221 protein-coding genes, 33 tRNA genes, 3 rRNA genes, 1 pseudogene and 2 riboswitches (2 of these 260 only partly in view) are annotated in these 230,686 nt (G+C 32.9%); of the genes and pseudogenes, 68 read left to right on the top strand and 190 right to left on the bottom strand.

The window, feature by feature from the left end; all coding sequences use genetic code 11:
- Positions 1 to 1,345 carry the 3' portion of a transglycosylase domain-containing protein gene (locus P3U32_RS05280; protein ID WP_323704563.1) on the top strand. 1,094 nt of this gene lie to the left of the window's left edge, so 1,345 of the gene's 2,439 nt are visible here — the last part of the coding sequence; its start codon lies beyond the left edge, outside the window; its stop codon occupies positions 1,343 to 1,345.
- A gap of 512 nt (positions 1,346 to 1,857) precedes the next feature.
- Here P3U32_RS05280 and P3U32_RS05275 read toward each other — a convergent pair.
- Both P3U32_RS05275 and acsA read right to left on the bottom strand, forming a co-directional pair.
- Positions 1,858 to 3,525 carry a formate--tetrahydrofolate ligase gene (locus P3U32_RS05275; RefSeq protein ID WP_323704562.1) on the bottom strand — a complete coding sequence of 556 codons (1,668 nt, stop codon included), beginning with the start codon at positions 3,523 to 3,525 and terminating at the stop codon, positions 1,858 to 1,860.
- 224 nt (positions 3,526 to 3,749) lie between these two features.
- Positions 3,750 to 5,462 (bottom strand): acetate--CoA ligase, encoded by a 1,713-nt coding sequence (gene acsA / locus P3U32_RS05270; protein ID WP_323704561.1) that lies wholly within the window; start codon positions 5,460 to 5,462, stop codon positions 3,750 to 3,752.
- Between the two features lie 151 nt (positions 5,463 to 5,613).
- Here acsA and P3U32_RS05265 point away from each other — a divergent pair, with 151 nt between their 5' ends.
- From P3U32_RS05265 to P3U32_RS05255, 3 genes are read left to right on the top strand one after another with little or no spacing between them, the layout of a single operon-like run.
- A complete protein-coding gene (locus tag P3U32_RS05265; protein ID WP_323704843.1) occupies positions 5,614 to 6,249 on the top strand; it encodes a GNAT family N-acetyltransferase in 636 nt (211 codons plus the stop codon).
- A 10-nt stretch (positions 6,250 to 6,259) separates the two neighbouring features.
- Positions 6,260 to 6,904: a CBS and ACT domain-containing protein gene (locus P3U32_RS05260; protein WP_323704560.1), complete on the top strand. Its 645-nt coding sequence runs from the start codon at positions 6,260 to 6,262 to the stop codon at positions 6,902 to 6,904.
- Positions 6,897 to 8,042 carry an acetoin utilization protein AcuC gene (locus P3U32_RS05255; protein WP_323704559.1) on the top strand — a complete coding sequence of 382 codons (1,146 nt, stop codon included), beginning with the start codon at positions 6,897 to 6,899 and terminating at the stop codon, positions 8,040 to 8,042. Before P3U32_RS05260 ends, P3U32_RS05255 begins: the two co-directional genes overlap by 8 nt.
- 49 nt (positions 8,043 to 8,091) lie before the next feature.
- Here P3U32_RS05255 and ccpA read toward each other — a convergent pair whose 3' ends face one another.
- From ccpA to P3U32_RS05185, 14 genes are all read right to left on the bottom strand, one after another.
- Complete coding sequence (gene ccpA / locus P3U32_RS05250) at positions 8,092 to 9,081, bottom strand: catabolite control protein A (RefSeq protein ID WP_323704558.1); 990 nt, start codon at positions 9,079 to 9,081, stop codon at positions 8,092 to 8,094.
- A 285-nt stretch (positions 9,082 to 9,366) separates the two neighbouring features.
- A complete protein-coding gene (locus P3U32_RS05245) occupies positions 9,367 to 10,446 on the bottom strand; it encodes a bifunctional 3-deoxy-7-phosphoheptulonate synthase/chorismate mutase (RefSeq protein WP_323704557.1) in 1,080 nt (359 codons plus the stop codon).
- A gap of 257 nt (positions 10,447 to 10,703) precedes the next feature.
- A complete protein-coding gene (locus P3U32_RS05240) occupies positions 10,704 to 11,276 on the bottom strand; it encodes a YtxH domain-containing protein (protein WP_323704556.1) in 573 nt (190 codons plus the stop codon).
- Between the two features lie 102 nt (positions 11,277 to 11,378).
- The gene (locus tag P3U32_RS05235) at positions 11,379 to 11,930 is read right to left on the bottom strand and encodes a DUF948 domain-containing protein (RefSeq protein WP_323704555.1); all 552 of its coding nucleotides are present in this window, start codon (positions 11,928 to 11,930) and stop codon (positions 11,379 to 11,381) included.
- A 90-nt stretch (positions 11,931 to 12,020) separates the two neighbouring features.
- Positions 12,021 to 13,328, bottom strand: coding sequence for a UDP-N-acetylmuramate--L-alanine ligase (gene murC, locus P3U32_RS05230; RefSeq protein WP_323704554.1), 1,308 nt, complete (start codon positions 13,326 to 13,328; stop codon positions 12,021 to 12,023).
- 22 nt (positions 13,329 to 13,350) lie between these two features.
- Entirely contained in the window at positions 13,351 to 16,590 is a 3,240-nt protein-coding gene (locus P3U32_RS05225; protein ID WP_323704553.1) for a DNA translocase FtsK, read from the bottom strand.
- 7 nt (positions 16,591 to 16,597) lie between these two features.
- Complete coding sequence (gene ytpR, locus P3U32_RS05220) at positions 16,598 to 17,203, bottom strand: YtpR family tRNA-binding protein (protein ID WP_323704552.1); 606 nt, start codon at positions 17,201 to 17,203, stop codon at positions 16,598 to 16,600.
- A gap of 15 nt (positions 17,204 to 17,218) precedes the next feature.
- A complete protein-coding gene (locus P3U32_RS05215; protein ID WP_323704551.1) occupies positions 17,219 to 18,094 on the bottom strand; it encodes a DUF1444 domain-containing protein in 876 nt (291 codons plus the stop codon).
- A gap of 155 nt (positions 18,095 to 18,249) precedes the next feature.
- Positions 18,250 to 18,564: a thioredoxin family protein gene (locus P3U32_RS05210; protein WP_323704550.1), complete on the bottom strand. Its 315-nt coding sequence runs from the start codon at positions 18,562 to 18,564 to the stop codon at positions 18,250 to 18,252.
- Positions 18,561 to 19,577: a PTS sugar transporter subunit IIC gene (locus P3U32_RS05205; protein ID WP_323704549.1), complete on the bottom strand. Its 1,017-nt coding sequence runs from the start codon at positions 19,575 to 19,577 to the stop codon at positions 18,561 to 18,563. Before P3U32_RS05205 ends, P3U32_RS05210 begins: the two co-directional genes overlap by 4 nt.
- A gap of 169 nt (positions 19,578 to 19,746) precedes the next feature.
- Positions 19,747 to 20,475 carry an amino acid ABC transporter ATP-binding protein gene (locus P3U32_RS05200; RefSeq protein WP_323704548.1) on the bottom strand — a complete coding sequence of 243 codons (729 nt, stop codon included), beginning with the start codon at positions 20,473 to 20,475 and terminating at the stop codon, positions 19,747 to 19,749.
- On the bottom strand, positions 20,472 to 21,191 hold the full coding sequence (locus P3U32_RS05195; RefSeq protein WP_323704547.1) for an amino acid ABC transporter permease: 720 nt from the start codon (positions 21,189 to 21,191) through the stop codon (positions 20,472 to 20,474). Before P3U32_RS05195 ends, P3U32_RS05200 begins: the two co-directional genes overlap by 4 nt.
- Entirely contained in the window at positions 21,172 to 21,951 is a 780-nt protein-coding gene (locus tag P3U32_RS05190; RefSeq protein ID WP_323704546.1) for an amino acid ABC transporter substrate-binding protein, read from the bottom strand. The genes P3U32_RS05195 and P3U32_RS05190 overlap by 20 nt, the downstream gene beginning before the upstream one ends.
- A gap of 87 nt (positions 21,952 to 22,038) precedes the next feature.
- Positions 22,039 to 23,115 carry a M42 family metallopeptidase gene (locus tag P3U32_RS05185; RefSeq protein ID WP_323704545.1) on the bottom strand — a complete coding sequence of 359 codons (1,077 nt, stop codon included), beginning with the start codon at positions 23,113 to 23,115 and terminating at the stop codon, positions 22,039 to 22,041.
- A 79-nt stretch (positions 23,116 to 23,194) separates the two neighbouring features.
- Between P3U32_RS05185 and P3U32_RS05180 the strand changes: the two genes are divergently transcribed.
- Positions 23,195 to 23,509: a hypothetical protein gene (locus P3U32_RS05180; protein ID WP_323704544.1), complete on the top strand. Its 315-nt coding sequence runs from the start codon at positions 23,195 to 23,197 to the stop codon at positions 23,507 to 23,509.
- A gap of 55 nt (positions 23,510 to 23,564) precedes the next feature.
- Here the strand turns inward: P3U32_RS05180 and P3U32_RS05175 are convergent, their stop codons facing one another.
- The 10 genes from P3U32_RS05175 to P3U32_RS05130 form a co-directional block, all read right to left on the bottom strand.
- Entirely contained in the window at positions 23,565 to 24,752 is a 1,188-nt protein-coding gene (locus tag P3U32_RS05175) for a MalY/PatB family protein (RefSeq protein ID WP_323704543.1), read from the bottom strand.
- Complete coding sequence (locus P3U32_RS05170; RefSeq protein WP_323704542.1) at positions 24,742 to 25,584, bottom strand: YtnP family quorum-quenching lactonase; 843 nt, start codon at positions 25,582 to 25,584, stop codon at positions 24,742 to 24,744. Before P3U32_RS05170 ends, P3U32_RS05175 begins: the two co-directional genes overlap by 11 nt.
- A gap of 362 nt (positions 25,585 to 25,946) precedes the next feature.
- On the bottom strand, positions 25,947 to 26,819 hold the full coding sequence (locus tag P3U32_RS05165; protein WP_323704541.1) for a nuclease-related domain-containing protein: 873 nt from the start codon (positions 26,817 to 26,819) through the stop codon (positions 25,947 to 25,949).
- Positions 26,820 to 27,017: 198 nt separating this feature from the next.
- Positions 27,018 to 27,680 (bottom strand): tRNA (guanosine(46)-N7)-methyltransferase TrmB, encoded by a 663-nt coding sequence (gene trmB / locus P3U32_RS05160; RefSeq protein ID WP_323704540.1) that lies wholly within the window; start codon positions 27,678 to 27,680, stop codon positions 27,018 to 27,020.
- Between the two features lie 13 nt (positions 27,681 to 27,693).
- Positions 27,694 to 28,485, bottom strand: coding sequence for a phosphotransferase family protein (locus P3U32_RS05155; RefSeq protein WP_323704539.1), 792 nt, complete (start codon positions 28,483 to 28,485; stop codon positions 27,694 to 27,696).
- Positions 28,486 to 28,742: 257 nt separating this feature from the next.
- Complete coding sequence (gene dat / locus P3U32_RS05150; RefSeq protein ID WP_323704538.1) at positions 28,743 to 29,591, bottom strand: D-amino-acid transaminase; 849 nt, start codon at positions 29,589 to 29,591, stop codon at positions 28,743 to 28,745.
- On the bottom strand, positions 29,588 to 31,006 hold the full coding sequence (gene pepV / locus P3U32_RS05145; RefSeq protein WP_323704537.1) for a dipeptidase PepV: 1,419 nt from the start codon (positions 31,004 to 31,006) through the stop codon (positions 29,588 to 29,590). Before pepV ends, dat begins: the two co-directional genes overlap by 4 nt.
- 346 nt (positions 31,007 to 31,352) lie before the next feature.
- Complete coding sequence (locus P3U32_RS05140) at positions 31,353 to 31,778, bottom strand: YtxH domain-containing protein (RefSeq protein ID WP_323704536.1); 426 nt, start codon at positions 31,776 to 31,778, stop codon at positions 31,353 to 31,355.
- Between the two features lie 61 nt (positions 31,779 to 31,839).
- Entirely contained in the window at positions 31,840 to 32,541 is a 702-nt protein-coding gene (locus P3U32_RS05135; protein ID WP_323704535.1) for a pseudouridine synthase, read from the bottom strand.
- A 3-nt stretch (positions 32,542 to 32,544) separates the two neighbouring features.
- On the bottom strand, positions 32,545 to 34,179 hold the full coding sequence (locus P3U32_RS05130; protein ID WP_323704534.1) for a putative polysaccharide biosynthesis protein: 1,635 nt from the start codon (positions 34,177 to 34,179) through the stop codon (positions 32,545 to 32,547).
- A 122-nt stretch (positions 34,180 to 34,301) separates the two neighbouring features.
- Here P3U32_RS05130 and P3U32_RS05125 point away from each other — a divergent pair, with 122 nt between their 5' ends.
- On the top strand, positions 34,302 to 35,558 hold the full coding sequence (locus P3U32_RS05125; RefSeq protein WP_323704533.1) for a BaiN/RdsA family NAD(P)/FAD-dependent oxidoreductase: 1,257 nt from the start codon (positions 34,302 to 34,304) through the stop codon (positions 35,556 to 35,558).
- Positions 35,559 to 36,156: 598 nt separating this feature from the next.
- Here the strand turns inward: P3U32_RS05125 and P3U32_RS05120 are convergent.
- Both P3U32_RS05120 and leuS read right to left on the bottom strand, forming a co-directional pair.
- Complete coding sequence (locus tag P3U32_RS05120; RefSeq protein WP_323704532.1) at positions 36,157 to 36,468, bottom strand: rhodanese-like domain-containing protein; 312 nt, start codon at positions 36,466 to 36,468, stop codon at positions 36,157 to 36,159.
- Positions 36,469 to 36,490: 22 nt separating this feature from the next.
- Complete coding sequence (gene leuS / locus P3U32_RS05115; RefSeq protein WP_323704531.1) at positions 36,491 to 38,875, bottom strand: leucine--tRNA ligase; 2,385 nt, start codon at positions 38,873 to 38,875, stop codon at positions 36,491 to 36,493.
- Positions 38,876 to 39,276: 401 nt separating this feature from the next.
- On the opposite strand from leuS, the gene P3U32_RS05110 reads away from it, so the two are divergent.
- Positions 39,277 to 40,236, top strand: a complete 960-nt coding sequence (locus P3U32_RS05110) for a tRNA modification radical SAM protein MnmL/YtqA (RefSeq protein WP_323704530.1) — start codon at positions 39,277 to 39,279, stop codon at positions 40,234 to 40,236.
- A complete protein-coding gene (locus P3U32_RS05105) occupies positions 40,233 to 40,790 on the top strand; it encodes a tRNA 5-(aminomethyl)-2-thiouridylate-methyltransferase MnmM (RefSeq protein WP_323704529.1) in 558 nt (185 codons plus the stop codon). Before P3U32_RS05110 ends, P3U32_RS05105 begins: the two co-directional genes overlap by 4 nt.
- 202 nt (positions 40,791 to 40,992) lie before the next feature.
- On the opposite strand, the gene P3U32_RS05100 is transcribed toward P3U32_RS05105, so the two are convergent.
- Both P3U32_RS05100 and P3U32_RS05095 read right to left on the bottom strand, forming a co-directional pair.
- Positions 40,993 to 41,400, bottom strand: coding sequence for a transcriptional regulator, SarA/Rot family (locus P3U32_RS05100; RefSeq protein WP_323704528.1), 408 nt, complete (start codon positions 41,398 to 41,400; stop codon positions 40,993 to 40,995).
- A gap of 85 nt (positions 41,401 to 41,485) precedes the next feature.
- The gene (locus P3U32_RS05095) at positions 41,486 to 42,301 is read right to left on the bottom strand and encodes an alpha/beta hydrolase (protein WP_323704527.1); all 816 of its coding nucleotides are present in this window, start codon (positions 42,299 to 42,301) and stop codon (positions 41,486 to 41,488) included.
- An 85-nt stretch (positions 42,302 to 42,386) separates the two neighbouring features.
- Here P3U32_RS05095 and P3U32_RS05090 point away from each other — a divergent pair, with 85 nt between their 5' ends.
- A complete protein-coding gene (locus P3U32_RS05090; protein ID WP_323704526.1) occupies positions 42,387 to 42,896 on the top strand; it encodes a gamma carbonic anhydrase in 510 nt (169 codons plus the stop codon).
- Between the two features lie 59 nt (positions 42,897 to 42,955).
- On the opposite strand, the gene P3U32_RS05085 is transcribed toward P3U32_RS05090, so the two are convergent.
- The gene (locus tag P3U32_RS05085) at positions 42,956 to 43,291 is read right to left on the bottom strand and encodes a hypothetical protein (protein ID WP_323704525.1); all 336 of its coding nucleotides are present in this window, start codon (positions 43,289 to 43,291) and stop codon (positions 42,956 to 42,958) included.
- An 864-nt stretch (positions 43,292 to 44,155) separates the two neighbouring features.
- Here P3U32_RS05085 and P3U32_RS05080 point away from each other — a divergent pair.
- Complete coding sequence (locus P3U32_RS05080; RefSeq protein WP_323704524.1) at positions 44,156 to 45,160, top strand: proline dehydrogenase family protein; 1,005 nt, start codon at positions 44,156 to 44,158, stop codon at positions 45,158 to 45,160.
- 60 nt (positions 45,161 to 45,220) lie between these two features.
- On the opposite strand, the gene ribE is transcribed toward P3U32_RS05080, so the two are convergent.
- The 5 genes from ribE to P3U32_RS05055 all read right to left on the bottom strand — a co-directional run bounded on the left by ribE (position 45,221) and on the right by P3U32_RS05055 (position 50,490).
- Positions 45,221 to 45,691: a 6,7-dimethyl-8-ribityllumazine synthase gene (ribE, locus tag P3U32_RS05075; protein WP_323704523.1), complete on the bottom strand. Its 471-nt coding sequence runs from the start codon at positions 45,689 to 45,691 to the stop codon at positions 45,221 to 45,223.
- A gap of 20 nt (positions 45,692 to 45,711) precedes the next feature.
- Positions 45,712 to 46,884 (bottom strand): 3,4-dihydroxy-2-butanone-4-phosphate synthase, encoded by a 1,173-nt coding sequence (gene ribB / locus P3U32_RS05070; RefSeq protein WP_323704522.1) that lies wholly within the window; start codon positions 46,882 to 46,884, stop codon positions 45,712 to 45,714.
- Between the two features lie 10 nt (positions 46,885 to 46,894).
- Positions 46,895 to 47,527 (bottom strand): riboflavin synthase, encoded by a 633-nt coding sequence (locus P3U32_RS05065; protein ID WP_323704521.1) that lies wholly within the window; start codon positions 47,525 to 47,527, stop codon positions 46,895 to 46,897.
- A 4-nt stretch (positions 47,528 to 47,531) separates the two neighbouring features.
- Positions 47,532 to 48,578 (bottom strand): bifunctional diaminohydroxyphosphoribosylaminopyrimidine deaminase/5-amino-6-(5-phosphoribosylamino)uracil reductase RibD, encoded by a 1,047-nt coding sequence (gene ribD, locus P3U32_RS05060; RefSeq protein WP_323704520.1) that lies wholly within the window; start codon positions 48,576 to 48,578, stop codon positions 47,532 to 47,534.
- A gap of 147 nt (positions 48,579 to 48,725) precedes the next feature.
- Positions 48,726 to 48,857: riboswitch (FMN riboswitch) on the bottom strand.
- Between the two features lie 82 nt (positions 48,858 to 48,939).
- Positions 48,940 to 50,490, bottom strand: a complete 1,551-nt coding sequence (locus tag P3U32_RS05055; protein WP_323704519.1) for an FAD/NAD(P)-binding protein — start codon at positions 50,488 to 50,490, stop codon at positions 48,940 to 48,942.
- 182 nt (positions 50,491 to 50,672) lie between these two features.
- On the opposite strand from P3U32_RS05055, the gene P3U32_RS05050 reads away from it, so the two are divergent.
- From P3U32_RS05050 to P3U32_RS05030, 5 genes are all read left to right on the top strand, one after another.
- Positions 50,673 to 51,821, top strand: coding sequence for a betaine/proline/choline family ABC transporter ATP-binding protein (locus tag P3U32_RS05050; protein WP_323704518.1), 1,149 nt, complete (start codon positions 50,673 to 50,675; stop codon positions 51,819 to 51,821).
- 13 nt (positions 51,822 to 51,834) lie between these two features.
- Positions 51,835 to 52,470 (top strand): ABC transporter permease, encoded by a 636-nt coding sequence (locus P3U32_RS05045; protein ID WP_323704517.1) that lies wholly within the window; start codon positions 51,835 to 51,837, stop codon positions 52,468 to 52,470.
- Between the two features lie 14 nt (positions 52,471 to 52,484).
- Positions 52,485 to 53,435, top strand: coding sequence for an osmoprotectant ABC transporter substrate-binding protein (locus P3U32_RS05040; RefSeq protein WP_323704516.1), 951 nt, complete (start codon positions 52,485 to 52,487; stop codon positions 53,433 to 53,435).
- 1 nt (position 53,436) lies between these two features.
- The gene (locus P3U32_RS05035; RefSeq protein WP_323704515.1) at positions 53,437 to 54,126 is read left to right on the top strand and encodes an ABC transporter permease; all 690 of its coding nucleotides are present in this window, start codon (positions 53,437 to 53,439) and stop codon (positions 54,124 to 54,126) included.
- Between the two features lie 295 nt (positions 54,127 to 54,421).
- Positions 54,422 to 55,177, top strand: a complete 756-nt coding sequence (locus tag P3U32_RS05030) for a DUF6612 family protein (protein ID WP_323704514.1) — start codon at positions 54,422 to 54,424, stop codon at positions 55,175 to 55,177.
- A gap of 251 nt (positions 55,178 to 55,428) precedes the next feature.
- Here P3U32_RS05030 and P3U32_RS05025 read toward each other — a convergent pair whose 3' ends face one another.
- Both P3U32_RS05025 and P3U32_RS05020 read right to left on the bottom strand, forming a co-directional pair.
- Positions 55,429 to 56,358, bottom strand: a complete 930-nt coding sequence (locus P3U32_RS05025) for a peptidoglycan release complex glucosaminidase SagB (RefSeq protein ID WP_323704842.1) — start codon at positions 56,356 to 56,358, stop codon at positions 55,429 to 55,431.
- A 216-nt stretch (positions 56,359 to 56,574) separates the two neighbouring features.
- Positions 56,575 to 56,796 (bottom strand): hypothetical protein, encoded by a 222-nt coding sequence (locus P3U32_RS05020; RefSeq protein WP_323704513.1) that lies wholly within the window; start codon positions 56,794 to 56,796, stop codon positions 56,575 to 56,577.
- A 288-nt stretch (positions 56,797 to 57,084) separates the two neighbouring features.
- Between P3U32_RS05020 and P3U32_RS05015 the strand changes: the two genes are divergently transcribed.
- Both P3U32_RS05015 and P3U32_RS05010 read left to right on the top strand, forming a co-directional pair.
- Complete coding sequence (locus tag P3U32_RS05015) at positions 57,085 to 57,561, top strand: sigma-70 family RNA polymerase sigma factor (protein WP_323704512.1); 477 nt, start codon at positions 57,085 to 57,087, stop codon at positions 57,559 to 57,561.
- A gap of 74 nt (positions 57,562 to 57,635) precedes the next feature.
- Positions 57,636 to 58,091, top strand: a complete 456-nt coding sequence (locus P3U32_RS05010) for a competence protein ComK (protein ID WP_323704511.1) — start codon at positions 57,636 to 57,638, stop codon at positions 58,089 to 58,091.
- A 45-nt stretch (positions 58,092 to 58,136) separates the two neighbouring features.
- Here the strand turns inward: P3U32_RS05010 and P3U32_RS05005 are convergent, their stop codons facing one another.
- On the bottom strand, positions 58,137 to 58,961 hold the full coding sequence (locus P3U32_RS05005; protein WP_323704510.1) for a DUF5996 family protein: 825 nt from the start codon (positions 58,959 to 58,961) through the stop codon (positions 58,137 to 58,139).
- A gap of 24 nt (positions 58,962 to 58,985) precedes the next feature.
- The gene (locus P3U32_RS05000) at positions 58,986 to 59,441 is read right to left on the bottom strand and encodes a hypothetical protein (protein WP_323704509.1); all 456 of its coding nucleotides are present in this window, start codon (positions 59,439 to 59,441) and stop codon (positions 58,986 to 58,988) included.
- A 97-nt stretch (positions 59,442 to 59,538) separates the two neighbouring features.
- On the opposite strand from P3U32_RS05000, the gene P3U32_RS04995 reads away from it, so the two are divergent.
- The gene (locus tag P3U32_RS04995) at positions 59,539 to 60,216 is read left to right on the top strand and encodes a helix-turn-helix domain-containing protein (RefSeq protein ID WP_323704508.1); all 678 of its coding nucleotides are present in this window, start codon (positions 59,539 to 59,541) and stop codon (positions 60,214 to 60,216) included.
- On the opposite strand, the gene P3U32_RS04990 is transcribed toward P3U32_RS04995, so the two are convergent.
- Both P3U32_RS04990 and P3U32_RS04985 read right to left on the bottom strand, forming a co-directional pair.
- Positions 60,207 to 60,839, bottom strand: coding sequence for an HAD-IA family hydrolase (locus P3U32_RS04990; protein ID WP_323704507.1), 633 nt, complete (start codon positions 60,837 to 60,839; stop codon positions 60,207 to 60,209). The two genes, P3U32_RS04995 and P3U32_RS04990, sit on opposite strands and share 10 nt — an antisense overlap.
- Before the next feature lie 106 nt (positions 60,840 to 60,945).
- Complete coding sequence (locus P3U32_RS04985) at positions 60,946 to 61,341, bottom strand: hypothetical protein (protein WP_323704506.1); 396 nt, start codon at positions 61,339 to 61,341, stop codon at positions 60,946 to 60,948.
- Positions 61,342 to 61,546: 205 nt separating this feature from the next.
- Here P3U32_RS04985 and P3U32_RS04980 point away from each other — a divergent pair, with 205 nt between their 5' ends.
- A complete protein-coding gene (locus P3U32_RS04980; protein ID WP_323704505.1) occupies positions 61,547 to 62,884 on the top strand; it encodes a PepSY-associated TM helix domain-containing protein in 1,338 nt (445 codons plus the stop codon).
- Positions 62,885 to 63,199: 315 nt separating this feature from the next.
- Here the strand turns inward: P3U32_RS04980 and P3U32_RS04975 are convergent, their stop codons facing one another.
- The 3 genes from P3U32_RS04975 to P3U32_RS04965 form a co-directional block, all read right to left on the bottom strand.
- Positions 63,200 to 63,364: a hypothetical protein gene (locus P3U32_RS04975; protein WP_323704900.1), complete on the bottom strand. Its 165-nt coding sequence runs from the start codon at positions 63,362 to 63,364 to the stop codon at positions 63,200 to 63,202.
- Between the two features lie 84 nt (positions 63,365 to 63,448).
- Entirely contained in the window at positions 63,449 to 64,306 is an 858-nt protein-coding gene (locus tag P3U32_RS04970) for a cation diffusion facilitator family transporter (RefSeq protein WP_323704504.1), read from the bottom strand.
- Positions 64,307 to 64,503: 197 nt separating this feature from the next.
- The gene (locus tag P3U32_RS04965; protein WP_416361233.1) at positions 64,504 to 65,223 is read right to left on the bottom strand and encodes a transaldolase; all 720 of its coding nucleotides are present in this window, start codon (positions 65,221 to 65,223) and stop codon (positions 64,504 to 64,506) included.
- A 183-nt stretch (positions 65,224 to 65,406) separates the two neighbouring features.
- Here P3U32_RS04965 and P3U32_RS04960 point away from each other — a divergent pair, with 183 nt between their 5' ends.
- The 4 genes from P3U32_RS04960 to crcB (P3U32_RS04945) all read left to right on the top strand — a co-directional run bounded on the left by P3U32_RS04960 (position 65,407) and on the right by crcB (P3U32_RS04945) (position 67,408).
- The gene (locus P3U32_RS04960) at positions 65,407 to 66,258 is read left to right on the top strand and encodes an MBL fold metallo-hydrolase (protein ID WP_323704502.1); all 852 of its coding nucleotides are present in this window, start codon (positions 65,407 to 65,409) and stop codon (positions 66,256 to 66,258) included.
- A 46-nt stretch (positions 66,259 to 66,304) separates the two neighbouring features.
- Positions 66,305 to 66,607 (top strand): hypothetical protein, encoded by a 303-nt coding sequence (locus P3U32_RS04955; protein WP_323704501.1) that lies wholly within the window; start codon positions 66,305 to 66,307, stop codon positions 66,605 to 66,607.
- Positions 66,608 to 66,698: 91 nt separating this feature from the next.
- Entirely contained in the window at positions 66,699 to 67,064 is a 366-nt protein-coding gene (gene crcB / locus P3U32_RS04950; protein ID WP_323704500.1) for a fluoride efflux transporter CrcB, read from the top strand.
- Positions 67,061 to 67,408 carry a fluoride efflux transporter CrcB gene (gene crcB, locus P3U32_RS04945; RefSeq protein ID WP_323704499.1) on the top strand — a complete coding sequence of 116 codons (348 nt, stop codon included), beginning with the start codon at positions 67,061 to 67,063 and terminating at the stop codon, positions 67,406 to 67,408. The genes crcB (P3U32_RS04950) and crcB (P3U32_RS04945) overlap by 4 nt, the downstream gene beginning before the upstream one ends.
- Positions 67,409 to 67,457: 49 nt before the next feature.
- On the opposite strand, the gene P3U32_RS04940 is transcribed toward crcB (P3U32_RS04945), so the two are convergent.
- From P3U32_RS04940 to metK, 3 genes are all read right to left on the bottom strand, one after another.
- Complete coding sequence (locus P3U32_RS04940) at positions 67,458 to 68,300, bottom strand: aldo/keto reductase (protein ID WP_323704498.1); 843 nt, start codon at positions 68,298 to 68,300, stop codon at positions 67,458 to 67,460.
- A 91-nt stretch (positions 68,301 to 68,391) separates the two neighbouring features.
- Positions 68,392 to 69,303: a nuclease-related domain-containing protein gene (locus tag P3U32_RS04935; protein WP_323704497.1), complete on the bottom strand. Its 912-nt coding sequence runs from the start codon at positions 69,301 to 69,303 to the stop codon at positions 68,392 to 68,394.
- Between the two features lie 342 nt (positions 69,304 to 69,645).
- A complete protein-coding gene (gene metK / locus P3U32_RS04930) occupies positions 69,646 to 70,839 on the bottom strand; it encodes a methionine adenosyltransferase (protein WP_323704496.1) in 1,194 nt (397 codons plus the stop codon).
- Between the two features lie 102 nt (positions 70,840 to 70,941).
- Positions 70,942 to 71,055: riboswitch (SAM riboswitch) on the bottom strand.
- A 179-nt stretch (positions 71,056 to 71,234) separates the two neighbouring features.
- Between metK and pckA the strand changes: the two genes are divergently transcribed.
- Positions 71,235 to 72,839 (top strand): phosphoenolpyruvate carboxykinase (ATP), encoded by a 1,605-nt coding sequence (gene pckA / locus P3U32_RS04925; protein ID WP_323704495.1) that lies wholly within the window; start codon positions 71,235 to 71,237, stop codon positions 72,837 to 72,839.
- 819 nt (positions 72,840 to 73,658) lie between these two features.
- Here the strand turns inward: pckA and P3U32_RS04920 are convergent.
- Positions 73,659 to 74,432: an alpha/beta hydrolase family protein gene (locus P3U32_RS04920; RefSeq protein WP_323704494.1), complete on the bottom strand. Its 774-nt coding sequence runs from the start codon at positions 74,430 to 74,432 to the stop codon at positions 73,659 to 73,661.
- Complete coding sequence (gene ytkD / locus P3U32_RS04915; RefSeq protein ID WP_323704493.1) at positions 74,413 to 74,880, bottom strand: RNA deprotection pyrophosphohydrolase; 468 nt, start codon at positions 74,878 to 74,880, stop codon at positions 74,413 to 74,415. Before ytkD ends, P3U32_RS04920 begins: the two co-directional genes overlap by 20 nt.
- A 66-nt stretch (positions 74,881 to 74,946) precedes the next feature.
- Between ytkD and P3U32_RS04910 the strand changes: the two genes are divergently transcribed.
- Both P3U32_RS04910 and yidD read left to right on the top strand, forming a co-directional pair.
- Positions 74,947 to 75,735, top strand: coding sequence for a hypothetical protein (locus P3U32_RS04910; protein ID WP_323704492.1), 789 nt, complete (start codon positions 74,947 to 74,949; stop codon positions 75,733 to 75,735).
- Between the two features lie 10 nt (positions 75,736 to 75,745).
- Complete coding sequence (gene yidD, locus P3U32_RS04905) at positions 75,746 to 75,973, top strand: membrane protein insertion efficiency factor YidD (protein WP_323704491.1); 228 nt, start codon at positions 75,746 to 75,748, stop codon at positions 75,971 to 75,973.
- Between the two features lie 81 nt (positions 75,974 to 76,054).
- Here yidD and P3U32_RS04900 read toward each other — a convergent pair whose 3' ends face one another.
- The 29 genes and pseudogenes from P3U32_RS04900 to hemE all read right to left on the bottom strand — a co-directional run bounded on the left by P3U32_RS04900 (position 76,055) and on the right by hemE (position 97,132).
- Positions 76,055 to 76,669 carry an ABC transporter ATP-binding protein gene (locus P3U32_RS04900; protein WP_323704490.1) on the bottom strand — a complete coding sequence of 205 codons (615 nt, stop codon included), beginning with the start codon at positions 76,667 to 76,669 and terminating at the stop codon, positions 76,055 to 76,057.
- Positions 76,662 to 77,105, bottom strand: coding sequence for a DUF1430 domain-containing protein (locus P3U32_RS04895; protein ID WP_323704489.1), 444 nt, complete (start codon positions 77,103 to 77,105; stop codon positions 76,662 to 76,664). Before P3U32_RS04895 ends, P3U32_RS04900 begins: the two co-directional genes overlap by 8 nt.
- Before the next feature lie 157 nt (positions 77,106 to 77,262).
- Positions 77,263 to 78,621: a hypothetical protein gene (locus tag P3U32_RS04890; protein ID WP_323704488.1), complete on the bottom strand. Its 1,359-nt coding sequence runs from the start codon at positions 78,619 to 78,621 to the stop codon at positions 77,263 to 77,265.
- A gap of 62 nt (positions 78,622 to 78,683) precedes the next feature.
- On the bottom strand, positions 78,684 to 79,118 hold the full coding sequence (locus tag P3U32_RS04885) for a hypothetical protein (RefSeq protein ID WP_323704487.1): 435 nt from the start codon (positions 79,116 to 79,118) through the stop codon (positions 78,684 to 78,686).
- A gap of 214 nt (positions 79,119 to 79,332) precedes the next feature.
- Complete coding sequence (gene menC, locus P3U32_RS04880) at positions 79,333 to 80,337, bottom strand: o-succinylbenzoate synthase (RefSeq protein WP_323704486.1); 1,005 nt, start codon at positions 80,335 to 80,337, stop codon at positions 79,333 to 79,335.
- Complete coding sequence (gene menE / locus P3U32_RS04875; RefSeq protein WP_323704485.1) at positions 80,324 to 81,733, bottom strand: o-succinylbenzoate--CoA ligase; 1,410 nt, start codon at positions 81,731 to 81,733, stop codon at positions 80,324 to 80,326. The genes menC and menE overlap by 14 nt, the downstream gene beginning before the upstream one ends.
- A 93-nt stretch (positions 81,734 to 81,826) precedes the next feature.
- Positions 81,827 to 82,999 (bottom strand): MFS transporter, encoded by a 1,173-nt coding sequence (locus P3U32_RS04870; protein ID WP_323704484.1) that lies wholly within the window; start codon positions 82,997 to 82,999, stop codon positions 81,827 to 81,829.
- Between the two features lie 173 nt (positions 83,000 to 83,172).
- On the bottom strand, positions 83,173 to 83,550 hold the full coding sequence (locus P3U32_RS04865; RefSeq protein WP_323704483.1) for a hypothetical protein: 378 nt from the start codon (positions 83,548 to 83,550) through the stop codon (positions 83,173 to 83,175).
- Positions 83,501 to 85,294 (bottom strand): hypothetical protein, encoded by a 1,794-nt coding sequence (locus tag P3U32_RS04860; RefSeq protein ID WP_323704482.1) that lies wholly within the window; start codon positions 85,292 to 85,294, stop codon positions 83,501 to 83,503. The genes P3U32_RS04865 and P3U32_RS04860 overlap by 50 nt, the downstream gene beginning before the upstream one ends.
- Positions 85,275 to 86,231 (bottom strand): DUF1672 family protein, encoded by a 957-nt coding sequence (locus P3U32_RS04855; RefSeq protein WP_323704481.1) that lies wholly within the window; start codon positions 86,229 to 86,231, stop codon positions 85,275 to 85,277. The genes P3U32_RS04860 and P3U32_RS04855 overlap by 20 nt, the downstream gene beginning before the upstream one ends.
- 3 nt (positions 86,232 to 86,234) lie before the next feature.
- Positions 86,235 to 87,195: pseudogene (locus P3U32_RS12800) on the bottom strand (hypothetical protein).
- Positions 87,196 to 87,270: 75 nt separating this feature from the next.
- Entirely contained in the window at positions 87,271 to 88,200 is a 930-nt protein-coding gene (locus tag P3U32_RS04840) for a DUF1672 family protein (RefSeq protein ID WP_323704478.1), read from the bottom strand.
- A 55-nt stretch (positions 88,201 to 88,255) separates the two neighbouring features.
- Complete coding sequence (locus P3U32_RS04835; protein WP_323704477.1) at positions 88,256 to 89,194, bottom strand: hypothetical protein; 939 nt, start codon at positions 89,192 to 89,194, stop codon at positions 88,256 to 88,258.
- A gap of 264 nt (positions 89,195 to 89,458) precedes the next feature.
- On the bottom strand, positions 89,459 to 90,301 hold the full coding sequence (locus tag P3U32_RS04830; RefSeq protein ID WP_323704476.1) for a DegV family protein: 843 nt from the start codon (positions 90,299 to 90,301) through the stop codon (positions 89,459 to 89,461).
- Between the two features lie 114 nt (positions 90,302 to 90,415).
- On the bottom strand, positions 90,416 to 90,934 hold the full coding sequence (locus P3U32_RS04825) for a GNAT family N-acetyltransferase (RefSeq protein WP_323704475.1): 519 nt from the start codon (positions 90,932 to 90,934) through the stop codon (positions 90,416 to 90,418).
- Positions 90,935 to 90,976: 42 nt separating this feature from the next.
- Positions 90,977 to 91,483 carry a GNAT family N-acetyltransferase gene (locus tag P3U32_RS04820; protein ID WP_323704474.1) on the bottom strand — a complete coding sequence of 169 codons (507 nt, stop codon included), beginning with the start codon at positions 91,481 to 91,483 and terminating at the stop codon, positions 90,977 to 90,979.
- A 17-nt stretch (positions 91,484 to 91,500) separates the two neighbouring features.
- Complete coding sequence (locus P3U32_RS04815; RefSeq protein WP_323704473.1) at positions 91,501 to 91,953, bottom strand: MarR family winged helix-turn-helix transcriptional regulator; 453 nt, start codon at positions 91,951 to 91,953, stop codon at positions 91,501 to 91,503.
- Positions 91,954 to 92,142: 189 nt separating this feature from the next.
- Positions 92,143 to 92,231, bottom strand: a tRNA-Ser gene (locus tag P3U32_RS04810).
- Between the two features lie 41 nt (positions 92,232 to 92,272).
- A tRNA-Glu gene (locus P3U32_RS04805) sits at positions 92,273 to 92,344 on the bottom strand.
- Between the two features lie 3 nt (positions 92,345 to 92,347).
- Positions 92,348 to 92,422 (bottom strand) — tRNA-Asn (locus P3U32_RS04800).
- Positions 92,423 to 92,429: 7 nt separating this feature from the next.
- Positions 92,430 to 92,503 (bottom strand) — tRNA-Gly (locus P3U32_RS04795).
- Positions 92,504 to 92,519: 16 nt separating this feature from the next.
- Positions 92,520 to 92,595: transfer RNA gene (locus P3U32_RS04790), tRNA-His, on the bottom strand.
- A gap of 19 nt (positions 92,596 to 92,614) precedes the next feature.
- Positions 92,615 to 92,687 (bottom strand) — tRNA-Phe (locus tag P3U32_RS04785).
- Between the two features lie 11 nt (positions 92,688 to 92,698).
- Positions 92,699 to 92,774 (bottom strand) — tRNA-Asp (locus tag P3U32_RS04780).
- Positions 92,775 to 92,790: 16 nt separating this feature from the next.
- Positions 92,791 to 92,864, bottom strand: a tRNA-Met gene (locus tag P3U32_RS04775).
- 87 nt (positions 92,865 to 92,951) lie between these two features.
- Positions 92,952 to 93,026 (bottom strand) — tRNA-Glu (locus P3U32_RS04770).
- Between the two features lie 663 nt (positions 93,027 to 93,689).
- Complete coding sequence (hemY, locus tag P3U32_RS04765; protein ID WP_323704472.1) at positions 93,690 to 95,084, bottom strand: protoporphyrinogen oxidase; 1,395 nt, start codon at positions 95,082 to 95,084, stop codon at positions 93,690 to 93,692.
- A 32-nt stretch (positions 95,085 to 95,116) separates the two neighbouring features.
- Positions 95,117 to 96,037, bottom strand: a complete 921-nt coding sequence (gene hemH / locus P3U32_RS04760) for a ferrochelatase (RefSeq protein WP_323704471.1) — start codon at positions 96,035 to 96,037, stop codon at positions 95,117 to 95,119.
- Positions 96,038 to 96,079: 42 nt separating this feature from the next.
- Positions 96,080 to 97,132, bottom strand: a complete 1,053-nt coding sequence (hemE, locus tag P3U32_RS04755) for a uroporphyrinogen decarboxylase (RefSeq protein ID WP_323704470.1) — start codon at positions 97,130 to 97,132, stop codon at positions 96,080 to 96,082.
- 166 nt (positions 97,133 to 97,298) lie between these two features.
- Between hemE and P3U32_RS04750 the strand changes: the two genes are divergently transcribed.
- The gene (locus P3U32_RS04750; protein WP_323704469.1) at positions 97,299 to 97,826 is read left to right on the top strand and encodes an antibiotic biosynthesis monooxygenase family protein; all 528 of its coding nucleotides are present in this window, start codon (positions 97,299 to 97,301) and stop codon (positions 97,824 to 97,826) included.
- 221 nt (positions 97,827 to 98,047) lie between these two features.
- On the opposite strand, the gene ecsB is transcribed toward P3U32_RS04750, so the two are convergent.
- The gene (ecsB, locus tag P3U32_RS04745; RefSeq protein ID WP_323704468.1) at positions 98,048 to 99,268 is read right to left on the bottom strand and encodes an ABC transporter permease EcsB; all 1,221 of its coding nucleotides are present in this window, start codon (positions 99,266 to 99,268) and stop codon (positions 98,048 to 98,050) included.
- Positions 99,261 to 99,998: an ABC transporter ATP-binding protein gene (locus P3U32_RS04740; RefSeq protein WP_323704467.1), complete on the bottom strand. Its 738-nt coding sequence runs from the start codon at positions 99,996 to 99,998 to the stop codon at positions 99,261 to 99,263. Before P3U32_RS04740 ends, ecsB begins: the two co-directional genes overlap by 8 nt.
- Positions 99,999 to 100,126: 128 nt before the next feature.
- Between P3U32_RS04740 and P3U32_RS04735 the strand changes: the two genes are divergently transcribed.
- From P3U32_RS04735 to P3U32_RS04715, 5 genes are all read left to right on the top strand, one after another.
- Positions 100,127 to 100,549, top strand: coding sequence for an HIT family protein (locus P3U32_RS04735; protein WP_323704466.1), 423 nt, complete (start codon positions 100,127 to 100,129; stop codon positions 100,547 to 100,549).
- Between the two features lie 63 nt (positions 100,550 to 100,612).
- Positions 100,613 to 100,990, top strand: coding sequence for a YtxH domain-containing protein (locus P3U32_RS04730; protein WP_323704465.1), 378 nt, complete (start codon positions 100,613 to 100,615; stop codon positions 100,988 to 100,990).
- Positions 100,991 to 101,086: 96 nt separating this feature from the next.
- Entirely contained in the window at positions 101,087 to 101,632 is a 546-nt protein-coding gene (locus tag P3U32_RS04725) for an HTH-type transcriptional regulator Hpr (protein WP_323704464.1), read from the top strand.
- Between the two features lie 38 nt (positions 101,633 to 101,670).
- Complete coding sequence (locus P3U32_RS04720; protein ID WP_323704463.1) at positions 101,671 to 102,234, top strand: DUF3267 domain-containing protein; 564 nt, start codon at positions 101,671 to 101,673, stop codon at positions 102,232 to 102,234.
- Positions 102,235 to 102,306: 72 nt separating this feature from the next.
- Entirely contained in the window at positions 102,307 to 103,272 is a 966-nt protein-coding gene (locus P3U32_RS04715; protein WP_323704462.1) for a foldase protein PrsA, read from the top strand.
- A 344-nt stretch (positions 103,273 to 103,616) separates the two neighbouring features.
- Here the strand turns inward: P3U32_RS04715 and yhaM are convergent, their stop codons facing one another.
- The 10 genes from yhaM to P3U32_RS04665 all read right to left on the bottom strand — a co-directional run bounded on the left by yhaM (position 103,617) and on the right by P3U32_RS04665 (position 116,123).
- On the bottom strand, positions 103,617 to 104,558 hold the full coding sequence (gene yhaM / locus P3U32_RS04710; protein ID WP_323704461.1) for a 3'-5' exoribonuclease YhaM: 942 nt from the start codon (positions 104,556 to 104,558) through the stop codon (positions 103,617 to 103,619).
- A complete protein-coding gene (locus tag P3U32_RS04705) occupies positions 104,555 to 107,488 on the bottom strand; it encodes an ATP-binding protein (RefSeq protein WP_323704459.1) in 2,934 nt (977 codons plus the stop codon). The genes yhaM and P3U32_RS04705 overlap by 4 nt, the downstream gene beginning before the upstream one ends.
- A 4-nt stretch (positions 107,489 to 107,492) precedes the next feature.
- On the bottom strand, positions 107,493 to 108,677 hold the full coding sequence (locus P3U32_RS04700) for a metallophosphoesterase family protein (RefSeq protein ID WP_323704458.1): 1,185 nt from the start codon (positions 108,675 to 108,677) through the stop codon (positions 107,493 to 107,495).
- A gap of 207 nt (positions 108,678 to 108,884) precedes the next feature.
- A complete protein-coding gene (locus P3U32_RS04695) occupies positions 108,885 to 109,256 on the bottom strand; it encodes a YlbF/YmcA family competence regulator (RefSeq protein ID WP_323704457.1) in 372 nt (123 codons plus the stop codon).
- A 75-nt stretch (positions 109,257 to 109,331) separates the two neighbouring features.
- Positions 109,332 to 110,462 (bottom strand): DUF445 domain-containing protein, encoded by a 1,131-nt coding sequence (locus tag P3U32_RS04690; protein WP_323704456.1) that lies wholly within the window; start codon positions 110,460 to 110,462, stop codon positions 109,332 to 109,334.
- A 66-nt stretch (positions 110,463 to 110,528) separates the two neighbouring features.
- On the bottom strand, positions 110,529 to 110,987 hold the full coding sequence (locus P3U32_RS04685) for an XRE family transcriptional regulator XdrA (protein ID WP_025904809.1): 459 nt from the start codon (positions 110,985 to 110,987) through the stop codon (positions 110,529 to 110,531).
- A 162-nt stretch (positions 110,988 to 111,149) separates the two neighbouring features.
- Entirely contained in the window at positions 111,150 to 112,427 is a 1,278-nt protein-coding gene (locus P3U32_RS04680; RefSeq protein ID WP_323704454.1) for a dicarboxylate/amino acid:cation symporter, read from the bottom strand.
- A gap of 155 nt (positions 112,428 to 112,582) precedes the next feature.
- On the bottom strand, positions 112,583 to 113,212 hold the full coding sequence (locus tag P3U32_RS04675) for a response regulator transcription factor (RefSeq protein ID WP_323704453.1): 630 nt from the start codon (positions 113,210 to 113,212) through the stop codon (positions 112,583 to 112,585).
- Positions 113,213 to 113,226: 14 nt separating this feature from the next.
- On the bottom strand, positions 113,227 to 114,339 hold the full coding sequence (locus P3U32_RS04670; protein WP_323704452.1) for a GAF domain-containing sensor histidine kinase: 1,113 nt from the start codon (positions 114,337 to 114,339) through the stop codon (positions 113,227 to 113,229).
- Between the two features lie 245 nt (positions 114,340 to 114,584).
- A complete protein-coding gene (locus tag P3U32_RS04665) occupies positions 114,585 to 116,123 on the bottom strand; it encodes a bifunctional GNAT family N-acetyltransferase/carbon-nitrogen hydrolase family protein (protein WP_323704451.1) in 1,539 nt (512 codons plus the stop codon).
- 104 nt (positions 116,124 to 116,227) lie between these two features.
- On the opposite strand from P3U32_RS04665, the gene P3U32_RS04660 reads away from it, so the two are divergent.
- A complete protein-coding gene (locus tag P3U32_RS04660) occupies positions 116,228 to 117,049 on the top strand; it encodes an RluA family pseudouridine synthase (protein WP_323704450.1) in 822 nt (273 codons plus the stop codon).
- Positions 117,050 to 117,209: 160 nt separating this feature from the next.
- On the opposite strand, the gene P3U32_RS04655 is transcribed toward P3U32_RS04660, so the two are convergent.
- The 6 genes from P3U32_RS04655 to nagA form a co-directional block, all read right to left on the bottom strand.
- Entirely contained in the window at positions 117,210 to 119,375 is a 2,166-nt protein-coding gene (locus P3U32_RS04655; protein ID WP_323704449.1) for an RNA degradosome polyphosphate kinase, read from the bottom strand.
- 70 nt (positions 119,376 to 119,445) lie between these two features.
- The gene (gene ppx, locus P3U32_RS04650; RefSeq protein ID WP_323704448.1) at positions 119,446 to 120,972 is read right to left on the bottom strand and encodes an exopolyphosphatase; all 1,527 of its coding nucleotides are present in this window, start codon (positions 120,970 to 120,972) and stop codon (positions 119,446 to 119,448) included.
- Positions 120,973 to 121,060: 88 nt separating this feature from the next.
- Positions 121,061 to 122,449: a class II fumarate hydratase gene (gene fumC / locus P3U32_RS04645; RefSeq protein ID WP_323704447.1), complete on the bottom strand. Its 1,389-nt coding sequence runs from the start codon at positions 122,447 to 122,449 to the stop codon at positions 121,061 to 121,063.
- 648 nt (positions 122,450 to 123,097) lie between these two features.
- Complete coding sequence (locus tag P3U32_RS04640; RefSeq protein WP_323704446.1) at positions 123,098 to 123,238, bottom strand: SAS053 family DNA gyrase inhibitor; 141 nt, start codon at positions 123,236 to 123,238, stop codon at positions 123,098 to 123,100.
- Between the two features lie 4 nt (positions 123,239 to 123,242).
- Positions 123,243 to 123,842, bottom strand: a complete 600-nt coding sequence (locus P3U32_RS04635; RefSeq protein WP_323704445.1) for a glucosamine-6-phosphate isomerase — start codon at positions 123,840 to 123,842, stop codon at positions 123,243 to 123,245.
- A 47-nt stretch (positions 123,843 to 123,889) separates the two neighbouring features.
- Positions 123,890 to 125,041, bottom strand: coding sequence for an N-acetylglucosamine-6-phosphate deacetylase (gene nagA, locus P3U32_RS04630; RefSeq protein WP_323704444.1), 1,152 nt, complete (start codon positions 125,039 to 125,041; stop codon positions 123,890 to 123,892).
- Positions 125,042 to 125,127: 86 nt separating this feature from the next.
- Between nagA and P3U32_RS04625 the strand changes: the two genes are divergently transcribed.
- Positions 125,128 to 125,265 (top strand): hypothetical protein, encoded by a 138-nt coding sequence (locus P3U32_RS04625; protein ID WP_323704443.1) that lies wholly within the window; start codon positions 125,128 to 125,130, stop codon positions 125,263 to 125,265.
- A gap of 47 nt (positions 125,266 to 125,312) precedes the next feature.
- Here the strand turns inward: P3U32_RS04625 and trmL are convergent, their stop codons facing one another.
- The 8 genes from trmL to P3U32_RS04585 all read right to left on the bottom strand — a co-directional run bounded on the left by trmL (position 125,313) and on the right by P3U32_RS04585 (position 133,990).
- Entirely contained in the window at positions 125,313 to 125,786 is a 474-nt protein-coding gene (gene trmL, locus P3U32_RS04620; protein WP_323704442.1) for a tRNA (uridine(34)/cytosine(34)/5-carboxymethylaminomethyluridine(34)-2'-O)-methyltransferase TrmL, read from the bottom strand.
- Between the two features lie 2 nt (positions 125,787 to 125,788).
- A complete protein-coding gene (gene queG, locus P3U32_RS04615; RefSeq protein WP_323704441.1) occupies positions 125,789 to 126,916 on the bottom strand; it encodes a tRNA epoxyqueuosine(34) reductase QueG in 1,128 nt (375 codons plus the stop codon).
- Positions 126,917 to 127,067: 151 nt separating this feature from the next.
- On the bottom strand, positions 127,068 to 127,829 hold the full coding sequence (gene argB, locus P3U32_RS04610; RefSeq protein WP_323704440.1) for an acetylglutamate kinase: 762 nt from the start codon (positions 127,827 to 127,829) through the stop codon (positions 127,068 to 127,070).
- Between the two features lie 14 nt (positions 127,830 to 127,843).
- Positions 127,844 to 129,082, bottom strand: a complete 1,239-nt coding sequence (gene argJ / locus P3U32_RS04605; RefSeq protein WP_323704439.1) for a bifunctional glutamate N-acetyltransferase/amino-acid acetyltransferase ArgJ — start codon at positions 129,080 to 129,082, stop codon at positions 127,844 to 127,846.
- Between the two features lie 16 nt (positions 129,083 to 129,098).
- Positions 129,099 to 130,130 (bottom strand): N-acetyl-gamma-glutamyl-phosphate reductase, encoded by a 1,032-nt coding sequence (argC, locus tag P3U32_RS04600; RefSeq protein ID WP_323704438.1) that lies wholly within the window; start codon positions 130,128 to 130,130, stop codon positions 129,099 to 129,101.
- Positions 130,131 to 130,156: 26 nt separating this feature from the next.
- Positions 130,157 to 130,882 (bottom strand): amino acid ABC transporter ATP-binding protein, encoded by a 726-nt coding sequence (locus P3U32_RS04595; RefSeq protein ID WP_323704437.1) that lies wholly within the window; start codon positions 130,880 to 130,882, stop codon positions 130,157 to 130,159.
- Positions 130,875 to 132,338 (bottom strand): ABC transporter substrate-binding protein/permease, encoded by a 1,464-nt coding sequence (locus P3U32_RS04590; protein WP_323704436.1) that lies wholly within the window; start codon positions 132,336 to 132,338, stop codon positions 130,875 to 130,877. Before P3U32_RS04590 ends, P3U32_RS04595 begins: the two co-directional genes overlap by 8 nt.
- A 599-nt stretch (positions 132,339 to 132,937) precedes the next feature.
- Positions 132,938 to 133,990 carry a PTS sugar transporter subunit IIC gene (locus P3U32_RS04585; protein ID WP_323704435.1) on the bottom strand — a complete coding sequence of 351 codons (1,053 nt, stop codon included), beginning with the start codon at positions 133,988 to 133,990 and terminating at the stop codon, positions 132,938 to 132,940.
- A gap of 142 nt (positions 133,991 to 134,132) precedes the next feature.
- Between P3U32_RS04585 and P3U32_RS04580 the strand changes: the two genes are divergently transcribed.
- Positions 134,133 to 135,098 (top strand): LacI family DNA-binding transcriptional regulator, encoded by a 966-nt coding sequence (locus P3U32_RS04580; protein WP_323704434.1) that lies wholly within the window; start codon positions 134,133 to 134,135, stop codon positions 135,096 to 135,098.
- A 57-nt stretch (positions 135,099 to 135,155) separates the two neighbouring features.
- On the top strand, positions 135,156 to 135,371 hold the full coding sequence (locus P3U32_RS04575) for a hypothetical protein (protein WP_323704433.1): 216 nt from the start codon (positions 135,156 to 135,158) through the stop codon (positions 135,369 to 135,371).
- A 76-nt stretch (positions 135,372 to 135,447) separates the two neighbouring features.
- Here the strand turns inward: P3U32_RS04575 and P3U32_RS04570 are convergent.
- The 28 genes from P3U32_RS04570 to P3U32_RS04435 form a co-directional block, all read right to left on the bottom strand.
- Positions 135,448 to 136,589 (bottom strand): IS3 family transposase gene (locus P3U32_RS04570; RefSeq protein WP_323702460.1). Its coding sequence is split into 2 segments (ribosomal slippage): positions 135,448 to 136,319 and positions 136,319 to 136,589, totalling 1,143 coding nucleotides; the frame shifts between segments, so codons are not numbered across the junction.
- A gap of 643 nt (positions 136,590 to 137,232) precedes the next feature.
- Positions 137,233 to 137,317: transfer RNA gene (locus P3U32_RS04565), tRNA-Leu, on the bottom strand.
- A 339-nt stretch (positions 137,318 to 137,656) separates the two neighbouring features.
- A tRNA-Cys gene (locus P3U32_RS04560) sits at positions 137,657 to 137,731 on the bottom strand.
- A gap of 6 nt (positions 137,732 to 137,737) precedes the next feature.
- Positions 137,738 to 137,809: transfer RNA gene (locus P3U32_RS04555), tRNA-Gln, on the bottom strand.
- A gap of 16 nt (positions 137,810 to 137,825) precedes the next feature.
- Positions 137,826 to 137,898 (bottom strand) — tRNA-His (locus P3U32_RS04550).
- Between the two features lie 2 nt (positions 137,899 to 137,900).
- Positions 137,901 to 137,974, bottom strand: a tRNA-Trp gene (locus P3U32_RS04545).
- 12 nt (positions 137,975 to 137,986) lie between these two features.
- Positions 137,987 to 138,070 (bottom strand) — tRNA-Tyr (locus P3U32_RS04540).
- 6 nt (positions 138,071 to 138,076) lie between these two features.
- Positions 138,077 to 138,152, bottom strand: a tRNA-Thr gene (locus P3U32_RS04535).
- A gap of 13 nt (positions 138,153 to 138,165) precedes the next feature.
- Positions 138,166 to 138,238: transfer RNA gene (locus P3U32_RS04530), tRNA-Phe, on the bottom strand.
- A gap of 21 nt (positions 138,239 to 138,259) precedes the next feature.
- Positions 138,260 to 138,335: transfer RNA gene (locus tag P3U32_RS04525), tRNA-Asp, on the bottom strand.
- A 9-nt stretch (positions 138,336 to 138,344) separates the two neighbouring features.
- Positions 138,345 to 138,418 (bottom strand) — tRNA-Met (locus P3U32_RS04520).
- Positions 138,419 to 138,446: 28 nt separating this feature from the next.
- Positions 138,447 to 138,539: transfer RNA gene (locus tag P3U32_RS04515), tRNA-Ser, on the bottom strand.
- 12 nt (positions 138,540 to 138,551) lie between these two features.
- Positions 138,552 to 138,625: transfer RNA gene (locus P3U32_RS04510), tRNA-Ile, on the bottom strand.
- Positions 138,626 to 138,662: 37 nt separating this feature from the next.
- Positions 138,663 to 138,736, bottom strand: a tRNA-Met gene (locus P3U32_RS04505).
- 21 nt (positions 138,737 to 138,757) lie between these two features.
- Positions 138,758 to 138,833: transfer RNA gene (locus P3U32_RS04500), tRNA-Ala, on the bottom strand.
- A 25-nt stretch (positions 138,834 to 138,858) separates the two neighbouring features.
- Positions 138,859 to 138,932, bottom strand: a tRNA-Pro gene (locus P3U32_RS04495).
- A gap of 19 nt (positions 138,933 to 138,951) precedes the next feature.
- A tRNA-Arg gene (locus P3U32_RS04490) sits at positions 138,952 to 139,025 on the bottom strand.
- Between the two features lie 9 nt (positions 139,026 to 139,034).
- A tRNA-Leu gene (locus tag P3U32_RS04485) sits at positions 139,035 to 139,123 on the bottom strand.
- Positions 139,124 to 139,129: 6 nt separating this feature from the next.
- Positions 139,130 to 139,204 (bottom strand) — tRNA-Gly (locus P3U32_RS04480).
- 32 nt (positions 139,205 to 139,236) lie between these two features.
- Positions 139,237 to 139,318: transfer RNA gene (locus P3U32_RS04475), tRNA-Leu, on the bottom strand.
- A 3-nt stretch (positions 139,319 to 139,321) separates the two neighbouring features.
- Positions 139,322 to 139,397, bottom strand: a tRNA-Lys gene (locus tag P3U32_RS04470).
- Between the two features lie 9 nt (positions 139,398 to 139,406).
- Positions 139,407 to 139,482: transfer RNA gene (locus P3U32_RS04465), tRNA-Thr, on the bottom strand.
- A 6-nt stretch (positions 139,483 to 139,488) separates the two neighbouring features.
- Positions 139,489 to 139,564: transfer RNA gene (locus tag P3U32_RS04460), tRNA-Val, on the bottom strand.
- Between the two features lie 47 nt (positions 139,565 to 139,611).
- Positions 139,612 to 139,726 (bottom strand): 5S ribosomal RNA (gene rrf / locus P3U32_RS04455).
- A gap of 85 nt (positions 139,727 to 139,811) precedes the next feature.
- Positions 139,812 to 142,738, bottom strand: a 23S ribosomal RNA gene (locus tag P3U32_RS04450).
- A 176-nt stretch (positions 142,739 to 142,914) separates the two neighbouring features.
- Positions 142,915 to 142,990, bottom strand: a tRNA-Ala gene (locus tag P3U32_RS04445).
- Between the two features lie 23 nt (positions 142,991 to 143,013).
- Positions 143,014 to 143,090, bottom strand: a tRNA-Ile gene (locus P3U32_RS04440).
- A gap of 94 nt (positions 143,091 to 143,184) precedes the next feature.
- A 16S ribosomal RNA gene (locus P3U32_RS04435) occupies positions 143,185 to 144,740 on the bottom strand.
- Together the 16S, 23S and 5S rRNA genes with 24 tRNA genes alongside form the textbook arrangement of a ribosomal RNA operon.
- Positions 144,741 to 145,227: 487 nt before the next feature.
- Between P3U32_RS04435 and P3U32_RS04430 the strand changes: the two genes are divergently transcribed.
- Positions 145,228 to 145,641 (top strand): YgzB family protein, encoded by a 414-nt coding sequence (locus tag P3U32_RS04430; RefSeq protein ID WP_416361232.1) that lies wholly within the window; start codon positions 145,228 to 145,230, stop codon positions 145,639 to 145,641.
- 46 nt (positions 145,642 to 145,687) lie between these two features.
- Here P3U32_RS04430 and perR read toward each other — a convergent pair whose 3' ends face one another.
- From perR to P3U32_RS04415, 3 genes are all read right to left on the bottom strand, one after another.
- A complete protein-coding gene (perR, locus tag P3U32_RS04425; protein ID WP_323704431.1) occupies positions 145,688 to 146,140 on the bottom strand; it encodes a peroxide-responsive transcriptional repressor PerR in 453 nt (150 codons plus the stop codon).
- Between the two features lie 78 nt (positions 146,141 to 146,218).
- Positions 146,219 to 147,172, bottom strand: a complete 954-nt coding sequence (locus tag P3U32_RS04420) for a phosphoglycerate dehydrogenase (protein ID WP_323704430.1) — start codon at positions 147,170 to 147,172, stop codon at positions 146,219 to 146,221.
- Positions 147,173 to 147,177: 5 nt separating this feature from the next.
- A complete protein-coding gene (locus P3U32_RS04415) occupies positions 147,178 to 147,636 on the bottom strand; it encodes a peroxiredoxin (RefSeq protein ID WP_323704429.1) in 459 nt (152 codons plus the stop codon).
- A gap of 83 nt (positions 147,637 to 147,719) precedes the next feature.
- Here P3U32_RS04415 and P3U32_RS04410 point away from each other — a divergent pair, with 83 nt between their 5' ends.
- Together P3U32_RS04410 and P3U32_RS04405 are read left to right on the top strand one after the other, a co-directional pair.
- A complete protein-coding gene (locus P3U32_RS04410) occupies positions 147,720 to 149,006 on the top strand; it encodes a glutamate-1-semialdehyde 2,1-aminomutase (protein WP_323704428.1) in 1,287 nt (428 codons plus the stop codon).
- A gap of 96 nt (positions 149,007 to 149,102) precedes the next feature.
- Positions 149,103 to 150,197 carry an FUSC family protein gene (locus P3U32_RS04405; protein ID WP_323704427.1) on the top strand — a complete coding sequence of 365 codons (1,095 nt, stop codon included), beginning with the start codon at positions 149,103 to 149,105 and terminating at the stop codon, positions 150,195 to 150,197.
- Between the two features lie 60 nt (positions 150,198 to 150,257).
- On the opposite strand, the gene P3U32_RS04400 is transcribed toward P3U32_RS04405, so the two are convergent.
- The 4 genes from P3U32_RS04400 to mutY form a co-directional block, all read right to left on the bottom strand.
- Positions 150,258 to 151,844 carry an FMN-binding glutamate synthase family protein gene (locus tag P3U32_RS04400; RefSeq protein WP_323704426.1) on the bottom strand — a complete coding sequence of 529 codons (1,587 nt, stop codon included), beginning with the start codon at positions 151,842 to 151,844 and terminating at the stop codon, positions 150,258 to 150,260.
- 66 nt (positions 151,845 to 151,910) lie between these two features.
- The gene (locus P3U32_RS04395; RefSeq protein WP_323704425.1) at positions 151,911 to 153,650 is read right to left on the bottom strand and encodes an ABC transporter ATP-binding protein; all 1,740 of its coding nucleotides are present in this window, start codon (positions 153,648 to 153,650) and stop codon (positions 151,911 to 151,913) included.
- Positions 153,651 to 153,789: 139 nt separating this feature from the next.
- Positions 153,790 to 154,344 (bottom strand): nucleoside tri-diphosphate phosphatase, encoded by a 555-nt coding sequence (locus tag P3U32_RS04390; RefSeq protein ID WP_323704424.1) that lies wholly within the window; start codon positions 154,342 to 154,344, stop codon positions 153,790 to 153,792.
- 77 nt (positions 154,345 to 154,421) lie between these two features.
- Complete coding sequence (mutY, locus tag P3U32_RS04385) at positions 154,422 to 155,456, bottom strand: A/G-specific adenine glycosylase (protein ID WP_323704423.1); 1,035 nt, start codon at positions 155,454 to 155,456, stop codon at positions 154,422 to 154,424.
- Positions 155,457 to 155,549: 93 nt separating this feature from the next.
- On the opposite strand from mutY, the gene P3U32_RS04380 reads away from it, so the two are divergent.
- A complete protein-coding gene (locus P3U32_RS04380; protein WP_323704422.1) occupies positions 155,550 to 156,524 on the top strand; it encodes a metal-dependent hydrolase in 975 nt (324 codons plus the stop codon).
- A 46-nt stretch (positions 156,525 to 156,570) separates the two neighbouring features.
- Here the strand turns inward: P3U32_RS04380 and P3U32_RS04375 are convergent, their stop codons facing one another.
- The 5 genes from P3U32_RS04375 to P3U32_RS04355 form a co-directional block, all read right to left on the bottom strand.
- Positions 156,571 to 157,338, bottom strand: coding sequence for a hypothetical protein (locus P3U32_RS04375; RefSeq protein ID WP_323704421.1), 768 nt, complete (start codon positions 157,336 to 157,338; stop codon positions 156,571 to 156,573).
- Positions 157,339 to 157,347: 9 nt separating this feature from the next.
- Complete coding sequence (locus P3U32_RS04370) at positions 157,348 to 158,895, bottom strand: ABC transporter ATP-binding protein (RefSeq protein WP_323704420.1); 1,548 nt, start codon at positions 158,893 to 158,895, stop codon at positions 157,348 to 157,350.
- A 12-nt stretch (positions 158,896 to 158,907) separates the two neighbouring features.
- The gene (locus tag P3U32_RS04365) at positions 158,908 to 159,225 is read right to left on the bottom strand and encodes a YfhH family protein (RefSeq protein WP_323704419.1); all 318 of its coding nucleotides are present in this window, start codon (positions 159,223 to 159,225) and stop codon (positions 158,908 to 158,910) included.
- Positions 159,218 to 160,021, bottom strand: a complete 804-nt coding sequence (gene recX, locus P3U32_RS04360) for a recombination regulator RecX (RefSeq protein ID WP_323704418.1) — start codon at positions 160,019 to 160,021, stop codon at positions 159,218 to 159,220. Before recX ends, P3U32_RS04365 begins: the two co-directional genes overlap by 8 nt.
- Positions 160,022 to 160,107: 86 nt before the next feature.
- Positions 160,108 to 160,929 (bottom strand): glycosyltransferase, encoded by an 822-nt coding sequence (locus tag P3U32_RS04355; protein WP_323704841.1) that lies wholly within the window; start codon positions 160,927 to 160,929, stop codon positions 160,108 to 160,110.
- Between the two features lie 161 nt (positions 160,930 to 161,090).
- On the opposite strand from P3U32_RS04355, the gene P3U32_RS04350 reads away from it, so the two are divergent.
- Positions 161,091 to 162,824 carry a pyruvate oxidase gene (locus tag P3U32_RS04350; RefSeq protein ID WP_323704417.1) on the top strand — a complete coding sequence of 578 codons (1,734 nt, stop codon included), beginning with the start codon at positions 161,091 to 161,093 and terminating at the stop codon, positions 162,822 to 162,824.
- A gap of 629 nt (positions 162,825 to 163,453) precedes the next feature.
- Here the strand turns inward: P3U32_RS04350 and P3U32_RS04345 are convergent.
- The 5 genes from P3U32_RS04345 to P3U32_RS04325 all read right to left on the bottom strand — a co-directional run bounded on the left by P3U32_RS04345 (position 163,454) and on the right by P3U32_RS04325 (position 167,358).
- Entirely contained in the window at positions 163,454 to 164,362 is a 909-nt protein-coding gene (locus P3U32_RS04345; protein WP_323704416.1) for a nuclease-related domain-containing protein, read from the bottom strand.
- Positions 164,363 to 164,466: 104 nt separating this feature from the next.
- Entirely contained in the window at positions 164,467 to 164,982 is a 516-nt protein-coding gene (locus P3U32_RS04340) for a type 1 glutamine amidotransferase domain-containing protein (protein ID WP_323704415.1), read from the bottom strand.
- A gap of 97 nt (positions 164,983 to 165,079) precedes the next feature.
- Positions 165,080 to 165,661, bottom strand: a complete 582-nt coding sequence (locus P3U32_RS04335; RefSeq protein WP_323704414.1) for an HD domain-containing protein — start codon at positions 165,659 to 165,661, stop codon at positions 165,080 to 165,082.
- A 156-nt stretch (positions 165,662 to 165,817) separates the two neighbouring features.
- Positions 165,818 to 167,185, bottom strand: a complete 1,368-nt coding sequence (rlmD, locus tag P3U32_RS04330; protein ID WP_323704413.1) for a 23S rRNA (uracil(1939)-C(5))-methyltransferase RlmD — start codon at positions 167,183 to 167,185, stop codon at positions 165,818 to 165,820.
- A gap of 11 nt (positions 167,186 to 167,196) precedes the next feature.
- Entirely contained in the window at positions 167,197 to 167,358 is a 162-nt protein-coding gene (locus P3U32_RS04325) for an SE1561 family protein (protein WP_323704412.1), read from the bottom strand.
- 137 nt (positions 167,359 to 167,495) lie between these two features.
- On the opposite strand from P3U32_RS04325, the gene yfkAB reads away from it, so the two are divergent.
- Positions 167,496 to 168,626: a radical SAM/CxCxxxxC motif protein YfkAB gene (gene yfkAB / locus P3U32_RS04320; protein WP_323704411.1), complete on the top strand. Its 1,131-nt coding sequence runs from the start codon at positions 167,496 to 167,498 to the stop codon at positions 168,624 to 168,626.
- A 155-nt stretch (positions 168,627 to 168,781) separates the two neighbouring features.
- Here yfkAB and P3U32_RS04315 read toward each other — a convergent pair whose 3' ends face one another.
- From P3U32_RS04315 to P3U32_RS04300, 4 genes are all read right to left on the bottom strand, one after another.
- Positions 168,782 to 169,294, bottom strand: coding sequence for an acyl-CoA thioesterase (locus tag P3U32_RS04315; protein ID WP_323704410.1), 513 nt, complete (start codon positions 169,292 to 169,294; stop codon positions 168,782 to 168,784).
- Positions 169,295 to 169,375: 81 nt separating this feature from the next.
- Positions 169,376 to 169,552 (bottom strand): hypothetical protein, encoded by a 177-nt coding sequence (locus tag P3U32_RS04310; RefSeq protein WP_323704409.1) that lies wholly within the window; start codon positions 169,550 to 169,552, stop codon positions 169,376 to 169,378.
- An 81-nt stretch (positions 169,553 to 169,633) separates the two neighbouring features.
- Complete coding sequence (locus P3U32_RS04305; RefSeq protein WP_323704408.1) at positions 169,634 to 170,863, bottom strand: aminopeptidase; 1,230 nt, start codon at positions 170,861 to 170,863, stop codon at positions 169,634 to 169,636.
- Between the two features lie 21 nt (positions 170,864 to 170,884).
- Positions 170,885 to 171,088 carry a DUF1128 family protein gene (locus tag P3U32_RS04300; RefSeq protein WP_323704407.1) on the bottom strand — a complete coding sequence of 68 codons (204 nt, stop codon included), beginning with the start codon at positions 171,086 to 171,088 and terminating at the stop codon, positions 170,885 to 170,887.
- Positions 171,089 to 171,226: 138 nt separating this feature from the next.
- Here P3U32_RS04300 and P3U32_RS04295 point away from each other — a divergent pair, with 138 nt between their 5' ends.
- From P3U32_RS04295 to P3U32_RS04280, 4 genes are all read left to right on the top strand, one after another.
- Entirely contained in the window at positions 171,227 to 171,592 is a 366-nt protein-coding gene (locus P3U32_RS04295; RefSeq protein ID WP_323704406.1) for a PH domain-containing protein, read from the top strand.
- A 160-nt stretch (positions 171,593 to 171,752) separates the two neighbouring features.
- Positions 171,753 to 172,052, top strand: a complete 300-nt coding sequence (locus P3U32_RS04290; RefSeq protein ID WP_323704405.1) for a YtxH domain-containing protein — start codon at positions 171,753 to 171,755, stop codon at positions 172,050 to 172,052.
- Between the two features lie 71 nt (positions 172,053 to 172,123).
- Entirely contained in the window at positions 172,124 to 173,191 is a 1,068-nt protein-coding gene (locus P3U32_RS04285) for a YihY/virulence factor BrkB family protein (protein WP_323704404.1), read from the top strand.
- Positions 173,175 to 173,747: a beta-class carbonic anhydrase gene (locus tag P3U32_RS04280; protein WP_323704403.1), complete on the top strand. Its 573-nt coding sequence runs from the start codon at positions 173,175 to 173,177 to the stop codon at positions 173,745 to 173,747. The genes P3U32_RS04285 and P3U32_RS04280 overlap by 17 nt, the downstream gene beginning before the upstream one ends.
- Before the next feature lie 305 nt (positions 173,748 to 174,052).
- Here P3U32_RS04280 and P3U32_RS04275 read toward each other — a convergent pair whose 3' ends face one another.
- The 5 genes from P3U32_RS04275 to map all read right to left on the bottom strand — a co-directional run bounded on the left by P3U32_RS04275 (position 174,053) and on the right by map (position 177,756).
- Entirely contained in the window at positions 174,053 to 174,682 is a 630-nt protein-coding gene (locus P3U32_RS04275; protein WP_323704402.1) for a response regulator transcription factor, read from the bottom strand.
- Positions 174,672 to 175,715: a sensor histidine kinase gene (locus tag P3U32_RS04270; RefSeq protein ID WP_323704401.1), complete on the bottom strand. Its 1,044-nt coding sequence runs from the start codon at positions 175,713 to 175,715 to the stop codon at positions 174,672 to 174,674. Before P3U32_RS04270 ends, P3U32_RS04275 begins: the two co-directional genes overlap by 11 nt.
- Entirely contained in the window at positions 175,712 to 176,422 is a 711-nt protein-coding gene (liaF, locus tag P3U32_RS04265; RefSeq protein WP_323704400.1) for a cell wall-active antibiotics response protein LiaF, read from the bottom strand. The genes P3U32_RS04270 and liaF overlap by 4 nt, the downstream gene beginning before the upstream one ends.
- Positions 176,423 to 176,437: 15 nt before the next feature.
- Positions 176,438 to 176,827, bottom strand: a complete 390-nt coding sequence (locus P3U32_RS04260) for a hypothetical protein (protein WP_323704399.1) — start codon at positions 176,825 to 176,827, stop codon at positions 176,438 to 176,440.
- 173 nt (positions 176,828 to 177,000) lie between these two features.
- Positions 177,001 to 177,756, bottom strand: coding sequence for a type I methionyl aminopeptidase (map, locus tag P3U32_RS04255; protein WP_323704398.1), 756 nt, complete (start codon positions 177,754 to 177,756; stop codon positions 177,001 to 177,003).
- 96 nt (positions 177,757 to 177,852) lie between these two features.
- Between map and P3U32_RS04250 the strand changes: the two genes are divergently transcribed.
- Complete coding sequence (locus tag P3U32_RS04250) at positions 177,853 to 178,857, top strand: FUSC family protein (RefSeq protein ID WP_323704397.1); 1,005 nt, start codon at positions 177,853 to 177,855, stop codon at positions 178,855 to 178,857.
- Positions 178,858 to 178,931: 74 nt separating this feature from the next.
- Here P3U32_RS04250 and P3U32_RS04245 read toward each other — a convergent pair whose 3' ends face one another.
- Positions 178,932 to 179,654, bottom strand: a complete 723-nt coding sequence (locus P3U32_RS04245; protein WP_323704396.1) for a lipid II isoglutaminyl synthase subunit GatD — start codon at positions 179,652 to 179,654, stop codon at positions 178,932 to 178,934.
- On the bottom strand, positions 179,654 to 180,964 hold the full coding sequence (locus tag P3U32_RS04240; RefSeq protein ID WP_323704395.1) for a lipid II isoglutaminyl synthase subunit MurT: 1,311 nt from the start codon (positions 180,962 to 180,964) through the stop codon (positions 179,654 to 179,656). Before P3U32_RS04240 ends, P3U32_RS04245 begins: the two co-directional genes overlap by 1 nt.
- 146 nt (positions 180,965 to 181,110) lie before the next feature.
- On the opposite strand from P3U32_RS04240, the gene P3U32_RS04235 reads away from it, so the two are divergent.
- Together P3U32_RS04235 and P3U32_RS04230 are read left to right on the top strand one after the other, a co-directional pair.
- Positions 181,111 to 181,617, top strand: coding sequence for a ferritin (locus P3U32_RS04235; protein WP_323704394.1), 507 nt, complete (start codon positions 181,111 to 181,113; stop codon positions 181,615 to 181,617).
- Positions 181,618 to 182,172, top strand: coding sequence for a 3'-5' exonuclease (locus P3U32_RS04230; protein ID WP_323704393.1), 555 nt, complete (start codon positions 181,618 to 181,620; stop codon positions 182,170 to 182,172).
- Between the two features lie 110 nt (positions 182,173 to 182,282).
- Here P3U32_RS04230 and P3U32_RS04225 read toward each other — a convergent pair whose 3' ends face one another.
- The 6 genes from P3U32_RS04225 to P3U32_RS04200 all read right to left on the bottom strand — a co-directional run bounded on the left by P3U32_RS04225 (position 182,283) and on the right by P3U32_RS04200 (position 187,555).
- Positions 182,283 to 182,501 carry a hypothetical protein gene (locus tag P3U32_RS04225; protein ID WP_323704392.1) on the bottom strand — a complete coding sequence of 73 codons (219 nt, stop codon included), beginning with the start codon at positions 182,499 to 182,501 and terminating at the stop codon, positions 182,283 to 182,285.
- A gap of 122 nt (positions 182,502 to 182,623) precedes the next feature.
- Positions 182,624 to 183,691, bottom strand: coding sequence for a DNA polymerase IV (gene dinB / locus P3U32_RS04220; protein ID WP_323704391.1), 1,068 nt, complete (start codon positions 183,689 to 183,691; stop codon positions 182,624 to 182,626).
- A gap of 69 nt (positions 183,692 to 183,760) precedes the next feature.
- A complete protein-coding gene (locus tag P3U32_RS04215) occupies positions 183,761 to 184,306 on the bottom strand; it encodes a DUF3267 domain-containing protein (protein ID WP_323704390.1) in 546 nt (181 codons plus the stop codon).
- Between the two features lie 92 nt (positions 184,307 to 184,398).
- On the bottom strand, positions 184,399 to 185,247 hold the full coding sequence (locus P3U32_RS04210; protein WP_323704389.1) for an aldo/keto reductase: 849 nt from the start codon (positions 185,245 to 185,247) through the stop codon (positions 184,399 to 184,401).
- 42 nt (positions 185,248 to 185,289) lie between these two features.
- Complete coding sequence (locus tag P3U32_RS04205) at positions 185,290 to 186,447, bottom strand: MFS transporter (protein ID WP_323704388.1); 1,158 nt, start codon at positions 186,445 to 186,447, stop codon at positions 185,290 to 185,292.
- A 199-nt stretch (positions 186,448 to 186,646) separates the two neighbouring features.
- Positions 186,647 to 187,555, bottom strand: a complete 909-nt coding sequence (locus tag P3U32_RS04200; RefSeq protein ID WP_323704386.1) for a LysR family transcriptional regulator — start codon at positions 187,553 to 187,555, stop codon at positions 186,647 to 186,649.
- Between the two features lie 195 nt (positions 187,556 to 187,750).
- Between P3U32_RS04200 and P3U32_RS04195 the strand changes: the two genes are divergently transcribed.
- On the top strand, positions 187,751 to 188,596 hold the full coding sequence (locus P3U32_RS04195; protein WP_323704385.1) for an SDR family NAD(P)-dependent oxidoreductase: 846 nt from the start codon (positions 187,751 to 187,753) through the stop codon (positions 188,594 to 188,596).
- Between the two features lie 104 nt (positions 188,597 to 188,700).
- Here the strand turns inward: P3U32_RS04195 and P3U32_RS04190 are convergent, their stop codons facing one another.
- The 8 genes from P3U32_RS04190 to gatC form a co-directional block, all read right to left on the bottom strand.
- On the bottom strand, positions 188,701 to 189,096 hold the full coding sequence (locus P3U32_RS04190) for a MerR family transcriptional regulator (RefSeq protein ID WP_323704383.1): 396 nt from the start codon (positions 189,094 to 189,096) through the stop codon (positions 188,701 to 188,703).
- Positions 189,097 to 189,177: 81 nt separating this feature from the next.
- The gene (locus P3U32_RS04185) at positions 189,178 to 189,924 is read right to left on the bottom strand and encodes an SDR family oxidoreductase (RefSeq protein ID WP_323704382.1); all 747 of its coding nucleotides are present in this window, start codon (positions 189,922 to 189,924) and stop codon (positions 189,178 to 189,180) included.
- Positions 189,925 to 190,152: 228 nt separating this feature from the next.
- Positions 190,153 to 191,520, bottom strand: coding sequence for a 23S rRNA (uracil(1939)-C(5))-methyltransferase RlmD (rlmD, locus tag P3U32_RS04180; RefSeq protein WP_323704381.1), 1,368 nt, complete (start codon positions 191,518 to 191,520; stop codon positions 190,153 to 190,155).
- Between the two features lie 59 nt (positions 191,521 to 191,579).
- Positions 191,580 to 192,545 carry a diacylglycerol kinase gene (locus P3U32_RS04175; protein WP_323704380.1) on the bottom strand — a complete coding sequence of 322 codons (966 nt, stop codon included), beginning with the start codon at positions 192,543 to 192,545 and terminating at the stop codon, positions 191,580 to 191,582.
- Between the two features lie 71 nt (positions 192,546 to 192,616).
- Positions 192,617 to 194,071 (bottom strand): helicase HerA-like domain-containing protein, encoded by a 1,455-nt coding sequence (locus tag P3U32_RS04170; protein ID WP_323704379.1) that lies wholly within the window; start codon positions 194,069 to 194,071, stop codon positions 192,617 to 192,619.
- A gap of 618 nt (positions 194,072 to 194,689) precedes the next feature.
- Entirely contained in the window at positions 194,690 to 196,117 is a 1,428-nt protein-coding gene (gene gatB / locus P3U32_RS04165) for an Asp-tRNA(Asn)/Glu-tRNA(Gln) amidotransferase subunit GatB (protein WP_323704378.1), read from the bottom strand.
- Positions 196,118 to 196,123: 6 nt separating this feature from the next.
- Complete coding sequence (gatA, locus tag P3U32_RS04160; RefSeq protein WP_323704377.1) at positions 196,124 to 197,590, bottom strand: Asp-tRNA(Asn)/Glu-tRNA(Gln) amidotransferase subunit GatA; 1,467 nt, start codon at positions 197,588 to 197,590, stop codon at positions 196,124 to 196,126.
- 3 nt (positions 197,591 to 197,593) lie between these two features.
- Complete coding sequence (gene gatC / locus P3U32_RS04155) at positions 197,594 to 197,893, bottom strand: Asp-tRNA(Asn)/Glu-tRNA(Gln) amidotransferase subunit GatC (RefSeq protein WP_323704376.1); 300 nt, start codon at positions 197,891 to 197,893, stop codon at positions 197,594 to 197,596.
- Between the two features lie 167 nt (positions 197,894 to 198,060).
- Between gatC and putP (P3U32_RS04150) the strand changes: the two genes are divergently transcribed.
- Positions 198,061 to 199,590: a sodium/proline symporter PutP gene (putP, locus tag P3U32_RS04150; protein ID WP_323704375.1), complete on the top strand. Its 1,530-nt coding sequence runs from the start codon at positions 198,061 to 198,063 to the stop codon at positions 199,588 to 199,590.
- Positions 199,591 to 199,776: 186 nt separating this feature from the next.
- A complete protein-coding gene (gene putP / locus P3U32_RS04145) occupies positions 199,777 to 201,309 on the top strand; it encodes a sodium/proline symporter PutP (RefSeq protein ID WP_323704374.1) in 1,533 nt (510 codons plus the stop codon).
- A gap of 181 nt (positions 201,310 to 201,490) precedes the next feature.
- Here the strand turns inward: putP (P3U32_RS04145) and P3U32_RS04140 are convergent, their stop codons facing one another.
- The 12 genes from P3U32_RS04140 to P3U32_RS04085 form a co-directional block, all read right to left on the bottom strand.
- Positions 201,491 to 201,682 (bottom strand): hypothetical protein, encoded by a 192-nt coding sequence (locus P3U32_RS04140; RefSeq protein ID WP_323704373.1) that lies wholly within the window; start codon positions 201,680 to 201,682, stop codon positions 201,491 to 201,493.
- A 175-nt stretch (positions 201,683 to 201,857) separates the two neighbouring features.
- Positions 201,858 to 203,045 (bottom strand): CamS family sex pheromone protein, encoded by a 1,188-nt coding sequence (locus tag P3U32_RS04135; RefSeq protein WP_323704372.1) that lies wholly within the window; start codon positions 203,043 to 203,045, stop codon positions 201,858 to 201,860.
- An 11-nt stretch (positions 203,046 to 203,056) separates the two neighbouring features.
- Positions 203,057 to 205,060, bottom strand: coding sequence for an NAD-dependent DNA ligase LigA (gene ligA, locus P3U32_RS04130; protein WP_323704371.1), 2,004 nt, complete (start codon positions 205,058 to 205,060; stop codon positions 203,057 to 203,059).
- A 3-nt stretch (positions 205,061 to 205,063) separates the two neighbouring features.
- The gene (pcrA, locus tag P3U32_RS04125; RefSeq protein ID WP_323704370.1) at positions 205,064 to 207,244 is read right to left on the bottom strand and encodes a DNA helicase PcrA; all 2,181 of its coding nucleotides are present in this window, start codon (positions 207,242 to 207,244) and stop codon (positions 205,064 to 205,066) included.
- Between the two features lie 12 nt (positions 207,245 to 207,256).
- Entirely contained in the window at positions 207,257 to 207,940 is a 684-nt protein-coding gene (locus P3U32_RS04120; RefSeq protein WP_323704369.1) for a heptaprenylglyceryl phosphate synthase, read from the bottom strand.
- Between the two features lie 152 nt (positions 207,941 to 208,092).
- Positions 208,093 to 208,791: a M15 family metallopeptidase gene (locus P3U32_RS04115; RefSeq protein ID WP_323704368.1), complete on the bottom strand. Its 699-nt coding sequence runs from the start codon at positions 208,789 to 208,791 to the stop codon at positions 208,093 to 208,095.
- Between the two features lie 105 nt (positions 208,792 to 208,896).
- The gene (locus P3U32_RS04110) at positions 208,897 to 209,199 is read right to left on the bottom strand and encodes a YerC/YecD family TrpR-related protein (protein ID WP_323704367.1); all 303 of its coding nucleotides are present in this window, start codon (positions 209,197 to 209,199) and stop codon (positions 208,897 to 208,899) included.
- Positions 209,200 to 209,275: 76 nt separating this feature from the next.
- Positions 209,276 to 210,571 carry an adenylosuccinate lyase gene (purB, locus tag P3U32_RS04105; protein WP_323704365.1) on the bottom strand — a complete coding sequence of 432 codons (1,296 nt, stop codon included), beginning with the start codon at positions 210,569 to 210,571 and terminating at the stop codon, positions 209,276 to 209,278.
- Positions 210,572 to 211,095: 524 nt separating this feature from the next.
- On the bottom strand, positions 211,096 to 211,266 hold the full coding sequence (locus P3U32_RS04100) for an NETI motif-containing protein (RefSeq protein ID WP_323704364.1): 171 nt from the start codon (positions 211,264 to 211,266) through the stop codon (positions 211,096 to 211,098).
- The gene (locus tag P3U32_RS04095) at positions 211,256 to 211,825 is read right to left on the bottom strand and encodes a DUF2179 domain-containing protein (RefSeq protein WP_323704363.1); all 570 of its coding nucleotides are present in this window, start codon (positions 211,823 to 211,825) and stop codon (positions 211,256 to 211,258) included. Before P3U32_RS04095 ends, P3U32_RS04100 begins: the two co-directional genes overlap by 11 nt.
- A 63-nt stretch (positions 211,826 to 211,888) precedes the next feature.
- Positions 211,889 to 212,710, bottom strand: a complete 822-nt coding sequence (gene nadE / locus P3U32_RS04090; protein WP_323704362.1) for an NAD(+) synthase — start codon at positions 212,708 to 212,710, stop codon at positions 211,889 to 211,891.
- Between the two features lie 3 nt (positions 212,711 to 212,713).
- Positions 212,714 to 214,183, bottom strand: coding sequence for a nicotinate phosphoribosyltransferase (locus P3U32_RS04085; RefSeq protein WP_323704361.1), 1,470 nt, complete (start codon positions 214,181 to 214,183; stop codon positions 212,714 to 212,716).
- Between the two features lie 156 nt (positions 214,184 to 214,339).
- On the opposite strand from P3U32_RS04085, the gene P3U32_RS04080 reads away from it, so the two are divergent.
- The 12 genes from P3U32_RS04080 (at position 214,340) to P3U32_RS04025 (ending at position 224,859) form a co-directional block, all read left to right on the top strand.
- Positions 214,340 to 215,509, top strand: a complete 1,170-nt coding sequence (locus tag P3U32_RS04080; protein ID WP_323704360.1) for an MFS transporter — start codon at positions 214,340 to 214,342, stop codon at positions 215,507 to 215,509.
- 471 nt (positions 215,510 to 215,980) lie between these two features.
- Positions 215,981 to 216,811 carry an ATP phosphoribosyltransferase regulatory subunit gene (locus P3U32_RS04075; protein WP_323704359.1) on the top strand — a complete coding sequence of 277 codons (831 nt, stop codon included), beginning with the start codon at positions 215,981 to 215,983 and terminating at the stop codon, positions 216,809 to 216,811.
- A 10-nt stretch (positions 216,812 to 216,821) separates the two neighbouring features.
- A complete protein-coding gene (gene hisG, locus P3U32_RS04070; protein ID WP_323704358.1) occupies positions 216,822 to 217,439 on the top strand; it encodes an ATP phosphoribosyltransferase in 618 nt (205 codons plus the stop codon).
- Positions 217,429 to 218,685, top strand: coding sequence for a histidinol dehydrogenase (hisD, locus tag P3U32_RS04065; protein WP_323704357.1), 1,257 nt, complete (start codon positions 217,429 to 217,431; stop codon positions 218,683 to 218,685). The genes hisG and hisD overlap by 11 nt, the downstream gene beginning before the upstream one ends.
- A 3-nt stretch (positions 218,686 to 218,688) precedes the next feature.
- Positions 218,689 to 219,699, top strand: a complete 1,011-nt coding sequence (locus P3U32_RS04060) for a pyridoxal phosphate-dependent aminotransferase (RefSeq protein ID WP_323704839.1) — start codon at positions 218,689 to 218,691, stop codon at positions 219,697 to 219,699.
- Complete coding sequence (gene hisB, locus P3U32_RS04055) at positions 219,671 to 220,249, top strand: imidazoleglycerol-phosphate dehydratase HisB (RefSeq protein WP_323704356.1); 579 nt, start codon at positions 219,671 to 219,673, stop codon at positions 220,247 to 220,249. The genes P3U32_RS04060 and hisB overlap by 29 nt, the downstream gene beginning before the upstream one ends.
- A complete protein-coding gene (hisH, locus tag P3U32_RS04050; RefSeq protein WP_323704355.1) occupies positions 220,249 to 220,830 on the top strand; it encodes an imidazole glycerol phosphate synthase subunit HisH in 582 nt (193 codons plus the stop codon). The genes hisB and hisH overlap by 1 nt, the downstream gene beginning before the upstream one ends.
- Positions 220,823 to 221,527, top strand: a complete 705-nt coding sequence (gene hisA, locus P3U32_RS04045) for a 1-(5-phosphoribosyl)-5-((5-phosphoribosylamino)methylideneamino)imidazole-4-carboxamide isomerase (protein WP_323704354.1) — start codon at positions 220,823 to 220,825, stop codon at positions 221,525 to 221,527. The genes hisH and hisA overlap by 8 nt, the downstream gene beginning before the upstream one ends.
- Positions 221,524 to 222,282, top strand: a complete 759-nt coding sequence (hisF, locus tag P3U32_RS04040; protein WP_323704352.1) for an imidazole glycerol phosphate synthase subunit HisF — start codon at positions 221,524 to 221,526, stop codon at positions 222,280 to 222,282. Before hisA ends, hisF begins: the two co-directional genes overlap by 4 nt.
- The gene (hisIE, locus tag P3U32_RS04035; RefSeq protein ID WP_323704351.1) at positions 222,279 to 222,911 is read left to right on the top strand and encodes a bifunctional phosphoribosyl-AMP cyclohydrolase/phosphoribosyl-ATP diphosphatase HisIE; all 633 of its coding nucleotides are present in this window, start codon (positions 222,279 to 222,281) and stop codon (positions 222,909 to 222,911) included. The genes hisF and hisIE overlap by 4 nt, the downstream gene beginning before the upstream one ends.
- Positions 222,912 to 222,976: 65 nt before the next feature.
- A complete protein-coding gene (locus P3U32_RS04030) occupies positions 222,977 to 224,035 on the top strand; it encodes a nitric oxide synthase oxygenase (protein WP_323704350.1) in 1,059 nt (352 codons plus the stop codon).
- Between the two features lie 14 nt (positions 224,036 to 224,049).
- Positions 224,050 to 224,859, top strand: coding sequence for a prephenate dehydratase (locus P3U32_RS04025; protein ID WP_323704349.1), 810 nt, complete (start codon positions 224,050 to 224,052; stop codon positions 224,857 to 224,859).
- Positions 224,860 to 224,917: 58 nt separating this feature from the next.
- Here the strand turns inward: P3U32_RS04025 and P3U32_RS04020 are convergent, their stop codons facing one another.
- A complete protein-coding gene (locus P3U32_RS04020; protein ID WP_323704348.1) occupies positions 224,918 to 226,024 on the bottom strand; it encodes a glycosyl hydrolase family 28-related protein in 1,107 nt (368 codons plus the stop codon).
- Positions 226,025 to 226,112: 88 nt separating this feature from the next.
- Here P3U32_RS04020 and P3U32_RS04015 point away from each other — a divergent pair, with 88 nt between their 5' ends.
- From P3U32_RS04015 to P3U32_RS04005, 3 genes are read left to right on the top strand one after another with little or no spacing between them, the layout of a single operon-like run.
- The gene (locus tag P3U32_RS04015; RefSeq protein WP_323704347.1) at positions 226,113 to 226,661 is read left to right on the top strand and encodes a cysteine hydrolase family protein; all 549 of its coding nucleotides are present in this window, start codon (positions 226,113 to 226,115) and stop codon (positions 226,659 to 226,661) included.
- A gap of 60 nt (positions 226,662 to 226,721) precedes the next feature.
- On the top strand, positions 226,722 to 227,648 hold the full coding sequence (locus P3U32_RS04010) for a manganese-dependent inorganic pyrophosphatase (RefSeq protein WP_323704346.1): 927 nt from the start codon (positions 226,722 to 226,724) through the stop codon (positions 227,646 to 227,648).
- Between the two features lie 20 nt (positions 227,649 to 227,668).
- Positions 227,669 to 227,947 carry a GNAT family N-acetyltransferase gene (locus P3U32_RS04005; RefSeq protein ID WP_323704345.1) on the top strand — a complete coding sequence of 93 codons (279 nt, stop codon included), beginning with the start codon at positions 227,669 to 227,671 and terminating at the stop codon, positions 227,945 to 227,947.
- A 332-nt stretch (positions 227,948 to 228,279) separates the two neighbouring features.
- Here P3U32_RS04005 and P3U32_RS04000 read toward each other — a convergent pair whose 3' ends face one another.
- Both P3U32_RS04000 and P3U32_RS03995 read right to left on the bottom strand, forming a co-directional pair.
- Complete coding sequence (locus P3U32_RS04000; RefSeq protein ID WP_323704344.1) at positions 228,280 to 228,582, bottom strand: hypothetical protein; 303 nt, start codon at positions 228,580 to 228,582, stop codon at positions 228,280 to 228,282.
- Entirely contained in the window at positions 228,572 to 229,546 is a 975-nt protein-coding gene (locus tag P3U32_RS03995) for a Gfo/Idh/MocA family protein (protein WP_323704343.1), read from the bottom strand. The genes P3U32_RS04000 and P3U32_RS03995 overlap by 11 nt, the downstream gene beginning before the upstream one ends.
- Positions 229,547 to 229,667: 121 nt before the next feature.
- Here P3U32_RS03995 and P3U32_RS03990 point away from each other — a divergent pair, with 121 nt between their 5' ends.
- Positions 229,668 to 230,686, top strand: the 5' portion of a protein-coding gene (locus P3U32_RS03990; protein ID WP_323704342.1) for an aldehyde dehydrogenase. It continues 358 nt past the right edge of the window; only the first 1,019 of its 1,377 coding nucleotides appear in the window; the start codon lies at positions 229,668 to 229,670; the stop codon falls past the right edge of the window.

Raw genomic sequence — 230,686 nt, 5'->3', positions numbered from 1 at the left:
TACCGAAAAGGCTAGCAAAGCAATGCGTAATGAAGGTTATCGAGTTGATACAACAATCGATAAAGATATGTACGATAAGTTGCAAGATGTCAAAAATAATTCAAGTCACTATTCTACGGATAGAGAAGCTTCCTATACCAATAGTGAAGGTAAACAAGATACGAAAGACTTCCAACATGAAGTTGGTGCACTATTAAAAGAAAATGAATCAGGTAAAATACTAGCCTTTGTAGGTGGTAGAGATTATGAAAAATCTCAAATCAACCATGCAACAGCAGCTAAACGTTCACCAGGTTCAACAATGAAACCATTGTTAACTTATGCGCCAGCATTTGAACATGGTTTAATCACACCAAACACAGCATTACTTGATAAGAAGTTTGATTATCTTGGGTATTCACCTGACAACTATGACAGAAGAGAATTTGGTCCAGTAACTGCTGACTATGCATTAAGAAATTCATTGAACTTAAGTACCCTACGCCTATACAGTAATGTTCAAGATTATAAGCCATGGGAGAACTTAAATAAGATGGGTATGAATGTACCTAAAGATATTCAAGATGGATTAGCACTTACATTGGGTACAGCAGACTTTACATTAGAACAAGATGTTAATGGTTATAGTACACTCGCTAATAAAGGTGAATATAATGACAGTTACATGATTAACTCCATTAAATCACGTGATGGTAAAGTTATTTATCAACATAAGAAAGATCCAAAACGTATATTTAGCGAATCTACAACATATTTAACAACAAGTATCTTAAAAGGTGTCCTCGATGATGGTTCAGGTTACCAAATCAAGAATTCATTTGACGGTAACTGGGCTGGTAAAACAGGTACATCTCAAGATGCGAAAGACAGTTTATTTGTTGGATATACACCTAAAGTAACACTTGGTATTTGGATGGGTTATGATCAACCAATTTCATTTGATGAAGAAAATCACTATCAATTGTATATGTGGAGAGATATGGTTAATGCCCTTTCTACGACAGATAGAGAAAAATTAGGCTACGATAGTGACTTTACGAAACCAAGTACAGTATCTGAAGATACAGTTTGTCAATATACAAACTCAACAAATGGTTGTAGTAAAGATGAATCTAAAGCATCTTCTACATTAATATCTGATAAATTAGATACTTCTCAAAAAGATATTAAATCAGACTATGTACTAAAACGACTTGGTCAAGGTATCGATCCTAATACATCATCAAAAGTAAAACCAAAAGAAAAAGTTGCTAAAAATTCTAAAGAAGCTTGGTCTTATAAATCAAGTAGCAACGATTCGAAAAGTAAGCCATCCAGTGGTACAAGTACAGCACCACCTGGCTAACGAACATTAAAACTAAATATTTTCAATAACAAATCGGGCTGATGAGAAATATTATTCTCATCAGCCCGATTTTTTTAATTTCAGTATCCTCTAATGTTGCTTGTCGACCTCCACTTGCAATTTTCAATTTCCCAATGTTGCTTGTCGACCTCCACTTGCAATGTTCAGCGCCCCAATGTTGCTTGTCAGCCTCCACTTGCAATGTTCAGCGCCCCAATGTTGCTTGTCAGCCTCCACTTGCAATGTTCAGCGCCCCAATGTTGCATGTCGACCTCCACTTGCAATGTTCGATGCTACTCTAGCTCTATTTTCCTGTAAAATACCTTCTAACGAGATTGTTTTCACTTTCTATCTCGTTAGATTTTTTAACAGGATTGTTTCCTAGAACTATCTCGTTAGCCATATATCTCAAGCATTTTCCCACTAACTCCTGCGCAAAATGTATGCACATAAAAATTGCCAACAAAGTATATAACTTTATCGGCAATCTGAAACTGTATTTATATTTTATTCTAGAACAATCCTTCAACTGACCCGTCTTCTTTAACATCCATATTTAATGCTGCCGGTTTCTTAGGTAAACCTGGCATAGTCATAATGTCTCCTGTTAATGCGACGATAAATCCAGCACCTGTTCTAGGTGATAATTCTCTAATCGTAATATCAAAGTCTTGTGGTGCGCCTAATTGCTTAGGATCATCTGTAAATGAATATTGTGTTTTAGCCATACATACTGGATACTTATCCCAACCATTTTCTTTTATTGTTTTAAGTTGTTTCGTAGCAGCATCACTAAATGTTACTGATTTCCCACCATATACCTTTTGTACAATTGTTTTGATTTTATCTTCTATAGGCAGTTCTAAATCATAAAGATGTTCGAATTGTTGTGGTTCATCTAGTACTTTTAATACTTCTTCAGCTAGTGCCACACCACCTTTGCCGCCTTTCTCCCAAACTTCTGTTAACGCGACTCTAACACCATTTTTCTTACACCAATCTAACACAAATTGTACTTCTGCATCTGTATCATGTATAAATGCATTGATTGCAACGACTGGTTCTACACCAAATTGTTTAATGTTATGTACGTGTCTTTCTAAATTGACGATACCTTTCTCCACTGCTTGAACATTCTCTTGTTGTAACGATTGCTTGTCCACGCCACCGTGCATTTTCAAGGCTCTTATTGTCACAACGATAACTACAGCACTTGGATCAAACCCTGCTTTTCTCGTTTTAATATTTAAAAATTTCTCAGCACCTAAATCTGAACCAAATCCACTTTCAGTAACGACAATATCAGCTAATTTTCTAGCAGTATTCGTAGCTATAATTGAATTGCATCCGTGTGCAATATTCGCAAATGGTCCACCGTGAACTAAAGCTGGTGTTCCTTCAATTGTTTGAACGATATTTGGCTTAATTGCATCTTTAAGTATGAGTGTTAACGCACCCTCTACTTTTAAGTCTCTTACTGTAACTGGTTTTTTATCTACAGTATAACCAACCGTAATGTTCGCTAAATTTTCCTTTAAATCTTTAATGTCATTTGATAAGCAAAATACAGCCATGATTTCTGACGCAACTGTAATATCAAATCCGTCTTCTCTAGGAACACCTCTCATTGGTCCACCTAGTCCTACAACGACTTGTCTAAGTTCTCTATCATTCATATCCAATACACGTTTCCATGTAACACGACGTGAATCTATATTCAATTCATTTCCTTGATAAATATGGTTATCAATAAAAGCTGAAAGTGCATTGTTTGCTGTTGTTATCGCATGTAAATCACCATTAAAATGTAAATTAATTTCTTCCATTGGCAATACTTGAGCATAACCACCACCTGTTGCGCCACCTTTCATACCAAAAACAGGACCAAGAGATGGTTCTCGCAAAGCAACCATAACATTCTGTTTTAATTGGTTAAACGCATCTGCTAATCCAACTGTAACTGTGGATTTACCTTCTCCAGCTGGTGTTGGACTTAATGCAGTCACTAAAACAACTTTTCCTTTTTCTTTTACATTTTGTAATTTTGTAATATCAACTTTTCCTTTATAATGCCCATAAGGTTCTAGTGCATCATGAGGTATACCTACCTTTTCCGCGATTTCTCCTATAGGTTTTAAAGTACTTTGTTTTGCAATTTCTAAATCTGATAAATGACTCAATATTGTTCACTCCTTAAATTTATATCACAAATGATGTGTCACTATTACATAACCCAACAACTTTAGAATATACAACTCTATGAGAATTGTCGATACATTATATGTAAATATCAGCAAATAATTTAACCGCTTTCATAAAAGATGTAAAAAAAGGCTAAAATCTCATTTAATATAAGATTTCAGCCTCCTCCTTTAACATTATCATATGTTTTGTTTAATCATTTTTAGTCTTCTAAAGTAGATAAATCTCCAGCTGGTAAATCTAATTCCCAAGCTTTTAAGACACGTCTCATAATTTTACCTGAACGTGTTTTAGGTAATTTATCTTTGAACTCAATTTCACGAGGTGCTGCATGTGCCGCTAATCCCTCTTTAACGAATTTACGAATTTCTTCTTTTAATTCATCTGATGGTTCATATCCAGATCTTACTGCGATAAATGCTTTAATAATTTCTCCTCTTACAGGGTCAGGCTTACCAATAACACCCGCTTCTGCAACAGCAGGATGCTCAACTAATTTAGATTCCACTTCAAATGGTCCTACACGTTCACCGGCAGTCATGATTACATCATCAACTCTACCTTGGAACCAATAGTAACCATCTTCATCTTTATAAGCTGAATCACCTGAAACATACCATTCATCATTGATGAAATATGAATCAAATTTAGGTTGATTATTCCAAATGGTTCTCATCATTGATGGCCATCCTTTTTTCAATGCTAAATTACCCATTCTATTTGCTGGGAGTTCATTACCTTGATCATCCACAATTGCTGCTTCAATCCCTGGTAATGGTTTACCCATAGATCCAGCTCTAATATCCATTGAAGGATAATTAACAATCATATGTCCACCAGTTTCAGTCATCCACCATGTGTCATGTACACGATGTTCAAATACTTGATGTGCCCATTTAATTACTTCTGGATTCAATGGCTCACCAACAGATAATACATGTCTTAATGATGATAAATCATATTTTTCAACGATATCATCACCAGCACCCATTAACATTCTAAGTGCTGTTGGCGCTGTATACCAAACTGTAACATTATAAGTTTGAATAAAGTCATACCATCCTTCAGGAGAAAAACGTCCACCTGCGATACAATTTGTTACACCATTTAACCATGGGCTAAATATACCGTATGATGTCCCCGTTACCCAACCTGGATCGGCAGTACACCAATAAACGTCATCTTCTTTAAAGTCTAATACATACTTACCTGAAATATAATGTACAAGCATAGCTTCTTGAACATGTAGTACACCTTTAGGTTGACCAGTAGATCCTGAAGTGTAATGTAAGATTAAACCATCTTCTTTATCTAACCATTCAATATCAAATTGCTCACTCGCACTTTCATATTGTTTATTAAAATCTATATATTCTTCGCTTACTTCATCATCAACGATAACGATATGTTCTAAATTTGGCAGTTCATCTTTAGGTATTCTTCCAACTAAATCATTCGTTGTGATGATGACTTTCGCTTCACTGTTTTCTAGTCTATCTTTCACTGCTTTTTCCATAAAGGCTTCAAATAATGGTCCAACGATTGCACCGATTTTCAATGTGCCCAATAATGCAAAGTACAATTCTGGCGTTCTTGGCATAAATATAAATACTCTATCGCCCTTTTCTACTTTCGCATCATTCTTTAAAACATTTGCGGCTTTATTACTTGCGAGCTGTAAATCTTTAAACGTATAACTATCTTGTCGATTTGCATCTTTATAATGTAATGCGGTCTTGTCCCCTTTACCATCGTCAACATGTCGATCTATACATTCATAGGCCATATTAATCTTGCCAGTTTCACTCCAACTGAATGCTTTTTCAATGTCTTCCCAACTATGATCTTTTACTGCGTCCTCATAGTTTGGAAGGTTATAGTTTTCGTTTAGCGCTTCGTATAATTCGACTTTCATTTAAATCTCCCCTTTTAAATAATGTAATCGTTTTCCTATAAAGCCTAATTCCATTATAATATAAGTATACGATACTTTTCAAAAAAATTTGATTATTCAAAATAAACTTTGCAATTTAAGGATAGCATACTTTATGAGAGGAGGTACAATGTTGAATTACAAAAAGACATTTATCACTGAGGAGATTACATATTCAAATGATGTAACAATCACAATTGAAGGCCCAGTTGATGCTCACACTTTGAGGCAAATGACTTTTGATGAAGGACTGAATAGTTTCCGAGTCCCTGAAGAACAATTCGAGGCAATCATAGAAATCGCTGAGTTACCTGAAGGAAGAATTATTGTTGCTCGTATTGATAATCATATCATTGGATATACAACATATTTGTACCCTGACCCACTTGAACGTTGGTCAGATGGTAACTTACCGTACATTCTAGAGTTAGGCGCCATAGAACTTTCATTAAATTACCGTAAATATGGTTTAGGAAACAAGATGTTAAAACTTGCGATGCAAGCACCTGAAATGGAAGATTTCATCGTCATTACAACCGAATACTATTGGCATTGGGATTTGAAAAATAGCGGTCTCGATGTATATGAATATCAAAAAATCATGCATAAAATGATGGCCAAAGGTGGACTTGAAGTATTTGCTACAGATGATCCAGAAATCATCAGTCATCCAGCAAACAGTTTAATGGCCAGAATTGGTAAAAATATTACACAAGAACAAATGGAAGCTTTTGATCAATTAAGATTTATGAATCGATTTTTCTTTTAGGAGGTTAAATATGTTAGTTGAAAAAATTATGACATCACCTTGTACAACGATAAGAGGTGACAAATCGATTGAAGATGCACTCGTACTTATGACCCAAAAAGAAATTAGACACTTACCTATCGTTGATGAACACGATCAACTACTTGGTATTATTTCAGATAGAGATATTAAAATGGCATTACCAAGTATACTTTCAGATGATGATCCGAACCAAAGTTTATCTTTATCCATTTCTAAAATTATGAGAAGAAATGTAATTAGATGTCATCCGCTTGATTTTGTTGAAGATATTGCAATCGACTTCTATGAAATGTCTATCGGTTCCATACCTGTAATTAGAGACAATAAAGTCATCGGCATTGTCACTCAAAAAGACATGCTAAATACTTTTCTAGAATTAACGGGTGTAACGATGCCAGGATCAATTATTGAAGTACATATTGATGACAAAGTTGGTGCGCTTCATGATATTACAGGTATTTTTAAAGAACAAAATATCGATATATTAAATGTCCTCGCATATACCGATCAAGAAAATATTAATAAACGGTATCTCATGTTACGTATTAAATCAATGAATCCTGAAAAGATATATCAATTATTAGAAGAAAAAGAATATCACGTCATTCACCCTTTTGGTATGAAACATGACTAATGTTAAATATATTTATTCAGAGGATTTATTGAGATACCGATTTTCTGATAGTCACCCTTTTAATCAAATGCGTTTAAAATTAACAACGGATTTATTAATGGACTTAGGTGTATTAACAACCCAACATATTTTAAAGCCAAGAGTAGCTACTGATGAAGAACTGATGCTCGTTCATGAGCCAAATTATATAGAAGCGATTAAAAAAGCTGGACAAGGTACGTTGCCCGAATCAGAATATGAAAAATATGGCTTAGCGAGTGAAGATACACCTCAATTTGTTAATATGCATGAAAATAGTGCACTTGTTGTTGGTGGCACACTTACAGCTGTAGATGCCGTAATGTCTGGAGAAGTAACGTGTGCTTGCCATCTTGGTGGAGGCCTACATCACGGATTTAAAGGTAAAGCAAGTGGATTTTGCATTTATAATGATAGTGCCGTAGCCATTCAATATATCCAATCTAAATATAAACAAAGAGTATTATATATTGATACGGATGCACATCACGGTGATGGCGTACAATGGTCATTTTATACAAATGAAGATGTCATGAATTACTCTATTCATGAAACTGGTAGATATTTATTTCCAGGTACAGGTGCATTAACAGAACGTGGTGATGGTAAAGGATTTGGTACTACTGTAAATGTACCGTTAGATGCTTATACAGAAGATGAATCCTATTTAGATGTCTTCCAAGAAACTGTCGAAGCTGTTTGTGAATCTTATAAACCTGATGTCATATTAAGTGTCAATGGCGTAGATATTCATTACTTAGATCCACTGACACACTTAAGTTGCACTTTAGATACTCTTTATAAAATTCCTTATATCGTTAAAGATCTTGCAGATAAGTATTGTGATGGCAAAGTCATCATGATTGGCGGTGGCGGTTATAATATATGGCGTGTCGTACCACGTGCTTGGTCACACGTTTGGTTTGCTTTAAATGATTTACAAACACCCCACTCACCAATACCAAAGAGTTGGATTGAAAAATACCAATCACAAGCTCCAGTTCCATTACCAGAAACATGGACTGACGAATTAGATGATTATATGGAAATACCTCGTCAAAAAGAAATATCCGAAAAAAATAACAACACGAAACATCGAATTCTAGAATGGTTTAAATAAATTCAATAATAATAAGAGGCTGAGACATTAATTATGTCCCAGCCTCTTATTATTTCGTTGTTCCTCTATATTCTAAACGATATGGGAGGATAACATTTGGTTCATCTATTTGTTCATCATTCATATATTTCGTTAGTAATCTCATACCAACTGCCCCAATATCATAAAGTGGTTGCGTTACACTTGATAATTGTGGTCTAACCATATGAACTAATCTTGTATTATTAAAACTTACGACTTGTAACTCTTCTGGAATTTTAATGCCTACATCTTGTGCTGCGTGTACAATACCAATCGCTTGTTCATCACTAATACATAAAATAGCGTCCGGTTGTGATTTAGAAATTGCATCGTATGCACGACTACCATCTTTATACGTTTCGTTTCCAACAAATTTAGCATTATCATCTATAGAAAGATTTGCTTCATTTAGCGCAATTTCTAATCCTTTAATTGCATCGTCTTGTGCTTTCTCTGAATAGCCACCACCGACAAATGCAAATTTCTTAGCACCTTTTTTAATTAAGTTTTCAGCAATTTCTTTACTTGCTTCTGTATAATTAATGTTTACTGATGCTAATTTTGAATCTTTGTCATTTGTACCTGAAACAACAACCGGTACAGATGATTTATCAATTAATTCAACTGTTTCATCAGTCAAAGTACCACCTAAGAAAATGATACCATCAACTTGTTTACTTAATAAATTATTAAAAATTTCTTGTTCTTTTTCACTATCGTTATCAGAATTAGAAATAATTGTATGGTATTTGTACATTGTCGCAATGTCTTCTAAACCACGTGCCAATTCAGAATAATAAACATTTGATATATCCGGAATAATTACTCCGACAGTTGTCGTCTTCTTACTTGCTAATCCTCTTGCGACCGCATTAGGTCTATAATTCAATCTCTTAATTACTTCATTTACTTTATCACGAGTTGACGGTTTTACGTTCTGATTACCGTTAACAACACGTGACACAGTTGCCATAGATACTTTAGCCTCTCTTGCAACATCATATATAGTTACAGTCATAATATCCTCCTTCGTTGAAAACGTTTTCTAGTATATAATATCACGTTTTCATAATGTTTTCAAAGTATATGGAAGCGAACTCACAATTACCAATTATAAAATATTAAATCTTACTTGTCGACATAATTGCACGAATAATTACACAAAATTGTAATATGTAAATTCTTTTTCTGAAAACACGTTTATAAACAAAAAACGGAAGTAAAATGGAAATCTAAAATAGTCTTAGATTGTTTCATTTTACTTCCGTTATGAGGTTATTAATTTTTAAACCTGGATACTAATTTATTTATTGTATAATTTAGCAGATTGAGTGATTTCTTTGTAGAAAGCGTCAAATTCATTTAAATCCATTTGTTGTCCTGCATCACTTAATGCTACTGATGGATCAGGGTGTACTTCTGCCATTACGCCATCTGCACCAACTGCAAGTGCTGCTTTAGCACATGGTAACATAATGTCTTTACGACCAGTACTATGCGTAACATCAACCATTACTGGTAAATGTGTACCTTGTTTTAAGATTGGAACAGCTGAAATATCTAATGTATTTCTTGTTGCTTTTTCGTATGTTCTAATACCACGTTCACATAAAATAATATTACTATTACCTTGTGAGTGAATGTATTCTGCAGCGTAAATAAATTCTTCAATCGTTGCTGATAAACCACGTTTTAATAAAATAGGTTTATTTGTTTTACCTGCTTCTTTTAATAATTCAAAGTTTTGCATGTTTCTTGCACCGATTTGGAATACATCTAAATATTGATCTGCCATTTCGAAATGAGCAGGATTAACGATTTCACTTACAACATTTAAACCGTATTTATCTTTAGAGTTTTTAAGAATTTGTAATCCTTCTTCACCTAATCCTTGGAAATCATATGGAGATGTACGTGGTTTGAATGCGCCACCTCTTATAAATTTCTCTCCTCTATCAGCTAAATCTTTAGCTACAATATCAACTTGTTCTTGTGATTCAACAGAACATGGACCAAATACGAATGATTTATTACCATCGCCAATAATTGCACCGTTATCGAATTGTACGATTGTATCTTCTGGTTTTAATTTACGTGATACATATAAATGTTTTTCGTTCTCAGATTTTTGTAAATCTGTTGAAGCTTTGAATATTTCTTTAAACAATTGTTTAATTGTATTATCGTTATAAGGTCCTTCATTTTTATCAATTAAATGATTCAACATTTCTTTTTCACGTTGTGGATCATATACTTGAGTACCTTGTTTTCTTTTTTCTTCACCGATCTTTTTAGCTAAATGACCACGTTCTGACAATAAAGCCAATATTTCGTCATTTATAACTTCTATTCTTTCTCTTAAGCTTTCTAATTCTTTTGACATCCTATTCACCTCATGTAGACAATTTAACTCACATACTTTAAAGCGATAAAATATATAAGTAATTAGGTGTTAGTATAACAATTTAAAAGCATGGATTCAACCCTTAAATATTATTTTCCGAAAATTTCTTACTCTTCTTAATAATTGTAAGCTATTTTCAAGTGAATGTAATTAACAAATATGTATTTATATATAAATAACGAAGAGCCTGGAACATAATTGTTCAATTAAATTCCAGACTCTTCGTACATTAATATTTACTTATCAAATGATTTCTTTTCTACTACTGTTTTTGGACCTTTTAAGTCTTCATCTTTAACTTCAGATTTAATTGCACCTTTTTGTGCTTTTAATTCTTCGTTATCAACGTCATCAGCTGTTACTACACCTTTGTTAGCTTTTTTCTCAGCTTGTTTAGATTTAACTTCTTCAGCTTTTTTCTTTGTTTCAGTTTTCTTTTCTTCTGCTTTAGCTTTAACTTCTTCAGTTTTTGCAGAAGCTTGTTGTTTTTTCTCTTCTACTTTTGTTTTAACTTCTACTTTTTTATCTTCAGCTTGAGTGCGAATTTCTTCTGCTTTAGATTGTGCTTGTACTTTTAATTCATCAGTTTTTGTTTTCACATCATCTAAAATTTTATTAGATTTTTCACTTAAGTCACCTTGTAATTCTTTACCTGGTTTAGGTGCAAGTAATAATCCTACTAATCCACCTACTACTGTACCTAAGACAACACCAAATACGAAGTCTCTGCCGTTTGTGTTTTTCTCATATTCTGCTTCATATGTTTCTAAACCATGTGTATATAAATCTCTATTGTATTTGTTTTCCATTTTATATTCCTCCTAGATTAATTAAAATAAGAGGCTGGGACATAAATGCCTCAGCCTTTATTCCTTAAGTTAAGTGATTCTAATTGTATTGCAAAGATAAAATTATTTGTTTAATCCTGCATTAATTTTATCTTCATCCAGGTTGTCACCTGTTGTTGATTTTTCATTATAATCTTTTGGTACTTTTGCTTCAAAATCTTTAGAAGTAGTAGCATTATTTTTAAATGATACGTGACTTCTACGATCTCTTCTTAATTGCCATTTATCTGCAACTTCCATTGCAACGTTAGACCATTGTACCACTTGTGAAATCTTATCTTCATTTTGAGAGATATTGTGTGTGATAGAATTTGTAACTCTATCTACTGAAGTATTCAATGTTTGAACTGAATCTCCAACACCTTTAACTGCATCTACAACTGAATTTAATCGTAAAGATTTATCTTGAATATCTTCAGTTAAGCGGTTTGCTTTGTGCAGTAAATCTGTAGATTCACGCGTAATACCTTGAATTTGGCCTTGAATGCCATCTAATGTTTCATTGATCCCTTTAACTGTCTTTAATAGTTGCATTAAGAATAGTGCTAAAACAACACAGATTACAAGAAATGCAACAGCAGCAATAATACCTGCTAATGGTAATAACCAATCCATACTAAACGCCTCCTAATATTTAAAAAACTAAAAATTATATGATTTACTAATAAATTATACCCTCAATCACTTAGTATAAACATATATTGGTTAAACTGTTAGTGTAGAAACATAAGCTTTTTGTATCTTTTGAATGTCTCCAGCACCCATAAATAGTATAACACCATTAGTATGTTTATTGAGTTGAGAAACTGTTTCTTCATTAATTAAATCTGAATTCTCTACAAGGTCTTTCAAATCATAAATCGTTAATTCACCTTGTTGTTCTCTAATAGATCCGAAAATGTCACATAAGTATACTTTATCTGCACGATTTAAACTTTCTGCAAATTCATTTAAGAACGTTTCAGTTCTAGAAAATGTATGTGGCTGGAATACAGCAATAACTTCATTTTCAGGATATTTTTTTCTTGCTGATTCAATTGTAGCATTGATCTCTCTAGGATGATGTGCATAATCATCAATTAGGATTTGATTAGCATGATAACTTTCACTAAATCTACGTTTAACGCCACCGAAAGTTAAAAGTGCTTCTCTTATATTTTCAATATCTAATTTCTCTAAGTGACAAACAGCAATAACAGCTAATGCATTAAGTACATGGTGATCACCGTACATAGGCGTCGTAAATGTACCAATATGTTTTTTGCCTTCTTTAAAGTAAACATCAAATGTTGTTCCTTTTGATGATGTTTCTATGTTTTCAGCATATATATCATTGTCGTTCTCAAAACCATAGAAATAGATTGGAACATCTGCTTGTATTTTTTTAAGTTCTGTATCATTACCCCAAGCGACAATTCCTTTTCGGACATTATTCGCCATTTCTTGGAATGCGTTTGTAACATCTTGTAAATCTTTAAAGTAATCAGGATGATCAAAGTCAATATTCGTCATAATTGCGTAATCAGGATAATAACTTAAGAAATGCCTTCTATATTCACATGCTTCAAAAGCAAAATAACTACTATCTGGCATACCCATACCTGTACCGTCACCAATTAAGAATGACGTCTTTTTATCACCGTTCATTACGTGTGATAATAGACCAGTAGTTGATGTTTTACCGTGTGCACCTGTTACAGCTACAGAAGTATATTGAGACATAAATTCACCTAAGAATATATGATAACGTTTAACTTCAATACCTAACTCATAGGCTTTCGCAATTTCTGGATGTGTATCAGGAAATGCATTTCCTGCTATCATTGTCATTCCTTCTTGTACATTTTCAACGTCAAATGGCAATATTTTAATGCCTTTATTTCGCAATGCAACTTCTGTAAAAACTGTATTCTCAATATCAGAACCTTGAACGCTATGGCCCATATCATGCATGATTTGCGCTAATGAACTCATCCCTGCACCTTTAATTCCAACAAAATGATATAATGTCATTTCATGTCACTCCTTCTATTTCTTATATGTTAGTTTCATTTTCTTCTATCATATCTTTAGTAATTAAAACATCTCTAGGTTTAGAACCATTCGGACCTGAAATAAATCCTCTTTCTTCTAAATTATCTATCATTCGAGCTGCTCTATTATAGCCAATTTGGAAATGTCGTTGTATCAATGAAGTAGATATATGACCTTCATTTACCATAAATTCACAAACATCATCAAATAATGCGTCTGCTGGTTGTTCATTTACTTTTTTTAATAAAGATTCTTCCTTGAATAAATAGTTTGGTTTCATTTGACTACTTACATTCGATACTGTTTCATCAATTTCATCATCTGACACAAAAGCACCTTGAACCCTGATTGGTTTATTCATACCATTACCAAGATACAACATATCACCGTTGCCGAGTAATTTTTCTGCTCCGCCAACATCAAGAATCGTTCTAGAGTCTATTGAAGATGATACCATAAATGAAATTCTAGTTGGTACATTTGCCTTAATTAATCCAGTTATAACATTAACTGAAGGTCTTTGTGTTGCAAGAATCATATGAATACCACATGCTCTTGCTTTTTGAGCAATTCTAGCAATAGATTGTTCTACTTCTTGAGGTGACATCATCATTAAATCAGCAAGTTCATCTATAACTATAATGATTTTTGCCATTCTTTGCTCATAATTTGCTTTCTTATTAAATGCAGTAATGTTTCTTACATGCAATTCTGCAAATCTTTTGTATCTTCTTTCCATTTCTTCAACTGCCCATTTTAAACTCGCAGTTGCTGCTTTTACATCTGTAATCACTGGTGCAACTAAATGTGGCAAATCATTATATGGCGCAAGTTCTACCATTTTAGGGTCAATCAATAACAATTTCAATTCATCTGGATGATTCTTATATAATAAGCTTGTTAAAATCGCATTAATACACACAGATTTACCAGATCCTGTTGCACCGGCAATAAGCGCATGCGGCGTTTTAGCAATATCCATTAATAAAGGTTCGTTATTAATTTTGAAGCCCATTGCAACTGTTAATTTACTCTCAGCTTGTTGAAATGCCTTCGAAGTAATCATTTGACCAAGTGGAATTTTCTTAGGATCTTGATTTGGTACTTCAATTCCTACTAAGTTCGTACCTGGTATAGGTGCTTCAATTCTTATATCTTTAGCTGCCAATGCCATTTTTATATCATCTTGAAGTGCCGTTATACGAGACACTTTCACACCTTTTTCAACAGATAATTCAAATCTAGTTACTGTTGGTCCTTGTATCATATTCACAACTTTCGCAGGAACATTAAAATGATAAAATGCTTCATTTAGTTCTTCTTTCTTCTCTTCTAACCATTCTGTATTATCTTCTTGTTCTACTACATCATCTAGTATAGATACTGGTGGTAACACATAAAGTGGCCCTTTTCGTTTAGTAGGTTGTGTTTCATTTTCTTCATTAGTCTCTTCAGATTCCTTCTCCTGATCTAGAGTTGAGGATTGATTTACTTTTAATTGTGGACTACTAGCTTTTTTAAATAGTTGATTTTTCCGTTTATCTGAAGGTGTCATTACAACATTAAATGGAGAAGATGTTCTACTACCACTCGGTTTAAGTACTGGTTCAAGTGATGGTTTCACTTCTTCTTGAGAAATTGGCTCAGTTGAAGTCACTTCTTGTTCTTCATTAACTTGTTCTGGAGAAACGTCAATCACTTCTGCTTGTTTCTCTTCATCATTTGAAATACTTTCAATAACTGTTTCTGCCTCTTGTTCTTGTTCCAGTTCTGGGTCTAGCTCTTCATCCACTTCTTCTACTACTTCAACGTCTTCTACATTATATGATGATTCATCCGATTCATCATTATAAAAAGTTAGTTCTTGTTCTTGTGAATCAAAGACTTCATGTTCATTTTCATAGACATGTTCAGCTTCTTCAATATTTGTTTCTTCTTGTTGTGTATCATTCACGCTATTTGTATCTTCGAAAGTTTCTACTTCATCAACCGATTCTTCAGTTGTTGGTTCTTCTTCAAATGTAAGGTCAATATTAGATGTTACTTCATCTGGTTGTTCTTCGAGCTCTATATCTTCTATATCAAATTGATCATCCGAAGTTGCTGTTTCTTCATACGCTTCATTTATTTCAGAAGTTATTTCGCTTGTTTCAACATCTTCATATTCATTGCTTTCATTTTGATTTACAGGCGTTTCTTCCTCAAAATCTAAATTTATTTCTTTAAATTCATATGTAGTTAAATCATTTACATCTGGTTGTAATGACATTACGTCCTCTTGCTGATCATTCAACGCCTCAGAAGTCGTATCATCAGCATTTGAACGCTCATCAGGATCTTGTTTAATAAACGATGCTCGTTGTTTCAATAAGTAATCTTGATTTTCAACTTGTGAATGTTCTTCTGGCGTTGTTGAATTTTGTCGTTCTTTTTCACGTTTTTCTTTCAATGCTTGTTCAAATTGTTTTTTCTTTTGAAGTTTCTTTTCACGTTCTTTTCTTATCTCAGATACAATTTGAGAAGCATAAATATTTTCGATATTAATCGTATTATCTGTTTTAGAATAGTTTGGAACTTCTTGTACAGATTGCTTAGTATCATTTTGATTTGTATTGTTAGTTTCTGATTTTTGAACATGACTTTGCTCAGAATCAGGGCGTGTTGATTCCTGTGACGTATGATGATCTCTTAAGCCACTATTTGGAACATCTTTTTGTTTTCTCATACCAAAAATTGCAGAAGGTACTTCTGACGCTTTAAATTTAGGTTGATGTAATGAATTCAATCTTTCATTAAAGTCAGTATCTTCTTGGTATTTATAACTACTACGTTTGTTTGCTTTTGATTGTGGTTCATAAGAAGAATAATTATTATTTGAACGATATCCTTTATTACTTTTACTCTCTTGTTGATTAAACGATTGTTGACCACTATTTTGATTTCTTCTACGTCTTCTTCTATTTGTAGAATAAGAAGGTTCTTTTTCTACATAAAATCTTTGATCTGACTGTTCACGTTCATAATCATCAGTATTTTCATGCATTTGATTATTTACTTCTTCATCAGATGCTTCATATTCCATTTGTATCGGAAACCTAAATTTACCTTTCGGTCTTTTATAGACTTCATCAGTACCAGGCTCATTTTCAGCTTCATAATCTACAGATGAATTTTGATTATTTGGTTTTTCATTTTTTTGATTATCTTTAGATTGACCGAATATATCATCAAACCAACTCATAGGTTCACTACCTTTCGTCTTCAAAGAATGGTGTTCCTACAGTATAACTATCATCTAATACCATTATACCTTTTTCTTTTGGGGCACCTTCCAATTCAAGTTCTTTCATTGAACAAATCATGCCACTTGATGGAACACCACGTAATTCCGCATCTTTAATAAGCATACCGCTCGGCATTACAGCGCCAACTTTAGCGACTACTACTTTTTGATCTTGATCTATGTTTGGCGCACCACAAACAATTTGTAATGTTTCATTACCAACATCAACTTGGCACACTGATAATTTATCAGCATCAGGATGCTTTGATTTTTCTTTTACATACCCTATTACAAATTTAGGTGACAAGTCAACATCTAATTTATAATCGATGCTTTCACTTTCTAATAAATCTTGAATGCTACTTATATGTTTTTCTTCAGTTTTGATATTGCCAGCACCTTCTATTTGAACGTACTTAGAAGCGTTAAAAATGTTAAATCCAACGATTTTATCGTCACTCTTAATAATTGTGATGTCTTTTTTTAATGTATATTCTAAGTTTTCATTTGTAGGTTCAATTGTAACCATTAATACGTCCCCTACGCCGTGTTTGTTGTAAAATAAATTCATTTTATAAGCTCCTTATCATTTCTTCTCATTTGATTTCATTTGTTTAAATATTTCCCTGTTTTTTTCAAGTCGATCAATCACTTCTTGGTTTCGTTTACGTGAATGATTTTTCCCTAAAATAAATATAGGTTCTAAATCTTTTTCAGGTGTGTACGAGAACGATAATGATGTAATCGGTACGAGACCATTTTGGAAAAATTGCATAGTCATTTGTGCCACAATATCATAGCCAATTTCATTTCTAATATCACATATTACTAGTACATCTTGATGAGGTGTCGCTAGAAGCATTTCTCCCTCAATATTATTAAAAACATCTTTTAAAAATGATTGATTTAAAATGCGTGATGCATCATAACCGTCATTCGTATTTACAAAGTAGAATATATTACCTTGTAATTCATCAGTTTTATATGTTGTTGGTCTTTTTTTAATATTAAATAAAGCTTGTTCTTTAATTTGTTCGTTTGTTAATTTGAGGTCCGTACGCATTGATTCATCGATAAGACGATACGTATTGCCTAAATCCAAAGCATAGTAAATATTTGTTTCTGCCGTATGTTCATCGATTATAAAGAGTCTCCCCTCTTTCGTTTCTTTATGGAAACTCGTTGAACGTATAACAGGTAGTATTTCTATTTTATTAACTTCTTTAGTAGATTCATCTTGCATTGCATTAATCGTCTCTGTTACGTAATAAACAATTTCATCAATCGTTTTATCACCGTTGTCTTTATACTTAGCAATGATTGGTGCTAATTTAACAGAGAGACCTTTTTGATTATCAACTCGCTCGATTCTTAAACTTTCATCTTCGCGATCAAATTTAAAATTTGCATTTAATGATTTCAATCTTTGCTTCAATAAATCTCTCATTTGAAAGACATTCATTTATAACACTCCTAATTTTATACCTCTCTATAGTTTACAACAAAACATCATGATGTAACAGTGATAAACTTATATATTTCAACTTCTGCAAAATAAAAAAAACAGGCTATTCGAAAATAAAAGTAACTTTTATCCGACCTGTTTTTTTATATCTTTTATTTTGTTAATCCATCTATAAATTCACTGATTTGTGGAATTGTTTTTCTTTCTTTGCCGACATATCTACCAAGTTCTTGTTGTTTATCATATGCAATAAAACTAGGAATACCCATGACATCAACTTCTTGGCATAAATCGATAAATTGATCTCTATCAACTGAAACAAATTGATATTGATTATATTTAGCTTCTAAATCTGGTAATTCAGGATCAATAAAATGACAATCCGGACACCAAGATGCTGTAAACATAAAAATAGTAGGTTCATTTGTTAATGTTTTAAATTCTTCCATTGATGTTAATTGTTTCATTTTTTCACACTTCCAATCATTAATTTTTGTTGCCCGTCTTTAATTATATTATATTTTTTGAGTATGTGGTAAACAAACAGACTGATTACTGCTGGTAATAAAAAGTGGAAAAAGGCAATCTGTAACCAAACTTCAGTACTTGAACCCATTGTTTTTATTGTCATAATTTGACCTACAAGTCCACTTGACCCCATTCCAGCACCCGCTGCATTGTTCTCCATCGGCCAGAATACTGTCATAATAGGCGCCACAATTATACTTGCCACAACAGGTGGAATTAAAATAAATGGTTGCTTCAAGTAATTTGGAATTTGTAATTTACTCGTTCCGATACCATGCGCGATGACACCTGAAATACCATTATCTTTATAACTCGTAACCGCAAATCCAATCATGTGACAACAACCACCGATTGTTGCAGCAGCAGCGGCTGTACCACTTAAACCTAGCATTAACGATAATGCTGCACTTGAAATTGGACTACTTAACGTAATACCAACAAGTAAACTAACAAACATACCCATTAATAATGGCTGTTGTTCCGTGCTTAATTGAATCCAACTTCCTAGTTGTTTCATAAATACATCTATAAATGGTGCTATAAATTTTGCTATACACGTACCAATTATTAAAGTTAAAATTGGCGATAAAATAATATCAATTTTAGTCTTACCAGAATAAAACCGACCAAGTTCACTGGCAAATACAGATGATAAATAACTACCAACTGCACCACCTTGCTCATAACCGTACATACCTGTTACTGCTGTTGCAAAAATGATTAGCGGTGAAGCACCTAATCCATAACTCACTGCCACCCCTACACCTGCACCAGTTAACTGCTGAGCAAGTTTGCCAATTTCTATTAATAAGGACGTATCGAAATATGTATTTAAAGTATGTCCCAACGTTTCAATAATGAGACCTACAATTAATGTACTAAATAAACCTAGTGCCATATAACTCAATCCATCAATAATCGTCCTATTAAAAAAAGATTTTAAATTCCCCATTTATTCACACTCCTTAGAAAAGATTATACTATAAAATCAAAAGAATGAAACATGAATAAAAATTTTACAAAATGTTAAATATTTTTCGAACGTTTAAATTTACAATTTTGTAACCACATAAAAACAAGCGTCTGAGACATTACATTATGTCCCAGACGCTTGTTTATATTTAAACTTCAATGACATTAAGGAATTTCTTTAATGCCTCTGTTTTTGGTTGTGTAAATAATTGTTCTGGTGGTCCTTGCTCTCCGATTAAACCTTCATTTATAAAGACGGTTCTATCAGAAACTTCTCTAGCAAATCTCATTTCATGAGTAACAATCACCATTGTCATTCCTTCATCTGCTAAATCTTTGATAACTTTTAAAACGTCATTTACAAGTTCAGGATCTAATGCAGATGTCGGTTCATCAAATAACATCACTTTCGGATTCATCGCTAACGCTCTTGCAATTGCAACACGTTGTTGTTGTCCACCAGATAAAGCATGAGGTCTTTGATCTTTAACACTTTCTAATCCTACTTTAATAAGTAGTTGTAAAGCCTCTTCATATGCCTGCTTTTTATTAATCTTTTTAACTGTGATTAAACCTTCCATCACATTTTCTATTGCAGTCTTGTGTGGGAATAAATTATAGTTCTGAAATACCATTCCAGATTGTTTTCTCACTTTAATTTGTGACTTTTTATTATCTGCTTGATACGTTTCACCATTAACATGAACTGTACCTTCAGTTGGAATTTCTAGGGCATTCATCATTCTTAACAATGTCGTCTTCCCAGATCCAGATCTTCCTATTAAAGTAATCACTTCACCTTTATCAACGGCAAGGTCAATTCCCTTGATTACTTCTTTATCTTTAAAAGATTTTTTAATATTTTGAAGTTCAATCATGAGCGATACCCTCTTTCAATATAGGATTCATAATAAGATTGGATGACTGAGATAATAAAACAAACAACCCAATATAATATAGCAACGAGTAAATATATCGTTAAGAATTCATAAGTTGTCGATGCAACTTCTTGTGCTTTTCTAAACATTTCTGCAACGAGTATAAAACCTAGTAATGATGTATCTTTAATTAAGCTTAAGAATGTATTACCTAAAGCAGGTACCGATACACGAATTGCTTGTGGCAAAATAATACGTTGTACAGTTTGTTTATAATTCATGCCAATAGAGTATGCCGCTTCAGTTTGTCCTTTAGGAATCGACATAATACCGCCTCTTAATATTTCAGAAGCATATGCACCTACGTTTAGTGACAAACCTATAATTGCAGCGATCACCGGGGCTAATGTTAATTGGTTATCTGCATTTCCCGTTGCCAATCTACCAATTTCAGGAATACCGTAAAAGATAATGAACAGTTGAACAATCATAGGTGTTCCTCTAATGATTGATACATAAAAACGGGCAATTCCTTTTAGAACTTTACTACTAGATATGCGCATTAAAGCAGTAAGTAAAGCTAATATCAATCCAATTATAAACGTAGCGATTGTAATTGGAATTGAATATTTAACTAATCCTTCGACCATTGGAAGAAATGCTTGTTTGGCAGCGTTTAATGCATGTAATTGTTCATCATTTAGGTTCTGAAACATTATCGCCAAACCATTTTTTACTTATTTTTTCTAATTCGCCATTATCTTTTAATTTTTTAAGACCTTTGTTAAAGTCATTAATTACTTTGTCATCTTGTTTTTTACTGAATGCAAATGCAGATTGACTTTGTTCTGCATCGCCTTGAATTGCTTTAATTTTAGCATTTGGTTTTTGCTTTTTATAATCTAAATATGAAACATTATCATTGAATGTACCTTCAACACGATTAGATTGTAATAAATCCATTGCTTGGTTAAATCCATCAACTTTTGTAATATCTGCACCTTTAGATTGAGCTAATTTACCATAATTTGAAGTTAACGTTTGAGCTAATTTTTTACCTTTTACGTCATCGAACGATTTAATATCTTTATTGTTTTCGTTAACAACTAAAACACCTTTAGAATACGTATATGGCTTAGTGAATTTATATTTCGCTTTTCTTTCGTCGTTAATACCTACTTGGTTTGCAACCATATCAAAACGACCTGCATCTAAACCTGCAAACATTGAATCCCATTGTGTTTCTTTAAATTTAACTTTATAACCCATTTCTTTCGCTACTGCTTTAGTGACTTCAATATCATAACCAGTTAACTTATCTTTTTTATCATGAAAGCTAAATGGTGCATAAGTACCTTCTGTACCTACAACTAATGTTTTGTCATCTTTCTTGCTACTTTCTTTAGATCCATTGCTGTTACCACATGCTGCTAATGCAAATACTAACGCAATAATTAAAAATATACCTTTTTTCATTTATACATCCCTCTATTCTTAGTTTCCTAATCGGATTAAACATATTTTAGTCTGAAAAACAAAAAGTGTCAATTACAATAAACTGGGTTATTTAAATTTCAAATATTCAATCTTTTCAGAACTTAGGTCAAGTACAATTGCTTCAAGTAATGATCTCGCATTTAGATAGTCTCTAACATCATAAATAGCTTTACTAGTATGGATGTATCTCGCACAAACTCCGATGACTGCAGTTGGAATTCCTGTCAACGCTTTATGAATTTCTCCACCATCTGTGCCACCTGGTGATTGGAAATATTGATAGTTAATTTCATTTTTATCAATTGTTTCTAATAAATAATCTCTCATTCGCTCTGACAATATCATTGTGCGATCTAATATTCTAACAAGTACACCTTTACCTAGCGCGCCTGACAATCCGATATGTCCTTTCATATCATTTGCTGGTGAACAATCTACTACTAATGCTAAATCTGGTTGAATTAAATTAACACTTGCTGAAGCACCTCTTAAACCAACTTCTTCTTGGACATTCGCACCTACATATAAATCAACATCAAGGTCTTGGTCTTTTAATTGTTCTAATAATTCTAATCCGACTAAACATCCGTATCTGTTATCCCATGCTTTTGCTAAAATTCTATTTTCAGTTAATCGTTCTAAATCTGTACGTGGGACAATCGTATCACCAATATTGATACCCATCTCATTCAATTGTTCTAAATTTTCAGCACCAACATCAAGCAACATATCTTCAATAGACACACCTGATTCCTTCCCAGTTCTGAAATGTTTTGGAATACTACCTACCACACCGTTATAATATTTTTGGTCTCGCGTTTTTAATTGTAAAGTTTGAGACAACCATACATCTGACGAAACGCCGCCAAGAGGTGTGAATTTTAACATACCCTCTTTTGTCTTTTCTGTAACCATGAATCCAATTTCATCCATATGAGCTGCAATTAAAACCTTTTTCGCATTTGGATTTTTAGATTTTTTTACGCCGTAAATACTACCCATATTATCTCCAATGATTTCATCAACATATGGTTCCATTTTTTGTTTTAAATAGGATCTAACTTCATTTTCAAAACCAGGTACAGCATGTAATTCTGTTAGTTCTTTCATCATATTGATAGTTTCTTGTCTAATTTGTGTCATTGTAATTCTCCTCATTTAAATATTTATCTATCGTACACGCTTTGTGTTAAACTTAACTTAAGAAAAAGGAGGCATGGTCATGCAAAATAATAAGTTACGCTTCGTCCTTTTATGTTTTTCTATATTTACGGGTGTTGGTATGCTTGCAACATATATTTATTTCAAACAATTCAAGTATTATAATTGCGAAGACATACTGAAACAAGTTAAAAAACAATTCACAAATGTGGAAGCATCTTATATATTACATATCCCAAAAACCTACCAAAAATTCGGCATTGAAACGAAAGTAGTACATGGTGGCCTAACTGTTGATAGCGAGGGAAAATCGGTCAATTATGAATTTATTGCTGATGCTTTTAACGGCCAAGTCATTGATATTTACGAAATTTAATTTTCACGCTGTGAAATATTGAGCTGAGACAATAATGTGTCTCAGCTCTTTTTTATTATTTATTCAAAGCATCAAATGATTGCTTAATTGATTGAAGTCCTTTTAATAATTTTTCTTCACTACAAGCTACATTTAATCTAAAGTGATGACTATCACCTAATTCATATGAATGACCAAGTCCTGTAGCAATCTTACCTACTGATTGTAGCGCGTTTTGAACTTCTTTTTCAGAATAACCACTTTTAGAAAAATCTATCCATGCAAGATAAGTCGACTCCGGCTTAATAAATGATAATTGATCAGACATTTCATTATCGATAAAGGATTTAAGTATGGTCATATTTTTTTCAATATGCTGATTTAATTGATCAACCCATTCCTCAGATTGTGTATACGCAACCTTTACAGCTTCAACTGCCAGTGTATTTGCTGCAGCTAAACCATAATATGCAGATAATTTTCTATTAAATTGAAGTGTCGTAAATCTATGTTTAGTAATCATGAAACTACTCGCTAAACTTGCTAAGTTAAACGTTTTACCTAAGCCTGTAACGACTAATATAGGTGAATCTAATTTCATTAAGTTTGTCATTGAGAAGAATCCTTGTTCACTTCTTACAAAATCCATATGAATCTCATCCGATACGATGAATACGTCATTTTTCTCACAGACGTCTCTCATAAATTCACATTCTTCTTTCGTCCAAACTTTACCTGTAGGATTATGAGGATTACATAGAATAAACACTTTAACATCTGATCTTGAAGCGACTTTTTCAAATTGCTCTCTATCCAAATGATACCCATCTTCTGTAGCAATTAATGGTGATTCTACCGCAACACGTTTATTACCTTCAATCAGGTTTAGAAATGCATTATATGCCGGAGTATGAATTAATACGCCTTCTCCTTCTTTAGAAAATTCTCGTATCATTTCAGTAACAGTGAAAAGTATACTAGGCACATAATAAATATCGTTTTTCTGAACATTCACAGAGAATCTTCTCTTATACCATTGTTTAATCGCAGATAAATATTCATCTTGTTTCCATACTACATATCCAAAATGAGACTGATCCAGTTTCTTTTTTAAATTTTCTATGATGAAATCTGGTGTTTTAATATCCATATCAGCAACCCAAAATGGTTCTAAATTATCATAGTCATACACTTTATATTGGCCATCATAAGCAATACTACCGGTACCGCGACGATTTATTACTTCATCAAAGTTATACTTCAATGAGATCACTCCTTTTTATTTTCCCTATAATTTCTTTGCTCTCTGAATCCATTTGAACTGCAAAATAATTTACATCGTGATAGAAAACAAACCAATAATTTTCATCGATATATTTTTTTAATAAACGTTCTTTAGCATATATTGAATCCATCGGGTAATCATCATAAGCAGTCACCCAAAGCGGGTTTAAATGTGCAAATGTTGGTAATATATCAGCCATATGTACTGCTTTATCACCATTGCTTTCAAATTCAATGACAGAATGCCCTGCACTATGACCACCCGTATGATACATCGTAATGCCTGGTATAATTTCTAACTGATCTTTGAATGTATTGATTTGATGTTCAATACCTTTATAATTTTCTTCCCAGTATGTTGCTTTACTTCTAATATTAGGAGACGTTAATTCATCCCACTCAATTTGTGAAGTATAGATTTCAGCATTTTTAAACACTGATTTACCATCCGGTGTAGTTAAACCACACGCATGGTCAAAATGCATATGAGACATGATCACAATATCAATGTCATCAAGCGTAAGATTAAATTTAGCTAATTCATTAACTATGTCACTTTCATAAGTAGTACCATAATTACGCTTTTGTTTATCTGTTAACTTTCCATTACCCATTCCAGCATCAATTATAATATTGTGATTTTTACTTTGAATTAAAATTGGATGTGTCACAAGCGGAATTTGATTCAATTCATTTACCGGGTATTTTTTAGTCCATAAAGCTTTTGGAACAACTCCAAACATTGCACCACCATCCATTTGTGTAATACCACCTTGCAATGGATTTAAGTTGAATTCACCAATACTTAACAATAAATTTCCCTCCAATCATTTCATCATTATTTTATCATTAATTAAGACATTGAACATCTTTGATGATTGTAGGATAAGGAATCTGAGGTTATATGCTTTGCGTGGGGTGATTTTCGGTTGATCGTTGTACGTTGCATGAGTCTTGATAAATACAACATTCCTATTTATCACGTTTACTCAGTCTTGATAAATACATCACCTCTATTTATCACGTTTGCTCTGTCTTGATAAATACATCACCTCTATTTATCACGTTTGCTCTGTCTTGATAAATACAACACCTCTATTTATCACGTTTGCCCCGTCTTGATAAATACAACGTTCCTATTTATCACGTTTGACGAGTCTTGATAAATAGCACTTCATAAATAATATTTTTTCGGTTTTTTGCCGACTGATTTAAAATACTTCTCTGCGACTCTTCGAATTGTTAACGTGTTACTCACTCCACACCATACTTCTGCTTCTTTTAACGTAAAAGCTTCTCTTTTACAAATATAGAGTTCTTTTAAATTATACAAATACACATATTGACGGCTCCAATTACTATCACATTCCATACAAAATAACATTTTCTTTTTATTTATCAATCTCAAGTTATTCAATGCCTTGCACTTTGGACACTTCAATCCTGGGATGACATACTTCATTGGTACTTTCTCTATATTGTTATAAATACCTGAAAAGTCGGCTCTATTTTCACTAAACACTGATAAAATTTGCTGGTTTTCTTTTGTTTTAAAATTTTTAAACATGTATTGGAGTTTATATAATTCTGTAGGAAACATCATGTGAATATTTTTTGGAACTGGAGATTTTAATGTAAATGTTGGATGGGTAAATATGAGGATGGATTTCAATTCTCGAAGTATTTTGTGGTGTTTCATAAATTGGCTTATTTCGAAGTTCGCACGGTGAATTTGTGCAAATGGTGTATTAAACATATTTCCGTATTGATTGATAAATTGATCATCTTGTATTTGATAATCACCCGAATAATGTTTAACTTCTAAATGATATACATAATGATCATCCACAATTAAAAAATCAATCTGAATTCGATTAAATAAATCCAGATTTAAATTGTGAATATAGTTTAAGTTATTAACCTGATTTAATATGGGTTCAATGATCACTTCGCCTTCCATACCTTTTAAAAAACTTTTCGTATTTTGGTCTAAGTGTTTATTGTTTAATCTATTTGTTAATGCTTCTAAATAAAGTTGATTGTTCATAGATGCACCTCCAATTATTATTATAATAACCTCTCAATTTTTTTCAAAATGAAAAGATGGCTAGGACATAATTTGTAATGTCTTAGCCATCTTTTATATCTTGGCAGTAGATGACTGAGTTGAAAATACGCTTGTACCAAGCTTTTTTCAACTCTAGTCATCCTTGCCGGGGCGGGACTACGAAATCTTTTTTATAAATTAGATTTCTGTACCGCTCCCTTCTTTTGATTTAAAACTTGCTTCCATACGATAAATTCTAAATCCTCTACTTGAGAATTTATCTTCATACTCTGTACGAATATTATCTTCTGGTTCGTTTTCATGTAAGTTTAAGTTGATATAATCGAAAGTCATTCCATATCCAGACATGCTTTCTAAACTATATTCAAATAAACGTTGGTTATCTGTTTTAAAATGTATTTGACCGTCACTTTTTAAAATAAATTGGTATATTTCTAAGAAAGATGAAAACGTTAATCTGCGTTTTGCATGACGTGTCTTTGGCCACGGATCTGAGAAGTTAAGATAAATTCTTGAAACTTCATTTTCAACAAAATACTCAGTTAACAATTTGGCATCTTGATTAATTAACTTAATATTGTCTAATTCCATTTCTTTAACTTTTTCTAGAACTCTAACCATTACATTTTTGTCTTTTTCAATTGCAACAAAATTAATATTTGGATTTTGTTTTGCTGTTTCTGTAATGAAGCGTCCCATACCTGTTCCAACTTCTATATGGATAGGTTGATCTTTATCAAACCATTCTGCCATTTTATATTGGTGGTTGAGATCGACATCAACAATATTTGGGTGACTATTCAAGAAATCATCAGCCCAAGGTTTATTTCTCATTCTCATTCAAAGTAGCTCCTCATATAAATACATTTCTAGTCATCACTTCATTAAGGAAGGATAACCAATCATTCATATCATTAAATCGTTTTTTCTCTTCGTACCATTCAACCATTGCTATAGCTTGGATTAAAGTGTACCATTTCATACGCTTTTTCAAATCGTGCGTATCGTTAATACCATATTTAGTTAACCAATCTGCCCAATCTTGTTCCTCAACATACGTATACAATATCATACCTATATCAATTGCAGGGTCAGCAATCATTGCACCTTCCCAATCCACTAAGAACAGTTCATCTTGATCAGATAATAACCAATTATTATGATTCACATCTCCATGAATAACGGTATAAAATCGGCTATCAAGTGTAGGCATATTATCTTCTAAGTATAACAATGCCTTTCTTACTGTTCTGTTTGTTAAGACGTGTCTAGACAATGAACTATTAATCTTCTTAAATAATAGCTCAGGGTGCATAGGTTTCATTTCCATACGTTTTAACATATTTAATAATTGTTTAGAAGAATGTATTTTTTTAAGAAGTTTGGCAACACGGTCAGAATTCATTTCATCTTGGACTAACTCTCTACCATTTTTCCAATGTTGTGCAGTTACTACTTCTCCTGTTTCAATTCTCTTCGTCCAAACTAACTTTGGTACTATGCCTTCAGCTGACAATGCTGTTAAAAATGGACTCGAATTACGTTTTAGGAAGAGTTTACGACCATCTTGTTCTGCCATATATGCTTCACCTGATGCTCCGCCTGCTGAGTCTAACGTCCAACCTAATTGATAAAAATGTTCCAACCTATCCACCTCACTTTCAGAAAAAGAAAAAGACTCAAGAATGTACTTTTTCAAGAGTCATATTTTAATCTTAAAAATTTCTTTTTAATTTTTGTAATTTTAGTGCGCTTGTTATAAATTTTATTATCTTTTAGTAAAGATTTCAACCACATAAATGAAAACTTTCGAGTATTTTGAACCTATTCATATACTAAAAGTCTTATAAATACAGTATTTATATGGTTTAATAAGCTTTAAAAATTACACTAATTTATTTTTTATGACTTTGACTCTATATAATTGTCGAATGCTTTTTGTAATTGTTTTGTAATTGGACCCACTTTTCCATCAGAAACTTGTTGGTCATTAATTTGAACGACTGGCATTACTTCAATAGATGTACTTGAAACGATCACTTCATCAGCGTCTTTTAAGAAATCCACTGTAAATGCCTCTTCAATAAACGGAACATTTAAATCTTCTGCTAGTTCTTTAATCACACGTCTAGTGATACCATTCAAAATCAAATGATTAGCAGGGTGTGTATAAATTTCACCGTCTTTAATCGCATAGACATTACTTGAACTACCTTCAGTTACAGTTTCCCCTCTATGCATGATTGCTTCAACAGCATCATTTTGCGTTGCTTTTTCTTTAGCAAGTACATTACCAAGTAAGTTTAAACTCTTAATATCACATCTTAACCATCTAATATCTTCTTCAGTAATTGCCTTCACACCGTTTTCTAATTGATCATACGGTCTGTCATAGCTCTTAGAAAATGCACTAAACACTGGTTTAGTACTAGCATCAGGGAATGGGTGGTTACGTGGCGCTACACCACGTGTTACTTGAATATAAACACCGCCATTAACGACATTATTTTTCTTTGCAAGTTCTTTTGTAACATCAGTTAGCCCTTCAACTGAATAACCATCTAAGTTTAATCCAATTTCTTTTGCACTTCTAAATAATCTTTCATAGTGTTCTTTAGACGTAAATACTTTTCCATTGTATATACGTATGTATTCATAAATTCCGTCTCCAAAATTATATCCTCTATCAGAAAAACTTACTTTACCTTCAGATTCATCTACAAATTCATCATTTATAAAAATATATGTCATTTTTTATCATCCTTTACACAAACATTATATATTGCTTCTAAATATATTGCTGTTGCATTAAACAATTGCTTTTTAGTAATGTATTCATTTTTTTGATGCATTAAGTCTTCTGAATCTTTGAACATTGCGCCAAAAGCGACACCTTTATCAAGGTTTCTAGCGTAAGTTCCTCCACCAATTGTATAAGGTTCTGATTGGTCGTCTGTTTGATTTCGATATGCTGATAATAATTGATGAATAAATGCGTCATCTTTATCAACATAATGTGGTACTTGATGTTTATCCATTTCAATTTCAAATCCACGTTCTGTTACTTCTTCTGAGAAACGTGTTAATGATTGATCGAAGTTAAAACCTTCAGGATATCTTAAATTGATACCAAATTGACCACCGTCAACATCTGTATAACTCATAATACCTGTGTTTGTTGTAACTTCACCCATTTCTTCAGTGGCAAACTTCATCCCCATCTTTTCACCTTTAGGAGAATTAACGAGATAGTCGTTTGCAAATTTCACATAAGAACGTGCGTATTTATCTAATTTTAAGCTGTTTAAAAATTCGATAAGTAGCAAACCAGCATTGATACCTAAAGTAGGATCCATACCGTGTGCCGCTTTACCAAATACAGTTAAATTTAAGAAACCTTCATCAATTGAAGTTTCCCCTTCGATTTCATGTTCATTTAAGAACATTTCAAAGTTTTGAACAACATTCGTCATTTGTTCTTTAATCAATAACTTCGCTTGTGCAGTGTCTGGAACCATATTAAATCTCTCACCTGAGAAGAATGCTTTTAGCTCAACTTCTGGCTCATCAATATCTTCAACATAGCCTGATTGAAGAATATTAAAAGTAACGATTCCCTTTTCACCATGAATAAGTGGGAATTCAGCATCTGGTGCAAAACCAACTGTTGGCATTTCCTCAGTTTCAAAATATCTGTCTGTACATTTCCAATCTGATTCTTCGTCAGTACCGACAATAATATGTATACGTTTCTTCCAATCTACTTTCATGTCTTCTAAAATTTTAACTGCGTAATAAGCAGCAATTGTAGGACCTTTGTCATCTAACGTACCACGAGCAATAATTGTTTCTTCTGTTTCTACAGGATCAAAAGGATCTGTTTCCCAACCACTACCAGCAGGTACAACGTCAACATGACATAAAATACCTAGTAGATCGTCTCCCTTACCTGCTTCAATTCTACCGACGATGTTTTCAATATCAACATATGAAAATCCATCTCTTTCTCCAAGTTGATACATGTAATTTAATGCTTCCTTAGGACCAGGCCCGACAGGTGCATCGTATGTACTTTCCGCATCATTTCTTACACTTTCGATGCTCAAGAGCCCCTTTAAATCACTTACAATCTCTTTTTCATATTCTTTAACTTTATTTCTCCACATCGAAAATCATCTCTTTCTAACTTGAATAGTTATCTATATAATACCTTAAATTTTTGAAAATATGAAATAGAAATAGCGTTATTTTGCTAATTTTTTAATTAAAATTTTATTTCCTGTAGGTAGCAGTATAGTTAATTACTCTTTTAAAAAAACATATTTATTATTTCCCATTGAACTGCTGAAAAAAGGTTGTTGTTTTTTGTAAAACTGGTTTATCTTGCTAATATGTCACCTCTTATTTGCACTTTCGCCTTAAAATGCTAATATAGACACCCTTATTTGCACTTCTCATTATAAAAAAATACCAACAAAGTCAATGCTTTGTTGGCACCTATGAAAAATCTAATTATTTCTTTAAGTCTTCTTCTGTAACTACTCGTAAGTTACCGTTTGCTGTTCCGCCTTCATCGTCAAACTTAGCTTCTCTTTGATCAATTGGTTCTTGATCTTGTTTTTTTAGACGACCTTTAGCATTAGAAGCATATCCTTTAGGATCTTCTTTTGCTTTTTGGTATTCTGATTTTGCTTTTTCTTTGGCAGATTGTTTATAAGAAGTTGGGTCTTCTTTATATTTAGTGTACTCATCTTGAGCTTTCCCTTTAATGTCGTTTGCTCTTTGTTTTGCTGACTCTTTATAGCTTTCTGGATCTTCTTTGTACTTGCTGTATTCGTTTTTCAATCTATCTCTATTTTCTTTTTTAGATAATACTACTGCCGCTGCAGTACCTCCAAGTACAGCTAGCGTTCTAAATAATCCTGCTTTTTTAGCCATTTTCATCCACCTCTATTTGATTAATATTCCTATATATACCCATTGATAAACACTTTAAACATTATAAATCTAAGTTTTCAAAATCTATTTCTGTTAAATGTCTATATTCACCAAGTTCTAGTTCTTCATCTAATTCTAAATTTGCTATTTTAGTTCGTTTTAAATAAGTGACTTCGCAATTGATTGAATGGAACATTCTTTTTACTTGATGAAACTTCCCTTCATATATCGTTACATATGCGATAGACTGCTCACCATTCTCGACAATCTCTAATTCACTTGGTGTTGATGTAAAGTCCCCTAAATCAATACCTTGCTTAAATTTATCAATTGCATCTTCACTTATGTGACCATCCACTTCCGCATAATATCTTTTTGGTACGCGATGTTTTGGACTCATCAATTGATGTGAGAATTTGCCGTCATTCGTTAACAGTAATAATCCTTCTGTATCTTTATCTAAACGTCCTACCGGGAATAAATCTAAATGCATGTATTCTGGTACGATATCTACAACTGTTTCATGTTCATCGTCTTCTGTAGCAGATACAAAGCCAGCTGGTTTATTCATCATTAAATAGACAACTGGTTCATATGCAATTGGAATATCATCAAATGTAACGATATCTTCTTCTGGATTGATATGCATGTCTGCTTTTTTAACAATTTCATCGTTTACAGTAACTAAATTACCTTTTAAATATTTCTTAACTTCTTTACGTGTGCCAATACCTGAATTAGCTAAAAATTTATCTAGTCTCAATTTTTACACCCACTTGATTTTACGTCTGATTTTAGCAGTGATATCGCCTAAGAATTCATCTGCTAAACGCGTACGCATTGTTAAATAACCATAAACAATGACACCTACAAATCCACCAACGAGTAGAGTGATTAATGCACCAAGTTTCGTCGTTGGATCGATGAATAACGATACGATGAAGTAACTTAATTCAACGAATAATAACATAATGATCGTATAGAGTGTAATCTTCAACGTATGGTAAATCGTAATATCAAATTTAAAGTCTGCATATTTCCAAAGTACAATACAATTTAATACAACAGCAACAAGTAATGCGATTGCTGTACCCATTACTGCACCAATAGTATGGAAAGCAATAATTAATGGTAAGTTTACTACCGCTTTAACGACTAACGCGCCAACAACAATCCAAACTGTTAACGCTTGTTTATCAATACCTTGCAGCATAGAAGCTGTTACTGAAAGTAAAGCGATTAAAATACTAACAGGTGCATACCAGAATAAGATTTCTGTTCCCATTGGACTATAACTATAGAACACGTTATATAGTGGCTGTGCAAGTACCATAATCCCTAATGATGCCGGCACTGTTAAGTAAAGTAATACACCTAGTGCTTTTCTAATCTGTTGGTGCATATCATTGATTCTACCTGAGTTATACGTGTTAGTAATAAATGGTACTAAGCTGACTGCAAATCCTGCTGCCAATGAAGTAGGAATCATTACAATTTTATTTGTAGTCATATTTAACATCGTAAAGTAAATATCATGTAAATCACTATTAACACCAGCAATTGCTAAACCAGTATTATGTGTGAACTGATCAATTAAATTAATGATTGGAAAACATAAACTAACAATTACAAATGGAATACTGTATTTAATAATTTCTTTATAAATTTTTACATATGAAACATCAATATCACTTGTATCTTGTTCCACTTCAGCTTTAATAAGATTTCTTCTTTTAATCCAATAATATAATAACGTTAATAATGCTGTAACAGCACCAATTCCCGCTGCACTTGTCGCAACTTGGTTTGCTGTTAATACTGAACCGCCCATTACGTTTAGAACGATATAACTTCCACCTAAAATAAACGCAATACGAGCGACTTGTTCTGTAACTTCTGATACTGCAGTTGGCCCCATCGAATTAAACCCTTGGAATATACCTCTCCAAGTTGCCAATAATGGAATAAATAACACAACAAAACTAATCGTACGAATAACTGCTGTAATATCTTCTATCTTCCAGCCGCCTTCTAGTCCATCTTTATTTGCCAACGTTAGTTCTGCAATTGTTGGAGACAGGAAGAAAAGTAATAAGAACCCAACAAGCCCTGAAATTGACATTACAAGGAAACTCGATCGATATAACTTCCTACTCACTTTATATGCACCTAAAGCATTATATTTTGAAACATATTTTGCTGCTGCTAGTGGTACACCGGCAGTTGCGATTGTTATCATGATTGTGTATGGTTGATAAGCATATGTAAACGGTGCAAGGTTTTTCTCATCGCCAATAATCGCATAAAATGGTATTAAATAAAGTATACCAATGACTTTTGTAATTAAAATACTAGCCGTAAGAAGAAAGGTCCCTCTTACTAGCGCTTTACTTTCTGACATATTTTCATCCCTATCTAATTTACTTTTAAATTTAATAATAACAGGTTTATTTCTATTCTACTACTTTTTTTAAAACACATTATTCGTTAAAATGACATTACTACTACTTATGGAGGTAACACATGTATCATACTATTATTATCGGTGCAGGACCAAGCGGATTAATGGCCGCATATAGTGCAAGTGTAAACGGCAATCACGTATTATTACTTGAAAAGAAAAAAGGTCTTGGACGTAAACTACGCATTTCTGGCGGTGGCCGATGCAACGTCACAAATCGATTACCATACGAAGAAATCATTCAAAATATTCCAGGAAACGGTAAATTTTTATATAGTCCATTTTCAACTTTTGACAATGAATCGATTATACAATTTTTTGAATCAAGACAAGTTAAGTTAAAAGAAGAAGACCATGGCCGTATGTTTCCTGTGTCAAACCGTGCTCAAGATGTTGTTGAAGCACTCGTTACAGCTGTAAAAGACAACGGTGTTGAGATTCGACAAGAAACTGCTGTTGCATCAATTGAAAGTGAACAAGATCAAATCACAGGTGTTACATTAAATAACGGTACATTTATTCCAGCACGAACGGTCATCATTGCTTCGGGTGGTTGTAGTGTTCCTCATACTGGATCAACCGGTGATGGATATAAATTTGCAGAACATCTTGGTCATACGATTACCGAATTATTCCCTACCGAAGTGCCTATTAAATCTAATGAACCTTTCATTAAAGACAAAACATTACAAGGTTTAAGTTTACAAAATGTAGGCCTATCTGTATTAAAGAAAAATGGTAAACCAAGAATCACACATCAAATGGATATGTTATTTACTCACTTTGGCGTTTCTGGTCCAGCCGCTTTAAGATGTAGTCAATTTATCTTCAAAGAACAAAAATCTCAAAAGAAACAAGAGATTCAAATGGCTATTGATTTATTTCCAGAAACCAAATCTCATGATTTAGAACAACAAATCATTAAGAAATTAAAAGACGAACCAAACAAAGCCATAAAAAATGCTTTAAAAGGACTCGTACAAGAAAGATATTTACATTTTATTTTAAAACAGTCAAGTATTGATATAGATACAACGTATCATCATTTATCACAACAAGTAATAAGAGATTTCGTTCAAAACTTAAAAGCATTTACTTTTACTGTTAATGGTACACTACCAATTGATAAAGCATTCGTCACAGGTGGCGGCGTGAATATTAAAGAAATTGAACCTAATACGATGCAATCTAAAATTTGCAGTGGCCTATTCTTCTCAGGTGAAGTATTAGATATTCACGGTTATACTGGTGGTTATAATATAACAAGTGCATTAGTTACTGGTTATGTAGCTGGACATAACGCTTCGTTAATAGAATAAATAAAAAGAGTTGAGCATCCGCTCAACTCTTTTTATTTATTTCCTTTTTATGTAGAAAGATCACGCCAACGAGATTGTTTTCACTTTCTATCTCGTTAGATTTTCTAACGGGATTGTTTCTCAGAACTATCTCGTTAACGCCTCGTTTTCTCACTTTTTATAGATATTTCATACTTTTGCAGGCTCTATTTACTCGCTAACGAGATTGTTTTCACTTTCTATCTCGTTAGATTTTCTAACGGGATTGTTTCTCAGAACTATCTCGTTAACGCCTCGTTTTCTCACTTTTTATAGATATTTCATACTTTTGCAGGCTCTATTTACTCGCTAACGAGATTGTTTTCACTTTCTATCTCGTTAGATTTTCTAACGGGATTGTTTTCCAGAACTATCTCGTTAGCTGTGCCCAATATTGCTTGTCGACCTCCACTTGCAATGTTCAACATTTTTTGCGCTGACTCCTGCGGGAACTGCATGATTCGAAGACTACAGGCTGAGAACATGCCCGCGGAAAGCATGCGCATAAAAATGTCGACAAAGTTCAATTACTTTGTCGACACTCTATGAGTGAGCATCTGCTCAACTCTTTTTATTTATATTAAATACCTTTAAATTCTAATCCTTCATCGCCCCATGCGTGCATGCCGCCTTCAATATTTACTGCATCAATATCATGATCATTTAAATATTCAACAACATTTGCACTTCGAACGCCTCCAGCACATACAATATAGTATGTCTGTTTCTCATTAAAGTTGCTTAACTCATTCGGAATTTCTCCCATTGGAATATGTTTCGCTCCTGGAATCATACCGAATGCAACTTCATGGTCTTCTCTTACATCAACAATATTGATTGGATCGTTTGAAGTAATCATATTGGCTAATTCAGTTACATTTATTTCTTTCATAACAAGCACACTCCTAAAATATTTAGTTAGCTACGATGTTAACTAATTTTTGAGGTACTGCAATCACTTTGCGTACCGTTTTACCTTCAATTGCTTCTTTAACTTTATCGTTTTCCAAAGCAACTGCTTCCATTTCTTCTTTGCTCAAGTCTTTTGAGATACTGATTTTATCTTTCAATTTACCATTTACTTGAATTACAATTTCAACTTCATTATCTACAAGTAATGATTCATCAAATGTTGGCCACGCTTCATAAGTGACTGTATCATCGTGTCCTAATTTCTCCCATAGTTCTTCAGAAATATGAGGTGCAATTGGTGAAAGTAATTTTACAAATCCTTCAACATAAGATTTATTGATTTGATCTTGTTTGTAACAATCGTTTATAAATACCATCATTTGACTAATCGCAGTGTTAAAGTTCAATGTATTAAAGTCTTCAGTCACTTTCTTCACTGTTTGGTTATATACTTTATCTAATTGAGGTGTTTGATCTGTAGTTACTTTACTTGATAACTCACCTTCTTCAGTTACGAGTAAACGCCAAACTCTGTCTAAGAAACGACGAGATCCATCTAATCCATTTTCACTCCATGCAATTGCAGCATCAAGTGGACCCATAAACATTTCATATAATCTTAAAGTATCTGCACCGTGAGAGCGTACGATATCATCAGGGTTTACAACATTACCTTTAGATTTACTCATTTTTTCATTACCTTCACCAAGAATCATGCCTTGATTATATAATTTTTGGAAAGGTTCTTTAGTTGGAACAACACCGATATCGTAAAGCACTTTATGCCAGAATCTTGCATATAATAGATGAAGCACCGCATGTTCAACCCCACCAATATATAAATCAACCGGCAACCAATGTTTAAGTAATTCAGGATCCGCTAATTGCTTATCATTATGTGGATCAATATATCTTAAATAATACCAACAGCTTCCAGCCCATTGTGGCATCGTATTTGTTTCACGACGACCTTTCATACCATTTTTAGGATCAACTACATTAATGAAAGATTCAATGTTAGCAAGTGGTGATTCACCTGTACCAGATGGTTTTACTTGATCTGTCTCAGGTAATAGTAACGGTAATTCCTCTTCAGGAACTGTTGTCATTGTGCCATCTTCCCAATGTATCACAGGAATTGGTTCACCCCAATAACGTTGTCTACTAAATAACCAGTCTCTTAATTTATAGCTCACTTTTTTCTTACCGATACCTTTTTCTTCTAACATATCAATTGCTTTAGGTACCGCTTCTTCTTGTGTTAAACCATTTAATTGATCAGAATCAATCATTTTACCTTCTTCATTATAAACAGTCATAATGTCTAAGTTGAATTTCTCAGCAAATTCAGCATCTCTTTCATCATGTGCAGGTACTGCCATTACTGCGCCTGTACCGTAACTAATTAAAACGTAATCTGCAATCCAGATAGGCATTTTTTTGCCTGTGAATGGGTTAGTAGTAAACGCACCCGTAAACACGCCACTTTTATCTTTTGCTAAATCTGTTCTTTCTAAATCGGATTTAAGTGATGCAGCACGTTTATATTCAGCAACGGCTTCTTTTTCATCTTCAGTAGTAATTTGATCAACTAATGGATGCTCCGGTGAAAGTACAGCAAAAGTTGCACCGTAAATTGTATCTGGACGAGTTGTAAATACATCAAATGACAATTCAGTATCATCAATGTTAAATGTTAATTCAGCACCTTCAGATCTACCAATCCAGTTTCTTTGCATATCTTTAATAGATTCTGGCCAATCTACATCGTTTAAATCTTCTAATAAACGATCTGCATATTCTGTAATTTTTAATACCCATTGACGCATTGGCTTTCTAATAACAGGGTGTCCACCACGTTCTGATACGCCATCAACAATTTCTTCATTAGAAAGTACTGTTCCTAATGCTGGACACCAGTTAACAGCAACTTCATCTACATATGCTAAACCTTTATTATAAAGTTGGATGAATATCCATTGTGTCCATTTATAATATTCAGGATCTGTCGTATTGATTTCTCTATCCCAATCGTAAGAAAAACCAAGTTCTTTAATTTGTCTTTTAAATGTTTCTATATTTTGAGCTGTAAATGCTTTAGGGTCGTTACCTGTATCAATTGCATATTGTTCTGCAGGTAAACCAAATGCATCCCATCCCATTGGGTGTAATACATTGTATCCTTGCATTCTCTTATATCTAGAAACGATATCAGTTGCCGTATAACCTTCTGGATGCCCTACATGTAATCCTGCTCCAGATGGATAAGGAAACATATCTAATGCATAGAATTTCTTCTGACCAACTTGATCACTTGCTTTAAATGTTTTGTTCTTATCCCAAAAATTTTGCCACTTCTTCTCAATATCCTGATGATTATAATTCATTAAATATGCCTCCTATAAAATAAAAAAAGCCATCCCAACCAGATTAATAGTTGGGACGACTGAAATAATAATGCCGCGGTACCACCCAGAATTCACTCAATAACAGTGCACTTCATTTATATGGTTTAAGATTGCTTTAGAAAATTATAAATAATGGTAAGTTCGCTTAATGGATATCATCAGTTCACAGCCCCACTGACTCTCTTAAGATTCGCATCTTGCTACTACTCCTTATATAACCTAATATTAGGCAATTTCTATTTATTTTGCAAGTTTTATTTAAAATTTTAATTAAATTCAAGGTGACTTACTTTAAAGTTGTTTAAACCTTTTTCTGCAAAATCAGGTTATTATATGTTAAAATGCTTTAGATAAGTTTGTAGAACAGGATGTGAAATAAAATGACAGAACAATTCCGTTTTGCGTTTGATAATAAAAGATATCATACATGGAATTATCATTTAAGAAATAAATTTGGTGAAAAAATATTTAAAATAGCTATAGACGGTGGATTCGATTGTCCTAACCGTGACGGTACAGTTGCACATGGCGGATGTACTTTCTGTTCTGCAGCTGGTAGTGGCGACTTTGCTGGTGACAGAGCTGAACCGATTAAAGTTCAATTTAAAAAAATCAAAGATAAGATGCATGAAAAGTGGTCAGAAGGTAAATATATCGCTTATTTCCAAGCATTTACGAACACACATGCACCTGTAGAAGTGTTACGAGAAAAATATGAAGCAGCATTATCTGAAGAAAATGTAGTCGGCCTTTCAATTGCAACAAGACCTGACTGCTTGCCTGACGATGTCGTAGAATATTTAGCAGAATTAAATGAAAGAACGTATCTATGGGTTGAACTCGGATTACAAACTGTTCATCAAGAAACGTCTGATTTAATCAATCGTGCACACGATATGCAATGTTATTACGAAGGTATCGCTAAATTAAGAAAACATAATATCAATATTTGTACGCATATTATCAACGGGTTACCTGGGGAAGATTATAAAATGATGATGGAAACAGCTAAAGAAGTTGCGCAAATGGATGTACAAGGGATTAAAATCCATTTACTACATTTACTTAAAGGCACGCCAATGGTGAAACAATATGAAAAAGGTATGCTTGAATTTATGACTCAAGATGATTACACAGCTTTAGTGTGTGATCAATTAGAAATACTTCCTGAAGAAATGATTATTCACCGTATTACTGGTGATGGACCAATCGATTTAATGGTAGGACCAATGTGGAGCGTGAATAAATGGGAAGTATTAAATGCGATTGATAATGAACTTAAAAATCGTGGCACAATGCAAGGTTCAAAATTTGTGAAAGAAGTGAGTATTCAATCATGATAGTAGATGGTATCCTCCCTTTTGCTAGAAAATTAATTACATCACATATCAATGATTCAAGTATCGTTGTAGATGCGACATGTGGCAATGGTAATGATACGTACTTTCTTGCAAATCAAGTACCAAATGGTCATGTTTATGCTTTTGATATTCAAAAAGCAGCAATCGAAAGTACAAAGCTAAAGACTGCGTCATTTGACCATATTACCTATCATCAAACCGGTCATGAACATGCAGCAACGATTGTTAAAAATAATCACGATGGTATAGATGCATCTATATTTAATTTAGGTTACTTGCCTAAAGGAGATAAAAATATAACAACGCATGCGCTAACAACGATTGAAGCTATACAATCTTTATTTGAAATAACAAATAAAAATGGCATCATTGTTCTCGTTGTTTATCCTGGTCATCCAGAAGGACAAATTGAATCGAATGAAGTCCGTGAATTTGTGCAATCAATAGATCAGCAAACAGCCCACGTACTTCATTATCAATTTATCAATCAAAAAAATAACCCACCTTACATTATCGCAATTGAGAAGCGATAACTACAAAAGTCTTCGTGCGATGTATAGTCAATCGCACGAAGACTTTCTGTTTTTGCCGAGATATCGTGCGTTTCGGGGTCAATCGCACGATATCTCTATTCCTATATTTACAGGTAAAAAAACATCTCATTTTATACTGAATAAATCAGTAAAATGAGATGTTTTGTATATTGAGTTAAGTTTTAAACCCCAACCTCTTTATTTAAATATCACATGTATCTAATATTGCTTTAAATTGACTTTCGAAATGATCTTTTCTATCTTTGATTTCATCACATACAAAATCAACGATTGCATCTTTTTTATCTGCAAATGATTCATTCACTTCTACGATAACTGTTCGTTCGTCATCTTCTGGTCTTACTTTTTTAATCCAGCCTTTTTTCACTAAATTATTATAAAGTCTCGTTCTTTTATATGGTTTAATATCGATATATTCATCAAGTTCTTTAAGACTCATTGAGCCATTATTCCATAACATAATCAATGTAAGAAATTCATCTTTCTCTAATTCAAATTTCTCTTCAATTTTATAGAATATAACATTGATATTTTTTTGAATATCGTCTAACAGGATTAAATCATTTACTTTATTAACTTTTTCTACCATAATCTCGCCTCCAACGTTCTATATACTAAGATATACCCAGTTTGGAAAGATTTATGCTTTATTTTCATTTTTTTACAAAAGTGGATTAATTTTCTTCTTCAATTAATAGACCTACATAATGAATACGATTGTTCATGAAAGAGATAATATATTTCATTACATTTTCTCTTTCTGGTTCATTATGAACTTCATGATTTAGACCATTCCATGCTTTAAAGTATAATTCATCAGTATTAATCGTCTTACCAATTGTTCTAATAGAATCTGTATCAACAATTTTATCGTCAGTACCTAACATTAATAATGTAGGAATTGGTGAAATGTGATGTATATTTTCCATTGTTGTCTTCATTGTTTCTAAAATTGTTTTATACCAATGATAACTCACTTTATGTATCATTAATGCATCCTTGTTCGTATCTTCAATGACTTCTTTATTACTTGTTAATTTTTCAACAGTAATACCTGTATCAAATTTTGCATCTTTTGCAACTGTTCCGAAACTAGACGCTAAGAAGTTTCTTCTTGTAGAAATGTTTTGTTGAAATGCGACTAATGGAGAAATTAACATGACACCTTCTACCTTTAAGTCCACTTTCTCTAATAAATTAAGTAGAATCAGACCACCGAGACCTACGCCTAACGTAAATACTGGGAGATGGTACTCTTCTGCTATAGATATCCATTCTAATACTTGTTCATGATATTCTTCAAATCGATCAACGTGCCCTCTATGAACACGAGAAGTTTGACCTTGTCCTCTTAAGTCACCCATGATGACATGATATCCTTCTCTACGTAGCTTTGTAATAACATAAGCATATCTTCCTGTATGTTCTAACATATTATGAACAATAACAACAATACCTTTAGCTTCTTTCTCAGTTTCCCATTTCCACATAATATTTTTGCTCCTTTTACCTTTATCGCTACATTTTTGTTAAACTTAGTATAACAAATTTTTTCAAAAGAATGGAGAATCTTGAATGATAAAATCTTTTAACAACAAAAGCCCTCAAATTGACGCAAGTTGTTATGTCGCTGAAAATGCGACTATCATTGGTGATGTCAAGATTGGTGCTGAGAGTTCTGTATGGTTTAATGCCGTTATTAGAGGAGATGTTTCACCAACGATTATTGGTAACGGTGTGAATATTCAAGACTTAAGTTGTTTGCATCAAAGTCCTAATCAACCTCTTATAATAGAAGACTTTGTTACAGTTGGCCATCGTGTCACATTACATTCAAGCATTATTCGTGAACATGCATTGATTGGCATGGACTCAACAATACTCGATGGTGCAGAAATTGGTGAATACGCATTTATCGGTGCAGGATCAATTGTCCCACCTGGCAAAAAAATCCCACCACGAACTTTAGCATTCGGTAGACCTGCAAAAGTGATTCGCGAGCTTACTGATGAAGATTACAATGAACTCAAAAGAATCAACAATAGCTATATTGAAAAGGCTAAAATTTATAAAGAAATTGATTAATTAAAAAAGACAGCTTAATTTGGTTGGTAATTATCCATCAAATTAAGCTGTCTTCATTTTTATGCTATTTTAAATTTATTGTGCATGAACGGTAGTTTCACAACGATAAATGCAATGATGATTTCATAAAACATTGAGAAGAACTTCTCAAAGAAGAATAAAATATTTTGCGAAATAATCGTTCCAAATCCTTGCCCACCAAATTGGTAATTAACAAGTAAGAAATTATCAATTAAGTTTAGTACGACAATTGTGATAAACACTGTCCATGATTTTTTAGTTATCATCGCAATCACAATTGCAATAATCCCGATTACAATTGGTTCAAATATAAATAATTGTACGAAACTGTCTAAAGGTGCCCCGAACATATAAAATGCCATATCCTTAAACATAATTATTGCTCCTTTATAATCAATTCTAATAGCAATATTATATCATGCATAACACCAAATAATTGTTAAGATATGTTAAAGATTATCCCCCTCTCTTAACATTAAATTAATATTTTAGACTATGGATTAGCAGTATTTATATTTCAAAAGATCACTAACCAGATTGTTTTTACTTTCTATCTCGTTAGCGTGGTATTTTCTCACTTTTTAATGTTAATTTAGGCTTTGATACAGTCTATATCACCGCTAACGAGATTGTTTTTACTTTCTATCTCGTTAGATTTTCTAATAGGATTGTTTTTCAGAACTATCTCGTTAGCGCCTAATATACTAACTTTTTTATCATTTTTCACTTGAAAACAGGATTTTTACCCGCTAACGATATTGTTTTTACTTTCTATCTCGTTAGATTTTCTAACGGGATTGTTTCTCAGAACTATCTCGTTAGCCACACCCAATGTTGCTTGTCAGCCCTCACTTGCAATGTTCAATACTTCTTAATATTATCTAATTAATATTTTTACACTGACTTAGCAATCTCTTCATATATGAATGATATATTTAATGTGTCCTCAAATAATGTGTTTAAAGGAGTATGTATACATGATACAATTCTTTAAAAAGTTTTTCATATGCGTTTCCTTATTAACATTTCTTCCGCAAGCAATGAGTATTGCTGCAGAACCTATTTCGCCCACTTATCAAACTTCACAAGAGTAACTACCCTAACTAGGGTTCTTTTTTTACACTAAAATCCCTAAATTGTATATTTTTACACATTATCTACTATGAAAACGCTTACTTTTGTATTAATTCCATGATAGAATATAAGAAATTAATTTATATTTTTAAGGAGGACTTGCTATGCCTGTTGTAAAAGATTTCTTCATCGCATTATCTAACAATAAATTCCTAAATGAATCTGCTAAGAAAATGGGTCCTGCACTAGGTGCAAACAAGGTTGTAGCCGGAGTTGATATTGATTCAACGATCGATACGGTTGAAAAACTTAACAAAAGAGGAATGACCGTTACGTTAGATAATCTAGGCGAATTTGTAACATCACGCCAGGAAGCACTTGAAGCACAACAAAATATTGTCGAAGTGATGCGTCGTGCTTATAATGCCAATATTAAAGCACACGTATCTATAAAATTAACACAACTTGGTGTGAATATCGACAAAGAATTTGCCTATAAGAATACGCGTGAAATTTTATTAAAAGCATCTGAATACGGTAATACATTTGTAAATATCGATGCTGAAAAATATGAAGATCTAGTTGGAATTACAGAAACACTAGATAAATTAAAAGGTGAATTCGATAATGTTGGTACTGTTATTCAAGCTTATTTATATGATGCGATTAATATCATGGATAAATACTCAGATGTTAGATTACGTTTAGTGAAAGGTGCATATAAAGAAGCAGCACATATTGCATACCAATCAAAAGAAGAAATAGATGCGAATTATATCAAACTGATTGAAAGAAGGTTATTAACTTCTCATGCTTTCACTTCAATTGCTACACATGATCACAATGTTATTAATCATGTTAAACAATTTGTTGAAAAGCATAACATCGACAAAGATAAATTCGAATTCCAAATGTTATTTGGTTTCAGAACTGATTATGCATATGAACTTGCTAAAGAAGGTTATCAATTCTGTATGTATGTTCCATTTGGCCAAGATTGGTTCGGATACTTTATGAGAAGACTTGCTGAAAGACCTCAGAACATGAATTTAATGTTATTAGATATTCTTCATCATAAAAACACAAAAAAAGTTGCTATTGGTGCTGGTGTTGTCACTTCCGCTTCGTTAATTGCAGCAAGTAGCATTGCATTATTTAAGAAAAAATAATACATATAAAGGGTGAACACAAACGCGATAATGCGTTCATGTTCACCCTTTATTTTTTACTTATAGTTGACTATCGATATTTTTAATTAAGTTAGCCATTTCAATTGCTGCTAATGCGGCATCTCCGCCTTTATTACCAGCTTTTGTTCCTGCTCTTTCAATTGCTTGTTCAATTGTTTCAGTTGTTACAACACCGAATATAACTGGAACACCAGTTGAGTCATTTACTTTTGATACGCCTTTAGCAACTTCATTACATACATAATCATAATGTGTAGTTGCCCCTCTTATTACACATCCTAAAGTAATTACTGCATCGTATTTTTTTGATTCAGCTAATTTTTTTGCTACTAATGGAATCTCAAATGCGCCTGGTACATATGCAACATGGATTTGATCTTCTTCCACATTGTGACGTACTAATGTATCTTTCGCGCCATCTAATAATCTACCTGTGATAAAGTCATTAAATCTACCTACAACGATTGCTACTTTTAAATCTGATCCATTCATTTTACCTTCAAAGTTCATTTTTAATTTCTCCATTCTGTTTATAGTAAGTGACCCATTTGGTCTTTTTTTGTATTTAAATATGATTGATTCGTTTTATTAGCTGGTATAACAACTGGTACTCTATCTGATATGCGAATACCTAAATCTTGAATTTGTTGAAATTTATCTGGATTATTGCTAATTAATCTAATTTCTTCTATATTAAAGTATTTCAAAATTTGACTTGCCTCAGTATAATCTCTTAAATCAGCCGCAAACCCTAAAGCTTCATTGGCTGTAACTGTATCATAACCTTGCTCTATTAATTCATAAGCTTTTAATTTATTAATCAGTCCAATGCCGCGACCTTCTTGTGGTAGATATAAAATCATTCCACCATGTTCTTGAATATATTTCATAGCATATTCTAACTGTTCTCCACAATCACATCTTGCACTATGGAAAATATCACCTGTTACACATTCAGAATGAATACGCACATTCATACCGTCATGAATTTCACCAGATACGATTGCTAAATACTCTTTATCATCTAGTTCTGAAGTGAAACCATACATATCAAATGTACCAAAGGCAGTTGGCAATTCTATTTTTGATTCAAAATGAACGATTTGATCGTGTATTTTTCTATATTGAACTAAATCATCTATTGTAATCATTTTTAATTGGTGTTTCAGTTTGAATTCGTATAAATCTTCACGATGTGCCATTGTTCCATCATCATTCATAATTTCACATATTGCTCCAGCAGGTTTAGCACCTGACAATCTTGCTAAATCGACGCAAGCTTCTGTATGCCCAACTCTTTCAAGTACTCCATTATCTTTAGCAATCAATGGGAAAATATGACCAGGTCGTACAAATGCATCTGGTGATGTTTCATTTACAAGACCTTTTATTGTATCTGTTCTTTCAAATGCGCTAATGCCAGTTGTTGAAGATATGTGATCGACACTTACTGTAAATGCAGTCTTAAATTTATCATTCGTTTGAGACATTAAATTCAAGTTCAATTGTTCTGCGATTTCATTACTAACCGGTGCACATATTAAACCTCTTGCATAAGTAGCCATAAAATTAATCGTATCAGCAGTTAAATACTCTGACACTGCAATAAGATCACCTTCATTTTCTCTATCTTCATCATCTACAACGATGATTGGTTTGCCTAATTTCAAATCTGCTATTGCTTCTTCGACTTGATCAAACATATTATGCCTCCTAAAATCCTAAATTAACTAAACGTTCTTTAGATATATTTGTATTACTTTGCTGTGTGATCTTTTGTACATATTTAAAAAGTAAATCCGTTTCGATATGAACTTCGTCACCTTGTTTTTTATTGACGAAGATCGTTCTTTCACGTGTTTCAGGAATTAAATGAATTTCAAAGGAATGTTGATTTAATTTGAAAATAGTTAAACTAATGCCATCAACTGTAATGGATCCTTTATCAATCATTTGTTGAATTAAATCGTCATTGATTGATATTTCAATAATCCATTCATCATTTCGTTTTGTAATTCGCTTTATAGTACCTTTACCATCTACATGTCCACTCACAAAATGACCACCAAACCTGCCGTTTGCGAGCATCGCTCTTTCAAGATTTACTTTGTCATTGATTGTTAAACGTTCTAAATATGTGACTGAAATCGTTCCTGTAATCACTTCAACAGTAAATACAGATGCGTTTTGTTCTGTAACAGTAAGACAAACGCCATTAACCGCTACAGAATCACCTAATGATAAGTCGTCTGTAATTTCAGGGGCATAAATTGAAATTGATTTTACACCACTTTTAGTATTTACGTTTTTAATTACACCAACTGTTTCGATAAGTCCAGTGAACATTGTTTCACTTCTTTCCCAAAATTATTTTAAGATCTCCATCAATAATTTCTGTTGATATAATGTTAAATAATTTGCTGTTGGATAAAGGATTTATTTGATCAGTTTTATAATATTGATACTTTCCTTGACCGCCAATCATTTTCGGGGCTTGATAAATAACTAACTGGTCTACTAATGATTGTTCTATAAATTGAGATATCAGGTTTGGACCTGCCTCAACCATCACTTTTGCATAACCATCTTTATATAATTGTTGCAAGACTGTTTTTAATTCAGATAAGTCACAGACCTTAACTTCTATATTTTGATTCGTATTTACTTTAAATTGATCGTGATCCGTTATGACTGTAACTGGATTTGTACTATCTTTGAAGATTTCAAGTTCCTCACTAAATTCAGATTGTCGTGTGAGTATCATTCGCTTTGGTTCCTTTAAATCTGCATTACGTGTTGTCAATAAAGGATTATCTTCTCGTACCGTCATTCCACCAGTTATAATCGCATCATGTTCACTTCTTAATTGTAATACGTCTGTCTTAACTGCTTTATTTGTAATCCATTTACTTTCTTTATCATCTGTGGCCACTTTCCCGTCTAAACTTGTTGAAACCTTTAAAGTAACAAACGGTAATTGAGTTTCCTGCTGATTAAAGAAATCTTTGTAAAGTTCTTCTGCTCTATCCGAAGGTGCGTGCGTCACTTTCACACCTGCATCCTCTAACATTTGATGTCCACTATTAGCTAAAGATTTATCTTTCACTGCATAGACAACATCAACAATGCCATTATCGATAATTGCTTTCGAACAAGGCGGCGTCAATCCGTAATGAGAACAAGGTTCCAATGAAACATAAATCGTTGCATCTACTGCTTCTTCTCCAGCCATTTTCAATGCTTGGATTTCAGCATGCGCCTCACCTTTCTTTAAATGAGCACCAAAACCAATAATTCTATTGTTTTTAACGATTACTGCACCTACAGATGGATTTGTACTCGTTTGACCTTGTAATCGTTCAGCAAGATCAATCGCAAAATCTAAATATTGATTCATTATCGTCCCTCCTATAAATTATAAAAAAAGACACCGAAATAGTTTTCGGTGTCTTGGGAGAGAAATGTATCAAGAAATAAGCCTTTATCATAAATAAAGACATTTACATTAATGTATAACGAAATAAGCGTAAAATTACGCTGTCGTTTATTCTTTCTCCCATCCAGACTATACTGTCGGCTTCAGAATCTAACTGAATCAGCCATAAATAAAATTCATTTATGGGTCGCGGGCTTATATACCGCCGGTTGGGAATTTCACCCTGCCCCGAAAGAATATTATTAAATTTTATATCAGCAATTACTGATGTAGTCATTCTATACCAAATTACTAGAAAATTCAAATGAATGTTCTTAAAAAATTATTTCTTTTTCGATTTATTTTTTTTAGTCTTTTTATTTTTCTTTGATTTTTTATGCTTTTTGTTTTCTTTTTGAACAGTAAAATTTTCATAAAATGCTGTTGAAGCATGAACTGTTTGCTCAACTAATAACGATACACCATTCATATCAAAATGAACGCCACTTGTTAGTTGCCCGATCACTTTAATATTATTTAATGTGCCATATTTAGGACTAATCACTTCATTTGAATACGGTTTAACGAGAATACCACCAAATGGATGTGGTGCAACGATTTGTTTATTTTCAAGATCTTTAATAAAGTGTTCACCGTTTTCTAATTCATTTAACTGTGTTTTAGGACCAGAAGCATTAATGACATAATGATAACGGTCTTCAATGTCCTCGTTTTCAAATTTCAACCTGAATTTACCGTAATATTTCCTCACATTTTCTAGACCTTCTTTAACAATCAAATCACCATTCTCAATCCATTCAATGAGTTGTTTTGCTGTAGATTGTGGCATTGGATTGGTATTACGTTTAATGTGATGTCCATACTTAGAAATAAATTGTGATTTATCTTCTAATGTTAAAGCATTCCAAATTGGTACTATTTGATGTTTAAATTCAGTCATAAATGCTTGGAATTGCCCTACCTCATCTTCATGCCTCATATCATATTTCATATTATAAACGTTGTCTCTTTTAAATCGATAAAGCAATTTTTTAAAGTTAATATTTTGGTGTTCACATTCTTTCTCAAATAAATCATCAACATCTTCTAAAGTTAAAAATCCGTCATTTTTCTTTTTTAATACCTCTACTTGTTCAGCATTAATATATTTCATTTCAATATGATGTCTCGTTCCTCTAACTGTTGGGAATTGCGCATTTCTTGAAGTGACCACTATTGGGAATTTTTGATGATTGTCCATGACGTATCTAATAACATCAATCGCACTTAATCCTGTACCAACAATGACAATATCATCTTTTTCATTTACATCACGTAATGATTGGGTTGTTGGATATGGAGATGATATATATCCTTGTAATCCTGACAGTTCAAACGGATCTTTATACGGTAATACGCCTATAGTGATAAAGACATAATCATATTGTTTCTTATGAGCCGATTCGCCTTCTTTATAACAAATTTCAAATGGTTTATTCCCCCATTTATTTTCTTTCTCAATAACATAACAACTTTCAACTTTATGATTATGCATAAAAATATTATCGTTTTTATTTACTAATTCATTCAAGATTGATTTCATGTAATGCCCGAAAACGAATCTCGGTAAATACTTAGATTTCCCATAATCAAAAGTATCATTTTGTTTATACCACTTTTTAAAATCCTTCTCGTCATTTGGATTTAAAGTCATTTGATTAGCTGGTAAATTAATGAGCAATTTCTCACTGTCATTTTGAAAAGGTTTCCCCATTCCCATATCTTCGCGATTATCATATATATCGACAGTTATATTTTTAAATTGTTTATGCTTACTCAATTGGTTAAGCGTACTTACACCAGCGGTTCCCATACCTATAATTGCAACTTTCAAGTTCAACGCCTCCATCAATTTTATTAAAAATGAATAAAATGTATTTATTTGAAGTTATATTCCTTATTTTAAATCAAGGTAAACATGAAGTGTAGCTTTACCGAGCATTTTTATAATTATGCAACAATTATGTTATAATTATGTATGTTAATATTTTGAATTTTAAATAAAGGAGAAGTGTTATGTTATCTATTAATGGTTTAACTAAAGTCTACCGGGGTGGAAAGAAAGCAGTAGACAGTATTGATATGGAAATTGAATCGGGAGAATTTATCGCTTTTATCGGAACAAGTGGTAGCGGTAAAACAACTGCCTTAAGAATGATTAACCGCATGATTGAACCAACAAGTGGCACAATTAATTTAAATGGTAAAAATTTAAGTAAAATGAATGCTGTAAACTTAAGAAGAAATATCGGTTATGTTATTCAACAAATTGGTTTAATGCCACATATGACTATTAGAGATAATATCGTTCTCGTTCCAAAGTTACTTAAATGGACGAAAGAAAAGAAAGAAGAAAAAGCTAAAGAATTAATTAAACTGGTCGATTTACCAGAATCATATTTAGATTTATACCCTTCACAACTATCAGGAGGCCAACAACAACGTATAGGTGTTGTCCGTGCACTTGCTGCGGACCAAGATATTATTTTAATGGATGAACCATTTGGTGCATTAGACCCTATTACGAGAGATACGTTACAAGATCTTGTCAAAACATTACAGAAAAAATTAGGTAAAACGATTATATTTGTAACTCATGACATGGATGAAGCAATTAAATTAGCCGATCGTATTTGTATTATGTCAGAAGGTAAAATCGTTCAATTTGATACACCTAATAATATACTGAAACATCCAGCTAATGACTTTGTGCGCGAATTCATCGGTCAAAACCGCTTAATTCAAGATCGTCCTAACCTTAAAGTCGTGGATGACGCGATGATTTCACCGATTACGATTACTTCTGAAAAAACGATCGACGAAGCCGTAACCGTGATGAGAAATAAACGTGTAGATACGCTTTTCGTTACGAATCAGAAAAACAAATTAATTGGTTATATCGATATTGAAGATTTAAATGAAGGTTACAGAAAAGGCGTCGATATTATAGACATTATGCATCGAGACATCTACACAGTTAAGACAGGAACAATGCTACAGGACTCTGTACGAACAATTTTAAAAAGAAATGTCCGTTTAATCCCTGTTGTCAATGAACAATATTACATCAAAGGTGTTATTACAAGAGCAAGTTTAGTAGACATCGTATATGACTCTATTTGGGGCATGACAGAAGAAGAAGCAGAAAATAGCGAAATTAAATAAGGAGTGAATTTGAGTGATTGAATTTTTACGAGTCAATGGTAATGAACTTTTACAAAAAACAATGGAACACTTTTATATTTCACTGCTAGCTTTACTATTAGCTATTATCGTAGCTATTCCATTAGGCATATTACTCACACGCACGAAAAAAATTGCCAAAATCGTATTGTCTACAGCAAGTGTTTTACAAACAGTGCCATCGTTAGCAGTATTAGCACTTATGATTCCATTCATCGGTGTCGGTAAATTACCTGCTATATTAGCTTTATTCATATATATATTGTTACCAATACTCAACAATACATACATCGGGATTAACAATGTTGATAAAAATGTTAAAGCAGCAGGTTTAAGTATGGGAATGACTAAATTCCAAGAAATGTTTATGGTCGAATTACCACTTGCCATTTCAGTTATCATGAGTGGTGTTCGCCTTTCAAGTGTATACGCAATCAGCTGGGCAACTTTAGCCAGTTTTATCGGTGCAGGTGGATTAGGTGATTTCATATTCAACGGTTTAAATCTCTATCAACCAGATTTAATCATCGGCGGTGCAATTAGTGTTACATTAATCGCGTTGTTGATGGACTTATTCCTATCAAAAGTTGAAAAATGGGTTACACCAAAAGGATTAAAAGTTTCAAGATAAGGAGGATAAAAAACATGAATAGATATTTTAAATTATTATTGCCGATTATGGCATTATCAATCATTTTATCTGGATGTTCCCTACCTTTTCTTGGTGGTTCAGGTAGTAAAGATGCGATAAAAATAGGCATGCAATATACAAGTGAATCACAAATAATGGGTCATATGAATAAATTAATGATTGAACACGAAGCTAAAAAAGAACACATTGATGAAAATAACATTCAACTCATCAATAATTTAGGTTCTTCAACCGTTACATTTAACGCACAGAATAATGGTGATGTGAATATTTCAAGTGCGAGATATACAGGTACAGATTTAACAGGAACATTAAATAAAAAGCCAGTTTCTGACCCTAAGGAAGCTATGCGTATTGTTAAGCAATCATTCGATAAAGACTATCATCAAAAATGGTACGGCTCATACGGATTTGAAAACACTTATGCCATGATGGTCACGAAAGAAACAGTTAAGAAATATCATCTTAAAAAAGTTTCCGACTTAAAGAAAGTCTCAAGTAAATTAGAAGCAGGTGTGGATTCATCTTGGATGAAACGACCTGGCGATGGCTACCCTGCATTTAAAAAGAAATATGGATTCGATTTTAAAACGACACGACCAATGCAAATCGGATTGGTTTATGACGCTTTGAAAAATGGCAAAATGGATGTCGTTCTTGGTTATACTACAGATGGACGAATTGCAAGTTATGATTTAGTGGTCTTAGAAGATGATTTAAACTTCTTCCCACCATACGATGCCAGTCCATTAGTCACTAAATCACTTATAAAAGAAAAACCATATGTCGACAAAGCCATGAAAAAATTAGAAGGCAAAATTTCAACTAAAGAAATGCAAAAGCTAAATTATGAAGCAGACAATAATCTTAAAGAACCTGCCGTAATAGCAGAAGCTTTTCTGAAGAAACATAATTACTTTGATGATGAAAAGGATGGTGAATAACATGACAAACGAAAATTTATGGAATCAAATACTCGATTATTACCAAACAAATAGTGGTTATGTGTTTCAACTATTCCTAAATCATCTACTTATTTCTGTTTACGGAGTTTTATTTGCGGTAATAGTAGGTATTCCAATCGGTGTGTTTATTGCACGCTATGGCAAACTATCAGGATTTGTAATTTCATTTGCTAACATTATTCAAACAGTGCCTGCACTTGCCCTACTCGCAATATTAATGTTAGCAATGGGTCTTGGATCAAATACAGTAGTAATGGCCGTATTTTTATACGCTTTACTACCAATTATCAAAAATACGTACACAGGCATTAATAACGTAGATTCAAGTATTAAAGATGCAGGTAAAGGAATGGGTATGACTTCAAAACAAATCTTAACCATGGTAGAATTACCACTCGCATTGTCAGTAATGATTGGTGGAATTAGAATCGCATTTGTAATCGCAATTGGTGTAACAGCAATCGGTTCATTTATAGGATCGTCTACACTTGGTGATATCATCATAAGAGGTACAAATGCAACTGATGGAACATCATTAATATTAGCAGGCGCAATCCCTACTGCATTATTAGCAGTGCTAAGTGACTTATTCTTAGGTTATATTGAAAAAAGATTAGACCCAACAAAGAGAAAACACAAAGGACCAAAAACACAAACACTTTCGGAGTGATAAATATGAAATTTATTATTAAAGTCATTATCGCAACATTGGTGATATTCTTCATTTCACCAAAGAAGAAAGCAAAATAAAAACAAGGCTGAGACAAATCGTCTCAGCCTTGTTTTTTGTGGCGACTAACTTTTATCACTTCTGCAATTTCATTTGAAATATAAATTGTTTTATTGTTGCAAATATTTGTAAAAATAACTTTTCAAATAACCAAAATGAATTAAAATGTTCACTTATTTTTTGCAAAAAATAAATATAAAATGGTATTATGTTTTGGAAGAGGAGGAAATTAAATATGAAATTAAGAATTTTAGGAAGTATATTCCTTTCATCAACATTACTTTTAGCTGCATGTGGCAATGATGAAAAAAGCTCAAGTGATGTAGTTAAAGATTTACAAAGCGATGCTAAAAAAGTTGAAAGTTATCACACAGATAACCAAGTTGAAATTGCACCAAAAGGTCAAGAGGCCCAAAAAGTTAAAATTGGTATGGATGTTGATAAAAAACAAACAGCTAAATTAGACATGGATCAAGCTGGACAAAAAATGCAAATTTATGTTCAAGGTAAAAAAATGTTAGCACAAACACAAGGTCAATGGATTGATTTATCTTCTGAAGTGAAAAACATGGATATTGATAGTTCATTAGATCAATTAAACTATGAAAAATATGCTAAATCATTAAGTGCTTTCAAAGATGCTGAGTCTAAAAAAGTAGATAATGGTTATCAATTAACTTACAATATTAAAGATAAAAAAGATTTTACTAAATTAGCAAATGCATCAGGTAATAAAAAACAACTTCAACAATTTGAAAAACAAATTGATAAAGTTAGTGGTAAAGCAGTATTGAATGTTAATAAGAAAAATCAAATTTCTTCTTATAAACTCAATGCAAAATTATCAAAAGGTAAACAATCAGCTAACTTGAAATCAAATATTAAATATACTAAATTAAACAAAGTTGATGAAATTAAAATACCAGATGAAGCAAAAAAAGCTAAGAAAATAGAAGATATCCAAAAAGGTGCAAGTAATAAAGCATCATAAGAAGTCCAAACCCACTCGACATGTTGAGTGGGTTTTTTGTTTAAATACGTTAAGGGACGCTTCTCCCAAGTTTTGTCCGTTACATCACGCTAAGGGACGCTTCTCCTTACTTTTGTCCGTTACAATGCGCTAATGGACGCTCCTCCCGAGTTTTGTCCCAACCTCCACCTTCATTCAACCGCTTATCATACCTTTTCACACACAAAAATCCCCCAACCTGTTCTAATCAACAGCATTGGGGGAACCATAAATTATTTATTTCGTTCTTTATCAATTTTAGCGTCTAAAGCTTTTACAGATAATGTTTTATCAGTATCTTTGTATTTGTACACTGTATAATATTTACCTTCTGTTCTTAGTTCTTCATAGAAATCAGCGATTATACGTGCATTACTTTGTGCCCACTTAATATCAGTAGCGTATTGATGTACACCTGCTTTTTCAGGATTCCATCTCATACTGTACAATGTGTTTTGTTCAGGGTTTGATAAATAATGATCGTGTATAAATTTAGCTCCACCTGAAATGGCTTTTTGTGGTGTATCCCAACCGCGCTTCTTAGCATATTTAGCACCTGTACCGATTGGATCTTCGTCTAACGCGCCAACACCATAGAAGTTGTAATATTTCTTGCCATCTGATTCTTTTTTCGTTTTAGCAACTTTATCTTTATCTGTCAGCATCACACCGTTAGCGAGCTCACTTTTACTGTTACCAGTCTCAAGTATCGCATGTGAGATTAAATACACTTCATTTACTTGCTCTTTCTTTGCTGCTTTTAAAAATTCTGATGTATGTTTCTCTAACACTTTTTGTTTACGTAGCATTTGATGAATTCTCTTTTCATCAATGCCTTGATACTCTGATAAATTTAAAAATTGATAAACTTGTTTTTTGTCGTTCAATATCTGTTCTACGTTCATGACGTCATTTATTTCACTTCTTGATGCATTTTTCCAATTTCCTGACTCTGTTGCTACTTGCATCTTTGTATCATTTTTATATTGTTTACTAACTGCTTGATCTAGTGTTAATGGGACTTCCACAGTTTCTTCTTGCTTTTTAACATCATAAAACTTTAAATGATCAGAAATTAAATAATAGAACAGGCCACCTATAATTGATAAGACTAATAATAATACAACTAAGTTTTTAATTGTTTGTAGCCTTGCACTTTTCATTGTTTCACCTCTAAAATTTGTAAACCTATCTTCAAGCATAATCGATTTCCTATTTTTTACATTCACAAAACCGTACTTCCTATATTCTATAGGATTACATGGCAATATTCAAAAATAAGAACATTAAGATTTAATTACTATTTCATTTCAAAATGTAAAAAGACTGAGACAATATCGTCCCAGTCTTTTAGCTTTTAAAACAACAATTCACACGTTTTATTTGTATGGCTTGTAATCCATATATACAAACGACATTGCTGCCGATCTATTCTTATAGTTGTAATGGTTTAGATTAATTGTCCCCTCTTCTTTACCATTTCTATAACTCATAAATCTTTTTACATTATTAATCATTACAAAATCCGCGTTATCTCTTATGTTATTCAATTCATCATTTCTTGCAAAAAAATGTTCTAAATTAAGATGTTCATAATCCATATGATGAGCCTCCTAGTCTTTGCCCCAATAAAACATATGTCCATATACAATCAAATATACACGTTTATATTCAAATTGTAAATCATAAAAACATCGGTGTTTAATCATTTAAATTTTTAATTTATTAAATGATTAAATACAGCTTTTTTATTAATTTGTAGGTATTTTCTTATATATTCTCAATTTAACATCTTTTGTTCAGTTAAAACCCATTTAAATTATTTTTTCCTTTTAAATATAATCATTGTATCCGGAAATACATGTGAGCATGCCACTTAAAGGAACTATATGGATACTTCAATTTTCAATATGCACTATAAAAAATACAACAAAATGATTCATTATTTATTACATCATTTCAAAGTCTATTATCAGTATGAAGATTACTATCAGTTGTTGCTAATAAAAATGTGGGAGCTGATTCAAAATTATGACGCTTCAAAAACTGAACACTTAGATCATTACATGTATACTAAATTAAAATTCCATCTCATTGACTGCATTAGAAAACAATCTAAAGACATGAACCGCTTCGTTCCCACTTCAGAAACACACTTGTTAGATCGAAGCTTTCACGAATTTTATCAATATGAATGGTTGAGTTTGCTTGATATATTATCAGAAGAAGAACTGACGTGGTTAAACCTGACATTACAAGGATTTTCTACACAGGAGATTGGTTTATATATGAACAAAAGTGTTTCAACTATTAAATATTATAGAAAAAATGCCAGAAAGAAATTGAAGACGCATTTTTTAATTTAAATACAATATAAGCTTACAAATTTACAATATTTATCTTAGATCCTCTTTTATTCTAAAATAAAGAGGTGAAAAACATGACGCATTTAATCAATCCAAATATGCTACTCCTTAAACAATCTCAACATCCAAGTTATAAATATCAAATTGAATATTTAAATGCACCGATTCAACATACAAATCAAACTGTTCAATCTCTCATCAATGATGCTTTGAGAATCGAAGGTGCAAGTTTTAAAACGAGAGAACAATATGGCAAATATATTCTAAATATTTATAAACTTACCCCATTATTAATTTACGCCACACAAGACTTTGTACTTTTCCCTACTTCAGCAAAATATCAATCGAATTATATGCTTATTAACTGCAAACAAATTTTAAATATCAAGCAGCATCAAGCACAAACGAAACTGCAATTTAAAAATGGTACTTCAACATTAATCGCGCTTGATTATCATTTAGTAAGTAAGAAAATGGGCGAGTCTTTACGTTTAGTTCATCATCAAAAAAATCATATAATGCGTACTTAATAATAAAAACGAGGTTCGGACATCAATTGTCCAAACCTCGTTTTTTTAATGATTAAGTTTACTGCTCACGCCAGAAAGTAATGCTTGGTATGCACTATTAAAGAATGTAAGTAATACTTCATCTCTTCTAATGATACTTTGCAAATCTTCTTCATATATTAAGAAACTACCATCTTTACCATTATATTCAGCATAAGATGGTTCAACTTGTTTTAAGTTTATTTTATCTTGCTTAAACGGATTTATCTTAATAATATAATAAGGAGACTCTCTATATTTATCACCAAAATAATAACAAAGTGAAACGGTATTTTCTTGATTACCTTCTATGTAAAATATCGAAGTGACATCAAACTTATCCCAGAACAAACCAGTCTTTACATCTTTAATATTTCTAGAATGTAAAAATTGATAATGATCATATTGTGCTTGTTGCATCAATTTCAATGCATGATAAGCTGTTTTAGGATTGAATATTCGTTCTTGATCATCTTCGTCCAATGTTTTTTCATATGGAATATGATACGGCTTTGTATTGATTTCAATATGAACGCCATGTTCAGCTAAAGTATCAAATACGAAATGATAATATTCTTTTATCGTTTGTCCAGTTTGTACAATTTTAGTTGTTTCAGTGCCGTCTACTTTTACAATAAGGATTTGGTCTAATATATCAAAATCAATTTCAAATTTATGATTATCCTTCTCCAATTCACCAGTAGAAAGCCCAACTTGATTAATAGATAGCATGACGTGTTTGTATAAGGATTCAGGTGTCTTTACTGTTAAACAACATTTCCCCATTATTTGTGCGATATATCTTATTGTTGCACGTGTATCTCGCCATTCATCGAAATATAATAAACTCACTATCGACACCCCCCTTTTTGATATCTATGAAATATCTTTAAATCTTCTCGTTATCAATAACCTTCTTGTAAAGAAAGCATTGACCCATTTCATTCCTATATAACCGACGATAAACATTACAATACCAATCGCTAAGTAGAGAATTTGTAAGGTAATCGCTTCAGAAATAGGTTTTGTGAAATATAGAGTAAATGTTCCAAATATTAATAATACTGCTGTAATTAAAATACCCAACATAACTACATTTCCAAACAATAACCCGCCTAATGTAAGTAGTTTGTATAAACTACTTGGTGGTAAAGATTTGTCTATGATTTCTTCATCTATAAAGCGCTGTGCAAAATGGTTTGGTTTCCCAAATTTCTCAATGAATAGTTCTTCATCATCATCAGCTAACCATTCATTCGCTTTACTTTTTTCTTTTCTATTTATAAACCACAATTTTTTTAAAACAATTGCTTTATATTGCTTATTATTCATGTAACACCTCTAAAAAGTCATTAATATATCAATTATAACATTAATTAAATATTGTCGTTGTTATTTTTTTTACAGAATTTAATATGGAGGTCTGCATATGTTTATGTTTAAAATTACCAAACAACTAAATGGTTCATTTTGTTTAAATAATCAAGATTATTTAACAATGATATATGTTCACGATGGAGAAATCGACGTTTTTCATCATCATTTGCATAAAGTGACTAAAGTTCCTTCGGGATACTATACAATCATTCCATTTAATGAATTGAGTTATGTTAGTACGAATACTAGTCAATGCACAATGGTTACGATTAACGCAATGATTGTTAGTACACTGGCACGTGATGTCATTCAACAATGGTTGTCCCATGACTATTCACTGCTATCCTACCATCACCATAAACAAATGATCCAAAATCATATTAACCAATTAATAGATTACACATCCCTTACCGACTTACATTTAAACACAGAAGTTACATTTAGGATTTCTTATTTATTAATGGTTTTAATAAATGACCTAAATACACAAACCCCTTTATCTCTCAATATGAATCACCCACTTAAGCAGAAGTACCTACTCAGCAATCAAATGAGAATTTTTGATGCAACGATCGATTTGATTACTAATCCACATAAATCCATAGCTGCGATTGCCACAGATTACGGATTTTACGATCAATCCCATTTCACAAAAGCATTTAAGAAATACCGCCAAATCACGCCTTATGCATTTAGACAATCTTATTTGAAAGATATGTATTATAAATAACGTTCTATAATTTCTTGTGCATCGATATCTTTGTTTAATATTTTAAGTACATCAAAATTTAAATCCTCAGTAATTTCATGTGTGATGACAATAACATCCATTCCAGCATCTATTGCCGCTTTAGCACCATTAGTCGTATCTTCAATCGCTAAACATTTACTTGCTTCGACATTCAAATCTTGTGCAGCTTGTATATATAATTCTGGATCAGGTTTAACTGACGAAACATCTTCTCTTCCTTTAATCACATGAATATGTTCATCTAAAGATAATCTTTGTACGTTAGGCATAATATGCGCCTTGTAGCTACTCGTCGCTATTCCCATTTTTATATTGTTTTCTACACAATAGTCTACTAGCGTTTTAACAACAGGTTTAACTGGTAATTGTTTCGTTCCTTCATAATGGTCACTAAACATTTCTTTTAAAGCTTGTTCAGACCCTAAAGAATGAAGGATTTTATCGTCTAGTTCTTTAGAAACCGAACCTATTGAAGCTTTGTATTCATCTATATGAATCGGTTGTTCATTGCGTTCTTTAATATGTTTATTAATTGTATTAAACAAATGAATTTCTGTATCTATAATCGTGCCATCAAAATCAAATATTATTGCTTCGTACATATAAAACACTCCGTCCTTATGTTAAATTCATTATTTTAGATTACTATCGCAAATAAAGAGGCAGAAACATAATCGTTTCGCCTCTTTATTTGCTTGTATTCATTTATTATAAGCTTTCAGTGTGTAACGTCAATTCTAATCGATCAATAATATTTTCTAATTGAATGACACTTAGTTCTTTTTCTTCAACGATTTGTGTTCTATTCGCTACTAAGTATTGAACGATCAATTGTAATGGAATTACTGCACCCTTTTGAATATTATCTTCTTGAACTATAAATAACCCATCTGACTTACTTAACTTTAATTCATCTTGTAATTCTTCTGGCAAATCATTTTGGAAGTATACTTCACCATGTGGAAAAGCTTGATGTTTTCTTTCTTCTAAACTAATTACCGCATCATGGATGTTTTCATGATTTAAATTACTGTAAAATTGATTAACAATTAATTTACGATTCTTTTTATCGTTATACAATTTGAAATTTGTTAGCATTGTCATTCACCTCACTCTGTTACCTTAATTTTAACATTTTATACAAAATTTTAAGAGTATTTTAATATTACATTTTCGCGTCATTTATTACATCGATTTTTCTCACTTCACCAAAAGTTCATATTTATAATATTTTCCACCTTGTATTTCTTACATATTAATTATACTTTATAAAGTGATATAAATAAAATTTGAAATTGAGGTAACATAAATGAAGAATTATCAACCACTACGAAGACTGCATTTTTATGCTGCATTTTTCATTTCTCCATTATTGCTTACACTATCTTTAACGGGAATAGGATATTTATTCTATACAAACGTGGAAAACCACATTTACGAGCATGAATTTTTCGCGAATAGTGATACGAAAGGACATCAATCCTTAGATGAAGCTGTACAAGAAATTAGAGATGTGTACAAAGGTTATGAAATTCAAAAGATCAGTATTATGGATGAACCATACAATAATCGCGTTACAATTGGTAACGAAGATGGGGATTCACGTTATGTTTTCTTAGATGAACACAATCAAAGAGTTGCCAATCAGAATGCAAAATTTACTTTTGCAAATGTTTTAAGAGATACGCATAGTTCATTAATGATAGGCGGTAGTTTCGTAAACTACTTGGTTGAACTTGCAGCATGTTGGGCAATCTTTATGATTTTATCAGGTGTTTATTTAACATTTAAATCTAAAGCTTTTAAAAAACCGAAACAAAAAACTTCATTTTTGGCGGATAGACGTATACATGCCATCATTGGTTTAATCATTGCTATACCAATATTTATTATTATTTTAACGGGATTACCTTGGTCAGCATTTATGGGTAAACAAATTAATCAGTTTGCTGAAGAACATCCCAAGTTCGGTTATTCAGCAATGGTTGCTAATCCCCCACAATCAGAAGATAACGAACTACCGTGGGCTACAAGAAATAAAGAACAACCTAAATCAAAGAAAGATCCACATGCGCAACATCATGGTGGTTCTCAAATTGCAATTGGAACAGATGGACAACAAAGTTTAGAAAGTATCATCTCTAAAAGCGAGAAACAACATATAACAAAACCATTCTCAATTGTTTATCCTGCTGATGACAAAGGCGTATTTACGGTTTCGAAAAGTAGTAATACAGGTGTCACAGGGTTAGACGTTGCACCAAAAGAAGAAACAACAGCTTATTTCGATCAATATTCAGGTAAATTATTAGGAAAAGTCAATTACGATGACTATGGACTCATTGGTAAATGGTTTAGCTTTGGCATACCTTTACATGAAGGACACCTATTTGGTCCATTAAATAAAATTATAAATTTACTCGTCTGTATTACGTTTATAAGTGGCATTGTATTTGGATTCACCACTTGGATTAAACGTAAAAGTGCGATATCACACAGTTCAGTACCACAAGTTAATGGGCGCTTACCAATAGGATTGATTATCTTTTTAGTAATATTAGGTGTTTTAATGCCATTGTTTGGCGCTTCATTAATAGTAGTAGCAATAGTTGAATTTATTATATGGAAACGAAAATCAAAATCATAAAAACAAGGCAGAGATACGATTGTATCTCTGCCTTTTACTATTTAAATAAAATATGAACATGTGATATCGTGCGTTTCATACCTAATAGCACGATATCTCGGCTCTTACCCTAAAGTCTTCATGCGTTTCATACCTAATCGCACGATATCTCGGCTCTTACCCCAAAGTCTTCGTGCGTTTCATACCTAATCGCACGATATCTCGGCTCTTACCCTAAAGTCTTCGTGCGTTTCATACCTAATCGCACGATATCTCAGAATGCTTAATATAAAAAGAGACTAAGTATACCCTAGTCTCTTCATCAAACAATACTATTTAACTGTTACTTTGGTCATAATCATTGCATACGGCTTCTAATAAATGTCTCAAGTCATTATCGTCCATTTCATCTGGAACGCGTACTTTTATTAAATGATTTTCATCAGTAATCACATGGAAATAATGGTAATTATTTTCAAATCCTTTGCCTAGTATTTGCACGAATAACATCCCCTTTAGTTATTTTCCAAACACTCACATAATAATTTTATCACATTTAATTACAAATATTAAATAATTCAATTATTATAACTTTGGCTCAGGATGAACATATGCTGAATAAACGCCCGCTTCATCTAATCGTTTTTCAACGAGATCACATATATCATGTGCTTCGTCTAACGTTAAATGTTTATCTACAACTATCGTCACATCTAAGAATACACTATTGCCATGGTACCTCCCTTTTATTGATGGCACTTCTAAAACGCCAGGTACAACATCTATTTCTTCTATATAATAATTTAAGTCATGTTCATGAAAACCATCACTTAACGTAAATACGGATTCTTTAAAAATCGTAAATCCGGTATAAACTATTATCAAACCTAATAATATAGCTAATATAATATCTACAATTGGAAAACCAAATTGCGTAAATACTAATCCGACACCTGTTCCAATACTCACTAATGCATCGGAAAGATTATCTTTTGCAGCTGATTTTAAGGATGTGCTTTTTGTTCGTTTTGCTAATCGTTGATTGTATAAATAAACGAATAACATGATTATCCCACTGATTATACTTACCCAAATAGTTAATGTGTTTGGTTCACTGAGTTCTTCTTTGAATAATTTAGGAATATTACTTGAAATAACTTCAATACCTACAAAAATTATAATAAATGAAACGATCAGAGTTGTAATATTCTCAGTTTTCATATGTCCATAAGGATGATTTTTATCTGCAGGTTTAACAGAGATTTTCAATCCAACAAGTACTGCGATGGATACGAATATATCTGTTAAGTTATTTAAACTGTCTGCTTTTAATGCAGATGAGTTATAACTTGCCCCTACGAAAAATTTTACTGTAGATAGGATAATGTATGTTATAAGGCTCACATATGCGCCTCTTTGTGCAATTCTTAAGTTATTAGCCATATTTTCATCGCTCCAATTTTTTCACTGAATTTTGATTATATAACAAATAACAAGACAAGTTAACCTATTAGCTATAGTAAAATAATATAAATTAATTACCTTATTTTAAATTTAGGTGCACCTATTTTAAAGTACATAAAAAACACAAGAATCTGGGACAAAATGTAATGACTCAGATTCTTGTGTTTAATTTTAAATTATAAAATGCTTAATCCACTTGCTTGAATATCTTTTGCGAAACCTTGAACTGTATCGACAGATAATTCATTAATGTCTCTACCTATATTAGGTACTTTAGCAACGACATCTTTTGGACATGTAATAATATCTACGCCAATTTCATCTGCTTGTACGACATTAAATAATTCTCTACAACTTGCCCATAACAATTTTACGCCTGGTTTGCTGTGACAAATTTCTTCAGATTCTTTCATTAATGGTAATGGATCTACACCCGTATCTGCAATTCTACCAGCAAATACTGAAACATATGTTTCAACACCAGGTTTAATTACATCTACGATCGCTTTCACTTGTTCAATTGTATAAACTGCAGTAACGTTCACTTTTACATCGTTCGCTGACAGTTGTTTAATTAAAGGTAACATTGATTCACCTTTAGTATTAACGACTGGAATTTTAACGAATACATTTTCACCATATTGTTTTAAAATTTCTGCTTCTTTCGCCATTGTTTCAATATCATCAGCAAATACTTCAAAAGATATAGAAGCATCTGGAATGGCTTTTACGACTTCATCAGCAAATGTCTTATAATCTGATACACCTGCTTTTTTCATTAAACTCGGATTTGTTGTAAACCCGTCAACTTCTTTATTTTGATAGGCTTGTTTCATTTCTTCGATGTCTGCCCCATCTGCAAAAACTTGTACTTTAAGATTACTCACATTATTCATTCCTTTCACGTTATGTATTTTTATACTATCATAATTTGCAATCGCTTACTAAATCATTTGATTTATATAGCATATTTGAAGTTACTTTAAATGTATTTTCAATTATTTTGTGTCATAATAAACATGAATATTAAATTAATAACAATTGTAATACATACAATCTGATGATGTAGGCGGTGATCGATGGTGACTGATAATAAAGAAACTATAAAACGTTTTAAACTATATACAACAGGTTCATTTTTAGGTGACGAAGCAGTCATCAATAATAGTAAAAAAAGTATTGTCGAAAGATATTATATTTTTTCCTATTATTTAGAAATCAATGATTTTAAAATTTTAATCAATACAGGCTTTTCTGAACATGTTAAACCTAGTACAGACTTAAAAACTTTAAAACTTTTTCAACGTCAAGATTACAAAGTGTATGAATCATTACCCAGCCAACTGATGAAAAACCATGTCCACCCTGACGAAATTGATTACTGCATTATAACTAATTTTGCTAGTCATCATATCGGGTATTTAAATGCTTTTAAAAATGCCACAATCATAACATCTAGCGAAGCATACCACGATTTCATCACACAGCAAGTAACGAATAATAATTTACAATTGAGCTTCCATGTCATGCCAGATGACTTTAAAGAAAGAATAGAATTTGTTGATGATTTTGTGAAAGCAGACCACCCTATATTAGGTACAGGTAATAAAGTATTTAATCAAGATGTTATCATTAGTTATCAACTACCTGGCGCAATGCCTGGACAAATTGGCCTTATGTTAAAATTCCCAGAGCTTAATATCTTTATGTGTAGTGATGCTGCATGGTGTCGTTCAAATATTGAAAAAGACGTACTACCAACGAAAAGATTACTTAAACAGGCCTATAACGGTGAGTTATTTATTGATACACATGCTAAATTAATAGATTTAAAATCACATAATGAAGACCCTCTTTTCATTATTCCTAGTCACTGCAAGAAAATGGATGATTTTGAAGAGGTTATGCAGTTACTAGATGCAATAAATTAAAGTTTGTGATAGTATAAACGATTATATGGAATTTTTGGAGGGCATCATGGATAAAGCGAAGCGCTATTTTTATATATCAGTTCTACTTATAATCGTAAGTTTATTTTTAACTGCACAAAATCCTCTTCTTGAAACGCTGTTTGGTTCAGTTGTATCACTCGTTTTAATAAGTAGTATTTTTAATGGTATTATACTATTTATTGCAGTTATTGCGACAGATAAATCAATAAAACATCAATCTAAGAAACATAAACTTATTTCTAAATTAAACAAATTTCTACCTATTATATTACTAGTTGTGATTGTTTATCACATTATCGTAATCGTTAAATTTTTCGGTATTATTTAACTTAATAAATGATAAAATGGTGCCTAAGTTCTAATTATGCTAACGATAGCTATTAGAAATTTAGACACCATTTTTATATGGAGGATTTTCTATGGTTTATATTGCTATATTTATTGGCGGTTGTTTAGGTGGCAGTTTGCGCTACATTTGCGCGTTGCTCATTCAACAGTCCTATTTCCCGTTTGCTACACTCACAGTTAATGTTTTAGGTGCTTTATTAATGGGTGTTTTTTCAACTTATCTCATTTCTTATTTCAAATCACACCCGAATTTCAAAAAATTAATTACGACTGGATTTCTAGGTGCTTTTACTACATACTCATCACTTAGTCTAGAAACTGTTCAATTATTAATGAATGGCAAATTCTTATTAGCTTTTATATACGTATTGAGTAGTATGTTGCTTGGATTTGTGTTTATAGCTATAGGATATAAGAAAGGAGCCGTTCGCTTATGACATTGTTCTTAATTATGATCAGTTCAGGTTTCGGTGCTGTTTGCAGACAGTTTGTAAACAATTTATGTACTAAGTATTGCGCAACTTCATTCCCAATAGCTACATTATTAGTCAATATAATTGGAAGCTTCATCATTGGTATTGTTGCGCACCATTTCGAGTCGGATGACGCAATGTATGCATTATTAGCTATCGGATTCTGTGGTGGATTCACAACGTTCTCTACTCACCTACTCGAAGTGTATGAACGCTTTTTATTAAAATCTTATAAACAAATGGTTATTTATATCCTCTTAACGATCGTGCTTTCAATTAGTGCTTGTTACTTAGGTTATATTTTTTAACCCATAATAAAAAGCATATCACGTAGCTACGTGATATGCTTTTTCAATTTTATTGACCAGAAAATTCTGCTGGGTCTGGACCAATTCTTTCATCTTTATTTAAATCATTTAATCTTGCTAATTGATTTTCAGATAGTTCAAAATCAAATACGTTTAAGTTTTCTTCAATTCTTGATGGTGTAACTGATTTAGGTATTACAACAATTTCTTCATCAACATTCCATCTGATGATTACTTGTGCTGGTGTTTTACCTAATTCATTTGCTATTTCTTTAACAACTTCATCTTCAAGAATTTGTCCATTCATTAATGGAGACCATGATTGAGCGACAATATTTTGTGCTTTCAAGTAAGATCTTAATTCTGTTTGAGTCATGTATGGATGACATTCAATTTGGTTGATGACTGGTTTAATTGAAGTAGCTTTCAATAAATCTTCTAAGTGATTTACATTGAAATTACTTACACCAATATTTTTTACTTTTCCTTCATTATATAAAGCTTCCATTGCTTTCCAAGTTTCAACAATTAATGCTGAATCTATACCTGGCCAATGAATTAAATATAAATCAACATAATCAAGACCTAGTCTTTGTAATGACGCTTCATATGCTGCTTGCACGCTTTCACGACCGTAATCAGACATCCAAAGCTTAGTTGTTATGAATAAATCTTCACGATTTAAACCAGCTTCAGCTAAACCTTCTTTAATGCCTTGTCCAACCATTTCTTCATTTTCGTACACTTTCGCTGTATCTATATGGCGATAACCACTTATGATCGCATGTTTAACTGCTTCTTTACATTCGTCGCTATTATCAACTCTGAATGTACCTAATCCAAGGGCTGGAATTGTATTACCGTTGTAAAATTCTATTGTCTTCTGAGTCATTCTTAGACCTCCTATAAATTATTCATTCAATATTAAATGAACATTGTTTGGTAAGTATAACTTGTAGAATTAAATAGTTCATGTTTTTTGCTTACGGATTAAATTTTTCGATTTCTTCCATAATTCTTTCTAAATCTTCCACGCTATATTGGAATCTACCATGGAATACGAATTTATTAAAGAAGTGTTGTAATTGCTTTTCACCAACAAGTACTTTTATATTTGGATCTTGTGAATAGTTGCTGATTGTTGCTTCAGAAACTTCATTAGGATGGAAATATAAGATTGGTGTAGGCGTATAGTTCAATTCAAGTTGTCTTTGCAATTCTTCTGTCGTTGCTTCTACATGCTTAACATTATCCGTATAAGAATGGAACGCAGCTGTCTTCTTGTCCGCTTCTCTTTCAAGTAATAACGTTTGCTCTTTGTTCTTGTTCAAATCTAATGTTTCGAACACTTGACCTAATACTGGGAAATCACCAAACTGTTGTTCAGTAATACCATGGTAAATATGACCGCTAACTAAGTTTGAGTCAATTACATAAATACCTGTTCTCGTTAATACTAAATGATCAACTTGACGAATCTTGCCTAGTGGATCTTTTGGTAAAAAGATATTCGCCATAATATGCATATCTTCCGGTCTAATTCGGCGTTCATTTACTAATTGATCTCTCAATTCTAATAAATGTCTATCTGTAATATACTCGCCTTCATTTTTAGAGAATAACTTTAATGAATCAATTTCTCTTTCTTTTTGTGAAATTTCTTGTTGATGATTTTCTTTTTCTTTAGTTAATACTTTTTTATTTTCTACTCTTTCGTGATCAAGCTTTTCCTGATGTTCTGATTTCAATGACTCGTTCTGTTGTTTGTGTGTTTCTTGAATTTTATTCAGAGATTTTTTCTTTTGTTTCAATGCAACGAAAAATAATATAATAAATATAATCGCAATAATAACAGCTGCGATTAATCCATAATGAATCGGCTCTAATTGGCTCATAATTGCATATCGCTCCCTTTCAAATGTAATAACTCTATTATAGTAAAAATCCTAAAGAAATTCAGTATATAACCTTAAATATATACGATATATGCCGTTATTTTTTAAACTTCGTACAATTCAATAGTTAATCAACACTAAAATTGTAAATAACTTGGTAAATCAGGTGATTTTGATTGCATTTTTAACTCAAAATGCTAATAACGACACTCTTATTTGCACGTTCGCCCATTCTTGTAAACAACGACACTCTTATTTGCACGTTCGTCCTATCTTGCGAACAACACTCCCTCTAAATCAAAAAAACCCAAACTACGAATGCAGTTTGGGGTTTATAACTTCTTATTTAAGTAATGTCTTCAAATCATCAACTTTATCTAGTTCTTCCCATGGCAATTGAACATCTGTTCTTCCGAAATGTCCATATGCTGCTGTTTGTTTATAGATAGGTTGTCTTAAGTTCAACATTTTAATGATTCCTGCTGGTCTTAAGTCGAATAATTCTCTTACTTTTTCAACTAATGATGTTTCGTCTACTTTACCTGTACCGAAAGTTTCGATAGAAATCGATACTGGTTGTGCCACACCAATCGCATAAGCTAATTGGACTTCACATTTATCAGCTAAGCCGCTTGCTACGATATTTTTTGCTACGTATCTTGCAGCGTAAGCACCTGATCTATCTACTTTTGTTGGGTCTTTACCACTGAAACAACCGCCACCATGTCTTGCATAGCCACCGTATGTATCAACGATAATTTTTCTACCAGTTAAACCAGCATCACCTTGAGGTCCACCAATTACGAATCTACCTGTTGGATTTATAAAGAATTTAGTATTCTCATCTAATAAATCTTTAGGCACGATTGGATAAATAACATGGTCTTTAATATCTTGTTGAATTTTTTCTAGTTCAATTTTTTCATGATGTTGTGATGAAATGACAACTGTGTCTACTCTTACTGGTTTATCATTTTCATCGTATTCAACTGTTACTTGCGTCTTACCATCTGGACGTAAATAATCTAACGTACCTTCTTTACGTACATCTGTTAATTTTTTCGCTAATTGATGCGCAAGGTAACCAGGTAAAGGCATATAAGTTTCTGTTTCGTTAGTAGCAAAACCGAACATTAAACCTTGGTCTCCTGCGCCAATTGATTCTATTTCATTATCAGTTAAATCGTCTCTATCTTCTAATGCACAATCAACACCTTGAGCTATATCAGCTGATTGTTCATCTATTGCAGTTAAAATGGCCATTGTTTGGAAATCGTAACCGTACTTCGCTCTTGTGTACCCTATATCTTTAACCGTTTGTCTAACTACTTTTGGAATGTCGACATAAGTTGAAGTTGATATTTCACCAGCAATAAGTGCCATACCAGTTGTTACTGTTGTTTCACATGCGACTCTCGCTTTAGGATCTCCCTTTAATAATTCGTCTAAAATCGCATCAGAAATTTGGTCCGCGATTTTATCTGGGTGTCCTTCAGTTACCGATTCAGATGTGAAGAGTCTTCTATTTTTTGACATAAAAAATCTCCTTTAAATATAGTTGTACGGTCTCTACCTCAGCGCAAATAAAAAGTGCCCACTCTCAATAAAATAAAGAGAGAAGGCACACTCGTCCATTCGCTCTTATCGTTCAGACAATATTGGTCTGCAAACGGTTTGGCACCTTTCTTTCGCATTCGAAAGAGGTTGCTGGGTTTCATTGGGTCCATGTCCCTCCACCACTCAGGATAAGAGAATCCGTCAAAAATGATAATACTAGAGATTTTCATTAATGTCAATGTACCTCAAGTTCTCGTATTATAAAATTTTTATAATAAATTCCCCAATTAGTATAGACTATAAAATTCAATGTGTTATACTAATTCCATGAAAATGCTTACAACTATAAAATTAACATATGGAGGTCGTCATTTATGGCAATACAGACTATTACGGAAACAATCGAATTAACTAACCTGCTCAAAAAGGAATCTACTCACAACCAACTGTCTAGAACAGAATTGTACCGTCACATTTTAGAATCTGGTGAAGGTATATTAACTGAATCTGGTGCAATTAGAATGGAAACAGGTAAATACACAGGTCGATCACCAAAAGATAAATTTATAGTTAAAGAACAAGATACAGAACAAGACATCGACTGGGGTACAATTAACCAACCGATCTCAGAAGAATACTTCCTCAATCTATATGACAAAGTTATAGACTACTTAAACCAAAAATCAGATATATACGTATTCAATGGCTATGCTGGAGCTGATGAATCTTCAAGATTAGACTTACGAGTAATCAACGAACTTCCTTGGCATAACCTTTTCGCACAAAATATGTTTATCCGCCCAGAAACGAAAGAAGAAGCATTAAACATTACACCTAACTTCACTGTAATTAGTGCACCAGGATTTAAAGCAGATCCTGAAGTAGATGGCACTAATTCTGAAACATTCATCATTACATCATTCAAACATCGTGTTATTTTGATCGGTGGTACTGAATATGCAGGTGAAATGAAGAAAGGTATCTTCTCTGTAATGAACTACCTTTTACCTAAAAAAGGCATTATGAGTATGCATTGTTCAGCTAACGTTGGCTACAATAAAGATGTTGCTTTATTCTTCGGTTTATCAGGTACAGGTAAAACAACATTATCAGCAGATCCAAACAGAAAACTAATCGGTGACGATGAACATGGTTGGAATGAAAATGGTGTATTCAATATTGAAGGTGGTTGCTACGCGAAGACAGTTAGTCTAAGTCGTGAAAAAGAACCTCAAATTTATGATGCGATTCGTTACGGAACAGTATTAGAAAATGTTGGCGTGCAAGAATCAGGTGAAGTTGATTATGAGGATACATCATTAACTGAAAACACACGTGCTGCATACCCTATTGATTTTATCGATAACATTATTACTCCATCAATTGCGGGACATCCAAATACAATTATTTTCTTAACAGCAGATGCATTTGGCGTATTACCTCCAATTTCTAAATTAGATAAATCACAAGCAATGTATCATTTCTTAAGTGGATTTACTTCTAAATTAGCAGGTACTGAAAGAGGCGTTACTAGCCCACAACCAGTATTCTCAACATGTTTCGGTTCACCATTCTTACCATTACATGCAACTGAATATGCAGAACTATTAGGTAAACTTATAGATGAGCATGATGTTGATGTATATCTTGTAAACACAGGATGGACTGGCGGAGAATATGGTGTTGGTTCTAGAATGGATCTTAAACATACACGTTCAATGATTCGCAGAGCAATCAGTGGAGAAATTAAAAATGCTGAATTCGTACAAGATGATATCTTCGGACTAAATATTCCGAAATACGTATCAGGCGTACCAGAAGAAATTTTATATCCACGTAACACTTGGGTTTCTTCAGATGCTTATGATGAAAAAGCAAAACAACTAGCTAAAAACTTTAAAGAAAACTTTGCTAAATTCGGTGAGTCATCAGAACATATTCAAAATGATGGTGGATTTACATTTAATAAAAATAATTAAATTTATGATTTATAAAAAGCTGAGGCAACTTGTACAAGTTGCCTCAGCTTTTATTATTGATATACATGTGAATGTGATGGCTAACGAGATTGTTTTCTAGAACTATCACGTTAGAGCACTATTTCTTTGGATTTCACCTCTATTTCTCACTTCTGAACACCATTTTTTCCCGCTAACGAGATTGTTTCCATTTTCTATCTCGTTAGAATTTCTAAGAAGATTGTTTTCTGAAACTATCTCGTTAGAGCACTATTTCTTTGGATTTCACCTCTATTTCTCACTTCTGAACACCATTTTTTCCCGCTAACGAGATTGTTTTCACTTTCTATCTCGTTAGAATTTCTAAGAGGATTGTTTTCTAGAACTATCTCGTTAGAGCAGTATTTTTTTGGATTTCACCTCTATTTCTCACTTCTGAACACCATTTTTTCCCGCTAACGAGATTGTTTCCACTTTCTATCTCGTTAGAATTTCTAAGAAGATTGTTTTTGTTTTCTATCTCGTTAGAATTTCTAAGGGGATTGTTTTCCAGAACTATCACGTTAGAGCACTATTTCTTTGGATTTCACCTCTATTTCTCACTTCTGAACACCATTTTTTCCCGCTAACGGGATTGTTTTCACTTTCTATCTCGTTAGATTTTCTAAGAGGATTGTTTTCCAGAACTATCTCGTTAGCCACAAAACTCAAGCATTTTTAGCGCTGACTCCTGCGGGAACAACATGATTCGAAGACTACAGGCTGAGAACATACCCGCGGAAAGCATGCACGTAAAAAATGCCGACAAAGTCTATACTTTTGCCGGCTCTCTATGTTGCCTCAGCTTTTATTTTTCTCACATTGATCCATCCACTTCTGAATCTTGTGAACGGTATCTTTTTCAATATTTGGTCGAAAGACGTGTCCTTCGCCTTCTTTATATATCGTTTGATATTCAACATTTTCTTTAATTAAATGTTGTTCTAAATGTTTAGCCATATTGATATTAACTTGCTTATCTTCCGTACCGTGAACGATTAATATTGGTGGACTATCTTGATGTATATCCTTCAATGCATTTCTTGTCTCATATGCACTACGGTCTTTCTTCGGATGACCAATCATTCTTTTCAACATATTTCTAAGCTCAATGCGTTCTTCGTACATCATTAATATATCTGAAACGCCACCCCATATGATATAACTTGTAACACCAATTTGCTGATATGTTAATAATCCTTGTATACCACCTCTTGAAAAGCCTACGATATGTATCGGTACATTTGGATATTGTTGTTTCAATATATCTACTCCAACGGTAACGTCATTTAAATCTTTACCACAGAAAGCATCTCGTCCTTCACTGCCATTACTCCCTCTATAATAAGGTGCAAATACAAGTGTATGTTGATTACTAAATTGTGCCAAGCGACCTGGTCTGACTTTACCAATTTGTCCTTTGCCACCTCTTAAATACACAACAATTCTATTAACAGAATCTTGAGGTGTCATCAACATGCCTTTAACTTTTAATTGATCTACTTCATAAGTCACTTCTTCGGTTATATGACTATCGAAAAATACAGGTAGTTTTTTACTTTTTAAAAAGTCCAAGTTCCTCCACCCTTTCAACACACTTTAATATTGCATCATCTTTAAGCAAGAAACTTTTTTTCTCATCTTCCACTTCTTCAATATGATCCACGATGATTGGGCCATACGTTTCATGATAATCTGATTTTTCTTCAATACGTTCAACATCAATAAAATATACATCTTTATCAAATGGAATTTGATCATACACGATATATGAAGCGATAAATCTAACGCGTTTAGCGATTGCGCCCGTCTCTTCATATAACTCACGCGAAACTGCTTCATGATTCTGCTCATGTGCCTCAACTTTTCCACCTGGGAATTCAATACCTCTAACTTTATGGTGTGTCAAAATGAATTGATTATTATAAACGGGTATGCCAAGAACGTGTTTCGCATGCTGATTATCTTCATTCTCTTTAAATTCTAATTCTACAACTAAATCATTTGGATCTATAAAGCGCATGACACACGACCTCTTTCTAGTATTATGATAAACTATATCTATATTTAATTAGGAAGGCTGAAAATATTGAAAAAATTAATTTTATCGACCTTAGTTATAACCATTACTTTCATTCTAGCAAGTTGTGCCCCACAAGGTCAAAGTAATTTCAAAAACGGCAACAAAGCGATTGAATCTTTTCAAAAAAATATTAAAGATGTAGATTCACATTCAATTAAATCTCAAAATAAAACGACCATTGATTTTCAAGATCATAAAACAACATTTAATCAAACGTCACATGGCCGTTCAAATCATCATGATAAACTCGCATTTAATATAGAACAAAAGAGTTCAAACAAGCGATTTAATACACAAAATAAAAGTATCTTTATTCAAGCGAATGAATTAAAATCATCTCCACGTGTTCATTACTTAAATTATGAAGCACAAAATGCAGAAATAGACCATTATCAAAAAATCGGTCAAGATTGGTTTGATTTAACGACATTTAATCAAAGTATGCTTAAACCGATAGAAAATGATGTAACGATAGATGGCAGAACATTAACTTATGATGGTACTAATAAAGATGTACTTAAATATTTATATCAATTAGGTTATAGTCAATCACCTTTAGTAGACCAGCAATCATTAAGTCAAATTGATAATTTAAATGTGAAATCAGGAAAATTTAAATTAACTTTTAAAGATAATAAAACGTTACCTGAGAAACTAACATTTTCAATTAAAGCAACGGGTTATATAAAAAATGAAAAAATCAAAATAAATATGAACCAAACAACTGATTTTTATAACTTTAATAAAACAAAAGTTAAGCCTTATGATAACTTAACGAAGAATAAATACAAATAGGAGCATGAATATGAGAAAACTATTCATTAAACTTATCAGATTATATCAACGCTATATTTCACCATTAACGCCACCAACATGTAGGTTTCAACCAACATGTTCAAACTATGCAGTAGAAGCAATATCAGAATATGGTATCTTCAAAGGAACATGGTTAGGGACAATTAGAATCCTCAAATGCCATCCCTTCCATCCAGGCGGATATGATCCAGTACCACCGAAGAAAGATCAGAAATAATAAATATATTTAGATTAAAAATAAAAAGTAGAAAATCCACATATAAAATGGATTTTCTACTTTTTCATTTATCTTACATTACTATAGAGCAATTATTTTATTGCCAATATCAAAGAATGCTTTTTCATGTGTAGCCATAATAACCGTAATACCTTTACGATTTAATTCCTTAAATATATTAATAATATTGAGAGAATTTTCTTCATCCAAATTTCCAGTAGGCTCATCAGCAATAATTAATTTAGGTTCTTTTAATATCGCTCTGGCAATTGCAATCCGTTGTTGTTCACCACCACTACAAGTATAAACCTTAGTTTTTAAATCTAAACTTGATAATTCTACTTTATGCATAACTTCGTCAATTTTGGATAAATCTTTTTTCGAAACATTTAGTGGCAAAGTTAAATTTTTAAGAATTGAATCGTTTTCAAATAAACCATAATTTTGATAAATATATGCGATTTCGTTTCTCCTCAATATTGCTTTTTCTTTCTCTTTCTTGATAACAGAATTATTAAACATAATTTCACCAGAGTCAGGGGTTTCAAGCAAACCTATAATATTTAGCAACGTGGACTTCCCCGTCCCACTCGCACCTTTAATAATAACAAAATCGCCTTGTTCAACATTAAAACAAAAGTCTTTAAGAACCTGCTTATTTCCAAATGACTTATTAATATTTTTTAGCTTAATCATCTCGTTTTCCTTTCAAAACTTGATTTACATTTTCTTTATTTAATTTTATAAATGAGTATAAAGTGACTATCATTTCAATTAAAATGACACTCAAAAAAATCAAATAAGAAATAACATTGAATTGTGTTAACATTAATATCCCCATTAACACATTAACTAATAATATAAATACCATGATGTATTTATGAATTTGAAAATAACTATAACCTAAATTTCGTTTTATAAAAATCTGATATTGATAAGAAGTAAAATATAATCTAATAAAAGTAAACGTCATAATTACAAACGTTATACCTGTAATTAAAGATAGAACTATGTACTTATAAGTATTTAACTTCAATTCCTTTATCTCATCCACTTTTGTATCATAAACAGACATCACACTCGAAATATAACCATCAACTTTGTACTTTTCCAACCCACTTTTAATGGTCATATAGGGATCATCAAGATAACTTTTGAAAGCATATCTATTTGAAAAATAAGTCTCAAAATTTAATGGATCAGTGTTTCCGGTTTCAACAATTGCGATTGGCGCTATTATTTTATTAGCTTTATCTCCTATTTCATAATCATAAGTAAAGTATTTAACGTCATTGTCTACCCATATAATATTTAGATTTAGATTCTCTGTGCTTCTTGAATTTGATTGGAACTAATATATTTTCTGTATCATTATCTATTACCAACTGATTTATAACATTTGTATTGTTTAAGTCATTTATTCTATGTATTTTAAGATAATTTTTATCAATTGTGATTGTTTTCCCACTAGGTTCTATATCCGCATTTTCTTTTTCATTTAATTTATATAAAGGAAGTCGACCAACATCGTAAAAGTTTTCGGCATCAATAATAAATCCTTTATTGTGCTTACTATTATATAGAAGTTTCAATTGATTGCTGAATTGTTTTGATAGATTTTCATCTCGTACCTGTCCACGATCACTCACTAATGTTTTATATAAATTCTTTGAAATATCCCAGTTTTCAATTGAACTCATATGATATTTATATCTCTCATAATTATTAATCAGACTTTGATTGGATAATGAAATAAATACAACAGCAATGATAGTTAAAATCATATAAGCATACATCATTAAAAAGGAATTATTACTTTTTTTATTTTTAATAAAATCTTTCAAATTCAATAAAATCAAAAGCATCATTACAACAATAGTTGAAAATGATAAAATCAACGTACTAATTAGAGTACCTAATAACAAATTTAAAATCTCATAATCTTTATAAATCAATACGTATATAACAGCACTCAATGTACAATTCAACACAATATATGCTAGCCAATAAATTTTCATTTCTGCACACAAAAAATTCAGTAAAGTTTTAAAATTGTAACCCATATCATATAAATGTTTACATTCACTCTTTTTGTTTTGTAAATAATGTATAAACACAGTAAAAAATATACATATAAGTAAAATAGAAAGAATTAAACTAAACTCATCTATTTTAAGTTGAGTTCCAATTAAATTATCCACTGATTGAGCAGTACCTACATTATGATTTATAAGATGAATAACTTTTTGTATATTATTTTCTTTACCCGCAAGATAGTAAGTACCCACTTCAGAAAGTTTGGAATCCTGTAAATTAAAAACCTTTATATTAAGATTTTTATCAAATATTTCAAATGTTCCATCCGTTTTAGTTTTCTCTTTTAAGGACCTATCAGAAGTATTAATCACTACTTTTTGATCACTTATATAAGTTACTTTTGTAATACTTACTTTATACTTCTGTGAAAGATAGTTGAAATATTCTAAAGCATTCTTACTATGCTTTTTCTCGTCATCAAATGCAAAATGAATTTTTTCACTTTCATGTTCAATTTGATAATAAAAAGATAATGATTTAGCAGTATCAATTATTATAAAATTCAATATTATTGAAATAACTAATGCTAATACAAGTATAATTTTCCTCATAATAACCTCGATTCTATAAAAGTAACCCATTAAGTTCATCACACTTAATGGGTATCATTCCACTATCTATAATCGTAGTAAGAGTTATTACCACTCCAAGTTTTAGTTACTCTTCCATATGAAAAATATCCTAGATTTTTCCAACCACCATTTCCAACATAACCTTTACCATTTATCGCAGTCCCTTTACCTTGCTTCTTGTAATGTTTATAGTCTGATACAACCGTTTTGTTCCTAATTCCTCTAATCCAAAAACCTCCACTTACTTTACCTTGCGATATCGCTCTAAAAGTAGTTCCATTACTTGCATCTTCTGTTTTTGTTTGCACTAACCCTTTGTAATTATCTACATTTTCAGAACCACCATTAATACTTGTGATATCTGCCTTGGCTATTCCCATAATTCCGATACTTGAAATACCCAAAGTTAATACTGACGCTAAAACAAATTGCTTTTTCATTTCAACCATCCTTTGTTTATTATTTTCAGAAATCACATATTATAATTTCTGAATTAGAATCCAAAAAAACTATGTAGATTTAAGATTCTATAAATATTATATATAATAAAGCGATTTCATTCAATGTTTGTATGTAATTTTTTTACAAACTTACTTTGTTATTATATTTATTCATCTCTATATAAAATCTCCTACCACCGAAGAAAGATAAGAAATAAAAAAAAAAAACAGAGTAAAAGCGACATTGCTTTTACTCTGTTTTTTTCAATTTATTTTGATTTACTTGAGGTATTGGATATTTGATTTTATTTTGTTCTAACGTAGAGCCTTCTTCGACGATATCATCTGTAAAGTAATAATCGCTTGGTGTGATATCACTTGGATAGTCACTGTCTTGTGCTAACATTGCTGTGAAATAACTACTTAAACCAAACTCGTACATACCGCCTATTACATATTTCAAATGATGTTCTTTACAATAATTAATAATCGCTAATGCTTTATCTATACCTCCAACACGTGAAGGTTTAATCACAACGCCATCTATAAGTCCTGCGTGTTGAAATTGTTTGATCTGTTCAAGACTTGTAGCGGATTCATCTATAAATATTGGCAATTTTAAAGATGATCTATGCGCTTTGTAACTTTCTATATTTTTAAATGGTTGTTCTATATAGATGAAGTTTTGATTATTAAATGTATTTAGAAGTGAGATATCTTTATCTTCTATCATTCCATTTGCATCGATAACTATTTGTACATGCGGATATTCTTTTTCTAAAAATGCGATATCTGAATGTATTTGGTCATGCCATTTTAATTTAATTCTACTTGGGATTTGTTTTCCATATTGTTTGAAATACTGTTCTATTTGTTGATTAATAGTTGCACCGTATGCGATTGTAATGGATTCTAATTCATTGAACATTTGATAGAATATCATAGACATCACACTTCTCGCATTTGGGAATTCATTCAAATCTTCTAACATATTGAATGCTTCGACTTCATCTATTAGTTCAGCGTGTTTATATTTTTGAAACCATTGGCTTAATTCAGTCTTTACTGAAGCTATCGTTTCGAAATGATACCAGTCTGTAGTAAAGGCATTACATTCTCCATAATAGCTTTGTCCATCATGATTGACCCATTCTACAATCAAGACTTCCCTTTCTTCTAATTCAATTAAAGGTGTTTTTATAGGTATACGAAATGGTGCTTTAAAACTGAAAGACTTCATTTCATTGTTCGGCATGTTCAACCCACGCTTTCACTTTAACTCTTGAAAGTTTGCCTGTTGATGTTTTCGGGATTTCATTTATTTTATAAACATGTTTAGGGTGTTTGTATTTCGCTAAATATTCATTTAATAACGGTTGGAAATCCGCTTCTGACAATGTCACATCAGATTCATATACAAGTACTGGTACTTGTCCCCAAACTTCATCTTCAAAAGGCACTGCCACACAATTAATAATGTCTGGATGTTTTGAAATAATATTTTCAATTTCAAATGGATAGATATTCTCTCCACCACTAATAATTAAATCTTTTCTTCTATCATATATATATACATAGCCATCATCATCTATCGATCCAACATCACCTGTTTTAAAATATCCATCTTCAAATGTATCATTTGCTTGATTGATATTTAAATAACCATTCATTACATTCTTACCTAACACAGCGACTTCACCATGTCCTTGTTCATTTTTGTTTAATATTTTGAGTTGTACATTAGTAGGTATTTTTCCTACAGTTCTCGGTTGATGTTTTAACATTTCTGGACTTGCTGTTACAAATTGTGAACAGGTTTCAGTCATACCGAATGAGTTATAAATCGGTAATTGATACGTTAACGCTTGGTTGATGAGATCATCAGATAATTTCGCCCCACCAAGAAGTATTTTTTGTAATGAATAAGGTTGATTTAATTCATCATCCATTAACCATTTCAACGTTTGAGGTACGAGTGAAATATGCGTAATGTGTTCTTGCTTAATCATGTTCATCACACGCGTTACATCAAATTTCGGTTCTATTATCACTGTAAACCCTTCGATTAAACTTCGAATCACTACGCTCAACCCTGAAATATGATAAATAGGTAATACGGATAACCACTGCGTTGACGTGTCATAACCTAAAGATTCTTTACAACCTAATGCACTGTGATAATGATTCGAGAATGTTTGTGGTACTGCTTTTGCTGGACCAGTTGTTCCTGAAGTAAACATAATGGTCGCTATATCATCCATATTCAATTGAATATCCATTTGTTTAACATCATACGTTTGCGTTGATATATCCTGAATCAGTTTCACTTCTTGATCAATCTCTAATTGCTTATATGCATATACAACTTGAACGTCTACACTTTTAAGTTGATGAGTTATTTCTTTTGAAGTCAATTTCGTATTGATCATAACAATTTCAACATGCGCTAACCACGCACCGATGATGAATGTGACATGATCGATTTCGTTCTGTATATATAAACCTAAACGTTCTATATTATGTTGACGTAAATGTGCAGCTACTTGAAGTGCATCTTCATACAATGCTTTATATGTTATTGTTTTATTTCCATATTTAAATGCAATTTTATTTGGTGCATCTTGCACACGTTGTTCAATCCAATGTTTCATAAAGTTGCCTCCTTCATTTCATTATACATTATATCCATACACATGATAAAAGAGGCTGAGACATTTCTTATGTCCTAGCCTCTTTAAATCATTTTATTCCGCCAATTGTGCTTGTGCTCTTCTTTTAGTAACTATACGTTCTAATACTAAGAATACAAATCCAATCAACGTTAAGAATGGTGCAACTAGTGCTAAATCTTTAACTTCTAATTGGCTTACGACCATACCACCTATAAATGCACCTAATGCATTACCTACATTAAATGCTGATTGATTCATCGTACTTGCTAACATTGGTGCATCTTGTGAAATCACCATACTCTTATACTGTAATGATGGACTCATACTGAATGCAAATAATCCAAAGATAAAGATACCAAATACCATGAGTAAGCTATAATTTTGAATGAAATACATCATAAATATATAAATCGGGAACACGATAAATATAATATTTAGAGATTTGTTTAAATTCCAGTCTGCTAATTTACCACCCATAATATTACCGAATGTAACACCTACTCCGAATAGAATTAGCACAAATGAAATCCATTTTTCATCTATATGAGATACTTCAGTTAATATTTGAGAAATGTATGTGAAGTATGCAAACACACTACTAAATCCAAATAACGTAATACCTAACGTTAACCATAATTTAATATCTTTCAATACAACCAATTCACTTTTAATAGAAATAGATTGATTCTCTTGTTGATTTGGTACAACTTTAATAATACCAAATAACGTTAATAAGCCTAATACACTTATAATAATAAATGTCATTTTCCATCCGAATATTTGTCCTATAAATGTTCCGAACGGTACACCTATAATATTACTCATCGTAAGTCCCATAAACATTAATGCCATTGCACTTGCTTTTCTATGTTGTGGAACCATGCTTGCAGCTAATATTGATCCAATACCAAAGAAAGAACCGTGTGCTAAAGCAGCAACAACTCTACTCAACATTAACAAACCATAACTAGGAGCGATTCCACCTATACCATTACCTATTATAAAAATTGCCATTAATAATATTAATAAATTCTTTCTAGGTAACTTATATGTAGCTAATACAATAATTGGACCACCAATTGCAACACTCAGTGCATAACCTGTTATAAGTTGCCCAGCATCTGATACTGATACATTTAAGTCTCTCGCAATATTTGGTAATAAACCCATGATTACAAATTCAGTCATACCTATCGCAAATGCGCCTAAACTTAATATCCAGATTGCTAAAGGATACTTCTTCATATAACTTCACTCCTTTAATCTTATAATTTTAATCAGATTTATCTATGATATTACTTTTGCGTACTGATTTCAAGGAGTTTGCTTACATTTTCACAAACTAAAAAGAAGATTCAACAATTTTTATGTTGAATCCTCTATACATCCGTTATTATTTTTATGTATGACTTTATCAATTAACTAGATGTTCTTTCAATTTGATCATGTAATAAATCAATATTTTTCATTAAATTTTGAGTACTGTTCACTAATGCATCGACAGAATTACCCCTGTTCTGATTTAAAGTTGAATTGACAGCTTTGAGCTCAGTTAACAACATCTCTGTATCCCCTTTAGCACTTGAACTTAGCGTTCTAACTTCTGAAAGAACAGATTTATTTAGTAAGAAATTTTCTATTTTATCTCGCATTTCATATATCACATCATCAATATTATCAAATCTATCTAGTATGGATTGAAAATTATTATACTCACTGTCTACTTTTTTCATTACAGTTATAAATCTAGAAAGTCCTGCAGCTACATGTGATGCATGTGGGATTTTTTTTTGCAATCCATTCAAGCTTTTCTACAGCAGTTGTTAATTTAGAATCGATATATCTAAATCCATCAATTTGTTTAGATATTGCCCATGTGATAGGTACAACTAAATAAGAAACTACTTTTGAAAAGACTTTAATTCCAAAATCTAAATTATTTTCAATTACTGCTAATTTATCTTGCATATATTGTGAATCTTGTATCGTTTCTTGAGTTTGTTTTGTAGCAGAATGGTTGATAGAAACTTGATTTACCATGACATTATCATCAATATTAGACATCTTAGTTAATATATCACTTATACCATTACCATAATTTCCAACTTGCTTATTTACAATTTCTATATTAGGAATCACAATTGCAAAATGAGCTAGCATCTCTTCCCTTACGCCATCTATAAATCCAAATGTTGGAGAGATAAATATTTTTTGAACATGGTTGTTTCGAATATCTCTTAATCCACTTATAAGTTCTTCACCTTTATTAATAAACTCTTTGAATTTATCTTCTATATTATGTAGAGTATTGCTGATTTCATCAATAATCCATTCTGCTCCAGGTAGATGTGAAATATGTTTGTCATATTTCAAATTGTTTAAATCTGCACTCAATGAATTTACACTTTGACTAATTATCCCTTTTAAACTACCTGTACAATAGTCAATAATACTTTCTATTTCTTTATAATGTGTTATTTTGTTAAATACATCTTTTGATCTATCAACATATTCGTGAAACTTATCATGATCCTCATCAACAGATTGTTGTACATCTTTCATCTTAGCGCTAATTTGTTCAACATAATTAGTTAGGCGACCATTAACATAAGATTCTAATTCACTTAAATTTGATTTGTCCAATTTAATTTTAGGAGCACCGGCACCTAACGCATCACCTGACCACACAAAAATTGGTGTATGTTCGTCCATATCAGCATATATTTTCAGACCATGTTTGCTTGTGTAAATGGGTGTAGGTTTTAATGATATTTCATGTATAACTTCAGGGCCCTCACCTTTTTTATTTATGATTGATTTAGCTTTCACTTTCACTTTATATCCAGTATGTGATTCAACTAATGATTTAAAGGTAGGTAATCCATTCGAAAGATAAATATGCTTCCCTTTGATAGTGTTATACATTAATCCACCTTTATTCACCTGCGTTAGAACATCAAATTCACTATGGTAATTACGAATGTTTTTAACACTTGAACGTGAATTTTTTACAATGGACATTGGAAGTGGTGCAGTATTTGTAGTAACAACTTGAACATTAGGATCTATCAAACCAACATATTGAGCATGCGCACCACCAAGTGAATTACCTGTAACCACTTTGATTTTTTTGTTTTTAAAATCTTTAGTTTCCTCGCCATATAAACGATAAAACTCTCTCTCTGATTTATTATTAGCATCGTTTAACTTAGTTTTTAAATTCATATATTCTTTACGTGCATGCTCCAGTTGATTTGGTGATTTTTTCCCTGCTAACATCAAATCTGTTATATCATCCCCCATTATATCTTCCGGTTCTGTACCTTTATATGCAAACACGATTTCCCCTGTTGCTGTATCACCTTCATACCGTTCAAAGACAAAATAATCTAAACTAGATTGGCTATATTTCTTTATAACTTTATACCTATTACCATTTACTAATGATTCATCCTTTGTATTTAAACCTTTAACATATGATACGCCACTTGCTAATTCAATCGCATCTATGTCATTTACTTTACTGGTCTTTGCGTTCATCCCATAAACCTCCTGCAATGGTATTATCACTAATTGTCGACTTCAATCTTCCATTTTCATCAAATTCTACAGGTGAAACTGAATCTTTAATTAAATGCATTCTAACTTCCCCAGGTATGTTTTTCATCGTTTTATTTGTTGGCCCTTGTAGGTTCCAACCATAATTATTTACTCCTTTTCTTTTTTTATCTTTATAATAAGCTATAAAATCTGTAGACATCTGCTTTTGAATTGAAGGATATTTTTTTATCAGTTTATCCATTTTTTGATTAAATTCTTCCCCCTGTAGGTCCATGATTGGTTTAAAATTGTTTTTAAAGTCATCAATGCCAATCGTTGATCCTGCGAGTAAATTGATATACTCATCTGTTGCACCACTATATTCTTGTTGTTTTTCTAACTTTTTATTCATTGCATAATAACCATTACTTTCAACCTCTTCCTTAAATTTGCCCCTAGCTGCTTCTAATTCTGGCTTGTAACGTTTGAATAACATTGCGGATACACCTCCACGAATCTCATTACCTTGATTTTCAGTTTTTGCAGATATTACTAGTCCTTCATCACTATCTTCGAAATTTAAATAAAATTGAAAAGGCACTTCATATTCAACTGTCCCGATTACAGTAATGCCTTCCACTGATTGTAGTTCTGGACCAGATTCCGTAGTAGAATAAGTTCTTGTAACTTTTACATCTTTTCCAAATACATCTTTTGCATATGCTTTATACATTTTTTCCGCTTCTGCCTTATGTTTTTTCAAAAATTCTTCATTTCTCTTTTTATGTTCTCCAATATTTCTACCGTCGTAGTCTTTCACACTCACTGTTTCTGGTACTTTATTCTTTTGTTCACTTTTATTTTGATCACTTTTTGTTGTTCCGCAACCACTGAGTAGTAGTACTAGACATAAAATGATAGTTACTATCCTTTTCATAAGTTATTTCTCCTTTTGCCATTCTTCCCATCTGCCACCAAGTATTCTTACTTCGTCATTCACAGATTTTAACCTACCATTTTCGTCTATTTTTTCTGGAGATACTTTATCTTTATAAAATCTTATTTGCTTCTCTCCTGGGATTTTTTTCATCGTTTCATTAGTTGGCTTTTGAAGATCAATTTGATATAGATTTGCATCTTTCATTTTTTTCTTATCATAATATGCTATAAAATCAGTCTGCATCTGATCTTTTATATATGGGTATTTCTTAATCAATTCATCCATTTTTTGATTAAATTCCTCACCTTGTAAATCCATGATTGGTTTAAAATCTTTCTTAAAGTCATCTATACCTATCGTTGATCCTGCTTGTAAATTAATATACTCATCTGTCACACCACTATATTTTTGTTGTTTTTCTAATTTTTTATTCATTGCGTAATAACCATTTTTCTCTACTTCTTCTTTAAATTTGTCCCTTGCCGCTTCTAATTCTGGTTTGTACCGTTTTATACAACATTGCTGAAATGACACCTCGAATCTCATTTCCTTGGTCTTCTGTTAGTGTATTTATAACTAAGTCTCCTTCACTTTCAACAAATTTCAAACGACATTGAAACGGTACATCGAAATCAACTGTCCCAATCACAATAATAGCTTCATATGATTGTAATCCTGGACCGGAATTCGTATATGAATATGTTCGCGTTATTTTCACATCTTTATCAAAAGTATCTTTCACATAATCTTTATACATTTTCTCCGCTTCTGCTTTATGTTTTTTCAAGAACGCTTCATTTCTCTTTTTATGTTCTCCAATATATCTTCCATCATAATCTTTCACGCTCACTGTTTCTGGTACTTTATTCTTTTGTTCACTTTTATTTTGATCACTTTTTGTTGTTCCACAACCACTTAGTAGTAGTACAAGACAAAAAATGATAGTTAATTTTTTATTCATTTATATTTCACCTTTTTTGAAGTAGTCTGCATATAAATAAAATAGGAAAATTTCATTTAATCTAAATCAGTAACTTTACTCGTTTTTACGTTCATCCCACATGCCCCCTCCAATATTAATTTTTTCACTTACAGATTGTAATCTACCATATCCATCTATTTTCATAGGAGAGACACTATCTTTATAGAATTTCATAAATGTTTTTCCTGGAATTTTTTTTATATTTTCATTTGTTGGTGCTTGTAAATCCCATGCATATTTACCTACTTCATCTCTATTTTTCTTATCATAATATGCTATAAAATCTGTCTTCATTTGATCCTTAATAGAAGGATATTTCTTAATCACTTCATCCATTTTTCGATTGAATTCTTCCCCTTGTAAATCCATGATAGGTTTAAAATCTTTCTTAAATTTATCTATACCTATCGTTGATCCTGCAAGTAAATTGATATATTCATCCGTAGCAACGCTATATTCTTGTTGTTTTTCTAACTTTTTATTCATTGCGTAGTAATCCTTTTTTTCTACTTCTTTTTTGAATTTGTCTCTTGCTGCTTCTAATTCCGGTTTAAAACGTTTGTACAACATACCAGATACACCACCACGAATCTCATTACCTTGACTTTCAGATTTTGCGGTTAATACCAGTCCTTCATCGCTATCTTCGAAATTTAAATAAAATTGAAAAGGCACTTCATATTCAACTGTTCCAATTACAGTAATGCCTTCCACTGATTGTAGTTCTGGACCAGATTCCGTAGTAGAATAAGTTCTTGTAATCTTTACATCTTTTCCAAATACATCTTTTGCATATGCTTTATACATTTCCTCCGCTTCTGCTTTATGTTTTTTCAAGAACGTTACATTTTCTTTTTTATGTTCTCCAATATATCTACCGTCGTAATCTTTCACACTTACTGTTTCTGGTACTTGGCTTCTTTTAAGTGCACAACCGCTTAATAATATTGATACACATAATATACTGCTTAAAAATTTTTTCATTAAATATTATTCTCCTTTTATAAGGGATGATTTAGTTTATTCGATAGTTTCAATCTCACTTCGATTCTTTCTTATATTCATCCCACATACCTCCATCCATTGATATTTCTTCACTAGTAGATTCTAAAAGTCCAAATTCATCTATTGTTGTTGGCGACACTTTTCCATTCCAGAAATAAATGCTCTTTTCTCCGGGAATTTTCTTCATCGTTTCATTTGTTGGTATTTGTAAATCCCACGAATATTTATTGACATCCTTTACTTTCTTATTATCAAAGTAAGCTATAAAATCTGTCTTTATCCCGTCTTTAAAATAAGGATGTTTTTTAATGACTTCATCCATTTTTTGATTAAATTCTTCTCCTTGAAGATTCATAATTGATTTGTATTTTGTTTTGAAATCATCGTTGTCTACATTTAAATTTGGTATTTCAAAATTTAAATATTGTTTGGACACACCGACAAAATCTTGTTGTTTTTCTAATTTTTTGTTCATGGCAAAGTAACCTTGTGACTCTACTTCTTTTTTGAATTTCAACCTTGCTGCTTCAATGTCAGACTCATATCTTTTATAAACCATGGCATTAATAACAGGTGTCCAATCTTTGGTATAACTAGGCTTAACGACCTCGCTCTTTTCATCTTCTATAATATAGTTCATTGTATATTGGAATGGCACATCATAATCTACCGTTCCTATAACCTTTATACCAGTGTATGATTTAAAACTTTTATATTCTTTTTTCCATGAGTAAGGATAAGATCTTGTTATCTTCACATCTTTTCCATATAATTTCTTTACACTCTTTTTATATGTTTCCTCAGCATCTGATTTGTATTTTTTATAAAATGCTTCATTTTTCCTTGTATGTTCACCTATGTATCTTCCATCATAATCTTTCACGCTCACTGTTTCTGGTACTTGGGTTCTTTTAAGTACACAACCACTTAGTAGTAGCGTTAGACATAAAGTGATAGTTATTATATTTTTCATAAGTCGGTTCTCCTATATTCAAATGTTTAGTTAGTTTGTAAATCGAATAATTTTAAAACTTATATTAATTCATCTGGTTATATTCTTTATATTTCTATTAATAATTTTATGTTATCAAAAACCATTAATATTATCCATATATCCTCTAATGTTTTTATAATTCATTTACTTGCTTTAATATTAATTCTCTTACTTTATGAATTGCAGTATATAAAAAAATAGAGCAGAAATCTTTTTAAGATTTCTGCTCTATTTCAATTTTTATTATTTTGTTGTGTTAATCCATCCGATACCAATTGTACCTTGTCCTGTATGCACGGAAGCTACTGGTACTAATGGTTCAACGTATACGTTTATGTTTTTACTTATTGCTAATATACGTTCTTGCCATACATGTGCCTCTGTTTCATTATCAGCATGTAATACGCCTATATGTTTAACACCACTGTTTACTAATTCTTGTATATGTTTAATTAAATAAGCTTCTATTTTCTTCATGCCTCTAGACTTAAGTGTTAAATCAATTGTGCCGTTCTCTAATTTCAATAGTAGTTTAATATGTAGTAAACTACTTAATAAATATTTACTATTAGAAACTCTTCCACTATTCTTTAACTGCTGTAAGTTTCTTGGCATTAAATACAATTCGCTCGTCAATTTTACTTCTTCTAATCGTTTCGTTATTTCATCGAAAGTTTTCCCTTCATCGAATAACGATCTACCGTATTCTACTAGTGCTCTTTGTGGATAGCTTCCCGTACCACTATCAATCACATACGTATTCATTGAGTAAGACTGTGCAGTCGTATATGAAGACGAATATGTTCCCGATAAACTACTTGAAGGATGAATCGCTATGACATGTGTATATCCTTCTTCTTCAATTTGCTGATAAACCTCCATAAAATCCTGTGGTGTAGGTTGTGCAGTCTTTGCCCCGTTGCCATTTTCCTTTAACTTATCAAAAAAAGACTTCGAACTTTCAAATTCAGAATCTTTATAAGGAATATCATCAATGATTGTCGATAAAGATACAACAAATAAATCCTTATCATCAACATTTTGATCAATATACGTTGTTGTATCTATTAACCATGCTAACTTCATAATTGCCTCCAAAACTAATTTATTAATGTAATTTTAATATTCTTAACATTTAATTCCCATACATTAATTATTACCATACATTACATATAGATACAACGAATAACCGGCTCAACCTCACATAAATTTTTCGAATTTAAAGAATTCTATTTCTTTATCTTGACCATCAATCTTGAATACCTCTTTATAAAATCCCGTTATACTAAATTTACATTTATTGATGTAAAAATGTATATTTCGCTTCTCAAAATAAGGTGTATGTAATTCCCACACTTTAGTTTCCGGATAGTGCTTTTCAATTGTATCCCACACCTTTGTACCTATCCCTTTACCTACTGCTTTTGAATCTATGTATAATACATCCACCTCATTACGGTGTGTCTCTTTGTTAATATTTAATATTACGCCACCAATATTTTCTTCATTTAACCATAAATAATATGTTTCCGAATCTTTACTTTTAAACGACTCATCATAGTCTTCTTCTGATGGTATTGGTGCTATTTTCTCAGGTTGACTATGTTCTGGAAATGCGCCTTCTAACCCTTTTATAAATGAAATTTTCGCCCTATTTTTAAATGAATCAAACTCTTCTTTTTTTACACGTACCATTTTTATTTTGTTGTTTTCTTTCATTAAATTCACTCTTCCTATCCTATTTTTAAATAATTTTCTCAATTACATTTGTTTTATCATAATATAATCAATTTGCTTCTCATCACCCATATAAAATGCATGCTCATCAATTTTTTTAAATCCTAATTTTTTATAAAATTCGATAGCATTATGATTTTTCTCCCAAACACCTAACCATATATCCTCACACAATAGTTCTTGCGCTTTTTCCAATGATTTATCATATAACTCTTTACCTAATCCAAGCTTTTGAAATTGATTTAAAATGTAAATTCGTTCGATTTCTAATTTGTTGTCGCCAAAGCGCTCAGTCTGAGCACCTTTAATATTTAGCTTTAAGTATCCTGCTAAAGATTCATTATGATATATGAAATAAAAGAACGAATTAGGATTTTCTAATTCTTTTAAAACACGATCTTCAGTAAAAGTATTGGCTAAATATTGGTCTATATTCTCTTTTTTATTTTGTTCTCTAAACGTCTCATCAAAGGTTTGATAAGCAATTTGAGTCAATTCATTTATATCACTTAATATACATGCTCTAATCATCTTCATACCACCTTTGTTTAATATTCTCGTTGATTCCCTTTTTTAACATATTGCCAATCATCAGCAATATTATCTTTCACTCTTTCTAAATAATTTGCTAACTGGTCAACTTCTTTATCGTTAAACCCACTTAATGCTACAGCATTAGAATGTGCATTTTCTCTAATGATAAAAGGATATATTTCCTCACCCTTATCTGTAGGAAAGAGTAATTTATTTTTCTTGTTTATATCATCAGATTTTTTAAGTATAAATCCATTTTTCTCTAAATTTTTAATCGCTCTTGATGCGGTTGCTCTATCTATTTTTAACATTTCAACGAGTTGTTCTTGGATAATACCTGGATTTTCACAGATCCTAACTAAATATACAAACTGCCCTTTGCTTAAATTAATTTCTTTAAACTCTATATTACTAATTGAATCCAAAGCTCTTGAAATAATCCCTATATTTCTCAGTATATCTTCCATTTCACACCTCTTTTTATTGCATTTGCAATAATTTTATAATTATAACATACCACATCACTTTTTCATTTCATAGTAAAGCACTATTTAAATGCCACTTCATTGATATTTTGGCACAAAAAAAGAACCCTCGCAAACTCGAGAGTTCAGTCATATCAACGTCTTGGATTGAGTTGAGTATTAAGGTACAAACGGAGAGTGAGGGATTCGAACCCTCGAGACGCTTGTGGCGCCTACACACTTTCCAGGCGTGCTCCTTCGGCCAGCTCGGACAACTCTCCAAAATAAAAAAATCAGAAGCGATATTTCACCTCTGATTATATGACCCCTACGGGATTCGAACCCGTGTTACCGCCGTGAAAGGGCGGTGTCTTAACCGCTTGACCAAGGGGCCTTATGGCTCCACAGGTAGGACTCGAACCTACGACCGATCGGTTAACAGCCGATAGCTCTACCACTGAGCTACTGTGGAATAATAATGGAGCGGGTGATCGGAATCGAACCGACAACATCAGCTTGGAAGGCTGAGGTTTTACCACTAAACTACACCCGCTTGATAAAATTTTATATGGGGCGACTGATGGGAATCGAACCCACGAATGTCGGAACCACAATCCGATGCGTTAACCACTTCGCCACAATCGCCATACTAGAAAAAAAAGTATGGCTCAGGACGGAATCGAACCGCCGACACAAGGATTTTCAGTCCTTTGCTCTACCGACTGAGCTACTGAGCCAAAATATAAAATGGCGGTCCCGACGGGAATCGAACCCGCGATCTCCTGCGTGACAGGCAGGCATGTTAACCGCTACACCACGGGACCATCATTGAAAAAGTAATTGCGGGAGGCGGATTTGAACCACCGACCTTCGGGTTATGAGCCCGACGAGCTACCGAACTGCTCCATCCCGCGTTAATATTAATTAATTTGGCTACCTTATTAATATAACACATTAAGCAATATTATGTCAATAAAATTTTAATCTTTTTTTATAAAAAATGGTGACCCCTACGGGATTCGAACCCGTGTTACCGCCGTGAAAGGGCGGTGTCTTAACCGCTTGACCAAGGGGCCTCTAATTGAGAACTTCTTAATTATATATAGAAATATGAGTAACGTCAATGCTATTTCTTTACTTTTCTTAATAAAAAATTTGAACTTTTAACATCTATGTGACAATTGTCACTAAAGGGAAACTTAAACATCTACTTTATCAGAAATAGTTCTGTAAAGTTGTCTATAAATCGTGAAAATCACTTAATATTTTATCGTTTTTCTTTATAAAAGTTCAATTTATTACATTTTTTATTAACATTTCGACTTCAAAATACTAATAAAGAGATCCATATTTGCAGTTTCCAGTCAAAATGCTAATAAAGCACCTCTTATTTGCATTTTCCTACCAAAATGCTAATATACACTCCCTTATTTGCACTTTCCTACCAAAATGCTAATATACACACCCTTATTTGCACTTTCCTACCAAAATGCTAATACACATCTCCTAACTAACACCCCCTTCTCCTCCAAAACACATCAAAAAACACGAGGCTGGGACATAATATAATGTCTCAGCCTCTTTTAGTATCTTAGCAGTAGATGACTGAATTGAAAATGCGCTTGTATCAAGCTTTTTTCAACTCTAGTCATCCTTGCCGGGGAGGGAATACGAAATCTTTTTAATATAAATTAGATTTCTGTCCCGCTCCTGTGACTCTTTTCTTCTATATAAACTTCTTATTTTAAATAAGTTAACATTTTATCACTTGCGTCTTTTGCCATTTGTACACAGTCTGGTAATCCAACTGCATCAAATGAAGCGCCTGTAATAATTAAGTTATGATAATTCTCTTCGATATGAGATTGAATATCTCTAATTCGATCGATATGCCCTACTTCATATTGTGGCATGCTATAAGGTAATTTCGTTACGATTGAGAATTCTGGTTCTCCATTTATCGTCATAATTTTATTCAAATCATCTAAAGCAACTTGTTTCAATTGTTCTTCATCTTTATGATGAATGATGTTTGATCCTGGTTTACCTACATAAGCACGCAATAATACTTTTCCTTCAGGTGTTGTATGTGGCCATTTTTTATTCGTCCAAGTACAAGCTGTAATAGCTGTATCACTTGTTCTAGCAATAACAAAACCTGTACCGTTCCTGTCATTGACTACTTGATCTTCATTAAATGCCATAACGACTGTCGCAACACTTGTAGAAGGCATATAGTTGAAGTAATCTAGTTTCAAATCGTCTTCAAACCATTTCACAAAATGTTGATGTGGTATCGTAATGATTACACCATCATATTCATGTTCTTCTCCGTTAACAGTTAATACAGTTTTATCTTTACGTTCAACGACTTTCTCAACACGTGATTCTAATTGAACGTTCACATTTTTTTGTACTAAATGATCATGCAATGTATTGATAAACGATTCAAGTCCATGCTTAAACTGCTTGAATTGACCTTTTGGTTTAACTGTTACTTTCTTATTCGCATTTGTTTTAGCTTTTTGAGCAATCATGCCTTTAATAAGTCCGCCTTCTTGCTCTTCTTGCTCTTTAAAATGAGGGAAAGTTGTTTTTAAACTTAATTTATCAATATCTGCACCGTAAATGCCTGCCATTAATGGCTCAATCAAATTCTCTAGCACTTCATTTCCTAATCGTTGTCTAAAGAAATGCCCTATTGAAATATCAGTATGCATTGGTTTCACGGGTAAGAAGTAATCTAAACCTGCTCTTAATTTAGCTACTGGTGATATCAATTGAGTCTTAAGAAATGGTTTAATTTCTGTTGGTATACCCATAATTGATCCACCTGGTATAGGATACAACTTATTATGACTGTAAATGTATGATTGACCTGTTTGATTCGTTACTAAATCGTCAGCAATGCCAACCTCTTCAGCTAATTCAGTCATGATTGTCTTGCGACCTAAATATGATTCAGGTCCAAGTTCGATTGTATAGCCATTCTCGCGGTATGTTTTAATCTTCCCACCGACTCTATCTGATTGTTCGAATACATCAATTTCTAAGTCTGGTGATTCTTTTCTCAAATAATGGGCAGTGGATAACCCAGTTATCCCCGCCCCTATTATTGCTATACGTTTAGCCATTATTAACACTTCTTTCTTATTCAAAAATCGAATTAGAATATTTTCTTAATTGCTGATACCATTGCTTCAATAAATTTAGGATCTATATTTGGCATTGGTGGTCTATGATAATTAACACCTAACTCATCACAAACAACTTTACATTCATAATCGTTATCATATAACACTTCTAAATGTTCACATACAAATCCAACTGGTGTGTATATGAAATGTTTATAGCCATGTTCTTCGAATAGATTTCTTGTTAAATCTTGAACATCTGGTCCTAACCATGGTTCGCCAGTTTGTCCTTCAGATTGCCAACCTACTGCAACATGTTTCGCATTTGATTGTTCGCTTAATAATTTAGCTGTTTCTTCAAGTTGATCCGGATATGGGTCATTTGCTTTTTTAATTTTTTCAGGCAAACTATGCGCTGAAACTACAAGTACTGTTTCATCATGACTTTCTTCAGGAATCATTTGTAGCGTATCATTTATCATTGTTGTCCAATATGATAAGAATTCTGGTTCTTTATAAAATTGTTCAACATGAGAAAGTTTAATATTAAATTTAGCCGCTTCTTCTTGAGCACGTTTATTATAACTACCTACTGAGAAATTAGAATAATGTGGTGCCAATACGATTGTAACAGCTTCTTCAATGCCATCATTATGCATTTGCTCTACTGCATCTTCAATAAATGGATGGATGTGTTTCAAACCAATATATAATTTGAATTCTACATCTTCATATTGTTCATTTAAAGCACCACAAAGACTTTCAGCTTGTTTTTCAGTTGTCCCAGCTAATGGAGAAATACCTCCAATTGCTTTGTAACGTCCTGTTAAATCTTCAATTTGTTCTTCTGATGGTTTTCTACCATGTCTAATATGCGTATAATACGGAACAATATCACTTTCTTTATACGGTGTACCGTAAGCCATGACTAATAGCCCAACTGTTTTACTCATTTCAATACTCCCTTTTACTCATTTTTTAAAATGTCGTTATCATTATTGTAATTTAGATTTATGTTTTGCAGAATAATCATGTACAAACTGAGTAACTTTTCTTAATGTTTCTGGTTGTACTTCTGGGAAAACGCCATGCCCAAGATTAAATATATAATTATGACTTGCTAAACCTTGATCTAAAATTTGAGTGACACGTTCTTCAATTACTTCCCAAGGTGCTAATAGTAATGCTGGATCTAAATTACCTTGTAAAGTTTTAGTAATACCTTTTTCACGTGCTTCTTTAATTTGTAAACGCCAATCTAAACCAATTACGTCTACAGGTAATTGATTCCACTCTTCAATTAAATGACTCGCACCAACACCGAATGTTGTTACTGGAACATTTTTTTCTTTAATAGCAGCAAATATTTTATTCATTGATGGTCTAATATAATAATGATAGTCTGCAGCGTTTAACGCACCTACCCATGAATCGAATACTTGGATCATTTTACATCCAGCATCAATTTGAGCATGTGTATATCGTATTGACGTTTCTGCAAGTGTATCCATTAATTTGAACCAAGCTTCTGGTTGTGTATACATAAATGCCTTAGTCTTATTATAATTTTTTGAAGGGCCGCCCTCAATCATATAGCTCGCCAATGTAAAAGGTGCACCAGTAAATCCTATTAAAGGAACATCTAATTGTTCTTGAGTTAGTAATTTAATCGTATCTAAAACATATTTAACATCTTCTTCTGGATTGATTTGTCCTAAACGATTCACGTCCGCGATATCTTTAATCGGATTATGAATGACTGGGCCAATGCCAGATTTTATTTCAACATCTACACCTATTCCCGTTAAAGGTGTCATTATATCTTTATATAAAATTGCAGCATCAGTATTGTATTGATCAACAGGTAACTTTGTCACATACGCACACAATTCAGGTTGATGTGTAATTTCAAATAGAGAATACTTTTCTTTAATCTTTCTATATTCAGGTTGTGAACGACCTGCTTGTCTCATAAACCAAACTGGTGTATGTGTTGTTGCTTCACCTTTTGCTGCTTTTAAAATTGTATCGTTAAATGGTACACTCATTCTTTTCACCTCATTATAATCATTACAATCTATTTTAACATATTCTTATACAAAGACATCCATGTGAAAGAAATTTCATAATTTGTACAAAAGATTGAATGAATCGGTTGATTTTAGCGCTTACATGTTTATAATCAAACTAAAGAGATATAGGAGGCCTAACATTATGAAATGTTATATTACAACTGGTACGTATCAATTTCTTCACGGTATTTTAAATAAACATCCAGAAGAAGATATACACCATTACACAAGACAAGATACAACTGTGCTTATACATGAAACACCTGGTGAAAGTGTATTTGCTCAACCTAGAGAATATCGCGTTATAGAATCTAAAGGTAAATTCATTAATCACGAATTTATAGCTGCTAGTTATATTCCTGTATCTGAAGAAATGCAACATCGATTTGAAAATCATTATATCGGTATTGATGGTCAATTCGACGCATTTGAAGGATTCGACTCTTTTAGATTATTAAAGCCTAGAAAAGGCGATACTTATATGATTTTAGTAGGTTTTGATTCAATTGAACTTTATGAAGATTTTACTAAATCAGCATTTTTTGCAGAATATTTCTCTAGAGAAGCAACAAGAAAATTCTCAGGTGCAGATCAATATTCAACAGCAAACTATACAAAATTCTGGTACAGACCAGATGAAGACGAAGATGAAATTGAAAATAACGAATAATATAAAAAGAGATTGGCTTAATTGCCATTCTCTTTTTTAGTTTGTTAAGTACGATACACTGTTGCATATTAGCCTCTACTTGCAATGTTCATAGTTTTTGCGCTGACTCCTACGGGAACAGCATGATTCGAAGACTACAGGCTGAGAACATGCCCGCGGAAAGCGTGCGCAAAAAAATTAAGAAAAAGAGATTGGCGTAAATGCCAATCTCTTTTTCTTATTTAGTCACTTAATAATGACTGATGTCGTTTTAATTTTTTTATCGTTGCATCTATCGTTAACCATCCAACGATGAAGAATAACACAACAAAGTAACTTGCTGTTACAAATTTAACGATATATATAACAGAAAGTATTACGCCCAAGATAATCATCATATTCAATAAAAATTGATGATAGCCTTTAATAACTTGTTCTTCGTTCACCGGCCAAACTTGTGGCCACAACCCATAAGCCTGCTGCTTATAGAATTGAGATAATTGAAGGATAAGTAAATACATAATTAAAGCACCTAATATGGCAGAAATAATGGCTTGATCAATCCACCAAATTAATATCAATCCAATGATTAAGAACCTTAGTACAATAAACAATGCATCCTTCCCTCTTAAAAAGCTTCTAACAAATAAGAATTTATACATATAGTTTTGATTGAATTTTTTTGCAGTTGGAACTTTTAAAAATACATCTAAATATCTTCGACGCACTGTTCTTTCATTTAACACTTTAACATCAGTAAACATGTTTACAAGTTTATAGTAATTCATCTTATGGTTATATTCTATACCAATCAATGTCTCCCATTGATAGAACGTACTTCGATTGATATTTTCTAATAAAATAATTAATGCGATTAACAATATAATTGTAAATATGCCTGATAATATGCCTACTTTTAAAACCGTATAATAGCCGCTCGCATATATAATGAAAAGTAATAAGTTAACGCCCCATACTTCTAATCCATATTTTAGCCAGAACCATTTCATCATTAATCCTAAAATTGGATATATAAAACTCAAAACAATGATAGCTATATATAAATAAAATTTACTGCCTAAGATTTGATAAAATAGTGGCAATCCAATAACTAAAACAATTACTGGTAGATATAATCTATTTAAATAACTGTAAGTAATCGCTTTACGGATATAAACCGTCATATTTTTCTCAAATGGTAATAAATACAGTTTGTCGGCTTCTTTTAATAATGTTCGCATCGGGAATATCGTACATATCGCTAATACGAATGACAAGATCAAAGCATAATTAATGTTTTGTGGGATATCCTTTAACCAATTACTATAGCCTAACGCAAATGCGCCGATCATAATTGTAATGAAAATCATGAAATGACCATTGAATATGAATTTATTATATTTCAGTCTCTCTACGATTTCTTCCTTCTGTCTTAAATTAAATAGTTGTTTAGCATCATTCATAAGACTCACCTTGCGTTAAATGAATGTAAATGTCATCTAATGTTGCATCGGTTAACCCTGTTTGTTCTCTTAATTCTTGTAAATCTCCCATAGCAATTAACTTACCTTTATGTAAGATTATAAATCGATCACAATATCTTTCAGCCGTCGCTAAAATATGTGTCGACATTAAAATAGAAGCACCTTGATTACGTCTTTCTACTATTAAATCTAACATCGTCTGAATACCTAATGGATCTAATCCTAAGAATGGTTCGTCGATGATGTATTGTGAAGGCTCTACTAAGAACGCACAAACAATCATGACTTTTTGCTTCATACCTTTAGAAAAATGTATTGGAAATGCTTTTAATTCATTGTCCAGTCTTAATCTCTTCAGTAATGGCATTGCCTTTGATTTTGCAGTTTCTTTATCAATACCATATGCCATCGCCGTCATGTATATATGTTCTTCTAAAGTTAATTCATCATATAGTACTGGGCTTTCTGGTATATAAGTTAAATGTCGTCTGTACGACTCTATGTCTTCTTTTATATCTATTTGATTAATCGTCATTTCACCTTGTTGTGGTGTTAATAATCCTAATATATGTTTAATGGTTGTACTTTTACCTGCACCATTTAATCCAATTAATCCCACGACTTCATTCGGATTACATTTAAATGAAATGTCATGGATAACAGCTTTTTTCCCATATCCACCTGTTAAATTATTCACTGTAATTGTCACGTGAAACCACCTCCGAGTTATATTGTAGCATGTTCTTATTGTTTCATTCATTAAATAATACATTTATCAGTGAGTTGATTGTTCTTGCGTGATATAATGAATTTAACATTGACTTAGGAGATGATTATATGTCAGAAACAATTTTTAGTAAAATAATTGACGGCGAAATTCCTTCATACAAAATCTACGAGAACGATTATGTTTATGCATTTTTAGATATTTCACAAGTTTCTAAAGGACATACTTTACTAATTCCAAAAAAAGCATCCGAGAATATTTTTGAAACGGATCCTGAAACGATGAAACATATTGCTGAAGCGTTACCTATCGTTGCGAATGCAATTAAGAAAGCATTTAATCCTGATGGACTTAACATCATACAGAACAATGGAGAATACGCATCTCAATCTGTTTTCCATATTCACTTCCACTTAATCCCAAGATATAAAGAAGACATTGACGGTTTTGGTTACATATGGAATACAAATGAAGATCAAATTGATGATGAACAAAAAGCTAAGATAGCTGAAGCGATACAGAAAAACGTTTAATACAATGCTTATTATATGCGATTTAGGGTATATGATAAATATGAGAACACGAGGAGGACAATTATGAAATTTTCAAGATTAGCAATCGGTGTTGGCGTAGGACTTGTCACAGGATTCACAACGGCAATCATGAATACAGACCGTTCAGGTGATACATTAAAGTCTGAATTAAAATCAACTGCTGATGGTTCTAAAATACAATTAAGTGAAATTAAAGATAATGCGATGGAAATTAAAAGTTACGTTCTAAAAACGAAAGATGAAAGTCAAATTGCCATCCAATCATTAAGCGAAGAAATAAAAGCAATGATTAATGAATTTAAAGCAGATATAAACCCTAATATCGAGCAAATTCAAAAAAATATAGAGAATATTAACAACCGTGGTAATGAAATTCAAAAAGAAATCCAAAACACGAAACTTCCATTTCTAAAAAAATAGTAATCGTGTTAAAATTATTATATTATTAAAGCGTTATTATCAAGCATGATACTTCAGTATCATGCTTTTATTATACAAAATAAAGGGGATGTAAATATGACTAACGAACGGGACATGATTGAAAAAATGCTTTTCACGCATAAGGTTTCTCAATTATCAAAAGCTTTATGGAAGACAATCGAGAAAGATTGGCAACAATGGATTAAACCATTTGATTTAAACATTAACGAGCATCACATTCTTATTATAATCAGAAGTTTAGAAGAAGCGACGATTTCAGAAGTGAGTAATTATGGTGTTATGCATGTTTCAACCGTTTTTAACTTTGCGAAGAATTTAGAAAAGCGCGGTTATTTAACGATGCCAAAAAGCCAGCACGATAAACGTACAACATATCTAGAACTTACAGATAAAGGACTTGAAGTATTAAGAAAGACTTATTTAAGTTATACAAATGATACGAATAGACTATATGACATTGCAGCTGATTACGAAAAAGTAATGTACAGCATGCCTGAATTTACAGATGTGAAATATATCGTCGGCCAAATATATGGTAGTGACTTTATAAATCATATTGAACAAAACCATGAACAACTCAGAAAATACCTACTTGACGAATACGCTGAGGATGATGCATAATATCAAGATAAATTATAACCTAGAAGGTGACATATCCTATGTTTTTGTGTTCTAAGTCCATTAATATTCACTCTCGCTACGGCTTGCAGAGAATTGTATTAATCAGTGCTTTAGTCTCATTTTTCACATTTATTGTCACTTACGAAATATTTAACTATATACAAACACAACCATTAAAGGACGATAAGTTTATAGTATGCTTATTCGTCCTTTGCTTAATTTATCCAATCCATAAATTATTGCACTTGATTGTACTATTTAAATATCGTAAGTCGTTCAAGATAAATAAAACAACTCGAGCTAAACGTGCCCTACCGTTATATAATATTCGTGTAGATGAACCAGTTAATAAATTCGTATTTTCATTAGCTTTAATTTGTCCTTTGATTGTAATTACTGCCCTATCATTATTTCTCATTGATATCATTCCACAATATGGGCATTATATTCTATTTATTATGTCTATAAACATTGGTATATCAATCATTGACCTACTCTATTTAAAAATTATTTTGTTCACTAAAAAAGGTACTTATATTGAAGAACGTAAAAATGGCATTGAATTGTTAACAAAACGTTCACTAGATGCCGAGCATTTATAGGTTTATTTTTGTAATTAAAATACTATATATGCTATATTTATCATTGTATTCTTACAAAAGGAGTTCTATTTTATGAAATCAATTAAAAAAATAGTGTTACCGATAACACTATCAGCATCTGTATTAACTTTAGGCGCTTGTGGTAATGGCTCAAACTCAGGAGATACTTTAGTAGAAACTGAAGCTGGTGATGTCACTTCACAAGATGTACTAGACAAAATGGGTAAAAGTGAAGTAGCACAAAATGCCTTTCAAATTGTACTTAACAAAGTCTTAAAAGATAAATACGAAGACAAAGTTGATACAAAGAAATTAGACGAACAAATTGACAAACAGATCGAACAATATGGTGGTAAGAAAAAATTTGAAGAAGCACTTCAACAAGAAAAACCAGGTTCAACTGTAAAAGACTTCAAAGCTTCTCAAAAAACTGCTAAATATCAAGAAGAATTTATCAATGATGCTATAAAAGTATCTGATAAAGAAATTGAGAAAAACAGTAAAAAAGGATCTCATATCTTGATTAAAGTTAAATCTGGAGATTCTAAAGATGGCTTAAGCGATAAAGAAGCTAAGAAAAAAGCTGAAAGTATCCTAAAAGAAATCAAGAAAAATCCAGACGACTTCGGTAAAATCGCTAAAAAAGAAACACAAGATGAAGGTACAAAAGATAAAAAAGGTTCTCTAGGATTTGTACTTAAAGGTCAAATGGATGAATCATTTGAAAAAGCTTTATTCGATCTAAAAGACAATGAAGTTTCAGATGTTGTTAAATCTCAATATGGTTACCATATTATAAAAGCAGATAAAGGTGAGCCAACTAAGAAAGAAAAAGCTAGCCTTAAAGAACAATATCGTCAAATGAAGATACAAAAAGAGCCTAAATTAATCATCAATGCATATAAAAAATTATTAGATGAGTATAAAGTAGATTACAAAGATAAAGAAATCAAAAAATCTATTGAAGACAACATCTTAAATGAAAAAGCATTACAACAACAACAAATGCAAGCTGCACAACAACAGTCAGCAAGCTAAAATAAAAACAATGCCCTCTATATTAATAGAAGGCATTGTTTTTTTGTTGTATGAGTAAAAGGTATTTCTCTTATTTGCACGTTCTATCAGTCTTGCTAATAACGACATCCTTATTTGCACGTTTCACTAGTCTTGCTAATATGGCACCTCTTATTTGCACGTTCTACCAGTCTTGCTAATAACGACAACCTTATTTGCACGTTCTACCAGTCTTGCTAATAACCGCACCCTTATTTGCACTTTCAACTCAAAATGCTAACAACACATACAACTTTCACACAACATCCCCTCTTTTCACCCCCAAAATAGCGCAAACCTCAAATGGTTTGCGCTATTTCTATATATTAATCTAGATTTTCTGGTTTATAGAACTGTCTGTTCTCTAATGCGAATATTCTTTCAGTGAATTGTCCTTTTTCTACTTTCTTCAAGTGTTTTTCGAACATCATCATTCTCGCATCTATATTATCTATGAAATGTAAGATCTCTGCTTCTTTAACCATAGGTAATTTTGGTGAACCGTATTCCAATTTACCGTGATGACTTAACACTAAGTGTCTCAATAGCATTACTTCTTCGCCTTCAATATTATGTTCATTCGCGATTTGAGCGATTTCATCACTTACGATTGAAATATGTCCTAACAAGTTACCTTCAACTGTATATGATGTAGCAACTGGTCCTGAAAGTTCTTTTACTTTTCCTAAATCATGCAAGATTACGCCACTATATAATAAGCTTCTATTCAATATTGGATAGATATCACACAATGCTTTCGCTTGTCTTAACATTGTTATTACGTGATAGCTCAATCCAGATACAAAGTTATGATGGTTTGAACTTGCTGCTGGATATGTGAAGTATTCTTTTTGATATTTCTTCAACAATAGTCTTGTGATGCGTTGTAATTTCGCATTTTCAATATCTAATATGAAAGTCATAATTTCTTCTGACATTTCATCAATTGTTAATGGCGCCGCTTCTAAGAAGTTTTCTAATTTAACATTATCTTCTTCTACTGCCACTCTAAATTGATTCACTTTCATTTGTTTACGTCCGCGATAATCGATGACATCACCTTTCACACGAATAATTGTTTCAGGTATCAATAATTGAATATCTTCATTTGATACAGTCCATACTTTAGCTTCTATGTCTCCGCTTTTATCTTTTAAATATAATGTCATATAAGGCTTGCCTTGCGCAGTAACACCTTGTGTCGCACGATGTATTAAAAAGTAATGGTCGACTGAATCTCCTGGCTTTAACGTTTCTATAGTTTTCATTTAGCTCGTGCTCCTTCTATTTTTGTCAGAGTGATTGTTTGTTTCTGTGGTACATTCTGATCTTTATTACATGTGAAGTATAGAATTTGTATATCTTTAGACATACGCATTAAATACTTAATCATTAAATCTTTACGATGCTTATCAAAATGAACAAATGCATCATCAACAATAATTGGGAATGGATAATACTTATGCAATGATTTAATCAAACTAAATCTTAGTGCAATGTATAACAATTCTTTCGTTGATTGACTGAGCTCTGTTGGATGGAACACTTGACCATTTTGATGTCTTACTTGTACATTTTGTTCTTGATAAATAACTTGATTATATCTACCTTCCGTTAATTCATTCAAGATATCTGTTGCATCTTTAACAACATAAGGTAAACGTTTATCTTTAATTTGCGTAATATGCGCTTCAACTAAGTTCTGTAAATAACTCAGTGCTGCCCAGTCATTTGCTGTTTCATTTACTTTTTCTTTTAATAAATGATACTCATGTCTTAAAGCAGATAAAGTTTCATCAGTCTCCATATGACTAATATTGGCATTTAAGTCACTTAATTCAGCTTGTACATTTAAATAATTATCATTATATTCATCAACTTGAGATTCTAATTGATCTCTTTCTTGTTCTATGTCTGTCTTAGTCATATAACTCAGTTGTGTGTTTTTATCATAATCATAGTTATGATTAGTGAGTAATTCTGATAAATACGTAAATCGTTCCATATTTTCATTGTATGAAAGATAAGATTTATGATGACGATAGTATGATTCCTCATCTTCAACATTTATAAAGTTGAATAATGATTGTATCACTGAATTGTTTTCATTTAAACGATCTTTTAAAGCTTGTATTTCATTTGTTAATAATGATTTATGTTCATTATTTCTTGATTGAATATTAAATTCCTTTTGATGTTCATCTAATGCTTGCTTCACATCGTGGAATAAAGATAACTTCTGATAATGCATACCCGCATGACTTACAATACTATCTGCTTCACGATAAAATGCTTCTATTTCATCATTTTTCTCGTCTCTTAATTTAGATAAACGTGTGATTTCTGAACGATTTTGCTTAATCTTTTTAATTGTTGTTAATGCATCATTGAGTAATTGAGATGAAAGTTGTCGTGAAACATGTATCTGTGCCTTTGTTTCATTAAGTTCTTTATCTTTTTGTTCAATGACAGATTCTACTTGTTCAAGTTCTTTCGTTAATTCAGATTGTTTCGTAGTTAATATTTCTTGTGATTGATAATAACCTTCTAATTCTTGTCTGAATTTGGTTTGCTCTTCTAAATTAAAATCTAGGTCATAGAATTGCTTAAGGTGTTTAACTTTATCCTCTAATTCATCTATTTCATTTGAAAAGGCTTGGTCATGATCTAATGCCTTTGTTTTAAAGAAAAATGGGAGAACGAGCAATACAATACCTATAACAGCAAATATCGCACTAAATACAATCTGTGCAGCAAAGAAAGCATATACTGCAATCGCAATGAGTACTATACCACTGATACTTGAAATCATTTTATTTCGTTTGCTTCTACGTTCATTTTCTTCTTTTTGTTTAATAAATGATTCTTCCATTTTTTTATAAAGTGATTTTTTCTCACCTAGTTCTAACGCTTTTTGATTGTAGACTTTCTTCTGCTCATAGTTTTCATCAGATACAAGGTTATTATGTAATCGATCAATATTATGGTTGTATCTGTCTCTCTCAATTTCTAATTGATTCAATGAACGTTTGATTTGTTCTCTGTCAGCAACATTTTCATCTTTCGTTCTATTCACTTCTGCGATGTACGTCTTCATCGCTTCAGAAGTATCAACATCAAGAAATTCTTCATTCCAACCAATATCTTGTCTTAATAACTCATTATCTCGTTCAGCATCATCAATCACTTTATTTAATTGTTTTAATTCTTGATGCTTTTCTTTAATATCAGATTCTCTCTGTCTTATGCTATTAAGTGCTTTTTCATCTCTTTCGGACATGACTTTTACATTTTCTAATGTATGTACGACTTGTCCTAGTTTCTCATTTCGTAACGTTAAGTCACGCTTAATACTTTCATTAGATCTAACTGCAGACTCATAGCGTTCTATACCTTGCTCAGGAAACTCAAGTGGTTCAATGTTTAAAGAACCTTCAAGCTTCTTCCATTCAGAAACATCATTATGCAATGTAATTTCTTTTTCTTTCTCGGCAAGTCTTTGACTCAATTTACTTACATTATCTTTTAATTGATTTAATCGTCTAGAAACTTTTTCACGCTCATCTTGAAGTCTTTCGTACTCGCCAAGTTTCTTTTCTTCATTTTTAATTTTAATCTCTAAATCATTCAATTGTTCTAATTGAACATTTAATGTCGGGTTTTTACCATTTTTCTTATATAAAGTTTCCTTCTCAGCTTGCATTAAATCGCTCATACCCGTAAATTCAGTTGATCCAAGTGCACCTGCTTGTAACAAATACATTTGTAATTGGTCTTCAGTTAAATTCTTATGAATATCTTGAAGGCCGAGTACATTAAATGAAAATATACCTTGATACGTTTTCTTATTGATATAATTCAACTTCTGTTTGAGCCATTCTTCATCTTTAACTTTACCGTTCGACAAGTATACTTTCACATCGCCAGTCACACGGCCTTTCACTCTTTCAACTTCGACTTTCTGTCCCTCAAAATCAAGTTCTAACTTACCACCATATTGATTGCCTAATCTCGGTTCTAATCTTGGTTCGTTTTCTTTCTTTGTAGGAAAACCGAATAATATCGAATGAATAAATGCTTGTATTGTAGATTTACCGGCTTCATTTTCACCATATATTTGCATAAAACTTTGATCGAATTTAATTTTTCTAGACATGAGTTGGCCATAGCCATAAATTTCTAATGATTTTATTCTCATCGCTTTAACCTCTCATTCTTTTCTTTAAAATCGCTTCTCCACGTTCAATCAATGCATCTTTATCAAGATCACTGAACGGTTCTAAAAATCGATTCGCTTTAGGATTCATATATAAGTCACTTAATGCGGATTCTAAAATTTCATTATCTTGAAGTAAATCATCGTTAAATTCATTCGCTAATGCAACGTCGGAATCTTGATCGAAGAATACATTCAATTGTTCTATAAATATAAAGTTCGTTTGATTTTCTTCATATTCTTGAATTAGTTCTATTACTTGATTGATTTCATCTTGCTTAAGCATTTCGTCATGTTTAACATAAACGTCTAATTGATAAAATGCTTTACCTTCAGTTCTTACACTGTCTTTAAATTTTTGTATTACTTCATATAAGGCGTGTTTGCCTTTCGCTTTTGTTTCAATAACTGCTTTTTCAAAACGTATGTACTGTGTCGGTCTAAATGTAGCTTCTAATTTAGATTCATCACCTTGAACGAGTAAATATCCTTTTTCACCTTTTTCTTTAAAGTGACGCGCTTGAATATTCCCTGGATAATGTACTTGTGATAATTCGCTAATCATCGCGCGTTCATGTATATGTCCGAGTGCCCAATAATGATATAATTTGCTGTTTAAATCTTCTAAATTAAATTCAGTGTATCTTTGTTTCACATCTGCTGCTTGTGCATAAGTACCATGTAAGACACCTATATGAATTCCTTTATTTCCCGTTGATTCAGGATATTCATCTACTTTATTTTCGTAACTTTGGTCTTTTTGATAACTAAATCCATGTAAATATACAACTTGCCCGTTTCTTGTAATTAATTGATAAGTAGAAACTTGATCACTGAATACAGTCACGTTATCTGGCCAAACTGTATGAACACCTACAGATAATGGGTCGTGGTTGCCATGAATAATATATACAAATATTTGTTCTTGCTCTAATCGTTTAAATTGCTCTCTTAAAAATACCTCTGCTCTTAATGTTCTATTATGTTGATCAAATAAATCTCCGGCAATTACGATGAAATCTACTTGTTCTTTAATTGCTTCATCAACAATTTTAGTAAAACTATAATATGCACTTTGTTTAACATCACTTAAAATTGAAGGACTTAAGTAATGTCGAGATTTAAAAGGACTATCAAGATGTAAATCCGCACAATGTATAAACTTAATCATTTACCCAACCTCTTTCAATATTCGTTCATTTTCTAAATGATTATATCCATATCACACTAGAGAATAATCAGATTTTATGACGGTTTATAGTGCTTTAATTTTACCATATAAAGATTCTATACGATACATTCGACATATAAGAAAACATTATTTTAAACATAAAAAAATATCGACAAAGTCATTGACTTTGTCGACATTTCTAAGACATTAAGCTTCTGGGTTTTCTTCTTCAAGACTACCGTAAATATCTTCTAATGGTTTCATGATAACACGGTTTAAATCTTGAATTAATTGACTCATAGCTTGTTCAGCTTGCATTAATTCTGCAATTGTTTCGTTTTGTTCAATTTCTTGAGCAGATTTTTGAGCTCTAGCGATATCTACTTCTGAAATTTCTTCGCCTTGCATTTGTTTCGTTTGTAATTCTAATTGAATTTCACGAAATTCTTCGAATAATTTTTTAGTTTCAGGGTTAGCGTTCACTTTTTCATATTGTTCTTTAATTTTGTTATATTCTTTACTTTCACGTAAAGTTTGTTCTAGTTCATTCGCTTTGTCGTAAATGTTTACTTCTGCCATAATAAATTCTCTCCTATAATCATAAATTGTATTTAGAATATCAATTCCAATAATACTGTATCATAATTTGAGCGCTTATACAAAAATAGCGATTATACCTTGGAATAAACCGATAATTCCACCTAGAACAAATCCTAATAATGTAATTAATTTTAATTCTTTATTTGAGATTTCAATCACTAATTTTTCTAAATGAGATAATTCAAATCGATCAATTTGATCTTTAATTAATTCTGCTAATTTCATACGTTCTAGAATTAAACTAATGTTATCTCCAATTTTTTGAATGACATAATTAATGAATCTCTCTGTACCTTCACCTTCCATATAAGTGAATAATTGTGGCGCTAATTCATGTAACGGTAAATTTAAGTATTTGTGCACATTTACGGATGATGTAAGTTCTTCTGAAATCACAGTTTTCGCTTGATCTTTACGGTCACTTGTTAATATTTCATCTAATGGTTTTGACATCCATTTCTGATATTCTGTTTGAACTTGTAAATCTATCATGTTCTTAATTTTATCTTGGCTAACAACGTTTCTTAGTTCTTTTTTTACTCTTGCAACAATGTCTTCAATTGTCATAAACATTTGAATCATGCCAACCATTTTCCCTTTTTGTTCGAAAAATTCTTCTATCATTGATTGAATATCTTGTTCACCTTTTTCAGACAATAAATATTCATCTATTTTATTTAGAATTTCTGGTGTGACACGATTAACTTGTGCATTTATTTTTTCATAAATTTCTTCTGGTATTAGACTTTGAATTTCGTCTTGTTTATGTGCATCATAATATTGATCCACTTTGTTTTTAATCGTTTCTTTCAGAGTGGCATTCAGCTTATCTTCTAATGGATAATCCACTCTATCTACAAAGTTTTGTATTGTATAGTTTTTCTCACGCAAAGTGTTAAATTGAACTTTAATTGTTTCTTCTAAAACGCTTTTTGTACTTGGATTAAGTAACTTCTCTTTAAACACTTCTGGAGTAAGCAAATGTTTAGTAACCATTTCTCCGACTTTTTCTGATAACTCATTTCTTCGTTTCGGAATTAAACCTGGTGTAAATGGTAATTTATAACCGAATACTTTCACTTCATGATATGGATGAAACAGCATCTTGATTGCGATAAAGTTGGTAAAACCGCCAATAAGCGCACCGATAACCATCATACTGAATATTGTTATAAATGTTGACATATAAATGCTCCTTTTAAAAAAGAGGCCGGGACATAAATGTCTCTGCCTCTATCTTTTTAACTTTTATTATACGAATAAAGATTGTGTTTTACGTAAGAAGTAAGTTTCTGCTTCACGTTTTTTAGCTGTTCCGAAGATAGGTTGACGTTCTTCATTCAATACTCTGTATAAATCTGATTTCTTGTTAGATTGTAAGATATAACCTGATTTAGCATCAAGTGTAACCCAATAAATATCACTTGTATTATCATGATTTGGATATGCACAGTGGTGACGAGAAATGATTTGAATAACTTCTAATGGATCACAACCAAATGTTGTATTCAATACGTCTGAATCTCTAAATAAAGCACATATTGACACACAAGTCGTCCAGTTTGGTAATACTCTCTCTTTTTCAATTTGTACTAATGTTTTCTTTGATAATCCAACTGTATTTGCCATAGTATCTTGCGTATAGCCTGCCTCTATACGAACCATTTTAAATTTTGTTTGGATTATTGTTGTAAAAGTCTGCTTATCCATCTATATCTACCTTTCTTCTTAATATATATTATTAATTAATTTAATATGTTGCAAAAATACACGATTTTTTCAAGCACAAGTATCATCATAATACATTTTGAAACAAAATAAAAGAGGGAAATTGAATTTCATAACAATTTCCCTCTTCTAATCATTAAAATATTAATTTTTTTCGAACTTTGTCTTTTCTCTTTCCGATAAAATCAAAGCACAAGCTGCATCTCCTGTGATATTTACTGCTGTTCTCGTCATATCCAGTAATCTATCAATACCAAGTATGATACCAATTGCTGCTGGATTTAAACCTACAGAAGTTAATACCATTGCTAACATCACGAGTCCTACACCAGGTACCCCTGCTGTTCCAATTGATGCAAGTACTGCAACAAGTACAACTGTAATCATTTGTACAAGTGTTAAATCTATACCAGAAACTTGTGCGATAAAGATTGTTGCTACCCCTTGCATAATCGCTGTACCATCCATATTGATTGTTGCACCTAATGGTTGTACAAAGGAACTGATTTCTTTTCTAACTCCCATTTCTTTTGTACATTCGAGAGAAATTGGTAAAGTTGCATTAGAACTTGATGAACTAAATCCAACTGTCATTGCTGGGAAGAATTTCTTAAAGAACCAAAATGGATTTCTTCCAGCTAATAATTTAACAGCACCACCATATATCACAAAGAAGTGTACTGCTAATGCCAATAATACAACAAAGAAGTACATACCTAATTGTTTAATTGCGCCAAATCCTGCATTTGTAAACGCCGTAGCAACGAGTCCAAATGTCCCAATTGGTGCAAAGTAATTCATAATCATCGTTACGATATACATCAGTATATCGTTGGTCTGCTCGAACACTTGCTTCACCGCTGCGACTTTCGTGCCAAGCGCAATCATTCCTATACCAATAAAGATGGCAAACGTGATAATTGGTAACATATCTTGTTCAACCATTGATTGCATTGGATTTTTCGGGAATAAATTGATAAGCGTTTGATCAAAGGTTTGATTTTCAGGTGCAGCTCCATCAGCCGATTTAGCTTTTTGTTCAGCACCATACTTTTTAACATCATCACTATTCATTAAATCTGATTGACCTACACCAGGTTTAAATACTAATGCGAGTAACATAGCGATGATAATTGCGATAGCGGTTGTACATAAGAAGAAAGTAACCGTCTTAAGACCAATACCACCTAATAGTTTTGGATCCCCAACACCAACAACGCCAAGAACGATTGAAACAAATACGACTGGAACAACAAGCATGAATATTAAATTAAGAAATATTTGACCGATAACATTAAACACATATTGATTTGCATGTTGTACAAAATCTGATCCCGCAAACATATTAAAAATGGAACCAACTGTAATACCGAGTACTAAAGCGATAACAATTTTTAAAGTTAAATTTTTCCTGACTTTCATATAACTCCCCCTGTTTTTAAAATTTGAAATCTATCTTCCATATTACATATTATACTTTAAGCGGTTTCATCTTGTAAATTTATTTTTTTAAAAGCATATAAAAAGGCAAGAAAATATTCTTATATAAATATTTTCTTGCCTGTAGTATTTTATATTTAATTTATTAAATGATGTTCCATTGCATAGACGGCAGCTTGCGTTCGATCAGACACTTTTAATTTATTTAATATATGACTGACGTGTGTTTTTATTGTCTTTTCTGACACAAACAATGTCTCTGCAATTTCTTTGTTCGTATTACCTTTCACCATTTCACTTAATACTTCAAGTTCTCTTTTTGATAATTTATTTTCTCTATGTGGCTTTTGCGTACTTTCAGAAATGATTGATTGTACTTTCGGATGAATTTTCTTTTCTCCATTTAAGACAGCTCTAATCGTTTGAATAAGTGCTTCAGGTTCGACGTCTTTAATTTCGTATCCATCCGCGCCTTTATCAAGAGCTGATATCACATGTTCTTCGTCGTAAAAACTTGTCAGCACTAATATTTTAATATTAGGATATTGTGATTTAACAATCCCTGTAATTTCTATTCCATTCATCTCTGGCATCACTAAGTCCAATAACACAACGTCTGGTAAATCGTTGTCTTTTAGATACTCTAGTAATTGATGCCCACTTGAGAAATCTTCTAATATTTCAAAGTCTTCCACAGTATCAATAAGAAATCTTAAACCTTGCCTTACGATATGATGATCATCTACTAATATCATTTTATAACTCATGTTGTTTCCCCAATCTATAATAACGGAATAATTACTTCAATTTCCGTTCCCTTATTTAATTCTGAATGAATGTCTATATGACCTTTAATCACTTGCGTACGTTGTTTTATATTTTTTAAACCATGTGTTGGACTATGGCTAATTTGATGACTATCAAAGCCAATACCATTATCACTCATTCGCAATTTAAATGTATGTTTGTTCTGTTCTAAATATATTTTAGCACGTGTTTGTCTTGAATGTTTTTTCACATTATTCAATGATTCTTGAATGATGCGATAAACATGTTCTTCAATTGTATTTGGCAAGTCAATTAAGCCTTCAACTTCAAACTCAGGTTCGACTTGAATATACTGACTATATTGTTTGATAGCTGCGATTAAACCTTGTTCAAGTCCGATTGGCTTCAATTGCCAAATCAAAGCCTTCATTTCATTCACGGCACTTTGACTAGTATCTTCAATCGTTTGAAAAGCATCTTGAGCCGCTTTTTGTTCAGTTATGCTTTTAGCTGCGTGCGCTGTAATCTTCAAAGAAAATAACATTTGATTAACAGAGTCATGTAAATCCCTCGCAAGCCGATTCCTTTCATTAATCCGTGCCGCTTCTTTCTCATGATCCGTAAGTATTATCCTTTTAATCGCAGAACCAATTTGAAAAGCAACCGATTCTAACAATTCCAAATCTTCTTCTGAATAGCGTTTTGTATTTGGTGTCGCGATATTTAACAAACCAAATTGTTCACTTCCAGATCTTAAAGGAACCGTCGCATGATGCGTAATTTCATCCGTTTTATCTTGATGTTCCTTAGTCGCTTTCACAATCCTAGAACACGTTATGATATTAGACGCTTTAGTTAACTTTTTATTATGATATGCCGTAACACACCAACACGTTCCTTCAGTCATATATTGGCAGTTATTATGCGTTAATGCAGGAGGTAAAGCATCTTCAGCAACTAACTCATGCTTGCCATCTTCATCTATAAAAAAGATCCAACCCGTATGAAAATTACTGCCATTCACTAATTTTTTTAGTGCGCCATGCATCATGCTATACATTTCTGTTTCTTCATTAAGAAATTCTGCAATTTCTTTTAACAGACTGGTGCGTGTTGGCTTCTCCATTTATATCACCTTTAACTTTTTATTGATTGATTGTCATTTTCACAAATACATCTTTGAATTTATATTGTAACATAATGCAATTTTAATCTTTAATTTCATTATACTCATACTAACAGTGTCTATTTATTTCATATCACTTAAAAAATATAATCCAGTTTCTTATAAAGCATATAATAATTAAACAAATTCCACTCCCTAGATTTCACATAATCTAGGGAGTGGGATTCTTATACTGCCTTTAACTTTTATTGATTATACGTAATGTTGTAAACATCGTGTCTACGGTCTCTTAAATGTCTTACTGTTCCGTTTTCTCTACCTCTTCGTAATACTTCTAAATCAATTTCACCTATCGCAACCATTTCAAGGTTTTCTCCTGTTTCACTAACGATTCCATCTCTAGCGAAACCATAATCTGATGGTGAATATATTGCTGAAGCACTATATTGAATATCCATGTTTTCTGTTTGTGGTAAGTTACCACATGTTCCTGATGTTACCGTATAAATTTGGTTCTCGATTGCGCGTGACATACAACAATATTTCACACGTAAATAGCTTTGTCTATCTTCTGTTGAGAATGGTGTGAATATGATTTTAGCACCTTTTTCAGTCGCAATTCTCGCCATTTCTGGGAACTCACTATCATAACAAATTTGGATAGCAATTTTCCCACAATCTGTATCAAATACTTCTACACCATTACCTGGTGAAACACCCCACCATTTTCTTTCATTTGGCGTAACGTGAATTTTATATTGTTTTTCAATTGAACCATCTCTTCTAAACAAGTAAGAGATATTATAAATATCTTCTCCTTCTTCAACGAAGTGTGATCCTCCGATAATGTTTATGTTGTATTTCATCGCAAACTGGTTGAACATATCAATGTATTGTGATGTATATGTTGTTAATTTACGGATTGATTCTGCTGGATTACTTTGTTCATCGAAACTCATTAATTGTGTCGTTAATAATTCTGGAAATACAATAAAATCACTATCTGCATCATATGCAACGTCTATAAAGTATTCAATTTGATTCGCAAATTCTTCAAATGAATTAATTTTACGCATCATGTAATTGACTGTACAAATTCTTACTGGTTCACTTGTCTTAAAGTGTACATTACTTCGCGCAATATAATCAGGATTGTTCCATTCCATTAAAGTAGCATATTTCATGCTTTTCACATCGTCATTTAAATAGTTTGGATTAATACGCATTAAAGTGAAGTCATTCATCAATTGGAATGTTAATACTGGGTCTTTAATACGGTGTTTAATTACGTTTTGCACGTATTCTCTTGGTGTCATTTCATCACTATATTCATGATAGTTAGGAATTCGACCACCGATGATAATACTCTTCAAGTTTAATTCATAAGCGATTTCACGTCGTGCTTCATATAATCTCGCACCGACTTTTACGCCTCTATATTCTGGATCAACCATTACTTCTATACCATATAGATTGTGTCCGTGATCATTATGGTTTGTTATGTAACCATTGTTTGTAATGCTATCCCATGTATGTCTATCATCATATTCATCAAAATTGATAATTAAAGATGAACAAGATCCGATAATTTTCCCTTCAAATTCAACAACAATTTGTCCTCTTGGAAACATACGCAAATGACTCTCTAAATGGCCCCTTTCCCATGGTTCCATTCCCGGAAAACATTTTTCTTGTAACGTAATAACATCGTCAATATCTTCAAATGTCATTTGACGTGTATTTATACTAACATTAAATTCATTATTCTCTATTGATTTTGACATGAATGATACTCCTCATCTATTTTTATTGTTATACTGATTATAACTTATTTTTAGTTACATTTTAATTTTTCCCGATTTTACGAGAAATATTCCTGGAGGATACTATGCAAATATTAATACCATCTAAATATGAAGGCAATACAATTGAAGAAATGTTCAAATCATTACATTTACCAAAGAAAGAATTACATTTTTTAAGAATGTCAAAAGAAATTACAATTAACGATCAAGCGAGCACTTTAAGAGATCAATTAAATGCTGGTGACAAACTTGATATACCTGTATTAAATGAAACGAGCCAATACGTATCAAGTTACCGATTAGCAGAAATCAAATACGAAGATGAATATTTAGCAGTCGTAGTTAAACCTAAAGGCGTAAAAACACATCCAAATGATTTAAAAGAAGCAAACACATTAATGAATCACGTCATATATACATTAGACTCAGACTATGCTGAACCTATTCATCGTCTTGACCAAGAAACAGTCGGCTTATTACTTGTCGCAAAACATCCAATTGCTAAAAAGATATTAGACCGTATGTTAGAAGACAGAAAAATTACGCGAACATATAAAGCGCAAGTCGATAGTTTGTTGCCATTGAAACCTCAAACAATAGACATGCCAATTGGTAAAGATAAATTCCATCCTAATAAACGACGCGTTTCACCTACTGGACAACGTGCAATTACGCACATTATAGAAAGTAACATGTTAGATGAACATACAGCAGAAGTGGAACTTAAATTAGATACAGGAAGAACCCATCAAATTCGTGTCCATTTAGCAGAAATCGGACATCCTGTTGTCGGAGATCCATTATATAATAATAGTAAATTACGACAATTAAAATTACACAGTTATAAAATAGAATTCGAGCATCCATTTAAAGATGAACTTATTTCTGTAACATTAGATGACTAAAAAAGAAGGCTGAGACAACTTGTCTCAGCCTTCCTTTTAATATTGGAATAAAGATATCGTGCGATTGATACCTAATCGCACGATATCTCAGCTCTAACCCCAAAGTCTTCGTGCGTTTGACCCTGAATCGCACGAAGACTTTACTATTACCTCAATCAAACTACCTTTTTAATCTTTCTTTAAATTTATTAAAGAATTGTCTTCTCTTACTTGTAACAGGTTGTCCTACTTTAATTTGACTTTTCCTGAAATTTTTCGTATTCATCATTGCTTCTTCCATTAACATTTGTTGTGAATTTATGCGTTTATTACCTGAATCATTATATTGATAGACACCTTTATTATTTTGTATGCGTCCTTTTAAACCGTCATTCAATTGTAAATCTAAATATGATTTTAATCTGCTCACAATTTGACTATCTAAAATTGGGAATAAGATTTCCACTCGTTTAATCATATTTCTCGTCATCATATCTGCAGAAGATAAGTACATTTTCTCTTGGCCATTATGATGGAAGTAATATATTCTTGAATGTTCTAAAAATCTTCCTACGATACTTATGACTTCAATATTTTCACTGACGCCTTTTATACCTGGTTTTAAGCAACATATACCTCTAATGATGAGTTTAACTTTCACACCACTTTGAGAAGCTTCGAATAATTTTTTTATTACTTTTTTGTCTGTAAGAGAATTCATTTTAGCAATAATTAATCCATTACCGTGTTCTTGATGTGATTGTATTTCTTGCTCAATATGTTCTACAAAGAAATCTCTTATTTCAAAAGGTGCTACAATCAGTTCATTATATTCAGGTTTTAATGAGTAGCCACTTAAATAGTTAAAGAAGTTTATCGCATCTTCACCTATTTTAGAATTCGTAGTAATAATACCCATATCAGTATAGATTTTAGCTGTTTTGTCATTATAATTTCCTGTACCTAAATGTACGAATGGTACTACTTTACCATTCACCTTTTTAATGACTAGCGTGATCTTACTATGTGTTTTAAGGAAAGTCATGCCATAAATGACATTACAACCTGCATCTTCTAACATTTTTGCCCATTGTACGTTGTTTTCTTCATCGAATCTTGCTTTTAATTCTACAAGTACAGTAACTTGCTTACCATTCTCAGCTGCATTTTTCAGTGCTTGAACGATTGGAGAATCACTGCTCACACGATAAAGTGTTTGTTTAATCGCTAATGTATTTGGATCTTCAGATGCCTCTTTAATAAAATCAACGATTGGCTCAAATGATTCATACGGATGATGAAAGAATATATCTCTCGTTCTAGCAAGATCATAAACATTTTCTTTATTAAGTGATGATGGGAATTGAGGTGTATATGGCTCAAATAGTAATTCTGGTAATAAATCTTCTAATTGGCCGACTAATGAGAATAAGACTGTTAAATCTAAAGGTCCATCAACTTTATAAATATCTTCATTGCTTAGCTCGAGTTCATTTCTTAAAAATAAACATTTAACTTCCGTGTCAATATGTCTACTATCAACCTCTAATCGAACTGCTGCACCACTTTTTCTTTCTTTTAAAAATCGTTCAATTTCAATTAGTAAATCTTCTGCCCCTTCTTCGTGTATCGATAAATCTGCATTTCTTGTCACTCTAAAAGTATATGTGTGAATGACTTCATAACCTTTAAATAATTCTTCAATAAATAAAGAAATGACATCTTCAAGAAATACAATATATTTATTATCTTCATATTCTAACTTAATAATTCTATCTACCAACACTGGTACCGGTACTATTGCAGATTTTATTTCACCATCATTTAATCTAATATCTACAAATAGATTTAACATTTTATTATTTAACTTAGGAAATGGTCGATATGCATCAATACCTAACGGTGATAAAGTTGGTAGTATTTCTGATTTGAATTGCCTGTTTAATTGTTCAATCAAAGCTTCTGGTAATCGTTCAGGCTGAGTAATATAAATATGATGAGACTTTAATGTGTTCTTCAGTTCATTAAATCTTTTATATTGCAATTCAACATTTTTTCTATTTTTTTCTTCAATACCAATTAATTGTTCTCTAGGTGTTAATTGAGCTTTATTTTCCTTTTCATTATAGTTCATTTTTACTTGGTCTTTTAATCCTGCAACTCTTACCATAAAGAATTCATCTAAATTTGAGCTATGAATCGCTAAAAACTTTAATTGTTCTAACAATGGATTTTGAGCGTCAATCGCTTCTTCAAGAACACGATAATTAAAGTCTAACCAACTAAGCTCTCTATTATTATAATAGTCTGGATTATCTAATAAGTATTGTCCATTTCGTGCTTCCATAATTATCTCACCCTTTGCAAATTTCAAGTCATTGTTCAAAAAGACCCTGTTTAATTAAAACGCAAAAATGTTAACCTTGTGTGAATTTAATATTAAGTTTCTTTGGTAATAATTTTTCTAGATGTTTCTTTTGTCTCTCAGATTGGTACGCTTCAGCAATTGGGTCTGTAACATATGTAACGTTTAATTCAAATGTATCTTCTGATTCTGTTAATTCTAATGATTCAACACAGTCTGTATTTGATACATTAAGCGCATTTGAAAATTTAATGATCCCCCCTAATTTTTGAATCATTTCCATTTCATTATCTTTAAACCAAGTTGTTTCTTTAACAAAAAACTTTAATAATGATTTATTTTTAAAACTTGCTAATAACGCTAATTTAACTCTTTCTTTGTGAGTTAAACCATTAATACTTGAATTAGCGATAATATAATACGTATGTTGAGAACTTGAATCTGCATCTATAAATGATCCTAAGTAATATAAATATGCAGCTTTTTTAAATAAATCTCTATCTTCATCAGCCACTTCAAACGACGTATGTTCAATGACTTTAGTTAATAATGTCTCAGCTAATACCATACGTTGTTTACCATTCGATACATGAATGTGATACTCATTGGATAAATATCTTAAAGCTTCTGTTGATACTTTATCTTTATTAAATGCATTTGGAAATTCTTCTTGTAAACGTGTCATTACTACACCTTCACGAAGACCTTTTCTAGAGAACGTAAATCGTGTTGCATCTACACATTCATATAAAGTATTAAATACGATTGAACTTGGCATGATAATATCCGTACGGTCTCTACTTAAGCCATCTAAATCTTTCAATTCATTTTTATTTGCATTTTTTAGTACATCGAAGATTTCTTCAAGCCCTTTTTTATTCATATCATAGCCATGAACACCGGCAATCGGGTAGTCATGTAATGATTGATGTATCCGTGCATTATTTCGTGCTGATCCACCAATACCTATGATTGGAACCTTTTTATCTTTAATCCACTTTTCAGATGAAAATTGTTCTTTGACGAATTTTTCACATTTTTTAATCGCATTTTTATCATTATGTTCTTTATCTTCGAAAAACATTTTCTCTAACGTCACTACACCAAAAGGAAAACTTACCGAGTTTTTAAGTTTCTTACCTTCAAAATAAGTAACCTCTGTAGAGCCACCACCGATATCAACGGTAATTCCATCTTCAATATTCAATGTATGTGTCGCAGCATAAAAACCATAAAATGCCTCATCTTGCTCAGGTATAATTTCAATATTTAAGTTAGTTTTTGATTTAACTGTTTCTATAATTTCATCTACATTCTTAGATTGTCGAATTGCCGCTGTAGCTGCAGGTACAAGTTCTTCAACGTGAAATTTTTTAGATACTTTTTTGAAACTGTTCAACGTTTCAACAATAAGATTAATACCTTCGTGTGCCATGATTTTATCTTCATTTAAATACTGACTTAACCTTGCTGGAGTCTTTACGTTTTGTAATTCAGTTAACCCTGTTTCATTTGAATACTCAAAGATGACTAATCGAATTGTGTTGGAACCGATATCTATTAATCCTAATCTCTTCATAAATTGCCTCCTCGGATCATTCTAGATACACAAAAAGGTGCTAATAGCACCTTTTTGTTATCTTTCTATTTATAAATAATAGCTGCTATTATTTTTTTGAACTAATCATATCTTCTGGTTTAATCCATTCATCAAATTGTTCTTCTGTTAGTAAACCTGATTGAATAGCTGATTCTTTTAATGTTAAACCATTTTTATGTGCATTCTTTGCAATTGCTGCCGCATTTTCATAACCAATATGTGGGTTTAATGCAGTTACAAGCATTAATGATTGATTTAAATAACGGTCGATATTTTCTTCAATTGGTTCGATACCAACTGCACAATTATTATTAAATGTATCAATACCGTCAGCTAATAAATAAATCGATTGTAATGTGTTATATAAAATAACTGGTTTAAATACATTCAATTCGAAATTACCTTGTGATGCTGCAATACCAACTGCTGCGTCATTTCCAAGAACTTGAACTGAAACCATTGTTAACATTTCACATTGTGTAGGATTCACTTTACCCGGCATAATTGATGAACCAGGTTCATTTTCTGGAATTGAAATTTCAGCTAGACCCGCTCTTGGACCTGAAGCCAACCATCTCACGTCATTAGCAATCTTCATTAAGTCACTTGCTAATGCTTTTAATGCACCATGCACATACACAACTTCATCGTGTGCTGTTAAAGCATGAAACTTATTCTCAGATGAAACGAATGGATAACCAGTTTGATTACCGATTTGTTTAGCAACTTTATCACCAAACTCTGGATGAGCATTGATACCTGTACCAACAGCTGTACCACCAATAGCTAAGTTTAAAAGTTGTTCTTTAGATTGGTTTAATAAAGTTTCACACTTATCTAACATATATCTCCAACCACTGACTTCTTGTCCTAAAGTTAATGGTGTAGCATCTTGTAGATGTGTTCTACCAATTTTAATAATATCTTTAAATGCATCTTCTTTTTCTATAAAAGTTGATTTTAATGTATTTAATGATGGTAATAATTTTGATTCAATTTCATGATATAACGCGACATGCATCGCTGTTGGATATGTATCATTTGAGCTTTGAGACATATTAACATGATCATTTGGGTGAACAGACTCTTCAGAGCCTTTTTCAGTTAAATATTCGTTTGCAACATAGCTGACTACTTCGTTCACATTCATGTTACTTTGCGTACCGCTACCAGTTTGCCAAACAACTAAAGGAAATTGATCATCTAAATTCCCTTTTAAAATTTCGTCAGTTGCGTAAACGATCGCTTCTTTTTTATCATCTGATAATTTACCAAGTTCATGGTTAGAAATAGCTGCCGCTCTCTTTAATTGCGCAAATCCGTAAATAACTTCTATTGGCATTTGTTCTTTACCAACTGGGAAATTTTGTTTACTTCTTTGTGTTTGTGCTTTCCAATATTTGTCGCTAGGTACTTTAATTTCTCCAAAAGTATCATGTTCAATTCTATAACTCATTCTTATATACTCCCCTTTATTACTAATTTCATCACTATCTTTTCATCTTTATTATATCCTATAAATTGTATGATTTAAACTCTCTGTAGTCTGATTATTCAAATTCGTTGAAATTATTTTTATTTATAAAATTAAATGAATTAAAAATAAGGTTTTGTCGGCATTTTTTAGCATATGCTTTCCGCAGGCATGTTCTCGCAAGAGCCAGCGCTAAAAAATATTGAAGTGTAGATAACGTGATTGTTTCAGAAAACAATCCTCTTAGATTTTTTAACGAGATAGAAAGTTGAAACTATCTCGTTAGCGGTTAATTCGCTGTTCAAAAACTCAAATTCATTACAATTTACACGTGAATATTGCTCTAACGTGATAGTTTCAGAAAACAATCCTCTTAGATTTTCTAACGTGATAGAAAGTTGAAACTATCTCGTTAGCGATAAATAATTTTCTCAAAAACTCAAATTCATTACAATTTACACGTGAATATTGCTCTAACGTGATAGTTTCAGAAAACAATCCTCTTAGATTTTCTAACGTGATAGAATGTTAAAACTATCTCGTTAGCGGAATTGTTAACTATAAATTGTTGATTTACAGTAAAAAATAAGGCTAAGACATGTATTTATGTCTTAGCCTTACCGCATTTGCTTACTTTTCTTTCTTGTCTTCAAATGATTCATTATTTTGCTCAGAAATTTGTTCCATTTCTTTACCGAGCTCTTTAACGTCATCTAAGTTTTGAACCATTTCATTTTCTTCTTCGTACTCTTTTTTATTCAATTGTTTCACCTTCTTATGAAAATTGAATTGAGAAGTAAGATTTCACATCTTCTGGTAAACCTTGTGCCGCTTCATTATCTAAGATAACTGTTACCATTCGATGTTGTTTTAATTTTGCTGACTCAACTGAACCATTTGCTGATTCTTTATATAATTGACTCACTGCTTTTGCTTTTTCTTTTCCAGTTGCTAGAACAATTACTTCTCTAGAAGGATGAATAGCTTTATCATAATCTAAACCTGTTCTGCTATCTTCTGTTAAAGTTATTACATCTAACATTAATTTATTTTTCTTTTTATCAGTATTTACGTTATCTTTGATAAACGAAACTGCATCACTACCGACATCTGTTTTTAAAATTTGTTTCTCTGGCACACCTAGTTCTTTATAGTAATCTTCTTTACCATCAAAGTCTAAAATATGAATTTGACTAAAGTTTACAGGATTCTTCTTAACATCATCTAATAATTCATCAAAGAATACTGTTTTCTCTGCGTCTAAATGTATACCTACAACTGATGTACTATCCGAATTAAATTGTTTACGAACAACATCCGCCGCATATCGTGCTGCAATATCTTTTGTTTCAAATACTTTAAAGTTTAAAGCCATAATGTCCACTCCTCATTTCAACTAATCTATTTTCAATTCACTTATCTTTAATCATTATCTATTATATACCCTTTTTTAATAGTAGTTAAAACATTTATTTCAGAATCTACAACGACAAGGTCTGCTTGCTTCCCAATTTTGATTGATCCAAGTCTATCATCGACTTTTAATCTGATTGCTTGGTTTAAGCTAGTAGTCCTCCATGCTTCCTCAAGTGTAATGTTTGCGAAGTTCATTAAATTTTTCAATCCATGATTCATTAACAATATACTTCCTGCTAATGCACCTGATTCCAATCGCGCTTCATTATTTTTCACGAACACAGCTTGGCCACCTAAATCATATTCTCCGTCAGTCATACCTTTTGCTCGCATTGCATCAGTGATGACACAAAAATTTTGATTTCCTTTTGCTAAATATGCCAACTTCACAGCTGCTGGATGTGCATGAATTCCATCTACTATAACTTCAGTCGTCAATCGTTCATTTGTTAATGCTGCACCAAACACACCAGGTTCACGGTGCGTAAAAGGCGTCTGTGCATTGTATAAATGAGTAATATGTTTTAATCCGATTTTTACAGCATCTTCTAATTCGTCATAATCACTCACTGTATGGCCTGCCGAGAATATAATATCGTCTTTCATCTCTTTAATTGTTTCTTTTGCCCCTTCTACTTCTGGAGCAATGGTTACAATTTTTATGTTATCTTTTGCTTTTGCTTGATAATTTTTAAGTTTTTCAGTAGTTGGTCTAGAAACGAATGCTGGGTTTTGTGCACCTACTTTATGTTCTGAAATAAATGGACCTTCTAAGTGCACGCCCAGAATTTCTGAACATCGTTCATCTTTCGGTTGAAAATGAGCTACATTTTCTAATGCTTGATTAACTGCTTCTGTAGATTGTGTCATTGTCGTTGCTAAGAAGCTTGTTGTTCCTTCAGAAACTAAATGTGCACTCAATATATCTAATGATGATTCTGTAGCGTCCATGACATCTTGACCGTAACCACCATGAATATGTATATCAATAAATCCCGGAATCACTTGCTGTCCTTCTAAATCTATACTTGTGACATTTCCCGTATATGCCCCTGCCTGAACATCTTGAATATAACCCTTTTTAACTTCAATATAACCATTTTCAATTTTACCTTGTTCTGTATATATCGTTGCGTTTGCTAATATATAATGATCCATTTGAACGTCTCCTTAAAAAGATATTTAATTATTCCAATACTTCGTATATAATAAAGATAACATAACATTATGAGGGGGCTAATTAAATGAATACGCTTTTAATCTGTATGGTTGGTGTAGCATTTATTACTGCGATGTTAACTGCTGGTCGCGATTCTAAAGACTATGGTCTTAAAGAAGAAGATTTAAATAAAGAACTAGAATCTCTTAAATCGAATCATTAATCCTTATATAATGTGAGCCAAAAATAATATTTTTGGCTCACATTTTTTTATGATAAATTCGGATAATTTTGTTGTCTTAATGCTTCATAAATTAATATCGCTGCTGTATTTGAAAGGTTCAGAGATCTCACATTACCATTCATTGGAATACGTAAAGCTGTATCTTTATACTTTTCTTTAACCCAATCAGGTAATCCAGTCGTTTCTCTACCAAAGATAAAATAATGGTCCTCATCAAATTGACTGTAATCAAATTCTGTATGTGGTTGCGTACCAAACTTCGTTAATAAATAGTAATGACCGCCTTCTGTCTTTTCAAAAAATTCTTCAATGCTGTCATAGTAAACGATATTAACAAATTTCCAATAATCTAACCCTGCTCTTCGTAACATCTTGTCGTCCGTACTGAATCCTAATGGTCTAATTAAATGTAAAGTTGTATCTGTCGCTGCACAACTACGTGCAATATTTCCTGTATTTGCTGGTATTTCTGGTTGATATAATACTACATGGTTTGTCATTTTTATTTTCTCCTTGTCTCTAAACCTTTAATCATTTCTTCTTGTACTTCTTCAATTTCATGATCGTAATGATCCATAATAAATGGTCTTGCCGTTTCACCTTGAATTTGTCCAACTGCCCAATAAGCAGTTGCTCTAATCATTGGTCTTTGATCAGTTAATGCAACATCTTTCAAATCTGGTATAGCACTTTCTTCATTAAAATGCGCCAGTGAAATAATTGCATTTCTTTGAATAGGCTTTTTACCTCTCCAAGCACCTGCTAAATGTCCGTAAGTATTTTTGAACTCTTTGTTAGACATTTTTAACAATGGTACTAGTCTTGGTTTTAATATTTCAGGCTCTAATATAATATCATCTTGTTCAGTATTGATACCTCTATTTCTCGGGCATACTTGCTGACATGTATCACAGCCATATAACCGATTACCTATTTTATAACGATATTCATCTTTCAAATAGCCTTTTGTTTGTGTTAAAAAACTAATACATTTTTGACTATTTAATTGACCATTACCAACTAATGCACCTGTTGGGCATCTGTCCACACATATGTTACAATCTCCGCAACTATCCATGACAGGATCATCCGGTTTAAATGGAATACTCACTAACATTTCACCTAAATAACTCCAAGTCCCTAATGATTCATTAATGACAAATCCATTTTTACCCGCAAAACCAAGTCCTGCACGTTCTGCAACTGCGCGATCAGATAATACACCTGTATCAACCATTGACTTTATTTCAACATCTGGTACTTTTTCTTGAAGAAACAGTGCAAGTTTATCTAAACGATTTCTCATGATTGTATGATAGTCTTGGCCCCATGATGCGCGTGCGAATATACCTCTACGATCACCTTTCACACTTCTAGGTGCATCTTTTAATTTATTAGGATATCCTACAGCAATGGCAATGATTGATCTTGCTGAAGGTAAAGTTAACTTCGGAACAGTCCTAAGTTCAATATCACTTTCTTCAAATCCAGAGGCATATCCTTTAGAATGGTAATCTTCTAATTTACCTTTCAATTCATCAAAAGGGTCTGCCGTCGTGAAACCAATTTGATCAATACCAATAGAATGTGCATATTCTATTACTTCGCGCTTTAATTGATCTAAATCCATATTTATTCACCTCACTATCAAACATGCCTATATATTTTAACATATTTAAACCATATCTAAGACATAAATGTATGCGTTAATTTAAATGATATATTTATTTAAATTAAAAATAGGAGAAGTTCAAAATGTCATTGAACTTCTCCTATTTTATTTATGGTGTAATTGTCGTTCCAATTAAACCTGATTTTGAGCTTTTTAGTAATGAATGTTCAGAAGAACCAGAGATAATTTTAACACTTTTACATCCTTCTTTGATTGCTGATATTGCACCTTTGACTTTAGGTATCATACCACCATAGATCTCAGTCGTTTCTATATAATTATTAATGTCATTAACACTTAATTCAGGTTTCACTTTATCTTTAATCAGTACGCCTGGTATATCACTGATTAAGAATAAATCACCTTTCATTTCGCTTGCCATTTTATAAGCTAAGCTATCTGCATTAATATTATAGCGTTGCCCATTTTCTCTCATAATACCTATTGGTGCAACAACTGGAATACTATTAGAACAAATATTGTGAACTGCATCTTGATTGACGGATGCACACTCTGCAACAAAACCATATTTAGTATGTAATGGTTTCACATTAAATAAATTCATATCAATGCCATTCACACCAATCGCGATTGGCTCTTGTTGATTAATTTGATGAACAATATTTGGATTCACTTCACCTATTAAAGTATTAGCTGTTTGTAATAATACTTCGTCATTTGTAACACGTAAACCATCTTCAAATTTGCTTTCAACACCCATTTTACTCAGTTGTTTATTGATAAATGGTCCACCACCATGAACAATGATCGGCGTATAACCTTGTTTCTTCAAAGTTAAAATATCTTCTATGATTGTTTCACTTAAATTACTGAGAATACTTCCACCTATCTTAATGATTGCATATTTCACTTAAATTCCTCCTATTAAGTTCTATATAATGCATTAATTTTCACGTAATCGTACGATAAATCACAGCCATATGCCGTGGATTGATGTTCAGTATCTCCAACAACCGCGTGTATATCAATCGTATCTTGTTCCATTTTTGCTTTTAAATCTAATTCATCATATTCATTTATCATGCCATTTTTAACAAGTAAATGACCACATAACCATACATTGATATCACTTGGATTAACGGTTTGATCACCATATCCAATTGAAGCCGCTATTCTACCGAAATTAGGATCACAGCCATGTACAGCTGTTTTAACTAAACTAGATCCTACAATTGTTTTGGCAATGATATTATTTTGTTCTTTCGTTTGAGCTCCAGTAACATGGGCTTTTATTAATTTTGTTGCACCTTCGCCATCTCTCGCGATACTTTTAGCTAAATATTCACTCACATATTTAACTGCATTTGCAAACTTCTCCCAATCAGGATGTGATTGCGTTAGCATCGTGCTTTTACTTTCTCCATTTGCTAATAAAATAACCATATCATTAGTACTTGTATCACCATCAACTGTAATCATATTAAAAGTATCATCTACAGATCCTTTTAATAAATAGTTTAAGTCATCCACACCAACGTTTGCATCTGTAGTCATAAATCCTAACATTGTCGCCATATTTGGATGTATCATTCCAGAACCTTTGCAAGTTCCTCCTACTGTTACAATTTTATTATCTATTTCTACTTCAACTGCAATATGTTTCGTATTTGTATCCGTTGTTAAAATCGCTTCATTAAAGTTTTCAGATTGAGATTCATTATATATATTAATATTATCAACACCAAAAGAAATTTTATCCATAGGTAAAAATTCACCTATCAATCCAGTCGATGCTACAGCAATTTCATGTTCAGGTATATGAAGTTTTGATGCAACCCAATTTTGTGTTTGTTTCGCATCTTCTAGACCTCTTTCTCCTGTACATGCGTTAGCAATTGCAGAGTTTATAACTACTGCTGATAATTTATGTTCTAAATTAATACTTGCTTCTGTCACTTGTAAAGGGGCAGCTTTAAATGCATTTTGAGTATATACCGCAGCACAATTGGCAGGAACTGATGAATATAACCAGCCAAAATCATTTTTCTCTCTACGTAGTCCAACATGTAGTCCTCCAGCAACAAAACCTTGTGGAGAAGCTACATCACCTTCATTCAATATTGTCATTTCTGAGTCGATTAATTGTTTAGTTTCTTCTAGCATCAAATTCCTCCATTTCTTAAGGGTATACTGGTAATAAGTTCAATCCTTCATTTTCGTTAAATCCATATAACAAGTTCATATTCTGTATAGCTTGTCCACTTGCACCTTTTACTAAATTATCAATGACGGATACGATAACCGCTTTATTTCTGTCTTCATCAACATAAATGCCTATATCACAGAAATTACTGCCAAGGACTTCTTTAGTTTTAGGTAGTTCACCATATGATCTAACACGTACAAATGGTTTATCACGATATGTTTCTTTATATAATTCATGTAAAGCTTCACCAGTAATAGGTTCGTTTAAATCCACATATATCGTTGTTAATATACCTCGTGTCATTGGCACAAGATGTGGAGAAAACGTTACTTTAACGTCTGAATTTGATACTAATGATAAATATTGCTCAATTTCTGGGGTATGCTTATGTGTTCCTAGTTTATAAGCAGATAAATTTTCATTCACTTCACCATAGTGTACATTCTGACTTAAACTTCTCCCTGCTCCGGAGACACCCGTTTTAGCATCAATAATGATTGAATCTTTGTTGATACATTTTTGTGCTAATAATGGATGTAACGATAATAATGTTGCAGTTGGAAAACATCCAGGATTCGCAATAAGGTTTGTGTCTTTCGTCACCTTAGACCATTCTGCAATACTATATTCGGCTTGATCAAGTATGCTTTGCTCAGCCGGTCTCTCTCCATAAAATTGTTCGTAAGTATCTGGATTTTTAATTCTGAAATCACCAGATAAATCAATTACCTTAATATTTCTTTCTAATAATCCAGGTATAAATTGCTTACTTACATTTGAGGGTGTTGCAAAAAATATTAAATCACAATCTACTGTTTCTATATCTAAACTTGAAAATGGTACGTGAATATTATCTTGTAGATGTGGGTATGTTTCTTTGATTTGCTCACCAGATTTAGAATGTGAGAATACATATTTAACTGTTACTTCTTTATGTTGATTTAGAAGTCTAATTAATTCTATTGCTCCATATCCACTTCCACCAACGATACCTACTTCTAACACCGAAACACCTCTTTTTAAATTTTTTGTTACAGTACTTTCGATAAAAATTGTTGCGTTCGTTCATTTTGCGGATGATCAAATATTTGTTCTGGTGTACCTTCTTCTTGAACAATACCTTCATCCATAAAGATGACATGGTCACTTACATTTTTCGCAAATCCCATTTCATGGGTAACTACTACCATTGTCATGCCCTCTTTAGCCAAATCTTTCATAACACCTAGCACTTCACCTACAACTTCGGGGTCTAGTGCTGAGGTTGGTTCATCAAACAGAATCACTGCTGGATTCATAGCTAATGCTCTTGCTATAGCTACACGTTGCTTTTGACCTCCTGAAAGCTTCGAAGGATATACATCTGCCTTATCTTCTAAACCAACCTTTTGGAGTAATTGCTCTGCTTGAATTTCTAATTCAGATTTATTTCCTTTTTTTAACGTTAATGGCGTTAATGTTATATTTTCTATAACTTTCTTATGCGGAAATAAATTGAAACCTTGAAACACCATGCCCATTTTTTGTCTCAATTGATCTAACTTTGCACCTTTAGTGTTTGTTAAATCATTATTTTCAAAAACGATTTGACCAGATGTGGGTTCTTCAAGTAAATTCAAACATCGAAGCAATGTACTCTTACCACTTCCAGAAGGACCAATAATGGCAACGACTTCACCTTTTTCAATGTGTAAATTAATGCCTTTTAATACTTCGTTCTTACCGAATGATTTATGCAGATCGTTAACTTTAATCACTGACACTATACCTCCTTTCAGCAAAGTACATAATTCTTGATAACGTAAACGTTAAAATAAAGTACAGTACTGCTGCTACTAATAATGGTGTGAATGGGTCGAATGATGCTCCTTGAACAACTTGTGCATTGAACATTAATTCACTTACACCAATCACTGATACGATAGATGATTCTTTAATTACAGTTACAAATTCATTCCCTAGTGCTGGAAGAATATTTTTAATCGCTTGTGGAAGAATAACTTTCTTCATAGCTTGTGTTTGATTTAAACCTAGAGATCTTGCTGCTTCCATTTGACCTTTATCTACAGCATTAATACCTGCTCTTATAATTTCTGCAATATATGCACTACAGTTAATAATTAATGCGATAATACCGCAAATGAGTGCTGATAAATCTAAGCCAAGTACAGCTGTCGTACCAAAGTAGACTAGGAATACTTGCACAAGTAATGGTGTACCTCTTAAGAATTCAATATATATAGAAGCAATTGTTTTTAAGATTTTACTATTACTAAGTTTCATTAATGCTAAGAAACAACCAATGATTGCACCGGCTACAACACCTAAAAATGATAATAATATTGTATAGCCAACACCATGTAAGAAATATGAACCGTATTTACTTAAAAATGATCCATCATCAAACATTGCTTCAGTTGCCTTATCTTTATAATCATCAATTAAATGATTATCACGTACATCTTTTACGCTTTTATTCACCCTGCTCATAAGTTCCGGTGAATCTTTAGGCAATGCAATTGCTGTTGTCTTATCCGCATCAGAGAATTTCACATCAGAATATGTTAAGTTCGGATTTTTCTCTAAATAAGCATCTGCAACAGGTCCTTCAATAATCATCCCATCAATCTTCCCAGAATTGAGTGACATAATAACTTCTGGTACCCTTGTTAAAGAACTAATTTGTGAATCAGGCATTTCTGATTTTGCTAATTCTTCTTGTGTTGTTTGTTTTTGAACACCAATCATTTTCCCTTTAAAATCGTTAATTGTTTTTAATTTGTCTTTATCTTTCTTCTGAATGATTAATCTTTGATTAACTTCCATATAATCATCAGAAAAATCTACTTCTTTTTTTCTTTCAGGAGTTGGCGCCATACCAGATATGATCATGTCTATCTTCCCGGTTTTTAAAGCACCTAATAAACTATCAAATTGCATATTCACTATTTTCAATTTGATGTGGTTATCTTTCGCAATTTTTTTAGCAAGTTCTATGTCGATACCTGCATATTCACGTTTACCATCTTTCGTATGTTCAAATTCATATGGTGCATAGTCTGCTGATAACCCTACTCTAAGCTCGCCACGTTCTTTCGCTTTATCCCATTGATCATTCCCTGCTGCATGAGATTGCTTGGGAGCTAAATAAGGTACTAGCACTAACAAACAAAATGTAACGAGAACGACTTTAATTAAAATGTTTCTCTTCACCGTTCTAACCTCCTGAATTAATAATATTCATTATTATACGCATTTTTGTAATTTTATGCAACATGATATTATAAAAAAATATGAATGTTTACACTCATACATTTCTAAACATAATTTCAATTCGACGCTTTCCTTTCATATCATGGTGTCACTGGTGATAAATACTTCTCCTAAACAAGCTTATTTGATTAGAAATATGCAAAATAATCTAATACAATCTCGTATGCTTTAAGTGAAGTACTATCTGATTTTCCATTATTTAACGCATTCAGTAAAACTTTGGAATTAATAATTACTACTCTTAACGTATTCACAAAATATGCAATTTTTTTTATAACGTCTATTATGTTCTTTTGATGTTCATCCCCCAAATAATAAATAATGTTTAATTCTACATCAATTCAATAAAAGTCACAATCTAATTTTACATAATATTCTTACAATTCAACTTATAATGTCCTCAATAAAATTAAAAAATGGGAGCGGGACAGAAATCTAATTTTCATAAAAAAGATTTCGTTGTCCCGCCCCGGCAAGGATGATTAGATACTAAAAGAGACTGAGACATGCATTATGTCTCAGCCTCAGCTTCATTAAAATTACGATGTTTCTTTAAATAAAAAGATTTCTTTTTTATACTTTGGTAAGTATTTCAAACAAAGTTTATGTACAAGAAATGCAAATACAAATGGTATAACAAAATATGCACAAATCAATAATAAGACATTATTTAATATCGAACCATCCATGAACTTCAATGCATTTGCTGGACCGACAAATCCTGTATAACCAAATCCTGTAGACATTGGCGTACCTTTAATCCCTACAAAATAAGTTAATAAACCACTCATTAATCCATTTATCATTAACGGAATTATAATAATAGGATTTTTAAAATAGACCGGTATCATCATTTTAGCAGCGCCGATGATTAATACGATATTTATACCTTTATCATTCACTTTCCATGATCCCATTAAGAATGTCACACAAGCAGCTACAATACCCATATTACCTGCCCCTGAACTTAAACCTTGTAAACCAACAGCTGTTGCAATCGCAACTACTGATATAGGTGTAACCATTAACAATGCATATGCTATAGCAATTAAGATACACATAAGTAATGGATTGAATGTAGAGAACTGTTCAATTAATTTACCGATTCCTTTAGTCACGATGCTCACATAAGGCAATGTTAGCATACCAATAAAGCCACTGAATACTGAAATCACAATTGGTAAAATCAACATATCTAATGATCCAAATTTACCTTTTAATTTAATCATTAAATAGCAACTAATAATTAATACAACTATTAAATTGACGACATCACCTATGCTGGCGAATGTGAATTGTCCATTTTCGTAATGAAGTGCACCAGAACCGATTAAACCAGCTGCACCAATCATAACTGCATCGGTTGCTTGGAATTTAAATTGATTCGCAACAACAATACCAATAATGAAGCTCATCGCAAATTGCATCAGTATTAATGCTTGATAAAACATTTCTAGCAATGGATGAAATTGAGCTAAATAACTAAATAATACGCCCAGTATTGCGTTTGGTATAAGTGCGATGACAATACCTACACCTATTCCATTTAATATGTTAAAGAAAAATTCTTTAACTGTGTAATGCTGATTCATACGATTCCTCCAAAAATAAATATGTATTAATCATATAGGAGTTTAATTTATTAAACAATATATTTTTAATTGATTGCTAACGACATCACAATTGGTCCCTGTGTTAAAATTAATGGGAGAACATACGAAAGGTGGTACTTGTATGCCTAATTTAAATGATGTTGCTAAAAAAGCCGGTGTTTCCCCTAGTACAGTTTCTAGAGTCTTAAATAATCACCCTTATGTTAATAAAGAAAAGAGAGAAAAAGTTTTACAAGTCATTAAAGATATAAATTACATCCCTAATATTAATGCTATTCATTTAAAAACGGGGAAAACACATTTAATTGGAGTAATTATTCCTTTCTCAAGTCATCCTTACTTTTCAAAACTTATACAGGGTATATCTGAAGAAGCAATTAAAATGAATAAAAAAATTGTACTCTTTCAAACTGCTTATGACCTTGATCAAGAACTTGATGCACTTGAAATGTTAAAACTGAAACAACTTGATGGACTGATTATCTGTTCAAGAAACATTTCTTTAAATATTATCAATGATTATCTTCAATATGGTCCGATATCCATTTTTGAAAACACAGATCATACAAATTTACATTCTACATACATAGACCACTACGAAGCATTTTTAAAAGCATTAAATCATTTGTACGATTACGGTCATAGGCACATCGGTTGTGTCGTTAATAGAACAAAGAGTACAAGTTCAATACAACGCATTCAAGCATATAAAGATTTTTGTAAAAATAAAGAACTTACATTTGATCCACAGAACATTTTCGAAAACTATGTCTTACTAGAAGATGGCAATAAATTATGTAAAAAGCTTGAATCGTTAACACACCCACCTACTGCTATTATTGTTACGGGTGACAGCACTGCTGCAGGATTAATCTTAAGTATAAATGATGATTTAAAACAACGTTTATCAATAATTGGATTTGAGAATCATGAAATATCAAACCTAGTCAACTTAACAACAGTAGAAATTCCCCTACTGCAAATAGGTAGACATTTATTTAAACAACTATATAACACTTCTATAAGTCACACATCATTTGAAACTAAACTAATACAAAGAGAATCCGTTAAGAATTTAAACCGTTGACATGAAATGCATTTCATAGATTATCCTTTAATTAATAAAATCTAGGGGGTAATTGTTATGAATAAGCAAAAAATTGGTATTGATGGATGCAATATTACGTCAGAAATATATTTAGAAATCATTCAACACACAACGAACGTCGAAATCGTCGCATGTACTGATGATAGCTTATCAAAAGCAATTAAGATGAAAGAAAAGTACAACATACCATTTGTTATGACGAGAAGTAAAATGTACAAAGATCACAATATTGATTACATTATTAAGTTATAAAAAACGTAAGCAAAAAAACACCTTAACTATATGGCACTGCACCCTTACTAAGGGAGCTCAATAAAAACACTATTTTCTAGGCTGCTAATTTCCTATATTCTATAGGGGATAAGTAGCCTAGTTTTTGTTGAATTCTAACTTTATTATAGTTTTCAATGTAATTTTCGACAATATCTATTACAATAGTATTAGAGCTTCTAAGCTCACTGTTTAAGTAGAATGTTTCACACTTTAGAGAGGCATGAAAACATTCTATTGGGGCATTATCAGCTGGCGTTCCCTTACGGGACATGCTTCTGGTAATGCCTTTTTCTGTACATAGGGCATAGTATTCATAAGAAGTATACACACTTCCTTGATCACTATGTAATATAGCTCCTGGTTCCAATTGAAGTTGTTTTAATGTCTCATTTACTAATTCTTGATTTTGGTTTTTACCAATTTTATATGCCACAATTTCACCATTGTAAGCATCCATGATAGATGAAAGATACAACATTGTATTCCCGAAGGGTAAATAAGTGATATCTGTTAAAAGTACTTCTAAAGGTTTCTCTGCTTTGAAATTTCTATTCAATAGATTATGTGTCTTATAATATGGGTTTCCTGGTCTTTTCGATTTCTTCACGCGTACTTTACAATTTAATTTATGTTTTTGCATAATCCTTTGTACTTTCTTGTGATTAATTTTTTTATTATTTTTTCTATTTAACAAGGCAGTTATTTTTCTATAACCATATGTAAAACGATGTTTCTTACATAGTTCTATAATTTCTCGTTCATCCTCAGATATACTGAAATCTTTGTTTTTCCATCTGTAATAATTTGATTTTGGAATATCTAAAGCTTCTAAAATGACTTTCACTGTATATTTAGATTTCAATTCATTTACTAATTCAACAACTACTTCTGGGACCACTTCCTTTCCAATTCCTTGTACTTTTTTAAAATTTCATTTTCTACTTCTTTGCGCTTTAATTCAATTTTTAGTGTTTCAACAGTGCTAAATTCTTCATTTCCTTTTCCATAGGAATATTGTTTACCTACTTGTTGATTGAATCTATGTGTTTCCCCATTTCTATACCATTTCCACCACACTTTAACTTGAGATTCATTTTTAATATTTAAAGCATCCATTATTTCTCTTGCGCTATATCCTTTAAGTTTCATTTCTACTACTTTATATTTTGTTTCAACTGAATATGCCACTCTTTTCATAGAAAAAACACCTCCGTATAAATTCATTTTAATATGAATTCAACGAAAGTGTTTTTATTTTACTCCCACATCCTGGGGTTAGTGCAATATCGTAGTTAAGGTGTTTTTCCTATTACTCTATTTATGTAAAAATCAAAGTACAAGACATAAAATGTGAAAAGTAAAAATACTATTTCGACTTAATTCCAATTGTCTTATCAAAGAAAAGATATACCGGATAAGTTATTACAGATACTATTATATTCTTTCTCCATTCAATGCTATCACTAAATATCAAATTAAATATTGTTAAAAGTATTAACATAATTGCTGAAAAGCAAATATATGATAATAAAATTTTCAAATTTATAACCTACCTTTTATAATACTTTTTATCTGCACTTATTCCACAGGATAACTGAATATAAGTCAAATTAATAATTAGTCTAGGTATACTCCCTTAAAAATATTACCTACTAACAATTGATTATTAATAGAAGCTACTTCTTATCGTAATTTTGTTTTTCTGCTTGTAATTAATGTCTATAATATTATATAAATTTCACTGAACTTCTTCAATATAATTTTTAGTGATCACAAATTTAAATATATATAATGACAAATAAAAAAACCGTAAACATCATGTTTACGGTTTTACTATTTATACCGGTGGTCGGGTTCGAACCGACACGTCCTCAACGGACACGGGATTTTGAGTCCCGCGTGTCTGCCAATTCCACCACACCGGCACAATGATATATCTACAAAAAAATCTTCCCAATGGAAGAATTAATGGAGCGGAAGATAGGACTTACACCTATATCTCATTCCGGGAAGGAATGTATTCTAAAAGTTGAAATACTCCCGCATTTTAAAAATTAATAATACAAAGCAGTATTGGAGCGGAAGATAGGACTTACACCTATACCTCATTCCGGGAAGGAATGCATTCTAAGAGTTGAAATACTCCCGCATTTTAAAAATTATTCATATAAAACAATATTGGAGCGGAAGATAGGACTTACACCTATATCTCATTCCGGGAAGGAATGTATTCTAAGAGTTGAAATACTCCCGCAAGTTATTAATGGAGGCGGCAACCGGATTTGAACCGGTGAATAGAGGTTTTGCAGACCTCGGCCTTACCACTTGGCTATGCCGCCTAAGTACTGGGCTAGCTGGATTCGAACCAGCGCGTGACGGAGTCAAAGTCCGTTGCCTTACCGCTTGGCTATAGCCCATTAATAAAAAAATAAGGGCGACTGATGGGAATCGAACCCACGAGTGTCGGAACCACAATCCGATGCGTTAACCACTTCGCCACAATCGCCATGGCAGGGGCAGTAGGAATCGAACCCACATCAAAGGTTTTGGAGACCTCTATTCTACCGTTAAACTATGCCCCTAAAAAATATAAATGGTGGAGGGGGGCAGATTCGAACTGCCGAACCCGAAGGAGCGGATTTACAGTCCGCCGCGTTTAGCCACTTCGCTACCCCTCCGTTAGATGGTGCCGGCCAGAGGACTTGAACCCCCAACCTACTGATTACAAGTCAGTTGCTCTACCAGTTGAGCTAGGCCGGCTAAAAGATAAAAATGGCTCAGGACGGAATCGAACCGCCGACACAAGGATTTTCAGTCCTTTGCTCTACCGACTGAGCTACTGAGCCATACATGAAATTTTAAAAAAATGGCGGTCCCGACGGGAATCGAACCCGCGATCTCCTGCGTGACAGGCAGGCATGTTAACCGCTACACCACGGGACCTAATAATAATTGCGGGAGGCGGATTTGAACCACCGACCTTCGGGTTATGAGCCCGACGAGCTACCGAACTGCTCCATCCCGCGATAATAATAAATAATTTTACAAATATAATGGCGGAGGAAGAGGGATTCGAACCCCCGCGAGCCGTTAAGCCCCTGTCGGTTTTCAAGACCGATCCCTTCAGCCGAACTTGGGTATTCCTCCACTATATAAGTATGGACCTTGCAGGACTCGAACCTGCGACCCAACGGTTATGAGCCGTTTGCTCTGACCAACTGAGCTAAAGGTCCTAAATTTAAAATATGTATTCCATATTCAAAATTTTAATGGCGGCGGAGGGGATCGAACCCCCGACCTCACGGGTATGAACCGTACGCTCTAGCCAGCTGAGCTACGCCGCCATGATGATATTATTATTTAAATGGTGGAGACTAGCGGGATCGAACCGCTGACCTCCTGCGTGCAAAGCAGGCGCTCTCCCATCTGAGCTAAGCCCCCATTCAATATGTAACTTTTAAAAGAGTCGGGAAGACAGGATTCGAACCTGCGACCCCTTGGTCCCAAACCAAGTGCTCTACCAAGCTGAGCTACTTCCCGTAACCATAAATGGTCATTACGCGCCCGAGAGGAGTCGAACCCCTAGCCTCTTGATCCGTAGTCAAACGCTCTATCCAATTGAGCTACGGGCGCATATTAATATGGTGCCGAGGACCGGAATCGAACCGGTACGGTAATCACTTACCGCAGGATTTTAAGTCCTGTGCGTCTGCCAGTTCCGCCACCCCGGCATATAATGGAGCAGAAGACGGGATTCGAACCCGCGACCCCAACCTTGGCAAGGTTGTATTCTACCGCTGAACTACTTCTGCTAAATTAAATGCTTGAATCATATTAATAATAATGCGGGTGAAGGGAGTCGAACCCCCACGCCTTGCGGCGCTAGATCCTAAGTCTAGTGCGTCTGCCAATTCCGCCACACCCGCTAATGGTGAGCCATAGAGGATTCGAACCTCTGACCCTCTGATTAAAAGTCAGATGCTCTACCAACTGAGCTAATGGCTCTAAAAAACATGGTGCCGGCCAGAGGACTTGAACCCCCAACCTACTGATTACAAGTCAGTTGCTCTACCAGTTGAGCTAGGCCGGCTTTAAATGGTGGAGAATGACGGGTTCGAACCGCCGACCCTCTGCTTGTAAGGCAGATGCTCTCCCAGCTGAGCTAATTCTCCATTTAAATGTTTAATAGTATATTTTGTTTTAAATACTTTTGGTATTTGCCCGGCAACGTCCTACTCTCGCGGAACGTAAGTCCAACTACCATCGGCGCTAAAGAGCTTAACTTCTGTGTTCGGCATGGGAACAGGTGTGACCTCTTTGCCATCATCACCAGACAAATAGTAAAAATATTAAGAATGATATTACACATTCAAAACTAGATAGTAAGCAGATTTTACGGCATAAACCGAGTTAAAAATTTTGATTAAGTCTTCGATCGATTAGTATTCGTCAGCTACACACATTACTGCGCTTACACCCCGAACCTATTAACCTCATCATCTTTGAGGGATCTTATAACCGAAGTTGGGAAATCTCATCTTGAGGGGGGCTTCATGCTTAGATGCTTTCAGCACTTATCCCGTCCATACATAGCTACCCAGCTATGCCGCTGGCGCGACAACTGGTACACCAGAGGTATGTCCATCCCGGTCCTCTCGTACTAAGGACAGCTCCTCTCAAATTTCCTACGCCCACGACGGATAGGGACCGAACTGTCTCACGACGTTCTGAACCCAGCTCGCGTACCGCTTTAATGGGCGAACAGCCCAACCCTTGGGACCGACTACAGCCCCAGGATGCGATGAGCCGACATCGAGGTGCCAAACCTCCCCGTCGATGTGAACTCTTGGGGGAGATAAGCCTGTTATCCCCGGGGTAGCTTTTATCCGTTGAGCGATGGCCCTTCCATGCGGAACCACCGGATCACTAAGTCCGTCTTTCGACCCTGCTCGACTTGTAGGTCTCGCAGTCAAGCTCCCTTGTGCCTTTACACTCTGCGAATGATTTCCAACCATTCTGAGGGAACCTTTGAGCGCCTCCGTTACTCTTTAGGAGGCGACCGCCCCAGTCAAACTGCCCGCCTGACACTGTCTCCCACCATGATCAAATGGTGCGGGTTAGAAAGTCAACACAGCCAGGGTAGTATCCCACCAGCGCCTCCACGTAAGCTAGCGCTCACGCTTCAAAGGCTCCTACCTATCCTGTACAAGCTGTGCCAAATTTCAATATCAGGCTGCAGTAAAGCTCCACGGGGTCTTTCCGTCCTGTCGCGGGTAACCTGCATCTTCACAGGTACTATGATTTCACCGAGTCTCTCGTTGAGACAGTGCCCAAATCGTTACGCCTTTCGTGCGGGTCGGAACTTACCCGACAAGGAATTTCGCTACCTTAGGACCGTTATAGTTACGGCCGCCGTTTACTGGGGCTTCGATTCGTAGCTTCGCAGAAGCTAACCACTCCTCTTAACCTTCCAGCACCGGGCAGGCGTCAGCCCCTATACATCACCTTACGGTTTAGCAGAGACCTGTGTTTTTGATAAACAGTCGCTTGGGCCTATTCACTGCGGCTCTTCAAGGCTTTCACCCTAAAAAGCACCCCTTCTCCCGAAGTTACGGGGTCATTTTGCCGAGTTCCTTAACGAGAGTTCGCTCGCTCACCTTAGAATTCTCATCTTGACTACCTGTGTCGGTTTGCGGTACGGGCACCTATTTTCTAACTAGAGGCTTTTCTTGGCAGTGTGAAATCAACGACTCGCCGGATACATGATCCAACTCCCCATCACAACTCAACCTTATGAGTGCCGGATTTGCCTAACACTCAGTCTCATTGCTTGGACGTGCACTCCAACAGCACGCTTCGCCTATCCTACTGCGTCCCCCCATCGTTCAAACAATCATAGGTGGTACAGGAATATCTACCTGTTATCCATCGCCTACGCCTATCGGCCTCGGCTTAGGTCCCGACTAACCCAGAGCGGACGAGCCTTCCTCTGGAAACCTTAGTCAATCGGTGGATGGGATTCTCACCCATCTTTCGCTACTCACACCGGCATTCTCACTTCTAAACATTCCACATGTCCTTACGATCATGCTTCGACACGTTTAGAACGCTCTCCTACCATTATCCTTACGGATAATCCACAGCTTCGGTAATATGTTTAGCCCCGGTACATTTTCGGCGCAGTGTCACTCGACTAGTGAGCTATTACGCACTCTTTAAATGATGGCTGCTTCTAAGCCAACATCCTAGTTGTCTGGGCAACGCCACATCCTTTTCCACTTAACATATATTTTGGGACCTTAGCTGGTGGTCTGGGCTGTTTCCCTTTCGACTACGGACCTTATCACCCATAGTCTGACTCCCAAGTTAAATTATTTGGCATTCGGAGTTTGTCTGAATTCGGTAACCCTAGAGGGGCCCCTCGTCCAAACAGTGCTCTACCTCCAATAATCATCACTTGAGGCTAGCCCTAAAGCTATTTCGGAGAGAACCAGCTATCTCCAAGTTCGATTGGAATTTCTCCGCTACCCACACCTCATCCGCTCACTTTTCAACGTAAGTCGGTTCGGTCCTCCATTCAGTGTTACCTGAACTTCAACCTGGACATGGGTAGATCACTTGGTTTCGGGTCTACGACCAGATACTCATTCGCCCTATTCAGACTCGCTTTCGCTACGGCTCCACATTTACTGCTTAACCTTGCATCAAATCGTAACTCGCCGGTTCATTCTACAAAAGGCACGCCATCACCCATTAACGGGCTCTGACTATTTGTAAGCACACGGTTTCAGGTTCTATTTCACTCCCCTTCCGGGGTGCTTTTCACCTTTCCCTCACGGTACTGGTTCACTATCGGTCACTAGAGAGTATTTAGCCTTGGGAGATGGTCCTCCCGGATTCCGACGGAATTTCACGTGTTCCGCCGTACTCAGGATCCACTCAGGAGAGAAATAACTTTCGACTACAGGACTTTTACCTTCTATGGTTGGCTTTTCCAAAGCCATTCGTCTAATTATTTCCTTTGTAACTCCGTATTGAGTGTCCTACAACCCCAACAAGCAAGCTTGTTGGTTTGGGCTCTTCCCGTTTCGCTCGCCGCTACTCAGGGAATCGAGTTTTCTTTCTCTTCCTCCGGGTACTAAGATGTTTCAGTTCTCCGGGTGTGCCTTCTCACATACTATGTATTCATATGCGGATAACATGACATAACTCATGCTGGGTTTCCCCATTCGGAAATCTCTGGATCAAAGCGTACTTACAGCTCCCCAAAGCATATCGTCGTTAGTAACGTCCTTCGTCGGCTTCTAGTGCCAAGGCATCCACCGTGCGCCCTTAATAACTTAATCTAATATTTCCTTATACATCACTGTTTAAGAAAATAAATGTTATTAATCTGTGATGTCGTCTAAAAAGACGACGCGCGATTATTAAGCTTGTTGAATTTCGTTAGAAATTCACTCGGTTTTTTGCTTGGTAAAATCTATTTGCTTACTTATCTAGTTTTCAATGTGCAATTAAATAATGGTGGAGACTAGCGGGATCGAACCGCTGACCTCCTGCGTGCAAAGCAGGCGCTCTCCCATCTGAGCTAAGCCCCCTAATTGGGTAATTAAAAATTTAATGGTGGGCCTAAATGGACTCGAACCATCGACCTCACGCTTATCAGGCGTGCGCTCTAACCAGCTGAGCTATAGGCCCATTCTAAATTTTGAATGTTAAATAAACATTCAAAACTGAATACAATATGTCTACGCTATTCCATGACCTAATGGTCATTCCGTAATATCCTTAGAAAGGAGGTGATCCAGCCGCACCTTCCGATACGGCTACCTTGTTACGACTTCACCCCAATCATTTGTCCCACCTTCGACGGCTAGCTCCTAATAAAAGGTTACTCCACCGGCTTCGGGTGTTACAAACTCTCGTGGTGTGACGGGCGGTGTGTACAAGACCCGGGAACGTATTCACCGTAGCATGCTGATCTACGATTACTAGCGATTCCAGCTTCATGTAGTCGAGTTGCAGACTACAATCCGAACTGAGAATAATTTTATGGGATTTGCTTGGCCTCGCGGATTCGCTGCCCTTTGTATTATCCATTGTAGCACGTGTGTAGCCCAAATCATAAGGGGCATGATGATTTGACGTCATCCCCACCTTCCTCCGGTTTGTCACCGGCAGTCAACCTAGAGTGCCCAACTTAATGATGGCAACTAAGCTTAAGGGTTGCGCTCGTTGCGGGACTTAACCCAACATCTCACGACACGAGCTGACGACAACCATGCACCACCTGTCACTTTGTCCCCCGAAGGGGAAAACTCTATCTCTAGAGCGATCAAAGGATGTCAAGATTTGGTAAGGTTCTTCGCGTTGCTTCGAATTAAACCACATGCTCCACCGCTTGTGCGGGTCCCCGTCAATTCCTTTGAGTTTCAACCTTGCGGTCGTACTCCCCAGGCGGAGTGCTTAATGCGTTAGCTGCAGCACTAAGGGGCGGAAACCCCCTAACACTTAGCACTCATCGTTTACGGCGTGGACTACCAGGGTATCTAATCCTGTTTGATCCCCACGCTTTCGCACCTCAGCGTCAGTTACAGACCAGAGAGCCGCCTTCGCCACTGGTGTTCCTCCATATCTCTGCGCATTTCACCGCTACACATGGAATTCCACTCTCCTCTTCTGCACTCAAGTTCCCCAGTTTCCAATGACCCTCCACGGTTGAGCCGTGGGCTTTCACATCAGACTTAAGAAACCGCCTACGCGCGCTTTACGCCCAATAATTCCGGATAACGCTTGCCACCTACGTATTACCGCGGCTGCTGGCACGTAGTTAGCCGTGGCTTTCTGGTTAGGTACCGTCAAGACTTGTTCAGTTACTAACAAATTTGTTCTTCCCTAACAACAGAGTTTTACGATCCGAAAACCTTCATCACTCACGCGGCGTTGCTCCGTCAGGCTTTCGCCCATTGCGGAAGATTCCCTACTGCTGCCTCCCGTAGGAGTCTGGACCGTGTCTCAGTTCCAGTGTGGCCGATCACCCTCTCAGGTCGGCTACGTATCGTCGCCTTGGTAAGCCATTACCTTACCAACTAGCTAATACGGCGCGGGTCCATCTATAAGTGACAGCCGAAGCCGCCTTTCACTTTTGAACCATGCGGTTCAAAATATTATCAGGTATTAGCCCCGGTTTCCCGGAGTTATCCCAGTCTTATAGGTAGGTTACCCACGTGTTACTCACCCGTCCGCCGCTAACATCAGAGAAGCAAGCTTCTCATCTGTTCGCTCGACTTGCATGTATTAGGCACGCCGCCAGCGTTCATCCTGAGCCAGGATCAAACTCTCCATAAAAGAAGTAAGCTTGATTAGCTCTTTTTGATTGGTTAAGCCAATCACTCTTGAAAGTACTAATAGTACTCAAATTATTGGAATTAACGTTGACATATTGTCATTCAGTTTTCAATGTTCATTTGTCTCACAAGAAATAATTATACTATAAATCATTTCTTTATGCAAGCATTATTTTTAAAAAATTTAATTTCTTTTTTAATTTGTTTCGTTTGGTTATTATTTAAAAAATAACTTCCTTTCGAACAACTTGCATAATTTATATTACATTGTTATTTGATTAATTTCAAGCGTTAAATTTACACTTTATTAACCTTTTTAACAATTGCTTTAATCTGTTGTGTCTGTCTGTTTTGACGACTTTTATATAATATCAAGATATATGGACTACGTCAACGATTTATACAAACTAATATGTGTATTTTTTCGCTTTAAAAGGGACTATATATTTAAATAGAAATTATGCTATACTTTATCAGAAGTAATGACTATGGAGGGTATAGAATTGAAGCTATTTCAGAGAAAACCTACTAGTAAAATTAATAGAATTAGATCATTTGCACTCGGGTTAATCTTTCTTGGGATGATAATAATGTATATAGGTGTGTTCTTCTTCTATTATTTTAAGAGCCAAATTGTATTTAGTATCTTCTTAATTTTAGGAATGTTGGCATTAGGTTTTTCATTCATCGTTTATTTTTGGATTGGTATGTTAAGTTCTCGGACGATTCAAGTTCAATGTCCTAACTGCGATCACTATACTAAAATGTTAGGAAGAGCTGATATATGTTCAAATTGTAATCAGCCACTAACGTTAGATAAGAATCTAGAGGGTAAAACTTTTAACCAAGACTATAACAATAGTAGAAAGTCTAAAAAACTAGAAGATCAGCATACTGATTAGTTCAAACAAATAAAAGAAACGCTTAGACTTGATCTAAGCGTTTCTTTTATTTGTTTTTATTTTGACATTCCGGACAAACACCATATATTTCCATTCTGTGGTGGGTAACTGAAAAACTTGTAACATGTTGAGCGAGTTGTTCAACTTCGTCTAATCTTGGATAGTGAAAATCAGATATCTTACCACATTGATCACAAATGATATGATAATGATTATGTGTTTCGAAATCAAAACGACTTGACGCATCACCATATGTTAATTCTTTAACAAGCCCAGTTTCTTTAAAGACCTTAAGGTTATTATAAACTGTAGCAACACTCATATTAGGAAATTGTGGTGAAAGTGACTGATAAATTTCATCAGCTGTAGGATGACTATCTGTTTCTATTAAATATTGAAGTATTGATTGACGCTGTGGTGTGATTCTAACTCCCGTACTTCTTAATGTACCAATTGCATCATCTAACATATGTTCAACATTCTCAGCATTACGTTGCATCCTTTCACCCACCTTCTAATTTATAATTACTATTATTCATAATATATCCCTTTTTGTTGTATTTTGTCAAACAATTGATTAATAACCTTGTTTTGTATTAACAACATTTTTAAATGGTGAATTTTTCTTATCAACTAATATTTTCAAATTATCAATCAATATGTCAGTACTTCTTATTAAGTTGTTTTTATCATTACCTGTAATATGCGGTGTAATCATTACATTATCCATATCATACAATTGAGATGATTCAGCTAATGGTTCCTCTTCAAATACATCAATAGAAGCAAATCTGATTTCTTCTTGCTTAAGTGCTTCTACCAATACCGCTTCAGATACAATTGTTCCTCTACCTACATTTATAAAGTGCGCATGCTTATTCATTGCTTTAAAGTCATCTTTATCTAATAAATGTATCGTTGCTTTTGTTTCTGGTAATACATTCACAATAAAATCAGCTCGAGAAAATACATGTCGTCTTTCTTCTATAGAATATACTTCATCGAAACCATCAATACTTCGACCATCTGTATTGATTCCGATTATGTTCATATTAAATGCTCGAGCTATTTTTGCAGTTTGTTGTGGAATCTTTCCTGTTCCTAAAAAGAGTATCGTTTTCTCATTGATTGAATCCGGTGTTAATTTATTTAAAAATGTATGTTGCTTCTGTGCTTCATACGTTTCCTTAAACAACTTAATGTCATTTAGAATATATGCAAATACAAACTCAGCAATTTGAATGGCGTGTACACCTTTCGCATTAGTTAATATAATACCTCTTTCTTCTATATAATCTAAGGGTAAATTATTAACACCTGTTGCGTACCAAGCAAGAAGTTTAAGGTTTTTACATTTTTCTAATATCGCTTGGTTTAATTCACCATGATAACTTACCAATACATCTGCATCAGCGAGCACATGTTCTTCAGCTTCTCCAGGATATTTATAAAACGTAAAATCTATGTTTGGAAATGCGCTGATTAATCTTTCTTCTTGATCTTTTAACCTCATTAAAGTGACAATCTTCATATTTATCATTCCTCTAAAAAGTTTTTAAGTTCCTCTATTTGCGTTTTCACTTTCACTTTATCAATTTGATGAATTAATTTACCTTCTTCATCTACAACAAAAGTAGTTCTAACAATCCCCATTGATTCTTTACCGAATGATTTTTTTAATTGATAAACACCTAATGCTTTTGATAGTTCATAATCTTCATCGACTAATAAATCAAAATTCAACTCTAGTTTGTTTGAGAAATTAAAATGTTTCTTCTCGCTATCACCACTAACACCAAACACTTTAGTATTCAATTGATTGAATAACTCCAAGTTATCTCTAAAATCACATGCTTCAGTTGTACAAGTTGGTGTATTGTCACGAGGGTAAAAATAAATAATATATTTACTTCCTTTAAGCGTATCGCTACTAATTAATTCACCATTTTGATTTTTCATTTCGAATTTCGGGAACTTCTCTCCAATTTGTACCATAATTCAAACTCCTTTAAACGATAGTTATTTAATTTTATGATACGATATAAATGAAAATAATTAAATCAAAAGAGGTTGATAGAATGAATTTTAAAAATAGTGAACACTTACAAACACTTTCAAATGAATATATATTAGGCGGTGTAAACTCCCCTTCTCGTTCTTATAAAGCAGTTGGTGGTGGTGCACCAGTCGTAATGAAAAAAGGAAAAGGCGCATACTTTTACGATGTGGATGACAATAAATACATTGATTACTTACAAGCTTACGGACCAATCATAGCTGGCCATGCACATCCACATATTACTAAAGCAATTAAAGATGCTGCTGAAGATGGTGTTTTATTCGGTACACCAACTGAATACGAAATCACTTTTGCTAAAAAATTACGTAATGCAATTCCATCATTAGAGAAAATTAGATTTGTTAACTCTGGTACTGAAGCTGTAATGACAACTATTAGAGTTGCACGTGCTTACACTAATCGAGATAAAATCATTAAATTCGCGGGTTGTTATCATGGACATTCTGACCTTGTGCTTGTAGCTGCGGGTAGTGGTCCTTCTCAATTAGGTACACCTGATTCAGCTGGCGTTCCGAAAAGCGTTGCTCAAGAAGTCATCACTGTACCATTTAATGACATTGATTCTTTCAAAGAAGCGATGGATCATTGGGGTGACGAAGTTGCTGGTGTATTAGTAGAACCTATTGTTGGTAATTTCGGTATGGTTGAACCTAAAGAAGGATTTTTAGAAGCAGTTAACGACATCACACATCAACATGGTGGTTTAGTTATATATGATGAAGTCATTACTGCGTTTAGATTCCATTACGGTGCAGCACAAGATTTATTAGGGGTTTATCCTGACTTAACTGCTTTCGGTAAAGTTATTGGTGGCGGTTTACCAATCGGAGCATACGGTGGTAGACAAGAAATTATGGAACATGTTGCCCCACTTGGTCCTGCATATCAAGCTGGAACAATGGCAGGAAATCCATTATCTATGCGTGCTGGCATTGCATTATTAGAAATTTTAGAACAACCTGGTGTGTATGATCAATTAGATCAATTAGGTAAACAATTAGAAGAAGGATTACTTGAACTTATAGAGAAGCACAATGTCGAAGCAACTGTAAATCGTATTAAAGGCGCGCTTACACTCTACTTTACAAACGAAAAAGTAGAGAACTATGTACAAGCGGAAAATACGGACGGAGAGAAGTTCGGTAAATTCTTTAAAGCAATGCTAAATCAAGGTATTAATTTAGCACCATCAAAATACGAAGCTTGGTTCTTAACAACAGAACATACTGAAGCAGATATAAAACAAACATTAACCGCAGTCGATTATGCACTATCACAACTATAGACTTGAAAAGTTATTAAAAACCATGTATAAACAATATATACTAGGCTTGTAGTCAATCGTACAATCCTGTTTTTAATAACATAAAGGAATGGTTTTATGAAATTTGGGGCAAGAATATTTAAAACTGGTATCGCAATTGTCCTAGCAATATTTCTAGCAAATTTACTGCCAGGACCAGCTATGATTACATCTATAGCTGGAGTAACCGCAATGGTCGCTATGCAACCGAGCGTTTATCGATCTTTTAAAACAGTCGTAGAGCAATTTCAAGGGAATGTCATTGGTGCGATTACAGCTGTTGCTATATTTTCAATTTTTGGCAATAACGTTGTATTTATCGGCTTAACAGCGATTATCATTATTTCTATACTTTATAGATTTAATTTACAACATGTTTCAAATTTAGCCGTTGTTACTGCGCTAATCATTCTTGGACATCATGAAGGTGACTTCTATATTTCAGCTTTATATAGATTTATCTTAGTAATGATCGGTGTACTTAGTGCATTTGTAGTAAACTTCACATTCCTACCACCTAAATTTGAAACGAAAATGTATTACAACTCTTTAAATATTTCTACAGATATTTTTAAATGGTTTAGATTAGTCTTAAATGGCACTACTGAATTTCATTACGTTAAACAAGATTTAGAGACAATTAGAACACGAATCGTGAAACTCGAGCAGTTTTATCTCTATTATAAAGAAGAACGTGCGTATACAAAGAAACAATCATTTACACAGATGAGAAAGAAAATCTTGTTTAAAGAAATCATCACATCAACGAGAAGAGCATATGAAGTGCTACGTAAGATGAATCGTTACGAGAATGATATTCATAACTTGAATGATCATTTAAAAGTACAAATGAAATTTGAATTAGACGAAATCATGGCACACCATGAACAAATACTAGTTAGAATTTCACAGAAAGCTAAATATGAAATAGATCAAGTACCGGATTATTTAGTAGAACCATATAAAGAAGATTTAATGGAAATCTTTATTAAAGAAATAACCGAACACTCTGATCAAGAAGATTATTATATTGAAAATATAATGCAAGTCATTGCAGCAATGCTTGATTACAAATCTACTGTACTTCATTTAGATAAACTTTCTTCTAGTTTCTTTAAATTCCATCCTGAAGATAGCGATATTCAAATTGAAGATGAAGATTTCGATTTATAAAATAAAGCACGTATACGTAGGACTTTCACCTTGTCCCATGTATACGTGCTTTTTTAATGTTTAATATTCTTTATATAATGATTTCTTATACTGACGACCATTCAACAATTCACCATTATTATTTCTAAACAGTAAATGGTGCTCATTAATGTCATTTGGTGTTTTCACACCAACTGCAGCTGCTAAATTAAACAACCCTTCGTGTAGACTAACAATATAATTTGAAACTCTATATTCTTTTTCAGAAATGACGAGTGCCGCTTCTTTCTTAGGATCAGTAGTTGCTACACCAACTGGACAGTTATTTGTATGACATTGTTGCGCCATAATACAGCCGACATTAATCATTAAGCTTCTTGCTACATTAACTAAATCCGCACCTAAACCGAGGGCTATCGCAATTTGATCCGGTGTAATTAATTTACCTGAAGCAAATACTTTCACTTTATCTCTTAAGTGATGTTTCTTTAGTTCTGAGTCGAGTAATGGTAAGGCTGTGAACAATGGCAGTCCAACTGTATCCACGAGTTCTTGATATGTTGCACCTGTTCCACCTTCCCCACCATCTACAGTAATAAAATCAGGGATAATATTTAATGTCTTCATATCCATTATTAAAGTTTGTAAATCATTTAAATTTCCGACGACAATTTTTATGCCTACAGGTTTGTCTGATAACTTTCTTAACTGTTGAACAAATTCAAGCAAATCTTTATTGTTATGTAGAAATTCAAATCTATTTGGTGAATTGACTGTTTCAAAAGGTGTGACATTTCTGATTTCCGCAATTTCCTCTGTCACTTTCGACCCTTCAATGTGTCCGCCTCTCGTCTTTGCACCTTGCGCTAATTTAAGTTCAAATGCTTTAATTTGTTTTATTTTAGACTTTTCAACAAACGCTTCTTCATCAAAGTTTCCTTCTGTATCTCTTACGCCGAATAAGCCAGGACCAATTTGAAATATAATATCACAGTCCCCTTTTAAATGGTGATCACTTAATCCACCTTCACCGGTATTCATCCATGACCCACTTCTACCTAATCCTTTAGACAAAGCTGTAATGGCATTTTGACCTAGTGCGCCATAACTCATACCTGATTGTCCAACAAGTCTTTTTACGATAAAAGGATTACCAACATTCTTTCCAATAATAATTTGATTTTCATCAGTTAAGTTATATGGCTCGACTTGCTTTTCAATTTGTTTTTCTTTTCTATCAAATAGTCCTTCATTTGTAATTTCATATAAATACGTATCAATCATTTTTTGTTGATCAATTTCTAATTCGTCATGATCAACAGGGAACATTGTATTTTGTATATAAAATCCAGGTTCTTCAAAATCTCTAACCGAACCAAAACTTTCGATTCTATTTTTATACTTACCTGACATGACGATGTTTAAATATTGTTTTCTTGAAAATGGTTTACCTTCATTATCGTTTAATAATAAGTATTGTCTTAATTCTGGTCCTATACTTTCTAGAAAATATCTTACACGTCCTAACAAAGGGTAATTCCTTAGCACACTATGATGTTTTTGACGTTTATCTATAATAAATAACGTCACACATGTAACAATCAATCCAATAATGATCACAAAGAACAAAATGTTTACGATTAGCTGGAGTACACTTAAAAATGTCATAAAAATCCCCCTCATTCTATCTCTATAAAATTCATCATAGCATAAAATGAGGGGGATGTTGTAATTTTATCCGAACGACTGGATATTATATAATTTGTAATAACTTCCTTGCGCTTGCATTAACGCTTTATGCGTACCTACTTCTTCGATACGTCCGTTTTGAACAACGACTATTTTATCTGCATGTGTGATTGTTGATAGTCTATGCGCAACAATTAATGTGGTTCTTTCTGAACTTAATATTTCTAGTGCGTCTTGGATAATCTTTTCACTTTCTAAGTCTAATGCGCTCGTTGCTTCATCAAGCACTAATACTGGAGGATTATTCAAGAATATTCTAGCGATTGAAACACGTTGTTTCTGACCACCAGATAATTTCACTCCTCGTTCACCTACTTCAGTATCATAACCATTTGGTAAAGACATAATAAAGTCGTGTGCATTTGCTTTCTTACTTGCTGCAATTACTTCTTCATCAGTCGCATCAGGTTTACCAAGTAATATATTCTCTTTTATTGAATCTGAGAATAAAATATTGTCTTGTTCAACCATACCAACTTGGTTTCTTAAACTTTCAGTTGTGAAATCTTTAACATCATGATTATCAATACGAATACTACCGCTTGTTACATCGTAGAATCTAGGAAGTAAACTAATCAATGTAGATTTACCACCACCACTCATACCAACAAAAGCAACTGTTTCTCCTTTATTGATATTTAAGTTAATATCTTTCAATACTTCTGGTTCATGTTCATTATATTTAAATGCAACATTTTCAAAAGAAATACGACCTTCTTGAATGGCGATGTCTTTTGCGTCGTCTTCATTTTTAACGTCATATTTTTCATCGAATAAATGGAATACGCGGTCCATAGATGCAATACTTTGCGTTAATGTTGTAGAAGAAGCGACTAATCTTCTTAATGGTCCATAAAGTTGTTCTAAATATGCAACGAATGCTGCTAATGTACCAACAGTTAAATTACCTTGAATAACAAGGAAACCACCAACACCTACAACTAGCAATGGCCCAATATCTGTCACTGTATTAATAACAGCAAATGATTTAGCGTTCCATTTTGTATGATCTGTTGCTTTTGTTAAGAAGTTACGATTACGATGATCAAATCTCTTTTCTTCATTACGTTCAATCGCAAAACTTTTAATTACTGACATACCTGAAACACGTTCGTGTAGAAAGCCTTGTAGCTCTGCTAAACTTTGAGATCTACGTCTCGTCAAGCTTCTTAATCTTCCGAAGAAGTAATAAATACTAAATATAAAGAATGGGAAAATAGCAATCGCAGTAAATGTCAGTTTAACATCTAATACAAACATAATACTCAATGCTATGATGATTGTTACTAAATCAAGCCATACATTCATTAATCCCGTAAGTATAAAGTCTTTCGTTTGTTCAACATCGTTAATCACACGAGAAATAATTTCTCCCGCTTTATTATTAGAATAAAATCTTGCACTTAGTGCTTGTAAATGTGTATATAATTTTTTACGAATATCATAAAGAATTTTATTTGATGTCCATTGTGCTAAGTATTGTCTGAGGTATTCTATTGGTGGTCTTAACACGATAAAGATAAATCCCATAATTAACATTGCATATGCTAATTTCTCGGTTTTCTGTCCAGCAGACAGCGCACCATTATTAATAACATCATCGATTACATATTTTATGAGTAATGGAAGTAATAATGGAATCCCAAATTTAATAATCCCGATAATAATCGTACCTACAATATGCCATTTATATGGTTTAACAAATTGCAAATACCGTTTAATCATTGTCTTTCCTCCAATTCTTTCCTTTTATAACTTGTTGTAATTAACCCCAAAAATAAAAGAGTGAGACAGAAACCTATATATAAACTAGATTTCATAGTCTCACCCCCTATTAGGAGGTACTTGTTACCCCTGTATAAATTCATTCTTTTGAATTACGTCTATCAATTGAATGAAATCTTTCTTGCCACACTTTTATAAAGTCTGGCGCAAATGGTCCCTTTTTTCGTTCAATCCATTGTTGCAGAATATCAACATTTCTCTTCAGTATTGCATCAATGTCTTTAGGATAATTCATTTGTTTCATATGTTGACGATATTCATCTTCGTCTAACAAGTGATATTTTCCGCTTGGATATACCTTGATATCTAAATCATAATCAATATACTTAATTGCTTCTTCATCAGAAACAAATGGTGAAGATAAATTACAATAATAATAAACCCCATCATCGCGGAACATACAAATTACATTAAACCAATATTCAGCATGAAAATAAACAATCGCAGGTTCTCGTGTAACCCAAGTTCGGCCATCACTTTCTGTTACGAGTGTTCGATTATTCCCACCAATAATAACATGACTCGTACCTTTAAGAATTGTTGTTTCAGACCATACACGATGAATATTACCATCATGTTTATAACTTTGAATTTTAATTACTTGGCCTTCTTTTGGTATGGATTCTTTGACCATGTTCCACACCACCTTTTAAATATTTACCAAGTTATTATATCATATTTAAATAAATAAGCTAAAATTATGTTTGTGACTTACACTTCATTTATTTTATTAAATATCTTAGACATTGATGTAGAAAATGACAATGCTTCTTTTTCATTTTTTGACATCCATCTATATGGGTATTCAACGTCACTTTTTTGAGTATATGCACGAATAACTTTCATATTCCAAGTCATGTGTGTAAAGATATGTTTTGTCGTAAAGATTGGTTCAGTTTGCATATCTATAACTGCATCAAGCTCATCTTCAATAGTATGAATGCTCGTATCTGATTCAAACATCGGAAATTCCCACATACCGTTTAATAACTTTGTATCACGTTGTCTTACAAGAATATCACCGTTACGGTTCGTTATATAAAGTACTAAATAATCGATTGTTTTTTTCTTTACCTTTTTCTTTTTAACTGGCAATTGATCTACAGTGCCATTTTCGAATGCCTGACAATGACTTTGTACAGGACACATCAGACATAACGGTTTTTTAGGCGTACACATCGTTGCACCAAGTTCCATCATTGCTTGATTAAAATCTCCCGACTCTGATTCTACAAAAGGTTGAAGTTCTTCTTCAAAAGTTTTTTTAGTACTTTGTAATGCGATATCTGAATGATTATTATTAAGTCTGCTCCAAACACGTAACACATTTCCATCTACTGCTGGTAGCGGATGATTATGGACGATACTCATGACTGCTGCATTCGTATAAGGGCCAACACCTTTTAATTTAATAAATTCATCTGGTTGAGAAGGTACAGCGCCATTGTAATTATGATGTACTTCTTTAACCGCTTCATGAAAATTCCTCACTCTTGAATAATAACCAAGCCCTTCCCAATACTTTAAGACATCATCTTCTTGAGATTCACTTAGTGCTTGTATCGTTGGGAACCTTTCAATAAAAGCATTATAATATGGTCTAACTGTATTAACTTGCGTTTGTTGCAACATTACTTCGCTTAACCAAATGTAGTATGGATCTTTCGTTTCTCTCCATGGCATCTGTCTTTGATTTTCATGAAACCATGTCAGTAAATCATTCTTAAACGCATTAACTTCTATCATTTTTGACACTACTTTCTGTTGAATTACTTTCAGATTACTATACTTATGCTATATAATATATATCAAATAGATTAAAGTAAAGGGGTGAATGTTATGGATACTGGTACTCATGTTGTTATGGGTGTTGCTTTAACAGGTTTAGCTACTCTCGATCCACATGTAGCACCAACATTTGCTGCTGTTGCAACGGGTGTAATGGTTGGATCTCAAATACCTGACATAGACACAGTTCTTAAATTAAAAAATAATGCTATATATGTACAGAACCATAGGGGTATTACTCACTCTATACCATTCACATTGCTATGGCCATTATTATTGTCTTTTTTAATTTTTACCGTATTTACAGATGTTAACTTATTGCATATTTGGTTATGGACGCAACTTGCCGTGTTTATACATGTGTTTGTTGACATTTTTAATTCGTATGGCACACAGGCACTCAGACCGATATCGAATAAATGGATACAGTTAAGCATTATTAATACTTTTGATCCCATTATATTCGTTGCACATCTCGTTGCCATCTTCTTCTGGACACTTGGCGTTCATCCAGGTATCGCATTTGGTACGTTGTATGGTTTAATGGTTGTTTATTATATATTTAGATATAAATTACAGCAATCTATTAAGCGACAAGCTTTGAAACAAATTCAACAAACACATCATCCCGTAAAAATATTTGTCGCACCTACGATTAGGTTTATGGAATGGCGCATCGCTATACAGACAGAAACACATGATTATGTTGGTCGTGCATATGGACGAAACGTTTCATTTAATGATGTATTTAAAAGACAAGCCTTTCCAAATGACCATATTATGGCTTACGCAAAATATGATAAAAACTTACGTTCCTTCTTAAGCTTTAGTTCCATTTACAGATGGGAAGTCACACGTATAGACCCTCAAACAACTGAGTTACGATTCATTGATTTAAGATATTTAAAGAATGGTCATTATCCGTTTGTCGCAATTTTACATTTGGACGATGAAATGAAAGTAACTTCTTCCTATATTGGTTGGGTATTTACAGAAGAAAAGTTAATGAAGAAATTAGACATATAAAAAACGTCGATCACTTGTCACCAAGTCATCGACGTTTTTTATATTTTTATTTAAAGTATCTTGTCTTATATGCTCTGTTTACGTTTATCCAAAGTAAATAAATAAGTGCTACTTCAAAGTAAAACAGTATATGATACGGTAGATTTGTCACCGATGCATTACCTAAAATCATTGTCTGTTGGAATCCATTAATAATATAGAAGAACGGATTTAACTTTAATACATTAACCCATACTGCATACATATTACCTGGCACATACAAAATTGGAACAATGAATAGTAGTAAAATTAAGAATCCAAATACAAAGAATCTCATTGAGTAAAGAAATTTACCTAACACACCTATGATGGAAGCTATCGGAACGAGTACAACATAGGCCATAACTAAATAATAGAAGAACCCTAAATGGTTGATTTCTATTTCTTGTGTTGTACTTGTAGATATAATACCTGTAAGCGTCACAATAATTAAAAAGATAATCATTGTTAAAAATACTTGTGCTGATGCACCTACATAATATGGAACAGATAAACGGTTATACAATGCACCTTGTTTTCTTACTGTTTTTTCTGAATGGAATAGAGATAAAAATATCCAAATATAAGCAAAGAACCCGATTAATTTATAGTATGCAGTAGATTGTTGTACTTCTATAGCATCCCTTATAAATAATTGCCCACATGTAATGAGTAATAAGGCCAACATGATAGCAAAGACTAATAAATAATATTTCAAATGTTCTTTAACTTCAAAGAAACAATATTTAATCATATTTGGAAAATGTTTAATGTGTTGTTCAAATAACTCGTTCATTATGCCCTCCTACAATTTAATATATATCCATTTATTTTCTTTCAAGTCTGCGATCATGTATCCATCTCTAGATTCAACGACCCAAGTGTCACTATTAATATTAAATTTATTAATTAGTTTTTGCTTATTTTTAATATCAAATGTAAAGCCAGTAAGGACATTTTCACTATTAAATACCATATGTACTTTTTGACCTTCCATTTGTTCATTAAAACGATTAGATTTATCCGCAGTGATTGTTTCAGTTACTTTCTTATGACTTCTATGCATGAAACTATTGTAGAAATCTATATAGTTTAAATAACTATCATCCACATAGCTTTCAAGTTCAGACCAATCAACATCGTCATACAAACCTGCTGGATTAAAGAAGTACAGATTGTTCTTCTCTGATGTATAGACTTTATTATCTACTTCTAGTCTATATCTAGATTGATTCTCTCCAGTGACATCTATAAAGCTATGTTGCGGAACTGATAATGTATTACCTTTTGAAGACGGCTTTAATTCTGTACCACTCTTTAATGATAATACATAAGCAGATTTGTCTATGTAATCTGGCGTACTACTTGTCGTTATCACTTGTTTCGTTGTAACTGCTTTTTCTGTAGGAGAATTCCCTACACCAACAAACATAAATAACGCCGCTAAAGCCCCGCCTATAATAAACGTGACGGCATATAGCATTGTTTTTTCAACATGTTTAGGTAATTTACCATATTGATACTTACGCATTCTTTTATAGCCTTCACCTCGAGCAATTGGTAGTTCTTGTTTCGAGATTTTCCATTTCAAGTCATATAAAGCTTTTTGATCTTTATCATGAATTTGGTTATATTTTTTATAATAATCTCGGTAATGTGAGAGCACTTCTTTAACTGTGCCTTCTTTTCTAACTTGACCATACGTTAACCAAATAAGGTAATTACTCATTTTCTCTACAGAATGAATATGATCGTCAATCACTACAGCTGCTCTATCATATTCTTTCTGTTCATTCATAAATTCACTGAATCTCTTTTGAAACGATTCGTCTAGATATTGAATAATATTTGTGAATATCGCAATTGTTGGTCTCATGTACTTTGCAATACTGAGCAATAGTTGTGCATATTCATGGTCCTCGATTTCTTGACAAGTATGCGTTGCTTTATCGCTTAATTTAGCAAAACTGAGTATTTGTTTTTGAATTGTTTCGACTTCTTTCAAATACACTCCTGACAAACTTAATGTTCTTAAAATCATTTCATTCAACGTTTGATAGTCATGTGCTTTATGTTGAATGTCTGCCAAGAAAGTTTGCTCATTATTCGTCACTTTACCTAAGTTTGGCGCAACTTCTTTAGTCATTAGTTTACTAATGACTTCTTTACCTGACTCCTCATCTCCAATAATACCAAGTACTTCGCCACGATAAAGATGCACCGTAACATTTTTTAAAACAATATCTTTATTTAACCGTCTTAATTTGAATAAAGACTTAAACTTATTTTGTTCTTTATTTTCGTAGTAATATTTTGTTGCATTTACAACTCTCAGTAATATTTGCTGTGTCATTCTGCACCACCATTATAGTTGTAGAAGACTTACAGGAATGCCTTCTTCAATTTTTGAACCTTTCAATCTAAATCCCCAAGCAAATACACCTTTAATTCTTTCGACTTTAAAATAACTAGGTGTCTCACCAACCAAGCTGTATACTTTTCCAATTTCAATTTTAGAAGTATCAACGAGGTAACTTTCTGCTATGAGCGCTCTTCTTTTGTAAACTTCATATTCATTCAGTATACCCATCATTTCTGATTTTCTCATCTTTTCGCGTAATTCAGCGGTAATTGTTTTTAATTCATGCTCATTCATCTCAACAAACTTTTTTTCTTCATTCATCTACAATACCACTTTCTCTTAATTTGTCATTAATCATTTCAAATGTATAGCCTTTTCTAACTAATGCTTGTATTACATGTGACTTCAATTCATATCCATCATATTTCCTTTGATACTTATTATATACCTTTTCTAAATCCTTCATCAAAATATTTTCAACATCATCGGACGTTGGTTCAATATTTAAATCAGTTAAGTGCTCATTTATGAGTGAAAATGAATACCCTCTTTGTTGTAATGTTTGTACAATGGATTGTTTTAATCTATTCGGCGGTTGCTTCTTCTTTTGCATTACCTTTTTTGCTACATTAGTAATCCTATCATCCGACATTTCTTGTTCGAATTTTTCTTTAAATTCTATAATGAGCTGCGTTTCTAGCCCTTTTTCTTTAGCGACTCTTTCAAAGTGATCAGGTCCTTTGTCAGTCGTTTTTAAAATCGTATTTTTTAAACTTTCAATATAATCTTGATGATCTATGTATTTGTTTGATTCACAGTAAGAAATAACTTGTTCAATTAAGTCATCCGAATATTCTTTTTCCGCTAAATACTTTTGAACTTCTGTATGCGTTCTTTTTTTATGAGACAAGTATACAATAGCCTGATTTAAAGCTTGCCTATATTGATCATAATCTTTGATAGCTTGTAACTTTTCTTTTGTAAGCTCTAAATCTTTTCTTAAATTGAAGTAGATATACGTTGCTTGATCAATGCCCATTTCAAATTCACCATTAATGAATAAGTTTAGACGTTCTTTATTCTTTTTTTGAACTTCAATTTTAGTGATTTTCAGCATGATACATCCCTCCACATTTATATATAGGATACAATAAAACACACTGAGTTTAAAAGTTTAATCACTTAACTCAGTGTGTTTTTTATTTATTGATTCAATTGATTGATTGCTTCCGTATACTGTGAATTGGAAATATATTTTTGTTGTTTCATTTTTTCTAATGTAGTTTTTATTCTTGTCATGTAACTATCACTTATATTATTGATATCAAAATTCGATGGCGCATTAACTACGCTGGCAAGTATCGCACTTTGTAATACAGTTACTTGTGGTAAATTTGGATTATCTTTATCGACTGTTGCTCCAAAATAATAATTCGCTGCATCTTCAATTGTGTAGTTGTTCTCACCAAAGTAAATATTATTTACATAATAACTTAGAATGTCATTCTTGCTATATTTATCTTCAACACGTTTTGCTACAAACATTTCTTTCATTTTTCGTGTGACTTGTGTTTCATTTGAGTAAAAATAATTTTTCACAACTTGTTGTGTGATGGTACTACCACCTTGTGTTAGTTCACCATTCTTCAAACTTACTGCGAGCGCACGCGAAACACCTCGTACATCTATACCTTCATGATCATAAAACCGCTTATCCTCCACTGCAACAAACGCATTTTTCGTATAATCATTCATATCTTCAACTTGAACATATGATGGTTTATCCTCAATCTTCACGAGGTCATCAACATCTGATGTTCTTGACCACATGTACATGACTGCTAAATAAAAAACAATAGCCAAAATAATTAAAATCGTAATTAAGCCAAACACTTTAGATATACGTTTTCTTTTTCTAGGTTGTATAGGTTCTTGATAGTAATGTTGATATCTTCTATATTGAACTTCTTCTTCAGAATGAGGTTGTGTTATTTCTTCTTGCTTATTTTTCTTAAATAGACCCATCACTTTTCTCCCTCTACCATATTTCTAAATACATTATATCTTGTAATATACAAATTAAACACTTCTTTTTACTGAAATACAACAAAATCAGTCCAGAGTCCTATGTCTACGTATAACTATTTACTTATTCGGGTATAACATAATATATAGGAGGAATTGAAATGGCAAAAATTAAAGCAAACGACGCACTCGTACAAATGTTAAAAAATTGGCAAATAGATCACGTATATGGTATCCCTGGAGATTCCATCGATAAAGTTGTAGATGCATTAAAAAAAGAAGAAGATACTATACAATTTTATGATGTAAGACACGAAGAAGTCGCGACTTTAGCAGCAAGTAGTTACGCTAAACTCACTGGCAAAATTGCAGTCGCTTTAAGTATTGGTGGTCCAGGTGCAATACATATGTTAAATGGCATGTATGACGCTAAGATGGACAATGTTCCAATGCTTGTATTAGCCGGTCAAACGGATTCTCATTTACTTGGAACAAAGTTTTTCCAAGAAGTAAATTTAACTGCATTGTTTGATGATGTCGCTGTTTATAATAAACAACTTGATTCAGCAGAAAATGTTCATGAAATCGTAGACGAAGCAATTAAAACTGCATATGCTAAAAAAGGCGTTGCGGTCTTAACAATTCCTAGCGATATACTTGATGAAAAAATTGAAGACCAAGTTCCTAAAGAATCATATGTTTTTAAAAATAAAATCACTTTTGCTGAACCTACTGAAGTCAGTAAAGCAGCTGAATTAATAAATAATAGTAAGAAACCCGTTGTTTTAACAGGTGTTGGTGCTAAAAATGCAAAACAAGAATTGTTAACATTTATTGAGCAAATATCTGCACCAGGATTAATTACATTACCTGCTAAGGGAATCATACCTGATAAACATCCTAACTTCATGGGTAACTTAGGGAAAATCGGCACGAAACCCGCATTTGAAGCTTCTAAAGATGCAGACTTACTCATACTTGTAGGAACAAATTATCCGTACGTCAATTATTTACCAGATAAAGATATTCCATGTATTCAAATTGATATTAACGAATCAACAATTGGTAATAGATTCAATGTTGATGTTGGACTCGTTGGAGATACAAAGAATATACTTCAAGCTTTAACTGAAGAAGTTAATATCGTAAATGAACGTCCATTTTTAAAAGCTTGCCAAGAAAATATGAAAGCTTGGAATAGTTGGTTAGATGAAGATAGAAGTAGCGACAGTAAGCCTATACGCCCAGAAAGACTGATGTCAGAAATCGAGAAGATTACTACTGATGATACTGTATTTTCAGTAGATGTAGGTACATCAACGGTTTGGAGTACAAGATATTTACAACTCGATCATCAACATCAATTTATTACTTCATCTTGGTTAGGTACAATGGGCTGTGCACTACCAGGTGCAATAGCTAGTAAAATCGCTCATCCAGATAAACAAGCCATCGCAATTACTGGTGATGGTGGCTTTGCTATGGTCATGCAAGACTTTGTAACTGCTGTTCAATATAAATTACCAATCATTGTAGTTGTCTTGAACAATCAAGAACTCTCCTTTATCAAATATGAACAACAAGCAGCTGGAGAATTAGAATACGCAATTGATTTAGGCGATATCGATTTTGCAAAATTCGCCGAAAGCTGTGGTGGTATTGGATATACAGTAACTGATGTAGAAGACCTTGCGCCAACTTTAAATAAAGCAAAAGACGCGAACCAACCTGTCATCGTCAATGTAAAAGTCGATCCAGATGCTGCACCATTACCAGGTAAGATTATATGGGATGAAGCCCGTGGATATGCTAAATTTGAGATACGCACAGCATTAGAAGAAAATAGACTCGAAAAAATGCCCCCACTCAAAACACTCATTAGAAGATTTTTCTAATTTTCCTGAGTTATTATGGAATGGAAGCTAATAAGTAGCCATGAATGGCAACTTATTGGCTTTTTTGTGGCGTGCTGTTCGAATTTTTCGGATTTAGAATGAGATGCGGTTCGTAAATGGGGATGGCATGGTCGCGTATGACCCGCTTTCTTAGGAACAGAATCCTGAATTTTGTCCGTTACAACCTTCTTAGGGACAGAATTCCGAGTTGTGTCCGTTACAGCCTTCTTAGGGACAGAATCCTGAATTTTGTCCGTTACAACCTTCTTAGGGACAGAATCCTGAATTTTGTCCGTTACAACCTTCTTAGGGACAGAATCCTGAATTTTGTCCGTTACAACCTTCTTAGGGACAGTATTCCGAATTATGTCCGTTACAACCTTCTTAGAGACAGAATCTCGAATTATGTCCGTTACAACCTTCTTAGGGACAGAATCCTGAATTTTGTCCGTTACAACCTTCTTAGGGACAGAATTTCGAATTGTGTCCGTTACATCCTTCTTAGGGACAGAATTTCGAATTGTGTCCGTTACATCCTTCTTAGGGACAGAATTTCGAATTGTGTCCGTTACATCCTTCTTAGGGACAGAATTCTGAATTATGTCCGTTACAACTCTCTTAGCGCCAATTTAATAAGCCCCATTATATTCATCCTCTAGGTAATATTTTTTATAACGATTCGTTTCACTTAAAAACAATTTGTTACACAATCTTCTAATTGACTTTTCACTCCCCTCTCCTAACCACCACATGGCTTCTTCGATTGTAAATGGCTGCTGTTTCAAATACCAAAGTTCTAATAAGTTTTTCTCATAAACATAAGTTTTATCCATTACTTCTTCGCACAATTGGCACTGACATTTCTGTTTTTTTAATTCTGATTTTACAGTATACAGCCGCTTGCACTTTGGACATCTGATGCCTGGCTTTCCGTTTCGAAACGGAATCGTAATTGATTGCTGATATATATGCGAAAAATCATTTCTAGCATTTAAAAGCTTTTGCTTAATTTTCATATTTGTTTCTATGTGATTATTTTTAAAAAGTGATTTAAGTTGCCCTATTTCTGAAGGTAAAATTATGTTGTCTTTATAAAGTGTAGGATTTTTGAGGTTAAAATAAGGATTAGTGAAGACTAATTTAGTGATGATAGGTTTATTAATGTTTAAATTGGCAGTGAGTTTTTGGAACGCAAAATTGATTCGATCGATTTGTAACATTGGTGATGTCATTGATCCACCATAATTATTTTTAAAATTCGACCCTTCAAATTCATAAATACCTTTGTAGTTCTTAATTTCAAATAAGTATATTGCCGAATCATCAATCACAATTGCATCTATTTGTACGTGGTTGTTCAACTGAAATTGGTAATCTGTTATATAAATGATTTCAGGAATACAATCTAATACAGACTTGAAATAGTTTTCGCCATCATTTCCGCTAGATTGATTTTGTAGATGTTGATAGAACGATTCATTTAGCTCTGCCCTCCCGATGATTGATTGGATATACTTTATTTCATTATTTGTTGCCATTACTCGTACTCCTTTACATAAAAATTCAATAATATAAAATTATTTTATATTATTATCCACAAAAAAACCACTCACCATATAGGCGAGTGGCTAATCAAATGCATCTATTGAAGCAATGCAAGTGACTCACGGTTAAAGTCTTCTAAGTCATCAGGCGTACGACTTGTGACGATGCCTTTGTCAACGACTACAGATTCGTCAACGACTTTTGCACCTGCATTTTCTAAGTCTTTACGTACTGATAAGAAACTTGTTACTGTTTTACCTTCTAGTAAATCAGTATCTATTAATAATTGTGGTCCATGGCATATTGCAAATGATGGTTTTTCATTTTCAACGAAATGTTTAACAAATTTACCAAAACGACCTTGTTCATCTCCACGTAATAAATCTGGTGAGAATCCTCCAGGAAGTAAGACTGCATCATAATCTTCAGCATTTGCTTCATCGATTCCAACTTCTACTGTAGCTTTTCCGCCTTGTTTACCAGTGATTTCTTTACCTTTTTCTTCACCGACAATAACAACTTCGTGGCCAGCATCAGTTAACGCTTTTTGTGGACTCGTTAATTCTACATCTTCATATAAATCAGTAACAACTGCTGCTATTTTCTTACTCATAATTTCAATCTCATCCTTTCATAATCATTCTTACATAAGTATACCACTTCACTAGGATTTTAAACATTATTTGAACTTAGTTTTACGACGACTTCTACTATTCTAAATATAATCCTTTATCTACACTTAATTTTACTAGTTCCTGAACTAAGTTCCATAATTCTTTTGATTCGTTTTTGATGAAGTTTTTCTTAGATAAAACCATTTCTGAAGTGATATTATCAGGATTATACCCTTCATTTGAAACAGTTAAATGATTAATGAGTGGTATTAATGCATCAATTACACGTGCATACCTCGCCTCGTTACTTTCACCTTTTTCAAATTCTATCCAACTCTTTTTCAGATCTTCATACTGGTACTGAGGAAGTACTTTGAGTGTCTGTTCAATCGATTTCAATTCATTATCATGTGAAGTTTCTTTTTGTTTTTCATCAAAAACCCAAGTATCTCCTGCGTATATCTCACCTAAATCATGTATTAATAACATCAGCATTACTTTTTCCATATCTATTTTTTGAGGATAGTATTCCTGAAGAATAACAGACGTCAAAGCAGCTTGCCATGAATGTTCTGCACTATTTTCAAACCTTGTATCTAGTGTTCTATTAAATCTTGTTATAGTCTTTAATTTTTCAATTTCCTCAATGAAATTTAGTTGTTTTGTTATCTTTTCCATAATTTAAACCTCATTTCAATAAAAATTCGTATAATCCATAAATACTTTTATTGTAATACCATAGTATTAATCTTTTATATTTACTTTCATAATACAACAAAAAGCCTTGAAATCAAGGCTTTTTCAATACTACAAATTATTTACTTCACTAGGATTTTAAACATTATTTGAACTTAGTTTTACGACGACTTCTACTTGTGCCGTTTGTGGAAACATATCTATAGGTTGGATATTTACGACGTTAAACTTCTTAGTCAGATGTGCTAAGTCTTTAGATAATGTCGATGGGTTACAACTTGTGTAAACAAATGTATGTGGCTGTACGCGATTGATTAAATCAACGGCCTTCATTCCGAGTCCTGTTCTTGGTGGATCTACTGTGATGACATCTGGTTTGAATCCTTCTTCAATCCATTTTTCCATAATCACATATGCATCTCCAACTTCGTAATGTACATTTTCTCGTTCGTTCAGTTGTGCATTTTTCTTAGCGTCGGCAATACCTTCTTTTATAATATCCATACCTCGGACTTCTTTTGCTTTAGGCGATAACCAAATACCAATCGTTCCCGTTCCACAAAATGCATCGACGACTGTTTCGTCTCCACTTAATCCAGCTTGCGCTTCAATTTCTCCATACATCGCTGTCGCTTGATCAGGATTCAATTGGAAGAATGAATCTGGTGACAAATCGTAATAAAATTCACCTAAAGTTTCTGTGATTTGTTTTTTTCCACCTATATGAATAGTCTTGTCTCCAAGAACTCGAGATGTTTTTTCTTTATTAATATTAATAGATAAACTTTCAACAAAGGATATATTTAATATTTGCTGAACGAGTTGTGCATGATGCTTTAAACGATCATCTGTACAAACTAAAGTCACTTGCACTTCCTGACTGTGCTTAGCTACTCTAGTTACGATATATCTAAGTCCATGATCTTTGTTTGGATTTTTACAAATTTCAACTTGTTCATTTTGTAAAATTTTTCGTATTTCATTAGTAACTTGGATCGTTTTCTTATCTTGCACCGGGCATTTTTTAATATCAATTAGTCGGTGACTATCTTTTTCATACAATCCCGCTATTAATTTATTCCCTTTCATCTGCACAGGAAATTGATTTTTGTTGCGATATCCCCATGGATTATCCATGCCTAAAGTAGGTTTAACAATATCACTTGGTATGTGTGCAGCGTATTTATTTAAAGCGTCTTTAACAATTTGCGCTTTAAAATCTAATTGTGCATCATAAGTCATATGTTGCAACTGACACCCACCACAAATATCATAGACTTTGCATTTTGGTTTAATACGATTTTCACTTTGTTCACGAATACGTACGACTTTTGCCTGTATAAAATTTGATTTTGCTGCTACTACTTCAACAAGTGCAACTTCACCAGGTAATAACCCTTCAACAAAAGTAATTTTCTTCTTAAAATAACCGATACCTTCTCCGTTAATACCTAATCGTTTTATTGTTAAAGGAAATTGTTGGCCAACTTTTACATTGATATTCATGTCTCGCTCCATTATTCATGCATTGATTGAACTTTTTTCTCAAGCTCATCAAGTAATGCAATCCACTCATCTACATCTGAAACTTCCATATCTTCAATATTCATTGCTTCAATTTCATCTAAAAATTCAGTAAGTCTTTGCTTGATTTCAGTTAATGACGTTTTTTGACTCATTGTAATGCTCCTTTTAATTTTAATAATATTATTATGAATGATTTAAACTATAAAAACAATCATAAATCAGTATTGGAAAATTCCTGAACTAGTGTTACGCTCATAGATAGGAAAAAATTCAGAAAGAAGGATAAAGTATGATTTATGACTTAAAAAGTCCTATCTCTATCAACAACGACCCCTGGGAAGCGTACAATGATATAGATGAACACGGTTCATTACAATTAAGTAATATAGAATTTACTACAACAACACTATGTAATATGAGATGTGCACATTGTGCTGTTGGATATACATTACAATTAAGAGATCCAGATACATTACCAATGGACCTTATTATAAAAAGATTAGACGAAATTCCTCACCTAAAAACAATTTCAATAACAGGTGGAGAACCTATGTTTAGTAAGAAATCTATTAGAGAAACAGTTGTACCCCTTTTAAAATATGCATATAAAAGAGGCATTTACACACAAATGAACTCTAATTTAACATTGCCACTCGACCGTTATTTAGAAATTGCAGAATACATAGATGTGATGCACATTTCTCATAACTGGGGAACAATTGAAGAATTCAGTGAAGTCGGTTTTCACGTGATGGACAAGAAGCCACCACTAAAAGCGCGCCATAAACTTTACGAACAAATGATTCAGAATTCAGCTACTTTATCTGAACAAGGTATGTTTGTATCAGCTGAAACAATGTTAAATAAAAGTACGCAGCCTTATTTACGTAAGATACATAATGAAATCGTACACGATATGAAATGTAGTCGTCATGAAATTCATCCGATGTATCCTTCTGACTTCGCGAGTCAATTAAATATTATGAGTTTAAATGAAATGAAAGATACAATTCACGATATACTTGATTTTAGAAACGAAGACACTTGGATGCTATTTGGTACGTTACCATTCTATCCTTGTTTCTTAAATGATTCAGATCAAAAATTACTTTCAAGATTAAATGAATCTAAAAATGTCAGTCTTAGAAATGATCCAGATGGACGAAGCCGTCTTAATGTGAATGTATTCTCTGGTGAAGTTATCGTTACAGACTTCGGAGATGAGACAGGTTCAATCGCAAATATTAAACAAGATAAATTAGAAGATGTTTATCAAACTTGGATGCAATCTTCATTAAGCCAATCACTTAATTGTCATTGTCCAAAAGTAAGATGTTTAGGTCCAAATTTACTTGTTAAAGATATGTATTACAAAGATGTTGATTTTAAAGAGAATGAACGTCGAATGAATCAATTATAAATATAAAATCGGCTGAGATATAATGTCTCAGTCGATTTTTTTTGATGTTAGAAGAATAGATATCGTGCGATTCACACCTATTCGCACGATATCTCAGTATCATAATTAAAAATAAAAGCTCAGATACATTATAAAACTGTATCCGAGCTACTTTATTATATATACAATTTTGTCGACATAAAATCTAAAGTCTTTTTACTTTCTTTTCTTCTTTCATGTCTCAATTTAACTCTTTCTTGTGCACTTTCGTAAAACCATTTCTCATCTTCTGATTCTGGATATATTTCAGGTACGAGTGCTTTCTTACCTTCTTTATCTAGTGCAACAAATGTTAAGAAACTATACGCTGCTAAGTGTTTATCTTGATTAATATTATCTTCACTGATTACTTTCACACAAATCTCCATTGAGGATTTTCCTGCATGTGTCACAAATGAAACGAGTGATAGTACTTCACCTGTTCTAATCGGTTGTAAAAAATCAACTGAATCTGTTGATGCAGTGACTACTGAATGTCCACTATGTCTCATAGCAGCTATTGCAGCGATTTCATCGATTTCGGCCATTAACTTTCCACCAAACATCGTATTGTGATGATTTGTATCTTCCGGAAAAATTTGAATTGATTTTACACTTCTTGATGATTTCATTGATCTTTTATTATCCATTTTTATAACCCCACTTATTTTTTTAGTTCTTAAAATAAAGAAGAGGCTGAGACACTCATGTCCCGCCTCACCTTACGCATATTAATGATATTCCTCATCACTATATACTTTCTTTTCTAGTGCTTCTTCAGCAGTATCAATGCGTACAGATTCTCTACTATCAAATGTTTGTACTAAATACATCATCAACGCACCGCCAAACGCAAATATTGCGAATAGAAATGCTATCATAATGCTCCATTCCATAGGTGTACTCATGATATCCCCTCCTTTGAATAACTAACTATAAAGACTATATTTACATTTATTATACATGATGTAACATCAAATGGCTATCTATTAAAACGCCCAATTACCATCTCTAAAGACAGGTTCTTTTTCACCATTTTCTAATATTCCATCTATTGATAAATCTTTACTACCAATCATAAAGTCTACATGCGTTGCTGATTCATTTAAACCATGCTCTGCTAATTCTTCTGCTGTCATATCTTTACCATTTTCAATACAAAATGCATAAGCAGAACCTAACGCAACGTGACATGAAGCATTTTCATCAAATAAAGTATTATAGAACAAAGTATTCATGTTTGATATTGGCGAATCAACTGGTACTAACGCTACCTCACCTAATCTACTTCCACCTTCATCCATTTCTAAAATACTCTTCAAAATTTCTTCACCTTTACCTGCTTTATAATCTACAACTACGCCATCTTTAAAAGTAAGTGTGAAGTCATCTATGATATTTCCAGAATAACTGAGTGGTAACGTGTTACGCACCGTACCATTTACACCGTTTTTATGTGGTGCAGTAAATACTTCTTCAGTTGGCATATTAGCGACAAACGCATTACCTTTAGAATTTTGAGAGCTTGCGCCTGACCAATATTGTTCAGGTGGTAATTCAATTGTTAAGTCAGTACCTTCTGATTTATAATGTAACGCTTTATATTTCTTGTTATTTAAGTAGTCTGCTTTTTCATGTAATGTACGATCATGTTGTTCCCAAGCTGCAATCGGATCTTCTTGATCTACACGTACTGTTTTTAATATGATTTCTAATAATTGATTATACGCTTCTTGCTCATCTAATTCTGGGAACATTAACTTCGCCCATTCTACAGATGGATAAGCTGCTACACACCAGCTCATATAATCACTTTGAACTGCAACCATATAATCTTTGAATGCTTGTGCATTAGATGACATTGTTTTGCTTATTTTATTTGTATCAGCATCTTTCAAATTGTCTGGACTCGTTGAAAGTATTGCTAAGAAAGCAGCCTTTCTATTCACATAATCCATTCTTTCATCAATATCATATTGTTTCACTTCTTCAAAGAATGATTCAGGTTCATATTGATATTTCAACTGTGCTAATCGATCGTCAGAATATTTCACTTTAACGTCTTCTGCACCTGCTTTGTATGCTTCTTCTACAACTAAATGTACAAATTCACTTGTATCAATAGATGCACGAATATAAACTGGTTCATCCTTTTGAACGTTTAAACCAACTTTCACTAAAAGCTCTGCATACTTTTGTAATTGTGCTTTGTTACTCATTGTAACCACCCCTTATTATTTTTATTTCCTTAAATCGCCAAGCGCTTGTGTAATTGCCGCCATTTCACTTGTTGAAATGTTCTTTCTCGACATAACCATTGTATGTATTTCTTTTAGTTCTTCTTTCTTATCTTCAGGAATTGCATCTTTATTAAGTACACTCGTATTTACTAAGCGTAGTTTCCCTTTTAAATCATCTACCATTTGTTCAATTGATTCAGTCATTTATGTCTCATCCTTTCTCGATTAATTTTAGCAAAAAGTAATTACAATTAAAACTATATAACCCTTGTATATTCACTTTACTTTTTATATGCAAATTTCTTACAATAAATATAAATAATAAAATAGGAAGTGATTGTTATGGCCATTCAAGATATTCTTTCATGGACATTATTCGAACAAACGGAAGTGCCCAAGGAAATTTCAGACTACCTTGTAGAAGATGAAGAAGCTTATAGTGCATTTAAGACCTTTAGAGATACAGCAGTTTTTACAAACAAACGTATCATCATTAGAGATTTACAAGGCATCACTGGTAAAAAGATAGAAACGTATACGATACCTTATAATATTATACTGATGTGGTCTACTGAAAATGCCGGTAAATTACTTGATTTAAATGGAGAAATTACATTATGGACACGTGCAGGTCAATTCAAAATTAAAATCGGACGTAACTTAGATATTATGCCTTTTGAAAAGTTACTGTCTAATGCACTTTTATAGTCTTTTTTGTGTTTATATCATTCAATTTATGGGAATAAACATTATTAGTGATATATTTAACTTATAAAAAATGCCTATACCATCAAAATTAATATATAAATATGATATGATATGTAGGTAAAAGATAATTGATAGTTAATCAGTGAGAGGGGAAAACATCATGCAAAACAAATTAATTCCTGCTATTTTAATAGGTGGTACAATTGGTGCAGTCGTTGCATTAGCAGATAAGAATACGCGCCAATCACTTTCAGGTCAAGTTCAAAACATTAAAGAAGGTAACACATCTAAAGAACCTTCAAAAATTAATCAAATTAAAGATGAAGTACTATACTGGAAAGACGTAATTGAAGAAATTCGTCGTAAAAATCCAGAATTAGAACAATCTATTATGGATGCTAAAGATACATTCATTGAGAAGAAAAATAACCGACAAATCTCAGGTCCAAATCATTCATAATTTATTTAAAGACTAGGCTTATTTACTTAACCTAGTCTTTTTTGAAATCTAAATATTTTAGGAGAATTTTTATGGGAAAAGATAAATCGAGTTCAAAATTTTTAGAACAAGCTAAAAACTTCAAAGATGATCAAAAAAAGTCTATAAAAAAGGAAAACTATATTCCGCCTCAAAGATTTGAATCAAAATCTGCAAAAAAAGATAATCAAGTCTTTTTTGTATCTAAAATTAATAAACCAGCGAAATATACAAAGAACGGAAATATATTATCTACCTTGATTTATAGAATCGGTAAAGATAATGCGACAGGGTTAGCTGCTCAACTGTCTTACTACTTTTTACTTGCCCTATTTCCAACACTCATTTTCGTATTAACATTAATTCCGTTATTCCAAGTGGACCCAGATTCAATAACTAAAATGATTTCTCAAAATGCGCCTGGCGACACAGCGAAATTAATTACTGGTATAATTGAAGATGTCATGAGTAATGGTAGTGGCGGATTATTCTCATTCGGTTTAATCGCCGCTTTATGGTCTGCTTCAAATGGTATGACGGCACTGATGAACGCATTTAATGTCGCTTATGATGTAGAAGATGGTAGAAATCCTATAGTTTTAAAAATAATGAGTGTATTCTTTACAGTGATTATAGTAGTTGTATTTGGTATTGCAATTGCACTCCCTATCTTCGGACAACAAATTGGTAACTTATTATTTGGTCCATTAGGGTTGCAAGATGAATTACGTTGGATTTTTAAACTAATTAAAATAGTATTACCTCTAATTGTTACATTCGTCGTATTTATCACATTATATACACTTGCACCGAATATAAAGATTAAATTATTATCTGTTATACCAGGTGCTGCATTTACAACAATTGCATGGTTAGGCTCAAGTGCACTATTTGGAATGTACGTGAATAACTTTGCAAATTATTCAAAGACTTACGGTAGTATTGGTGGTATCATCGTCCTAATGATCTGGTTATTCTTAACAGGATTAATTATTATTATTGGCGCAGAAATTAACGCGGTACTTCATCAGAAGAAAATGCTTAAGAACGGATCTCCGGAAGAACAAACTTTTGATAATATAACAGAAAATGGTGAGACAAATAATGCCTTTATTGAATGATATTTTAGAACACAACACAGCTTTTATCGAAAATAAGGATTACCAGAATCTTATAACTACGAAGACACCTAATGAGAAAGCTGTACTATTAACTTGTATGGATACACGTTTAACAGAATTATTAACACGTGCATTAGGCTTTAAAAACGGTGACGTTAAAGTCGTTAAAAATGCAGGAGCAACAATATCTCACCCTTATGGTTCTACTATGAGAAGTCTATTGGTCGCTATTTATGCCCTTGGTGCAGAAGAAATTATCATTATGGGACATAAAGATTGTGGCATGGGTAATTTAGATGTAGATTCAGTCATTGATACAATGAAAAATAGAGGCGTCAGTCAATTGACACTCGATACAATTGAACATTCAGGCATTGATATTCAACGCTTTTTAAGAGGCTTTGATGATGTAACTGAAAATGTTCGCACAAATATTAATAAAGTATACAACCATCCACTCTTCGATAAAAGTGTGCCTATACACGGTCTAGTTATAGACCCACATAATGGCGCTTTAGAAGTAATTCAGAATGGTTATGAACATATTAAACAATAATTTTTAAATATAGCCCCGCTAACGAGATTGTTTTTCTGAACTATCTCGTTAGCGGGTTATTTTAGACTTTTTATAGTTAATTTATGTTTTTTTGCAGTCTATTTTACATCTAACGGGATTGTTTTTCAGAACTATCTCGTTAGATTTTCTAACAAGATTGTTTCCCAGAACTATCTCGTTAGCCGTGACCAATGTTGCTTGTCACCCTCCACTTGCAATGTTCAGCGCATAAAAAAACGCCGACAAAGCATATACTTTGTCGACACTCTGACACTAGCGCATTTGCACTGGTCTCTTGTTATTTATTATGAAATAAGATTATGTTGAAAGGCATATATTACTGCCTGTGTTCTATCTTGTACTTCTAATTTACTTAAAATATTACTCACATGTGTTTTAACTGTTTTAATCGTAATATGTGATGCGCTTGCGATTTCTTGATTTGAATAACCTTTCGCAATTAATAATAGAATCTCCATTTCTCTATCAGTAAGCATTTCAAATAGTTCTGCTTTCTGATTCATTCTATTTCGCATCTTCACAAGTACTTCTGGTTCAAAGACTGATTCTTTATTATATGTCTTTCTTATTGCCTCTGCGATATCATCTGCAGATGTTGTCTTTAATATATAACTGTCTACGCCTGCATCTAATGCTTGGTACACTTCATTATCTTCTATAAAACTTGTTAGCATAACAATCTTAACGCTTGGTTGTTGTTGTTTAACATGCTGTGTTGCTTCTATACCATTCATATCATCCATAACTAAATCCATTAAGATCACATCTGGGTTAAGTTCTTCTGCTTTTGCTATTCCTTCTCTTCCCGAAGCCGCTTCCCCTATGACTGATATATCTTCTTGCGTTGATAAATAACTTGATATGCCAATGCGCACCATTTCATGATCATCGACAAATAATACTCTAATGGTCATATTGCTCCTCCTTATTATTTGGTACCTTAACTTCTATACGTGTTCCCGATTCAGGCATTGAAATAATATTAAGTGTAGCACCAATTTCCAGTGCACGCTCATTCATTGTATTAAGACCGTAGCTTTGTGGATCCCTATTCGATGTATCAAATCCTACACCATCATCTTGTAATCTCAATACAACATAATCATTTGTATTTATAAGTTCAATCGATACTTTCGTACCTTTTGAATGCCGTAATGTATTTGAAATTGCTTCTTGTGTAATTCTGAATAAATGATCTTCCGTCCCTTTTGCAATTTCTATATCTTCTATATCGTAAACCACTTTCATAGGAATTTTTTGTTTTAAATCAACAACTAAATCTTTAATTCCTTCTCCAAGTGATTTATTTTTTAATCCTAATGGTCTTAAATGTAATAATAATGCTCTCATTTCAAGTTGTGAATCTTGGATCATCTTCTCTAACAAATCAACTTGTTTTGCGAGAGTATCACTGAGATCTGAAGTCTTTATTGCAGATAACATCATACTTGCCGCAAATAATTGCTGACTCACTGAGTCATGAAGTTCTCTCGCAAGTCTTTGTCTTTCATCTTCAATGATTTTTTTCACTACTGAATCTTGCATTTGATATGATTCATTAATAATTTGTTGGGATTTTAATCTTAATGTATAAAGTTCTTCATGTAGCGGGATTAATGATTGATAAATCTCTAATGTTTCTTTGTGTAAATCAATCTCGTGATTATTCACACCTAACATTTCACCTTGGAATGAACGTTCGATTTGTTCTTTTATCCAATGATGTTGTTGATTAATCTTATAAGTAACCGCTGAACCTATAATGATACATAATAGAATCACTACGATATTGATAAAAAGAAATGCCGGTATACCTAATATTTGTGTATAAAATATCCCTTGAAAATAAATGATATTAATAAATATTCTATCAAGAAAGAACAATATACCTACGATTGTATAGACGAGTATTAACATTGAACCTATAATTCTTGTGTAGTTATTCATCTAAAGATCACCTCAACATCTCCCATAAATGTTGAGAAGAATATATTAACTTTGAATGTATCTTTATGACTATTTGCTTCATAATTCACTGTTTCATTTCTAACGCGAAAAACTTCATCATTCATATATAATCTACCGAACAGCGCAGTTATATGTACATTCACATGATAATTGTAAGGCACAATAATTTGTGTCTTCCCAATATATTGTCTCACTACGATAACATTACTCTCTGATAAATTAGCAGCTAAAGATAAATCTAATTCTATATCTCCGATTGCTTGTTGTATTTGAATATCTTCCCATTTATAAATGTAATGTGGTGTTTTTTGTGGTGAAAACCATCGCTGTTTAATAAATGATTCATTTATATTTTCATTAGAATTACTTTCTACGTGTTCAACTTTTAACGGTTTTTTGCGATAAATTAAATATCTCACAACTAAAAAGACTAATGATAAAAATAATATGGCCAGCATGTATGGATTAGAAAGTAATGCATAAATCAATAATATGGCGCCAATCCAAAATATAATTAATCCTCTTAATTTATGAAAATATAAATATCCTGCATAAATGAATATAATACCCATTACAACAACAAGTAATAATCCAATTTTTTCAAAGAAAATATAATAGATATTTGACAACAAAATAAGTACAGTAAGTACGATTAACAATTCTGTTGAAATAAATTTATTCTTCAACTTACCACTCCTAATTTAGAGAAGTGAATGCACCTGTGCAAGCATAGTACGTTCAGCAATCGTATTCGCAATTTGATCGCGCGTACTTTTAATTGCTTCATCTATCTTTGCCGCTTCACTTTCTAGCATATTAATTCGTTTTTGTAACCATAATAAATCATGGTCTTCTAATTTTTTTGCAAATGTAATTTTGAAATCTTCCATTTTATCCATATATTTATTATCTAATTCTAATGTATGTTTTTCAATTAACTTACTTAACTGATTTCTCTTTTGTTCTAAGTAAGTTATGTACTGTTTCATTGCGTTAATTTTAATATCTAAATGCTTAGCACATGTATCTAAACTTTCATAATAAGATACAAGAATGAGTTGTTTGATTTGATTCGAAACAACATTAAACATAGAATCACCTACTCCTGTTAGATTAGACTCTATTATAAAATGTATTTCGAATAAATATAATAGACCTAGGGACGAAATTACAATCGGTCCTTAGTCTTAGAAAAAAAGCTGAGACATAAATGCCACAGCCTTAATCAAATAATTGTATAAATAACAATGGATTCATTGCTAGTTTAATCTTCTAATTTTGTTAATAATAATGGTCCTTCTTTAGTTACAACAATTGTATGCTCTATTTGCGCAACGAAACTTTTATCTTTTGTTTCAAAAGCCCAATCATTTTTACCATCACTAACAATTGTAGCGTTAGATGAAATGAATGGTTCTACTGCTAATACCATACCTTCTTTAAGCAATTGTTTTTCTAATGGATCATAATAGTTCATAACGTGTTGAGGTGAATCATGTAATGATAATCCTACACCATGACCAGTTAAGTTTTTAATTACTTTTAATCCGTGCTTACGTGCCGTTGCATTAACTGCTCTACCGATTTGTGATAGTTTAGCACCTGGTTTTACCTTTTTCATTGCTTCTTCAAATGCTAATGCCGCAACATCAACCACTAATTGTTTCTTAGGGTCTTCCGCTTCTCCGACAACAAATGAAATACCAGTATCTGCATAGTAGCCATTTTTACGTGCTGAAACATCAATGTTAACAAGGTCGCCTTCTTTAATTTCACGTTTACCAGGAATACCATGTGCAACTTCTTCATTCACACTGATACACGTATATCCAGGAAAATCATATTCAGCGATTGGTGCTGATTCAGCTTCTAACTCTTCAAATCTAACTTTAGCGATTTCATCTAATTCTTTCGTTGTGATTCCGGGTTTAGTCGCTTCTTTCAATTCATCTCGAATGATTGCACATATTTTACCTATTTCTTTTAGGCCTTCAAGTTCTGTATTGTTTTGAATTATCATTTAAATCCCGTTCTTTCTTTTAAAATTTTTAGTCGTCTATTATTATATCAGATATGTCATGTTATACTATAAAAAAATGACTTCGGAGTAATTAATATGAAAGAAAATTGGTTAACAAGACTTATAGGTGCAAGAATTATTAAGACAGGATTGGCAACTTTCCTTACAGGTTTAATTTGTATGTCACTTCATTTGAATCCAATATTTGCTGTTATCACATCTATTGTTACTATTGAACCGACTGCAAAAGCTTCACTAAAAAAAGCATTCGTACGTTTTCCAGCATCCATACTTGGTGCTTTTATTGCCGTTATTAGTACTTATTTCTTTGGTGAATCACCACTCAGTTATTCACTCGCTGCCACTGTTACGATATTTGTTTGTTATCAGTTAAAGTTAATGGACGGTATGCTCGTTGCAGCGATTACCGCTGTCGCAATGGTACCTGTTATTCATGAAGCGTTTGTCTACAATTTTGTAACACGTTTAGCGACAACAACAATTGGTTTAGTAACTGCAGGAGTTGTAAACTTTATCGTCCTTCCTCCTAAATACATTAATCAAATCGAACAAATCAACAGTGACATGGATTCTAACATACTTAAAATTTATGTTTATCGATTGAGAGAACTGTTACTCGGAGAATATACATCTTCAATTTCAATTAAGAGAATTACATCATTACGACAATCTGCCACTAAGATCGAACAACTTATTAATTATCAAAAAGAAGAATACGACTATCATCGAACAAACAAAGCATCTAAAGCTTATTTTAGAAAAGTAGAAATGAAATATCATACTAATCGATTATTGAATGCTCATTTATTAAATTTAATCTATTTACCTGAAGATACTTTCATCGTGTTTACGCATTCAGAACGTATAGCTATATCACGCTTCTTGAATGCTTATGAACAACTACTCAAAGGTAAATCGTTTCAAAAGCAAAAAAAGGCAGCAACGACGCTTAAAAATAGTGTGAAAGGCCTTGATGAATTTGATGAAAATCAAATCAAAAGTCATATTATTTATGAAATTCTCATGATTAATAAAATATTAAATGAACGATATGCCGTTACTTCTAAAAACAAATCTTAATTACAAAAAATAATAGCGCAACTGAAAAACAGGTCTGTTCTACCTACTTTTCAGTTGCGCTATTTTTATAAATATTATGATTTTAATAACCTTTTTATAATTGCTTGTTTAGCTGCTTCTTCAACAGAATTATCCAACTGTTCTGGTGTAAATGATATGCCTTTACGTTCACATGCATGTTTAAGCAAGTAATCAGTAATTTCATGGTTTTTAGGTAATATTGGTCCATGTAAATAAGTACCTAATAAATTTTTGTAGTGTATACCTTCTCGTAAATCATGATCATTGTTTCCATAACCATTGATGACTTTACCTAGTGTTGGATACTCATGATACGTTCTCCCGCCATGATTTTCAAATCCTACAATTTGTCCGAATGTATCAGATTCAAGAACGATATCACCAATTAAGCGTTCTTTTTTTGATTCAGTAAAGATATCTAAAATATTTAATCCTTCTAATCGCTTACCATCAGGTGTGACATATTCAGAACCAAGGAATTGATATCCGCCACAAATCGTCAATGTAGGCATGCCATCTTCAATCGCATTTTTAAGTTGGGTTTTAATTTTCTTTAATTGTTCAGTAGCTAAACTTTGTTCTCTATCACTACCACCACCAATGAAGAAAATATCACAATCGTCTAAACTTAAATTCTCAGTATCTGTAACATTCACTACTTCTACTTGTATATTACGCCATTTCGCTCTTTGTTTAAGCGCAATGATATTCCCTATGTCACCATAGAGATTTAATTTATCGGGCATAAAGTGATACACCTTTATAGATGATGACATTATAACTCCTCCTTAAAGGCTTTGTTTAGCGTTCTATGCATAGGTGAAAGTGACGTATAGTTCGGTATCGCTACTGTAAATTCATTATATGTCATAGAAAGTTCTGTCGCTTTTTCTATCGAATGTTCAATCACAACTTCCGCTTCTACTTCTGCATATTTTAATCGAAGCGCTAATTCTTCTGCACGTTGACCCGTACAAATAATTGCTTTAATATTTTGTCTTGATAATTTTTCAAAGTCAGCATCGTAAATCCAAGAGATGTCTCTACCATCTGCACCATTATCATTCAAACTAATTAAATAAACTTTTTCGCCATCAATTTGTTCACCAACTGATAAACTTGCATTTAGTCCTGCTGGATTTTTCGCTAAATTGATGAGCGCTTCTTTTCTACTGTTTTTATAATATTGCATACGTCCGTTATCAGAAGTATAAGATTCAAATCCTTTTTTAATAGAATTATCGTTTAATCCTAATTCTCTAAGCACTGAATATGCAGCAATCACATTAAATACGTTATAGTCACCAGCAATTTTCAAATCGAATGATGTTTCATTTAATCCTACGTTTATAAATGGTGCTTGATTAAACGCAGTGACTTCATATTGAGGTGTAGCTCTATTAAATCCACATTCACATGTGTAATGACCGATTTGGTTATAGTGTATGTGGCTGTAATTTAATAAACGCCCACAATTTGGACAATATTTACTTTCCACCATCGTACTTTGTTCGAAATCGTGAATGCCCTTTTTCATACCGTAATAAACGATATCGTCACTCGCGATTTTCAATCTACTTACAAAAGGATCATCTGCATTTAATAAAAGTTTGATTCCTTTATCTTTAATTGATTGAGCGATATTATCCACCATTGTATCAATTTCACCGAATCTATCCATTTGATCTCTAAAGAAGTTTGTTACAACCATCATCGTTGGTGTCATTTCATTTAATACTCTTGGAATAGAACCCTCATCAATTTCAATTACTGCTATTTTAGTATTTTTATTAGATTGCACAATAAAGCTTGAAGTGATACCTGCCGCCATATTTGCGCCTTCAGTATTATGTATAATTTTGATATTATTCTTCTTTAATGTATATCCAATTAAATTAGATGTTGTTGTTTTACCATTTGTACCGCTAATCATGACAATTTCGTCAACTTCATTAGCTAGCTTTCTTAATATAAGCGGGTCTATTTTACGTGCAATTTGCCCCGGAAGATCTGTACCTTGTTTCCCCACTTTTCTACTTGCATAACGTGCAAGTTTTGCTACATTTTTCGCAACACTTTTCTTCATACGTTACCTCCTTGTTCTGTCATATTATTATAACACGTTCAAAACATTTTCATGAAATGTTTCACTGTATCAAATGATTGGTTTCGCCTTATCGTTATTGTATAATAAAATTGTAAATGAATATTATTATAGAAGGGAAGATTTTTATGTTATCTAAAAATATATTAGACGCTTTAAACAATCAATTAAACCATGAGTTTTATGCAGCACATGCTTATATGGCAATGGCCGCTTATTGTGCAGATAAGAGTTACGATGGATTCGCAAACTTCTATATTCAACAAGCGAAAGAAGAACGTTTCCACGGAATGAAGATCTACAACTACATTAATGATCGTGGTGAAAAAGCTATATTCACTTCACTAGACGCACCAAAAACAGAATTTAATTCATTATTAGAAACATTTAAAGACGGCCTTGCACAAGAACAAGATGTTACACGCCGCTTCTATAATTTATCTGAAATTGCCAAAGACGAGAAAGATTTTGCAACAATTTCATTCTTAAATTGGTTCTTAGATGAGCAAGTTGAAGAAGAATCAATGTTTGAAACACACATTGATTACTTAGAAAGAATTCAAGAAGATAATAACGCATTATTTATATATGAGAAGGAATTAGGTGCACGTCACTTTGACGAAAGTGGAGAATAGATGAATTCGTTTGTCGCACTCGATTTTGAAACAGCAAATGGTAACCCAGAAAGCATATGCTCTGTTGGTATGGTGAAAGTCGTCGATCATCAAATAACAGAAACATTTTATACGTTGGTTAATCCGAAAGACTACTTCTCACAAATGAATATCAAAATTCATAAAATTAATCCAGAAGATGTTATAGATTCACCAACTTTTGATGTTGTATTTCCATATATGATGGATTTTATAGATGATTTACCTGTTGTGGCGCATAATGCACAATTTGATATGAACGTCTTGTTCAAATCATTAGTTAAGTTAAATATACCTGTTCCAAGTTTAACTTATTTCTGTTCGTGCATATTAGCTAAGAAAACAGTAAATAATCATAGATATGGATTGTCGCATATGATGACTTATTATGATATTGATTTTAAAGGCCATCATCACGCACTTAATGATGCAAAAGCATGTGCGATGATTACATTCCGATTGTTAAAACATTATCCAGATTTAAATAGTGTCTTAAACATTTATGGAAAGTCATTATCAGATAAGAAATATGTATAATAAAAAGCTGAGACAAATTGTCTCAGCTTTTTTGTTTGGGTTGAAAGAAGATATCGTGCGTTTCATACCTAATCGCACGATATCTTGGCTCTCTACTTAACTTCCCTTTATTATTTATCTTTATGCTTAAATTCTTTCTGTATATCTCTTCTTAAACTTGCTTTATTGACTGGTCTTTCTAATTTTTTATCTACCCAGAATAATAAAATTGCAATTGCAACAATACCTAATAACTTAATAATATCGAACGACCCGGAATCTATTGTGCTTTTGATAAATAATACAATCAGTAAAACAGTGATAGCTATAATTGAAAATTTAAATTTCATAATGATCTCTACTTTCCTTAATTAATATAAATAGTTAATATTACCCATTTTTTTATAAATCAAAACGTAAGAATAGCCTTTTTTATAATACTAAGGTTAAGCAGGAATATCAAATTGATTGATTACAGAAAGTCATATATCGTCAAATTACGGTATGTTCTCGAAACTAAATTCCCTATCGAAACGCCTACTAATCGAATGGATGTATCTGCATCTTTCAATGTATTGTATAAATCATATGCGATATTATATATTTCTACTTCATCATAAACAGGGGTATGACTGCTCGTTTGTTTGGATAATGTTTCGAAGTCTTGCGTTTTTATTTTTACTGTTATCGTATGACCCGCAACTTCATATTTTTCAGCTCTATTGGATACTTCTCCACTTAATTTACGTATTGTATTTAATATAAAGTCATCATCATTTTGATCAGTCTCAAAGGTCGTTTCTCTGCCAATTGATTTTCTAATTCTAGTTGGTTTGACCGGTGAATGATCTATACCACGCACTTTATTATAAAAGCTAGCACCACGTTTCCCAAATAACTGTATTAAAGCCATTTGATCATATTGATATAAATCTTCACCTGTGTTGATACCAAGTTCTTTCATTCTCAATTCAGTCACTTTACCTATGCCTGCAAACTTCCCTATTGGTAATGACATTAATAGTTCATGTGCATTTTCATAATGTATGACTGTACGTCCACTTGGTTTATTTAATCCACTTGCTAGTTTCGCTAAAAATTTATTATATGAAACACCAGCTGATGATGTTAATTGTGTTTTGTCATAAATATCTCTCTGAATATATTGTGCGATTGTTGAAGCAGATAAATCTCTTCTTACAAGCTCGGTAACATCTAAGTAGGCTTCATCGAGTGATAAAGGTTCCACAATATCTGTATAACTTTTAAAAATTGACATTATTTCATTAGAAACTTCCCTGTAGTGGTTAATGCGTGGACGTATATAATAGCCATCTGGGCATAATTGATGTGCTCTCGCCATGGGCATAGCAGAATGTACGCCGAATTTTCTTGCTTCATAACTTGCAGTTGAGACGACACCTCTCCCCGATGCACGACCGCCAATTATAACAGGTTTCCCCTTTAACTTCGGATTATCCCTCACTTCAACTTGTGCAAAGAAAGCATCCATATCAATATGTATTATACGTCTTTCCATTGTATACACCTCTACAAAAAAATAGGAAGTTGGTTGCCCAAATTCCTATACATTATATCAAAATTCTTATTAATTTGTTGTTGGTAAGTCTCTGCTCTCAGCGAATAAATTAATACCAACATCGGTATCTTCAATATACATCATTTGTTTATTACTATAAATGACTTGCGCCATATAAAAATCACCAATACATGCTGCACCATGAAAAGCGAAAATATAAATAATTGGAGATACTTGAAGCCATAATAATATAACAAGTAGCCCTAAACTTATAATGATAAATGGTGATAATAAAATAATATAAAACTGCCTTCTCGTAAATACAGTATTTGGCATCGTTGCATAAACCATACCTTTCATATAACCATATTTTACTTTAGCAGAAGGGTTAAAAATTTTAAAACATATTCCATGAATTAATTCGTGAATAAATATCAATACAATTAATCCAAGTATCCCGAGTCCAAAATTAATAAAAACGCCTTCTTCATAAATATATACAAAGTTCCCTATTATTTTATAACTTATTAGTATTAGTGAAAGAAATAAGACAAATTGAAGTAACGCCAATCTTTTTATAACAGAAACATTATTTATAAGATCGATTTTCAACATCTAATTCCTCCATGATTCCAAAACTTAATAACCTTTACTTGCCCATTATAAAATATAATTTCAATTAATACTAATTATTACATGTTGTATTTTTACCATAAAGCTAATGGTTCACTTTGTGTCGGCTTCGGATAAACACTATCTATTTTGCCTAAATCTTCTTGTGAAAGCTCAATTGTTGCTGCATTTACATTCTTAATCACATGATTAATATTACTAGATTGAGGAATGGCTATTGTTTCTCCATTTCTTATCGTCCAAGCTAACAATATTTGAAATACATCTACATTATATTTCTCTGCAATCTCAATTAAAGCATCTTGTTTCGTTAAGTTTGAACCTAAACGATCTCCTCTTGCTATTGGTGCATATGCCATTATTGGTAAATTAATTTTTTTCATCATAGGTACTAAATCAAATTCAATTCCTCTATCACCTAAATTGTATCGAACTTGATTCGTTATACATTTGCTACCATTAGGCAAATTCAATAATGCTTTCATGTCATTTACATTAAAGTTAGAAACACCCCAAGATTTAATTTTACCTAATTTTTTAGCTTTTTCCATTTCTTCTATCGTTTCAGTTATTGGAATACTACCTTGCCAATGTAATAAATAAAGATCCAGGTAATCTGTGTTTAACCTTTTTAAAGAATGATCTAAACTATTGAGTAATTGTTTTTTCGATGCATTCTCTGGTAATACCTTTGAAACAAGAAATAAATCCTCTCGATTAAAAGGTTCAATAGCATGACCAACTAATTCTTCAGCACGACCATCTCCATACATTTCCGCCGTATCGATAAGTTGTATACCATTCTTGATTCCAGTTCTAATAGCTTCAATTTCATTATTAAAATTATCACTGTTATTTCCCATATTCCATGTTCCAAAACCAACAGGAAAAACATCTCTATTTCCAACTTTTACATTTTTCATCGTTCCACTCCCTTTATAATTAAATATATTTAACTTGAATAATTATGTTGATGTTTTATACATTAAATTTCTGAATACAATAAAAGTAAAGCTGAATATTAATGCAACAACACCCACAAAAAGAATCTCTCTCGTTCCGATTTGTGCTATTACAATTCCTGCAATAGCAGTTCCAATTGTAGTACCCAAATTAACAGATGACAGATATATTCCATTGGCAAAATCAGGTGCTTTTGGCGCTGCAGACATCACCCAATATTGAGTAATGTTTGCACTAATACCTCCTAATATCCCCCATATCAATATAATAATCATGGTAGGAACAGTTAAATTAGCTAAAGGATAAAAGATAAGATAAAGCGTAATTAATGCAATCTGAAAAATAGTTACCGTTCGGATAGGGTTGCTGGAAAGCAGTCTGCCAGCTATAACATTTCCTACAATATTAGTCGATCCATACAACAACAACATAGTAGAAATTAAATTATCTGACATGTTTGTAACCACATTGAGATATTCAGCAAGATAACTGTAAACCCCGAACACAGCACCATTCAAAAAAAGAACCGCTAAAATAGAAAACCAAGTTATTCCTTTTGTTAAAATTTTTAACTGTGAACCGTATGAAAGTCTCTTTGTAACTGGCAAAGATGGAATAAAAAGAATAGTTGCAATTAATGTAATGATATTAACAATAGCAAAGAACTCCAGTGACGCTTGAATTAAAAATGTATCAGCAATAAAACTGGCAATTGGAACTCCTAATACCATCCCTGCTGAAACTCCAATAAATACTTTAGCAATTGCTTTTGGTGCTTCTTTCGCACTAACAGAATCTGCAGCAACAGACATCGCCAATGAGACATAAACTGGATGAAAAAAAGCTGGGACTACACGCGCGATTAGAGCTAATGTAAAATTGGTTGTAAAAACAGCAATAATATTACCAACAACAAAAATCATTAATACCATTATCATCACTTTTTTTCTGTTAACACCGGAAAATACTAACGGCAGAATTGGACCTGCTATAGCAACTGCTAATGCAAAAAGACTAACTAGAAAGCCAGCAGTAGATACACTAACATTAAAATAATCTGCTAAATTTGGGAGTATACCAATGTACCCCATTTCGGTATTGAGTATACCAAAAACACCAAACGTTAAAATTAATATAATTAAACTTTTAGAATTTTTCATAAGACATTAATACCTACCTTCAATAATTCTCTCTTCGTTATTATCTTAATCGTTAAAATTAAAAGTTACTAATACTTATAATTTATATCTAGATATGCTTAATAAGCATATCCAATAGAAAGAGAATTAAAATGATTGAAGGTATCAACTCTTCACGATCCTAAAAAACTATAAATGATAGCCGTTGATAAAGTATTTTTTATTCATCCGTTAAAGATTTGGAAAATTCCATTTGAATTTCTTTCAAAAATATATCAGCTGCTTTAGAAAGTACATGATGCTTTTTCCATACAAGGTTTAAACCTGATTCAATTTTTGGTTCCAGTGGTCTAAAGCAAAGATTACTATCTCCTGACGTATTCACGATTTTATCAATAGTGATAGCATAACCAATACCCTCTTCCACCATAATAGCCGCATTATAAGCAAGGTTGTACGTAGTCACAATGTTTAAATTATCAAAAACTTCACCAAACCAATCCGCAAATTCATTTGTAGACAAAGTTTTTTTCATACTCTGTCTCGAACAGATTAGAGGCACATTTAATAAATCTGTTGGTTGAATACTGGTTTTAGAAGCAAGCATACTATCCTTTCTCATAACTACACCCCAAACATCTTTTGCTGGAATGTTAATATAATTATATTTTGATAGAGCTGCTGGTTGAATTAAAATACCAAAGTCAATTAATCCTTTATCCAGGCGTTCTGTTACATCATCTGAATTACCACTGTAAAGATGATATCGTCTATTTGGATAACTCAATTGTAAATTTTTTACCACCTGTGCAATGTGCCTCATGGCGTCAGTTTCTCCACCGCCTATATAAACATCTCCACTGATTGTTTCTTCTATAGCATTAAATTCATCGCCTAATCTATCAACCAAATCAATAATTTCTTCTGCTCTCTTTTTCAAGAGGAGTCCTTCATTCGTTAAAATAATACTATGGTTACTACGAACAAATAATTTTTTTCCTAATTCGTTTTCAAGATCTTTTATTTGTCTAGACAAGGTCGGTTGTGTGACATGTAAAGATTCAGCAGCTCTTGTAATACTTCCTTCTCTCGCAACGGTAAGAAAATACCGTAAAACTCTATTTTCCATAAGATACGCCTCCTTTATTATTTTAAAGTATAGACTTCTTAGATATGCCTTTCAAACATATCTAGTTATAAGAAATAAGTATTGGATAACTAAACAGACTACATTTACAATGTTATAAAAGTTGATTATAAATATTGAAAATAAATTTAGTTCAAGTAAAAATCAATTTAAAAACAAATCTAGGAGGAAATTAATATGGCTAAAAATAAAAAAGTTTGGTTTATTACAGGTGCTGGACGTGGCATGGGTGCTGAAATTGCCAAAGTCGCCCTAGCTAATGGAAATCAAGTTGTTGCAACTGGTAGAAATACAAATAATGTTAAAGCGGTACTTGGCAATGATGAAAACCTATTTATTGTAAAATTGGACATCACCAATTCGTCAGATGTTAATACTGCTGTCAAAGATGCAATTGCCAAATTTGGAAAAATAGATGTGCTAGTAAATAATGCTTCAAACTTTTATGGAGGTTATTTCGAAGAACTAACTCCAGAGCAAATCAATAATCAACTGGAGACAACCCTTATCGGTCCAATGAACATTACTAGAGCAGTGTTACCTATAATGCGCAAGCAAAGTTCCGGTCATATTATTTCAATTTCTTCTGGTGCAGGGATTTCTGGATTTGAATTTAATACCGCATACGCTGCGTCTAAATTTGGTCTTGAAGGATGGATGGAATCATTACAACCTGAAGTTTCTCCGTTCGGGATTAATACAACCATTGTCAACCCAGGGATGTTTAGAACTGGATTCCTTAATGAAAAATCGGCGAAATATGCAGAACCAACAATCAACGACTATAACGAACGCAGGAAAATTAGCCAAGGAAATTTTGAGTCTCAAAATGGGAATCAAGCTGGTGATCCTGTTAAACTCGCTAAGGCTATAGTCGATATTTCAAATGAAGAACAACCTCCACTTCGTTTTATCGCTGGTGAAGATGCAGTTGAAATAGTAGAGAAAAAAATCAGCGATTTCCAATCACAACTCAACGCTTATCGAGAACTTTCAATATCACTTTCTCATGATGATGTGTAAGTAATCAAGGTAATTAAATATAAACAAAAAAGCTGAGACGATTTGTCTCAGCTTTTACTAGTCATTCTATATTAAACTTTCTCTATCAAGGTTATTAAAAATAGCTAACAAAGTTTTTGTTTATTTAAACTCATTAAATCCATATCCTCAAGTTGTTTTAAATGGTTAATTTTAATGTCTAACATCTCTTCTTTTTGTTTTAAATCTTTCTGTTGCTCCTGAATATTTTTTCGATGTTCGTCTAAAATATTAATTCGTTCAGATAATGCTGACTTTTCTCCCTTTGATAAACTCATCATTTCTTTTAAGTCGGCGATCGAAACATTAGCCTCACGTAAACAAGAAACTACTTCAATCCATGACAAATCTTCATCTGTATAAATTCGGTAACCATTCGCATCCCGCTTCACATAAGGTAAAAGTTTTTCTTCTTCATAGTAACGTAAAGTATGTGGAGCAATTTTTGCCTTTGCAGCTGCCTCTTTTATTGAATAAGACATGTTATCATCTCCCTTTTTTGCCATTTTAGCATTATATTCTTTGCTTGTATCTTAGAATATTCCATATAAGGAAAGAAGATATTAAAAAGCTTTTTGAATAGTGGGCCTGACAATAATTTCGTTGGTAGATACTTCTTCAGGCTCATTAATAGAATAAGCAATGGCTTTTGCAATACTTTCTGGTTGTAACCAGACTTGACTTACCATTTCTTTAACAGAATTCTTTGTTTCTTCATGTGTAATTCCATTAGTGATTTCTGTTTGAACAGCCCCTGGAGAAATAAGTGTTGTACGTATATTATTTTCAAATTCTTCCTGTCTAAGTCCTTCTGTGATAGCTTTTACAGCAAATTTTGTTCCTGCATACACAGCAGCATTCTCCACAACAACATGTGCTAATGCAGAAGCAACATTGATAATTTGTCCTTTCTTATTTTTTCTCATATATGGGAGTACAGCCGATATGCCATACAGTACACCTTTAATGTTAATATCTATCATTTGGTCCCATTCATTTACTTTTTGTGCATGTAAAGGTGAAACGGGCATATACCCAGCATTATTTATAAGTACATCAATTGTTCCAAACGTATTTAAAGTAAATTCCGCTAATTCTTGTAACTGTTTATGTGAAGTGACATCAGTTACTTTATATATAGCTGTCCCCCCACTATTTTCAATTTCTTCTTTTAAAAGAACAAGTCTATCTTCTCGTCTGGCAGCTAAAACTACTTTTGCACCATGCTCAGCCAACAGTTTTGCAGTACTTCTTCCCATTCCGCTACTTGTACCTGTTATGATGATTACTTTACCTTGTATATTTTCCACGACATTTCATCCTCTCTGGTTGTCAGCTTATAAATGCAAGCTATAAATCAGAGTATAAACCTTCAAGTGAACATTAGAGCAAGAGTATTAAGTAAGGTTTTTGCTAAAAAATTATTGAGTTAAAATGATAACGATTAAAAGATTGTAATATATAAAAAGACGGCCACAATTATTTTAAACTGTAGTCGTCTTATTGTTGTATTTCGAAATAAATTAAGGATTTCTATATTAAACTTTCTCTATCAACGCCACTGTCTCTACATGTGTCGTATGTGGGAACATATCTACTGGTGTAATTTCTTTGAGTTGATATCCTTTTTCTTTTAATATTTCTATGTCTCTTACTTGTGTTCCTGGATTACATGAAATATATACAATACGTTTTGGTGATAATTCGATTAATGTTTCAATAAATGTTTGGTCACAGCCTTTTCTAGGTGGATCGACCATGACAACTTCTGGTTTTATGCCTTCTTCTTGCCATTTTAATATAATTTCTTCTGCTTTTCCTGCTTCCCACGTCGCATTATCAATATGATTGATTTGTGCATTCTCTTTAGCGTTTTCTATTGCTTGTTCTACTACTTCTACACCATAGACGTGTTTCGCTTTTTGAGACATATAAGACCCGATTGTTCCTATACCACAATATGCATCAATGACTGTTTCTTCACCATCTAGTTGTGCATATTCTAATGCTTTACTATATAACTTCTCAGTTTGAATTGGATTGATTTGATAGAATGATGTATCAGATATTTTAAATTGATATTCTGATAGTTTATCTGTAATCGTATCTTGACCGTATAATGTGTGTGATGTTTGTCCCATGATGACGTTTGTTTTTTCTAAATTGATGTTGTGTTTAATACTTACGACATTTTCACATTCCTTTGTTATAAATTCGATGATTTTATTTTTATGACTTAACTGCTTACTATTTGTCACAAATATAACCATCGTTTCTCCAGTATAAACACCGCTTCTTAATATAATATGTCTAAGCTCACCTTTATGTTTATGTTCATTATAAATATTCATATTAAGTTCTTCTAATAAAGATTTCAGTTTTATCATGATGTCGTCGTGTTTATTATCTTGAATCATACAGTGATCAATATTTACGATGTCATGACTTCTTTGTTTATAAAATCCTAATTCAATCTCACCATCTCTATTTCTACCTACAGGAATTTGAGATTTATTACGATAATGCCATGGTTCTTCCATTCCAATTGTATCGTGTATGATTGTATCTTCGAAATGTGATTTACGTTTAAACAAGTTGATTACTTGTTCTTTTTTCATTTCTAATTGTCCTTGATAACTTAAATGTTGCAACTGACATCCACCACAAACATGATAATAAGAACATGGTGGTTCTACTCTCTCACTTGAAGTCGTTTGGACTTTGATTAATTTTCCTATAGCGAATTGTTTTTTCACTTTAATAACTTTAAATTCTATTGTTTCATCTTTGATTGCTTGTGGCACAAATATTGGATAACGATCAAATTTCACAACACCATGTCCTTCGTGTGTAAAATCAATTACTTTACCTGTATATATTTCATTTTTATTTACGATACCTGCCATAATAACTCCTTCTCTCAACTTAAACATAGAAAAAAGGGACAAAATTATGCCCCTATGTATTATTCTTCTGTTTGTTCTTCATGTAATCTTTCTCGTTCGCGTTCTACAGTTTCTATACCGTGCTCTCTCTTAACTCTTTCTAATTTAGAAAAGACTTGAATATGTTGTTTCAAGTTTAAGAAATTAGCTGGCAATACGCCACCAAATTCTCCATCTACATTTAATTGGATTTGTTCAAATGATGACACGTTAATATTTTTAGCTTTAGAATAGTGTACTTTCGGATGATTAATATGTTCACCTCTTGAAGCTAATGTCATGATATGACCTAACTCAGCAAAGTTTACTTTTTCTAAAATCAATAAAGTAAAGTTACCATCATTAATATCTGCATCTGGTACAAGCTTCTCAAATCCTCCAATTGAATTTGTTAATCCAATTAAGAACATCATCGCTTCACCTTGGAATACGTTGCCATCATACTCAATACGAATATCTGTCGATTTAATTTGAGGTAACATTTCTAACCCTTTAATATAATAAGCTAAAGGACCGACCATCGTTTTTAATTTACTTGGCGCTTCATATGAAACTTCAGTAATTTTTCCTCCGCCGGCGATGTTAATAAAGTAACGATTATTCATCTTACCAACATCCACTGGTACTAAATCACCTTTGATAATAATATCTACGGCTTCCATGATTGTATTCGGAATAAGCAATGCGCGTCCAAAATCATTAACCGTACCCATTGGAATGAGTCCTAACTTCGGACGTTTCTTAGCTTCAGCAATGCCATTGATTACTTCATTCAATGTGCCATCTCCACCAGCAGCAATAATTACATCATAATCATACTTTAATGCTTCTCTTGCTGCATGCGTTGCATCCCCCGCGCTTGTAGTTGCATGTGCACTTGTTTCGTATCCAGCTTGCTCTAATTTAATTAATACATCAGGTAAGGAACGCTTAAACATTTCTCTACCTGATGTTGGATTATAAATGATTCTAGCTTTTTTCTTCATTGTGATCCCTCTTGTATATTCTTATATCTTTATATTAAAGCAAATAACGAATATAAGAAAGCAAAAAATGGTTATCTTCTCTTCGTTCCAAATATATTACGTACGATTTCTCTACCAATCTGTCTACCTACCGAAGATAACATCTTAGAAGTTTCTTTTTGGAATTGTGATTGTTTTTTCTTTTCTTTGCCTTCTGATTGTTTTTCTGACGTTTTTTCTTTTTTCGGCTTTTCTTCCGATTCAGTAGGTTGTGCTTCAATTTTTTTCTGTAACATCTCAAAGGCACTCTCTCTGTCAAAAGTTTCCTTATATGTTTCATTTAATGGCGCATTTGTTATTAAATCTTGTTTTACTTTTTCATCAATAACACCTATTTTACTTTCAGGTGGTCGGATAAATGCACGTTCAACAATATTTGGTTGACCTTCATCATTTAAGAATGAAATAAGTGCTTCACCTGTTTTTAATTCACCAATGACTGTTGCTGTATCGAATGCTTCATTTTGTCGGAATGTTTGAGCGGCACTTTTGATTGCTTTTTGATCTTTAGGTGTATAACTTCTTAACGCATGCTGTACTCTATTACCTAATTGTCCTAAAATTGATTCAGGAATATCAATTGGATTTTGTGTTACAAAATAAATACCTACACCTTTAGAACGAATCAGTCTTACAACTTGTTCTACTTTTTCAATTAATTCTTTAGAACTATCATTAAATAATAAATGTGCTTCATCAAAGAAGAAGACGATTTTAGGTTTCTCTGGGTCACCTACTTCTGGTAGACTCTCAAATAATTCTGATAGCAACCATAATAAAAATGTCGCATATAATTTAGGCTTTTGATATAAAACAGATGCATCTAAGACATTAATCATACCTTTTCCATTTTCATCAATTTTTATAAAATCTTCTAATTCAAGTGCTGGTTCTCCGAAGAAAGTTTCAGCACCTTCAGATTCTAATCTTAATAATGAACGTTGAATTGCACCAATTGAAGCTGAAGAAATATTTCCATATTTCTCTGAGTATTCAGCACGATTTTCATTGATTTCTTTTAATAAAGCTTTAAAGTCCTTCATATCAATCAGTAATAAGCCACTTTCGTCAGCCACTTTAAAGACAATATCTAGTACACCAAGTTGAGTATTATTTAAGTCTAATAATTTCCCTATTAATAATGGACCCATCTCAGTAATTGTTGTTCTTACTGGAACGCCATTTTTTTGAAATACATCAAATAGCGTTACTGGATACGCTGCATTTTCATAATCATCTATCTTAAGTTGATCTAGCCTTTCTTGGATTTTATCATTTATTGTTCCAGCTTCAGCTATGCTAGAAATATCACCTTTAACATCCGACATAAAGACAGGAACACCTGCTTTAGAGAACTGTTCTGCTAATACCTTTAAAGTAATCGTTTTACCTGTACCAGTTGCACCAGCGATTAAACCATGTCTATTTGCTTGACCTAATTCTAAATTAACTTCAGTTTCATTCTTTGCAATGTTAAGTTGTGTCATGATTCGTCACTCCTCCATTGTGATTATGATTTAATACTATTGTACTTTAACTGCTTAACCATGCAAGTAATAACCTATTTTGAATTAGAAATCATTACTTGTTGAAAATTACTCAGATGATACAACAGAATAATTTCGTTAGGACTTCTAAAAGGATTGTTTTTCAGAACTATCTCGTTAGATTTTCTAAAAGGATTGTTTTCTAAAACTATCTCGTTAGCGGGTTCATTTCTCATTTTTTGTAGTAAATCAGGCTTTTTCGTGGGCTATTTTCGCTCTAACGGGATTGTTTTCCAGAACTATCTCGTTAGGAATTCTAAAAGGATTGTTTCCTAAAACTATCTCGTTAGCCATGCCAAATGTTGCTTGTCGACCTCCACTTGCAATGTTCAGCGCCCCAATGTTGCTTGTCAGCCTCCACTTGCAATGTTCAGCGCCTCAATGTTGCTTGTCGACCTCCACTTGCAATGTTCAGCGCCCCAATGTTGCTTGTAGACCTCCACTTGCAATGTTCAGCATTTTTTAGCGCTGACTCCTGCGGGAACATGTACGTGAAAAGCATTTGCGTATAAAAAAATGCCGACAAAGTCTTCAACTTTGTCGACATTCTAAAGTATATTATCTTTTTTCTAATTCTGATTTCAATAATTGGTTTACAACTTGTGGGTTAGCTTGTCCTTTTGAAATTTTCATAATTTGACCAACTAAGAAGCCCATTGCTTTGCCTTTACCGTTTTTGAAGTCTTCAACTGATTGTGGATTATTATCTAATGCTTCAGTTACAAATCCTAATAATGTTGCTTCATCAGAAATTTGAACAAGACCTTTGTCTTTCATAATTTGATGCGCATCTCCACCGTTTTGTGCTAATTCTGGGAAGACTTTCTTCGCAATTTTACTGCTCATTGTACCGTCTTCAATTAATTTAATCATACTTGCTAAGTTTTCTGGTGTAAGTTTTGTATCATTTAAATCAATTTGATTTTTGTTTAAATATTCGTTTACGCCACCCATTAACCAGTTAGATGTTAACTTAACATCTGCGCCTTTTTCAACTGTAGCTTCAAAGAAATCTGACATTTCTTTTGTTAATGTAAGTACGTGTGCATCGTATGCTGGTAATCCTAAGTCATTTACATAACGTTCTTTACGTACGTCTGGTAAATCAGGGATTGTTTGTCTTACACGTTCTTTCCATTCGTCATCAACATATAATGGTACTAAATCTGGCTCTGGGAAGTAACGATAATCATCAGATCCTTCTTTAATACGCATTAAAATAGTTTCTCCTGTTGATTCATTGAAACGGCGTGTTTCTTGTAAGATTTCTCCACCAGCTAATAATACTTCTGCTTGGCGTTTTTCTTCATGTTCTAACCCTTTACGCACGTAGTTAAATGAGTTTAAGTTCTTAAGTTCTGCTTTTGTACCGAATTCTTCTTGACCATAAGGACGTAAAGAAATATTCGCATCACAACGTAATGAACCTTCTTCCATTTTACAATCTGATACGCCAGTGTATTGGATGACGGCACGTAATTTTTCTAAGTAAGCATATGCTTCTTTAGGTGAACGAATGTCAGGCTCTGATACGATTTCAATTAATGGAGTACCTTGACGGTTTAAGTCGACTAATGAATAGCCATCTTTATGTGTCAATTTACCAGCATCTTCTTCCATATGAAGACGTGTAATGCCTATACGTTTCGTTTCTCCATCAACTTCAATATCAATCCATCCGTTTTCTCCGATTGGTTGATCGAATTGAGATATTTGATATGCTTTTGGATTATCTGGATAGAAATAGTTTTTTCTATCAAATTTAGATTCTTTAGCAATATCCATATTTAATGCCATTGCTGCTCTCATCGCCCAGTCTACTGCTGTTTTGTTTACAACAGGTAATACGCCTGGATAAGCTAAGTCAATCACATTTGTATTTGTATTAGATTCAGCACCAAAGTGCGCTGGTGATGGTGAAAACATTTTTGATTCTGTCTTTAATTCGACGTGAACTTCTAAGCCGATAATTGTTTCAAAATGCATTCAGTTTCACACTCCTTGTAATGTTTTATAGTCATCATGTAAGTTAAATTGTGTTTCATATTGATAAGCAACTTTGTATAATGTTTTTTCATCGAAAGGTTTACCAACAATTTGCAAACCAATTGGACGACCATTTGATTTACCACAAGGTACAGATATAGATGGTACACCTGCTAAGTTAACTGGAATTGTTAAAATATCGTTTGCGTACATTGTTAATGGATCATCAACTTGTTCACCAATGTTGAATGCTGTTGTAGGTGCAGTTGGTCCAACGATTACATCATAATCTGCAAAGACTTTTTCGAAGTCTTGTTTAATTAATGTACGTACTTTTTGAGCTTTTTTATAATAAGCGTCATAATAACCTGAGCTTAATGCAAATGTTCCAAGCATGATACGACGTTTAACTTCATCTCCAAAGCCTTCTCCACGAGATTTTTTATATAATTCTTCAAGTGTTTGTGCTGACTTAGAATGATAACCGTAACGAATACCATCGAAACGTGCTAAGTTTGCTGAAGCTTCTGATGATGCAATAATATAATAACTTGCTACACCATATTTAGTATTTGGTAATGAAACGCGATCAACTGTAGCACCTAAAGATTCAAGTGTTTTAACAGCTTCGTTTACTGAATTTTTAACATCTTCTGATACACCTTCACCGATGAATTCAGTTGGTACAGCAATTTTCAATCCTTTAATATCTTTACCAATTTCAGAAGTGAAATCTACGTCGTCAATTGGTGCACTTGTTGAATCTTGTGCGTCATGACCTGAAATTGTTTCTAAAATTAATGCATTGTCTTTAACGCTACGTGTAATTGGTCCAATTTGGTCTAAAGATGAAGCAAATGCAACTAAACCAAATCTAGATACACGACCGTATGTAGGTTTCATACCAACAACACCACAATATGATGCTGGTTGACGGATTGAACCACCAGTATCTGAACCTAATGCAAATGGTACTAAACTTGCAGCTACTGCAGCTGCAGAACCACCTGAAGAACCACCTGGTACGGCTTTATGGTCAAATGGATTTACAGTTTTCTTAAAGTATGAATTCTCGTTTGAACCACCCATTGCAAATTCATCCATATTAAGTTTCCCGATTAAAATACCATTTTCATCATTTAATTGTTTCATTACTGTTGATTCATATATAGGAATGAAGCCTTCTAACATTTTACTTGCACATGTTGTTTCAACACCTTCAGTAATAATGTTATCTTTGATACCCATTGGAATACCAAATAACTTACCTTCCATTTTATCTTCAGCTTGTAATTGATCTTGTTCTTCTGCTTTTTTAATTGCAGCTTCTTTGTCTAATGCTAAAAATGCTTTCACATTAACATCGTCCGCTTCAATCGCATCAAAGATATCTCTTACAATTTCAGATGGTTTAATTTCTTTATTTTTGATCATTTCTGATAAACGTTCAATTGTTTCATAACGAATCGTCATGCTTTAGTCCTCCTCATTCATAATTGCTGGAACTTTGAATTGTCCTGATTCTTTTTCTTTAGCATTAAGTAATGCTTGTTCTTGAGGAATTCCTGATTCACTCTTATCTTCTCTTAGAACATTTTGTAAATCTAATACGTGAAATGTTGGTTCAACATGATCTGTATCAACTTCATCTAATTGTCCTGCAAAGTTTAAGATTTTCTCTAAAGATTGTGTGAATTCATTGACTTCGTCTTGTGAAACTTCAAGTCTAGCTAAATTAGCAACATGTTCAACTTGCTCAGATGTTACTTTCGTCATTATGCGACGCCTCCTTAGTTAATCTAACATCATATAATTTTAACAAATTTTCATATAAAAATCTAAAGTTATTAAAAATAAGTATATGAAAACGAATACATTGTGTATAATAAATTATCAGAAAAATTTTCTGGTAAAAAAAGTCTATGACTGAGGGGTGGTTTTTTATGTTTATTTTAGGAAATACTTTTAAGAACGTTAAGGTCGAAACATCGTGGGAAACGTATGTCATGATCGCTGTTTACTTTGCGATTTTATTAGCAATTGGTTATTACGCATACAAACGTTCAACAAGCACACTCGATGAGTATATGCTAGGCGGTAGAGATTTAGGTGCGTTAGTCACTGCTTTATCAGCTGGTGCATCCGATATGAGTGGCTGGATGATTATGGGGTTACCGGGATCTGTATATAGTATCGGACTTTCAGCAACTTGGATTGCCATCGGACTAACGATTGGTGCGTGGCTAAATTATATACTCGTTGCATCTCGATTACGTATTTATACGGAATTAACAGACAATGCGATTACACTTCCAGACTTCTTCGAAAAACGTTTATCAGACAATACACGTATTGTTAAAATCATTTCTGGACTCGTTATTGTCGTATTCTTCACGTTATATACGCACTCTGGAATGGTTGCTGGTGGCGTATTATTCAATAGTGCCTTTGGTATGAATTATCACGTAGGTCTCGTACTTGCTGCGAGCATCGTTATCCTTTATACACTTTTCGGAGGATATTTAGCAGTGTCTTTAACAGACTTCTTCCAAGGTGTGATTATGATCATTGCATTAGTACTTGTTCCTATCGTCGCTTTATTAAAATTAAACGGTATGGATACCTTTGCTGATGTTGGTGCATTAAAGCCAACAAATTTAGATTGGTTTAAAGGAACAACAACTATTGGTATCATCAGTTTACTCGCATGGGGGTTAGGGTATTTTGGGCAACCTCATATCATCGTTAGATTTATGTCTATAAAGTCTCACAAACTCATGCCGAGAGCACGTAGAATTGGTATTTCATGGATGGCAATTTCTTTACTTGGCGCGTGTATTACAGGCCTAATTGGTATCGTTTTTGTAAATCAAACGCAAGTTAAAGTCGATAATCCAGAAACGATATTTGTCGTAATGAGTCAATTTCTATTCCATCCGTTAATCGGTGGGTTCTTCTTAGCAGCGATATTAGCAGCAATTATGAGTACAATTTCATCTCAATTACTTGTAACATCAAGTGCTTTAACACAAGATTTCTACATGTTAATACGAAAGAAAACATTACAAGATAAAGAGCATAGTAAAGAATTTGTCCTTGTTGGACGACTTTCAGTGCTTCTTGTTTCATTAGTAGCGATGTATATCGCTTGGCACCCTAACGATACGATATTAAATTTAGTTGGTAATGCTTGGGCAGGTTTTGGCGCGGCATTTGGTCCCCTTGTCTTATTATCATTGTATTGGAAACGATTGACTAAATACGGTGCCATTGCAGGTATTATTGGTGGTTCTGTCGTAGTTATTTTCTGGATACTCATGAAAGACCACGGCGGCATATTTGAATTTTACGAAATCATACCTGGGTTTATTACAAGTATCGTTTTAACAATTGTAGTTAGCTTAATGACTAAAGTTCCAAATCAAGCTGTACTCAATAAATTTGATGACATGAAAAAAATATTAAAAAATTAATGGTCATAATCAAATTCTTTAAAAATCCTTAATACTATGCACATTTCGACCAAATTGTGACATTAAATAATAAACATGGTAGACTGAATTTACGGAATATTTAGTCTTCATCCCTTTGATTATTATGTCAGTTCTGTATAATAGTCAACGTGTAACTTTAATATATATAACAAAGGAGTGGGGTATATGTTTATTTTAGGGCAAATTGATGCCAGTGCAGGGGTCGCCTCTGGTTGGCAAACTTATTTCATGATCATAGTTTACTTTGTAGTATTATTAGCAATTGGATACTATGCTTATAAACAGTCTACAAGTAATTTAGACGAGTATATGTTAGGTGGTCGTAGTATTGGGCCATATGTAACAGCCTTATCAGCTGGTGCATCCGATATGAGTGGTTGGATGATCATGGGACTTCCAGGTGAAGTTTATAACGTCGGTCTTTCAGCAACTTGGTTAGCGATTGGTTTAACAGTTGGTGCATATTTAAATTACATATTGGTAGCACCAAAATTACGTGTTTATACTGAACATACTGGAAATGCAATTACTATTCCAGATTTCTTTGAAAAGCGTGTCGCAGATAACACACACGCATTAAAAATTATTTCAGGTATTATTATAGTCGTGTTCTTTACGCTATACACTTCAGTTGGTATGGTATCAGGTGGTACTTTATTTGAAAGTGCATTCGGTATGGATTATCGACTTGGTATTATATTAACGGGTGGTATTGTTGTATTATATACTTTCTTTGGAGGATATTTAGCAGTATCACTTACTGACTTCTTCCAAGGTGTAATCATGTTAATTGCAATGGTTATGGTACCTATTGCAGCATTACTCACATTAAATGGTATGGATACGTTCCATACAGTAGCAGAAGTTAAACCGACAAACTTAGATTGGTTCAAAGGAACTTCTGTCATCAGTATTATAGGGTTAATTTCATGGGGACTAGGTTACTTCGGTCAACCACATATCATCGTAAGATTTATGTCTATTAAATCTCACAAACAATTACCAACAGCAAGACGCTTTGGTATCGGTTGGATGGCAATTTCATTATTAGGTGCTTGTTTAGTTGGTTTAACAGGTATTGCGTATATTTATGAGACAGGTACTAAAATTGAAAATCCAGAAACAATCTTCATTCTAATGAGTCAAGTATTGTTCCATCCACTTGTTGGTGGGTTCTTCTTAGCAGCAATTTTAGCAGCAATTATGAGTACAATTTCATCTCAATTACTTGTAACTTCAAGTGCATTGACACAAGACTTTTATAGAATTATCACTAAAAAAAGAGGACTAGAAGCAGATCGAGACAAAGAATTTGTTATGGTTGGTAGATTCGCAGTATTAGTAGTTGCTATCGTAGCAATTCTACTTGCTTGGACACCAAACGATACAATCCTAAATCTAGTCGGTAATGCATGGGCTGGATTTGGTGCAGCATTTGGTCCATTAGTTCTAATGTCATTGTATTGGAAAGGCTTAACGAAAAACGGTGCAATTGCTGGTATGGTAACTTCATCTATCGTCGTATTATTCTGGATCATTATGAAATCACATGGCGGTATTTTCGAACTATACGAAATCATTCCAGGTTTCATAACAAATATCGTTGTTACTGTAGTTGTAAGTAAATTTACTAAAAAGCCAGATCAAGAAGTGATTGATAGTTTAGATAAAATGAAAAGAATACTTAAAGAAGACTAATGCAATTTAGTATTTAAGTAATTAATATCGACACAAAAGAAATAAGCATATCACGAACTGATTTCCTCAGTTATAGTGATATGCTTATTTTTTATTGGTTGTTTATTGAAGGTTCGCTGAGATATCGTGCGTTTCGGGGGCAATCGCACGATATCTCTCCTTTCACACATATAAATAATTCTTAACTAGTCAATTTTAATGCTATAAACATCATTAATTTAACAACTAAAAAGAAAATAACCGTTTTTAAAGTAAACTCTGTTATTACAAGTATTGTACTACTTATAGATTGAGCTTTAAAAAATGAAATGTTGGAAAGTGCTAATATCACTGATACTCCCAAAATAAACCAGTTATTATTAATTATTTTCATAAATTCCACCTCTTAAACTTGTTCATTTATTTTACAATAATCGTCTTATACACCGTATAACTATCTATTTATATTTCAATTAACCCGATAAGCACATAATAAACATTTTTCCCAACTCACCTAAAAAACCATCCAGCAGTCATTGCTCTGCTGGATGGTTTCTTGTATTTATATTCTATTTATAAATATGGATTTGTGGTTCACTATCGTCTTTGCCTTTTGTGATTAAGGCTTGTGGTTGTTCTCCATCAACGATTGATATTTCCATATCGTCTACACCTTTAAAATATTTCTCTGAAAGATCGGCTATATATTGTGTAACCCCTATCACTTCAGCTTTACCGTAATAATCTAGTGGTACTTTGATTTCTAATTGTGTTAATTTATCGTCATCAAATTGACCAGTACCAACTGCTTGTGTAAAGTTAGGGAAATACTTTTGTAAATCTTGATTAAATTGTTCAAAGTTTGAATTTAAATTCTTATCTAAATCTGACGCTTCATTTGATGGAATCGTCACATGTGTTTGTTTCATTTTTTCCCAGTTCTTAACTGAACGTTCCCCACCATCACTTGACGCATGGGCAATGAATTTCCCTGGCTTAATATCCCCTTCACCTGACTGTACAAATATAGCAAAGTTAATAGGAACATTTTTCAATTCATCTCTTACTCTTAAACGAGATAAGATTTCTTCAGCCATTTCTTTACCTTTTTTCTCTACTTCTTTTTTATCTAGTTCTTTCGTATATGTTTCACCGTAATCTTCTTTTTGATAAACATATTCGCTGTTCATTGCTAGGCCAATGGTCATGCCTGAAATTTTTTGTTTCTTCGCATCACTTTCTGTGAAGTAATCTTGTTCAATGATATGTGAAAGGTATGTAGGTGAATTTTTAGCTATCTTCTCCGGATCTGTTTCTCCATCATGTGTTGGATTCAATCCTAAATTCTTTCCTGCATTACTTTGTTCTTTTTCATCATCACTCATATCTTTGATCTCAGCTTTAGTATACTTAGGTGCTAAATACGCCCTAACCGTATCTTTGTCTAAAAACTGACCATCTCTATATAAATAATCATCTGGCGAGAATGTCTGTTTACTGATATCTAATAATCCACTTTCAAAAGCTTCACTGTTATAACTAGAAATCATATTATCTTGTGTTAAGCCTCGAGCAGCGCTTATTTTAAATGGTAATAATGTTCGATAATAATCGCTTGAAATTTGCATACCTGTAGAAATTTGTTTCGTCTGTTCTTTTTCCTTATCAGATTTATCTTGATTGTCTTTTTGAGTAGTATCTGACGAACATGCTGAAAGCAGTATTACAGACGCTAAAATAAGAAACCCTTTTTTCATATATTTAACCTCTATTCATTGATTTTACGATACTTGTTTAACCATTCTGCCTCTGTCCAAACCTCAATATTGAGTTTATTAGCCTTTTCTAGTTTGGAACCTGCATCTTCTCCTGCAATGACAACATCTGTATTCTTAGTCACACTTCCAGTCACTTTTGCACCTAATGATTGTATCACTTTAGTCGCTTCTGGTCTTGTCATCTCTGTCATTTTACCAGTTAAGACGAACGTTTTACCACTAAAATCAGGATGACCTTCTATATCAGATTGCTTTATGCCTTTATAAACCATATTCACATTTTTATTTTTCAATTTATCAATCAATGTTTTGATATCTTCATTTTCTAAATATGTGACTAGTGATTGTGCCATTTTATGACCGATATCTGGAATAAGTGTTAAATCTTCAATTGTGACTTCAAATAATTGATCAATTGTTTCATATTTTTCTGCAATGATTCGACTGGCTTTCGTTCCTAAATGTCTAACGCCTAAGCCAAATAATAAATGTTCTAATGATTTTTCTTTCGATGCTTCTATTGCAGTTAATAGATTATTAACTTTCTTCTCACCCATTCTTTCAAGTGGTAACAAATCTTCAGCAGTTAAATAGTATAAATCTGCAACATCTTTAATTTTATCATTTTGATATAATTGTTCGATGATTTTATCGCCTAAACCATCAATGTTCATCGCTTGTCTAGACACAAAATGAATCATACCTTCAACGAGTTGCGCTTGGCACTTTGGATTAATACAACGTAAAGCGACTTCACCTTCAATTCTAACTAACTCATGCTCACAGCTTGGACAATGTGTTGGCATGTGGTAAGTCTCACTTTGCTCGTCTCTTTCATCCGCAATACTTCTAACCACTTCAGGAATAATGTCTCCTGCTTTTTTAATGATAACTTTATCACCAATTCTAATATCTTTTTCTTGTATTAAATCTTCATTATGTAATGATGCTCTAGATACTGTCGTTCCAGCAACTTTAACAGGCTCTAAAATAGCGGTCGGTGTTACAACGCCTGTTCTACCTATGCTAAGTTCGATATCTTTCAAAGTTGTCAGTACTTCTTCAGCTGGAAACTTATATGCAATCGCCCATCTTGGTGATTTCTGTGTAAAACCAAGTTCTTCTTGCTGACTTAAATTATCTACTTTAATAACAATACCATCAATATCATATGGTAATTGATTTCTTTGTGTTGTCCATTTTTCGATGAATGATAATACACCTTCGATTGTATCAAAAGTCTCACGTTCTTTATTTGTCTTAAATCCTAACTCATCTAAATTGTTTAACGCTTCAGACTGACTATCTGCATCAATTTCAGTTAAATCATTCACGCTATATAGAAAGATGTCTAGTCTTCTTTTCGCTGTTAATTTAGAATCTAATTGTCTCAGTGATCCTGCCGCAGCATTTCTAGGATTAGCAAAGAGCTGTTCGCCATTTTCTTCCTTAGCTTCATTTAACGCAACAAAAGACTTTCTAGGCATAAATGCTTCACCACGTACCTCCATAGAAAGAGGTTCTTTAATTGTTAAAGGAATGGCATGAATGGTTTTTAAATTCTCAGTAATATTCTCACCAGTTGTACCATCACCACGTGTTAATCCTTGAACAAATCGACCATTTTCATATTTCAAAGATACTGCTAGCCCATCAATTTTCAATTCACATGTATAACGGACTTCGTTTACTTTCTCTTGTATACGTTGATCAAATTTCCTTAAATCTTCTTCATTAAATGCATTACCAAGAGATAACATCGGTGTATCATGATTAATCTTTTCGAATTGAGATAATGGCGTTCCACCAACTCTTACAGTTGGTGAATCTGCCGCCTTTAACTCAGGATGTTCTTCTTCAATTCCAATTAATTCATGCAACAGTTGATCATATTCACTATCTGGAACAGTTGGTTGATCTAATACATGATATTCATGATTATAACGATGTAATAATTGATGAAGTTCTTCAACTCTTAATTTTAATTCGTTCATTAATTATTCTCCCTTTTTCTCAATTGGCGCAAATTGAGCTAATAATCGTTTTGGTCCTTCTTTTTGGAATATAATATCTAATTCTACTGAACCATTTTTGTCATTTACAGCACTAACCATACCTTCACCCCATGATTTGTGTGTTACTTTGTCGCCTACTTTCCAAGATGATGTAGGTGTTTTTTGTGTATTCATACGTTGTGCAAATCCACGTTTAGTCGGCGCAGTTTGTTTTGATTTAAATGATGTCTTCGGTTTAACACCGTCTAATAAATCTTCAGGTATTTCTTTTAAGAACCTTGATTTCATGTTGGCTTGAGATCTACCAAACAATGTACGCGTTGTTGCGTGAGACATGTGAAGTTCTTCTTCAGCTCTTGTTATCGCTACATACGCAATTCTTCGTTCTTCTTCCATTTCATGTTCTTCACCTGATTGTAAACTTCTAAAGTGAGGGAAAATACTTTCCTCCATACCAATAATAAATACAACTTTGAATTCTAAACCTTTCGCTGAGTGCATCGTCATCAATGTTACACCCGCTTCTAAATCGGCATCATCTACATCAGCAACAAGTGATAAATCAGTAAGGAAATTCATTAAAGATTGCTCTTCAACTGGTGTATTCTCCTCGTAATCGCGTGGTACAGATAAGAACTCATCAATATTTTCCAATCGACTTTGTGATTCTATCGTTTGTTCATTTTCAAGCATACGACGATAACCTGATTTATCTAAAATTTGCTCAACAAGCTCAGTAATAGATAAAAATTCTTGTTGTTGCATAAAGTTATTCATCATTTCATAAAAATCTGCACCTTCTTGCGTCACTTTTTTGGATAATCCAATAAAGTCGACTTCTCCTAAAGCATCAAAATAACTTAAGTTATTCATCGCTGCATATTGTGCGATTTTTTGAACAGATGTTGGGCCAATACCTCGTTTTGGTATATTGATAATACGTTCAAAACTAATATCATCATTACTGTTTGAAACGAGTCTCAAATAACTCAAGATATCTTTAATCTCTTTACGATCATAGAACTTCGTACCGCCAACCATCGTGTATGGTATGTTCGATTTCAAGAATGTTTCCTCAAGTACACGTGACTGCGCATTCGTTCTGTATAATATCGCGATGTCTTGATTTTTATAACCGTTTTGTTTTTTCTTTAATATTTCACGAATCACGTATTCTGCTTCGTCTCTTTCAGTTGTTGCTTCGTAATATTTAATTTTTTCACCAGAAGTATTATCCGTCCATAACGCTTTAGGTTTACGTTCCGAATTGTTTCTAATCACTTCGTTGGCAGCAGTTAAAATCGTTTTCGTTGAACGATAGTTTCTTTCCAAATAAATTGTTTGTGCATTTGGATAATCCTCTTCAAAAGATAAAATATTTTTAATGTCAGCACCTCTCCAACCATAAATAGATTGGTCTGAGTCACCTACGACACAAATGTTTTTAAATTTACTTGCTAATAAATTCACTAACGTATATTGTGCCTTATTTGTATCTTGATACTCATCCACATGAATATATTGGAATTTATTTTGATAGAATTCTAACACTTCAGGTACGCGATTAAATAATTGAATCGTCATCATAATTAAATCATCAAAGTCTAATGCATGATTTCGTAATAATTTTTCTTGATAGCCTTTATATACACGAGCAACCATCATTGCGTAAAAATCATTCGCTTCTCTTTCAGCGTCTTCAGTTGTTTTTAGTTCATTCTTCAATTGTGAAATAGCACCTATGAACATTCTTGGTTCATATTTTTTACTATCAATATTTTCTTTCTTTAATATCTCTTTGATGACTGATTTTTGGTCAGTTGGATCGATAATCGTAAAGTTTCTTTCAATACCGATTCGATCAATGTCGCGTCGTAAGATTCTTACACACATTGAGTGGAACGTTGATATCCAAATACTTTCTGCTTCAGGACCAACTAAATGACTAATTCTTTCTTTCATTTCTTTAGCTGCTTTATTTGTAAATGTAATCGCTAATACACTATAAGGCGAAACATCTTTCTCATCTAATAAATAAGCAATTCTGTGTGTAAGTACTCTTGTCTTACCACTCCCTGCACCAGCCATGATTAATAATGGTCCTTCAGTTGTCTTAACTGCTTGTCTTTGTTCGTCATTCATTCTTTCTAACAATGCGTTCATAAAAACCTTCCTTTATTGTTTTACTTTTACTGTTTGTAAAGCGCGCTTTAAATCATCATATATAATATTTCCAACAACAATGGTATCAGCATATTCAGCCATTTCTTCTGCTTTATCTATACTGTCGATCCCACCACCGTAGAATAATTGTGCGTGTTCTAAATGTTCTTTAATATCTTTCACTTCTTCGACATTACCGTATTTACCACTATATTCTAAATAAAATATAGGTAAATGATATAACTTGTCGATAATACGTGCATAACTGATTAAATCTTCTCGATCTAAATCTGTTCGTGCATTTGTAAGTGTTGCTACTTTGCTTTCTTCATTCATTACGATATAACCTTCAAGAAATATTTCATCAAAGTCCATCATATATCCATAGGCTTTCACCGCTTCTTGAAGAATGCCATTATGGTATTCGACCTTATCACTGTTCAATACACTTGGTACAAAGTAAAAATCAAATCCAGGTACAACACTTTCTTTATTCGATATTTCTAATGCACAAGGCAAAGGATATCGTCTAATTCGACTCATCAAATTCAATACATTGTCTTCAGTTACATCATCTGTACCCCCGATAATAATCGCATCAGTACCAGATTCACAAATGCGCATTAAATCTTCATCTGAAATTGATTTTGCCGGGTCTAATTTAAACACATGTCTCCATAACTTTATATCGTACATTCTTAAACTCCTTTAATTATCGTAAGATTAATTATAGCATTTTTAACTTTAAAATCCGAAATGAAAAAGAAAATAAAAGTAAAAAAAGAGTGAAACAATATCCCTCTTATTAATCGAGATTCTTGTTCCACTCCACCATTCTAAAATTAAAGTTATTTACCATAATCAAAATATTCTTCAAGCGTTGTATTTTCTTTATAAATTTTGTTAGCTAAATCTTTACCCACATATCTTAAATGCCATGGTTCATATTGGTAACCAGTTATTTTTTCTTTGCCTTCTGGATACCTTACAATAAATCCATATTCATGTGCGTGTGCTTTAATCCATTTACCTTCGTCTGTTTTACCAAATGAAGTTCTAAAATCATCTGTCGCTGAATCTGAGCCTACATCAAATGTAAGTCCTGTTTGATGTTCTGATTGACCAGGTTTCGCACTATATTGATTGGCTGCTGCTTCTCCATCACGTGCGACATAGTCTTTATATAATTGTTCTTGGTCACTGTAAGATCGATATCCACTTCTAAATACTAAGTCTAAGTTTTCTTTTCTTGCATCTTCAATCAATTTATTTAAATGGTTTCTAGCGATACGATTTTCACCAGGTGCATAGTCACTTGGTAAGTCTACTTTTTTATTTACAAATACATGACCATCAATATATGTAATACCATTTTTCTTTTTAACTTCATGTATTTGTTTACTTTGTGGTGATTGTTTCTTCTGTTTCGTTGTTTCGTGCGATGATGATTGTTTTTCTTTTAGTTCTTGTTTATTCTGATTGCTGTCTTCACTACACGCGCTTAAAGTCAGAATAGATACACCTACAATTAATAATAATTTCTTCATGTGCTACGCTCCTTATTCATCTCTATCTCAATATTATACTACGGATCACAACAAATCGAGGCTGAGACATATATTTATGCCTCAGCCTCATTTTAAAATATATTTTTATTTTTCAAAATCAATATGCATTCTTTCAAGTATCATCGTATACGCGTCGTTACCCCATTGCAATGATCGTTTCACACGAGAAATTGTTGCAGTTGATGCACCAGATTCTTTCTCGATATGCGCATATGTGTATCCTTGTTTGATCATTTTAGCAACTTGAAGTCGTTGTGATAATGATTGTAATTCATTTACTGTACATAAGTCGTCAAAGAACTGATAACATTCTTCTCGCGTCTTTAAAGTTAAGACTGCATCGAACAATTCATCTAATGCTTTACCTCTTAATTTTTCGATTTGCAAAAAATCAACCCCTGTTTTATAAGTTCATTAATTGCATTTTAACGCACTAACCTATTAAAGTACAGTATAAAGACTCTTATTCTATACCAGCTCTTTTAAAGATAGTATCTACTTGATTTAAATGATGATTTTCATCGAAACATTCGTCTAATTCTTCATTATTAAGAAGGTTTGTGATTTTTTCATCTTGTTCCACTAAAGTTCTAAATGGTGTTTGAGTTTCCCATGATTCCATTGCTTTAGGTTGTACAATATCATAAGCTTCTTCTCTAACCATACCTTTGTTAATTAACGTAAGCATCACACGTTGTGAATAGATTAAACCGAATGTTTTATCGATATTACGTTTCATATTTTCAGGATATACAGTTAAGCGATCAATAATGTTAGTGAATCTGTTTAAAGCGTAATCTAAAGCGATAGTTACATCTGGTAACATAATACGTTCAGCAGAAGAATGTGAAATATCTCTTTCATGCCATAAAGGTACATTTTCATATGCAGTCGTTACATATCCTCTAATCACACGCGCTAAACCAGTTACGTTTTCAGAACCGATTGGGTTACGTTTATGAGGCATCGCTGATGAACCTTTTTGTCCTTTAGCGAATGCTTCTTCAACTTCACGTGTTTCTGTTTTTTGAAGTCCACGAACTTCAACAGCAAATTTTTCAATTGAAGTTGCGATTAAGCCTAAAGTAGCAATATAGTATGCATGACGATCACGTTGTAAAGTTTGAGTTGATACTGGTGCACAATCTAACCCAAGTTCAGTACAAACATGTTCTTCAATTTCAGGAGGGATATTTGCGAAAGTACCAACAGCACCACTCATTTTACCTACTTCAATTTCTTCACGAACACGCTTGAATCTTTCAAGGTTACGTTTCATTTCTGTATACCATAAAGCCATTTTAATACCAAAAGTCGTTGGCTCAGCATGTACACCATGTGTTCTACCCATCATTAATGTCGTTTTATGTTCAATTGCTTTATTCTTTAATACTTCTAAGAATTTCTCTAAGTCTTTTTCAATAATTTCATTTGCTTGTTTAACAACATAACTTAACGCTGTATCTACAACATCTGTAGACGTTAAACCGTAATGTACCCATTTACGTTCTTCACCTAATGTTTCAGAAACTTGTCTTGTAAATGCAACAACATCGTGTCTTGTTTCTTGTTCAATTTCTTTTGCTCTATCAACGTCGACTTTAGCATTTTGTCTAATTAGTTTTACATCTTCAGCTGGAATATGTCCTAACTTGCTCCATGCCTCACACGCTAGTATTTCAACCTCTAACCATGCTTCAAAGCGATTTTGTTCAGTCCAAATATTAGCCATTTCTTCTCTAGAATAACGTTCAATCATTGATAAATTCTCCTAACATTTTTTAGTCAAATACATTATAACAGACATTTGTTAACACGTACATTATTTCTGAAAATAGCAATAAAGTTCGTGATTAGAATGATATATTTCTTTCTACTTCATTATATATTGTAACAGTTCGTAAATAAATGAAAAGCATAATCAATAGTAAACTTGTATGTTGTGTATATCACGTGCAGATAAGGCAGATTCTATTATAAAGTCATGGTCTTATTTGCACGTTTGCCCAGTCTTGCTAATATGGACACTCTTATTTACACGTTTACTCACTCTTGCTAATAACGACACCCTTATTTGCACGTTTGCCCAGTCTTGCTAATATGGACACTCTTATTTACACGTTTACTCACTCTTGCTAATAACGACACCCTTATTTGCACGTTTACTCACTCTTGCTAATATGGACACCCTTATTTGCACTTCCACCTCAAAATGCTAATTACCCATGCATAAAAAAACAAACCAAACTGCTAGCAGTTTGGTTTGTCTCAATTTATAGTCAGTTATAATTTCTTTCCTACAAATTGTATTTCTTGTTTTAAAACTTCTATTTCACCATTTTCTTTTTCTATAAAGACTGGCTTTTCAAATCTTTTCACAGGCGTATATCCTTGATCACGCATGCGTTTCAAACACATTTCTATCGTTTCATTATCTTCGACTCTAAACTTCATCTGTATCATACGCCTTTAATTTTTTACTTCGTACGCCTTTAACCCAGAATCCACCATGGATATTCTTCGGTTCATATGCGATAACGAAGGCTTTTGAATCTAATTGCTTAATTGTATCCATTAACTTAAATTCAAACTTACGCGGTGTTAAAATTTGCATTACTAATCGATCGCCATCTCTACCTTTAGCTACGTAATGTGTTACACCATAACCTAAGTCTCTTAGCTTTCTTGGTAAATCTGTTTCATACTCAGCTGTTGTTACATTGACTACGATGTAACCTAATGCAATTTTCTCTTCTATTTTCATACCGACAATAATACCTGCAGCAAATCCTAATGCATAAGCTAAAATATTTTGAACTTGATCTAAACTATTGATTACAAGACCTAAACCAATAACATAGACTACTACTTCAAGTATACTTACAGCTGCTGCTATATATCGATAGCCTTTAAGTGTTAATATCGTTCTCATTGTTAAACAAGATACATAAACTATATTAATAACAAATATAGAAAGTACCATTAACCATGGATTATCTAATATCGCGGACATTTAAACCCTCCATTATTCAAAATCTGGATTTATTTTATCAGGCAAAGTTATGATTGTCACGTATTATTTAGGCCATGTGTACCTTGTGTAAGGTATTTCTCTCTTATGTGCATTTCTTACATAATGATTTTCAATGATATCTTGCGCTTTTTGGTCGACTTTTTTACCTTCTAAGAAATCATCTATCGCGTCGTAAGTAACGCCTAATGCTTCTTCATCAGGTAATGCTGGTTTATCTTCTTCTAAATCAGCTGTTGGTACTTTATTGATTAAGTGATCTGGTCCATCTAAATATTTCAAGATAGCTTTACCTTGTCTCTTATTCAATCCAAATAATGGTGCGATATCACATGCACCATCTCCAAATTTAGTGAAGAAGCCAGTAATGTTCTCAGCTGAATGATCCGTACCCAGTACGATACCGTTATGCGCTGATGCGATTGAATATTGAACTTTCATTCTTTCTCTCGCTTTTTCGTTTCCTTTTTGGAAATCTGTCAGTTCGATGCCCGCTTCTTGTAATGATTGAATACTTGCATCAACAGCTGCTTTAATATTTACTGTTACGCGTTTACTTGGTTGAATAAAGTTCAACGCATCTTGTGTATCTGCTTCATCAATCTGTTCTCCATAAGGTAATCGTACTGCGATAAATTGATAATCTTCATTTTCTTCAGCGTTTAATTCATCAATCGTTAATTGCGCGATTTTACCTAACAACGTTGAATCTTGACCACCAGATATACCTAATACAACAGACTTCACAAAGCTATGTGCTTTAATATATGATTTTAAAAAGTGTTTAATTTCTTCAAATTCTGCTTTCGGATTAATTTCCGGTTTAACTTTCATTTCTTTGACGATGATTGACTGTATATCTCTCATGATTTACTCCACATCCTTTATAGATTCGGCAACACGTTCTGCCACTTCAAAAATCTTCTTATTCTTATTGTCCCAGCATGCTTTACTTAAGTCCACTGGATACTCTTCTGGATTAAGATATCTTTTATTCTCTTCCCATAAAATATCAAGATTATTCAAAGCAAATTGTTTAATTTCTTCTATCATTGGTAATTCATAAACACGTTTACCATTTTCAAAAATATCGTGATGTAAATCTACTGCATTAAAGTGTTTAATATATTTCATTTTATACGTATGAACGGGATGGAACATTTTCAAACGTTCTTCTTCATTAGGATTTTCTTGCTCTAAAGTAATATAATCCCCTTCAGATTTATTTGTCTTCGTATTAATAATACGATATACATTTTTTTTACCAGGTGTTGTTACTTTTTCTGCATTGTTAGAAATTTTAATACGATCAGAAAGTTCACCATGTTCATCTTCTATTGCGACAAGTTTATATACAGCACCTAATGCTGGTTGATCATATGCAGTAATTAATTTTGTACCGACACCCCAAGCTGTGACTTTTGCACCTTGTGCTTTTAAACTTGTGATTGTTTCTTCATCAAGATCATTTGATGCAAATATTTTAGCATCTTGGAATCCTGCTTCATCAAGCATTCTTCTCGCTTCTTTAGAAAGATAAGCAATATCTCCAGAATCTAAACGTATACCTATGAAATTAATTTTGTCGCCTAATTCTTTAGCAACTTTAATTGCATTAGGTACACCAGATTTTAATGTGTGGAATGTATCTACAAGGAAAACACAATTTTTATGTCTTTCGGCATATTTTTTGAAAGCAATATATTCATCATCATATGTTTGAACCATTGAATGCGCATGTGTTCCAGAAATCGGTATACCGAATAATTTACCTGCTCTTACGTTACTTGTTGAATCAAATCCACCAATGACCGCCGCTCTTGCTCCCCAAATAGCAGCATCCATTTCTTGCGCTCTTCTTGTACCAAACTCCATAACGATTTCATCATGGACAACTTGTTTTATACGACTCGCCTTCGTAGCGATTAATGTTTGGAAGTTAACGATATTAAGCAAAGCAGTCTCCATTAATTGTGCTTGAATCAATGGTGCTTCTACTCTAATCAAAGGTTCATTATTAAAACATAATTCCCCTTCTTTCATCGATCTTATATTTCCAGTAAATCTTAAATTAGCTAAGTACTCTAAATAATCATCTTGATAGCCAACTTCACGTAAATACTCAATATCTGATTCGGAAAATCTAAAGTTTTCTATGAACTGAACAATTCTCTCTAATCCACTAAAAATGGCATAGCCACTATTAAAAGGCATACTTCTAAAATAAAGATCAAATACTGCAGTACGTTCATGAATCCCATCATTCCAATAAGTTTCCCCCATATTGATTTGATATAAATCCGTATGCAACATCAAACTATCGTCTTCATATTTATACATTATTCAATACTCCTCAGGTTATATAATTTTATATTATTTTATCACACTTTTTAAATTTAATATTGAAATTTATCTAAAATTCAATTTCATTATTTCTTGTAAATAACCTCTGTGCTAAAATACATTAGATGTAAAATATTAGTGGGAGGCTCTGAAATGAAAAATTCTTCATTCAAAAAATTATTTATTATCCTTTCGATTATAGTGGCAGTTTCTGGTTTCTCACAAGGAATGCTTCTACCATTAATTTCAGTTATTTTTGAACGTAATGGTATTTCCAGTTCTCTCAACGGACTACACGCCACTTCACTCTATATTGGTGTCTTTCTTTCATCTTTTTTTATTGAAGGGTTAGTACGTAAAAGTGGTTTTAAATATATGATTTTAATCGGTGGTGCACTCGTTGCGGTATCTCTATTGTTATTCCCGACTTTAAAATCATTATCCATCTGGTTTATTTTAAGATTAATTATCGGTATAGGCGACAACATGTTACACTTCAGCACGCAAACTTGGCTCACACATATCACACCTAAAGAAAAATTAGGCAAAACGATTTCCGTTTATGGCTTTAGTTTTTCAGCTGGTTTTATGGTTGGACCTTTACTAGCTAAACTCGTGGATGTTTCAGAATCGTTACCATTTATCATTTCTGCATGTTTATCAGTCTTCACGATATCACTCATTCTATTCATTCATAATGACTTTCCATCATCGAATGTTAGACCAGTTAATATGATCAATACATTGAAGAATTTTGGTGATGTTTTAAAAACATCATGGATTGCATTTATGTTTCCATTCTTATACGGCTTATTCGAAGCAGGATTGCACAGTAATTTCCCTGTGTATGCATTAAGAAATAATTTAGACGTAACAAGCATTACGCTAATATTACCAGCATTTAGTTTAGGGGCATTAATATCCCAAGTTCCACTAGGTATGTTAAGCGATATACACGGCAGAAAAAAGGTGTTATCCATTCTTACTTTATTAGGTAGTATTACATTTATGTTTGGTGATTTCTTACCAACATCTACCTTTATCATGATGGCACTGTTTCTCATAGCAGGATTATTTACAGGATCATTTTATGGACTTGGTGTTAGTTTCATGACCGATTTAACACCAAAAAACAATCTACCAGCAGGTAATTTAATGATAGCAATGTCATTTAGTATCGGGAGTATCGTTGGTCCAATGATTGGTGGAATGATCATTCAAATTTCAAATGGAACAATATTCTTCACACTTATAGCTTCGTTTGTATTTATAGTATTTTTATTATTACAAACGCAGAAAAGACCAACGCAAATAACAGAATAAAAAAACAAAGCTGGGACATATCGTCTCAGCTTTATTTTTTGGAGAAAATGGTAATATCAGCATTGTTTCCTTTTCCTATAAAGAGATATCGTGCGTTTGATACCTAATCGCACGATATCTCAGCACTATCCCCATACTCTTCGTGCGTTTCATACCTAATCGCACGATATCTCAGCTCATACCCCTTACTCTTCGTGCATTTGATACCCAATCGCACGATATCTTAGCTCATACCCCTAACTCTTCATGCGTTTCACACCCAATCGCACGATATCTCTGCACTATCTCCATACTCTTCGTGCGTTTGACACCTAATCGCACGATATCTCGGCGCATATCCGTTTCATATTTGTTTTTTTATTTCAAATTTTCAGAACTTTCAATTGATAACTTATTACATGCATGTTATAGTATCATTTATAATTATTAAAATACTTTAACTTGGTAGAGAGTAAAAGCGAGGTTCTTAATATGGAATATGTACGTTATACAGACGATGTCATAAGTAATAAAGAAAAAGAATTAAAGTTCTTAAAATATTTTAACGACAAATCATTTGAAGTGATCGATATGGGGTTTATTGAAAAACTTCAATGGAATCAACTTACTCAAGATGACTTGAATAGCTTAGATACTAGAAGTATATGGAAAAATGGTGGTTCTTTCTATAGTTTAAGAAACGATTGGACGGACCAAATTCAACATTATAGTCGAGAATATCAATTGAAAGCATCACGTGTCACTTATGCTGGCCCTATTTCAATTAATGAACGTATTTATACAAATCTTGGTGTTGAAATTTTCAACCCTAATCGTAATGATATGTTGCAATGTTATTCACTCATTTATGATTTCATTCAAAAAGAATTGGACTTGAATGTGGACTTTGCTGTAATCGGACATTACCAACTATTTGATTTACTATTACCTAAAGAAGAACAAACAGATGAATTATTCCAAGCAATTAGCGAAAGAAATATCTCAAAAATTTCAAAATTATTGCCACAGGATCATACGTTAGTTCAATTATTAAAAACACCAACACATCAACAATTAGATTTTTTAACGAAAGTTGCTGATGTCAATCATCCAACTTATGAATCATTACAATATTGGAAAGCTGCTTTAGAAGATTCTGGTATCAATCATATTCATTTAGACATAACAACGATGCCTCCTAAATCTTATTATGTAGGCAGTTTTATTCAACTTTATCAAAATAACCACCGCTCTCCTATTGCATCGGGTGGCCATTATAAAGGTACTTTGGAAGGTTTCGGGTTCGGTATTCAATTAACTTAGGAGGTTCATTATGTTAACAGTAGCGCTAAGTAAAGGTCGTTTATTAAAAGATTTTATTAAATTTATTGAATCAAATGGGAATGTTAAATGGGCAGATGCTCTGAATAATAGAGAAAGAAAACTTCAAATACAAATTGAAGATATTAGATTTATCTTAGTTAAAGGTAATGACGTGCCGACCTATGTTGAAGAAGGTATCGCTGATATCGGCATAACAGGTAGTGACATTCTAGATGAAAAGGACAAACTAAATGTTAATAACTTAGTGGATTTACCTTTCGGATATTGTCACTTCGCCGTAGCGAGCAAACCTGACGTCACTGAATATAATAAAATTGCGACGACTTATGTAAAAACAACTAAAGCTTATTTTAAAAATAAAGGACAAGATGTTTCAATCATTCCACTTTCCGGTTCTGTTGAATTAGCAGCCGTCGTTAATATGGTGGATGCGATCGTCGACATCGTTCAAACGGGCACAACTTTAAAATCTAACGGATTAGTTGAGAAAGAATCTATTGGCGATATTAACGCAAAATTAATCACAAACAAACATGCTTTCTTTAGTAAATCTAAAAAAATCGAATCATTTATCGAAGAAATTGGGGTGTCCTTAAATGCTATCTAAATCAGAATTTTTCACTCAATTTAATAAAGATACGAAGTCAGACGAACAAAATACCGAAATCGTAAAAAATATTATTCAAAATGTGAAAGAAAATAAAGACGAAGCGTTATTTAAATATAACCAACAATTCGACAAAGTAGATTTAACTCAACTTGAAGTACCTCAACAAGAAATACGTAACAGTATTAATCTCATCTCTGACGAATTAAAAGAAGCGCTTTTAAAAAGTCACGAACAGATTAAATCATTTCAACAAAAGATAAAGCATGAAAATGTAACAACCGGCCAAACTTACCAACTCTATCACCCAATTGAAAAAGTAGGTATTTACGTACCTGGTGGTAAAGCAAGTTACCCTTCTACAGTGTTAATGACTGCCACGTTAGCTAAAGTAGCAAACGTGAAAGAAATTATTGTTGTAACGCCTCCACAAAGTGAAGGTATTGATCCAGCTATTTTAGCAGCTTGTCACATTACTGGTGTAGATCGTGTATTCCAAGTTGGTGGCGCGCAAAGTATTGCTGCACTCGCTTATGGAACTGAATCAATTCCTAAAGTAGATAAAATTGTCGGTCCAGGTAACCAATTTGTTTCTTTAAGTAAACAACTACTTTACGGTGTTGTTGGCATTGACCAAATTGCTGGTCCTAGTGAAATTGCCTTAATTGCTGATGAACATTCAAATGTAGATTATATTATACAAGACCTACTCGCACAGGCTGAGCATGATGAACAAGCACGTACATTTCTTGTTTCAACAGATAAATCATTTTTAACTAAAGTAAATGAACAGCTTCCTGAAGCAATTGCACAGTCACCTAGAAAAGAAATTATTGCGGAAAGCATTAAGAACTTCCACTATTCAATACTGACGCAAGATGTTAACGAAACAATTGAAGTGATGAATGAAATTGCACCTGAACACTTATCTATACAAACGACAGATCCAAGTGCATATATTGGAAAGATAAAATACGTTGGTGCAATGTTCCTAGGTCAATATTCACCTGAAGCTATAGGCGACTATTCTGCTGGTCCAAGCCATGTCTTACCTACAGATCAAACAGCACGATTTTCTAACGGATTAACTGTTAATGATTTCTTAACGAGCCACTCTGTTATTCATTTAGATGAACAAGCATATCGCTCCATTGCACCAAGTGCGATTTCATTGGCAAATGAAGAAGGTTTATATCAACATAAACAATCTTTAGAAGTGAGATTAACAAACAACAAGGAGTCGTAAATGATGATCAGAATTAATAAGAATGAAAGCCCTATTCCGGCTTTAAATCCAGAAATATTAACCGATATTATCACGAAAGCAGAATTTAATTTTTATCCAGATGAAGAATATGATGCTTTCATAAATGCATATGCAAATTATTATCAATTATCACCGACACAAGTATCAGCAGCAAACGGTTCTGACGAATGGATACAAAAATGTATGATCGCTTTACCAGAAGGTCCTGTTCTTACACTTAATCCAGATTTCTTTATGTATACGGCATATGCGAATCAAATCAATCGCCCTATTCATTATGTTGATGCTGAAGATGATTATACATTCTCATTATCAAAAATAAAAAAAGAAATTAATCGTCTCAAGCCGGCATTTTTTATTATGAGCGTCCCTCATAACCCATCAGGTATTCAATATTCAAAAGCATTTTTAGATGAAATTGGAGATTTAATGAAAGCTGTTGGTGGTTATTTCATTATTGATGAAGCTTATTTAGATTTCGGTGATGCATATCAAATTGAGCATCAAGATCACATTATTCAAATAAGAACATTAAGTAAAGCATTTGCAATTGCTGGTTTAAGAGTTGGTATGGTAATTTCAACTGAAAAAACAATTCAACAATTAAATCGTATTGCTCATCCTTATCCTTTAAATACATTAACGTTAAATATAGCAACAGCATTATTTTCAGATAAGCAACTCGTGAACCAATTATTACAACGTCAAAGAGCTTTGTGTGAGAAGCTTAGAAATATATTCGAAAAAAATGTGAGTGATATTATACATGTCATTCCTTCTAAAACGAATTTCGTATTAACTTACGGTGATTATGCGAACGACTTAGGTCAATATATCAATGACCACGGATTTTTACCTCGATTTTATAACGAAGAAAATATGAAACAAACCGTTCGTTATTCTATCGCAACTGAATCACAATTAGATGAACTAGAACAAATCGTACTTGAGTGGAGGAAAGAATATGACTTATCAAAAAGCAAGAGCAACTAAAGAAACAGATATTAACATTTCATTAAACTTTAGCAATGAGCCATCTCAAATTAATACTGGTGTAGGATTTTTAGACCACATGTTAACGTTATTTAGCTTTCACAGTGGCATTCAATTGAACATTGAAGTTGATGGTGACACATATGTCGATGACCACCACACAGTAGAAGATATCGGCATTGTTATTGGTCAACTACTGTTAGAAGCGATTAAAGACCAACCTTCTTTCACTAGATATGGTTCTTTCTATATTCCAATGGACGAAACATTAGCACGTGTTGTAACTGATATAAGCGGCCGTCCATACTTATCATTTAATGCTACTTTTTCACGTGAAAAAGTTGGTACATTCGATACTGAACTTGTTGAAGAATTCTTTAGAGCGCTCGTAATTAATGCAAGACTTACAACACATGTCGACCTAATCAGAGGCGGCAATACACACCATGAAATTGAAGCAATCTTTAAAGCTTTTGCTAGAAGTTTAAAAATTGCTTTAAGCAAAAGTGATGTCGATGGTGTTCCTTCGTCTAAGGGCGTGATTGAATAATGATCGCTATTGTTGATTACGGTTTAGGTAATATCAAAAACATTAAACGTGCGTTACTACATTTAGGATATGACGCAGTACTCACATCTGATAAAGAAACGATATTAAACAGTTCACATGTCATTCTTCCTGGTGTCGGTCATTTTAAAGATGCCATGATCCAATTACAAAAAAGTGGTCTAGATCAAGTTATACAAGAAATCAAAGATACACATCGTATCATCGGTATTTGTTTAGGTATGCAAGTCTTATTCGAATTTAGTGAAGAAGGTGCTACTAAAGGTCTTGGCATCTTACAAGGTAAAGTCATTCCTATTGAAAGCCCCTATCCTGTACCTCACTTAGGTTGGAACAATTTAAATAGTGAACATCCTTTATTAGATGGCGATGTTTACTTTATACATTCATATCATGTGTCAACGCCATTACCGATTGTTGCTACAGCTGATTATGGACAAGATATAACAGCAATTGTGCAACAGAATAATGTTATCGGCATTCAATTTCATCCAGAAAAAAGCGGTGAATATGGACTTAAAATACTAGATCAAGCATTGAAAGAAGGGTTTTTAAATGATTGAAATTTGGCCAGCAATTGATTTAATAGATTCAACAAGTGTGCGTTTAACTGAAGGTAAATATGATTCTCAAGAATCTATGCCACGTACAGCTGAAGAAGCAATTTCATTTTATTCACAATATAAACAAGTCTCAAGAATACATGTCATCGATTTAATCGGTGCAAAAAATCAACAACCAACAGAATCTGATTATATAGAACAACTTGTAGGATTAACGGAATTACCTATAGAAGTTGGAGGTGGTATTAGAACAACGGATACCATCCAATCTTACTTTGATAAAGGTATTTCATATATTATTGTCGGCACGAAAGGCATTCAAGACTTAACTTGGTTAACTGAAGTCAGTCGTCAATTTCCTAATAAGATATACTTATCCGTTGATGCTTATGTTGAAGAAATAAAACTCAACGGTTGGATTGATGATGCAGGATTGAACTTATTTGATTTTGTTAAAAAAATCGATCATTTACCACTTGGTGGCATTATTTATACGGATATATCTAAAGATGGCAAAATGGAAGGACCAAACTTTGAATTGACGGGTAAATTGGTTCAAAGCACACGTCTACCTGTTGTCGCATCTGGAGGCATTAGAAACACAGATGATATTGAACAATTAAACCAATTAAATGTACACGCTGCAATTGTAGGTAAAGCTGCAAATACAGATGCATTTTGGGAGGGACTTTCATGATCAAAAAGAGAATCATCCCCTGTCTTGATGTCAAAGACGGACGCGTCGTGAAAGGCATCCAATTTAAAGGTTTAAGAGACATTGGACATCCTGTCGAACTCGCTGAATATTATAATCAAGAAGCGGCTGATGAATTAGTGTTCTTAGATATCTCTAAGACTGAAAATGGACATCAAATGATGTTAGATATTATTTCTGAAACAGCTTCTAAACTATTTATTCCTTTAACAATCGGTGGCGGTATTAGCACACTTGATGATATATCAACTCTATTAAATCATGGTGCTGATAAAATATCTTTAAATTCAAGTGCATTACGAAATCCACAATTTATTAAAGAAGCAAGTGATAAATTTGGTAAGCAATGTATTTGTATCGCAATTGATGCACAATGGGAAGAAGAACATCAAGATTGGTATTGCTATACGCATGGTGGAAAACAGCGTACAGATATTCGTGTACTAGATTGGGTACAAGACGTTCAACAATTAGGCGCTGGTGAATTGTTAGTAACGAGTATGGATTTCGATGGTGTTAAACAAGGGTTTGATCATCAACTATTGACTGAAATTAATAAACGCGTAAGTATTCCTGTCATTGCTTCTGGTGGTGGCGGTAATAGTCAACATTTTGTCGATTTATTTAAAGAGACTGACGTGTCAGCTGGATTAGCAGCAAGTATCTTTCACGACAAAGAAACGACGATTCAAGCAGTTAAATCACATTTATCAAATGAAGGAGTGATGGTTAGATGAGTAATGAGACACCTGATTTTTCAAAGGGTTTAATACCCGCTATACTTCAACATCATCAAACTGGTCAAGTACTTATGTTAGGTTATATGAATCAAGAAGCCTATGAATTAACACTTCAAGACAAAGTATGTTGGTTCTATTCAAGAAGTAAAGATCGTCTTTGGAAAAAAGGAGAATCTTCTAAACATTATCAACATGTGATTGATATAAAACTTGATTGTGATCAAGATACTGTATTAATTCAAGTCGATCCTGATGGCCCTACTTGTCACACAGGTTCACAAAGTTGTTTTAATACTCCAACGCCATATTCACTTTCAGAATTAGAAGCAACTATACAAGAAAGTGTACAATCAGGAAATCCAAATTCTTATACTAATTATTTATTAACTGAAGGTATTGAAAAAATCACTAAAAAATATGGTGAAGAATCATTTGAAGTTGTTATTGCAGCTATGAAACAAGATAATGTTGAACTCGCAAATGAAGTTGCAGATGTGCTCTATCACTTATTTGTATTGCTTCATAACAGAGGTGTTGCTTATGAAGATGTCATTGCCGTTTTAAGTGAAAGACATCATAAAAAAGGCAACTTCAAAGGTGAACGTAAAGATATTAATCATTGGTAATTTGTCACAATTCATATATTGTCAAATAATAACAGTCGCTTATACTAGTACATAGAGGTGTTCATATGTTACAAGATAAAGCGACTGCTTTTATTATAGAAATGCATCAAGCATTGAATATTAATGAAAATAAAACGAAATCGAGAATTCAAGAAATAAAGAAAGAAATTTCTCAAACTGGCACATACACGCATACGACAGAAGAACTTGAATATGGTGCAAAAGTCGCATGGAGAAATTCAAATAGATGTATTGGTCGATTTTTCTGGGATAAATTAATCGTTAGAGATTTAAGACACATTGACTCAGAATCATCATTTATAAATGCAATTGAAGATCATATTGAAACTGCTACAAATGGCGGGAAAATCAAACCAATGATTTCTATTTTTTCGAACCACTTTGAAATAATGAACGAACAATTGATTAGATATGCAGGGTATAACCATATAGGTGATCCAAAGTCTAAAAAGTTCACCCAACTTGCTCAACATTTAGGATGGCAAGGTCAAGGGACTGAATTTGATATTCTGCCATTAGCTTATCGTATAAAAAATCAAACTTTTAAATACCATACTTACAAAACTGTTATCATCAAAGAAGTTCAAATCACACATGATCAATATCCTGATTTAGAAAAGTTAAATTTAAAATGGTACGCTGTCCCTATTATTTCGAACATGGATTTAGAAATTGGCGGATTGTATTACCATACTGCCCCATTTAACGGTTGGTATATGGAGACAGAAATTGGTGTCCGAAACTTTACGGACGAATATCGCTACAATAAATTACGAGATATTGCTACAGCATTCCATTTAGATACGACACAAACATCAAGTTACTGGAGAGATAGAGCTTTAGTTGAATTTAACTATGCTGTATATCACTCTTTCAAACAATCAGGTGTTTCGATTGTTGATCACTACACTGCATCAAAACAATTCATGAAATTCGAAGAAAACGAATCTAAATTAAATCGAAAAGTAACAGGAAAATGGAGTTGGTTAGCACCACCACTTTCCCCATCACTTGTACACAATTATCATAAAGGCTATGATAATGAAATGAGAAGTCCTAACTTTTTATATAAGAAAAAACAAAATGTATGTCCATTCCATTAGAAAGGTAGTCGTTTATGAAATTATACTATTTAGGACCTAAAGGGACTTTCTCCCATATGGCAGCCTTAAACTACAGCGCCACAACGATTGATGAATATATTCCAAAATCAAATTTATACGAAGTTGTTAAAGCAGTTGAATCAGATCCAAAAAATATCGCGATTGCACCGATTGAAAATTCAATTGAAGGTACAATCAATATTATTGCTGATGCTTTAACAGCACAAACCGTTCATGTCATCGATGAATTACATTTAGATATTTCATTTTCATTGTATGCACATAAAGGAACTCGATTAGAAGATATTAAAGAAGTTGTCTCTATCGCTCCTGCAGTTAACCAAACATCAAAGTTTATTAAAGAACACAACTTTACATATCGTTATTCTGATAGTACCGTTCAAAGTCTTGAAGAAATTGATGCACATACAGCTGCAATTGCGCCAATTGGATTAGAAGAAACAAATAGTGATGTTATTGCTTTGCAACAACATATCGAAGACTATCCACATAACACGACGAGGTTCTTAGTATTATCAGCAGAGGAAAAATATGCAGAAAAAGCAACTGACAGTATTTTATTAATTACACCAGATGAAGACAAACCTGGCTTACTAGCAAGTATTTTAAATGCTTTCGCTTTGTTTAATATTAATTTATCTTGGATTGAATCACGTCCACTAAAAACACAACTTGGTATGTACCATTTCTTTGTACAAGCAGATTGTAGTGCTGAAGAAATCGAAATGAAAAAAGTCATTACTATTTTAAAAACGCTGGACTTTAATGTTAAAGTGCTTGGTAACTTTAATAAAAATATATAATCGACTAAAAAACAAGGTTAAGACATGTTGATATCATGTCTTAACCTTGTTTTATTTTTTATAATTCGTATACTGTTTTCACATTATCATGCTTAATGCGTGTTAAATTAATATTCTCTTTCATATATATACCTTCTGCGTTTATAAACTTAATGTTATCTGAACGCTCATCTGCAAATTGATTATTAAATATATAAATATCTTTATTGATCGCATCTTCGTAACTCTTTATTAATATACTTTGTTTGGATTGAATATTACTAAAAGTATTTTCACCGATTAATAAAGTAGAACCACCTTGTGCACCTTTACTTAATTGATTAATGTCGAATGAATATTTACCAGTAGGCACCGCTAGATATCTGATGCCCCCTTCACAATCAATAAATTGATTATTTGTAATTGAAGTCTCTTTTGATTTAAGTAATGTTACTGCGAAGTCCCCTAATCCATCAAAAATATTATGTTTGATGTGGATATTTTCATAAAATGCATCATACATGCTGGCATGCGATCCAATAGCACGATTCCATGCTGACATATTCGGATCTCCTGAATTTCCGAAATAGCAATGCTCAATTAAAACATTTCTTGTCACCGTGCCATCTGTCGCACCGAACTTTGGAAATGCACCTTTAATCTGTAAATCTATTTGTACTGCTTCACTAAATAATCTTGTACCACTGTCATCTCTAAAACCTAAAAATTGACACTCCGTCAGATAAAAACCATCAATACCACAAGCATCAATCGCATGTCCCCCGACTACATTTTTAAATGTGACACCATGAATTTGAATGTTACGCGCATGTCCAATTGACATGATTGTATTATTTGTATTGTTTGTATGTCCAAATGCATCAAAAGTCCCACCAATAATATTTATATTTCCATGCCCTTCATAGCCATAATATTTTTTGAATTTATGACCATTCTTCAACATAGCGGTCGGTGACTTTCTAATTAATACTGCTTCATCATCGAGTATCAACGTTGTATGTTCATAAATAACGAGTTCATAAATAATATGATATTCACCTTTTGGGATATAAATCGTTACGGGGCCTTTCTTAGCTTGAAGTAGCGCTAATTGTATACCTATAGTATCTCTTAAACCACATCGTCCGCGTGCACCATAATTTTTAACATTAATTGTGTTCAGCATACTATATAACCACCTTAAAATAGCGTATAATTTCATTATATTCATATTACACCGAAATGATAATATAGACAATTGAGGGGGCAAAACATTGAATAAAGCACTGATCGTCGTAGATTATTCAAATGATTTTATTGCAACAAATGGTAAATTAACTTGTGGAGAGCCTGGACAACAGATCGAACAAAACATTATAAATAAGATTGAAACTTACAATAACAATCAAGATTTCATCTTCTACCTAATGGATTATCATTTAGAAAATGATCCTTACCATCCTGAGACGAAACTCTTCCCACCGCATAATATTGTTAATACTGAAGGCAGACAATTATATAATCAATTACAGCCACAATATGAAAGTATTCAAGATGCTGAACATGTTTTTTGGATAGATAAAACACGATACAGCTCATTCGCTGGTACACATTTAGATAGTCTTTTAAGAGAAAGAAATGTGGATACAGTTGAAATTGTTGGTGTATGTACTGATATTTGTGTATTACACACAGCCGTTGACGCATACAATCTTAATTACAATATCATCATACCGTCTAACTGTGTCGCATCATTTAATCAAGCTGGCCATGAATGGGCACTGACACATTTTGAAAATAGTATAGGCGCTGTTGTAGAATAGAAAAGTCGTTCATGTTAAAATTAAGTAGACAGAATATTCATATCAAAAGGAGAAATCACATTGGTTAAAACATTTATTTTCGGACATAAAAATCCAGACACAGATACAATTGCTTCAGCATTAGTTATGGAAGATTTACAAAAAGCACTTGGCAATGATGCACAAGCAGCTAGACTTGGTGATGTTTCTGATGAAACGCAATTTGCATTAGATTATTTTAAAGTTGAAGCACCTGCATTATTAGAGACACCTTTAGCAGATAAAGAAGTCATCTTAGTAGACCATAATGAATTCCAACAAAGTGCTGATGATATTACAGATGCAACAATTACAATGGTAGTTGACCACCACCGTATCAGTAATTTCGAAACTGGTGCCCCTCTTTATTACAGAGCTGAGTCAGTTGGTTGTACAACAACAATTTTAAAGAAAATGTACGAAGAAAATAATATCGAAATTAAGCCTGAAATTGCTGGTCTTATGATTTCTGCAATTATCTCAGATACTTTATTATTCAAATCACCTACATGTACTGATCAAGATGTTGCTGCATGTGAAGCTTTAGCGAAAATTGCTAACGTAGACTTAAATGAATACGGTTTAGACATGCTTAAAGCTGGTGCTTCAGTTAAAGGTAAAACACCTGAATTCTTATTAAACATGGATGCAAAATCATTCAATATGGGTGAACATGTCGTACGTATCGCTCAAGTGAATACAGTAGACGTTAACGAAGTTTTAGAAATTCAAGAAGACGTTGAAAATGAAATCAACGCGATTATCGCTAAAGAACAATATGATTTATTTGTATTTGTTATTACAGATATCTTAAACAGTGATTCAACAGCGATTGCTTTAGGTAAACAACAACAAGTTGTTGAACAAGCATTTGATACAAAATTAGATGGAAATGTAGCTGTATTACCTGGTGTCGTTTCTCGTAAAAAACAAGTTGTACCACCAATTGATGAATTATTAGGAAAATAATTTAAAGGAGTGTGTTTGCAATGGAAATTAAACAAGGCACAAATAAATTTTATGTAGGCAATTCTGAGAATGATTTTGACGCTGAAATTACTTATCAAGATAACGATGGTAAAATACTTGTAGTTGACCATACGTTCGTTGATACAAGTCTAAGAGGACAAGGCATCGCACGTAAGTTAGTGGATGTAGTAATTGAGAAAGCACGCAATGAAGGAAAAGTCATCGATCCTGTTTGTCCATATGTGAAAGATGTCATGAACAAAGACCAAAGCACACACGACGTTTTAAAAAATGCATAATAAATACAAAACAGTGCTGAGACAAATGTCTCAGCACTGTTTTTTTATGTAAGAAGAAAAGATATCGTGCGATTGATCCTGAATCGCACGATATCTCGACAAAATCCCAAAGTCTTCGTGCGATTGATACTGAACCGCACGATATCTCGGCAAAATCCCAAAGTCTTCGTGCGATTTACCTTGAAACGCACGATATCTCGGCAAAATCCCAAAGTCTTCGTGCGATTGATCCTGAATCGCACGATATCTCGGCGAAACCCCAAAGTCTTCGTGCGATTGATACTGTATCGCACGATATCTCGGCACTACTATCTCTACCATTCTACCCTACTTTAAATTTCCATACTCTCTATTATCTTTTTATACAATGGTTGATAATGTGGCTTTGATTTTTCAGCTGAACATTGATTCATTGGTGGATATTTTAAATCTTGTGCATCTTTCAACGTCACTTCATCTAAATAGTTCGACGCTTCATCATAATTATAACAACTTGGATAAGCATATTTATGATTAAAATGATCAACCACTACCCTAGTCGTTGACGAAGGTTGTTGTTTAAATGGAATCACAAAAATACATATGATAACTAATACGACAATACATGAAATCAATATAAATCGTTTAGACTTCAAATCGAACGCCAATTTGTTCTCTCATTTCATCTAATACTGCTATTGTATCTATTGTTCTTTGGTGTGTATTAATTGTTGATTCCACTTTTTGAGATTGAATACATTCAATAAATTCTATGATTTCATCTTTCATTACATACGTATCATCACATTTAAATTCTTTTACCAATATGCCTTCTTTATCATAAATTTTGATATGCGATGGCGCACTTATTTTATCTATAATGACTGATCCTTGTTCACCAATAATCTCTGAAGGGCTCACTCTGTCACAGATTTTAGAATAACTGATTGTAGCTTGGAATGTCTCATAGTCTAGAATGGCATTCCCTTGTCCATCTGCCCCAGTATCCAACTTGAATCCATATGCTTTAAGTTCTTTTGGCTTACCGAATAAATGTATCATCGGTGCTACTGCATATACGCCTAAATCCATTAACGCACCGTTACCTAATTCAGGTTTAAATGCATTTTCAATAATACCTTGTTTATATTTATCATATCTTGATGAATATTGATGGTAGTGAAAACTCGCATACCTAATTTCACCGATATCTACATTCGCTTCTTTAAATTCAACAAAAGGCACCATAACAGTTGATTTCATTGCTTCCATTACCGTTACATTATTTTCATGCGCTAACCTAGATAATGTTTCAAATTGTTCTTTATTAATCGTTGCAGGCTTTTCAATCAATACATGCTTCTTATGTTCAATCGCCAATTTCGCTTGTTCAAAATGAAACGCATTTGGTGTTGCTATATAAATCGCTTCAAAAGACGTCGCTTTACAAAATGCTTCCAAATCAGTATATATCTCAGCAAGATCATGTTTCTCTTTAAAATATGACGCACGTTCCTCAGTTCGGGAGTACACAGCATATGGTTCAAAACCATCTACTACTTTGCCATTTTCAATAAAACGATCACTAATCCAATTCGTACCAATAAATCCAAACTTCATATTGATTCACCTTTTCGTAATATATTTTTAATTATATTCACTTTTACAAATAAAGCTTTCGCTTTTAATTATAACTATTGTTAAAATATAAACAACAGATTTATAAAAGGGGTTATGAACTTTGACTATAGCTAATCAATTTGAAAACATACAATCTTTTTTTGATAGTGATACAACTAAAGATATTAAATACAGAAAAAAGCAACTTCGCCTATTAAAAAAAGCAATTAAATCAAATGAAACAGATTTAATTGCTGCTTTACAATTAGATTTAGGAAAGAATTCTGTTGAGTCATATGCAACAGAGATTGGTTATATTTATAAAAGTATTTCTTTAATGATAAAGGATATAAAACAATTAGCGAGTAAGAAAAACGTAAATACACCTGTCTTCTTATTCCCTAGTAAAAGTTATACGATACATGAGCCATACGGTACAGTCCTTATTATTGGACCATTCAATTATCCATTCCAATTAGTATTTGAACCTTTAATCGGTGCAATTGCTGCTGGAAACTGTGCTGTTGTTAAGCCATCAGAACTCACACCAAATGTAACTCGTGTTATTCAAAACATCATAGCGCAAGCATTTGAAGAAGACTTTGTCACTTGTGTAACTGGTGATAAAACAGTCACTGAAGAACTGTTAACTTATCCATTTGATTTTGTATTTTTCACAGGATCTACAAAAATTGGCCAAATTGTTTACGAACAAGCAAGTAAACAATTGATTCCTGTTGCCCTTGAATTAGGTGGAAAAAGTCCAGCTATCGTCGATAAAACAGCCAATATCAAAGTTGCAGCTGAACGAATTGCTTTTGGTAAATATATTAATGCAGGACAAACTTGTGTTGCGCCAGACTATGTACTCATTGATGCATGTATTAAGCAACAATTTATCAATGCTGTTAAATCAACGATTCAAGAATTCTATAGTAAAGACGCAAAAAATAGCGACGACTTTGGCAGAATTGTAAACGAAGCACATACACAACGTCTAAGTAATTTAATTAACGAAACAAGCGGAGATATTGTATACGGTGGCAACAGTGACGAAAGTACGCGTTATATTGAGCCAACTGTCGTAGATAATGTTAAATTTGATGATATATTGATGGAAGATGAAATATTCGGACCTAT

This window comes from Mammaliicoccus sp. Dog046, assembly GCF_034039665.1.
Taxonomy (GTDB): domain Bacteria; phylum Bacillota; class Bacilli; order Staphylococcales; family Staphylococcaceae; genus Mammaliicoccus.
This window is presented reverse-complemented; position numbering and strand designations above follow the sequence as displayed.

What these genes read in the sequence shown, in the direction of transcription:
- acsA (WP_323704561.1), bottom strand. Translation starts at nt 5,462, where the DNA reads ATGAAAGTCGAATTATACGAAGCGCTAAACGAAAACTATAACCTTCCA.
- P3U32_RS05260 (WP_323704560.1), top strand. Translation starts at nt 6,260, where the DNA reads ATGTTAGTTGAAAAAATTATGACATCACCTTGTACAACGATAAGAGGT.
- P3U32_RS05255 (WP_323704559.1), top strand. Translation starts at nt 6,897, where the DNA reads ATGACTAATGTTAAATATATTTATTCAGAGGATTTATTGAGATACCGA.
- ccpA (WP_323704558.1), bottom strand. Translation starts at nt 9,081, where the DNA reads ATGACTGTAACTATATATGATGTTGCAAGAGAGGCTAAAGTATCTATG.
- P3U32_RS05245 (WP_323704557.1), bottom strand. Translation starts at nt 10,446, where the DNA reads ATGTCAAAAGAATTAGAAAGCTTAAGAGAAAGAATAGAAGTTATAAAT.
- P3U32_RS05240 (WP_323704556.1), bottom strand. Translation starts at nt 11,276, where the DNA reads ATGGAAAACAAATACAATAGAGATTTATATACACATGGTTTAGAAACA.
- P3U32_RS05235 (WP_323704555.1), bottom strand. Translation starts at nt 11,930, where the DNA reads ATGGATTGGTTATTACCATTAGCAGGTATTATTGCTGCTGTTGCATTT.
- murC (WP_323704554.1), bottom strand. Translation starts at nt 13,328, where the DNA reads ATGACATTATATCATTTTGTTGGAATTAAAGGTGCAGGGATGAGTTCA.
- P3U32_RS05225 (WP_323704553.1), bottom strand. Translation starts at nt 16,590, where the DNA reads ATGAGTTGGTTTGATGATATATTCGGTCAATCTAAAGATAATCAAAAA.
- ytpR (WP_323704552.1), bottom strand. Translation starts at nt 17,203, where the DNA reads ATGAATTTATTTTACAACAAACACGGCGTAGGGGACGTATTAATGGTT.
- P3U32_RS05215 (WP_323704551.1), bottom strand. Translation starts at nt 18,094, where the DNA reads ATGAATGTCTTTCAAATGAGAGATTTATTGAAGCAAAGATTGAAATCA.
- P3U32_RS05210 (WP_323704550.1), bottom strand. Translation starts at nt 18,564, where the DNA reads ATGAAACAATTAACATCAATGGAAGAATTTAAAACATTAACAAATGAA.
- P3U32_RS05205 (WP_323704549.1), bottom strand. Translation starts at nt 19,577, where the DNA reads ATGGGGAATTTAAAATCTTTTTTTAATAGGACGATTATTGATGGATTG.
- P3U32_RS05200 (WP_323704548.1), bottom strand. Translation starts at nt 20,475, where the DNA reads ATGATTGAACTTCAAAATATTAAAAAATCTTTTAAAGATAAAGAAGTA.
- P3U32_RS05195 (WP_323704547.1), bottom strand. Translation starts at nt 21,191, where the DNA reads ATGTTTCAGAACCTAAATGATGAACAATTACATGCATTAAACGCTGCC.
- P3U32_RS05190 (WP_323704546.1), bottom strand. Translation starts at nt 21,951, where the DNA reads ATGAAAAAAGGTATATTTTTAATTATTGCGTTAGTATTTGCATTAGCA.
- P3U32_RS05185 (WP_323704545.1), bottom strand. Translation starts at nt 23,115, where the DNA reads ATGACACAAATTAGACAAGAAACTATCAATATGATGAAAGAACTAACA.
- P3U32_RS05180 (WP_323704544.1), top strand. Translation starts at nt 23,195, where the DNA reads ATGCAAAATAATAAGTTACGCTTCGTCCTTTTATGTTTTTCTATATTT.
- P3U32_RS05165 (WP_323704541.1), bottom strand. Translation starts at nt 26,819, where the DNA reads ATGAACAATCAACTTTATTTAGAAGCATTAACAAATAGATTAAACAAT.
- trmB (WP_323704540.1), bottom strand. Translation starts at nt 27,680, where the DNA reads ATGAGAATGAGAAATAAACCTTGGGCTGATGATTTCTTGAATAGTCAC.
- dat (WP_323704538.1), bottom strand. Translation starts at nt 29,591, where the DNA reads ATGACATATATTTTTATAAATGATGAATTTGTAGATGAATCTGAAGGT.
- pepV (WP_323704537.1), bottom strand. Translation starts at nt 31,006, where the DNA reads ATGTGGAGAAATAAAGTTAAAGAATATGAAAAAGAGATTGTAAGTGAT.
- P3U32_RS05140 (WP_323704536.1), bottom strand. Translation starts at nt 31,778, where the DNA reads ATGGCTAAAAAAGCAGGATTATTTAGAACGCTAGCTGTACTTGGAGGT.
- P3U32_RS05130 (WP_323704534.1), bottom strand. Translation starts at nt 34,179, where the DNA reads ATGTCAGAAAGTAAAGCGCTAGTAAGAGGGACCTTTCTTCTTACGGCT.
- P3U32_RS05125 (WP_323704533.1), top strand. Translation starts at nt 34,302, where the DNA reads ATGTATCATACTATTATTATCGGTGCAGGACCAAGCGGATTAATGGCC.
- P3U32_RS05120 (WP_323704532.1), bottom strand. Translation starts at nt 36,468, where the DNA reads ATGAAAGAAATAAATGTAACTGAATTAGCCAATATGATTACTTCAAAC.
- leuS (WP_323704531.1), bottom strand. Translation starts at nt 38,875, where the DNA reads ATGAATTATAATCATCAGGATATTGAGAAGAAGTGGCAAAATTTTTGG.
- P3U32_RS05110 (WP_323704530.1), top strand. Translation starts at nt 39,277, where the DNA reads ATGACAGAACAATTCCGTTTTGCGTTTGATAATAAAAGATATCATACA.
- P3U32_RS05105 (WP_323704529.1), top strand. Translation starts at nt 40,233, where the DNA reads ATGATAGTAGATGGTATCCTCCCTTTTGCTAGAAAATTAATTACATCA.
- P3U32_RS05100 (WP_323704528.1), bottom strand. Translation starts at nt 41,400, where the DNA reads ATGGTAGAAAAAGTTAATAAAGTAAATGATTTAATCCTGTTAGACGAT.
- P3U32_RS05095 (WP_323704527.1), bottom strand. Translation starts at nt 42,301, where the DNA reads ATGTGGAAATGGGAAACTGAGAAAGAAGCTAAAGGTATTGTTGTTATT.
- P3U32_RS05090 (WP_323704526.1), top strand. Translation starts at nt 42,387, where the DNA reads ATGATAAAATCTTTTAACAACAAAAGCCCTCAAATTGACGCAAGTTGT.
- P3U32_RS05085 (WP_323704525.1), bottom strand. Translation starts at nt 43,291, where the DNA reads ATGTTTAAGGATATGGCATTTTATATGTTCGGGGCACCTTTAGACAGT.
- P3U32_RS05080 (WP_323704524.1), top strand. Translation starts at nt 44,156, where the DNA reads ATGCCTGTTGTAAAAGATTTCTTCATCGCATTATCTAACAATAAATTC.
- ribE (WP_323704523.1), bottom strand. Translation starts at nt 45,691, where the DNA reads ATGAACTTTGAAGGTAAAATGAATGGATCAGATTTAAAAGTAGCAATC.
- ribB (WP_323704522.1), bottom strand. Translation starts at nt 46,884, where the DNA reads ATGTTTGATCAAGTCGAAGAAGCAATAGCAGATTTGAAATTAGGCAAA.
- P3U32_RS05065 (WP_323704521.1), bottom strand. Translation starts at nt 47,527, where the DNA reads ATGTTCACTGGACTTATCGAAACAGTTGGTGTAATTAAAAACGTAAAT.
- ribD (WP_323704520.1), bottom strand. Translation starts at nt 48,578, where the DNA reads ATGAATCAATATTTAGATTTTGCGATTGATCTTGCTGAACGATTACAA.
- P3U32_RS05050 (WP_323704518.1), top strand. Translation starts at nt 50,673, where the DNA reads ATGTTATCTATTAATGGTTTAACTAAAGTCTACCGGGGTGGAAAGAAA.
- P3U32_RS05040 (WP_323704516.1), top strand. Translation starts at nt 52,485, where the DNA reads ATGAATAGATATTTTAAATTATTATTGCCGATTATGGCATTATCAATC.
- P3U32_RS05035 (WP_323704515.1), top strand. Translation starts at nt 53,437, where the DNA reads ATGACAAACGAAAATTTATGGAATCAAATACTCGATTATTACCAAACA.
- P3U32_RS05030 (WP_323704514.1), top strand. Translation starts at nt 54,422, where the DNA reads ATGAAATTAAGAATTTTAGGAAGTATATTCCTTTCATCAACATTACTT.
- P3U32_RS05025 (WP_323704842.1), bottom strand. Translation starts at nt 56,358, where the DNA reads ATGAAAAGTGCAAGGCTACAAACAATTAAAAACTTAGTTGTATTATTA.
- P3U32_RS05020 (WP_323704513.1), bottom strand. Translation starts at nt 56,796, where the DNA reads ATGGATTATGAACATCTTAATTTAGAACATTTTTTTGCAAGAAATGAT.
- P3U32_RS05015 (WP_323704512.1), top strand. Translation starts at nt 57,085, where the DNA reads ATGGATACTTCAATTTTCAATATGCACTATAAAAAATACAACAAAATG.
- P3U32_RS05010 (WP_323704511.1), top strand. Translation starts at nt 57,636, where the DNA reads ATGACGCATTTAATCAATCCAAATATGCTACTCCTTAAACAATCTCAA.
- P3U32_RS05000 (WP_323704509.1), bottom strand. Translation starts at nt 59,441, where the DNA reads ATGAATAATAAGCAATATAAAGCAATTGTTTTAAAAAAATTGTGGTTT.
- P3U32_RS04995 (WP_323704508.1), top strand. Translation starts at nt 59,539, where the DNA reads ATGTTTATGTTTAAAATTACCAAACAACTAAATGGTTCATTTTGTTTA.
- P3U32_RS04990 (WP_323704507.1), bottom strand. Translation starts at nt 60,839, where the DNA reads ATGTACGAAGCAATAATATTTGATTTTGATGGCACGATTATAGATACA.
- P3U32_RS04985 (WP_323704506.1), bottom strand. Translation starts at nt 61,341, where the DNA reads ATGACAATGCTAACAAATTTCAAATTGTATAACGATAAAAAGAATCGT.
- P3U32_RS04980 (WP_323704505.1), top strand. Translation starts at nt 61,547, where the DNA reads ATGAAGAATTATCAACCACTACGAAGACTGCATTTTTATGCTGCATTT.
- P3U32_RS04970 (WP_323704504.1), bottom strand. Translation starts at nt 64,306, where the DNA reads ATGGCTAATAACTTAAGAATTGCACAAAGAGGCGCATATGTGAGCCTT.
- P3U32_RS04965 (WP_416361233.1), bottom strand. Translation starts at nt 65,223, where the DNA reads ATGAATAATGTGAGTAATCTTAAAGTACAAGTTTTTGCAGATGGGGCA.
- P3U32_RS04960 (WP_323704502.1), top strand. Translation starts at nt 65,407, where the DNA reads ATGGTGACTGATAATAAAGAAACTATAAAACGTTTTAAACTATATACA.
- P3U32_RS04955 (WP_323704501.1), top strand. Translation starts at nt 66,305, where the DNA reads ATGGATAAAGCGAAGCGCTATTTTTATATATCAGTTCTACTTATAATC.
- crcB (WP_323704500.1), top strand. Translation starts at nt 66,699, where the DNA reads ATGGTTTATATTGCTATATTTATTGGCGGTTGTTTAGGTGGCAGTTTG.
- crcB (WP_323704499.1), top strand. Translation starts at nt 67,061, where the DNA reads ATGACATTGTTCTTAATTATGATCAGTTCAGGTTTCGGTGCTGTTTGC.
- P3U32_RS04940 (WP_323704498.1), bottom strand. Translation starts at nt 68,300, where the DNA reads ATGACTCAGAAGACAATAGAATTTTACAACGGTAATACAATTCCAGCC.
- P3U32_RS04935 (WP_323704497.1), bottom strand. Translation starts at nt 69,303, where the DNA reads ATGAGCCAATTAGAGCCGATTCATTATGGATTAATCGCAGCTGTTATT.
- metK (WP_323704496.1), bottom strand. Translation starts at nt 70,839, where the DNA reads ATGTCAAAAAATAGAAGACTCTTCACATCTGAATCGGTAACTGAAGGA.
- pckA (WP_323704495.1), top strand. Translation starts at nt 71,235, where the DNA reads ATGGCAATACAGACTATTACGGAAACAATCGAATTAACTAACCTGCTC.
- ytkD (WP_323704493.1), bottom strand. Translation starts at nt 74,880, where the DNA reads ATGCGCTTTATAGATCCAAATGATTTAGTTGTAGAATTAGAATTTAAA.
- yidD (WP_323704491.1), top strand. Translation starts at nt 75,746, where the DNA reads ATGAGAAAACTATTCATTAAACTTATCAGATTATATCAACGCTATATT.
- P3U32_RS04900 (WP_323704490.1), bottom strand. Translation starts at nt 76,669, where the DNA reads ATGATTAAGCTAAAAAATATTAATAAGTCATTTGGAAATAAGCAGGTT.
- P3U32_RS04895 (WP_323704489.1), bottom strand. Translation starts at nt 77,105, where the DNA reads ATGACCATTAAAAGTGGGTTGGAAAAGTACAAAGTTGATGGTTATATT.
- P3U32_RS04890 (WP_323704488.1), bottom strand. Translation starts at nt 78,621, where the DNA reads ATGAGGAAAATTATACTTGTATTAGCATTAGTTATTTCAATAATATTG.
- menC (WP_323704486.1), bottom strand. Translation starts at nt 80,337, where the DNA reads ATGCCGAACAATGAAATGAAGTCTTTCAGTTTTAAAGCACCATTTCGT.
- menE (WP_323704485.1), bottom strand. Translation starts at nt 81,733, where the DNA reads ATGAAACATTGGATTGAACAACGTGTGCAAGATGCACCAAATAAAATT.
- P3U32_RS04870 (WP_323704484.1), bottom strand. Translation starts at nt 82,999, where the DNA reads ATGAAGAAGTATCCTTTAGCAATCTGGATATTAAGTTTAGGCGCATTT.
- P3U32_RS04860 (WP_323704482.1), bottom strand. Translation starts at nt 85,294, where the DNA reads ATGAACGCAAAGACCAGTAAAGTAAATGACATAGATGCGATTGAATTA.
- P3U32_RS04855 (WP_323704481.1), bottom strand. Translation starts at nt 86,231, where the DNA reads ATGAAAAGGATAGTAACTATCATTTTATGTCTAGTACTACTACTCAGT.
- P3U32_RS04840 (WP_323704478.1), bottom strand. Translation starts at nt 88,200, where the DNA reads ATGAAAAAATTTTTAAGCAGTATATTATGTGTATCAATATTATTAAGC.
- P3U32_RS04835 (WP_323704477.1), bottom strand. Translation starts at nt 89,194, where the DNA reads ATGAAAAATATAATAACTATCACTTTATGTCTAACGCTACTACTAAGT.
- P3U32_RS04830 (WP_323704476.1), bottom strand. Translation starts at nt 90,301, where the DNA reads ATGAAGTTAGCATGGTTAATAGATACAACAACGTATATTGATCAAAAT.
- P3U32_RS04825 (WP_323704475.1), bottom strand. Translation starts at nt 90,934, where the DNA reads ATGAAAGAAAACAACAAAATAAAAATGGTACGTGTAAAAAAAGAAGAG.
- P3U32_RS04820 (WP_323704474.1), bottom strand. Translation starts at nt 91,483, where the DNA reads ATGATTAGAGCATGTATATTAAGTGATATAAATGAATTGACTCAAATT.
- P3U32_RS04815 (WP_323704473.1), bottom strand. Translation starts at nt 91,953, where the DNA reads ATGGAAGATATACTGAGAAATATAGGGATTATTTCAAGAGCTTTGGAT.
- hemY (WP_323704472.1), bottom strand. Translation starts at nt 95,084, where the DNA reads ATGGCTAAACGTATAGCAATAATAGGGGCGGGGATAACTGGGTTATCC.
- hemH (WP_323704471.1), bottom strand. Translation starts at nt 96,037, where the DNA reads ATGAGTAAAACAGTTGGGCTATTAGTCATGGCTTACGGTACACCGTAT.
- hemE (WP_323704470.1), bottom strand. Translation starts at nt 97,132, where the DNA reads ATGAGTGTACCATTTAACGATACAATTTTAAAAGCAGCAAAAGGTGAA.
- P3U32_RS04750 (WP_323704469.1), top strand. Translation starts at nt 97,299, where the DNA reads ATGAAATGTTATATTACAACTGGTACGTATCAATTTCTTCACGGTATT.
- ecsB (WP_323704468.1), bottom strand. Translation starts at nt 99,268, where the DNA reads ATGAATGATGCTAAACAACTATTTAATTTAAGACAGAAGGAAGAAATC.
- P3U32_RS04735 (WP_323704466.1), top strand. Translation starts at nt 100,127, where the DNA reads ATGTCAGAAACAATTTTTAGTAAAATAATTGACGGCGAAATTCCTTCA.
- P3U32_RS04730 (WP_323704465.1), top strand. Translation starts at nt 100,613, where the DNA reads ATGAAATTTTCAAGATTAGCAATCGGTGTTGGCGTAGGACTTGTCACA.
- P3U32_RS04725 (WP_323704464.1), top strand. Translation starts at nt 101,087, where the DNA reads ATGACTAACGAACGGGACATGATTGAAAAAATGCTTTTCACGCATAAG.
- P3U32_RS04720 (WP_323704463.1), top strand. Translation starts at nt 101,671, where the DNA reads ATGTTTTTGTGTTCTAAGTCCATTAATATTCACTCTCGCTACGGCTTG.
- P3U32_RS04715 (WP_323704462.1), top strand. Translation starts at nt 102,307, where the DNA reads ATGAAATCAATTAAAAAAATAGTGTTACCGATAACACTATCAGCATCT.
- yhaM (WP_323704461.1), bottom strand. Translation starts at nt 104,558, where the DNA reads ATGAAAACTATAGAAACGTTAAAGCCAGGAGATTCAGTCGACCATTAC.
- P3U32_RS04705 (WP_323704459.1), bottom strand. Translation starts at nt 107,488, where the DNA reads ATGAGAATAAAATCATTAGAAATTTATGGCTATGGCCAACTCATGTCT.
- P3U32_RS04700 (WP_323704458.1), bottom strand. Translation starts at nt 108,677, where the DNA reads ATGATTAAGTTTATACATTGTGCGGATTTACATCTTGATAGTCCTTTT.
- P3U32_RS04695 (WP_323704457.1), bottom strand. Translation starts at nt 109,256, where the DNA reads ATGGCAGAAGTAAACATTTACGACAAAGCGAATGAACTAGAACAAACT.
- P3U32_RS04690 (WP_323704456.1), bottom strand. Translation starts at nt 110,462, where the DNA reads ATGTCAACATTTATAACAATATTCAGTATGATGGTTATCGGTGCGCTT.
- P3U32_RS04685 (WP_025904809.1), bottom strand. Translation starts at nt 110,987, where the DNA reads ATGGATAAGCAGACTTTTACAACAATAATCCAAACAAAATTTAAAATG.
- P3U32_RS04680 (WP_323704454.1), bottom strand. Translation starts at nt 112,427, where the DNA reads ATGAAAGTCAGGAAAAATTTAACTTTAAAAATTGTTATCGCTTTAGTA.
- P3U32_RS04675 (WP_323704453.1), bottom strand. Translation starts at nt 113,212, where the DNA reads ATGAGTTATAAAATGATATTAGTAGATGATCATCATATCGTAAGGCAA.
- P3U32_RS04670 (WP_323704452.1), bottom strand. Translation starts at nt 114,339, where the DNA reads ATGGAGAAGCCAACACGCACCAGTCTGTTAAAAGAAATTGCAGAATTT.
- P3U32_RS04665 (WP_323704451.1), bottom strand. Translation starts at nt 116,123, where the DNA reads ATGTCAAAATCAATAGAGAATAATGAATTTAATGTTAGTATAAATACA.
- P3U32_RS04660 (WP_323704450.1), top strand. Translation starts at nt 116,228, where the DNA reads ATGCAAATATTAATACCATCTAAATATGAAGGCAATACAATTGAAGAA.
- P3U32_RS04655 (WP_323704449.1), bottom strand. Translation starts at nt 119,375, where the DNA reads ATGGAAGCACGAAATGGACAATACTTATTAGATAATCCAGACTATTAT.
- ppx (WP_323704448.1), bottom strand. Translation starts at nt 120,972, where the DNA reads ATGAAGAGATTAGGATTAATAGATATCGGTTCCAACACAATTCGATTA.
- fumC (WP_323704447.1), bottom strand. Translation starts at nt 122,449, where the DNA reads ATGAGTTATAGAATTGAACATGATACTTTTGGAGAAATTAAAGTACCT.
- P3U32_RS04635 (WP_323704445.1), bottom strand. Translation starts at nt 123,842, where the DNA reads ATGGCTTTAAACTTTAAAGTATTTGAAACAAAAGATATTGCAGCACGA.
- nagA (WP_323704444.1), bottom strand. Translation starts at nt 125,041, where the DNA reads ATGGATCATTATATATTAGCAAACGCAACGATATATACAGAACAAGGT.
- P3U32_RS04625 (WP_323704443.1), top strand. Translation starts at nt 125,128, where the DNA reads ATGAATACGCTTTTAATCTGTATGGTTGGTGTAGCATTTATTACTGCG.
- trmL (WP_323704442.1), bottom strand. Translation starts at nt 125,786, where the DNA reads ATGACAAACCATGTAGTATTATATCAACCAGAAATACCAGCAAATACA.
- queG (WP_323704441.1), bottom strand. Translation starts at nt 126,916, where the DNA reads ATGGATTTAGATCAATTAAAGCGCGAAGTAATAGAATATGCACATTCT.
- argJ (WP_323704439.1), bottom strand. Translation starts at nt 129,082, where the DNA reads ATGCTAGAAGAAACTAAACAATTAATCGACTCAGAAATGACAATATTG.
- P3U32_RS04585 (WP_323704435.1), bottom strand. Translation starts at nt 133,990, where the DNA reads ATGAATCAGCATTACACAGTTAAAGAATTTTTCTTTAACATATTAAAT.
- P3U32_RS04580 (WP_323704434.1), top strand. Translation starts at nt 134,133, where the DNA reads ATGCCTAATTTAAATGATGTTGCTAAAAAAGCCGGTGTTTCCCCTAGT.
- P3U32_RS04575 (WP_323704433.1), top strand. Translation starts at nt 135,156, where the DNA reads ATGAATAAGCAAAAAATTGGTATTGATGGATGCAATATTACGTCAGAA.
- P3U32_RS04430 (WP_416361232.1), top strand. Translation starts at nt 145,228, where the DNA reads ATGGAGGGTATAGAATTGAAGCTATTTCAGAGAAAACCTACTAGTAAA.
- perR (WP_323704431.1), bottom strand. Translation starts at nt 146,140, where the DNA reads ATGCAACGTAATGCTGAGAATGTTGAACATATGTTAGATGATGCAATT.
- P3U32_RS04420 (WP_323704430.1), bottom strand. Translation starts at nt 147,172, where the DNA reads ATGAAGATTGTCACTTTAATGAGGTTAAAAGATCAAGAAGAAAGATTA.
- P3U32_RS04415 (WP_323704429.1), bottom strand. Translation starts at nt 147,636, where the DNA reads ATGGTACAAATTGGAGAGAAGTTCCCGAAATTCGAAATGAAAAATCAA.
- P3U32_RS04410 (WP_323704428.1), top strand. Translation starts at nt 147,720, where the DNA reads ATGAATTTTAAAAATAGTGAACACTTACAAACACTTTCAAATGAATAT.
- P3U32_RS04405 (WP_323704427.1), top strand. Translation starts at nt 149,103, where the DNA reads ATGAAATTTGGGGCAAGAATATTTAAAACTGGTATCGCAATTGTCCTA.
- P3U32_RS04400 (WP_323704426.1), bottom strand. Translation starts at nt 151,844, where the DNA reads ATGACATTTTTAAGTGTACTCCAGCTAATCGTAAACATTTTGTTCTTT.
- P3U32_RS04395 (WP_323704425.1), bottom strand. Translation starts at nt 153,650, where the DNA reads ATGATTAAACGGTATTTGCAATTTGTTAAACCATATAAATGGCATATT.
- P3U32_RS04390 (WP_323704424.1), bottom strand. Translation starts at nt 154,344, where the DNA reads ATGGTCAAAGAATCCATACCAAAAGAAGGCCAAGTAATTAAAATTCAA.
- mutY (WP_323704423.1), bottom strand. Translation starts at nt 155,456, where the DNA reads ATGATAGAAGTTAATGCGTTTAAGAATGATTTACTGACATGGTTTCAT.
- P3U32_RS04380 (WP_323704422.1), top strand. Translation starts at nt 155,550, where the DNA reads ATGGATACTGGTACTCATGTTGTTATGGGTGTTGCTTTAACAGGTTTA.
- P3U32_RS04375 (WP_323704421.1), bottom strand. Translation starts at nt 157,338, where the DNA reads ATGAACGAGTTATTTGAACAACACATTAAACATTTTCCAAATATGATT.
- P3U32_RS04370 (WP_323704420.1), bottom strand. Translation starts at nt 158,895, where the DNA reads ATGACACAGCAAATATTACTGAGAGTTGTAAATGCAACAAAATATTAC.
- P3U32_RS04365 (WP_323704419.1), bottom strand. Translation starts at nt 159,225, where the DNA reads ATGAATGAAGAAAAAAAGTTTGTTGAGATGAATGAGCATGAATTAAAA.
- recX (WP_323704418.1), bottom strand. Translation starts at nt 160,021, where the DNA reads ATGCTGAAAATCACTAAAATTGAAGTTCAAAAAAAGAATAAAGAACGT.
- P3U32_RS04355 (WP_323704841.1), bottom strand. Translation starts at nt 160,929, where the DNA reads ATGGGTCTATTTAAGAAAAATAAGCAAGAAGAAATAACACAACCTCAT.
- P3U32_RS04350 (WP_323704417.1), top strand. Translation starts at nt 161,091, where the DNA reads ATGGCAAAAATTAAAGCAAACGACGCACTCGTACAAATGTTAAAAAAT.
- P3U32_RS04345 (WP_323704416.1), bottom strand. Translation starts at nt 164,362, where the DNA reads ATGGCAACAAATAATGAAATAAAGTATATCCAATCAATCATCGGGAGG.
- P3U32_RS04340 (WP_323704415.1), bottom strand. Translation starts at nt 164,982, where the DNA reads ATGAGTAAGAAAATAGCAGCAGTTGTTACTGATTTATATGAAGATGTA.
- P3U32_RS04335 (WP_323704414.1), bottom strand. Translation starts at nt 165,661, where the DNA reads ATGGAAAAGATAACAAAACAACTAAATTTCATTGAGGAAATTGAAAAA.
- rlmD (WP_323704413.1), bottom strand. Translation starts at nt 167,185, where the DNA reads ATGAATATCAATGTAAAAGTTGGCCAACAATTTCCTTTAACAATAAAA.
- P3U32_RS04325 (WP_323704412.1), bottom strand. Translation starts at nt 167,358, where the DNA reads ATGAGTCAAAAAACGTCATTAACTGAAATCAAGCAAAGACTTACTGAA.
- yfkAB (WP_323704411.1), top strand. Translation starts at nt 167,496, where the DNA reads ATGATTTATGACTTAAAAAGTCCTATCTCTATCAACAACGACCCCTGG.
- P3U32_RS04315 (WP_323704410.1), bottom strand. Translation starts at nt 169,294, where the DNA reads ATGGATAATAAAAGATCAATGAAATCATCAAGAAGTGTAAAATCAATT.
- P3U32_RS04310 (WP_323704409.1), bottom strand. Translation starts at nt 169,552, where the DNA reads ATGAGTACACCTATGGAATGGAGCATTATGATAGCATTTCTATTCGCA.
- P3U32_RS04305 (WP_323704408.1), bottom strand. Translation starts at nt 170,863, where the DNA reads ATGAGTAACAAAGCACAATTACAAAAGTATGCAGAGCTTTTAGTGAAA.
- P3U32_RS04300 (WP_323704407.1), bottom strand. Translation starts at nt 171,088, where the DNA reads ATGACTGAATCAATTGAACAAATGGTAGATGATTTAAAAGGGAAACTA.
- P3U32_RS04295 (WP_323704406.1), top strand. Translation starts at nt 171,227, where the DNA reads ATGGCCATTCAAGATATTCTTTCATGGACATTATTCGAACAAACGGAA.
- P3U32_RS04290 (WP_323704405.1), top strand. Translation starts at nt 171,753, where the DNA reads ATGCAAAACAAATTAATTCCTGCTATTTTAATAGGTGGTACAATTGGT.
- P3U32_RS04285 (WP_323704404.1), top strand. Translation starts at nt 172,124, where the DNA reads ATGGGAAAAGATAAATCGAGTTCAAAATTTTTAGAACAAGCTAAAAAC.
- P3U32_RS04280 (WP_323704403.1), top strand. Translation starts at nt 173,175, where the DNA reads ATGCCTTTATTGAATGATATTTTAGAACACAACACAGCTTTTATCGAA.
- P3U32_RS04275 (WP_323704402.1), bottom strand. Translation starts at nt 174,682, where the DNA reads ATGACCATTAGAGTATTATTTGTCGATGATCATGAAATGGTGCGCATT.
- P3U32_RS04270 (WP_323704401.1), bottom strand. Translation starts at nt 175,715, where the DNA reads ATGAATAACTACACAAGAATTATAGGTTCAATGTTAATACTCGTCTAT.
- P3U32_RS04260 (WP_323704399.1), bottom strand. Translation starts at nt 176,827, where the DNA reads ATGTTTAATGTTGTTTCGAATCAAATCAAACAACTCATTCTTGTATCT.
- map (WP_323704398.1), bottom strand. Translation starts at nt 177,756, where the DNA reads ATGATAATTCAAAACAATACAGAACTTGAAGGCCTAAAAGAAATAGGT.
- P3U32_RS04250 (WP_323704397.1), top strand. Translation starts at nt 177,853, where the DNA reads ATGAAAGAAAATTGGTTAACAAGACTTATAGGTGCAAGAATTATTAAG.
- P3U32_RS04245 (WP_323704396.1), bottom strand. Translation starts at nt 179,654, where the DNA reads ATGTCATCATCTATAAAGGTGTATCACTTTATGCCCGATAAATTAAAT.
- P3U32_RS04240 (WP_323704395.1), bottom strand. Translation starts at nt 180,964, where the DNA reads ATGAAGAAAAGTGTTGCGAAAAATGTAGCAAAACTTGCACGTTATGCA.
- P3U32_RS04235 (WP_323704394.1), top strand. Translation starts at nt 181,111, where the DNA reads ATGTTATCTAAAAATATATTAGACGCTTTAAACAATCAATTAAACCAT.
- P3U32_RS04230 (WP_323704393.1), top strand. Translation starts at nt 181,618, where the DNA reads ATGAATTCGTTTGTCGCACTCGATTTTGAAACAGCAAATGGTAACCCA.
- P3U32_RS04225 (WP_323704392.1), bottom strand. Translation starts at nt 182,501, where the DNA reads ATGAAATTTAAATTTTCAATTATAGCTATCACTGTTTTACTGATTGTA.
- dinB (WP_323704391.1), bottom strand. Translation starts at nt 183,691, where the DNA reads ATGGAAAGACGTATAATACATATTGATATGGATGCTTTCTTTGCACAA.
- P3U32_RS04215 (WP_323704390.1), bottom strand. Translation starts at nt 184,306, where the DNA reads ATGTTGAAAATCGATCTTATAAATAATGTTTCTGTTATAAAAAGATTG.
- P3U32_RS04210 (WP_323704389.1), bottom strand. Translation starts at nt 185,247, where the DNA reads ATGAAAAATGTAAAAGTTGGAAATAGAGATGTTTTTCCTGTTGGTTTT.
- P3U32_RS04205 (WP_323704388.1), bottom strand. Translation starts at nt 186,447, where the DNA reads ATGAAAAATTCTAAAAGTTTAATTATATTAATTTTAACGTTTGGTGTT.
- P3U32_RS04200 (WP_323704386.1), bottom strand. Translation starts at nt 187,555, where the DNA reads ATGGAAAATAGAGTTTTACGGTATTTTCTTACCGTTGCGAGAGAAGGA.
- P3U32_RS04195 (WP_323704385.1), top strand. Translation starts at nt 187,751, where the DNA reads ATGGCTAAAAATAAAAAAGTTTGGTTTATTACAGGTGCTGGACGTGGC.
- P3U32_RS04190 (WP_323704383.1), bottom strand. Translation starts at nt 189,096, where the DNA reads ATGTCTTATTCAATAAAAGAGGCAGCTGCAAAGGCAAAAATTGCTCCA.
- rlmD (WP_323704381.1), bottom strand. Translation starts at nt 191,520, where the DNA reads ATGGCAGGTATCGTAAATAAAAATGAAATATATACAGGTAAAGTAATT.
- P3U32_RS04175 (WP_323704380.1), bottom strand. Translation starts at nt 192,545, where the DNA reads ATGAAGAAAAAAGCTAGAATCATTTATAATCCAACATCAGGTAGAGAA.
- P3U32_RS04170 (WP_323704379.1), bottom strand. Translation starts at nt 194,071, where the DNA reads ATGACACAACTTAACATTGCAAAGAATGAAACTGAAGTTAATTTAGAA.
- gatB (WP_323704378.1), bottom strand. Translation starts at nt 196,117, where the DNA reads ATGCATTTTGAAACAATTATCGGCTTAGAAGTTCACGTCGAATTAAAG.
- gatA (WP_323704377.1), bottom strand. Translation starts at nt 197,590, where the DNA reads ATGACGATTCGTTATGAAACAATTGAACGTTTATCAGAAATGATCAAA.
- gatC (WP_323704376.1), bottom strand. Translation starts at nt 197,893, where the DNA reads ATGACGAAAGTAACATCTGAGCAAGTTGAACATGTTGCTAATTTAGCT.
- putP (WP_323704375.1), top strand. Translation starts at nt 198,061, where the DNA reads ATGTTTATTTTAGGAAATACTTTTAAGAACGTTAAGGTCGAAACATCG.
- putP (WP_323704374.1), top strand. Translation starts at nt 199,777, where the DNA reads ATGTTTATTTTAGGGCAAATTGATGCCAGTGCAGGGGTCGCCTCTGGT.
- P3U32_RS04140 (WP_323704373.1), bottom strand. Translation starts at nt 201,682, where the DNA reads ATGAAAATAATTAATAATAACTGGTTTATTTTGGGAGTATCAGTGATA.
- P3U32_RS04135 (WP_323704372.1), bottom strand. Translation starts at nt 203,045, where the DNA reads ATGAAAAAAGGGTTTCTTATTTTAGCGTCTGTAATACTGCTTTCAGCA.
- ligA (WP_323704371.1), bottom strand. Translation starts at nt 205,060, where the DNA reads ATGAACGAATTAAAATTAAGAGTTGAAGAACTTCATCAATTATTACAT.
- pcrA (WP_323704370.1), bottom strand. Translation starts at nt 207,244, where the DNA reads ATGAACGCATTGTTAGAAAGAATGAATGACGAACAAAGACAAGCAGTT.
- P3U32_RS04120 (WP_323704369.1), bottom strand. Translation starts at nt 207,940, where the DNA reads ATGTACGATATAAAGTTATGGAGACATGTGTTTAAATTAGACCCGGCA.
- P3U32_RS04115 (WP_323704368.1), bottom strand. Translation starts at nt 208,791, where the DNA reads ATGAAGAAATTATTATTAATTGTAGGTGTATCTATTCTGACTTTAAGC.
- purB (WP_323704365.1), bottom strand. Translation starts at nt 210,571, where the DNA reads ATGATTGAACGTTATTCTAGAGAAGAAATGGCTAATATTTGGACTGAA.
- P3U32_RS04100 (WP_323704364.1), bottom strand. Translation starts at nt 211,266, where the DNA reads ATGAAGTTTAGAGTCGAAGATAATGAAACGATAGAAATGTGTTTGAAA.
- P3U32_RS04095 (WP_323704363.1), bottom strand. Translation starts at nt 211,825, where the DNA reads ATGTCCGCGATATTAGATAATCCATGGTTAATGGTACTTTCTATATTT.
- nadE (WP_323704362.1), bottom strand. Translation starts at nt 212,710, where the DNA reads ATGAGAGATATACAGTCAATCATCGTCAAAGAAATGAAAGTTAAACCG.
- P3U32_RS04085 (WP_323704361.1), bottom strand. Translation starts at nt 214,183, where the DNA reads ATGTATAAATATGAAGACGATAGTTTGATGTTGCATACGGATTTATAT.
- P3U32_RS04080 (WP_323704360.1), top strand. Translation starts at nt 214,340, where the DNA reads ATGAAAAATTCTTCATTCAAAAAATTATTTATTATCCTTTCGATTATA.
- P3U32_RS04075 (WP_323704359.1), top strand. Translation starts at nt 215,981, where the DNA reads ATGGAATATGTACGTTATACAGACGATGTCATAAGTAATAAAGAAAAA.
- hisG (WP_323704358.1), top strand. Translation starts at nt 216,822, where the DNA reads ATGTTAACAGTAGCGCTAAGTAAAGGTCGTTTATTAAAAGATTTTATT.
- hisD (WP_323704357.1), top strand. Translation starts at nt 217,429, where the DNA reads ATGCTATCTAAATCAGAATTTTTCACTCAATTTAATAAAGATACGAAG.
- P3U32_RS04060 (WP_323704839.1), top strand. Translation starts at nt 218,689, where the DNA reads ATGATCAGAATTAATAAGAATGAAAGCCCTATTCCGGCTTTAAATCCA.
- hisB (WP_323704356.1), top strand. Translation starts at nt 219,671, where the DNA reads ATGACTTATCAAAAAGCAAGAGCAACTAAAGAAACAGATATTAACATT.
- hisH (WP_323704355.1), top strand. Translation starts at nt 220,249, where the DNA reads ATGATCGCTATTGTTGATTACGGTTTAGGTAATATCAAAAACATTAAA.
- hisA (WP_323704354.1), top strand. Translation starts at nt 220,823, where the DNA reads ATGATTGAAATTTGGCCAGCAATTGATTTAATAGATTCAACAAGTGTG.
- hisF (WP_323704352.1), top strand. Translation starts at nt 221,524, where the DNA reads ATGATCAAAAAGAGAATCATCCCCTGTCTTGATGTCAAAGACGGACGC.
- hisIE (WP_323704351.1), top strand. Translation starts at nt 222,279, where the DNA reads ATGAGTAATGAGACACCTGATTTTTCAAAGGGTTTAATACCCGCTATA.
- P3U32_RS04030 (WP_323704350.1), top strand. Translation starts at nt 222,977, where the DNA reads ATGTTACAAGATAAAGCGACTGCTTTTATTATAGAAATGCATCAAGCA.
- P3U32_RS04025 (WP_323704349.1), top strand. Translation starts at nt 224,050, where the DNA reads ATGAAATTATACTATTTAGGACCTAAAGGGACTTTCTCCCATATGGCA.
- P3U32_RS04020 (WP_323704348.1), bottom strand. Translation starts at nt 226,024, where the DNA reads ATGCTGAACACAATTAATGTTAAAAATTATGGTGCACGCGGACGATGT.
- P3U32_RS04005 (WP_323704345.1), top strand. Translation starts at nt 227,669, where the DNA reads ATGGAAATTAAACAAGGCACAAATAAATTTTATGTAGGCAATTCTGAG.
- P3U32_RS03995 (WP_323704343.1), bottom strand. Translation starts at nt 229,546, where the DNA reads ATGAAGTTTGGATTTATTGGTACGAATTGGATTAGTGATCGTTTTATT.